The sequence below is a fragment of the Agromyces sp. Y782 genome (assembly GCF_059445405.1).
This window is the reverse complement of the sequence record NZ_JCAIUG010000002.1, coordinates 394,334-625,019: the sequence shown is the minus strand read 5'-3', so window position 1 is coordinate 625,019 and position 230,686 is coordinate 394,334. Positions and strand designations below refer to the sequence as shown.

Annotated in this window: 203 protein-coding genes, 8 tRNA genes and 1 riboswitch (2 of these 212 cut by a window edge); of the genes, 73 read left to right on the top strand and 138 right to left on the bottom strand. The window is 68.3% G+C overall.

What is annotated here, in order from left to right:
* Positions 1-486, bottom strand: partial view of a replication-associated recombination protein A gene (locus AC1C2S_RS17110; RefSeq protein ID WP_495353800.1) — the 5' portion only. 963 nt of this gene lie to the left of the window's left edge; only the first 486 of its 1,449 coding nucleotides appear in the window; its start codon is at positions 484-486; its stop codon lies off the left edge, out of view.
* A 174-nt stretch (positions 487-660) separates the two neighbouring features.
* Between AC1C2S_RS17110 and AC1C2S_RS17105 the strand changes: the two genes are divergently transcribed.
* The 3 genes from AC1C2S_RS17105 to AC1C2S_RS17095 all read left to right on the top strand — a co-directional run bounded on the left by AC1C2S_RS17105 (position 661) and on the right by AC1C2S_RS17095 (position 3,527).
* Positions 661-1,449, top strand: coding sequence for a peptidylprolyl isomerase (locus AC1C2S_RS17105; RefSeq protein WP_495353799.1), 789 nt, complete (start codon positions 661-663; stop codon positions 1,447-1,449).
* Between the two features lie 88 nt (positions 1,450-1,537).
* A complete protein-coding gene (locus tag AC1C2S_RS17100; RefSeq protein WP_495353798.1) occupies positions 1,538-2,770 on the top strand; it encodes a DUF349 domain-containing protein in 1,233 nt (410 codons plus the stop codon).
* 151 nt (positions 2,771-2,921) lie between these two features.
* Positions 2,922-3,527 (top strand): hypothetical protein, encoded by a 606-nt coding sequence (locus tag AC1C2S_RS17095; protein ID WP_495353797.1) that lies wholly within the window; start codon positions 2,922-2,924, stop codon positions 3,525-3,527.
* Here AC1C2S_RS17095 and AC1C2S_RS17090 read toward each other — a convergent pair.
* From AC1C2S_RS17090 to pdxS, 11 genes are all read right to left on the bottom strand, one after another.
* Positions 3,514-5,766 carry a RelA/SpoT family protein gene (locus AC1C2S_RS17090; RefSeq protein WP_495353796.1) on the bottom strand — a complete coding sequence of 751 codons (2,253 nt, stop codon included), beginning with the start codon at positions 5,764-5,766 and terminating at the stop codon, positions 3,514-3,516. The two genes, AC1C2S_RS17095 and AC1C2S_RS17090, sit on opposite strands and share 14 nt — an antisense overlap.
* Before the next feature lie 75 nt (positions 5,767-5,841).
* Complete coding sequence (gene secF, locus AC1C2S_RS17085) at positions 5,842-6,861, bottom strand: protein translocase subunit SecF (RefSeq protein WP_495353795.1); 1,020 nt, start codon at positions 6,859-6,861, stop codon at positions 5,842-5,844.
* Positions 6,861-8,603, bottom strand: a complete 1,743-nt coding sequence (gene secD / locus AC1C2S_RS17080) for a protein translocase subunit SecD (RefSeq protein WP_495353794.1) — start codon at positions 8,601-8,603, stop codon at positions 6,861-6,863. Before secD ends, secF begins: the two co-directional genes overlap by 1 nt.
* Before the next feature lie 62 nt (positions 8,604-8,665).
* On the bottom strand, positions 8,666-9,070 hold the full coding sequence (yajC, locus tag AC1C2S_RS17075) for a preprotein translocase subunit YajC (protein WP_495353793.1): 405 nt from the start codon (positions 9,068-9,070) through the stop codon (positions 8,666-8,668).
* Positions 9,071-9,141: 71 nt separating this feature from the next.
* Positions 9,142-10,224: a Holliday junction branch migration DNA helicase RuvB gene (ruvB, locus tag AC1C2S_RS17070; RefSeq protein ID WP_495353792.1), complete on the bottom strand. Its 1,083-nt coding sequence runs from the start codon at positions 10,222-10,224 to the stop codon at positions 9,142-9,144.
* Positions 10,221-10,841 carry a Holliday junction branch migration protein RuvA gene (gene ruvA / locus AC1C2S_RS17065; protein WP_495353791.1) on the bottom strand — a complete coding sequence of 207 codons (621 nt, stop codon included), beginning with the start codon at positions 10,839-10,841 and terminating at the stop codon, positions 10,221-10,223. The genes ruvB and ruvA overlap by 4 nt, the downstream gene beginning before the upstream one ends.
* Complete coding sequence (gene ruvC / locus AC1C2S_RS17060; protein ID WP_495353790.1) at positions 10,838-11,446, bottom strand: crossover junction endodeoxyribonuclease RuvC; 609 nt, start codon at positions 11,444-11,446, stop codon at positions 10,838-10,840. The genes ruvA and ruvC overlap by 4 nt, the downstream gene beginning before the upstream one ends.
* A gap of 9 nt (positions 11,447-11,455) precedes the next feature.
* The gene (locus AC1C2S_RS17055) at positions 11,456-12,214 is read right to left on the bottom strand and encodes a YebC/PmpR family DNA-binding transcriptional regulator (RefSeq protein WP_495353789.1); all 759 of its coding nucleotides are present in this window, start codon (positions 12,212-12,214) and stop codon (positions 11,456-11,458) included.
* Positions 12,215-12,308: 94 nt separating this feature from the next.
* On the bottom strand, positions 12,309-12,839 hold the full coding sequence (locus AC1C2S_RS17050) for a DUF1697 domain-containing protein (RefSeq protein WP_495353788.1): 531 nt from the start codon (positions 12,837-12,839) through the stop codon (positions 12,309-12,311).
* Positions 12,836-13,486 (bottom strand): pyridoxal 5'-phosphate synthase glutaminase subunit PdxT, encoded by a 651-nt coding sequence (gene pdxT, locus AC1C2S_RS17045; protein ID WP_495353787.1) that lies wholly within the window; start codon positions 13,484-13,486, stop codon positions 12,836-12,838. Before pdxT ends, AC1C2S_RS17050 begins: the two co-directional genes overlap by 4 nt.
* Positions 13,483-14,373, bottom strand: a complete 891-nt coding sequence (gene pdxS, locus AC1C2S_RS17040; protein ID WP_495353786.1) for a pyridoxal 5'-phosphate synthase lyase subunit PdxS — start codon at positions 14,371-14,373, stop codon at positions 13,483-13,485. The genes pdxT and pdxS overlap by 4 nt, the downstream gene beginning before the upstream one ends.
* A 112-nt stretch (positions 14,374-14,485) precedes the next feature.
* On the opposite strand from pdxS, the gene AC1C2S_RS17035 reads away from it, so the two are divergent.
* Positions 14,486-15,859 carry an aminotransferase class I/II-fold pyridoxal phosphate-dependent enzyme gene (locus AC1C2S_RS17035; RefSeq protein WP_495353785.1) on the top strand — a complete coding sequence of 458 codons (1,374 nt, stop codon included), beginning with the start codon at positions 14,486-14,488 and terminating at the stop codon, positions 15,857-15,859.
* On the top strand, positions 15,856-16,707 hold the full coding sequence (pdxY, locus tag AC1C2S_RS17030; RefSeq protein ID WP_495353784.1) for a pyridoxal kinase PdxY: 852 nt from the start codon (positions 15,856-15,858) through the stop codon (positions 16,705-16,707). The genes AC1C2S_RS17035 and pdxY overlap by 4 nt, the downstream gene beginning before the upstream one ends.
* Before the next feature lie 127 nt (positions 16,708-16,834).
* On the opposite strand, the gene AC1C2S_RS17025 is transcribed toward pdxY, so the two are convergent.
* Entirely contained in the window at positions 16,835-17,407 is a 573-nt protein-coding gene (locus AC1C2S_RS17025) for an HIT family protein (RefSeq protein WP_495353783.1), read from the bottom strand.
* Positions 17,404-19,350, bottom strand: coding sequence for a threonine--tRNA ligase (thrS, locus tag AC1C2S_RS17020; protein WP_495354418.1), 1,947 nt, complete (start codon positions 19,348-19,350; stop codon positions 17,404-17,406). Before thrS ends, AC1C2S_RS17025 begins: the two co-directional genes overlap by 4 nt.
* Positions 19,351-19,730: 380 nt before the next feature.
* On the opposite strand from thrS, the gene AC1C2S_RS17015 reads away from it, so the two are divergent.
* Entirely contained in the window at positions 19,731-21,782 is a 2,052-nt protein-coding gene (locus AC1C2S_RS17015; RefSeq protein WP_495353782.1) for a glycosyl hydrolase family 28-related protein, read from the top strand.
* Between the two features lie 79 nt (positions 21,783-21,861).
* Positions 21,862-22,458: a hypothetical protein gene (locus AC1C2S_RS17010; RefSeq protein WP_495353781.1), complete on the top strand. Its 597-nt coding sequence runs from the start codon at positions 21,862-21,864 to the stop codon at positions 22,456-22,458.
* Positions 22,459-22,609: 151 nt separating this feature from the next.
* Here AC1C2S_RS17010 and AC1C2S_RS17005 read toward each other — a convergent pair.
* From AC1C2S_RS17005 to AC1C2S_RS16995, 3 genes are all read right to left on the bottom strand, one after another.
* A tRNA-Val gene (locus AC1C2S_RS17005) sits at positions 22,610-22,684 on the bottom strand.
* A 26-nt stretch (positions 22,685-22,710) separates the two neighbouring features.
* A tRNA-Cys gene (locus tag AC1C2S_RS17000) sits at positions 22,711-22,784 on the bottom strand.
* Positions 22,785-22,841: 57 nt separating this feature from the next.
* Positions 22,842-22,913, bottom strand: a tRNA-Gly gene (locus tag AC1C2S_RS16995).
* Between the two features lie 251 nt (positions 22,914-23,164).
* Between AC1C2S_RS16995 and AC1C2S_RS16990 the strand changes: the two genes are divergently transcribed.
* Both AC1C2S_RS16990 and AC1C2S_RS16985 read left to right on the top strand, forming a co-directional pair.
* Positions 23,165-23,237 (top strand) — tRNA-Val (locus AC1C2S_RS16990).
* A 139-nt stretch (positions 23,238-23,376) separates the two neighbouring features.
* Positions 23,377-23,736 carry a VOC family protein gene (locus AC1C2S_RS16985; protein ID WP_495353780.1) on the top strand — a complete coding sequence of 120 codons (360 nt, stop codon included), beginning with the start codon at positions 23,377-23,379 and terminating at the stop codon, positions 23,734-23,736.
* A 3-nt stretch (positions 23,737-23,739) separates the two neighbouring features.
* On the opposite strand, the gene AC1C2S_RS16980 is transcribed toward AC1C2S_RS16985, so the two are convergent.
* The 3 genes from AC1C2S_RS16980 to zapE form a co-directional block, all read right to left on the bottom strand.
* The gene (locus tag AC1C2S_RS16980) at positions 23,740-24,282 is read right to left on the bottom strand and encodes a type II toxin-antitoxin system PemK/MazF family toxin (protein WP_495353779.1); all 543 of its coding nucleotides are present in this window, start codon (positions 24,280-24,282) and stop codon (positions 23,740-23,742) included.
* A gap of 63 nt (positions 24,283-24,345) precedes the next feature.
* Positions 24,346-25,566, bottom strand: a complete 1,221-nt coding sequence (locus tag AC1C2S_RS16975) for an ammonium transporter (RefSeq protein ID WP_495353778.1) — start codon at positions 25,564-25,566, stop codon at positions 24,346-24,348.
* 296 nt (positions 25,567-25,862) lie between these two features.
* Positions 25,863-26,918, bottom strand: coding sequence for a cell division protein ZapE (gene zapE, locus AC1C2S_RS16970; protein ID WP_495353777.1), 1,056 nt, complete (start codon positions 26,916-26,918; stop codon positions 25,863-25,865).
* 141 nt (positions 26,919-27,059) lie between these two features.
* On the opposite strand from zapE, the gene AC1C2S_RS16965 reads away from it, so the two are divergent.
* Together AC1C2S_RS16965 and AC1C2S_RS16960 are read left to right on the top strand one after the other, a co-directional pair.
* Complete coding sequence (locus AC1C2S_RS16965) at positions 27,060-27,959, top strand: sulfurtransferase (protein ID WP_495353776.1); 900 nt, start codon at positions 27,060-27,062, stop codon at positions 27,957-27,959.
* A gap of 47 nt (positions 27,960-28,006) precedes the next feature.
* Positions 28,007-28,444 carry a SufE family protein gene (locus AC1C2S_RS16960; RefSeq protein WP_495353775.1) on the top strand — a complete coding sequence of 146 codons (438 nt, stop codon included), beginning with the start codon at positions 28,007-28,009 and terminating at the stop codon, positions 28,442-28,444.
* Between the two features lie 33 nt (positions 28,445-28,477).
* Here the strand turns inward: AC1C2S_RS16960 and AC1C2S_RS16955 are convergent, their stop codons facing one another.
* Positions 28,478-29,692, bottom strand: coding sequence for an alpha/beta hydrolase family protein (locus AC1C2S_RS16955; protein WP_495353774.1), 1,215 nt, complete (start codon positions 29,690-29,692; stop codon positions 28,478-28,480).
* 85 nt (positions 29,693-29,777) lie between these two features.
* Here AC1C2S_RS16955 and AC1C2S_RS16950 point away from each other — a divergent pair, with 85 nt between their 5' ends.
* The 4 genes from AC1C2S_RS16950 to AC1C2S_RS16935 all read left to right on the top strand — a co-directional run bounded on the left by AC1C2S_RS16950 (position 29,778) and on the right by AC1C2S_RS16935 (position 34,976).
* Positions 29,778-30,365 carry a DUF3000 domain-containing protein gene (locus tag AC1C2S_RS16950; RefSeq protein ID WP_495353773.1) on the top strand — a complete coding sequence of 196 codons (588 nt, stop codon included), beginning with the start codon at positions 29,778-29,780 and terminating at the stop codon, positions 30,363-30,365.
* On the top strand, positions 30,358-31,554 hold the full coding sequence (locus AC1C2S_RS16945; RefSeq protein WP_495353772.1) for a ribonuclease D: 1,197 nt from the start codon (positions 30,358-30,360) through the stop codon (positions 31,552-31,554). Before AC1C2S_RS16950 ends, AC1C2S_RS16945 begins: the two co-directional genes overlap by 8 nt.
* Positions 31,555-31,629: 75 nt before the next feature.
* Positions 31,630-32,835, top strand: coding sequence for a thiolase family protein (locus AC1C2S_RS16940; RefSeq protein ID WP_495353771.1), 1,206 nt, complete (start codon positions 31,630-31,632; stop codon positions 32,833-32,835).
* Positions 32,835-34,976, top strand: a complete 2,142-nt coding sequence (locus AC1C2S_RS16935) for a 3-hydroxyacyl-CoA dehydrogenase NAD-binding domain-containing protein (protein ID WP_495353770.1) — start codon at positions 32,835-32,837, stop codon at positions 34,974-34,976. The genes AC1C2S_RS16940 and AC1C2S_RS16935 overlap by 1 nt, the downstream gene beginning before the upstream one ends.
* Positions 34,977-35,081: 105 nt before the next feature.
* Here AC1C2S_RS16935 and dxs read toward each other — a convergent pair whose 3' ends face one another.
* From dxs to dut, 5 genes are all read right to left on the bottom strand, one after another.
* Complete coding sequence (gene dxs, locus AC1C2S_RS16930) at positions 35,082-37,031, bottom strand: 1-deoxy-D-xylulose-5-phosphate synthase (protein WP_495353769.1); 1,950 nt, start codon at positions 37,029-37,031, stop codon at positions 35,082-35,084.
* Between the two features lie 131 nt (positions 37,032-37,162).
* Positions 37,163-39,973, bottom strand: a complete 2,811-nt coding sequence (gene acnA, locus AC1C2S_RS16925) for an aconitate hydratase AcnA (protein ID WP_495353768.1) — start codon at positions 39,971-39,973, stop codon at positions 37,163-37,165.
* A 156-nt stretch (positions 39,974-40,129) separates the two neighbouring features.
* The gene (locus AC1C2S_RS16920; RefSeq protein WP_495354417.1) at positions 40,130-40,918 is read right to left on the bottom strand and encodes a DUF3159 domain-containing protein; all 789 of its coding nucleotides are present in this window, start codon (positions 40,916-40,918) and stop codon (positions 40,130-40,132) included.
* 5 nt (positions 40,919-40,923) lie between these two features.
* The gene (locus tag AC1C2S_RS16915) at positions 40,924-41,544 is read right to left on the bottom strand and encodes a DUF3710 domain-containing protein (RefSeq protein WP_495353767.1); all 621 of its coding nucleotides are present in this window, start codon (positions 41,542-41,544) and stop codon (positions 40,924-40,926) included.
* The gene (gene dut / locus AC1C2S_RS16910) at positions 41,541-41,999 is read right to left on the bottom strand and encodes a dUTP diphosphatase (RefSeq protein WP_495353766.1); all 459 of its coding nucleotides are present in this window, start codon (positions 41,997-41,999) and stop codon (positions 41,541-41,543) included. The genes AC1C2S_RS16915 and dut overlap by 4 nt, the downstream gene beginning before the upstream one ends.
* A 38-nt stretch (positions 42,000-42,037) precedes the next feature.
* Between dut and AC1C2S_RS16905 the strand changes: the two genes are divergently transcribed.
* Positions 42,038-42,481 carry a DUF3093 domain-containing protein gene (locus AC1C2S_RS16905; protein ID WP_495353765.1) on the top strand — a complete coding sequence of 148 codons (444 nt, stop codon included), beginning with the start codon at positions 42,038-42,040 and terminating at the stop codon, positions 42,479-42,481.
* A gap of 18 nt (positions 42,482-42,499) precedes the next feature.
* Here the strand turns inward: AC1C2S_RS16905 and AC1C2S_RS16900 are convergent, their stop codons facing one another.
* Entirely contained in the window at positions 42,500-42,793 is a 294-nt protein-coding gene (locus AC1C2S_RS16900) for a DUF4193 domain-containing protein (RefSeq protein WP_495353764.1), read from the bottom strand.
* A 194-nt stretch (positions 42,794-42,987) separates the two neighbouring features.
* Here AC1C2S_RS16900 and sepH point away from each other — a divergent pair, with 194 nt between their 5' ends.
* On the top strand, positions 42,988-44,058 hold the full coding sequence (gene sepH, locus AC1C2S_RS16895) for a septation protein SepH (RefSeq protein ID WP_495353763.1): 1,071 nt from the start codon (positions 42,988-42,990) through the stop codon (positions 44,056-44,058).
* A gap of 105 nt (positions 44,059-44,163) precedes the next feature.
* Positions 44,164-44,448 (top strand): DUF6504 family protein, encoded by a 285-nt coding sequence (locus AC1C2S_RS16890; RefSeq protein WP_495353762.1) that lies wholly within the window; start codon positions 44,164-44,166, stop codon positions 44,446-44,448.
* A gap of 51 nt (positions 44,449-44,499) precedes the next feature.
* Here the strand turns inward: AC1C2S_RS16890 and AC1C2S_RS16885 are convergent, their stop codons facing one another.
* The 8 genes from AC1C2S_RS16885 to AC1C2S_RS16850 all read right to left on the bottom strand — a co-directional run bounded on the left by AC1C2S_RS16885 (position 44,500) and on the right by AC1C2S_RS16850 (position 51,360).
* Entirely contained in the window at positions 44,500-45,678 is a 1,179-nt protein-coding gene (locus tag AC1C2S_RS16885; protein WP_495354416.1) for a benzoate/H(+) symporter BenE family transporter, read from the bottom strand.
* 26 nt (positions 45,679-45,704) lie between these two features.
* Complete coding sequence (clpX, locus tag AC1C2S_RS16880; protein WP_495353761.1) at positions 45,705-46,979, bottom strand: ATP-dependent Clp protease ATP-binding subunit ClpX; 1,275 nt, start codon at positions 46,977-46,979, stop codon at positions 45,705-45,707.
* Positions 46,980-47,092: 113 nt separating this feature from the next.
* On the bottom strand, positions 47,093-47,851 hold the full coding sequence (locus AC1C2S_RS16875; protein ID WP_495353760.1) for an AAA family ATPase: 759 nt from the start codon (positions 47,849-47,851) through the stop codon (positions 47,093-47,095).
* 9 nt (positions 47,852-47,860) lie between these two features.
* Entirely contained in the window at positions 47,861-48,529 is a 669-nt protein-coding gene (locus AC1C2S_RS16870) for an ATP-dependent Clp protease proteolytic subunit (RefSeq protein WP_495353759.1), read from the bottom strand.
* 27 nt (positions 48,530-48,556) lie between these two features.
* Positions 48,557-49,141 carry an ATP-dependent Clp protease proteolytic subunit gene (locus AC1C2S_RS16865; protein WP_022891923.1) on the bottom strand — a complete coding sequence of 195 codons (585 nt, stop codon included), beginning with the start codon at positions 49,139-49,141 and terminating at the stop codon, positions 48,557-48,559.
* Positions 49,142-49,214: 73 nt separating this feature from the next.
* Positions 49,215-49,697: a tetratricopeptide repeat protein gene (locus AC1C2S_RS16860; RefSeq protein WP_495353758.1), complete on the bottom strand. Its 483-nt coding sequence runs from the start codon at positions 49,695-49,697 to the stop codon at positions 49,215-49,217.
* 73 nt (positions 49,698-49,770) lie between these two features.
* Entirely contained in the window at positions 49,771-51,237 is a 1,467-nt protein-coding gene (gene tig, locus AC1C2S_RS16855; RefSeq protein ID WP_495353757.1) for a trigger factor, read from the bottom strand.
* 49 nt (positions 51,238-51,286) lie between these two features.
* Positions 51,287-51,360: transfer RNA gene (locus AC1C2S_RS16850), tRNA-Pro, on the bottom strand.
* A 179-nt stretch (positions 51,361-51,539) separates the two neighbouring features.
* On the opposite strand from AC1C2S_RS16850, the gene AC1C2S_RS16845 reads away from it, so the two are divergent.
* The gene (locus AC1C2S_RS16845) at positions 51,540-55,319 is read left to right on the top strand and encodes an SCO7613 C-terminal domain-containing membrane protein (protein ID WP_495353756.1); all 3,780 of its coding nucleotides are present in this window, start codon (positions 51,540-51,542) and stop codon (positions 55,317-55,319) included.
* Between the two features lie 85 nt (positions 55,320-55,404).
* A tRNA-Gly gene (locus tag AC1C2S_RS16840) sits at positions 55,405-55,475 on the top strand.
* Between the two features lie 100 nt (positions 55,476-55,575).
* Here AC1C2S_RS16840 and AC1C2S_RS16835 read toward each other — a convergent pair.
* A complete protein-coding gene (locus AC1C2S_RS16835) occupies positions 55,576-56,238 on the bottom strand; it encodes a response regulator transcription factor (protein WP_495353755.1) in 663 nt (220 codons plus the stop codon).
* A complete protein-coding gene (locus tag AC1C2S_RS16830) occupies positions 56,219-57,472 on the bottom strand; it encodes a sensor histidine kinase (RefSeq protein ID WP_495354415.1) in 1,254 nt (417 codons plus the stop codon). The genes AC1C2S_RS16835 and AC1C2S_RS16830 overlap by 20 nt, the downstream gene beginning before the upstream one ends.
* A gap of 154 nt (positions 57,473-57,626) precedes the next feature.
* Here AC1C2S_RS16830 and AC1C2S_RS16825 point away from each other — a divergent pair, with 154 nt between their 5' ends.
* The 3 genes from AC1C2S_RS16825 (at position 57,627) to AC1C2S_RS16815 (ending at position 60,328) form a co-directional block, all read left to right on the top strand.
* The gene (locus AC1C2S_RS16825; protein WP_495353754.1) at positions 57,627-58,367 is read left to right on the top strand and encodes an ABC transporter ATP-binding protein; all 741 of its coding nucleotides are present in this window, start codon (positions 57,627-57,629) and stop codon (positions 58,365-58,367) included.
* The gene (locus AC1C2S_RS16820; protein WP_495353753.1) at positions 58,364-59,707 is read left to right on the top strand and encodes an FtsX-like permease family protein; all 1,344 of its coding nucleotides are present in this window, start codon (positions 58,364-58,366) and stop codon (positions 59,705-59,707) included. Before AC1C2S_RS16825 ends, AC1C2S_RS16820 begins: the two co-directional genes overlap by 4 nt.
* 123 nt (positions 59,708-59,830) lie before the next feature.
* On the top strand, positions 59,831-60,328 hold the full coding sequence (locus AC1C2S_RS16815) for a Dps family protein (RefSeq protein ID WP_495353752.1): 498 nt from the start codon (positions 59,831-59,833) through the stop codon (positions 60,326-60,328).
* A gap of 100 nt (positions 60,329-60,428) precedes the next feature.
* On the opposite strand, the gene AC1C2S_RS16810 is transcribed toward AC1C2S_RS16815, so the two are convergent.
* The 7 genes from AC1C2S_RS16810 to AC1C2S_RS16780 form a co-directional block, all read right to left on the bottom strand.
* The gene (locus AC1C2S_RS16810; protein ID WP_495353751.1) at positions 60,429-61,085 is read right to left on the bottom strand and encodes a response regulator transcription factor; all 657 of its coding nucleotides are present in this window, start codon (positions 61,083-61,085) and stop codon (positions 60,429-60,431) included.
* Between the two features lie 180 nt (positions 61,086-61,265).
* Positions 61,266-62,678, bottom strand: coding sequence for a sensor histidine kinase (locus tag AC1C2S_RS16805; RefSeq protein WP_495353750.1), 1,413 nt, complete (start codon positions 62,676-62,678; stop codon positions 61,266-61,268).
* The gene (locus tag AC1C2S_RS16800) at positions 62,668-64,200 is read right to left on the bottom strand and encodes a multicopper oxidase family protein (RefSeq protein WP_495353749.1); all 1,533 of its coding nucleotides are present in this window, start codon (positions 64,198-64,200) and stop codon (positions 62,668-62,670) included. Before AC1C2S_RS16800 ends, AC1C2S_RS16805 begins: the two co-directional genes overlap by 11 nt.
* A 125-nt stretch (positions 64,201-64,325) precedes the next feature.
* Positions 64,326-65,840 (bottom strand): amidohydrolase, encoded by a 1,515-nt coding sequence (locus AC1C2S_RS16795; RefSeq protein WP_495353748.1) that lies wholly within the window; start codon positions 65,838-65,840, stop codon positions 64,326-64,328.
* Positions 65,837-66,481, bottom strand: a complete 645-nt coding sequence (locus AC1C2S_RS16790) for an FMN-binding negative transcriptional regulator (protein ID WP_495353747.1) — start codon at positions 66,479-66,481, stop codon at positions 65,837-65,839. The genes AC1C2S_RS16795 and AC1C2S_RS16790 overlap by 4 nt, the downstream gene beginning before the upstream one ends.
* A 73-nt stretch (positions 66,482-66,554) precedes the next feature.
* A complete protein-coding gene (locus AC1C2S_RS16785) occupies positions 66,555-67,559 on the bottom strand; it encodes an Fpg/Nei family DNA glycosylase (protein WP_495353746.1) in 1,005 nt (334 codons plus the stop codon).
* Positions 67,560-67,568: 9 nt separating this feature from the next.
* The gene (locus tag AC1C2S_RS16780; protein WP_495353745.1) at positions 67,569-68,084 is read right to left on the bottom strand and encodes a ribose-5-phosphate isomerase; all 516 of its coding nucleotides are present in this window, start codon (positions 68,082-68,084) and stop codon (positions 67,569-67,571) included.
* Between the two features lie 134 nt (positions 68,085-68,218).
* Between AC1C2S_RS16780 and AC1C2S_RS16775 the strand changes: the two genes are divergently transcribed.
* Genes AC1C2S_RS16775 through AC1C2S_RS16765 form a run of 3 tightly spaced genes read left to right on the top strand, consistent with a single transcriptional unit; the run spans position 68,219 to position 70,616 of the window.
* Positions 68,219-69,406: a CE1758 family FMN-dependent luciferase-like monooxygenase gene (locus tag AC1C2S_RS16775; RefSeq protein ID WP_495353744.1), complete on the top strand. Its 1,188-nt coding sequence runs from the start codon at positions 68,219-68,221 to the stop codon at positions 69,404-69,406.
* Between the two features lie 2 nt (positions 69,407-69,408).
* Entirely contained in the window at positions 69,409-69,894 is a 486-nt protein-coding gene (locus AC1C2S_RS16770; protein WP_495354414.1) for a MarR family winged helix-turn-helix transcriptional regulator, read from the top strand.
* On the top strand, positions 69,891-70,616 hold the full coding sequence (locus tag AC1C2S_RS16765) for a CE1759 family FMN reductase (RefSeq protein WP_495353743.1): 726 nt from the start codon (positions 69,891-69,893) through the stop codon (positions 70,614-70,616). The genes AC1C2S_RS16770 and AC1C2S_RS16765 overlap by 4 nt, the downstream gene beginning before the upstream one ends.
* 56 nt (positions 70,617-70,672) lie before the next feature.
* Here AC1C2S_RS16765 and AC1C2S_RS16760 read toward each other — a convergent pair whose 3' ends face one another.
* A complete protein-coding gene (locus AC1C2S_RS16760; protein ID WP_495353742.1) occupies positions 70,673-71,683 on the bottom strand; it encodes a DUF2332 domain-containing protein in 1,011 nt (336 codons plus the stop codon).
* Between the two features lie 85 nt (positions 71,684-71,768).
* Between AC1C2S_RS16760 and AC1C2S_RS16755 the strand changes: the two genes are divergently transcribed.
* The 10 genes from AC1C2S_RS16755 (at position 71,769) to AC1C2S_RS16710 (ending at position 86,033) form a co-directional block, all read left to right on the top strand.
* Complete coding sequence (locus tag AC1C2S_RS16755) at positions 71,769-73,253, top strand: SDR family NAD(P)-dependent oxidoreductase (protein WP_495353741.1); 1,485 nt, start codon at positions 71,769-71,771, stop codon at positions 73,251-73,253.
* Between the two features lie 167 nt (positions 73,254-73,420).
* On the top strand, positions 73,421-75,985 hold the full coding sequence (gene pepN / locus AC1C2S_RS16750; protein WP_495353740.1) for an aminopeptidase N: 2,565 nt from the start codon (positions 73,421-73,423) through the stop codon (positions 75,983-75,985).
* A 177-nt stretch (positions 75,986-76,162) separates the two neighbouring features.
* Positions 76,163-77,074, top strand: a complete 912-nt coding sequence (locus AC1C2S_RS16745; RefSeq protein WP_495353739.1) for an ABC transporter ATP-binding protein — start codon at positions 76,163-76,165, stop codon at positions 77,072-77,074.
* Complete coding sequence (locus AC1C2S_RS16740) at positions 77,071-77,928, top strand: ABC transporter permease (RefSeq protein WP_495353738.1); 858 nt, start codon at positions 77,071-77,073, stop codon at positions 77,926-77,928. Before AC1C2S_RS16745 ends, AC1C2S_RS16740 begins: the two co-directional genes overlap by 4 nt.
* 10 nt (positions 77,929-77,938) lie before the next feature.
* The gene (locus AC1C2S_RS16735; protein ID WP_495353737.1) at positions 77,939-79,276 is read left to right on the top strand and encodes a sensor histidine kinase; all 1,338 of its coding nucleotides are present in this window, start codon (positions 77,939-77,941) and stop codon (positions 79,274-79,276) included.
* Entirely contained in the window at positions 79,273-80,004 is a 732-nt protein-coding gene (locus AC1C2S_RS16730; protein ID WP_495353736.1) for a response regulator transcription factor, read from the top strand. The genes AC1C2S_RS16735 and AC1C2S_RS16730 overlap by 4 nt, the downstream gene beginning before the upstream one ends.
* Positions 80,005-80,091: 87 nt before the next feature.
* Positions 80,092-82,665 (top strand): aminopeptidase N, encoded by a 2,574-nt coding sequence (gene pepN / locus AC1C2S_RS16725; RefSeq protein ID WP_495353735.1) that lies wholly within the window; start codon positions 80,092-80,094, stop codon positions 82,663-82,665.
* Between the two features lie 11 nt (positions 82,666-82,676).
* On the top strand, positions 82,677-83,795 hold the full coding sequence (locus tag AC1C2S_RS16720) for a mechanosensitive ion channel family protein (RefSeq protein WP_495353734.1): 1,119 nt from the start codon (positions 82,677-82,679) through the stop codon (positions 83,793-83,795).
* Positions 83,796-83,848: 53 nt separating this feature from the next.
* A complete protein-coding gene (locus AC1C2S_RS16715) occupies positions 83,849-84,256 on the top strand; it encodes a globin (RefSeq protein ID WP_495354413.1) in 408 nt (135 codons plus the stop codon).
* A gap of 79 nt (positions 84,257-84,335) precedes the next feature.
* The gene (locus AC1C2S_RS16710) at positions 84,336-86,033 is read left to right on the top strand and encodes an FAD-binding dehydrogenase (RefSeq protein ID WP_495353733.1); all 1,698 of its coding nucleotides are present in this window, start codon (positions 84,336-84,338) and stop codon (positions 86,031-86,033) included.
* A gap of 69 nt (positions 86,034-86,102) precedes the next feature.
* Here AC1C2S_RS16710 and AC1C2S_RS16705 read toward each other — a convergent pair whose 3' ends face one another.
* Complete coding sequence (locus tag AC1C2S_RS16705) at positions 86,103-86,783, bottom strand: DUF8185 domain-containing protein (protein ID WP_495353732.1); 681 nt, start codon at positions 86,781-86,783, stop codon at positions 86,103-86,105.
* Between the two features lie 93 nt (positions 86,784-86,876).
* Between AC1C2S_RS16705 and AC1C2S_RS16700 the strand changes: the two genes are divergently transcribed.
* The 3 genes from AC1C2S_RS16700 to AC1C2S_RS16690 all read left to right on the top strand — a co-directional run bounded on the left by AC1C2S_RS16700 (position 86,877) and on the right by AC1C2S_RS16690 (position 88,887).
* Positions 86,877-87,767, top strand: a complete 891-nt coding sequence (locus AC1C2S_RS16700; RefSeq protein ID WP_495353731.1) for an acyl-CoA thioesterase — start codon at positions 86,877-86,879, stop codon at positions 87,765-87,767.
* Positions 87,768-87,863: 96 nt separating this feature from the next.
* Positions 87,864-88,355 carry a QcrA and Rieske domain-containing protein gene (locus tag AC1C2S_RS16695; protein WP_495353730.1) on the top strand — a complete coding sequence of 164 codons (492 nt, stop codon included), beginning with the start codon at positions 87,864-87,866 and terminating at the stop codon, positions 88,353-88,355.
* A gap of 1 nt (position 88,356) precedes the next feature.
* The gene (locus AC1C2S_RS16690; protein WP_495353729.1) at positions 88,357-88,887 is read left to right on the top strand and encodes a hypothetical protein; all 531 of its coding nucleotides are present in this window, start codon (positions 88,357-88,359) and stop codon (positions 88,885-88,887) included.
* 1 nt (position 88,888) lies between these two features.
* On the opposite strand, the gene AC1C2S_RS16685 is transcribed toward AC1C2S_RS16690, so the two are convergent.
* From AC1C2S_RS16685 to ssb, 4 genes are all read right to left on the bottom strand, one after another.
* On the bottom strand, positions 88,889-89,365 hold the full coding sequence (locus AC1C2S_RS16685) for an acyl-CoA thioesterase (protein ID WP_495353728.1): 477 nt from the start codon (positions 89,363-89,365) through the stop codon (positions 88,889-88,891).
* A gap of 1 nt (position 89,366) precedes the next feature.
* A complete protein-coding gene (gene ettA / locus AC1C2S_RS16680; protein ID WP_495353727.1) occupies positions 89,367-91,049 on the bottom strand; it encodes an energy-dependent translational throttle protein EttA in 1,683 nt (560 codons plus the stop codon).
* Positions 91,050-91,054: 5 nt separating this feature from the next.
* Positions 91,055-91,543, bottom strand: a complete 489-nt coding sequence (locus tag AC1C2S_RS16675) for a DUF6993 domain-containing protein (RefSeq protein ID WP_495353726.1) — start codon at positions 91,541-91,543, stop codon at positions 91,055-91,057.
* 99 nt (positions 91,544-91,642) lie between these two features.
* The gene (ssb, locus tag AC1C2S_RS16670; protein WP_495353725.1) at positions 91,643-92,197 is read right to left on the bottom strand and encodes a single-stranded DNA-binding protein; all 555 of its coding nucleotides are present in this window, start codon (positions 92,195-92,197) and stop codon (positions 91,643-91,645) included.
* Positions 92,198-92,446: 249 nt separating this feature from the next.
* Here ssb and AC1C2S_RS16665 point away from each other — a divergent pair, with 249 nt between their 5' ends.
* The 3 genes from AC1C2S_RS16665 to AC1C2S_RS16655 all read left to right on the top strand — a co-directional run bounded on the left by AC1C2S_RS16665 (position 92,447) and on the right by AC1C2S_RS16655 (position 94,529).
* On the top strand, positions 92,447-93,454 hold the full coding sequence (locus AC1C2S_RS16665) for an aldo/keto reductase (RefSeq protein ID WP_495353724.1): 1,008 nt from the start codon (positions 92,447-92,449) through the stop codon (positions 93,452-93,454).
* Between the two features lie 86 nt (positions 93,455-93,540).
* Positions 93,541-93,798: a hypothetical protein gene (locus AC1C2S_RS16660; RefSeq protein WP_495353723.1), complete on the top strand. Its 258-nt coding sequence runs from the start codon at positions 93,541-93,543 to the stop codon at positions 93,796-93,798.
* A gap of 74 nt (positions 93,799-93,872) precedes the next feature.
* Complete coding sequence (locus tag AC1C2S_RS16655; protein ID WP_495353722.1) at positions 93,873-94,529, top strand: hypothetical protein; 657 nt, start codon at positions 93,873-93,875, stop codon at positions 94,527-94,529.
* A gap of 56 nt (positions 94,530-94,585) precedes the next feature.
* Here the strand turns inward: AC1C2S_RS16655 and nadE are convergent, their stop codons facing one another.
* Positions 94,586-95,407 carry an NAD(+) synthase gene (gene nadE, locus AC1C2S_RS16650; protein WP_495353721.1) on the bottom strand — a complete coding sequence of 274 codons (822 nt, stop codon included), beginning with the start codon at positions 95,405-95,407 and terminating at the stop codon, positions 94,586-94,588.
* Between the two features lie 143 nt (positions 95,408-95,550).
* On the opposite strand from nadE, the gene AC1C2S_RS16645 reads away from it, so the two are divergent.
* The 7 genes from AC1C2S_RS16645 (at position 95,551) to AC1C2S_RS16615 (ending at position 102,567) form a co-directional block, all read left to right on the top strand.
* The gene (locus tag AC1C2S_RS16645; RefSeq protein WP_495353720.1) at positions 95,551-96,771 is read left to right on the top strand and encodes a cation:proton antiporter; all 1,221 of its coding nucleotides are present in this window, start codon (positions 95,551-95,553) and stop codon (positions 96,769-96,771) included.
* Positions 96,772-96,802: 31 nt separating this feature from the next.
* Positions 96,803-96,875, top strand: a tRNA-Arg gene (locus AC1C2S_RS16640).
* 111 nt (positions 96,876-96,986) lie between these two features.
* On the top strand, positions 96,987-97,607 hold the full coding sequence (gene orn / locus AC1C2S_RS16635; RefSeq protein WP_495353719.1) for an oligoribonuclease: 621 nt from the start codon (positions 96,987-96,989) through the stop codon (positions 97,605-97,607).
* A gap of 43 nt (positions 97,608-97,650) precedes the next feature.
* Positions 97,651-97,726: transfer RNA gene (locus AC1C2S_RS16630), tRNA-His, on the top strand.
* A gap of 126 nt (positions 97,727-97,852) precedes the next feature.
* Positions 97,853-98,200 (top strand): metallopeptidase family protein, encoded by a 348-nt coding sequence (locus tag AC1C2S_RS16625; RefSeq protein ID WP_495353718.1) that lies wholly within the window; start codon positions 97,853-97,855, stop codon positions 98,198-98,200.
* 192 nt (positions 98,201-98,392) lie between these two features.
* Positions 98,393-101,254: a sialate O-acetylesterase gene (locus AC1C2S_RS16620; RefSeq protein WP_495353717.1), complete on the top strand. Its 2,862-nt coding sequence runs from the start codon at positions 98,393-98,395 to the stop codon at positions 101,252-101,254.
* A gap of 44 nt (positions 101,255-101,298) precedes the next feature.
* Positions 101,299-102,567, top strand: coding sequence for a serine hydrolase family protein (locus tag AC1C2S_RS16615; RefSeq protein ID WP_495353716.1), 1,269 nt, complete (start codon positions 101,299-101,301; stop codon positions 102,565-102,567).
* 59 nt (positions 102,568-102,626) lie between these two features.
* On the opposite strand, the gene AC1C2S_RS16610 is transcribed toward AC1C2S_RS16615, so the two are convergent.
* The 16 genes from AC1C2S_RS16610 to AC1C2S_RS16535 form a co-directional block, all read right to left on the bottom strand.
* Positions 102,627-102,884 carry a hypothetical protein gene (locus tag AC1C2S_RS16610; protein WP_495353715.1) on the bottom strand — a complete coding sequence of 86 codons (258 nt, stop codon included), beginning with the start codon at positions 102,882-102,884 and terminating at the stop codon, positions 102,627-102,629.
* Between the two features lie 58 nt (positions 102,885-102,942).
* A complete protein-coding gene (locus tag AC1C2S_RS16605; protein ID WP_495353714.1) occupies positions 102,943-103,515 on the bottom strand; it encodes a nucleoside/nucleotide kinase family protein in 573 nt (190 codons plus the stop codon).
* A complete protein-coding gene (locus AC1C2S_RS16600) occupies positions 103,512-104,285 on the bottom strand; it encodes an energy-coupling factor transporter transmembrane component T family protein (protein ID WP_495353713.1) in 774 nt (257 codons plus the stop codon). Before AC1C2S_RS16600 ends, AC1C2S_RS16605 begins: the two co-directional genes overlap by 4 nt.
* Positions 104,282-105,772 carry an ABC transporter ATP-binding protein gene (locus tag AC1C2S_RS16595; RefSeq protein ID WP_495353712.1) on the bottom strand — a complete coding sequence of 497 codons (1,491 nt, stop codon included), beginning with the start codon at positions 105,770-105,772 and terminating at the stop codon, positions 104,282-104,284. The genes AC1C2S_RS16600 and AC1C2S_RS16595 overlap by 4 nt, the downstream gene beginning before the upstream one ends.
* A gap of 1 nt (position 105,773) precedes the next feature.
* Entirely contained in the window at positions 105,774-106,409 is a 636-nt protein-coding gene (locus AC1C2S_RS16590) for an ECF transporter S component (RefSeq protein ID WP_495353711.1), read from the bottom strand.
* A gap of 38 nt (positions 106,410-106,447) precedes the next feature.
* Positions 106,448-106,557, bottom strand: a riboswitch (TPP riboswitch).
* 52 nt (positions 106,558-106,609) lie between these two features.
* Positions 106,610-106,942: a spore germination protein GerW family protein gene (locus AC1C2S_RS16585; RefSeq protein WP_495353710.1), complete on the bottom strand. Its 333-nt coding sequence runs from the start codon at positions 106,940-106,942 to the stop codon at positions 106,610-106,612.
* Between the two features lie 79 nt (positions 106,943-107,021).
* Positions 107,022-108,278, bottom strand: coding sequence for a DNA polymerase IV (locus AC1C2S_RS16580; RefSeq protein WP_495353709.1), 1,257 nt, complete (start codon positions 108,276-108,278; stop codon positions 107,022-107,024).
* 56 nt (positions 108,279-108,334) lie between these two features.
* Complete coding sequence (locus AC1C2S_RS16575) at positions 108,335-108,970, bottom strand: hypothetical protein (protein WP_495353708.1); 636 nt, start codon at positions 108,968-108,970, stop codon at positions 108,335-108,337.
* Between the two features lie 217 nt (positions 108,971-109,187).
* Entirely contained in the window at positions 109,188-110,714 is a 1,527-nt protein-coding gene (gatB, locus tag AC1C2S_RS16570) for an Asp-tRNA(Asn)/Glu-tRNA(Gln) amidotransferase subunit GatB (RefSeq protein ID WP_495353707.1), read from the bottom strand.
* Positions 110,714-112,249 (bottom strand): Asp-tRNA(Asn)/Glu-tRNA(Gln) amidotransferase subunit GatA, encoded by a 1,536-nt coding sequence (gatA, locus tag AC1C2S_RS16565; RefSeq protein ID WP_495353706.1) that lies wholly within the window; start codon positions 112,247-112,249, stop codon positions 110,714-110,716. The genes gatB and gatA overlap by 1 nt, the downstream gene beginning before the upstream one ends.
* On the bottom strand, positions 112,246-112,548 hold the full coding sequence (gene gatC / locus AC1C2S_RS16560; protein WP_495353705.1) for an Asp-tRNA(Asn)/Glu-tRNA(Gln) amidotransferase subunit GatC: 303 nt from the start codon (positions 112,546-112,548) through the stop codon (positions 112,246-112,248). Before gatC ends, gatA begins: the two co-directional genes overlap by 4 nt.
* Before the next feature lie 36 nt (positions 112,549-112,584).
* Entirely contained in the window at positions 112,585-114,366 is a 1,782-nt protein-coding gene (locus AC1C2S_RS16555) for an alkaline phosphatase family protein (RefSeq protein ID WP_495353704.1), read from the bottom strand.
* 18 nt (positions 114,367-114,384) lie between these two features.
* Complete coding sequence (ligA, locus tag AC1C2S_RS16550) at positions 114,385-116,757, bottom strand: NAD-dependent DNA ligase LigA (RefSeq protein ID WP_495353703.1); 2,373 nt, start codon at positions 116,755-116,757, stop codon at positions 114,385-114,387.
* 55 nt (positions 116,758-116,812) lie between these two features.
* The gene (locus tag AC1C2S_RS16545) at positions 116,813-117,523 is read right to left on the bottom strand and encodes a hypothetical protein (protein WP_495353702.1); all 711 of its coding nucleotides are present in this window, start codon (positions 117,521-117,523) and stop codon (positions 116,813-116,815) included.
* Positions 117,524-117,610: 87 nt separating this feature from the next.
* Positions 117,611-118,717 carry a tRNA 2-thiouridine(34) synthase MnmA gene (gene mnmA / locus AC1C2S_RS16540; protein ID WP_495353701.1) on the bottom strand — a complete coding sequence of 369 codons (1,107 nt, stop codon included), beginning with the start codon at positions 118,715-118,717 and terminating at the stop codon, positions 117,611-117,613.
* A gap of 60 nt (positions 118,718-118,777) precedes the next feature.
* Positions 118,778-120,010 carry a cysteine desulfurase family protein gene (locus tag AC1C2S_RS16535; RefSeq protein ID WP_495353700.1) on the bottom strand — a complete coding sequence of 411 codons (1,233 nt, stop codon included), beginning with the start codon at positions 120,008-120,010 and terminating at the stop codon, positions 118,778-118,780.
* 102 nt (positions 120,011-120,112) lie between these two features.
* Here AC1C2S_RS16535 and glgX point away from each other — a divergent pair, with 102 nt between their 5' ends.
* Complete coding sequence (gene glgX, locus AC1C2S_RS16530; protein ID WP_495353699.1) at positions 120,113-122,191, top strand: glycogen debranching protein GlgX; 2,079 nt, start codon at positions 120,113-120,115, stop codon at positions 122,189-122,191.
* Positions 122,191-122,688 (top strand): Cys-tRNA(Pro) deacylase, encoded by a 498-nt coding sequence (gene ybaK / locus AC1C2S_RS16525; RefSeq protein WP_495353698.1) that lies wholly within the window; start codon positions 122,191-122,193, stop codon positions 122,686-122,688. Before glgX ends, ybaK begins: the two co-directional genes overlap by 1 nt.
* Positions 122,689-122,711: 23 nt before the next feature.
* On the opposite strand, the gene glgP is transcribed toward ybaK, so the two are convergent.
* Entirely contained in the window at positions 122,712-125,282 is a 2,571-nt protein-coding gene (gene glgP, locus AC1C2S_RS16520; protein WP_495353697.1) for an alpha-glucan family phosphorylase, read from the bottom strand.
* A gap of 104 nt (positions 125,283-125,386) precedes the next feature.
* Here glgP and AC1C2S_RS16515 point away from each other — a divergent pair, with 104 nt between their 5' ends.
* The gene (locus AC1C2S_RS16515; protein WP_495353696.1) at positions 125,387-127,420 is read left to right on the top strand and encodes an alpha-1,4-glucan--maltose-1-phosphate maltosyltransferase; all 2,034 of its coding nucleotides are present in this window, start codon (positions 125,387-125,389) and stop codon (positions 127,418-127,420) included.
* Positions 127,413-129,626, top strand: coding sequence for a 1,4-alpha-glucan branching protein GlgB (gene glgB, locus AC1C2S_RS16510; protein ID WP_495353695.1), 2,214 nt, complete (start codon positions 127,413-127,415; stop codon positions 129,624-129,626). Before AC1C2S_RS16515 ends, glgB begins: the two co-directional genes overlap by 8 nt.
* Positions 129,627-129,706: 80 nt before the next feature.
* Here glgB and AC1C2S_RS16505 read toward each other — a convergent pair whose 3' ends face one another.
* Together AC1C2S_RS16505 and AC1C2S_RS16500 are read right to left on the bottom strand one after the other, a co-directional pair.
* Positions 129,707-130,657, bottom strand: coding sequence for a co-chaperone YbbN (locus AC1C2S_RS16505; RefSeq protein ID WP_495353694.1), 951 nt, complete (start codon positions 130,655-130,657; stop codon positions 129,707-129,709).
* Positions 130,654-132,558 carry a DUF8094 domain-containing protein gene (locus AC1C2S_RS16500; RefSeq protein ID WP_495353693.1) on the bottom strand — a complete coding sequence of 635 codons (1,905 nt, stop codon included), beginning with the start codon at positions 132,556-132,558 and terminating at the stop codon, positions 130,654-130,656. The genes AC1C2S_RS16505 and AC1C2S_RS16500 overlap by 4 nt, the downstream gene beginning before the upstream one ends.
* Positions 132,559-132,699: 141 nt before the next feature.
* Here AC1C2S_RS16500 and AC1C2S_RS16495 point away from each other — a divergent pair, with 141 nt between their 5' ends.
* Positions 132,700-134,313: a DivIVA domain-containing protein gene (locus AC1C2S_RS16495; protein WP_495353692.1), complete on the top strand. Its 1,614-nt coding sequence runs from the start codon at positions 132,700-132,702 to the stop codon at positions 134,311-134,313.
* Positions 134,314-134,343: 30 nt separating this feature from the next.
* Positions 134,344-135,408, top strand: a complete 1,065-nt coding sequence (locus tag AC1C2S_RS16490) for an AI-2E family transporter (protein WP_495353691.1) — start codon at positions 134,344-134,346, stop codon at positions 135,406-135,408.
* Between the two features lie 22 nt (positions 135,409-135,430).
* Here AC1C2S_RS16490 and AC1C2S_RS16485 read toward each other — a convergent pair whose 3' ends face one another.
* The 9 genes from AC1C2S_RS16485 to rpsB form a co-directional block, all read right to left on the bottom strand.
* A complete protein-coding gene (locus AC1C2S_RS16485; protein ID WP_495353690.1) occupies positions 135,431-136,165 on the bottom strand; it encodes an alpha/beta hydrolase in 735 nt (244 codons plus the stop codon).
* Positions 136,162-136,470 carry an Rv1322 family protein gene (locus AC1C2S_RS16480; RefSeq protein ID WP_495353689.1) on the bottom strand — a complete coding sequence of 103 codons (309 nt, stop codon included), beginning with the start codon at positions 136,468-136,470 and terminating at the stop codon, positions 136,162-136,164. The genes AC1C2S_RS16485 and AC1C2S_RS16480 overlap by 4 nt, the downstream gene beginning before the upstream one ends.
* A gap of 51 nt (positions 136,471-136,521) precedes the next feature.
* Positions 136,522-137,205 (bottom strand): aggregation-promoting factor C-terminal-like domain-containing protein, encoded by a 684-nt coding sequence (locus tag AC1C2S_RS16475; protein ID WP_495353688.1) that lies wholly within the window; start codon positions 137,203-137,205, stop codon positions 136,522-136,524.
* Positions 137,206-137,261: 56 nt separating this feature from the next.
* The gene (locus tag AC1C2S_RS16470) at positions 137,262-137,816 is read right to left on the bottom strand and encodes a DivIVA domain-containing protein (RefSeq protein ID WP_495353687.1); all 555 of its coding nucleotides are present in this window, start codon (positions 137,814-137,816) and stop codon (positions 137,262-137,264) included.
* 33 nt (positions 137,817-137,849) lie between these two features.
* A complete protein-coding gene (locus AC1C2S_RS16465; protein ID WP_495353686.1) occupies positions 137,850-138,836 on the bottom strand; it encodes a phosphatidate cytidylyltransferase in 987 nt (328 codons plus the stop codon).
* Positions 138,837-138,844: 8 nt separating this feature from the next.
* A complete protein-coding gene (gene frr, locus AC1C2S_RS16460; protein WP_495353685.1) occupies positions 138,845-139,399 on the bottom strand; it encodes a ribosome recycling factor in 555 nt (184 codons plus the stop codon).
* A gap of 33 nt (positions 139,400-139,432) precedes the next feature.
* Positions 139,433-140,164 carry a UMP kinase gene (gene pyrH, locus AC1C2S_RS16455; protein WP_495353684.1) on the bottom strand — a complete coding sequence of 244 codons (732 nt, stop codon included), beginning with the start codon at positions 140,162-140,164 and terminating at the stop codon, positions 139,433-139,435.
* 166 nt (positions 140,165-140,330) lie between these two features.
* Positions 140,331-141,161 (bottom strand): translation elongation factor Ts, encoded by an 831-nt coding sequence (gene tsf / locus AC1C2S_RS16450; protein ID WP_495353683.1) that lies wholly within the window; start codon positions 141,159-141,161, stop codon positions 140,331-140,333.
* A 27-nt stretch (positions 141,162-141,188) separates the two neighbouring features.
* Positions 141,189-142,238 carry a 30S ribosomal protein S2 gene (gene rpsB / locus AC1C2S_RS16445; RefSeq protein WP_495353682.1) on the bottom strand — a complete coding sequence of 350 codons (1,050 nt, stop codon included), beginning with the start codon at positions 142,236-142,238 and terminating at the stop codon, positions 141,189-141,191.
* 273 nt (positions 142,239-142,511) lie between these two features.
* Here rpsB and AC1C2S_RS16440 point away from each other — a divergent pair, with 273 nt between their 5' ends.
* Positions 142,512-143,117 (top strand): murein hydrolase activator EnvC family protein, encoded by a 606-nt coding sequence (locus AC1C2S_RS16440; protein ID WP_495353681.1) that lies wholly within the window; start codon positions 142,512-142,514, stop codon positions 143,115-143,117.
* A gap of 9 nt (positions 143,118-143,126) precedes the next feature.
* On the opposite strand, the gene AC1C2S_RS16435 is transcribed toward AC1C2S_RS16440, so the two are convergent.
* Both AC1C2S_RS16435 and AC1C2S_RS16430 read right to left on the bottom strand, forming a co-directional pair.
* Positions 143,127-144,089, bottom strand: a complete 963-nt coding sequence (locus tag AC1C2S_RS16435; protein WP_495353680.1) for a tyrosine recombinase XerC — start codon at positions 144,087-144,089, stop codon at positions 143,127-143,129.
* Positions 144,090-144,156: 67 nt separating this feature from the next.
* Positions 144,157-145,065, bottom strand: a complete 909-nt coding sequence (locus tag AC1C2S_RS16430; RefSeq protein WP_495353679.1) for a phosphodiesterase — start codon at positions 145,063-145,065, stop codon at positions 144,157-144,159.
* Positions 145,066-145,161: 96 nt separating this feature from the next.
* Here AC1C2S_RS16430 and AC1C2S_RS16425 point away from each other — a divergent pair, with 96 nt between their 5' ends.
* Entirely contained in the window at positions 145,162-145,884 is a 723-nt protein-coding gene (locus AC1C2S_RS16425; protein WP_495353678.1) for an HAD-IA family hydrolase, read from the top strand.
* Between the two features lie 38 nt (positions 145,885-145,922).
* On the opposite strand, the gene dprA is transcribed toward AC1C2S_RS16425, so the two are convergent.
* From dprA to AC1C2S_RS16385, 8 genes are all read right to left on the bottom strand, one after another.
* On the bottom strand, positions 145,923-147,209 hold the full coding sequence (dprA, locus tag AC1C2S_RS16420) for a DNA-processing protein DprA (protein ID WP_495353677.1): 1,287 nt from the start codon (positions 147,207-147,209) through the stop codon (positions 145,923-145,925).
* Entirely contained in the window at positions 147,206-148,747 is a 1,542-nt protein-coding gene (locus AC1C2S_RS16415) for a YifB family Mg chelatase-like AAA ATPase (RefSeq protein WP_495353676.1), read from the bottom strand. Before AC1C2S_RS16415 ends, dprA begins: the two co-directional genes overlap by 4 nt.
* Positions 148,747-149,103: a YraN family protein gene (locus tag AC1C2S_RS16410; protein WP_495353675.1), complete on the bottom strand. Its 357-nt coding sequence runs from the start codon at positions 149,101-149,103 to the stop codon at positions 148,747-148,749. The genes AC1C2S_RS16415 and AC1C2S_RS16410 overlap by 1 nt, the downstream gene beginning before the upstream one ends.
* Positions 149,104-149,208: 105 nt before the next feature.
* Positions 149,209-149,532: a DUF2469 family protein gene (locus tag AC1C2S_RS16405; protein WP_495353674.1), complete on the bottom strand. Its 324-nt coding sequence runs from the start codon at positions 149,530-149,532 to the stop codon at positions 149,209-149,211.
* A gap of 5 nt (positions 149,533-149,537) precedes the next feature.
* The gene (gene rnhB, locus AC1C2S_RS16400; protein WP_495353673.1) at positions 149,538-150,218 is read right to left on the bottom strand and encodes a ribonuclease HII; all 681 of its coding nucleotides are present in this window, start codon (positions 150,216-150,218) and stop codon (positions 149,538-149,540) included.
* Position 150,219: 1 nt separating this feature from the next.
* Positions 150,220-150,963, bottom strand: a complete 744-nt coding sequence (lepB, locus tag AC1C2S_RS16395; protein ID WP_495353672.1) for a signal peptidase I — start codon at positions 150,961-150,963, stop codon at positions 150,220-150,222.
* Positions 150,964-151,044: 81 nt separating this feature from the next.
* Positions 151,045-151,392: a 50S ribosomal protein L19 gene (gene rplS, locus AC1C2S_RS16390; protein ID WP_495353671.1), complete on the bottom strand. Its 348-nt coding sequence runs from the start codon at positions 151,390-151,392 to the stop codon at positions 151,045-151,047.
* A 210-nt stretch (positions 151,393-151,602) separates the two neighbouring features.
* The gene (locus tag AC1C2S_RS16385; protein WP_495353670.1) at positions 151,603-152,127 is read right to left on the bottom strand and encodes a hypothetical protein; all 525 of its coding nucleotides are present in this window, start codon (positions 152,125-152,127) and stop codon (positions 151,603-151,605) included.
* Between the two features lie 86 nt (positions 152,128-152,213).
* On the opposite strand from AC1C2S_RS16385, the gene map reads away from it, so the two are divergent.
* Positions 152,214-152,981 (top strand): type I methionyl aminopeptidase, encoded by a 768-nt coding sequence (gene map, locus AC1C2S_RS16380; protein ID WP_495353669.1) that lies wholly within the window; start codon positions 152,214-152,216, stop codon positions 152,979-152,981.
* 21 nt (positions 152,982-153,002) lie between these two features.
* Here the strand turns inward: map and nirD are convergent, their stop codons facing one another.
* Complete coding sequence (gene nirD, locus AC1C2S_RS16375; protein ID WP_495353668.1) at positions 153,003-153,353, bottom strand: nitrite reductase small subunit NirD; 351 nt, start codon at positions 153,351-153,353, stop codon at positions 153,003-153,005.
* A 196-nt stretch (positions 153,354-153,549) separates the two neighbouring features.
* Between nirD and nirB the strand changes: the two genes are divergently transcribed.
* The 6 genes from nirB (at position 153,550) to AC1C2S_RS16345 (ending at position 163,493) form a co-directional block, all read left to right on the top strand.
* On the top strand, positions 153,550-156,177 hold the full coding sequence (gene nirB, locus AC1C2S_RS16370) for a nitrite reductase large subunit NirB (RefSeq protein WP_495353667.1): 2,628 nt from the start codon (positions 153,550-153,552) through the stop codon (positions 156,175-156,177).
* Positions 156,174-156,947, top strand: a complete 774-nt coding sequence (gene cobA / locus AC1C2S_RS16365) for a uroporphyrinogen-III C-methyltransferase (RefSeq protein WP_495353666.1) — start codon at positions 156,174-156,176, stop codon at positions 156,945-156,947. Before nirB ends, cobA begins: the two co-directional genes overlap by 4 nt.
* A complete protein-coding gene (locus AC1C2S_RS16360) occupies positions 156,947-158,077 on the top strand; it encodes a uroporphyrinogen-III synthase (protein ID WP_495353665.1) in 1,131 nt (376 codons plus the stop codon). Before cobA ends, AC1C2S_RS16360 begins: the two co-directional genes overlap by 1 nt.
* A gap of 138 nt (positions 158,078-158,215) precedes the next feature.
* The gene (locus tag AC1C2S_RS16355) at positions 158,216-159,622 is read left to right on the top strand and encodes an MFS transporter (RefSeq protein WP_495353664.1); all 1,407 of its coding nucleotides are present in this window, start codon (positions 158,216-158,218) and stop codon (positions 159,620-159,622) included.
* A gap of 131 nt (positions 159,623-159,753) precedes the next feature.
* Entirely contained in the window at positions 159,754-161,865 is a 2,112-nt protein-coding gene (locus AC1C2S_RS16350) for a molybdopterin oxidoreductase family protein (protein WP_495353663.1), read from the top strand.
* The gene (locus AC1C2S_RS16345) at positions 161,862-163,493 is read left to right on the top strand and encodes an FAD-dependent oxidoreductase (RefSeq protein WP_495353662.1); all 1,632 of its coding nucleotides are present in this window, start codon (positions 161,862-161,864) and stop codon (positions 163,491-163,493) included. The genes AC1C2S_RS16350 and AC1C2S_RS16345 overlap by 4 nt, the downstream gene beginning before the upstream one ends.
* A 6-nt stretch (positions 163,494-163,499) precedes the next feature.
* Here AC1C2S_RS16345 and AC1C2S_RS16340 read toward each other — a convergent pair whose 3' ends face one another.
* The 8 genes from AC1C2S_RS16340 to rpsP form a co-directional block, all read right to left on the bottom strand.
* Positions 163,500-164,660 carry a molybdopterin-binding protein gene (locus tag AC1C2S_RS16340; RefSeq protein ID WP_495353661.1) on the bottom strand — a complete coding sequence of 387 codons (1,161 nt, stop codon included), beginning with the start codon at positions 164,658-164,660 and terminating at the stop codon, positions 163,500-163,502.
* Positions 164,657-164,893 (bottom strand): DUF6457 domain-containing protein, encoded by a 237-nt coding sequence (locus AC1C2S_RS16335; protein WP_495353660.1) that lies wholly within the window; start codon positions 164,891-164,893, stop codon positions 164,657-164,659. Before AC1C2S_RS16335 ends, AC1C2S_RS16340 begins: the two co-directional genes overlap by 4 nt.
* Complete coding sequence (locus AC1C2S_RS16330; protein ID WP_495353659.1) at positions 164,877-165,560, bottom strand: NTP transferase domain-containing protein; 684 nt, start codon at positions 165,558-165,560, stop codon at positions 164,877-164,879. Before AC1C2S_RS16330 ends, AC1C2S_RS16335 begins: the two co-directional genes overlap by 17 nt.
* Positions 165,557-166,315, bottom strand: coding sequence for a sirohydrochlorin chelatase (locus AC1C2S_RS16325; protein ID WP_495353658.1), 759 nt, complete (start codon positions 166,313-166,315; stop codon positions 165,557-165,559). The genes AC1C2S_RS16330 and AC1C2S_RS16325 overlap by 4 nt, the downstream gene beginning before the upstream one ends.
* A 143-nt stretch (positions 166,316-166,458) precedes the next feature.
* Positions 166,459-167,148 carry a tRNA (guanosine(37)-N1)-methyltransferase TrmD gene (gene trmD, locus AC1C2S_RS16320; RefSeq protein WP_495353657.1) on the bottom strand — a complete coding sequence of 230 codons (690 nt, stop codon included), beginning with the start codon at positions 167,146-167,148 and terminating at the stop codon, positions 166,459-166,461.
* Between the two features lie 7 nt (positions 167,149-167,155).
* On the bottom strand, positions 167,156-167,869 hold the full coding sequence (gene rimM, locus AC1C2S_RS16315; RefSeq protein ID WP_495353656.1) for a ribosome maturation factor RimM: 714 nt from the start codon (positions 167,867-167,869) through the stop codon (positions 167,156-167,158).
* Positions 167,826-168,062, bottom strand: coding sequence for an RNA-binding protein (locus AC1C2S_RS16310; protein WP_022891825.1), 237 nt, complete (start codon positions 168,060-168,062; stop codon positions 167,826-167,828). Before AC1C2S_RS16310 ends, rimM begins: the two co-directional genes overlap by 44 nt.
* Before the next feature lie 3 nt (positions 168,063-168,065).
* Positions 168,066-168,473 carry a 30S ribosomal protein S16 gene (rpsP, locus tag AC1C2S_RS16305; RefSeq protein ID WP_495353655.1) on the bottom strand — a complete coding sequence of 136 codons (408 nt, stop codon included), beginning with the start codon at positions 168,471-168,473 and terminating at the stop codon, positions 168,066-168,068.
* Positions 168,474-168,760: 287 nt separating this feature from the next.
* Here rpsP and AC1C2S_RS16300 point away from each other — a divergent pair, with 287 nt between their 5' ends.
* Positions 168,761-169,930: a glutamate--cysteine ligase gene (locus AC1C2S_RS16300; protein WP_495353654.1), complete on the top strand. Its 1,170-nt coding sequence runs from the start codon at positions 168,761-168,763 to the stop codon at positions 169,928-169,930.
* 28 nt (positions 169,931-169,958) lie between these two features.
* Here the strand turns inward: AC1C2S_RS16300 and AC1C2S_RS16295 are convergent, their stop codons facing one another.
* Positions 169,959-171,392, bottom strand: coding sequence for a GH1 family beta-glucosidase (locus AC1C2S_RS16295; protein WP_495353653.1), 1,434 nt, complete (start codon positions 171,390-171,392; stop codon positions 169,959-169,961).
* Positions 171,393-171,518: 126 nt separating this feature from the next.
* Between AC1C2S_RS16295 and AC1C2S_RS16290 the strand changes: the two genes are divergently transcribed.
* A complete protein-coding gene (locus AC1C2S_RS16290) occupies positions 171,519-172,322 on the top strand; it encodes a spermidine synthase (protein ID WP_495353652.1) in 804 nt (267 codons plus the stop codon).
* Positions 172,323-172,350: 28 nt separating this feature from the next.
* On the opposite strand, the gene AC1C2S_RS16285 is transcribed toward AC1C2S_RS16290, so the two are convergent.
* From AC1C2S_RS16285 to ftsY, 7 genes are all read right to left on the bottom strand, one after another.
* Positions 172,351-172,911: a hypothetical protein gene (locus AC1C2S_RS16285; RefSeq protein ID WP_495353651.1), complete on the bottom strand. Its 561-nt coding sequence runs from the start codon at positions 172,909-172,911 to the stop codon at positions 172,351-172,353.
* 181 nt (positions 172,912-173,092) lie between these two features.
* The gene (gene ffh / locus AC1C2S_RS16280) at positions 173,093-174,670 is read right to left on the bottom strand and encodes a signal recognition particle protein (RefSeq protein WP_495353650.1); all 1,578 of its coding nucleotides are present in this window, start codon (positions 174,668-174,670) and stop codon (positions 173,093-173,095) included.
* A gap of 123 nt (positions 174,671-174,793) precedes the next feature.
* Positions 174,794-175,204 (bottom strand): hypothetical protein, encoded by a 411-nt coding sequence (locus AC1C2S_RS16275; RefSeq protein ID WP_495353649.1) that lies wholly within the window; start codon positions 175,202-175,204, stop codon positions 174,794-174,796.
* Positions 175,205-175,513: 309 nt separating this feature from the next.
* Positions 175,514-176,131, bottom strand: a complete 618-nt coding sequence (locus tag AC1C2S_RS16270; protein WP_495353648.1) for a response regulator transcription factor — start codon at positions 176,129-176,131, stop codon at positions 175,514-175,516.
* A 1-nt stretch (position 176,132) separates the two neighbouring features.
* Complete coding sequence (locus tag AC1C2S_RS16265) at positions 176,133-177,206, bottom strand: sensor histidine kinase (RefSeq protein ID WP_495353647.1); 1,074 nt, start codon at positions 177,204-177,206, stop codon at positions 176,133-176,135.
* A gap of 187 nt (positions 177,207-177,393) precedes the next feature.
* Positions 177,394-177,876: a hypothetical protein gene (locus tag AC1C2S_RS16260; protein ID WP_495353646.1), complete on the bottom strand. Its 483-nt coding sequence runs from the start codon at positions 177,874-177,876 to the stop codon at positions 177,394-177,396.
* Positions 177,877-177,889: 13 nt separating this feature from the next.
* The gene (ftsY, locus tag AC1C2S_RS16255; protein WP_495353645.1) at positions 177,890-178,765 is read right to left on the bottom strand and encodes a signal recognition particle-docking protein FtsY; all 876 of its coding nucleotides are present in this window, start codon (positions 178,763-178,765) and stop codon (positions 177,890-177,892) included.
* 105 nt (positions 178,766-178,870) lie between these two features.
* On the opposite strand from ftsY, the gene AC1C2S_RS16250 reads away from it, so the two are divergent.
* Positions 178,871-179,839, top strand: a complete 969-nt coding sequence (locus tag AC1C2S_RS16250) for a TIGR03885 family FMN-dependent LLM class oxidoreductase (protein WP_495353644.1) — start codon at positions 178,871-178,873, stop codon at positions 179,837-179,839.
* Positions 179,836-181,500, top strand: coding sequence for an alpha-amylase family protein (locus AC1C2S_RS16245; protein WP_495353643.1), 1,665 nt, complete (start codon positions 179,836-179,838; stop codon positions 181,498-181,500). Before AC1C2S_RS16250 ends, AC1C2S_RS16245 begins: the two co-directional genes overlap by 4 nt.
* A gap of 40 nt (positions 181,501-181,540) precedes the next feature.
* Here AC1C2S_RS16245 and smc read toward each other — a convergent pair whose 3' ends face one another.
* On the bottom strand, positions 181,541-185,059 hold the full coding sequence (gene smc, locus AC1C2S_RS16240) for a chromosome segregation protein SMC (RefSeq protein WP_495353642.1): 3,519 nt from the start codon (positions 185,057-185,059) through the stop codon (positions 181,541-181,543).
* A gap of 172 nt (positions 185,060-185,231) precedes the next feature.
* On the opposite strand from smc, the gene AC1C2S_RS16235 reads away from it, so the two are divergent.
* Both AC1C2S_RS16235 and AC1C2S_RS16230 read left to right on the top strand, forming a co-directional pair.
* Positions 185,232-186,302 (top strand): GNAT family N-acetyltransferase, encoded by a 1,071-nt coding sequence (locus tag AC1C2S_RS16235; RefSeq protein WP_495353641.1) that lies wholly within the window; start codon positions 185,232-185,234, stop codon positions 186,300-186,302.
* Between the two features lie 15 nt (positions 186,303-186,317).
* On the top strand, positions 186,318-187,403 hold the full coding sequence (locus AC1C2S_RS16230; RefSeq protein ID WP_495353640.1) for a GNAT family N-acetyltransferase: 1,086 nt from the start codon (positions 186,318-186,320) through the stop codon (positions 187,401-187,403).
* 4 nt (positions 187,404-187,407) lie between these two features.
* On the opposite strand, the gene AC1C2S_RS16225 is transcribed toward AC1C2S_RS16230, so the two are convergent.
* Positions 187,408-188,031 carry a TetR/AcrR family transcriptional regulator gene (locus tag AC1C2S_RS16225; RefSeq protein WP_495353639.1) on the bottom strand — a complete coding sequence of 208 codons (624 nt, stop codon included), beginning with the start codon at positions 188,029-188,031 and terminating at the stop codon, positions 187,408-187,410.
* Between the two features lie 102 nt (positions 188,032-188,133).
* Here AC1C2S_RS16225 and AC1C2S_RS16220 point away from each other — a divergent pair, with 102 nt between their 5' ends.
* Positions 188,134-188,691, top strand: a complete 558-nt coding sequence (locus AC1C2S_RS16220; RefSeq protein WP_495353638.1) for a dihydrofolate reductase family protein — start codon at positions 188,134-188,136, stop codon at positions 188,689-188,691.
* A gap of 509 nt (positions 188,692-189,200) precedes the next feature.
* On the opposite strand, the gene AC1C2S_RS16215 is transcribed toward AC1C2S_RS16220, so the two are convergent.
* From AC1C2S_RS16215 to AC1C2S_RS16135, 17 genes are all read right to left on the bottom strand, one after another.
* Positions 189,201-189,581, bottom strand: a complete 381-nt coding sequence (locus AC1C2S_RS16215) for a hypothetical protein (protein WP_495353637.1) — start codon at positions 189,579-189,581, stop codon at positions 189,201-189,203.
* Positions 189,582-189,638: 57 nt separating this feature from the next.
* Complete coding sequence (gene mutM / locus AC1C2S_RS16210; RefSeq protein WP_495353636.1) at positions 189,639-190,562, bottom strand: bifunctional DNA-formamidopyrimidine glycosylase/DNA-(apurinic or apyrimidinic site) lyase; 924 nt, start codon at positions 190,560-190,562, stop codon at positions 189,639-189,641.
* 40 nt (positions 190,563-190,602) lie between these two features.
* A complete protein-coding gene (locus tag AC1C2S_RS16205) occupies positions 190,603-193,647 on the bottom strand; it encodes an alpha-mannosidase (RefSeq protein WP_495353635.1) in 3,045 nt (1,014 codons plus the stop codon).
* 29 nt (positions 193,648-193,676) lie between these two features.
* Complete coding sequence (locus tag AC1C2S_RS16200; protein WP_495353634.1) at positions 193,677-194,513, bottom strand: carbohydrate ABC transporter permease; 837 nt, start codon at positions 194,511-194,513, stop codon at positions 193,677-193,679.
* Between the two features lies 1 nt (position 194,514).
* The gene (locus tag AC1C2S_RS16195; RefSeq protein WP_495353633.1) at positions 194,515-195,462 is read right to left on the bottom strand and encodes a carbohydrate ABC transporter permease; all 948 of its coding nucleotides are present in this window, start codon (positions 195,460-195,462) and stop codon (positions 194,515-194,517) included.
* Between the two features lie 3 nt (positions 195,463-195,465).
* Positions 195,466-196,818: an extracellular solute-binding protein gene (locus AC1C2S_RS16190; RefSeq protein ID WP_495353632.1), complete on the bottom strand. Its 1,353-nt coding sequence runs from the start codon at positions 196,816-196,818 to the stop codon at positions 195,466-195,468.
* Between the two features lie 105 nt (positions 196,819-196,923).
* Positions 196,924-198,132 carry a glycoside hydrolase family 76 protein gene (locus tag AC1C2S_RS16185; protein ID WP_495353631.1) on the bottom strand — a complete coding sequence of 403 codons (1,209 nt, stop codon included), beginning with the start codon at positions 198,130-198,132 and terminating at the stop codon, positions 196,924-196,926.
* Between the two features lie 155 nt (positions 198,133-198,287).
* Complete coding sequence (locus AC1C2S_RS16180) at positions 198,288-199,517, bottom strand: ROK family transcriptional regulator (RefSeq protein WP_495353630.1); 1,230 nt, start codon at positions 199,515-199,517, stop codon at positions 198,288-198,290.
* An 85-nt stretch (positions 199,518-199,602) separates the two neighbouring features.
* Complete coding sequence (gene rnc / locus AC1C2S_RS16175; protein ID WP_495353629.1) at positions 199,603-200,313, bottom strand: ribonuclease III; 711 nt, start codon at positions 200,311-200,313, stop codon at positions 199,603-199,605.
* Positions 200,314-200,341: 28 nt separating this feature from the next.
* Positions 200,342-200,545 (bottom strand): 50S ribosomal protein L32, encoded by a 204-nt coding sequence (gene rpmF / locus AC1C2S_RS16170; protein WP_495353628.1) that lies wholly within the window; start codon positions 200,543-200,545, stop codon positions 200,342-200,344.
* Positions 200,546-200,547: 2 nt separating this feature from the next.
* Positions 200,548-201,117: a YceD family protein gene (locus tag AC1C2S_RS16165; protein ID WP_495353627.1), complete on the bottom strand. Its 570-nt coding sequence runs from the start codon at positions 201,115-201,117 to the stop codon at positions 200,548-200,550.
* A gap of 11 nt (positions 201,118-201,128) precedes the next feature.
* Positions 201,129-203,456 carry a transglutaminase TgpA family protein gene (locus tag AC1C2S_RS16160; protein WP_495353626.1) on the bottom strand — a complete coding sequence of 776 codons (2,328 nt, stop codon included), beginning with the start codon at positions 203,454-203,456 and terminating at the stop codon, positions 201,129-201,131.
* Positions 203,446-204,828: a DUF58 domain-containing protein gene (locus AC1C2S_RS16155; RefSeq protein ID WP_495353625.1), complete on the bottom strand. Its 1,383-nt coding sequence runs from the start codon at positions 204,826-204,828 to the stop codon at positions 203,446-203,448. Before AC1C2S_RS16155 ends, AC1C2S_RS16160 begins: the two co-directional genes overlap by 11 nt.
* A gap of 1 nt (position 204,829) precedes the next feature.
* Entirely contained in the window at positions 204,830-205,834 is a 1,005-nt protein-coding gene (locus AC1C2S_RS16150; RefSeq protein ID WP_495353624.1) for an AAA family ATPase, read from the bottom strand.
* Positions 205,831-206,322, bottom strand: a complete 492-nt coding sequence (gene coaD / locus AC1C2S_RS16145; RefSeq protein WP_495353623.1) for a pantetheine-phosphate adenylyltransferase — start codon at positions 206,320-206,322, stop codon at positions 205,831-205,833. The genes AC1C2S_RS16150 and coaD overlap by 4 nt, the downstream gene beginning before the upstream one ends.
* Positions 206,323-206,373: 51 nt before the next feature.
* Positions 206,374-208,599, bottom strand: a complete 2,226-nt coding sequence (locus tag AC1C2S_RS16140; protein WP_495353622.1) for an ATP-dependent DNA helicase RecG — start codon at positions 208,597-208,599, stop codon at positions 206,374-206,376.
* Positions 208,596-209,405: a tetratricopeptide repeat protein gene (locus tag AC1C2S_RS16135; RefSeq protein ID WP_495353621.1), complete on the bottom strand. Its 810-nt coding sequence runs from the start codon at positions 209,403-209,405 to the stop codon at positions 208,596-208,598. The genes AC1C2S_RS16140 and AC1C2S_RS16135 overlap by 4 nt, the downstream gene beginning before the upstream one ends.
* Before the next feature lie 48 nt (positions 209,406-209,453).
* On the opposite strand from AC1C2S_RS16135, the gene AC1C2S_RS16130 reads away from it, so the two are divergent.
* The gene (locus tag AC1C2S_RS16130) at positions 209,454-210,101 is read left to right on the top strand and encodes an RsmD family RNA methyltransferase (protein WP_495353620.1); all 648 of its coding nucleotides are present in this window, start codon (positions 209,454-209,456) and stop codon (positions 210,099-210,101) included.
* Here AC1C2S_RS16130 and thiL read toward each other — a convergent pair.
* Positions 210,071-211,081, bottom strand: coding sequence for a thiamine-phosphate kinase (thiL, locus tag AC1C2S_RS16125; RefSeq protein WP_495353619.1), 1,011 nt, complete (start codon positions 211,079-211,081; stop codon positions 210,071-210,073). The genes AC1C2S_RS16130 and thiL overlap by 31 nt on opposite strands.
* Positions 211,082-211,106: 25 nt before the next feature.
* Positions 211,107-212,843 (bottom strand): VWA domain-containing protein, encoded by a 1,737-nt coding sequence (locus AC1C2S_RS16120; protein ID WP_495353618.1) that lies wholly within the window; start codon positions 212,841-212,843, stop codon positions 211,107-211,109.
* Positions 212,844-213,047: 204 nt separating this feature from the next.
* Between AC1C2S_RS16120 and AC1C2S_RS16115 the strand changes: the two genes are divergently transcribed.
* Positions 213,048-213,566 (top strand): DUF3515 family protein, encoded by a 519-nt coding sequence (locus AC1C2S_RS16115; protein ID WP_495353617.1) that lies wholly within the window; start codon positions 213,048-213,050, stop codon positions 213,564-213,566.
* 39 nt (positions 213,567-213,605) lie between these two features.
* Here AC1C2S_RS16115 and AC1C2S_RS16110 read toward each other — a convergent pair whose 3' ends face one another.
* The 11 genes from AC1C2S_RS16110 to AC1C2S_RS16060 form a co-directional block, all read right to left on the bottom strand.
* Positions 213,606-214,724, bottom strand: coding sequence for a D-alanine--D-alanine ligase family protein (locus AC1C2S_RS16110; protein WP_495353616.1), 1,119 nt, complete (start codon positions 214,722-214,724; stop codon positions 213,606-213,608).
* Positions 214,624-215,763: an NAD(P)H-dependent glycerol-3-phosphate dehydrogenase gene (locus AC1C2S_RS16105; RefSeq protein WP_495353615.1), complete on the bottom strand. Its 1,140-nt coding sequence runs from the start codon at positions 215,761-215,763 to the stop codon at positions 214,624-214,626. The genes AC1C2S_RS16110 and AC1C2S_RS16105 overlap by 101 nt, the downstream gene beginning before the upstream one ends.
* Positions 215,753-216,529, bottom strand: coding sequence for a lysophospholipid acyltransferase family protein (locus tag AC1C2S_RS16100; RefSeq protein ID WP_495353614.1), 777 nt, complete (start codon positions 216,527-216,529; stop codon positions 215,753-215,755). Before AC1C2S_RS16100 ends, AC1C2S_RS16105 begins: the two co-directional genes overlap by 11 nt.
* A gap of 7 nt (positions 216,530-216,536) precedes the next feature.
* Positions 216,537-217,907: a UDP-N-acetylglucosamine 1-carboxyvinyltransferase gene (gene murA / locus AC1C2S_RS16095; protein ID WP_495353613.1), complete on the bottom strand. Its 1,371-nt coding sequence runs from the start codon at positions 217,905-217,907 to the stop codon at positions 216,537-216,539.
* Positions 217,904-218,524: a 3-isopropylmalate dehydratase small subunit gene (leuD, locus tag AC1C2S_RS16090; protein ID WP_495353612.1), complete on the bottom strand. Its 621-nt coding sequence runs from the start codon at positions 218,522-218,524 to the stop codon at positions 217,904-217,906. The genes murA and leuD overlap by 4 nt, the downstream gene beginning before the upstream one ends.
* A gap of 2 nt (positions 218,525-218,526) precedes the next feature.
* Positions 218,527-219,990, bottom strand: coding sequence for a 3-isopropylmalate dehydratase large subunit (leuC, locus tag AC1C2S_RS16085; RefSeq protein ID WP_495353611.1), 1,464 nt, complete (start codon positions 219,988-219,990; stop codon positions 218,527-218,529).
* Between the two features lie 164 nt (positions 219,991-220,154).
* Complete coding sequence (locus tag AC1C2S_RS16080) at positions 220,155-220,658, bottom strand: FHA domain-containing protein (protein WP_495353610.1); 504 nt, start codon at positions 220,656-220,658, stop codon at positions 220,155-220,157.
* 43 nt (positions 220,659-220,701) lie between these two features.
* Entirely contained in the window at positions 220,702-223,215 is a 2,514-nt protein-coding gene (locus AC1C2S_RS16075; RefSeq protein ID WP_495353609.1) for a transglutaminase TgpA family protein, read from the bottom strand.
* Positions 223,212-224,528, bottom strand: coding sequence for a DUF58 domain-containing protein (locus tag AC1C2S_RS16070; protein ID WP_495353608.1), 1,317 nt, complete (start codon positions 224,526-224,528; stop codon positions 223,212-223,214). Before AC1C2S_RS16070 ends, AC1C2S_RS16075 begins: the two co-directional genes overlap by 4 nt.
* A complete protein-coding gene (locus AC1C2S_RS16065) occupies positions 224,525-225,493 on the bottom strand; it encodes an AAA family ATPase (RefSeq protein WP_495353607.1) in 969 nt (322 codons plus the stop codon). The genes AC1C2S_RS16070 and AC1C2S_RS16065 overlap by 4 nt, the downstream gene beginning before the upstream one ends.
* Before the next feature lie 25 nt (positions 225,494-225,518).
* Positions 225,519-230,686, bottom strand: the 3' portion of a protein-coding gene (locus tag AC1C2S_RS16060) for an Ig-like domain-containing protein (RefSeq protein WP_495353606.1). Its footprint extends 148 nt past the window's final position; only the last 5,168 of its 5,316 coding nucleotides appear in the window; its start codon lies beyond the right edge, outside the window; it ends in the stop codon at positions 225,519-225,521.

Here is a 230,686-nt window from a genome sequence, read left to right as displayed (position 1 = left end):
GAGCGACCGCGACAGGAGCGGGGAGATCACCGAGAACGACGGGTTCTCGGTCGTCGCGGCGACGAGGATGACCCAGCCGTTCTCGACTCCCGGCAGCAGGGCGTCTTGTTGCGCCTTCGTGAAGCGGTGGATCTCGTCGAGGAAGAGCACCGTCGACAGCCCGTAGAGGTCACGGCTGGCACGTGCCTCTTCCATCACCTGGCGCACGTCGCGCACCCCGGCACTGACCGCGGAGAGTTCGACGAACTTGCGGCCGGAAGATCGCGCGATCGCCTGCGCGAGCGTCGTCTTGCCCGTGCCGGGCGGCCCCCAGAGGATCACGGAGACCGAGCCCGACTCCCCCGTGCGGTCGCCCGCGAGCGCCACGAGCGGAGAGCCGGGGGTCAGCAGATGCTTCTGCCCCGCGACCTCGTCGAGACTCGTGGGGCGCATGCGCACCGCGAGGGGGGTCGCGCCGGAGCGCAGCCCCGGGCCGGAATCCACCATGCGATCCAGCGTAGTCGCGGCATCCGACACCGGAACCGGACCAGGACCACGCCGCAGGCACCCCGCGACGTCCCCCGCGACGGCCGGGATCGCTACCTCGAACGGAGCGGCGATTGGTATGCGCACCGGCGCTTGCGTAGAGTCGGCTCGCAGGAGTCCCGAGAAGGAGCATGCGTGGCATCGAACGACCGGCTGGCGCGCGAAGAGCGAGCGCGCCTTCGCACCTACCAGGCACGCCAGGAAGTCCACACGCGAAAGCAGCGCCGGCGTACGCGCGACAACGTCATCGCGGTGCTCGCACTCGTGGTCGTGCTGGCCCTCGCGACGGGCGCCCAGCTCTTCTACTTCAGTGGCGGTCCGGGCACTCCCGAGCCCGTCGCGTCCGAGACGCCGACCCCGACCGCCACGCCGTCGGCCGACGAGAACCAGGGCGACGTGCCCTCGGCCGACCTCGCCGAAGGCCGCACGTGGACCGGCACGCTCACCCTCAACGAGATCCCCCTTGGCATCGAGCTCGATGGTGCGGCCGCTCCACAGGCCGTCTCGAGCGAGATCAGCCTCATCCAGACGGGCTTCTACACCGGCACGAGCTGCCACCGCCTCACGACGGAAGGCCTCTGGGTGCTGCAGTGCGGTGACCCGGCCGGTGACGGCAGCGGCGGCCCGGGCTACAGCTACGGTCCGGTCGAGAACGCGCCGGCCGATGCGCTCTACCCGGCCGGCACGATCGCGATGGCTCGCCAAACCGGCGCGGGCTACAGCCACGGAAGCCAGTTCTTCATCGTCTACGAGGACACGACACTCGATGCCGACGCGGCCGGCGGTTACACGATCATCGGTCACGTCACGAGCGGCCTCGACGAACTCCGGGCCGGCATCATCGACGCCGGCATCAGCGAGGCCGGTCAAACGGACGGCACCCCAGCGGTGCCGACCACGATCACCTCGTTCACCATCCAGTGACGGCCGGCCCCGCCATTCGGCGGTGCAATAGGCTTGATGCCGTCATCGCCGCCTGCGGGCGGCATCCGACCTATGACAGGGTGAGGCCGTGACCGATTCAGAGCAGCAACCGTGGGGCCGCGTCGACGAGACGGGTACCGTCTTCGTGCGCACGAGCGACGGCGAACGAGCCGTCGGGCAGTATCCCGACGGCTCGGCTGAAGAGGCACTGGCCTACTTCGAGCGCAAATACGCCGATCTCGCCGGGCAGGTGGGCCTGCTCGAGCAGCGCGTTCGGCGCGGTGCACCGGCAGCGGACGTCGCGAAAGCCGTCACCACGCTCCGATCCTCGGTCTCCACTGCCAACGCGGTCGGCGACCTCGAATCGCTCGCCCGTCGTCTCGAGGCGCTGTCTGGCACGACCAAAGAGCTGACCGAGCAGCAGCAGGCCGAGACGAAGGCCGCAGTCGCCGAGGCGGTCGCAGAACGCACCGCGATCGTCGAAGCCGCCGAGGCGCTCGCCGCCGGCGACCCGGCGAAGACGCAGTGGAAGCAAGCGACCGCAGAGCTCGACGAGCTGTTCGCCCGCTGGCAGAGCCACCAGCAAGACGGCCCCCGCCTGCCCAAGACCGAGGCCAACGAGCTGTGGAAGCGGTTCCGTGCTGCGCGATCGACGATCGAGACGCACCGCAAGGCGTTCTTCGCCGAACTCGACGCCGCGCACCGCGACGTGCGCACCCGCAAGCAGGCGCTCATCGAACGCGCCGAGGCACTCGCGCCTCGCGGCGCCGACGCAGTGGGCGACTACCGCAACCTGCTCGACGAGTGGAAGCTGGCCGGCCGCGCCGGCAAGAAGCTCGACGACGCGCTGTGGGCGAAGTTCAAGGGGGCGGGCGACGTGCTCTTCAACGCCAAGGCTGAGATCGACGCGCAGGAGGATGAGAGCTACCGCGCCAACCTCGACGAGAAGCTCGTGCTGCTGACCGAGGCCGAGACGCTCCTCACCGAGAAGGACCCGAAGCAGGCACGCGCCGCGCTGAACAAGCTGCAGCGCAAGTGGGATGACCTCGGCAAGGTGCCCCGTGATCAGGTGCGTGTCGTCGAAGATCGTCTGCGCAAGGTCGAGAACCACGTGAAGTCGCTCGAGGAGGAGCGCTGGCAGCGTGAAGACCCCGAGAAGAAGGCGCGGTCCGAGGGCATGCTCGGGCAGCTGCACGACGCCATCGAGAAGCTCGAGGCCGAGCTCGCCGTAGCAGAGGCTTCGGGCGACGCACAGGCCGAGGCATCCGCTCGCGAGGCGCTCGAGGCACGGCGCGCTTGGCTGAAGGCCGTCGGCGGCTGAGATCGGCAGGCGGCGGCGCAGGCGCCGCTACCGACTCGTGCGACCGATTCGCCCTCGATCGACTCGCCCTCGACCGTCGGCTGCACTCGCCGTTCTCCACAGATCGCGCACGGCCGAGCGATTCGCGGTACGGATGCTGCAGCATGAGGTCATGGCCAAGCTTCCGACGGTGCTCAGCACCGACGATCTCCCGCTCGCCGAGCTCTACGCTGCACGCATCGACGGTGAGCTGATCGCGATCGACGAGGTGTGGGCGCCTGTCGACGAGCCCGATCTACCATCGCTTCGCGCTTCTGCCGTGGCGCTGCGTGCGCCGCGTGCCCTCGTGATCGAGCGCTACTCAGCGGCCTGGGTGCACGGTGCGTTGCCCGCTCCCCCGGCGCTCGCACAGTTCTGCGTGCCGCGCACCTCGCGCATCGCGGTGATCTCGGCTCGACGCCTCGTCGTGCGAGAGGTGGTGCTGGCCGAGGCCGACATCGTGGACTTCCCGCATGCGCGATGCACCTCGGTCGTCCGCACGGCGTTCGATCTGTTGCGGGAACCTGGCCGCGACGACCTCCGGCCGGAGCAGGTCGTCGCCGAGCTCTGTGCTACCCGCGCCTGGCTGGTCGGCGAGCTCCGCGGCAGGTTCTCCGCAGCGAACCGGCTGCCCCATCGCGCGCTCGCGCTCGAACGGCTCGATCGCATCGGCATGAAGTTTCGCGCCATGGGCGACGACGCCGGTCTCACCGCCGCTTCACCCGTCAGCCGTCGCTGACGCGATAGACGTCGTACACCGCGTCGATGCGACGTACCGCGTTCAGTACGCGGTCGAGGTGGGTCGTGTCGCCCATCTCGAATACGAAGCGGCTGAGCGCAAGCCGATCGGTGGAGGTCGACACGTTCGCCGAGAGAATATTGACGTGATGCTCCGAGAGCACTCTGGTCACGTCGGAGAGCAGTCCGGCCCGATCGAGAGCCTCGATCTGAATCTGCACGAGGAAGACGCTCTTCGAGCTCGGCGCCCACTCGACCTCGATCATTCGCTCGGGCTCTTGCATGAGCGATTGCACGTTGTGGCAGCTCGCCTGGTGCACCGAGACGCCCGCGCCGCGGGTGACGAACCCGACGATCTCGTCGCCCGGTACCGGCGTGCAGCATCGCGCGAGCTTGACGAGGATGTCTGGCGCACCCCGCACGAGCACCCCCGAATCCGATTGCCGCGGCAACGGCCGCGACCGCACGGGCATCGGCAGATCGGGCTCGTCGCCTTCGTCGACATCGCGCACGAGCGCGACAACCTTCTCGAGCACCGACTGGGTCGAGACGTGGCCCTCACCGACTGCTGCGTACAGCGATGACACGTCGTCGTAGCGCAGCTGGGCGGCGACCTCGGCGAAGGACTCCTGGCTCATGAGCTTCTGCAGCGGCAGGTTCTGCTTGCGCATCGCACGTGCGATCGAATCGCGACCCTGTTCGATGGCCTCATCGCGGCGCTCTTTGGTGAACCACTGCCGGATCTTGTTGCGTGCGCGCGGGCTCTTGACGAAACCGAGCCAGTCTTTGCTGGGGCCCGAATCGGGGTTCTTCGAGGTGAACACCTCAACCACGTCGCCGCTCGACAACTCGCTCTCGAGCGGTACGAGCCGCCCATTGACCTTGGCGCCCATCGTGCGGTGGCCGACCTCGGTGTGAACGGCGTACGCGAAGTCGACCGGGGTCGCTCCAGCGGGCAGCCCGATCACTCGCCCCTTCGGGGTGAAGACGTAGACCTCTTTCGCCCCGATCTCGAATCGAAGGGAGTCGAGGAACTCGCCTGGATCGGCGGTCTCCGCCTGCCAATCGGAGATGTGCGCGAGCCAGGCCATGTCGGTCTCGTTCTGACCGGGCTTCTCCGCTGCACGACTCCCCGCCATGCGCTCCTTGTACTTCCAGTGCGCGGCGACGCCGTACTCCGCGCGCTGGTGCATGTCGTGGGTACGGATCTGGATCTCGACCGCGCGGCCCTTCGGACCGATGACGGTCGTGTGCAGCGACTGGTAGAGGTTGAACTTGGGGGTGGCGATGTAGTCCTTGAACCGGCCGGGCAGCGGGGTCCACCGGGCATGGATGGCACCGAGCACCGCGTAACAGTCACGCACGGAGTTCACGAGCACCCGAATGCCGACGAGGTCGTAGATCTCGTCGAAGTCGCGGCCACGCACGATCATCTTCTGATAGATCGAGTAGTACTGCTTCGGTCGGCCGACGACCTTGCCGCGGATCTTGCCCGTCTTCAGATCATCGGTGACGAGATCGATGACGTTCTGCACGAACTCTTCACGCTGCGGCGTGCGCTGCTTGACGAGACTCTCGATCTCGGCATAGAGCTTCGGATAGAGCACGGCGAAGGAGAGGTCTTCGAGCTCCCACTTGATCGCCTGGATACCGAGTCGGTGCGCGAGCGGTGCGTAGATCTCGAGCGTCTCGGTCGCCTTGCGTGCAGCCGATGCGGCCGGGACGAAGCCCCAGGTGCGTGCGTTGTGCAGCCTGTCGGCGAGTTTGATGATGAGCACCCGGATGTCTTTCGACATCGCGACGATCATCTTGCGAACGGTCTCGGCCTGCGTCGAGTCGCCGTACTTGACCTTGTCGAGCTTCGTGACCCCGTCGACGAGCATCGCGATCTCGTCGCCGAAGTCGGCCCGCACCTGGTCGAGGGTGTACGCGGTGTCTTCGACGGTGTCGTGCAGCAGGGCTGCGGCGACGGTCTTCGAACCGATGCCGAGGTCGGCGAGGATCTGCGCGACCGCGATCGGGTGTGTGATGTACGGCTCACCGCTTTTGCGCTTCTGACCTTCGTGCGCGCGTTCAGCGACCGTGTACGCGCGCTCGATGAGTGAGAGGTCGGCCTTCGGGTGGTGCATGCGCACCGTGCGCATGAGCGTGTCGACGGCACCGGAAGGCTGAGCCTTCGAGAAGATGCGGGGTACCAGACGGCGCAGCGATGCCGTCGAGTTGACACCCGTCTCCGTCATCGATCACCTCCGAAACTCAATTATCGCCGCTCCGGAGGCCTCGACATGCCATATGGCGCACGCCGAACGCGAACATCATGCGGTGGGCAGCGCCTCGGCCCCATTCGAAACGGATGTCGCGCGCTCGCGCTCCTTCAGCACCTTCTGGTCGTGACGGCTGATCGCCGGCTCCCCCTCGCGGAGCTGCGAATACAGCGGAGCCGCGACGAAGACCGTCGACCACGTGCCGACGAGGATGCCGATCAGAAGTGCGAGCGAGATGTCGCGCAGTGTGTCAGCACCTAGGACGCCCGCACCGATGAAGAGGATCGCCGCGACCGGGAGCGCAGCCACGACGCTCGTGTTGATCGAGCGCACAAGAGTCTGGTTGACCGCGAGGTTCACGGACTCCGCGAACGTACGGCGGGACTCCTGACCGTCTTCGGCGGTGTTCTCGCGGACCTTGTCGAAGACCACGACGGTGTCGTAGAGGGAGTAGCTGAGGATCGTCAGGATGCCGATCGTCGCTGCCGGGCTGATCTCGAAGCCGACCGCGGCGTAGATGCCCACGGTCACGACGAGGTCGCCGATCAGCGCGAGGATCGCCGCGAGCGACATCTTCCAGGTGCGGAAGTACAGCGCCATGATGATGCCCGCGAGCAGGAGGAAGGCGACGAGGCCGACGAGCGCCTGCCGGGTGACGTCCGCACCCCAGCTGGGTCCGATGAACGAGGAGGTGACCTCGGACTCGGGAACGTCGTAGGCCTCGGCGAGAGCACCGGTCACGTCCTGCGAATCAGATTGGTCGAGCTGGTCGGTCTGCACACGCACACCGGTGCCGCCGACGATCGCGACATGCACCTCGGCGTCGGGAACGACGGAGTGCACCGCCTCGATGGCGGGCTCAGCCGTGGCGTTCTCGACCTCAGCGATCTGGAACTGGGATCCGCCGCGGAACTCGATGCTGAAGTTGATGCCGGTGAGGAGCGGCACGACGATCGACAGCAGGATCAGGATGCCCGCGATCGTGTACCACTTCTTGCGGCCTCCGACGAAGTTGAAGGAGCGCTTGCCGGTGTAGAGGTCGTTGCCGAAGGTCGTGAGACGGTTCGCCATCAGGACTCCTTCCCTTCGTCGGACGAATCGGAGGCGCCGACTGCTGCAGATGCCTTCCGTTCGGCGATCGTCTGACGGCGCTGCGCTTCTTTGGCGCTTGCCGCGGTCTTCTTCGCCGGCTGTCCGACGGGCTTGCGGAACTCGGCACGACCGCGGTACACGGCTCCAAGTGCGTTCGGGTCGAGGCCCGACCAGGAGTTGCCGCTGGAGAAGAAGCGGGTCTGCGCGAGCAGCTGCAGCATCGGATGCGTGAACAGGATGACCACGACGACGTCGATGATCGTGGTGAGTCCGAGTGTGTACGCGAAGCCCTTGACGCTGCCGACGGCGAGCACGAAGAGCACGACGGCCGCGAGCAGGTTGGTGGCCTTCGACGCGAGCACGGTTCGGAATGCGCGCTTCCAACCGGCCTCGACCGCACCGACGAGTGGCCTGCCGTCGCGGAGTTCGTCTCGAACGCGTTCGAAGTAGATGATGAACGAGTCGGCGGTGAAGCCGATGGAGACGATGAGGCCGGCGATGCCGGCAAGCGACAGGCGGTATCCCTCACGCCACGACAGGATCGTGATCATCAGGTAGGTGATGATGCCCACGATCACGAGCGAAGCGATGGTAACCGACGCGAGAGCGCGGTACTGGAAGATCGTGTAGATCACCACGAGGATGAGGCCGATGAGGCCGGCGATCAGGCCGGACTGCAACTGCGAGGTGCCGAGGGTCGGCGAGATCGTGTCGGAGGACTGCACCGTGAAGCTGAGAGGCAGCGCGCCGAACTTCAACTGGTCGGCGAGCGACTTCGAGGACGCCTGGTCGAAGTCGCCGGTGATCTGCGGCTTGCCGTCGGTGATCGCGCCGTTCATCGAGGGTGCAGTGAGCACAGCGCCGTCGAGCACGAACGCGAACTGGTCGCGCGGCGTCTGGCCCTGAAGGCCGTACAGGCGGGTGCTGACCGCGGCGAAGTCTTCGGTGCCCTGTTCGTCGAAGACGATGTTCACGGCCCACTGGCCGGTCGTCGCGCCGGTCGAGGTCTGCACCATGCCGTTGGTGGCGTCGACGATGTTCTCGCCGCTCGCCTCCACAGGGCCGAGCAGGTACTTCGCCGTACGATTCACATCGCAGGTGACCAGCGGTTCATCGGCAGGTGCGACGTTCGTCGACGCCTCGTCGAGCTGCGAGCAGTCGAAGTCGTCGAACTGCTGCTGCAGCGCCGGCGTGATCCACGAGGGGTCGCTGCCATCTGTCGGCACTGCAGTCGGCGTCGACTCGAGCTCTTCGGCGGGCGCTTCAGTCGGCGACGGGCTCGCGCTGGGATCGGCCGAGGTCGTGGTCGCCGCGTCGGCGAGCAGCACAGCTCGGAGCTCGAGCTTCGCTGAGGCCTGGATACGGGCACGGGTCTGGTCGTCGAGTTCGCCCGGAATGCGGACGACGACGTTGTCACCCTCGGTGTTGATCTCCGCCTCGGCCACACCGGACGCGTCGACGCGCTGACGGATGATGGAGACGGCCTGATCGAGCTGCTCCTGCGAGACGTCCGCCCCGGTCTCGACCTTCGGCGCCAGTATGATCTGCGTGCCGCCCTCGAGGTCGAGCGCGAGCTTCGGTGCCCACGACCCGTCGCCCCAGATGACACCGGCTGCGTTGATGCCGAAGAGCAGAGCGATGATGATGCCCAGCCAGGTGAGTGATCTCCATGCCTTGCGCACAGGGGTCGGCCGGGATGACCGCTTCGATGGTGCAGCCACGTGCTCCGCTTTCTCTGCAGGAGCCCGCGCGACAGCGCGCGGGCCCAGCCTCGGGGTGAGTCTTAGTCGTCCGACTTCTTGGTGTCGGGCGTCTCGTCGGTCGTGTCGCCGGGAGTCGCATCGGGCGCGGAGTCGGCAAGGCGCTCTCCGAACTCGGGCTCGCCGTCGACGGATGCCACGGTCGCATCGACATCGTCGACCTTGGGCTCGACGACGCGGGCGATCGTCTGACGGTGCACGGTGAGGATCGTGCCCGGCGAGGTCTCGAGCAGCACCTGGTTCTCTTCTTCGTCCATCGAGAGGATGGTGCCGAAGACGCCGAAGTTGGTCATCACCTTCGCGCCCGGCTGCACCTTCGACTGCAGCTGCTCGGCGTCAGCCTTGCGCTTACGCGAGTTGCGGAACATGAAGAAGATGAGCACCGCCAAGACGGCGAGCATGATGATGGTGAACGGATCGAACGTCATGAGGGGGAGGTACCTTCCGGGGTGCGGCGCGCGCACGAAGTCATCGGTGCTGAGTGGTCAGCCTCAATGGATTATAGGTCATCGATCGGAAGAGCCGTTGCCGAGTCGGGTGCATTCGCGGCGAGACCGAAGTGCCGCCACGCCTCGGGGGTCGCCACTCGGCCCCTCGGGGTGCGGGTGATGAGCCCGATGCGCACGAGGAACGGCTCGACCACCGCTTCGATGGTCTCCGCCTCTTCGCCGACCGACACGGCGAGCGTGTTCAGCCCGACGGGGCCTCCGCCGAACCGCGTGAGGATCATCTCCATGACAGCCCGGTCGAGCCGATCGAGCCCCAGCGGGTCGACGTCGTAGAGCTCGAGCGCCGCGCGCACCGCCGTGATGTCCGCCTTGATCGCCCGCCCAGAGTCTGCCGAAGGATGCACGAGCGCGTAGTCGCGCACGCGCCGCAGCAGGCGGTTCGCGATGCGCGGCGTGCCCCGGCAACGGCCCGCGATCTCGGCGAGTGCCTCACGGTCGACGTCGAGTCCGAGCATCGTGCCCGCACGCGCGAGCACCTGTTCGAGTTCGGCCTCGTCGTAGAACTCGAGGTGCGCGGTGAAGCCGAACCGGTCACGGAGCGGGTTCGGCAGCAGGCCGGCGCGAGTGGTGGCGCCCACGAGCGTGAACGGTGACAGGTCGAGCGGCACGGACGTCGCTCCGGCCCCCTTGCCCACCATGATGTCGATGCGGAAGTCCTCCATCGCGAGATAGAGCATCTCTTCAGCCGAACGCGCCATGCGGTGGATCTCGTCGATGAAGAGCACCTCACCGGGCACGAGCGAGCTGAGGATGGCGGCGAGGTCGCCGGCGTGCTGGATCGCCGGCCCGCTCGACATGCGCAACGGCCGGCCGCCCTCGTACGCCACGATCATCGCGAGCGTCGTCTTGCCGAGTCCTGGAGGGCCGGCGAGCAGGATGTGGTCGGGTGTGCGCTGCTGCAGGGTCGCGGCAGTGAGCAGCAATTGCAGCTGACCGCGCACCCGCGTCTGCCCGACGAACTCGCCGAGGCTCTTCGGACGCAGCGCGCCCTCGAACGCGAGCTCGGCCTCGGAGGCGAGCACCGGGTCGGTGAGGTCGAGCTCACCGCCGCCGTCGAGATCGTTCTGGCTCATCGCGAACGACCCGCCTGGTGCGCCGGCCCCAACCGGGCGAGCGTCAGCCGCAGCAGCGTGGGCACGGACGTCGCTTCGAGGTCGGATGCCGCGGCGACCGTCTCGTCGACGGCCTCGGCCGCGACCCGCTCCGACCAGCCGAGGCCAGTGAGCGCTGCGAGGACGCTGTCGCCGGCGCTGCCTGCCACGATCGTGGTCTGCGGCGTCGCCGTCACTGCAGCGATGAGCTTGCCGGCGAGCGAGACGGTGATGAGTTTCGCCGTTTTCGGACCGATGCCGCTGACCTTGCGGAAGACGGCGTCGTCGTCGCGCTGCACGGCCTCGGCGATCTGGCCGGGCGAGAGCGACGACAACACACCGAGCGCCGATTTCGGTCCGACACCGGTGACGCCGATCAGCAGGTCGAAGACCTCGAGCTCGTCTCGGGTCGCGAAGCCGAAGAGGGTCAGCGAGTCTTCACGCACGATGAGCGTGGTGTGCACGGATGCCTCGTGGCCCTCGCGCACCGAGAGGGCGAACGCAGGGGTCGTGTTGACGTGGAAGCCGACCCCGCCGACCTCGATCACGACCGAACCACCGGCTGCTGCGAGCACGCGGCCACGAAGAGAAGAGATCACCGCTTCAGCCTACGGGCCGCCCCCGACACGGCGGCGGAGCGTTCAGCGGCGAGCCACGCTCGCTGCGCCGGCGTGAGCGCCGAGTCGTCGACGGACGCGTCGGCGCTGTCGCGCACGGCGGCCCCGGCGACTCCCCCGGTGCGCCAGGCGTGACAGATCGCGAGGGCGAGCGCGTCCGCGGCATCCGCTGGTTTCGGCACCTCGGCGAGGCCGAGGATGCGCGCCACCATGGCCCCGACCTGCTTCTTGTCGGCTCGACCGTAGCCCGTGATCGCGGCCTTGACCTCGCTCGGGGTGTGCAGAGCGACCGGGAGCGCCCGGCGAGCGGCGATCAGCATCGCGACGCCCGAGATCTGGGCGGTGCCCATGATCGTCGAGACGTCGCTGCGCGCGAAGACCCGCTCGAGTGCGACGGCCTGCGGCCGATGCTCCTCGATGATCGCTTCGAGTCCCTCGGCGATGCGCGCGAGCCGGCGTGGCGTGTCGAGGTCGGCGGGCGACCGCAGCACCACGACGTCGACGAGGCGCGCCGTGCGGTTCGGATCGACGTCGACCACACCCACGCCGCATCGCGTGAGGCCGGGGTCGATGCCGAGCACGCGCACGGCGATCGGCTACTCCGCCTCGAGCTCGGCCTGCACCTCGGGGGTGAGGTCGAGGTTGCTGTAGATGTTCTGCACGTCGTCGCTGTCTTCGAGCGCATCGATGAGCCGGAACACCTTGCGGGCGGTCTCGGCATCGACCTCGACCTTGATCGACGGCACGAACGCGGCATCCGCCGAGTCGTAGTCGATGCCGGCCTCTTGCAACGCACTGCGCGCCGCGACCATGTCGGACGCCTCGGTGATGACCTCGAAGGTGTCCCCCTCGTCGGTGACCTCTTCAGCACCGGCATCGAGCACCGCGCCGAGCACGTCGTCTTCGGTGAGGCCGTCGGTCTTGCCGACGACGATGAGGCCCTTGCGTGCGAAGTTGTAGGCGACCGAACCCGGGTCGGCCATCGTGCCGCCGTTGCGGGTCATCAACGTGCGCACTTCTGCGGCCGCACGGTTCTTGTTGTCGGTGAGGCACTCGATGAGCAGAGCCACGCCGTGGGGGCCGTACCCCTCGTACATGATCGTCGTGTACTCGATCGACTCACCAGTGAGCCCGGCGCCCCGCTTGACGGCGCGATCGATGTTGTCGTTCGGAACAGAGGTCTTCTTCGCCTTCTGCACGGCGTCGACGAGGGTCGGGTTGCCGGAGAGGTCGGCGCCGCCCATCTTCGCGGCGACCTCGATGTTCTTGATGAGCTTCGCGAACGACTTCGCACGGCGCGAGTCGATGATCGCCTTCTTGTGCTTGGTCGTCGCCCACTTGGAATGCCCGGACATGCGTCTCCTGAATCGAATCCTCGCGCGGCCGGGTCGCGGCTCGCGCGCCACCATTCTAAGTCAGCGACAGCCGCTTCCTGAGCTTGGCGAAGGATCAGGCAAGCAGCTTCACGAGAGTGCGCAGATTGCGGTTCGTCGTCGTGGGCTTGAAGCGCGTCTTCGCCGTGAGCTTCGCGAACGCGCTGTCGACGCCGCGCTCACGGCGGTTGTGCCAGTAGATCACGCCGTCTCCTGGCGCGATCACGTCGTCGGCGGCATCGAGGTCACCGGCGGCTGCGATGAGCTGGGCGAGGTGCTCGGCATCCGAGCCGAAGAGCACGTACGGATGCCACCCCTCGCGCGTCGCATCGAAGGGGAACGCCGCGACGATCCGCTCGAGTTGCTCCCGGCTGATGAGCACGATCCAGGCTTCGTACCCGAAACGCTCGCCGAGCGCCTGCTCGATCTGCCTCTTCAGGGCATCGGATGTCGCGGCATCCGTCGTCTCGAATGCGATGTTGCCACTCGCGAGAACTGTGCGCACTCCCCCGAAGCCGAGACGCTCGAAGAGTTCGTGCAACGCCGCCGACTTCACCGTGATGCCGCCGACGTTCACTCCGCGGAGGAGCGCGATGTACCCGGTCATTCCCCTAACCTACGAGCCGTGACCTTGCCGAGGAAGTACTCGTGGAAGCGGTACTCCCCCGCGATCTCCGGGTGGAAGCTCGTGCCGAGCAGATTGCCCTGTTCGACGGCGACCACGCGGCCGTCGGCGAGCGTGGCGAGCGGAGTCGCCGCATCGCCGACCGATTCGACGACAGGCCCGCGGATGAAGACCGCGTGCACCGGCTCCTCGCCGAGCGCGGGGACGTCGAGGTCGGTCTCGAACGACTGGTTCTGCGATCCGAAGGCATTGCGGCGCACGACGACATCGAGCCCGCCGAGCGACTCCTGCCCGGCGATCGCATCGAGCACCGTGTCGGCGAGGATGATGAGGCCCGCGCAGGTTCCGTAGACGGGCAGTCCAGACGCGATCGCCGCCCGCAGCGGCGCTTGCAGACCGAACATGCGCGCGAGTTTGTCCATGACGCTCGACTCGCCGCCGGGGATCACGAGGCCGTCGATCGCGTCGATCTCCTCTGGGCGCCGCACGAGGGAGACCTCGGCGCCGAGCTTGGCGAGCACGTGCGCATGCTCGCGGAAGTCACCCTGGAGGGCGAGCACTCCGACGCGGGGCCCGGCCGAAGCCGGCCGCCGCGCGTCGAGGGAATCGCTCCGAAGGTTGCTCGTCACCACCCGCGCTCGGCCAGACGGTGCGGGGCGGCGAGGTCGGCGACGTTGATGCCCACCATGGCTTCGCCGAGTCCGCGTGAGACCTCGGCGATGACCGAGGGGTCGTCGGAGAAGGTGGTCGCCTTGACGACGGCAGCAGCACGCGCCTCGGGGTTGCCCGATTTGAAGATGCCAGAGCCCACGAAGACGCCGTCGGCGCCGAGCTGCATCATCATCGCGGCATCCGCCGGGGTGGCCACGCCGCCCGCGACGAAGAGCACGACCGGGAGCTTGCCGGTCTCGGCGACCTCGAGCACGAGTTCGTAAGGCGCCTGCAATTCTTTCGCAGCGACGTAGAGCTCGTCGCGCGACATCGACTTCAGCTGGTTGATCTCGGAGGAGATCTTGCGAATGTGCTTGGTCGCCTCCGAGACGTCGCCGGTGCCGGCCTCGCCCTTCGAGCGGATCATCGCGGCGCCCTCGTTGATGCGGCGCAACGCCTCGCCGAGGTTCGTCGCCCCGCAGACGAAGGGGGTGTTGAACGCCCACTTGTCGATGTGGTTGACGTAGTCGGCCGGCGAGAGCACCTCGGACTCGTCGATGTAGTCGACGTCGAGCGCCTGCAGCACCTGCGCCTCGACGAAGTGGCCGATGCGGGCCTTCGCCATGACGGGGATCGACACCTCGGCGATGATGGCGTCGATCAGGTCGGGGTCGCTCATGCGGGCGACGCCGCCCTGAGAACGGATGTCGGCGGGCACGCGCTCGAGCGCCATGACGGCGACGGCGCCGGCATCCTCGGCGATGCGCGCCTGCTCGGCCGTGACGACGTCCATGATGACGCCGCCCTTCAGCATCTCGGCGAGGCCGCGCTTCACGCGGCTCGAACCCGTTTCGGATACGGTCACAGGGAATCCTTTCGGACGAGCGCGCGCTCTCGTCGCGCATCAGAACAGATCAACAGAACTATTGTCCTAGGCCAAAAGATAGCATGATCGAAGACACGAGGAAGGGCGGTTCGTGACCATCGACATCGAGGGTCGTTCTGCGGCCGAGATCGCCGACAGCCTGCGCGGGCTCATCGAGCGCGGCGCACTCAGACCGGGTGACGCGCTTCCGCCGGTGAGAGCGCTGGCCGACCACCTCGGCGTCAATCGGAACACCGCCGTCTCCGCCTACCGACAGTTGACGAACGCCGGCGTCGTCATCACCCTGGGCCGAGGTGGAACCCGCGTGGCGGCCGCATCCGCCGTCGCTCAAGAGGGGTTCGCCGCTGACACGGCGCTCCGCGACATCGGCACGGGCAATCCGGATCCCGCGCGCATCCCCGACCTCTCCCACGCGCTGGCGAGCACAGCCCGGCGCCCGGTGCTGTACGGCGAGCCCGTCATCGATCCCGAGCTGGCACGATGGGCGCACACGTGGATGAGCGCCGATCTCCCCGCCGAGACGCCGATGCGCATCACGGTGACGAGCGGAGCCGCCGATGCTGTCGAGCGCCTGCTCGCCCAGGCACTCACCCGCGACGACGCCGTCGCCCTCGAAGACCCGTGCTTCCTCACGAGCATCCATACGGTCCGCCTCGCCGGCTACCGTCCGGTTCCGGTTCCCGTCGACGACGAGGGGATGACGGTCGCCGGTCTTCGGGCCGCACTCGATCAGGGGGTCCGAGCCCTGATCTGCACGCCGCGCGCGCAGAACCCGACCGGGGCGAGCCTTTCCGAGCGACGCGCGTCCGAACTGCGCGCGGTGCTCCGCGATCATCCGTACGTGCTCGTCATCGAGGACGACCACTACTCGCTGCTCTCGCAGGTGCCCTTCCACTCGCTCATCGGCGCCGAGCACCGGCGCTGGGCGCTCGTGCGTTCGGTGTCGAAGTTCCTCGGGCCCGACATGTGCCTCGCAGTCACAGCGTCCGATCCCGAGACCGCCGACCGGCTCGCGATGCGGCTGACACCTGGAACCACCTGGGTGAGTCACCTGCTGCAGCGGCTCGTGCACGCGCTCGCGACCGACCCGGGCGTCGAGGCGGGCATTCGAGCCGCAGGCGAGCACTACGCAGCCCGCAACGCCGCGTTCGCCGAACTGCTCACCGCGCAGGGAATCCACACCCGCCCCGGTGATGGCCTCAACGTCTGGGTCCCACTCGGCGCACCGGCGCGCGCCGTGTCCGAGCAGTTGATGCGACGCGGATGGCTCGCCCGGCCGGGCGACGAATTCGCACTCGGTGACACCGCACCATCCGAATGCCTGCGCCTGACCGTCCACGATCTCGAAGATGCCGAGCTGCGGAGGCTCGCGGCCGACCTCGGCGCCTCCGTGCGCAGAGTGAGCGAGCAGGCGGGCAACGGCGGGCGGAGTGCGCACGCCGGAGATGCGATGATCGATCGGTGAAGATTCTCTCGATCCAGTCCGCGGTCGCTTACGGTCATGTCGGCAACTCCGCCGCCGTCTTCCCCCTGCAGCGCATCGGCGTCGAGGTGCTGCCGGTCAACACGGTCAACTTCTCGAACCACACCGGCTACGGCGCCTGGCGCGGGCCGATGATCAGCCCCGACGACGTGCGCGAGGTCATCACCGGCATCGAGGAGCGCGGCGCGTTCCCGCAGATCGACGTGGTGCTCTCGGGTTATCAGGGCGGCGAGGGCATCGCCGATGTCATCCTCGACGCGGTCGCCCGGGTCAAGGCCGTCAATCCCGACGCCGTCTACGCGTGCGACCCGGTCATGGGCAATGCGAAATCCGGATGCTTCGTGGCCCCCGCTATCCCGATCCTGCTGCGCGACCGCGTCGTGCCCGCCGCCGACATCATCACGCCGAACCAGTTCGAGTTGGGCTTCCTCACGGAGACCGAGCCCGACACGCTCGAGTCGACCCTGGCCTCGGTCGACCTCGTGCGCGCCACCGGACCCCGCACGGTGCTCGTGACGAGCGTCGAGCGCCCCGATCGCGAAGACGGCACGATCGAGATGCTCGCGGTCGACGACTCCGGCGCCTGGATCGTGCAGACCCCGCTCCTGCCGATGAAGGCGAACGGCTCCGGGGATGTCACTGCGGCGCTGTTCACGGCGCACTACCGAGGTTCGGGCGACGCAGCGGACGCGCTCGCGCGCGCCACCTCGAGCGTCTTCGACCTGCTCTCGCTCACGCACACCTCGGGCGAGCGCGAACTGCAGCTCGTCGAGGCGCAAGAGGCCTACGCGAACCCGCGCATGCAGTTCGCCGTTCGCCAGGTGCGCTGACCCTCCAACGCCGGTCGAGTAGCGCCGTCACGAGGTCTCGATACGGCGCCGGCGCGCCTACTCGACCAACGGAGTGCCCGCCGGTCGAGTTGCGACGAAGGAGCGTATCGAGACCCCCAGACCGCACCTACACCACCGACGCCGGCCATGCCTCCGCGATCTCCTGACGCACCTCGCCGAGGAGTCGGGGCAGCGCCTTGGTGCCCGCGATGATCGGGAAGAAGTTCGAGTCGAGGGCCCAGCGCGGCACGATGTGCTGGTGCAGGTGCTCTGCGATGCCGGCACCGGCGATGCGGCCCTGGTTCATGCCGATGTTGAACCCGTCGCACTTCGACACCTGCTTCACGACCCGCATCGCAATCTGCGTCAGTTCGCCGATCTCGGCGACCTCTTCGGGCGTCGCCGCGTCGTACGTCGCAACATGCCGATAGGGGCAGACCAGCAGGTGTCCGCTGTTGTACGGGTAGAGGTTCAGCAGCACGTAAGCGTGCGTGCCGCGTGCGACGATGAGCGACTGCTCGTCGCTCATCTCGGGCGCGCGGCAGAACGGACAGGCGTGCTCGTCGGGCTGTTGACCGTGCTGGATGTACACGAGACGATGCGGCGTCCAGAGCCGTTGGAACGCGTCGGGTACGCCGGCGAGGTCTGCCGCGTCATCCGTCGGCACGCCTTCGAACTCGTCGGGCTGGTACGCAGTCATGAGAACAGGTCGTCGCGGGTGATCACCTGACGACGCTCCTCGATCACCTGCTGGATGCGCGCGACCGCCTCGGCGATCGCGACACCGTTCTCCTGGGTGCCGTCGCGGAAGCGGAAGCTCACAGTCTCGGCTGAGCGATCGTTCTCACCCGCGATGAGCTGGAACGGCACCTTCTGGGTCGTGTGCGTGCGGATCTTCTTCTGCATGCGGTCGTCGCTCACGTCGAGCTCGGCGCGTACGCCGGCACCCTTCAGCTGCTCGATGATCGCGCCGAGATATGGCACGTACTCGTCGGCGACGGGAATGCCGACGACCTGCACGGGCGCGAGCCACACCGGGAACGCCCCGGCGTAGTGCTCGAGGAGGATGGCGAAGAAGCGCTCGATCGAGCCGAACAGCGCCCGGTGGATCATGATGGGGCGCTTCTTCTGCCCGTCGCGGTCGGTGAACTCGAGCTCGAAGCGTTCGGGCAGGTTCGGATCGACCTGCACGGTCGAGAGCTGCCAGGTGCGGCCGATCGCATCTCGCGTCTTGAGGTCGATCTTCGGCCCGTAGAACGCGGCTTCACCGGGCATCTCGGTGAGCTTGAGTCCGCTCGCGCGGGCGACGTTGCGCAGCGCGTTCGTGGAGTACTCCCAGAACTCGTCTGAGCCGATCCACTTGTCTTTGTGGTCGTCCCGCATCGACAGCTCGAGCTCGAAATCATCGAGCCCGAAGTCGCGCAGCATCGAGATGACGAATGCGATGACCTTGGTGGTCTCCTCCTCGAGCTGGTCGGGGGTGACGAAGAGGTGCGAGTCGTCTTGCGTGAAGCCGCGCACCCGGGTGAGACCGTGCAGTGCCCCCGACAGCTCGTTCCGGTACACGGTGCCGTTCTCGGCGAGCCGCATCGGCAGGTCGCGGTAGCTGCGCCCGCGCTCCTTGTAGATGAGGATGTGCATCGGGCAGTTCATGGGCTTCAGGTAGTAGTCCTGGCCCTGCTTCGTGACGTTGCCCTCGGCGTCGCGCTCCTCGTCCATGCGGATGGGAGGGAACATGCCCTCCTTGTAGGTGACGAGGTGGTTCGACTGCAGGAAGAGGTCTTCCTTCGAGATGTGCGGGGTGTACACGTAGGTGTAGCCGCCCTCCACGTGGCGACGGCGTGCGTGCTGCTCCATCTCCATGCGCACGACACCGCCCCGGGGGTGCCACACCGAGAGGCCAGACCCGATCTCTTCGGGAAAGCTGAACAGGTCGAGTTCGCGCCCCAGCTTGCGGTGGTCGCGGCGTGCGGCTTCCTCGAGTCGGTGCTGGTACGCCCGCAGTTCGTCTTTCGTCGCCCACGCGGTGCCGTAGATGCGCTGCAGTTGCGGGTTCTTCTCGGAGCCTCGCCAGTACGCCGCAGCAAGGCGCGTGAGCGCCCAGCCGTTGCCGATCATGCGGGTGTTCGGCAGGTGGGGTCCGCGGCAGAGGTCCTTCCAGATGGTCTCGCCGGTCTTCGGGTCGACGTTGTCGTAGATCGTGAGCTCGCCGCCACCGACTTCGACGGACTCGTGGTCGTCGCCCGTCGACTCGCCGTGTCCGGCCCCGCCCTTCAGGCCGATGAGCTCGAGCTTGTATGGCTCGTCGGCGAGCTCGGCGCGGGCTTCGTCGTCGGTCACGACGCGGCGCATGAAGCGCTGGCCGGCACGGATGATGCGCGACATCTCTTTGTCGAGCGATTTGAGGTCTTCGGGCGTGAACGCCTCGGCGACGTCGAAGTCGTAGTAGAAACCGTCGCTGATGGGGGGGCCGATGCCGAGCTTGGCCTCGGGGTTCACGGCCTGCACCGCTTGGGCGAGTACGTGGGCGGCCGAGTGCCGCAGAATACTGAGCCCGTCAGGCGAGTCGATCGTGACAGGTTCGACCGCATCCGTGTCGGTGACCGTCGTGGCGAGGTCCTTGAGCTCGCCGTTGACGCGCATCGCGACAACGGATCGGTCGGTGAAGAGCTCGAAGCCGTCGGCCACCTGGTCCACTCCTTGCAGTAGGAAAACGAATCCTTCAACTGTAGTCGGCGCATCGTGGCCGCTCGGCACCTCGATGGTGGCCCTGAACCGTTGTCGGGGCGACGATTTCACGCTCTTGCGCGATCCACGCAAGTACGTGTCAAGAGCCGCCTGAACTTCCACCTTCTTTCGACCATTTCCGCAAGAACTCGACTTTTCCGTGATGTTCCCTCACGTTCCCTTGTGACGGGATGCGATCGCGCCGTACAGTCGGCACACTCGGCGAGCGCGGATCGCCCACCGAGGTGTCCGATGGCGTGCAACCACCATAAGGAGACGAGTCGACGATGACGCGTATGACGAGCCCTACTCCACTGCCACGACGTGCGCCACGACCGGCCCGCGTCGCAGCGCTCGCCGCAGCCGGGGCGTTGGCGCTCGGCGCGATCGCGGGCGCTCCGCTTTCCGCGGGTGCGGCACCCGGCACGGCGCCGCCTCCCGTCGTCACTCGTGCTGCACTCGACCCCGCCCTCGTCGAGGGGCGAGGGGCATCCGTCGCGTTCCTCGAGCAGGAGGCCGAGTTCTCGGTGCATACCGGCACCGTCATCGCCCCCGACCGAAGTGCGTACACGCTGTCCGCCGAGGCCTCGGGCCGGAGCGCGGTACAGCTCGCGCCGGGCCAGTACGTCGAGTTCACGCTCCCGGCGGCAGCGAACGCCCTCACCGTGCGCTACAGCATCCCGGATGCGCCGAACGGCGGCGGCATCGAGGCTCCCCTCGACATCACCGTCAACGGCAAGCACAAGCGCACCATGACGCTCACATCCGAGTTCGCCTGGCTCTACAACCAGTACCCGTTCACGAATGACCCGAATGCCGGCCTCCTCCACCCCGACTGGTGGATCACCGAGTGCGCTTGCGTTCCCGGTGACGGGTACGAGGTCGCGAAGCCGTTCCGCCCGATGCACTTCTACGATGAGCAGCGGATGCTCCTCGGCAAGTCCTCCCGCGCGGGCGACGTCATCCGGCTCACCGCGCCGGCGGGCACGAATGCCGCTTCGACCACGATCGACCTCATCGACACCGAGCAGGTCGATCGGCCGCATGTCCGGCTGAAGGCCGCGAACGTACTCCTGTTCGGTGCAGACCCGTTCGGTCGTCGCGATTCGGCGAAGGCGTTCGATCGTGCGATCGCATTCGCGCAGCGGCACGACCTGCCCGTCTACGTGCCGCCGGGTAAATTCCGGGTCGATCGGCACATCATCGTCGACGACGTGACGATCGAGGGCGCGGGCAGTTGGTACACGACCATCACGGGCGAGCAGGTGGCCCTCGACGAGCCCTCACCTGATGGCTCCGTGCACACCGGCGTCGGCTTCTACGGCAAGGATGCCTCGGCGGGTGGCAGCTCCAATGTGCACCTCTCGGGCTTCACGATCGAAGGCGATGTGCGCGAACGCATCGACACCGACCAGGTGAACGGCATCGGCGGCGCGATGAGCGACTCGACGATCGAAGGGCTGTACATCCGGCACACGAAGGTCGGCATTTGGCTCGACGGTCCGATGGACGCCCTGACCGTGAAGGACAACATCATCGTCGACCAGATCGCCGACGCCCTGAACTTCCACGGCGGTGTGACGAACTCGACCGTCTCGAACAACTTCATCCGCAACACGGGGGACGACGGGCTCGCGATGTGGTCGGAGCACACCGCGAACGCGAACAACACGTTCGACCGGAACACGGTGCAGACCCCGACCCTCGCCAACGGCATCGCGATCTACGGCGGCACCGACAACACCGTGTCGAGCAACCTCATCGCCGATCCGATCCGGGAGGGCAGCGGCATCCACGTCGGGTCCAGATTCGGTGCCGAGGCATTCACCGATCACCTCTGGATCACCGACAACACCACGGTTCGCGCGGGCACCTACGAGTTGAACTGGAACATCGGGCTCGGTTCCATTTGGCTCTACGCGCTCGATCAGTCGATCGACGCCGACATCCAGGTCGTCGGCAATCACTTCCTCGACAGCACGTACAACGCGATCATGCTCGTGGCCGACTGGCCGGTGAAAGACCTCTACGGCATCACCGATGTCCATTTCGCCGACACGCTGGTCGACGGCACCGGAACATCGGTGCTGAGTGCACGTGTCGCAGGTTCCGCCAGCTTCGAGAACGTCGATGCGCGCAACGTGGGGGCGGTCGGGGTGAACAATTGCGGTTCGTTCAACTTCCCGCCCACAGGCTCCGAGTTCTCGATCGTCGACCTCGGCGGCAACGACTCGAGCGGCGTGAACACCACCGGGCCATGGCTCGCCCCGTGGGAGCTGCCCAACACCATCACGTGTGATGATCGCCCTGCGGTGGTCGCGCCGCCGGCACCGTCGCCGTGGTGGTGAGTGCACCTGATCGCCGATCGGGTCGCTTCGGTGTTCGCACTGAGGCGCACACTTCGATGGCGATACTAGAGTTTTGCTCATGTTCAATGACGACAAGGAATCCCCCGGCGGCGGCTTCGACGACCGGGTCATCCACCTCTCCGAATTCGAGGCGGATATCACGCCCGCCGACTGGATGGAGAAGCACCGTCTCGACAGCCTCTTCCCCGGGCCGGTCTTCTGGGCGCCGATCGAGACCCTCACCCCCACGCGCACGGTCGGCAGCGGACGAACGAACCTCACACTGATCCGACCCACGATCATGCAGACGGATGCCGCGACCCCCCACGCCGGATTCGACCTGCGCGAGACCCCGAACCGGAACCCCGCGGTCTCGGTGCATTTCGCCCCCGGGGCGTACGGCATCACCGGAGTGGGCACTTACGTGTTCACCTTCGCCGTCGACGCACCGACGCGGGCCGCGTTCAGCCCGACCGGCTTCGCCGGAGGCGGAACCGTCGACGCGCCTGGATCGATCCGGTTCAGCGGGAGCCGCGTGATCACGATCATCCTGAGGAACGTGCCACCGACGGCCGAGGTGTGGGCAGCGATCGAACAGACCAGTGGCGAGACCTGGTCGTGGTTCAGCACTCGGATCGGGCACCCGCCGCTCGTGCTCGAGGTGCTGCAGCCCTGAGGAACAACCGGAGCGCAGCCCTCGAGAGCACGTTGGTACACCCTGAGTTTGTCGGACCGGCCTGCTGCCCCAAATGGCGAGTTGCAATACTGCCCGAGTATTGCCCACGCGATCCAGACAAGAAAAAACCCCCGGTAAACCGGGGGCCTCGTGGTGGGCGATACTGGGATCGAACCAGTGACCTCTTCCGTGTCAGGGAAGCGCGCTACCGCTGCGCCAATCGCCCAAGTCAGAGAATGGAAGTTCTCAGCTTGGAGGTGGATACGGGATTCGAACCCGTGTATACGGCTTTGCAGGCCGCTGCCTCGCCTCTCGGCCAATCCACCGTGTCTGGGTTCACCACCAAAAGAGCAGGAATCGGGCTTTCGCCCGATCCTGATCAGAGCGGATGACGAGATTCGAACTCGCGACCCTCACCTTGGCAAGGTGATGCGCTACCACTGCGCCACATCCGCAACGCCCGCATTTCTGCGTGCAGAGAGACTCTAACCGATTCTCTGAACGATTCACAAACCGAGCGGATCGAGTGGCCCGTTCGCGCCGGTCACGACGGGATTCCATGCCCGCTTCCCGGGCGTGTCGAGGCCATTCGTCTCGCAACCGCGGAGCTAGCGCTTCGTGCGCCTCCGCCTGCTCGATGTGCATTCGCCCTACCCTGTCGGCTAGTATCGAGTCCGCAGTCACCACGCGTGACCGTGAATGACATGGGCGATTGGCGCAGCTGGTAGCGCGCTTCCTTCACACGGAAGAGGTCATCGGTTCGAGTCCGGTATCGCCCACGAAAGCCCCCACTCCACTGGGGGCTTTCTTCATTCCTCGCGCGCCTCGAACGCGCCCTCCCATTCGGCCCTCGTGTTGTGGCTGCTGCGGCCGCCCACTACGGTGTGCCGTGAACACGCATCGATACGAGGGGGAACCATGTCGGGCGAAGTGTCGTTCATCGAGTTCGGGGCAGCGGATGCCACGACTGCACGCAGCTTCTACGGGAAGCTCTTCGGCTGGTCGTTCGAGTCAGGGCCGGGCGGCAACGGCTACGCGGTCGACGGTGCGGGCGTGCCCGCCGGTGTGCACGGCGGCGATCCGGGCGCCGCACCGTATGTGTTCTTCAGGGTCGATGACCTCGACGCCGCTGTCGCCTCGGTCGAACGCCTCGGCGGTACCGTCGAATCGCTTCCCGGTGCCGATGACGAGGAGACCGTCGCCATCTTCGGTCAGTTCCGGCTGTGCCGTGACGATCAGGGCTCCCCGTTCGGGCTCCACCATCCGCCGCGGGCGTGAGGCTCACCGCCAGCCGTAGCGCGCGCCCAGTGCAGCCGCCACGAGCCGGTAGCGCGCCGCATCGAGCGACGCCGCCTCGCGCCGCATGCCGCCCGCCCGCACCCGGAACACCCGATCGATGCTCGCCCAGCTCGGGCGCCCCGCGGCGTCCCACGCGCCATCGCCGAGCGCGACGAAGTCGCGATCGGCCTCGTGCGCCTTGCTGGTCAACTGCACGGCCAGGTAGTCGCCTGCACCGGATGCCGCGATGATCACGACCGGCCTGTCTTTGCCACGCCCGTCGTTCTCTTCGTATGGCACCCAGGTCCAGACGACCTCACCGGGGTCGGGCTCGCCGTCGCGTGCTGGCGCGTAGCCGAGCCTGACACCCCGCAGCTTCCGCGGATCCACCTCGACGGTGGCCGACGGCCCCGCCTGCCCCGGTGAGAGCGTGTCGGTCGCCGTGGCCGCCCGCGACGGGGCATCCGAAGACCGCGTCGACCCACTGCCGACGAGCGATCTGAATACGCGAGTAAGGGCGGTGAGGAAGCGGCTGGTGTCTGACACACCGGCACACTACCCCACCGCCCACGCGGACCGACGGGCCCGCTCACTGCGGGCCCGCCAGGATCAGACGCTCTCGAGCTTGTAGCCCTCTTCGCCGTGCACGACGGTGTCGATGCCCGCGATCTCGTCTTCGTTCTTCACACGGAAGCCGATCGTCTTCTCGATCGCGAAGCCGAGCACGAAGGCGACGATGAACGAGTAGAGCATCACTGCGAGTGCGGCGATGGTCTGCACTGCGAGCTGGCCGAGGTCGCCGCCGGTGAAGAGGCCGGTGTCGATGGCGAAGAAGCCGAGGTACAGGGTTCCGATGAGGCCGCCGACGAGGTGGATGCCCACGACATCGAGCGAGTCGTCGAAGCCGAGCTTGAACTTCAGCTCGATCGCGAGCGCGCAGACCGCACCGGCCACAGCACCGAGGAGCAGTGCCCAACCGGGCTCGAGGTTCGCACAGGCCGGGGTGATCGCGACGAGACCGGCGACGGCACCGGAGCCGGCGCCGACCGAGGTGGGCTTGCCGTCCTTGAACTTTTCGACGAGCATCCAGCCGATGATTGCAGCTGCGGTTGCACCCAGCGTGTTCACGACGATGAGTCCGACGTTGGCGAGTCCGTTCAGCCACTCGGCACCGGCGTTGAAGCCGAACCAGCCGAACCAGAGGATTGCGGCGCCCAGGAGAACGAGCGGCACGTTGTGCGGCTTGTCCATGCCCTTCTGGAACCCGACGCGCTTGCCGAGCACGAGCGCGAGCGCCAGGGCCGCAGCACCCGCATTGATGTGCACGGCGGTACCACCGGCATAGTCGATGACGCCGGGCAGGCCGAGCGTCTCGCCGAGGTTCAGGATCCAGCCGCCACCCCACACCCATGCCGCGACCGGGAAGTAGACGAGCGTCGCCCAGATGCCGGCGAAGATGAGCCACGAGCCGAACTTGGCGCGGTCGGCGATGGCACCGGAGATGAGCGCGACCGTGATGATGGCGAAGGTGGCACCGTACGCGACACCGATGAGGTCGGTGTTCGCCGTCTCACCCGTTGCGAGCGAGCCGAGCCCGAAGTCCGAGAACGGGTTGCCCGCGAAGTCCCAGACGCCGCCCACGGCGCTCATGTTGAAGCCGTACAGCAACCAGAGCACGCTGACGAGCCCGAGTGCACCGAAGCTCATCATCATCATGCTGACGACGCTCTTGGCCTTGACGAGGCCGCCGTAGAAGAAGGCGACACCCGGCGTCATGAACAGCACGAGCGCTGTAGCCGTGACGGCCCACGCAATGCTTCCCGTATCCATTGGAATTCCTTACACCTCGGTGAATCTGCAGGGGACATACCGCGAGGGGTGACGGGGCGTCGGTCTCGGGTACTGCGATCAGAATGGTGTGGTGAGGTTTCGGCGACGCTGCAGGGTTCGTTTCGCGTCGGTTACGAACGAGCGCCCTGTGTAACGAGCATGTTTCCGGATGCCGGGAGGCCGCCGACAGATCGACGGAAACGGGGTGCCGCAGTTGCGGGCGACACCGTCGATGCGACATCCGTTCGGCGGCCGCCGAGCGACGGGCCAGACCAGCGGATGCCGCGTAGCGGGCGTCAGCCGTGCGGCGGCAGCTCACCCGTGGTGAGCGCGATCATGCGCGACATGGCTCGCAAGTACTTCTTGCGGTAGCCACCGGCCATCATATCGGAGGCGAAGACCTCGTCGAGCGGCAGGCCGCTCGCGATGATCGGCACCTCGGCGTCGTAGACGCGGTCGATGAACGCGACGAGGCGCAGTGCAGCGTTCTGGTCGGTGAGCTCGTGCACGCCCTCGAGCGCGATGAACTCGAGTCCGGCGACGAGCTTGACGTACTTCGAAGGGTGCACGGTCGCCAAGTGCTCGACGAGTTCGTCGAAGCCGTCGAGCGAGACGCGATGGCCGCGAGCTGCGAGCGCGGCCGCCGTGCGAGCGACGTCGGCGTCGCCCGCGAGGGATTCGGCGTGACCCTCGGTGTCGCGGCGCCGATAGTCGAGCCCGTCGATGCGCAGCGTCTCGAAGTTCGACGAGAGTGCGTGGATCTCACGGAGGAAGTCGGATGCGGCGAACCGCCCTTCGCCGAGCGCGTTCGGCGGGGTGTTCGAGGTCGCGGCCACGCGGGTGCCGCCGGCCATGAGTTCGCCGAGGAACCGCGTCATCAGCATCGTGTCGCCCGGGTCGTCGAGCTCGAACTCGTCGATGCAGACGAGTTTCGCGCCCCGCAGCAGCTCGACCGCCGGCTGGTAGCCGAGAGCGCCGACGAGGGCCGTGTACTCGATGAAGGTGCCGAAGTACTTCGGGCCGTGCGCCACGTGCCACAGCGCGGCCAGCAGGTGCGTCTTGCCGACGCCGAACCCGCCGTCGAGATAGACACCGGGCAGCTCGATGCGCGCAGGACGCTTGCGAGAGAAGAACCCGCCCGGACGCTGCGCCGCGCGCCAGGCACCTGCGAACTCCTTCAACCGCTCGAGCGCGGCCTGCTGCGACGGGAAGTCGGGGTCGGGGCGATACGACTCGAACGATGCGTGCTCGAACTGCGGCGGCGGCGAGAGCTCCGAGGCGATCTCGGCGCCCGAGATCGATGGGCTCCGCTCGACGAGACGGATGAGGGCATGGCTCGATGCCGTGGTCATGCTGGAGGAGCTCCCGTATTGCATCGGATGACGGCCGCACTGACTTCGCCCCGTGCGCCGCGTAGATTCGTGGTGGACAGGTGATCAGCCTAGTCCGCTCCCCCAAACGCCCCGCCCGACCGGGCACCCCAGGAGGCTCCCATGTCCGCCGAATTCGACTCCGCTGCGAAGCTCGCCGAGTACGCCCACCCCGAGCGTCTCGTCACCACCGAATGGCTCGCCGAGCACCTCGGTGAACCCGGCCTCGTCGTCGTCGAATCCGACGAAGACGTGCTGCTCTACGAGACCGGGCACATTCCCGGCGCGGTGAAGATCGACTGGCACACCGAACTGAACGATCCAGTGGTGCGCGACTACATCGACGGCGAGCAGTTCGCTGCCCTCCTCGGTTCGAAGGGCATCGCCCGCGACAGCACGGTCGTGATCTACGGTGACAAGAACAACTGGTGGGCCGCCTACGCGCTCTGGGTGTTCACGCTCTTCGGCCACGAAGACGTGCGCCTCCTCGACGGTGGCCGCGACCTCTGGATCGCCGAGGGTCGCGAGATCACGACGGATGCCCCCGAGGTCACGCCGGTCGAGTACCCCGTGGTCGAGCGCGACGACAGCGTCGTGCGCGCCTACAAAGAGGACGTGCTCGCCCACCTCGGCAATCCGCTCGTCGACGTGCGCTCGCCCGAGGAGTACAGCGGCGAACGCACGACCGCGCCTGCGTATCCCGAAGAGGGCGCCCTGCGTGCCGGGCACATTCCCACCGCGGCATCCGTGCCCTGGGCCCGTGCCGCGGCCTCCGACGGCACCTTCAAGTCCCGCGAAGAGCTCGACGCCATCTACCGAGGCGAAGTCGGCCTCGAAGACGGCGACGACATCATCGCCTACTGCCGCATCGGCGAGCGTTCGAGCCACACCTGGTTCGTGCTGAACCACCTCCTCGGCTTCGAGAAGGTACGCAACTACGACGGTTCGTGGACCGAGTGGGGCAGCGCGGTGCGGGTTCCGATCGTGACCGGCGAAGCGCGCGGAGAACTCCCCGCCCGCTGAGATGGCCGACGGGCGGGGTCGCTCGCCACCATGGGAGAATGAGATCGATGGACGCGCCGACCCTGCCTGCCCGACTCGCCGAGATACGAGACGATTTCCTCGCACTCGAGGTGCGCGATCGTCTGCAACTGCTGCTCGAGTTCTCGAACGAGCTGCCCGAACTGCCTGCCCGCTACGCCGAGCACCCCGATCTCTTCGAGCGGGTCGAAGAGTGCCAGTCGCCCGTGTTCATCTTCGTCGAGGTCGATGAGGGCCGGGTGCATCTCTACGCGACCGCGCCGGCGGAGTCACCGACCACCCGCGGGTTCGCCTCGATCCTTGTGCAGGGCCTCCATGGTCTGACGGTGCAAGAGGTCTTCGACGTGCCCGCCGACTTCCCGCAATCGCTGGGCCTCGCAGCGGCCGTCTCCCCGCTGCGCGTTCGCGGCATGACTGGCATGCTGGCCCGCACCAAGCGGCAGCTGCGCGATCGCATCGCCGCCTGACCGGCGATCGGAGTACTCGCAACGACCAGGCGGTCAGCCCACGATCTGCGCCTCGTCGCCGAGTCGAGCGACGCTCTCACCGCGTCGGGTGAGCCAGTCGTGCACGAGCCCCGTCCATCGTTCGGGATCGTGATTCCAGAGCTTCGTGTGCCGCGCACCCTCGAACTCCTCGAACTCGATGAGGTCAGGCCTGGCCGCGGCGAAGCGGCGTGATCCGTCGATCGGTACGAAGCCGTCGTCGACACTGTGCATCAGCAGCATCGGCACGTCGAACTCGTCGGCCCGAGCGATGGGGTCGAGCTCCTCGACGTCGATCGGCGCCGCGATGCCGGTGAGCCCGGCCCCGAGCGGCCCGCCGAGCACCCGCACCACGAGGTCGCCGAGCTCTGGCGGGAGGCCCTGCAACCGGCCCTGGAATCGGAGGATGTCGGTCCAGTCGATGGCGGGCGAGTCCAGCATGACGCCCACGAGATGTTCGCGCACCTCCGCAGAGCGCAACACCGCCTGGAGCGTGATCGCACCGCCCATCGACCAGCCCATGAGCACGATCTGCTCGGCACCGTGCTCGACGGCGAATCGCGTCGCAGCGACCACGTCCGCCCACTCGGTGCCGCCGAGCCCGTACTTGCGGTCTTCGCTCTCGGGCGCCTCGCTGTCGTTGCGGTAGGAGATGAGCAACGAGTTCCAGCCGGCGGCACGCACCGGCGGCACGGCGCGGAGACCCTCTGGTCGTTTCGACCCCCGGCCGTGCACCTGGATCACCCAGCGCGCCGAAGCATCCGCAGCCCTGATGAGCCATGCCGGGGCCGGGCCCAGCTCCGTCTCGATGACCACGTTCTCGTACGGCGCATCGAGTTCCCACGGCCCGAGGTGGTACCAGCCGTTGATGCGGCCGCGCCGCGCCCGGTCGAGTCGGCCGAAATCGACGGATTCGATGCCGCGACGCACCTCGCGTTCACCGTCGTCGATGACGTCGCCGAGTCGGGCGTGCCCCGCGTCGTGATCGAACCACAGCCCGTACCGGCCCCGCATGCGGGTCTCGTCGGAGCCGACGAGCGTGATCTCGCCCGCCGCGAGGTCGACTCGGGCGACGCGTACGTCTTCTTCGTGCTTTTCGGGCGGAGTGACGACCTTCCGTGCGAAGTACACGGCGAGGGCGGCGGTCGCCGCGCCGATCGTCACCGCGATGAGCCCCACGGCGGCAGCCGCGATCCCGATTGCAGAACTCGTACCGTGCGTTCGACGCATCCGTTCCTCCCGAACCAGCCACCGTGTGCAGAGTGATGCGGCGTGCCGCCGACGTCCCCCGCACCCGAGACTCTAGTCTGCACACGTGCCCGACTCCGCGCCTCCGCTTCCTCCCGAGTTCGAGGCCGCGCTCGACTCGTTGCGTGCGGCCGCTCCGCGGTCCGAGCTGCGCGTCAGCGAAATCCCGGCTCCGGGCTCGCTCGCACCGAACGCGGTCGCCCTCTCGGCCGACGTCACGCCGAGTCGTCACGACGATTCCGAACTCGGCACCGGCCGGTTCGTGCTGCTGCACGACCCGAGCGAACCGGAGGCTTGGGGCGGCCGATTCCGGGTCGTCTGCTTCGCGCAGGCACCTCTCGAGACCGACATCGGCCTCGACCCCTTCCTCGCGGATGTCGCGTGGTCGTGGTTGGTCGACGCACTCGACGCACGTGGTGCCCGTTACATCGCGGCGTCGGGCACAGCAACGAAGATCCTCTCCACCGGATTCGGTGAGCTGGCCCGGCAGGGCGACGGCGCCCAGATCGAGTTGCGCGCCTCGTGGACCCCCCTCGACTCGACCATCGGCCCGCATGTGGAAGGCTGGGGAGAGTTGTTGTGCATGCTCGCAGGACTCCCACCCCGATCGGAAGGGGTGACCGCACTGCCACGTCGGAGGTCGAACCGTGGATGAATTCCGGGTGATCGATACGCCCGCCGCCTACGATGAGGCGGTGCGGCGGCTCCTCGATGGCGAGGGGCCGATCGCCGTCGATGCCGAGCGTGCGAGCGGATTCCGCTACTCCCAGCGGGCCTACCTGATCCAGATGTACCGGCGCGGTGCGGGCACCTTCCTCTTCGATCCGCCCCAGATTCCCGACTTCTCCGAGCTCCAGGCCGGTATCCGCAGCGAAGAGTGGGTGCTGCACGCAGCCAGTCAAGATCTCGCGTGCCTTCGCGAGGTCGGGCTCGATCCCGACCGCATCTTCGACACCGAACTCGCGGCGCGGTTGCTCGGCATGCCGCGCGTCGGCCTGGCATCGGTGGTGGAAGAGCTCCTCGACATCCGTCTCGCCAAAGAGCATTCGGCGTCCGACTGGTCGACGCGGCCTCTGCCGCAATCGTGGCTGAAGTACGCCGCTCTCGATGTCGAGCTCCTCGTCGATGTTCGCGAACGCCTCGGCGTCGCCCTCATCGACGCCGGCAAAGCAGAGTTGGCTGACGAGGAGTTCGGTGCCGTGCTGCATCGTGCGGCCAAGCCGCCGGCTGCCGAGCCGTGGCGCCGTCTCTCCGGCATCCACGCGATGCGGGGGCCCCGAAACCTCGCGGTCGCCCGCGAGCTCTGGCTTTCACGCGACGAACTCGCGACCGAGACCGACGTCGCACCCGGTCGTCTGGTTCCGGATGCCTCGCTCCTCGCGGTCGCGCGCTCGTTGCCGTCGACCCGGCGCGCGCTCGCCGACCTTCGCGAGTTCAACGGTCGCGCGAGCCGCACCGAACTCGATCGTTGGTGGGGCGCTGTGGAACGCGGCCTCACGACGTCCGAGCTGCCGGCCGTGCGGGTTCCCGGCGATGCGCCTCCCCCGCCGCGCGCGTGGGCGGCGCGCAATCCCGAAGCCGATGCCCGGCTGCGCATCGCGAAGGTGGCGGTCGCCGAGATCGCGGAGCAGATCGACATGCCGATAGAGAATCTGTTGACGCCCGACCATCTGCGCCGGGTGGCATGGACCCCGCCGTCTGAACCGACTGCGGAGGCGATCGGCGATGCCCTGCTCGCGCTCGGCGCGCGCCACTGGCAGGTTGCGGCAACCTCACAGACAATCGCCGATGCATTTGTCGAGGCAGCACAATCGGTTGAAGACGCCACCTCCGACGCTTCGTAGGTTCCGTCAAGCGATTCAGCGGCTCCTCGGCGGCCTTCGTAGGATCGAAGCAACTGATCGAAAGTGAGCTGCAGCGTGGCTGATCAAGCTGAAGTCGTGTTCGTCGACGGGGTCCGCACCCCGTTCGGCAAGGCCGGCGACAAGGGCATGTACTGGAACACCCGAGCCGACGACCTCGTCGTGAAGGCGATCGTCGGACTCCTCGAACGAAACCCGAACGTCCCGAAAGACCGCATCGACGATGTCGCCATCGCCGCGACGACTCAGACCGGAGACCAGGGGCTCACTCTCGGACGAACGGCCGCGATCCTCGCAGGCCTCCCGAAGACGGTCCCGGGCTTCTCGATCGACCGCATGTGCGCGGGCGCCATGACGGCCGCCGCGATGATGTCGGGCTCGATCGGCTTCGGCATGTACGACCTCGCGATCGCCGGCGGTGTGGAGCACATGGGCCACCACCCGATGGGGTCGGGCGTCGACCCGAACCCGCGCTTCCTCAGCGAGAAGCTCGTCGGCGAAGACGCCCTCGTCATGGGCGCGACCGCCGAGCGCATCCACGACCGGTTCCCGCAGCTCACGAAGGAGCGCAGCGACCGCTACGCCCTCGCCAGTCAGCAGAAGACGGCCGCGGCCTACGCCGCAGGCAAGATCCAGCAAGACCTCATCCCGGTCGCGATCCGCACCGAAGAAGGCTGGGGACTCGCCACTCGTGACGAGGTCATGCGTCCTGAGACCACCCTCGAGGGCCTCGCTGCGCTGAAGACCCCGTTCCGCCCGCACGGCCGCATCACCGCCGGCAACGCATCCGGGCTGAACGACGGCGCGACCGCGGCGATCCTGGCTTCCGGTGCTACCGCCAAAGAGCTCGGTCTCTCGCCGAAGATGAAGCTCGTCAGCTACGCTTTCGCCGGCGTCGATCCCGAGATCATGGGCATCGGCCCTATTCCCGCGACCGAGAAGGCCCTCCGAAAGGCCGGCCTCACGATCGCCGACATCGGCCTCTTCGAGATGAACGAGGCGTTCGCGGTGCAGGTGCTCTCCTTCCTCGACCACTACGGCATCGCCGACGACGACCCCCGCGTGAACCCGTGGGGCGGTGCGATCGCGGTCGGCCACCCGCTCGCCTCCTCTGGGGTGCGCCTCATGAACCAGCTCGCGAGCCAGTTCACCGAGCGGCCCGACGTGCGCTACGGCATCACGAGCATGTGCGTCGGCCTCGGCCAGGGCGGCACCATGGTCTGGGAGAACCCGAACTACGACAAGAAGGCGAAGAAGGCCTGATGACCGACTACAGCACGATCGACTTCGGTTCGCTGCTCGCCCTCGCGGGCGACGACGAGGTCGTCACGCACTCGTACGTGCGCGACATCCCTCTGGCTTCGGGCAAGACGCTCGCACTCATCACTCTCGACAACGGACGCGACCACACGCGCCCGAACACGCTCGGTGCGGCGACACTGCTCGAGTATGCGAAGACGCTCGATGAGCTGAAGGCGCGCGCCGCCGCCGGTGAAATCGACGCGGTCGCCGTCACGGGCAAGCCGTTCATCCTCGCTGCCGGCGCCGACCTCTCGAAGGTCGCCGACATCCCCGACAAGGAGACCGCGAAGAAGTTCGTGCAGCTCGGCCACTTCGCGCTCGCGAAGATCGGCGAGGTCGGCGTGCCGTCATTCGTGTTCTACAACGGCCTCGCACTCGGCGGGGGCCTCGAGATCGGGTTGCATGCCGACTACCGCACGGTGGATGCCTCGGCGCCGGCCCTCGCGCTGCCCGAGGTCTTCCTGGGCCTGATCCCCGGCTGGGGCGGCGCGACGATCCTGCCGAACCTCATCGGCATCGAGAACGCGCTCAAGGTCGTCATCGAGAACCCGCTGAAGCAGAACCGCACACTCAAAGGCCAGGATGCATACGACCTCGGCATCGCCGACGCGATCTTCCCGTCGGTGAGCTATCTCGAGGACTCCATTCGCTGGGCCGACGACGTCATTTCCGGACGGGTCAAGGTCAAGCGGTCGAACGAACCCGGCAAGGTGGAACGCCTCGTCAAGTGGGATGCCGCTATCGGCATCGCCACCAAGATGCTGAAGAGCCGCATCGGTTCGATTCCGCAGTCGCCGTACGTCGCGCTCGACCTGATGAAGGCAGCGAAGAGCGGCACGCGTGCCGAGGGATTCCAGCGTGAAGACGAGGTGCTCGCCGACCTCATCGCGGGCGACCAGCTTCACGCATCCATCTACGCCTTCAACCTCGTGCAGAAGCGGGCCAAGCACCCGGCGGGCGCTCCCGACAAGGCACTCGCGAAGAAGGTCACCAAGGTCGGCGTGCTCGGCGCCGGCTACATGGCGAGCCAGCTCGCCCTGCTCTTCGTGCGCCGCCTGCGGGTACCGGTGGTCATCACCGACATCGACCAGGCACGCGTCGACAAGGGTGTGGCCTACATCGCGGAGGAGATCGACAAGCTTCTCGAGAAAGGTCGCATCTCCCCCGATGAGGCGAACCGGTTGAAGGCCCTCGTCACGGGCACGACCGACAAGGCCGACTTCGCCGACTGCGACTGGGTCATCGAGGCCGTCTTCGAAGAGCTCGAGATCAAGCAGAACGTCTTCGCCGAGGTGGAGCAGTTCATCTCGCCCGAGGCCGTGCTCGCCACGAACACCTCCTCGCTGTCAGTCGAGCAGATCGGCGCGAAGCTCGCACACCCCGAGCGCCTGGTGGGCTTCCACTTCTTCACTCCCGTCGCGGTCATGCCGCTGATCGAGGTCGTGAAGACGCCGCACACGGATGAGGCGACACTGTCGACCGCCATGGTGACCGCGAAGAATCTGCGCAAGAACGCCGTCATCACGGCCGACACACCCGGATTCGTCGTCAACCGAGTCCTTGCCGTGCTGCTCGGCGAGGCGATGCGCGCGGTCGACGAGGGAACCTCGTTCCAGACCGTCGACGAGGCCATCGCGCCGCTCGGTCTACCCATGGCGCCGTCGGCACTGCTCGACCTCGTTGGCCTGAAGGTCGGAGCGCACGTGCTCGACACGCATCATTCGGCGTTCCCCGACAGGTTCTACCGCAGCGAGAACCTGCACAAGCTCGCCGACTACGGCAAGCTGCTCGACAAAGACGACAAGGGCAAGGTCAAGGGCTTCGACAAGGGTGCCCTGAAGATCGTCGCCGGCGGCAAGAACCCGCGCTCGGCCGACGAGATCCTCGTCGCCCTGCAAGACGGCCTCGCGCGCGAGGTGCGACTGATGCTCGACGGCGACGTCGTCGCGGCGGCCGAAGACATCGACCTCTGCATGTTGCTCGGTGCCGGATTCCCGTTCCAGATGGGCGGTCTGACACCGTATCTCGACCGTGTCGGCGCGTCGGAACGCGCCTTCGGAGACACCTTCCACCACCCGACGATCACGGGTGTCGGAGCGTAACGTCCGGCTCGAGACGAACGGCCTTCGGCGTCACGCCGAGGGCCGTTTGGCCGTACCGATAGTGCCGCGGCCCCGAGGCATCCGATTCGCGGCCTCGACGCCGAGTCAGACGCGCGGCTGCGGTCTCGTGTCGGTCGGGACGTCTGCATCGACCCCGGCACCGCGCGCGTGCGGCAGCTTCGAACCGAGCACCATCGCGGTGACGTCTCGGGCAATGTGCTGGGGGGTCAGGCCGACCCGTTCGAGGATGTCGGCTCGCGAACCGTGATCGAGGAACTCGTCGGGCAATCCGAGTTCGGTCACCGCGGTGTCGACGCCGGCCTTGCGCAGGTCCTGCCTGATGCGGGTGCCGATGCCGCCCACACGGATACCGTCTTCGATGCTCACGACGATGCGATGCTCGGCCGCGAGGTCGATGACGCTGCGGGGCACCGGCACGACCCAGCGCGGATCCACGACGGTGGCCCCGATGCCCTGCGCCTCGAGGCGCTCAGCCACCTGGAGGCCGGTGTCGGCCATCGGCCCGACCGTGACGATGAGCACGTCTTTACGCTCGGACTCGACGAGGACGTCGACCCCGTCGGCTGTGCGCCGCACGGCATCGAAGTCGACGCCGACCGTGCCCTTCGGGAAACGGATGACCGTGGGCCCGTCGTCGACGACCACGGCCTCCCCCAGCTCTTCGGTGAGTCGCACCGAGTCTCGCGGGGCAGCGATGCGGATGCCGGGAACCACCTGCAGAATCGAGAGATCCCACACGCCGTGGTGGCTCGGCCCGTCGGGTCCGGTGACACCGGCCCGGTCGAGCACGAAGGTGACGCCCGCCTTGTGCAACGCGACATCCATCAGCACCTGGTCGAAGGCCCGGCTGATGAAGGTCGCATAGACCGCGACGACGGGGTGGAGTCCGCCGAACGCGAGGCCCGCCGCGGCGGTGGCCGCGTGCTGCTCGGCGATGCCGACATCGAAGACCCGGTTCGGGAACCGTTCGGCCATGCGGTGCAGGCCCGTGGGACGCAGCATCGCTGCAGTGATGCCGACGAGTCGTTCGTTGCTCTCGGCGAGGTGCACCATCTCGTCGGCGAAGACGCCGGTCCACGACGGCGCCGAGGCGGTACCGAGGGACTCGCCCGTCTCGGGGTCGATCTGCCCGACGGAGTGGAACTGGTCAGCGGCATCGCGCAGCGCCGGCTCGTACCCGCGCCCCTTTTCGGTGATCGCGTGCACGATCACCGGCGCGCCGTAGTCTTTCGCCTGGCGGAGCGCCGCCTCCAGGGCGTGCTCGTCGTGACCGTCGATCGGACCGATGTACTTGATGTCGAGGTTGGAATACAACGCCTCGTTGCCGGTGAACCGGCTGAGGAAGCCGTGGAGTCCGCCGCGCACGCCCCGATAGAGCGCGCGTGCCGGCGCGCCCATGTTGTCGAACGCGCGGCGACTCGAGAGGTGCAGGTTGCGGTAGCTCTGCTTCGTGCGAACGGTGTTCAGGAACCGCGCCATGCCGCCGATCGTCGGCGCATAGGAACGGCCGTTGTCATTGACGACGACGACGAGCTTGCGCGTGTTGTCGTCGGAGATGTTGTTCAGCGCCTCCCACGTCATGCCACCCGTGAGGGCACCGTCGCCGACGACGGCCACGACGTGTCGACCGGTCTGTCCGGTCATCTCGAACGCCTTGGAGATGCCATCCGCCCACGACAGTGAGCTGGAGGCGTGCGAGCTCTCGACGATGTCGTGTTCGGATTCGGACCGTTGCGGGTAGCCCGCGAGCCCGCCGGTCTGGCGGATGGTCGAGAGGTCTTTCCGCCCGGTCAAGAGCTTGTGGACGTACGACTGATGCCCGGTGTCGAAGACGACTGCGTCGCGCGGCGACTCGAAGACCCGATGGATCGCGATCGTGAGCTCGACGACGCCGAGGTTCGGTCCGAGGTGGCCGCCGGTCTTGGAGACCGACTCGACGAGATACTCACGGATCTCGCCGGCGAGCTGATCGAGCTGATCGGGACTCATCGCATCGAGATCGCGAGGTCCCGAAATCGTCTCGAGCAGGGTCATTCGTCTAGCCTCCGGAGATTCACTGGCGCTGCCGCCGAACGGAACGATTCTACGCCGGGCTCGCTGGGAAGCCGGGCAGAGATCGGGGCGATCGGCGAAAAGCCGACCGCCCCGATTCTCCTGTGGTTCGCTCAGACGAGTGAACGCAGAACGTACTGCAGGATGCCGCCGTTGCGGTAGTAGTCGGCTTCACCCGGAGTGTCGATGCGCACGACCGCATCGAACTCGACCGTCTGCTTTCCGGCCGGCGAGTGCTCGGTCGGCTCGGCGATCACGTGCACCGTCTTGGGCGTGGTGCCCTCGTTCAACTGCTCGATGCCCGTGATCGAAACGACCTCGGTGCCGTCGAGCCCGAGCGATGCCCAGCTCTCCCCTGCGGGGAACTGGAGCGGCACGACACCCATGCCGATGAGGTTCGAGCGGTGGATGCGCTCGAAGCTCTCGGTGATGACCGCCTTCACGCCGAGGAGACTCGTGCCCTTGGCCGCCCAGTCGCGCGACGAACCCGAGCCGTACTCCTTGCCGCCGAAGATGACGAGGGGGGTGTCCTGCGCCTGGTAGTTCTGGCTCGCGTCGTAGATGAACGACTGCGGGGCGCCGGCCTGCGTGAAGTCACGCGTGTAGCCGCCCTCGACATCGTCGAGGAGCTGGTTCTTCAGGCGGATGTTGGCGAAGGTGCCGCGAATCATGATCTCGTGGTTACCGCGACGCGAGCCGTAGGAGTTGAAGTCCTTGCGGTCGACGCCGTGCTCGGTCAGGTACCGACCGGCGGGGCTGTCGGCCTTGATCGAACCGGCGGGGCTGATGTGGTCGGTCGTGACCGAGTCACCGAGCTTGGCGAGCACGCGCGCGCCGACGATGTCGGTGACGGGCGTGGTCTCCATGGTCATGCCGTCGAAGTACGGGGGCTTGCGCACATAGGTCGATTCGGCGTCCCACTCGAAGGTGGCGCCCGTGGGCGTCTCGAGGTTGCGCCAGCGCTCGTCGCCCTCGAACACGCTCGCGTACTGGTGCGTGAACATCTCGGTGTTGATCGAGGTGTCGATCGTGTGCTGCACCTCGGCCGCGTCAGGCCAGATGTCTTTCAGGAACACGTCGTTGCCGTCGGTGTCGGCGCCGAGCGCGTCGACCTCGAAGTCGAAGTTCATCGACCCGGCGAGGGCGTACGCGATGACGAGCGGCGGGCTCGCGAGGTAGTTCATCTTCACGTCGGGGTTGATGCGCCCCTCGAAGTTGCGGTTGCCCGAGAGCACCGCGGTGACCGCGAGGTCCTGCTCGTTGACCGCGGTCGAGATCTCGTCGATCAGCGGGCCCGAGTTGCCGATGCAGGTCGTGCAGCCGTAGCCGACGGTGTAGAAGCCGAGGTCTTCGAGGTAGCTCGTGAGACCAGCCTTCTCGTAGTAGTCGGTGACGACCTTCGAGCCCGGCGCGAGGGTGGTCTTCACCCACGGCTTGGCCTTCAGGCCCTTCTTCGCCGCATTGCGGGCGAGGAGGCCCGCGGCGAGCATCACCGAGGGGTTCGAGGTGTTCGTGCACGAGGTGATCGCGGCGATGGCGACGGCGCCGTGATCGAGCGTGAACTGCTGGCCGTCTTCGAGCCGCACCGGCGTCGGGTTCGACGCGGTCGCAGGCGCGTGGCTGCGGTGATGGTGCTCGTGGTGGCTGTGCTCGTCTTCGGGAGTGTTTCCGGGCGGGTCGGAGGCCGGGAAGGACTCGGCGCCCTCGAGGTCGACGAGATCGTGGTCGACCCGAGCGTAGCTCAGCAGGTCTCTCTCGAATGCGCTCTTCGAATCGGTGAGCTCGATGCGGTCTTGCGGGCGCTTCGGCCCGGCGATCGAGGGCACGACCGTCGAGAGGTCGAGCTCGATGTACTCGCTGAAAGCCGGCTCGCTGTCGGCGTCGTGCCAGAGCTTCTGCACCTTGGAGTACGCCTCGACGAGCGCGATCTGCTCGGCGCTGCGGCCGGTGAGCCGCAGGTAGTCGTGGGTGACGTCGTCGATGGGGAACATCGCGGCCGTCGAGCCGAACTCGGGGCTCATGTTGCCGATGGTGGCGCGGTTGGCGAGCGGCACGGATGCCACGCCCGAGCCGTAGAACTCGACGAACTTGCCGACCACGCCGTGCTTGCGGAGCATGTCGGTGATCGTCAGCACGACGTCGGTCGCGGTCACACCCGTGGGGATCGCACCGGAGAGCTTGAAGCCGACGACCTTCGGGATGAGCATCGACACTGGCTGGCCCAGCATGGCCGCCTCGGCCTCGATGCCGCCGACGCCCCAGCCGAGCACGCCGAGGCCGTTGACCATCGTGGTGTGCGAGTCGGTGCCGACGCAGGTGTCGGGGTAGGCGCGCAGCACACCGTCGACCACGCGCGTGAAGGTGACCTTCGCGAGGTGCTCGATGTTGACCTGGTGCACGATGCCGGTGCCCGGCGGCACGACCTTGAAGTCGTCGAACGCCGTCTGGCCCCAGCGGAGGAACTGGTACCGCTCGCCGTTTCGCTCGTACTCGATCTCGACGTTGCGCTCGAGTGCGTTCTCGGTACCGAAGAGGTCGGCGATCACGGAGTGGTCGATGACCATCTCGGCGGGCGCGAGTGGGTTGATCTTGTTGGGGTCTCCGCCGAGGCCGACGACCGCTTCGCGCATCGTGGCGAGGTCGACGATGCAGGGGACGCCCGTGAAGTCCTGCATGACGACACGAGCCGGCGTGAACTGGATCTCGGTGTCGGGCTCGGCCGTCGGCACCCACGACCCGAGGGCCTCGATCTGCTCCCTGGTGACGTTCTTGCCGTCTTCGGTGCGCAGCAGGTTCTCGAGCAGCACCTTGAGGCTGAACGGCAGCTTCTCATGGCCCGGCACGCTGTCGATCCGGAAGATCTCGTAGGACTCATCACCGACGTGGAGCGTGTCCTTCGCCCCGAAACTGTTCACTGCAGACACGATGTCCTCTCCTTCGTGGATGCCGCCGAACACGCGGGCGACGCTCCATCTTCTCCGTCAGACATGGGGCTGTTCCAGCAAGGGTAACCTAAGCCACTCGCCCGCCGACAGGCCTCGCACGGTGTGCGGATTTATCTTGACGTCGAGATAACTCTATCACTCGGCAGAGCGAGCCGAAGACGGATAGATCGCCCGAACCACGAGCCAGGAGAAGACCAGCACGAGCGCGTAGAGCGGCACGCCCATGAGGAGGCGAGTGGCCCCGAGCGCCTCGACGTTGTCGACGAGGTAGAACGGCACCTGCACCGCAAGGCGCGCGACGAACAGCCCGATCCAGACGAGCGTGAGGAACTGCGCCGCGCGGTACTTGCGCTTGTCGTGCTTCCAGGCGACGCCGTCGCCCATGAGGAATCCGACGATGAGGCCGAGCGCCGGCCAACGAACGAGCAGCGATACGATCAGCGCGAGCGCGTACCCCGCATTCGTGAAGAACCCGAGCACGTAGTTGTCGCGCGCATTGCCCGACCAGAGGGCGAGCGCCGCCGAAGCGAGCACGCCGATGAGCCCCGCGATCGCCTGGGTCGGCTGCCCCTTGGTGGCGAGCCGCACGACCGTGAACACCACTGCGAGACCGACGGATGCCGTGAGTGCGGGCACGAGCGCGGCCTGCGCGTCTTGGCCTGCGAAGCTCGTGAGCCCGCTGTAGACCACCAGGAACACGAGTCCGGGCAACAGGGCCTCGAGGATGCCTCGAACGCCGCCGACCGCGGTCAGCAGGTCACGGCCGCTCAGCTTCTCGTCACGCGCGAGGGCGCCGAGGCCGCTCTTCTCGGCGGCGGCGGCGAACTGCCTTCCGAACTCGCCGCCCTCTGCGGGCTCACCCTCGGATGCGGCATCCGTTCGGCCGCTCTCATCGGGACGCGACGGCCCAGAGGCATCCGTCATCTCGGTCACGCCGTGGGTGCGCCTGCGGAGGACGCGGGCATGCGCAGCGGAATCAGGTCGCGCGGCGGCATCGGCGTGGTGCCGCGCACCACGACGATCGAACGGAAGAGGTCTTCGACCTTGGCAGCCGCGGCCGGGTCGACCGCGGCTTCACCGGCGATCACACCGCGCAGGAACCATCGGGGTCCGTCGACCCCGACGAAGCGCGCGAGTCGCATCTGACCCTGCTGCCCCTCGCCCGCGGCGACGGGGATCTGGGCGAGCAGTTCAGGCCCGAAGGTGCCCTCGCGCACGGTGGTCGTGCCGCCCTGGCGGGCGATCTGCTCAGCGATCTGCGCGCGGATCTCGTGCCAGAGACCACTCGAACGCGGCGCGGCGAACGGCTGCACCTGCAGCGTCGAATTCGCGTAGTCGAGGCCGATGGCGACGACCCGTTTGGTGCCCTCTTCTACTTCGAGGCGAAGGTGGAGACCCTCACGCGGCAGCACCTTCACACCGCCGAGGTCGACATAGGGACGAACCGGGTTCGCCTCGGCCTCATCGAAGGGGCCCGCGCTCGCGCGGTCTTCGGGGGCCGACTTTGGCTGATCGGCGGAGATCTCGCCGGTGTTCTCGATGTCGCTCACGCGTTCACTCCTGACTTGTGCGCCCCGGTACCGGTGGAGCCGAATCCGCCCTCGCCGCGCACACTGCCGGGCAGTCGCTCGACCTCGACGAACCGTGCGCGGAGCACGGGCATCACGACGAGCTGGGCGATACGGTCGCCGGCCTCGATCGTGTACGGCTCGATCGCGTCGGTGTTCAGCAGGGCGACCTTGATCTCGCCGCGGTAGCCCGCATCGACGGTGCCTGGCGCATTGACGATCGTGATGCCGTGCTTGAAGGCCAGACCCGAGCGGGGCACGACGAAGGCGACGTACCCGTCTGGCAGCGCGATCGCGACGCCTGTGCCGACGGTGGCGCGCTCTCCGGGCTCGAGGATGACCGACTCGGCGGCATGGAGATCGGCGCCCGCATCGCCCGGATGGGCGTACGACGGAACGTGCTCGGCCGTGATCAGCACATCGATGGAATCGGTCACTGTTCGAGGGTAGTGCAGAAGTCTGGTCGAATAGAGCCATGCCCGACTACCGCGAAAGACTCTGGCCGACGCCGTGGATCTACCTCGCCTCACTGCTCTTCATCCCCGCCAGCATCCTCGTGCTTGCGCCGGTCTCCTTGCCCGCCGGCATCGCGACCGGGATCATCCTCTACGGCGCGGTGGTCATCTCACTCAGCCTCACGGCACCGGTCATCGAGGTCGCCGACGGGCGGCTCAGTGCGGGTCGTGCGTCGATACCGCTCGCCGACACCGGAACAGCGGTGGGGGCGACGGATGCCGCTGCGCGCGTCGAACGCGGAACGGGTCTCGATGCCCGCGCGTTCCTCGTGATCCGCGGATGGGTGCAATCCGTCGTGCGGGTTCCCGTCACCGACGAGTCGGACCCCACGCCCTACTGGCTGATCTCGACGCGTCATCCGAAAGAACTGGCCGCCGCGATCAATGGATCACGACGGCCCTGAGCGTACTGAGCCGAGCGTCTAGGACGCGCACTCCAAGCAGATCGGCCCGAGCTTCGTCTCGTGGTCGATCTGTGAACGATGCTTCACCAGGAAGCAGTTCACACAGGTGAACTCGTCAGCTTGCGGCGGAAGCACCACCACGTCGAGTTCGACGTCGGAGAGATCGGCACCAGCGAGGTCGAACCCGCCGGGGTTATCGGCGTCTTCGACATCCACTACGCCCGACATCTTGTCGGGGACGCGCTCCTTGAGGGCCTCGATCGACTCAGAGTCGTCTTCGGTCTTCCTCGGTGCGTCGTAATCCGTTGCCATTCCCATCCATTTCCTCATCGCCGAAGATTCGGCGGCCATAGTCTGCATCAAATCGGTTGCGTTAGCAAACCACTTGTGTGGGTTTTCCCAGGTCCTTCGTGCTCAACTTCCGCCGCGCCCGGGGTATTCCCACGAGCACACATCCCGACGTGGCATCCTTGGGCGGAGACGAAGGCACGGAAGGGCTTGTCGCGATGCAGGAACTCAAGGTAATCGGAGTCGAGAACGGCGCATTGCTCGCCGCATCCGACGATGGCGCGCGCTTCCGGATCGAGATCGACGAAGTACTGCAATCTCGTATCCGGCAGGCGCAACCCGAACAGCACACCGGGCCCAAACCTTCGCCGCGCGAAGTGCAGGCCCACATCAGGTCGGGCATGTCGGCCGAAGAGGTCGCTCAGGTCACCGGCGCATCCCTCGACTACATCCGCCGCTTCGAAGGCCCCGTGCTCGCCGAGCGCGAACACATGGTCACCTCGGCACTCGCGGTGCCGGTGCACGTCTCGATCGAGGTCGACCCGGCCGACGAGCCGCCGTCGTTCGGCGGAGTCATCCGTGACCGACTCGCCCAGCTCAGCGCCCATGGTGAACGCTGGGCGAGCTGGAAAGACGAGGAGCGCGGCTGGATCATCAAGCTCGAGTTCACTGCCGAGACGATCGACCACGACGCACGCTGGGGCTTCGAGCCCCGCAAGCAATCGCTGCAACCGCTGAACTCCGAAGCGATCACACTCTCGCAGCAGGGCGAGATGAAGGGCGGGCTGATCCCGCGCCTGCGCGTCGTCGCTGCCGACTCCGACGAGTCGCGCTTCGACAGCGGCGCCTTCACCTTCGAAGAGCCCGAGCACGGCGAATTCGACACCGCCCCGCATCTCGAACCGCTCCCGTACTCGCGCTCGCCGCAGACGTCGAGCCCTGCAGCGTCGCGTGCTGCGATCAAACGAGCGGATGAACCGAAGCAGACGCTCGGCGAGACAGCAGACCTGCTCGAGGCGCTCCGGCGACGGCGCGGCGAGCGGGAGGCTGCCGGAAACGGGCAAGAGCAGCCGCCGACACCGGTCACCCCGGCTGTGATGCAGGAACCAGTACCCCCGCCCGAGCAACCGGTCGAAGAGAAGCCCGGCACGGCCGCTCGGAGCATTTGGGGCGGCAAAGCCTCCACCGGCCCGGCCGGCGCACGGGGCGCTTCCAAGAAGGGGCGTGCTTCGATGCCGAGCTGGGATGAGATCGTCTTCGGCGCGCGCACCGACGACGATCTCGCCTGATCGCCGACTGAGCTGAGGAACGCCGCCGGGCAGATGCTCGGCGGCGTTTCGTGCGCTCGAGCGCGGTGCTACCATCGAACATACATTCGATTCGGTGAGGTGCCCATGTCGCTCGTTCACGAGTTCGTCGAGGTATGGACGAACGACGACGGCCGCCCCGAGCGACTCGTGTGGCGCTCACGTCGCTTCCGCGTGACGGACACTCCGACGACGCTCGTGGGCCCGTGCGACTGGTGGTCACCCGTCGCGGCACACGATGTCTCACCAGGCAGACCGCCGCTGCAGATCGCAGGCTGGCGTTTCCAGGCCACTGCCGACGACGGCGAGACCCACGTCTTCGATGTACGCCGCCACGAGCGCCGCTGGGAGCTCGTGCGCGTGTTCGATTGAGCACCGCGTGGCATAGCCGCCTTCAGGGCGTCAGAACCCCCACCGGGCTGTTCAGCGGGCTTCGCTGGCCTTCGCGCTCCGGTCGCGGACGCGCGGACGCAACCAGAGCATGAGGATTCCACCCACCACGAGGCCCCAGAAAGCCGAGCCGATCCCGACGACCGCAACGCCCGACGCCGTCACCAGGAATGTGCCGATCGCGGTGATGCGCTGCCCCGGAGCTTCGAGCGCGCCCGTGACGGACGTGACCAGGGCGCCGAGCAGCGCGAGTCCGGCAACCGCCGTGATGATGATCGGCGGTGAGGCCTGCACGACCGCGGCAGCGAGCCCCGCCCCTGCTCCGAACACGAGGTAAACGACCCCCGAAGTGAGCGTGGCGACCCAGCGGCGCCCGGCGTCGGGATTCGACTCGGGGCTCGCCATGATCGCAGCGGTGATCGCCGCGAGGTTGATCGCGTGGCCGCCCGCGAAGGCCGCGGCCACGGATGCGGCGCCTGAGGTGACGAGAACCTGCCTGGGAGCGAGGCGATAGCCGAACGTCGACATCACCGCGAACCCCGGCACGTTCTGGCCCGCCATGGTCACGATGAAGAGGGGCAGGCCGAGACTCACGATGACGAATGGGTCGAAGACCGGTGCGACGAACTCGAGCTGCGGCCGCACGGCTTCACTGCCGAGCACGGCCGGACCCGCGATCACTGCGATGCCGATCACCGCCACGAGCATCGCCGCCGGAACGGCCCAGCGAGGCGCGAGGCGAGCGAGCAGCAACCAGACGAGGATCATCGGAAGGGCGATCGCCGGCTGCTCGACGGCCGCGAACACCGGCGCGACGCAGATCGGAAAGAGGATGCCGGCGAGCATCGCGCTCGCGATCGGCTTCGGGATGCTCGTGATCGCGCGCCCGAGCGCAGGCCACAGGCCCGAGAGCACGATGAGCACACCGCAGACGATGAAGGCACCGATCGCCGCCGCGAATTGCTGGGTGGTCGCGGCCGCCGCGACGAGCAGCGCCGCACCGGGTGTCGACCACGCGAACGAGACCGGCATCCGGGTGATGACCGGCAGAAGGATGCACGTGACGCCGGTCGCAATGCACAGCGCGAACAGGCCTGAAGCTGCCTGCGTCTCGCTCGCGCCGACGGCGAGGAGTCCTGCGATCACCAGGGCGAAGGAGCTCGCGAACCCGGTGATGGCCGCGATGACGCCCGCGACGACGGTTTGGAAGATGTCCGGTGCTCGCTCTCGAACGAGTTCTACGCCGACTTCTCAGCGCGACGCGGCTTGTGCTGCACGATCGTGGGGGCGGCATTGTCGAGCACCGCGGCCTTGGTGACGACGACCCGGGCGACACCTGTCGAAGAGGGCACCTCGAACATGATCGGTCCGAGCACCTCCTCCATGATCGCGCGAAGGCCGCGTGCACCGGTCTGTCGAAGCACGGCGAGGTCGGCGATCGCCTGCAACGCCTCCTCTTCGAAGTCGAGTTCGACGCCGTCGAGCTCGAACATGCGCTGGTACTGCCGCACGAGCGCGTTCTTCGGCACCGTGAGGATCTGCATGAGCGCCTCGCGGTCGAGCGGCGTGACGGTCGCCACGACCGGGAGCCGGCCGATGAACTCGGGGATCAGGCCGAACTTGTGGAGATCTTCGGGCAGCACCTCGCTGAAGATGTCGGCTTCGTCTTCTTTGTTGTGCAACGGGGCACCGAACCCGATGCCGCGCTTGCCCGCCCGCGAGGAGATGATGTCTTCGAGGCCCGCGAACGCTCCGGCCACGATGAAGAGCACGTTCGTCGTGTCGATCTGGATGAACTCCTGGTGCGGGTGCTTGCGCCCGCCCTGCGGCGGCACCGATGCGACGGTGCCCTCGAGGATCTTCAGGAGCGCCTGCTGCACGCCCTCACCCGAGACGTCCCTCGTGATCGACGGGTTCTCGGCCTTTCGCGCGATCTTGTCGACCTCGTCGATGTAGATGATGCCGGTCTCAGCGCGCTTCACATCGAAGTCGGCGGCCTGGATGAGCTTCAGCAGGATGTTCTCGACGTCTTCACCGACGTACCCCGCCTCGGTGAGCGCGGTGGCGTCGGCCACGGCGAACGGCACGTTCAGCTGCTTGGCCAAGGTCTGCGCGAGGTAGGTCTTTCCGCAGCCCGTCGGGCCGATCAGCAGGATGTTGGACTTCGCCAGCTCCACGTCGTCGCGCGCATCTGCCGACGTCAGCGTCGTGCGTGCGCGAACGCGCTTGTAGTGGTTGTAGACCGCAACGGCGAGCGCCTTCTTCGCGGCCTCTTGACCGATGACGTACTCCTCGAGGAATCCGAAGATCTCTTTGGGCTTCGGCAGCTCGAACTCGCCCGCCTCGGTCTCGCCGGCTTCGGCGAGCCGCTCCTCGATGATTTCGTTGCAGAGCTCCACGCACTCGTCGCAGATGTAGACGCCGGGTCCGGCGATGAGCTGCTGCACCTGCTTCTGGCTCTTTCCGCAGAAGGAACACTTGAGCAGGTCGGCGCTCTCTCCGATGCGTGCCATCGAAACCTCCCTGTCGACGAGTCTGTTCCGAGCCTAGCCCGAGATCGGGCCGATCGAGGGTAGCCGGTCGGATTCGACACGCCCAGCAGTTCGCCGGTCGCGAACTGCGGCCATCAGTCGAGCAGGTGACGCAGATACCGCTTCGGGTCATCGAGGTACAGACGCCAGTGCGAGACGAGCTCGAGTTCCTCCCAGGTGGTCTCACGGATGCCCCACTCCCCCAGTTCGAGGATCGTGGCGCCCGGCACCGAGGCGAGGATCGGCGAATGGGTGGCGCAGATGACTTGCGTGCCGCGCGACACCATGCGGTCGAGGCCGGCGATCCAGCTGAGGATGGAGGCGAACGAGAGGGCCGCCTCTGGCTCGTCGAGGCAGACGAGGCCGGCCAGGTACTGCGAGTGGTTCAGCTTGTTGTCGAGTAGGTCGTTGAACGACTCGCCGTGGCTCATCGAATGCAGATGCTGGTCGGGGCTGCCGGGCAGCGCCTCGAGGTAGCTGTAGTAGCCGTGCATCGTCTCTGCCCGCAGGAAGAAGCCCCATCGCGGCGCCGACGGACTGCGTTCGATTCGCAGCCAGTCGCCGAGCGGCGATTCGCTCGGTCTGGTGGATCGCCCGCCGTTGTTGCTGCCGCCCTCTGGTGGGAGCCCGTAGGCCGTCGCGATGCCCTCGAGCAGCGTCGACTTGCCGCTGCCGTTCTCGCCGACGAGGAAGGTCAGCCCGGGCGCGAACTCGATGCCGCCATCCCGGATGAGCTGGGCGACCGCGGGAATCGTCGCCGGCCAGGAACCGCGGTCGATCGCGGCATCCGAATACAGCGAAACGCGACGGATGGCGCGGCTGTCGTTCAGCCAGTCATCCGCCGCGTTCACCACGCTGCGAGGTTATCGCGTGATCGCCGGGAGGCTCTTGCGCGAGGTGAGCACCTGGTCGATGAGACCGTACTCGAGGGCTTCGGCCGCGGAGAGGATCTTGTCGCGGTCGATGTCGGTGTTGACCTGCTCCTGCGTGCGGTTCGAGTGACGCGAGAGCGTCTCTTCGAGCCATCCGCGCATGCGCAGGATCTCGGCCGCCTGGATCTCGATGTCGGATGCCTGGCCGTGCCCGGCCTCGCCCATCGCCGGCTGGTGGATCAGGATGCGCGCATTCGGCAGTGCCAGGCGCTTGCCGGGCGTGCCTGCAGCGGCGATGACCGCCGCTGCCGACGCAGCCTGGCCGAGTACGACCGTCTGGATGTGCGGACGGATGTACTGCATCGTGTCGTAGATCGCCGTCATCGCAGTGAAGGAGCCACCGGGCGAGTTGATGTAGAGGATGATGTCGCGGTCGGGATCCATCGACTCGAGCACGAGGAGCTGCGCCATGATGTCGTCGGCGGATGCGTCGTCGACCTGCACGCCGAGGAAGATGATGCGGTCCTCGAAGAGCTTGGCGTAGGGGTCTTGGCGCTTGTAGCCGTAGGCAGTGCGCTCCTCGAAGCTCGGCAGGATGTAGCGCGAGCCCGGTGCTTGGACGCCGTTGAAGGCGGTGCCACCGAAAGCGGGTATGTTCATTCGCTCGTTCTCTCTTCTCTCGAGTGCCTACGCCTGGGTTCCGCCGCCGCCGGCGACATCGAGTGCCGACTCGCGGATGTGGTCGACGAAGCCGTACTCGAGTGCCTGCTGTGCGTTGAACCAACGGTCGCGGTCGCCGTCGGCGTTGATCTGCTCGACGGTCTTGCCGGTCTGCGCCGCGGTGATCTCGGCGAGGCGCTTCTTCATGTCGAGGATGAGCTGCGCCTGCGTCTGGATGTCGCTCGAAGTGCCGCCGAAGCCGCCGTGCGGCTGGTGCAGGAGCACGCGCGCGTTGGGGGTGATGTACCGCTTGCCCTTGGTGCCGGCGGTGAGGAGCAGCTGCCCCATCGAGGCGGCCATGCCGATGCCGACCGTGACGATGTCGTTCGGCACGAACTGCATCGTGTCGTAGATCGCCATGCCGGCCGTGATGGACCCGCCCGGTGAATTGACGTAGAGGAAGATGTCTTTCTTGGCATCTTCGGCGGCGAGCAGCAGCAGCTTCGCCGCGATCTCGTTGGCGTTGTCGTCGCGCACCTCGGAGCCAAGCCAGATGATGCGGTCCTTCAGCAGTCGATCGAAAACACCGGTGCCTGGTGTCGGTTCGGCCATGTTTCGCTCCGTTTCCGTTGTCGCGTTCACTCGAATCTATCCGGTGCAACGCACGCGAACGGGGCTGTTCGCCCTAGGCGGATGCCGCGAGCTCCGCGGCGTATGCGGCGACCGAGACGCGGTAGCGCGGCAGGTGCGGCGCGAGAGCCGAGAGAGCGTCTGATGCCGCCCGGGCGGGCAAGCCCGCATCGACGAGGGCGAGCGCCCTGAACGCGACGACCGCGTCGTGCAGCTCACCGGCGTCGGGCTCGATCGCATCGAGGAGGGCGATCGCTTCGAGCGGCCGCCCGAGGTTGCGGATCGTGGAGGCGAGCTGGACATGGGCCTGCACGCGTTCAGAACCGGCGAGGCCGTTCGCGAGGGCGTCGCGGTACAGCACTTCGGCGTCGACTTCGAGGCCCGCGGAGTCACGTGAACCCGCACGTTCGAAGAGCGCGAGCGGATCATCTGCCGGACGCTCGGCGGCGATGGCGTCGATACGGCGGACCACCTCGTCGTCACCGAGTTCGTCTGCTGCCGCCCAGACGGCGTCGACCCGCTGCTGCCAGTCGCTCATGCTGTGCTCCTCTTCGACGAACAAGCGGGGCCGGGCGATTCGCCCGGCCCCGCTCACTGAAATCGACGCTCGACTATTCGGCGTCTGCCTTCTTCGTTGCACGCTTCTTGGGCGCGGGCTTCTCAGCAGCGTCGTCGGCAGCGGCGGCCTTCTTCGGCGCACGCTTCTTCGGCGCGGGCTTCTCGACGGCTTCGGCCTCTTCGACGATCTCTTCAGCCTCGTCGACGGTCTCGGCCTCTGCTTCTGCTTCGGCTTCGTTTTCGGCGACGGCGGTGAACTCGGAGAGATCGACGGGCTTGCCCGCGGCATCCGACACCTTCGCCTTGCCGAGCGCGAGCGCGAGCGCCTTGTTGCGGGCGACTTCGCCGACCATGGCGGGAATCTGGCTGTTCTGGCTGAGCGCCTGAACGAACTCGTTCGGCTCCATGCCGTACTGGGCCGCGCCCTGCACGAGGTACTGGGTGAGCTCGTCTTGGCTGACCTGCACGCCTTCGGCTTCGGCGATCGAGTCGAGCAGGATCTGCGTCTTGAACGCCTTCACGCTCGACTCGGCGACCTCAGCGCGGTGCTCGTCGTCTTCGAGGCGGTTCTCGTTCTCGAGGTGACGGTGCACCTCGTCGTCGATGACGGCCTGCGCGACCGGCACCTCGACGAGCTCGAGGAGCCTGTCGACGAGAAGGTCGCGGGCCTGGTTGCCCTGGCCGAACGACTTGTTGCGTGCGACTTGCTCTTTGAGGCTGTCGGTCAGCTCGGCGAGCGTGTCGAACTCGCTCGCGATCTGCGCGAAGTCGTCGTCGGCCTCGGGCAGCTCGCGCTCTTTCACGGCGGTGACGGTGACGGTGATCTCGGCGGTCTCGCCCTCGTGGTCGCCGCCCAGGAGCTTCGATGCGAAGGTCGTGGTCTCGCCTGCCGAGAGCGTGTCGAGCGCCTCGTCGATGCCCTCGAGCAGCTCACCCGAGCCGAGCTCGTACGAGATGCCGCTCGCCGTGTCGACCTCGGTCTCTTCGATCATGGCGACGAGATCGAGAGTCACGAAGTCACCGGTCTTGGCAGGCCGGTCGACGGTGATGAGCGTACCGAAGCGGCTGCGCAGGCGCTCGAGTTCTTCGCTGACCTCGTCGTCGCCGACCTCGACGGAGTCGACCGTGAGCTCGAGTCCCTCGTAGGCGGGCAGCTCGATCTCGGGGCGAACGTCGACCTCGATCGCGAGCAACAGCTCGCCAGAGAAGTCTTTGTCGCTGGGCCACTCGACGATGTCGGCCTCGGGCCGGCCGAGGGGGCGCAGTTCGTGCTCGGCGACGGCAGCGCGGTAGAAGCCGTCGAGGCCCTCGTTGACGGCGTGCTCGAGCACGGCGCCCTTGCCGACGCGCTGGTCGACGATGGGCGGCGGCACCTTGCCTTTGCGGAACCCGGGCACATTGATCTGCTCGGCGATGTGCTCGTAGGCGTGGGTGATGCTGGGCTTCAGCTCCTCAGGCGTCACCGAGATGGTGAGCTTGGCGCGTGTCGGGCTCAGCTTCTCAACCGAAGTGGTCGGCATGTGGAAGATCTCCTGTTGTGTGGAAGTTCGTGTCGAGTCGTAGAACTCGTCGGGGCGACAGGATTCGAACCTGCGACCTCCCGCTCCCAAAGCGGGCGCTCTACCAAGCTGAGCTACGCCCCGAGTCGCGACTCAACTCGTCGATTCAGCCGCACGGACATGCCGAAGCATGCGTCAGACGGATGGACCCCGGAAAGTCTACTGCACAGCGCTTGCGCTCGTTGTGCACTTGCCTCCCGGCTGCCGACGCGCTGCTGTGGATGAATCGTCACCGGGACTGCGCACCGTGGCAGAGTGTGCGCATGCCCGACCACGATTCCGTCGTCCGACGCGACCTCCGACGCTGGCCGTCCAGCCCGGCGCAGCTGGTCGACACGACCCTCTGCCCGTCGTGCTTCAGCACGCTGACCTCGGCGGTGTGCGGCACCTGCGGCCTCGATCTGTCGGTTCCCGCAGCGAGTCAGCTGCTGGCGGCGGGTCGACGGCTGCATGACGACGAGCTGGGTCGACAGTCGCTGATCTCGGCCATGCGCGAGGCGCAATCGGCACGGGCTCGCGATGCGGCTGCGATGGACGGCACGGTGCGGGTCGCCGTGCCGATCGCCGCAGGAGTGCCGTCGGTGGCCAGCGCAGCGACAGCAGCGGATGCCGCGATCGCCGTTCGCGCACCGCTCGCCTCGGTTGCGGGTCCCGTTGCAGCACCCGTCTCGCCGGACGCGCCTGCCCCGGCTCCCGTCGCCGCCGCGATGGCGCCTTCCGCTCCGACGGCATCCGATTCGACCCGTTCCGGTCGTTCCGGCGTACAGGTGCTGCTCCTCACACTCGGCGTCGTGTTGATCTCGATTACAGCCGTCGTGTTCCTCTTCGTCGCCTACCTCGTGGCGAGCCTCGAGGTGCGCTCGGTGATCATCGCGATTGCGAGCGTGCTGGTGCTCGGCGTCGCATGGCTGTTGCGGGCGCGAGGCCTTCCGGGCACCGCCGAGGGCGTGGCATCCGTCGCTATCGTGCTGCTGTTGCTCGACGTGTGGATCGTGCGGGCCAACGGGCTGTTCGGCACCGATTCCCTCGGCGCCGCCGGGTACACGGGCGGCGCGCTGCTGATCGTCGCGGCCGTGCTCTTGGGCGTACGTGCGGTCAGTGGCATCCGCGTGGCCGGCTTCGCCGCGGCAGCGCTCGCGCCCGTCGGTGTCTTCCTGCTCACGTTCGAGCTTGCGCCCGACGACCTCCCGGGCACTGGCTGGTGGCTCGGCCTCCTCAGCGCCTCGCTGCTCGGGTCGGTTGCAGTACTGCTGCCGCGCACCGCCGAGCGCGCGATCGTGCTCGGCGCTGGATTCGTCGCCGGTGCGTTCGCGCTGATCCCTGCGTTCTGGGCGCTGGTCGACATCCAGTGGAACCAGCTGTGGAGTTACCTCGCAGTCGCGGCGGCGTGGTTGATCGCACTGATCGCGGTGCGTCTTCGAAGCAACGACGTGTCTCAGATCTGGGCTCGCATCGCCGCGCCCGCGTTCGGGCTGAGCCTCGCGCTCGCGCCGACGGTGTCGATCGTCTCCGAACTCGACACGGATCTCGCGATCTGGCTCGCGCCCGCCGCGGCGGGCGTCGTGGCCGCCGTGCTCGGGGCCGGCGTGCGTCTGACCGGGCCGGCGTCGCGCGACTCGCTCTGGGCTTGCGTGGCTGCGGTGGGCGTCGCCGTCTCCGCTGCGATACCCGGGGCGTTCCTCGGCCTCGGCGCGATCGCCGCCAGGCTCGTGGCGAGCGTGCCGCCGTGGAACCTCGCCGTCGACGAACCATCCGTGACCTTGCCAGTGGAGCACGATCTCGCGGTCGTCCTCGTGCCGTTCGTCGCCGCGGTCGGTGCACTCGTCATCACGACGCTGGTGCGCCGGGTGCGCATGCTCGTGGCCATCCCCATCGGCGCAGGGCTTGCGGGTGTCCTCGTGGCCGGTGCCATCGCTCCGAACCTCGTCGTGTCCGCTGTCGTGCTGATCACCCTCGGGGGCGGCGCGCTGGCGCTCGCGGCGGCACTTCGACGCTTCATGTTGCCGGGCCTCCTCGTGACGCTCATCGTCATCGGAAGCTGCGGCGGCGCGCTCGGCTGGCAGGTGGGCTACTCGAGCTCGGTGCTGTGGCCGTGGGTCGCTGCCCTCGTGATCGCCATCATCGTGGTCGGGCGGGTGCTTGCGCGTCGCGTCTGGGCGGCGCACGTCAGCGCGCCGATCGGCTCGGCGCACCTTGCGATCGCGACGACGCTCTTCGCCGGCGCCGTCTTCTCGATCGCTCCCTGGCTCGATGCGGCCGGATGGCGACTCCTCGAATCGTGGAACTCGCCGTGGATGTGGCTCGCAACGGTGAGCGCCGCCCTGCTCGCCATCGCCGCACTCGTGCGGAACGGCAGCACGGGCGATCGGCTGGCCGCCACCGTTCCGCTGCTCGCGGCATCCGTCGTCGCGCTGTGGGCGCTCGCTTTCGAAACGGATGCCGCCGCTCGCTGGCTGCCCGCGGTCGTCTTCGTGGTCGCGGGTGTGCTGTGGCTTCGCCTCGGCAAACCGGTGGTGTTGCGCACGGCCTTCGCCGCAACGACCCCGCTCTCCCTCGCGTTCGCGTCTGCCGTCGTCGTCGACGTCGTCTTCGGGGCCGAGTTCGTCGCCATCGGCCTCGCCGGGGCCACCCTGCTCACAGCCGCCCTTGCACACCTGGTGCCGCCGCGTACCGGGAGTTCTCGGCTCGCATGGGGCATCGCGGTCGGGGTCATGGGCCTCACGACTCTCGTCTCGGGCTTCACCGGCGCCTTCGCGACGGACACGTCGTGGCTGGTACTGCTTTTGCTCACTCCTGTGCCGATCGTGATGGCCGCGCTCGACGGCGACCCGATCGCCGGCCAGAAGCCGACCCGACACGTCGCCTGGCTGAGCCTCGGGCTCGGCGTATCCACGGTGTGGGCCTGGCTCGCGGGTGACGGCGTCGAGAACGTCGAGGCCTATACGCTTCCACTCGCCGCTGCGTTGGCCGTCACCGGCGGTCTCATCACCTGGCGGCGGATCACCGCCGACTCACGCGCCACGGGCCGCACGGCCCTCTTCGGCGCTGCCGCGGCGGTCGCTGTGCTGCCCAGTGTCGCGTCGAGCGGCGACTCCGAGTTGCGCACACTGCTGCTCGTTTCGATCGGCATCGTCGTGTCGATCGCCGCGATCTTCCTGCCCGAGGCGGCACGCGGAGTGCCCATTCGCCTCCTTGGAGTGAGCGCCGGTTGGGTGGCCGTCACCGGCGCGGCGCTCGTGCGCGGTTCTGCCGCCGCGACCGGCGCAGCCGACAGCGTGCTCGTCGTCGAATTCTGGCCGGTCGTCGCGCTCATCGCCGGTGCGGTGATCGCGGTGATGTGGGCCCGCACCGAGTCGAAACCCGAGTGGCTCGGCGAGGTGATGCTCGCGGCATCCGTCGCCCTCGCGTCGGTGCCGACCGTGCTCGCGATCGTCGGCGGTGACGAGCCCACCGTGCGCGCTGCCGTGCTGTTCCCGCTGCTCGCGTTGGTGCACATCGCCACTTCGGCGACGACCGCGAAGCCGGTCGCCGGGCCGATGCTCGGCTGGACCAGCCTCGGCGCGCTCGTCGTCGGCGGCCTCATCGCGCTCGTGCCCGGCGAAGTCGAGCCGTTCGACCTCATCACGGCGTCGGTTGGCGTCGCGCTCATCGGCGCGGGCGCATTCCGTATGCGCCGCTCCCCCGAACTCGGCAGCTGGCCGGCACTCGGGCCTGGCCTCGCGGTGCTGCTCATCCCGGCGCTCATCGCCGACTTCGCCGATCCCGAACTGTGGCGCAACGTCACCCTCGGCGTGGTGGCGGTCACCGTCGTGGTCATCGGCGCCGTACGGCGCCTGCAGGCGCCACTCCTCCTCGGCGGAGCCGTGCTGCTCGTTCACGCCATCGTGCAGCTCTGGCCGTGGATCACCGCGCTCTACGAGGCCGTCTGGTGGTGGCTGTGGCTCGGCATCGCGGGCGTTCTGCTCGTTGCGCTCGCCGCGACCTACGAGCGCCAGATGCGTCTCGCGCGCGGCACGATCCACTCGATCGCGTCGCTGCGGTAGTCGGCGCGCGCGGTTTCTGCGGCGCGCGTCACAGCGACGGATGCATCGTGTACTACGATGATCCAGTGCCCGCGAGCGGGCGCGCGGGGATGTAGCTCAATGGTAGAGCCTCAGTCTTCCAAACTGATCACGCGGGTTCGATTCCCGTCATCCCCTCTCCATAACCGCCTTCTCATCAGGCATTTTCCCGCCGCTCCATGCTGTTGCCCAGTGGTTCTCAGAGAACGAGTCAGGCCGGAATCCGTCTCGCGGCGAGTTAAGTGCGGTCGTTCTGGAGATAGGTCAGGACCGCCCTGACCCGGCGGTTTTCATCGACTGGGTTGAGTCCGAGCTTGATGAAGATGTTGCCGATGTGTTTGCTGACTGATGCGTCGGTGAGGACGAGTGTGGCGGCTATATCGGCATTCGACTGTCCGTCTGCCATGAGGCCGAGCACTTGGCGCTCTCGTGCCGTGAGAGTTTCGAGCGGTCCCGGCTGGGTAGTGCTGAGGAGGTGCTGCACCACGTCGGGGTCGATGACGGTGCCGCCGGACGCAACTGTTTCGAGTGCGTCGTCGAAGTCGCGGACTCGATTCACGCGGTCCTTGAGGAGGTAGCCGATCGCACCTTCGCGGAGTGTGAGCAGTTCGCGGGCGTAGTTGTCTGCGATGTATTGCGACAGCACGATGATGGGCTGGGTCGGATGCGCGGCCCGAATCTCGAGTGCGGCGCGAAGCCCATCGTCGCTGTTGTTGGGCGGCATCCGGACATCGGTGAGAACGAGATCTGGTCGCTCGTCGATATCGGCGAGGCGCGCGAACTTCGCGAGGAGATCAGGTGCGGTCTCCGCTGTGGCGGCGACGGTGTGGCCGAGTCGTTCCAAGAGGGCAGTCAGCGCTTCGCGCAGCAGCGCGGAGTCCTCAGCGAGCAGCAGACGCATCGCGCTCCGAAATCGCCGCAATGATCGGCAGGGCCATGTACAAGGTCGTTGGTCCCCCGTCTGGGCTGATGATGGTGAACTGCCCGCCGAGCGTCTCAGCTCGCTCGCGGAGTCCGCGCAGCCCGGTTCCAACGTTCTCGTCGGCCCCGCCATGCCCGTTGTCGGTGACGGCCACAGCGAGCATGTCGGCTTCGATGCCGACTCGGACGGTCAGGCGTGTGGCGGTGGTGTGCTTGACGGTATTGCTCATCGCCTCGGTGACGAGATAGTACGCGACCGTCTCGACCGCGCTCGGGAGCCGACCGAACTCGGCCGCGTCGAGGACGATCGGGACCGGGGTGCGGTCCGCCAGCTCGTTGAGCGCGGCACGGAGTCCGTAGTCAGTGAGGACAGCGGGGTGGATACCGCGGACAGTATTGCGCAGCGTCGCCATCGCATGCTCGGCCTGGCCCTGAGCAACATCGAGCGCGCCGCGCGCCAACCCTGTGTCGCTCCCCTGTGCGGCGAGATCATCGAGTTCGAGGCTGACCATTCCAAGTCGGGCAGCGAGAGTCACGAGTTCCTGCTGTACTCCGTCGTGCAGGTCGCGCTCGATGCGTTGCCGTTCGCTCTCGAACGCCTCGACCAGCGCGGCACGCGACTGGATGAGCCGTTCGACGTTCCGGGCGAGCTCACGTGGGCGAGGTCCGCAGAGCATTCGCAGTAGCGACGATTGGCCCGCCGCGACGAAGGCATTGACGTAGGCAAACAGGCAGATCGCGACCAGGCCGATCGGGATGGCCAGCCACCAGTTGTCCGGTCCCGCGATGATCCGGACGTCTGCGAAAAGGTTGACTTGCGCGAGGCCACGGGCGCCGGAGAAACCGATGAAGACGAACACGACGAGGCAGAGCCCTTGAGCGAACAGGACGGCCAGCGCGACCCAGCCGAGCACGAGGTCGAGAAGCAGTGCCGCGGTCTCCCGCCAGGTCGCGCCCTCGTTCATCCGCACACCCAACCAGATATGCCGTTGCGCACGAGTGAGGGGCACGTGCCCGGAGGCTTGACGGGGAAAGCCGAGGATGTGGGTGCGACGGCGCTCGATCGCGCCGATGACGATGCCCCACAGTGGCAGGAGCAGAAGCGTGACGATCACGACCGGCAACAACACGAGCCCGAGCGCGGAGCTCACCAGCAGGTAGATGAGCGTGCGCCAAGGCCATCGGCTGAGCAGGAACCGCCACGGCGGCTGCATCAGCGCCTGCCATACGGTTGCCGGCCTCATACCCCAACCCTACGGAGGCGACGGCCACGGGGCTGGGGCCTTTGCGAAGAGTAGAGCCAGCTCTAGCCCGACTCTCCACCTCGCCCCCTCGCGCCCGTCCCGGCCGTCGCATCCAATAGGGAGTGTGACCGAACCGCTCATTCGCGCCGAGAACCTGCACAAGACCTTCCCCGGAGTCGGGCCGAAGGAACCCCGCGTGCCGGTGCTGCGCGGGATCTCCCTCGACGTTCATCCCGGCGAGATGGTCAGCATCGTCGGACCCTCCGGCTCCGGCAAGTCCACCCTGCTCTACTGCCTCTCCGGGCTCGAACCCTACGACTCCGGCTCCGTTCAACTCACCGGGCGCGAACTGCGCACGCTCCGGCGCGGTGGACTCGCCACTCTTCGTCGCAAGCATGTCGGTTTCGTGTTCCAGTCCTACAACCTCATCCCTTCCCTCACCGCCCGGGAGAACATCGCCTTGCCTGCGCGACTCGCCCGCCGGGGGGTGAACCGGGCGAGCATCGATCGCGTGCTGGCCGAAGTCGGGCTGACTGACCGGGGCCGCCACAGGCCTGGGCAGCTCTCGGGCGGGCAACAGCAGCGTGTCGCGATCGCCCGCGTGCTCGCCATGCGCCCCGACCTCGTGTTCGCCGACGAGCCCACAGGATCCCTCGATACCGCAACCGGCGCCGACGTGCTCCGGCTCCTACGTGGCGCAGCCGGTGACCACCGCTCGGTCATCGTCGTCACGCACGACCTCGAAGCTGCCGCCCTCGCCGACCGCGTGCTGGTACTGCGAGACGGCCTCATCCACAGCGAACTCCGCCATCCGGCTCCCGAACAGGTACTCGAGGCAATCACTCTCGCCGGGGTCGCCGCGTGATCCGGCTCATCTTGTCCGATCTGGCCGCTCACGGCCGGGTGTGGCTCGGCATCGTCGCCGTAACCGTCGCCACCGGCTTCGTCTCCGCGATTGCCGCCGGACTCATCGAGACCGGCGCGGTCCATGGCGGCCGCATACAGGAAGGGCTTGCCAGCACCAGCGCCGCCGTCATCATGTTCACCACCGTCGCCGCGCTCATCGTGCTCAGCTCGACCGCGAACCTCACCGTCGCCCTGCAACAGCGCAGCTATGCCCTGTGGCAACTCGTCGGTATCCGACCTGTCCTTGTCGCGCTGGTGGTGCTCGCTCAGCTCGCCATCGTCGGCATCATCGGCGCGCTGATCGGATGCATAGTGGCGATCCCGACATTCGGCCCGCTGTTCACGTGGGCGTTCAGTGATTGGGAGCAGATGCAGGGCATCACTCTTCACCTGGGACTTGTCAGTGTGCTCGTGGTGACCGCTGGGATCACCACGGTCGTGCTCCTCGGCGGGCTCCGCGGCGCACGCCGGGCCAGTCGCACCCCTCCTATCGAGGCGCTGCGCGACGCGGACCCGCCCCAGATCAAGATGGGGCGGGTCCGTATCGTCCTCACTGCAGCGATCTTCGCCGGCACCACCGCGCTGGCGATGAACCTCGACGGAAGCGCGTCGATGTCCGCGCTTTCCGGCCAAGCCATCCTGTTCACGCCACTCATCGCGGCGGCGCTCGCCGCAGCGGGACCCGTCGTGTTCCCGATCGTCCTTCGAGCATGGACGTCGCTGCTGCCGGCGAGGGCATCGGCGTCGTGGTTTCTCGCACGCAACACCGCCAGCCACCGACTCGGCCAGTCCAGCGCCGCGATCGGCCCGCTCATGGTCGCCATCGCCCTTGCCGGCGGCCTGTACACCACCGGCGCGACACTTGCCGCAGGCCAAGCCACGCGAACCGGCACCAACGAGGGATTCGATCTTGCGCCAGAAGGCGTCGTGATCCTCCTCGGCGGCCCGCTCCTGCTCTCCGCCGTTGCCGCTGCCGCGACCGTGTTCATGTCCGGCCACGCACGCGAACGCGAGTTCGCACTCGTCCAGGCGGCTGGCTCAACGCACACCGGAATCATCCTCACCGCGATCTGGGAGGCCGTCATCTTCACCGTCACTGCGGCCATCCTCGGCGCACTCGCCACCGTCATCGGCGGTCTCATCGTCGCCGCCGCGCTCGCACTGCCGTTCCCCGTAGTGTCGTTCGGAACCATCGCATTGATCGCCGGTGGCGGCCTAGCGCTCACCCTCGCGGCGACCGTCGCACCGACCACCGCGGCTCTCCGGCATGAGATACCCCGAACGCTCGCCGTTGAGTAGCACTGTCCCAGTCAGTGAATGACGCCTTGTCAACCCCTCCTCAGCCGAGCCTTCCCTTCCTTGAAATACGCAGGCATCCGCGTAGCGTTGAGGAAGACATACGCTCCAGGGAAGGTGGACCACATGACCGATACCAAGATCGCTCCCAAGACCCCGAAGACCGGCGCGAACGCCGACGTCGCCTCGGGGGTCGCCCAGTTCCTCACGCCCGTCGTGCAGGAGCTCATCGCGCTCGCCGTCAACGGCAAGCAGGCGCACTGGCACGTACGCGGGGTGAACTTCATCGCCGTGCACGAACTGCTCGACGAGGTCGTGGCGCACGCGCAGGACTGGGCCGACCTCGCCGCTGAGCGGGTGGTCGCCCTCGGCTTGCCCGTCGACGGCCGCCTGAAGTCCGTCTCCGACAAGAGCGGAGCTGTGAACCCGAAGCTCGGCTTCCAGCCTTACGACGAGGCGATCGCCGACGTCGTCGCGCAGATCGACCTCGCAGCCGAGAAGGTCGCCGAAGCGATCGAGGGCCTCGACGAGCTCGACCCGGTGAGTCAAGACGTCGTGATCGAGATCCGCCGCGGGCTCGACAAGGACCGCTGGTTCCTCTTCTCGCACGTCGCCGTGAAGTAAACGCGCGATGGCGGCCTGACGGGCCCGGGTGCAGAATGCCGATATGACGGCGGATGCACCCGGGCCCGACTCGTCTCACGGCTGCGACGACCAGCGGTGATCAGCGCTGCAGCCAGGTGAGCACCGCGAGCACGCGGCGGTGGTCGGTGCCGGAGTCTTCGAGGCCGAGCTTCTGGAAGATCGAGGTGACGTTCTTCTCCACGGCTCCGACGCCGATGAACAGCTGCTTGGCGATGCCGGCATTGGTGCGGCCCTCGGCCATGAGGGTCATCACCTCGCGCTCGCGTGGGGTCAGCGACTCGAGTGGGTCGCTGCGACGCGCAAGCAGCTCTCGCACGACCTGCGGGTCGAGCACGGTGCCGCCCTGGCTGACGCGTTCGACCGCGTCTTCGAGCTCGTCGAGAGAGGCCACGCGATCTTTCAAGAGGTACCCCATGCCACCCTCGCCCGATGAGAGCAGCTCGTGCGCGTAAGTGCCCTCGACGTACTGGCTGAGCAGCAGCACCCCGACCTTCGGCATGCGTCGACGCAGTTCGAGAGCCGCGCGCACTCCCTCGTCGCGGAATGTCGGCGGCATGCGCACATCGAGCACGGCGAGGTCGGGCCGGGTTTCGTCGATCGCTGCGAGCAGGGAATCGGCTTCGCCGTACGCGGCGACCGTCTCGAAGCCGGCCTCATCGAAGAGACGCACCAGGCCTTCCCGCAAGAGCACCGAGTCTTCGGCGAGCACGATTCGAAGCGGCGTGCGGTCGGTCATTCCCCCAACATTAGCGGCGGCATCGGCGGTCGAGTGCAGGGGTCCGAGATCGGGTTGCGGGGTCTCGATACGGCCCTGGCGGGCCTACTCGACCAACTATCACACTGGGCTACTCGACCGACGAAGTTGCGAGGTCTCGATACGGCCCTGGCGGGCCTACTCGACCGACGAAGATGCGGCCTACTCGACCGACGAAGGTGGCGACTCGAGCGGCACGTACGGGATGTGCGCGCCGATCGTCGTCGGTCCGCCGACGGGGCTGTCGACGACGAACATGCCGCGCAGGCCCTGCACCCGATCTTGCAGTCCGGCGAGCCCGTGGCCCGTGGCCAGCGTTGCGCCGCCGCGCCCGTTGTCAGTCACCCAGAGGTCGATCCAGTGGCCCGTCGGCCCGGTGTCGCGTGTCGAGACGGAGAGACGGATTCCGGTGGCCTCCGCGTGCTTCACGGCATTCGTCAGCAGCTCGGCGGCGACGAAGTAGACGTTGCGTTCGATCGGCGCCGGCAGCGCGGCATCCGTCGGCAGAGCGATCTCGATCGTCACCGGAATGGGGCTCCGCGCTCCGAGCGACTGAAGTGCGACGGCGAGACCGCGGTCCTGCAGGATCGGCGGTGCGAAGCCGCGCGAGAGAGCTCGCAGCTCGTCGAGCGTCTCGCGAGCCTGCTCGCGGGCCTCGCCGAGGAGTTCACGCGCCGAGTCCGGGTCGCGCTCGAGCTTGCGCTCGATGGCGGCGAGATCCATCTGCAGTCGCACGAGCCGCTGCTGCGGGCCATCGTGGATGTCGCGCTCGAGGCGGCGAAGCGAGGCGTCTTCGGCCTGCACGGCCGCGCCGCGGGAGGCGGAGAGCTGTGCAACCTCGCGCTCCAGAGCCTCGGAGCGCCATGCGCCGAGCACGCCGCGCGCGATGACGTCGTGCAGCAGGGTGAGGCCGCGGAAGACGAACGGCAGCGTGGCGAGGAAGATGAGGCCGATGACGAATTCGAAGATCGCTTCACCCACTCGCGGATCGACGCTCATCGTGTTGCCGGGGAAGAGCCAGTCGACGACGACGTCGTAGAGCCAGAAGTCTTGATCGCCACGGCCCACGGGAATGTACCGCTGCCAGATCCAGCCGGTTGTGCCGCCGAGTGCGACGGAGGTCCATGCGACGGTGACGCTCCACGTGACGACGCTCACGATCGGGTTGATCACCATGCCGTGCAGGAGGTACAGCCAGTAATGGCCTTCGATGAACGGTGCGAATATCGTGCGCCAGAAGCCCCGGTCGCGGTCGGCCCGCTCCCATGGCGGTCGGGCGATCGGGTGCCGCCCCGCCCCGCGAAGGCGCGTGAGTTCGAGAGTGCCGAAGCCGCGTGCCATGAACAACGACGCGACGAGGATGAAGACGCCGAAGACGAGGACGATGAGCCCGAGCCCGGTGAAGAAGGTCGTCGACAGCAGCACGAGGCCCGCGATCGCGATGGGCATCGTGAGGATGAGGAAGCCGAACTCCCGTGGCGCCGTGGCCCACAGCGACCAGTAGCTGCGGCGCATCGCCGCGGCATCCGTGGGGCCGGCCGCGGGCGCGGGGGGAGTGATGGTTTCAGTGCTCATGGTGGGTTCCTTCAGTCATCGTCGCACGCTGGCCCGGTTCGACGACGGCGAACTGGCCCATCATGCCCTGGTCTTCGTGCCACAGCAGGTGGCAGTGGTACATGTACGGCGTATCGGGGTCGGTGTAGTCCTCGAAGCGCATCAGGAGTTCGTACTCGGTGTTCGGCTCGGTGAAGATCGTGTCCTTCCAGCCCGCGAGCTCGGGCGGTGGTGCAGCGCCGTCGATCGATGCGATGCGGAACTGCACGTCGTGCACGTGGAAACTGTGCGGCAGATTGGTCGCATTCTCGACCACCCACCGCTCGAGCGTGTCGACCGTCACGGTCGCGTCGATTCGGCCCATGTCCATCGAGTCGCCGTTGATCTCGAAACTGTCGTTCAGTTCGAAGGTTCGTGTGGTCGCAACCTCGGCCTCGTCGAACTCGGGAATCGTATTCAGCCGTTCGGGCACGGCGGGGGCCGGGTCGAGTGCGTCGGCGGCGCGCAACTCGAGCACGTCATACGAGTCCGTGCCGCCGTTCGTCGCAGCGATCGGCGCCACGAGCGCGGCGATCTCAGGGGTCATACGCGACTGCAGAACCAGGCGTTCGCCAGGAGTCACGCGCACGAGCACCTCGGCGCGCTCCCCCGGCGACAGACGCACATGATCGAGTTCGACGGATGCCTCCAGCAGCCCGCCGTCAGTCGCGATGAGTTCCACCGGCCGCTCATCACTCCACGTGAACGCATAGCTGCGGGCGGTGGAGGCGTTCAGGAGCCGGAGCCGGACGAGCTCGTCGTTCACGTCGAGATACGGGCCTCTGGTGCCGTTGACGATGAGCTCGTCGCCGAGTCCCCCGGCGTATCCGTAGGGGTTCGGTTCCTTCCGCCCCTCCGCCGAGAAACCGGTGTCCTGCACGATCACGGGAACGTCGTCGACGCCGTACTCGCGCGGGAGGCCGAGAGCGGCCTCGGCGTCGTCCTGCACGATGAACATTCCCGCGAGGCCACGTGAGACGTGGTCTTCGGTCTCGCCGTGCGGGTGCGGGTGGTACCAGAGGGTGGCCGCCTGCTGGTCGATGTCCCACTCGGGCGACCATGTGCCACCCGGGTCGACCATCTGGTGCGGCCCGCCGTCCATCTCCGCAGGCAGGTGCATGCCGTGCCAGTGCACGGTCGTCGGTTCCTCGAGCGAGTTCGTGACGTCGACGCGTACGTGCTCGCCGCGCTTGGCGACGATCGTCGGGCCGAGATGGCTGCCGTTGAAACCCCAGGTGTTGCTGGGCCGGCCCGGCTCGAACTCGGTTTCGCCCGCTTGCGCGTCGAGCGCGAAGACGCGAGTGCCGTCGGCGTCGACGGTCGCCTCGGCGAGCGGAGGGATCGCGAGCGGCTTGTCGAACTCGACCTCGCCCACCGTCGAGACCTGACCCGGACCGGCGTTGCTGCACCCGGCGAAGGCCACCGCGATGAGCCCGCCGGCCGCGACTGCGGCGAGCGCGGATCCGAGCGCGGCACGGGGTCTGCGGAGGCGTGTCTGAAGCATGACTCCAGCCTCGCGATGTCGAGGCCGGCAACCCAGCCGGTGCACGCCCCGATCGCATCGGGGGTTTTCCCCCGCTCGCCCAGCGATGGCGCGCGGGGGATCGCGGGTGATCGCGCGCTGCGGCCTCAGTAGATCGACGAGAACGTGAAGCGGCCGGCGAGGAGGGTGCCTGCCACCGGCATCCGGCGCAATTCGTCGACGGATGCCTCGAACGGGTCGATCTCGACGATGGCGAGATCGGCCGCCCCACCGACCTGCACCGCCGTGCCGTGGCCGCCGGTCGATGCCGCGAGCGCGGCTCGTGCCTCGATCGCCTGCTCGGGATGCCAGGGCTCGCGACCATCACGGGCCCGACCGACCGCGGCCGAGATCGCGACCCACGGGTCGAGTGGTGCGACCGGCGCATCGGAACCGAGCGCGAGCTCGACGCCCGCCGCCGCGAGCTCCGCGAGCACGAACGCCCGATCGGTGCGACCCGCCCAGTGCCAGTCGGCGACGTCGCGGTCGTCCATCGCGTGCTCGGGTTGCACGCTCGCGACGACACCGAGGCGTGCGAAGCGTGCGATGTCGTCGCGACACAGGAGTTGGGCATGCTCGATCGATCCGGTGCATCCCACCTCGTCGAAGGCGTCGAGCACGCGTGCGTTGGCGTGGTCGCCGATGGCGTGCACGGCCGGGGTGAGACCCGATTCGTGTGCTCGGCGCATGTGTCGCACCAAGTCGTCGTACGTCACCGTCGCGAGCCCGTAGGGGTGGTCGGACGGCCCGACACCGGGGTACTGGTCAAAGCACCAGGCGGTTCGCGTGTTGAGCGAGCCGTCGGTGATGACCTTGTACCCGCCGACGGTGACGAGACCCGCGGTGGCCGGCACGATGTCGCCGGTGCGGAGGCCCTCATCGATCGCGCGGTCGAGGTGCTGCGTGTACACGCCGAACGAGACACGCAACTCGTCGGCCCCTGCACCGACGCGTCGGGCCCAGTCGTCGCGGTTCCACCGCATCTCGTAGTCGGTGATGCCGACCACACCGCGAGCCGCGGCCTCTCGCGCGGCCTCGGCGACCCACTCGTCGAGCACCTCGTCGGCGATGTCGTCGAGCTGCCGCACGACGCGGAAGCAGTCGTCTTCGCGGACCACTCCGCTCTGCCCGGCGAGCGACTCGACTCCGTGCCGCCGCAGCGCAGCGGTGTTCAGCCAGCACGAGTGCAGGTCGGCCGCGACGAGCACGACCGGCACGTCACCCGAGACGGCGTCGAGCGCATCGCGGGTGGGCGCATCGGCCCAGAGTCCGTCGCGATAGCCGAATCCGATCACCTCATGTGCACCTCGGGCGACGGATGCCGCCACCAGGCGTGCGACGGCGGCAGCCGACTCGGCCCCGGCGAGATCGAGGCGGCGCGACACCATCGCCCACTGGGAGAAGTGCACGTGCCGGTCGTGCAGGCCGGGCAGCACGAAGCGGCCGTCGAGGTCGAGACGACGGATGCCACGTGGCGCGGGGGCCCCGGCAGGGATCACCGCGGCGACGCGGCCTCCGTCGAGGTGGAGATCGACGAGCCCGTCGGTGCCGGGCAACCGGGCTCCGGTGAGCAGCAGCGACTCGGCGACATCCGCGGCGCCCGTCGTGACCGGAGCACTCACGCCCGAGCCGCCCGAAGGGTCTCGTGTGTACGGCGCATCTCTGCGGCGAGCGCGGGGCTCGCATACGGGCCGTCGCCCTCGAGCTCGTCGATGATGCGATCGACGGTCTCTGCAGGCTTGTTCTGGCTCATCTTGTTCTTCGCGACAAACCGCGTGATGGGAATGCGGAGGCCGACGGTGCCCGCGGAGATGCGATCGGCGTAGGCCGAGTTCTCGGCGGTGCCGCGCATGCGCCGCGGCTCGGGCATCGGGTCTTCGAAGTGGTCGACGAGTGCTTCGAGCACCCGGAGGTTCTCGTCGGCGGAGAGCAGCTCGGGCGTGCCGTAGAGATGCGCGGTGACGAAGTTCCACGTCGGCACCGCGGGATTCGCGTCGTACCAACCGGGCGAGATGTAGCCGTGCGGCCCCTGCACGATGACCATCGTCTCGTGGCGTCCGAGCTCGTGGACGACCTCGTCGGGCCGGCCGACATGCGTGAGCAGCACGATGCCGGAGGCGGTCTCATCGAGGAGCACCGGGTAGTGGGATGCGACGAGCCCCGCGGCATCCGTCTGGCTCACGATCGTCATCCACGGGTGCTCGCGGATGAGGCGCTTCACGCCGTCCTCGCTCGCGAGGGTGAAGCTGGGGTTCTGTCTCATGTGCTTCCTCGGTCTCGATACGCTTCGCTACTCGACGAGCGAACGGCTGCGGTACTCGACGAGCGAACGATGGTCAGGCTTGGCAGTACGGGCACCAGTAGAGCTTGCGGGCGCCCATCTCTTCGAGCACGATGTTCGTGCCGCAGACCCGGCACGGCAGGCCCTCGCGCTTGTAGACCCAGTGCCGGTCTGCGCGGTTCGCCATCGCGGCGCGGTAGGCCTCGGGGTCGAGATCGTCCATCGTCATCATCTGTCCGGTCTCGACACCGATGCGCAGCAGTTTCGCCCAGTCGCGCCATAAGTGGCGCACGTGCTCTTCGGGCACGAGCTTGCCCGGCGTATGCGGGTTCTGCTTGGCGCGGAACAGCAGCTCGGCGCGGTAGACGTTGCCGATGCCTGCGACGACGTTCTGGTCCATGAGCAGCAGGCCGATCGGGGTGGCCTTCTTCAGGATCGTGCGCGTGAAGCGTTCTTCGACCTCAGGCCCCGAGTCGAGCAGCGGGTCGGGGCCGAGCTTGCCGACGACGGCCTCGACCTGGGCGGGGTCGAGCACTTCGCACGCGGTGGGCCCGCGCAGGTCGGCGCAGATCGTGTCGGTGAGCAGGCGCACCCGCACCTGGCCGACAGGCTCCGGGGGAAACGTCGTGAGCTCGTTCCCCTCCTTCTCGGACTCCGACATGCGCAAGCGGGTCTTGCGAGGCGCGCCGATGGACTGCAGCGAGTTCTCACCCGCAGTGTCGAACACGACTGCATCGGGGTTCGACCCATCGAGGAACGTCCCCTGCTGGTTCGTCTGGCCCATGCGACCGTTCGCCGACGCGATCGTCGCATCCATCAGAATGTCGCCCGCGAAGTCCCACGCACCGTACATGCCGAGGTGCACGCGCAGCCACACATCGCCCTCGAAGCCGAGGAACATCTGCTTGCCCACGGCACGGGCATCCGTCATCCGTCGCCCGTCGATCTCGGCCGCCCCGACGGCGAACCGGCCCTGCGGACTCGACGCGTGCACGACGTGCCCGACGAAGTTGCGTTCGAACTGCCGGGTGATGCGGTGTACGGAGTGACCCTCGGGCACGGTGCTTTCCTACTCCGCAGTGGCCGCTGAGTCCGTCGAAACGTCGACGCCCTTGCCCGCGATGTCACCCGTCGTCTCGTACTCGGCGACCTGCGCGATGCGTCGCACGTGCCGCTCATCACCCGAGAACGGCTCGGCGAGGAACGCGTCGATGTAGCGGATGGCCTCTTCGACCGTGTGCTGGCGGGCGCCGATCGAGATGACGTTGGCGTCGTTGTGCTCGCGCGCGAGGATCGCGGTGTCCATGCTCCAGACGAGGGCGGCACGGATGCCCCGCACCTTGTTGGCCGCGATCTGCTCGCCGTTGCCCGAACCGCCGAAGACCACGCCGAGCGCACGTACTCCCGCGGCCTGGTCGCGCGCGACGCCGAGCGCCGCGTTGATGCAGAACGCCGGGTAGTCGTCGAGGGCGTCGTATTCGGCCGGGCCATGGTCGACGACCTCGTGACCGCCGTTGGTCAGGTGATCGACGAGCGTGCGGCTGAACTCGAGGCCGGCGTGGTCGGTCGCGATGTGGATGCGCATGCGCCAATCCTATTGACAGGAGAGACCGGCGAACCCATCGAACTGCACTCAGGAGAACAGATCGTGTGACGCGGGAATACATGCGCAGTCATGTTGTTGTGACTGACAAGACACACCGCGGAAAGGCGGACACCATGCAGTTCGGAATCTTCACCGTCGGGGACATCGCCCCCGACCCGACCACCGGGTACACGCAGAGTGAGGCGGAGCGCATCGCCAACATGGTGCGAGTCGCACAACGGGCCGACGAGGTCGGGCTCGACGTGTTCGCACTCGGAGAGCACCACAATCCCCCGTTCGTGCCATCCTCACCGCCGACCCTGCTGGCGCACATCGCTGCGCTGACGAAGAACATCGTGCTGAGCACCTCCGTCACGCTGATGACCACGAACGACCCGGTGAAGATCGCCGAGGACTACGCCATGCTGCAGCACGTGGCGAAGGGGCGCCTCGACCTCATGGTCGGGCGCGGCAACACCGTGCCGGTCTATCCGTGGTTCGGCAAGGACATCCGCCAGGGCGTCGCTCTCGCGCTGGAGAACTACAACCTGCTGCACCGACTCTGGCGCGAGGATGTCGTCGACTGGGAGGGGAAGTTCCGCACGGCGTTGCAGGGCTTCACCTCCACCCCGCGTCCCCTCGATGATGTGCCGCCGTTCGTCTGGCACGGATCCATCCGCACGCCCGAGATCGCCGAGCAGGCCGCGTTCTACGGCAACGGATTCTTCGCCAATCACATCCTTGCGCCGAACCTGCACTTCAAGCCGCTCGTCGACTTCTACCGGGAGCGATTCGAGCACTACGGGCACGGCACGAAGGAACAGGCGATCGTCGGTCTCGGCGGTCAGGCCTTCATCGCGAAACGTTCCCAGGATGCCGTGAGGGCCTTCCGCCCCTACTTCGAGGAGTACCCCATGTTCCGGGGAAGCTCGCTCGACGACTTCATGACGCGAACGCCGCTGAGCGTCGGCAGTCCGCAAGAGGTCATCGACAAGACCCTCACCTTTCAGGAGGGTTTCGGCGACTACCAGCGCCAGCTGTTCACGGTCGACAGCATGGCACTCCCGGTCGAGATGGCGCTCGAGCAAGTCGAACTGCTCGGCACCGAGGTCGTACCGGTGCTCCGACGGGAGATGGCCGCGCGGCGCGCGCCGAGCGCTCCGGATGCCCCGACCCACGCGAGCCTGATCGCCGAGAAGTACGGCGATGCGAAGCCGCGCCAGCCGCGACCGAATCCGAACCGCGGCGACAACCTCTCGGGCGCCTCGCCGTACCAGGACAGCGACCCGGCCGTCGAGGCACGATTCCCGATGGTGGCGTGAAGATGATCAGCGATGTCCGGCTCGCGAACGAGGCCTGGGAGGCGTACTACCGCGCACAGGCGACGATCGCCCGCGAGCTCTCCGACGCCGACATCTGGGACGGCCTGCTGGTGAAGGAGTACGCCGTCCTCCACGCACTCTCGGCCGAGCCCGACGGCTTGCGCATCACCGAGCTGGGTGACGATGTACTGCTCACCCAACCCGGGATGAGCCGGCTGATCACTCGTCTCGAGGCCCGTGGTCTCGTCGAACGCGGTGACGACGTCGACGACGCCCGCGCGCATCGCATCCGGCTCACTCCCGAAGGCGCGCAATGTCAGCGGCGGGTCGGTGCCCATGTGGCCCTGAACGTCGCCCGGGTGATGTCCCGCGCACTGAACGCCGAGCAACTCGGCACGCTCCGTGAGCTCAGCCTCGTGCTCCTCGCCGGCGCCATCGGCCCGAAAGCGGGAGTGCAGCAGAACGCCGTCGAAAGGTTCACGTCATGACCGGTCAGTCGTCTGGACCGCACATTCCGATCGATTCGGATGCTCCGAACGCCCCCGTGCGACTCGTCATCGTGAGCGCCGGGGTGAGCGAGCCATCCTCGACCAGATTGCTGGCCGAGCGGGCCGCGCAGAAGAGCATCGACCTGCTCCGTGAGGCCGGCAGGCCGGCATCCGTCGGCGTCATCGAACTCGGTCCACTGGCGGTCGAGATCGCTCAAGCCATCGTGTCGGGAATTCCCGGCGAGCGCCTGCAGGCGGCGATCGAACGCCTCGCGGCCGCCGACGCCGTCATCGCCAGTACCCCGGTGTACAAGGCCGGGATCAGCGGCCTGTTCAAGTCCTTCGTCGACGTGCTCGACAACGACCTGCTCATCGCGAAGCCGGTCCTGCTCGCCGCGACCGCCGGCACGGCGCGGCATGCAATGGTCGTTGACGAGCAGCTCAGGCCCCTGTTCGCGTTCCTCCGCGCACTCCCCCTGCCGACGTCGCTGTACGCCGCGCCCGAGGATTGGGGATCCACGACGCTCGGCGACCGCATCGAACGTGCAGCGACCGAATTGGCGCTGTTCGTGCGAAGCGGCGTCGGCCCGTCGATAGCCGAGAGCGCCTGGGGCGGCTATCAGCACCAGTTCGCGGGCAACGCGACTCGCGCCGAGCAGAGCACTGCGGATGTCGACTTCACGACCGATCTCATGCGGCTCGCCGCGGGCGGAGGCGGGTGAGTGCGATCTCGGTGACACGTCGCGGCAGCGGAGGCCGTGTGTTCAGCGCTGCGCCGTCACAGCGAACCGCTTCCCTCGGGACTGGCGACCCAACGGAGAGCACGGCCGTGGGGCTGCACCCACGCTTGTTGTTCGCCGTCGAGGGCGAGCACGAATTCCGTTCCGTCGCCGACCTCGTCGTGCACGACGATGTCTGGAACGATCGAGCGACCCTCGGCGGAGATCCAGTGGCCGGGCAAGTCGCGCACGGTCTCGACGAATTGCTCACGCGCCGCGTGCTCGAGATAGGCGATCACCGCGGTGTGGAACACGACGAGCGTCGCGTCGGCCGGCGCATCGGCGGCGAGCGAGCGGAGTCGTTCGTTGAGGTCACCGGAGACGATGCGGGGCGGATCGGCAGCAGCGATGCGCGCTGCGGCACGGAGCCGCGCCCGCCGGTCGTCGTGCTCGGGCCAGATCAGGGCTTCGAGCCAAGCGAGATCCTCGGCTCGAGTCACGTCGAGCGGGTTGAGGTCGATTCCTGCGCGCCACACCACGTCTGGCAGTCGCGCGGGCACCGGCACTTCTCCCTCGCCCTCGATCGCGCAGTCGAGCACGACCTCGCTCGGGCCGTCGAGGGGGTCGAGCTGCGGATGCCCCGTGTAGCGATAGCTGTAGCGGTCGGGGTAGAGGCAGAGCCCGGCCGAGGCACCGACCTCGAGCAGAGCGAGCGGGCCGGGCAACCCGGCGAGCACGGGAAGGTGCAGTGCACACCGCGCGGCCTCGTTCGTCTGCGTCGCGTGATCGAGCGCGGTCGCCCGCACCTCGGCCCAATGCTCGTGCAGCCAGTCGCGGAAGAGCCCGTACCCCCCGCCGACCGGCGCGCCCGTGAACCGGGCGGCGCCGAACACGAGATTCGGTTGGCGCTTGGCGGGCGGCAGCTCGTCGATGAGCCGGATCGTCGCCGGATCATTCGCCACGCCGAGAGCCCACTCCTCGTACGTCGCCGACATGCCCCTGGACTCGACCTCGGCGAAGGCCCGATACCGCTCGGCCGTCGGAGCGTGGGAGTCGACACTCGTATGCATGCGGTCACGCTACTCCGACGACGCGGCACCGGCCGACTCGACCGCACACAGGAGATCGTGGGCCAGCGACCCGTAGAGTTTCCGCATGCCCTCCGACGACTCTCCCATCTTCAGCGCGCCCACGATCGACGCGCGGGATCTCGAGACGACGCTGCGGGTTCTCGCCGCGCTCAGCGAGCTCGATGAGCACGACCCCGACTTCGAGACCGTGCGCCATGCGACCGCGAAGATGTTCAAGGCGGTCAAGGTCGCACGCCGACTCGAGAAGCGCAAGGTCGTGCAAGATGCCGACCGCGCCGTGATCGCCGCGACGGCGACCGGCGCGCCCACCCGCATCGACGACGAGACGCGCGGCGCAGACCTGGTCAGTGGCACCGATGCCCGCACCGCCGGCGAGCTGCGCGTGGCTCGGCCCTGCTACATCTGCAAGCAGCGCTACACGCTCGTCGACGCGTTCTACCACCAGCTCTGCCCGGGTTGCGCCGCCATGAGCCACGCCAAGCGCGATGCGCGCACCGACCTCACCGGCAAGCGTGCGCTGCTCACGGGCGGTCGCGCGAAGATCGGCATGTACATCGCCCTCCGCCTGCTGCGCGACGGCGCGCACACCACGATCACGACGCGGTTCCCGCGAGATGCCGCCCGACGGTTCGCCGCGATGCCCGATTCCGGCGAGTGGCTCGACCGCCTGCGAATCGTCGGCATCGACCTGCGCGACCCGGCGCAGGTCATCGCGCTCGCCGATGACGTGGCGGCGCAGGGGCCGCTCGACATCCTCATCAACAACGCGGCGCAGACCGTGCGTCGTTCCCCCGGTTCGTACTCGCCCCTCGTCGAGGCCGAGTCCTCGCCGCTCCCCGACGGACCGATGCCCGAACTCGTGAGCTTCGGCCACACGAACGATGCGCATCCGCTCGCCCTCGCGGACTCGGTGTCGAGCCACCCGGTGCTCTCGTCGGGTCTCTTCGCGGGCACCATGACGGCCGACGATCTCACGGCGCTCGCGCTCGCACCGGGCTCGAGCTCGCTCGCGAGACTCGCCGATCGCACCGCGATCGACGCCGGCGGCCTCGTGCCCGACCTCCACCACGAGAACAGCTGGAGCGCGGCCGTGCAGGATGTCGACCCACTCGAGATGCTCGAGGTGCAGCTCTGCAATACGACGGCCCCGTTCATCCTCGTGAGCCGCCTGCGGGCGTCGCTGGCGGCGACATCCGCTCGCCGCAGCTACATCGTGAACGTGTCGGCCATGGAAGGCGTGTTCAGTCGTGGCTACAAGGGACCGGGGCATCCGCACACGAACATGGCGAAGGCGGCGGTGAACATGCTCACCCGCACGAGCGCGAAGGAGATGCTCGCCGACGGCATCCTGATGACGAGCGTCGACACGGGGTGGATCACCGACGAACGCCCCCACCCGACGAAGGTGCGGCTCGCCGAGGAGGGATTCCACGCGCCCCTCGACCTCGTCGACGGCGCAGCGCGGGTCTACGACCCGATCGTTCGCGGAGAGGCCGGCGAAGACGTCACCGGGGTGTTCCTGAAGGACTACGCACGCGCCGACTGGTGAGGTCGCAGTGACGGTCACGGCGGCGGTCTCGATCGCGGCGCGCTGAGCCGCAGCATCCGCTCGCACTGCGACCTTCGAATCTTCGTGACCGCGGCCCGCCCGAGAGCTAGGCTGGTGCACGTTGCCTGCGGCCACGAGCCGCGTCGATGACTGGCGAAGGAGCGCACGTGCCCGGAGAGAACCTCACCCGAATCGAAGCTGAGGAGCGCGCAGCGCTCGTCTCGGTGCATGACTACGACGTCGTGCTCGATGTCACCACGGGGCCGGAGGTGTTCCGAGCCACGACGACCGTGCGCTTCACCGCATCGACCCCCGGCGCATCGACCTTCATCGACGCGATCACGGCGGCCGTGCACTCGGTGACGCTCAACGGCGTCGAGCTCGACCCGGCCGCGGTGAGCGACGGCGTCCGCATCCAACTGCCGAACCTCGCGGCCGAGAACGAGCTCACCGTCGTCGCCGACGGCCGCTACATGAACACGGGCGAGGGCCTGCACCGCTTCGTCGACCCGGTCGACGGCGAGGTCTACCTCTACACCCAGTTCGAGGTGCCCGACTCGCGGCGCATGTTCGCCGTGTTCGAGCAGCCCGATCTGAAGGCCGCGTTCACGTTCACCCTCACGGCGCCCGCACACTGGGAGATCGTCTCGAACTCGCCGACGCCCGAACCGGTCGACGCCCACGACGGCGCCAAGACCTGGGTGTTCACGCCCACCCCGCGTATCTCGAGCTACATCACGGCGATCGTGGCCGGGCCGTACCACGTGGTGCGCGACGAGCTCACGAGCAGCGACGGCCGCACCATTCCGCTCGGCGTGTTCAGCCGCAAGAGCCTGTCGCAGTATCTCGACGCCGACTACATCTTCGAGAAGACGAAGCAGGGCTTCGCGTACTACGAGGCGAAGTTCGACGTGCCGTACCCGTTCGAGAAGTACGACCAGATGTTCGTGCCCGAGTACAACGCGGGTGCGATGGAGAATGCGGGGGCGGTGACCTTCACCGAGGTCTACGTCTTCCGATCCAAGGTCACCGATGCCGTGCGCGAACGTCGCGTCGTGACGATCCTGCACGAGCTCGCCCACATGTGGTTCGGCGACCTCGTCACCATGAAGTGGTGGAACGACCTGTGGCTGAACGAGTCGTTCGCCGAGTGGGCATCCACTATCGCCACCGCCGAGGCGACCGAGTGGCACGAGGCCTGGACGACGTTCAACTCCATGGAGAAGAGCTGGGCCTACCGCCAAGACCAGCTTCCGTCGACGCATCCGGTGGTCGCGACCATCAACGACCTCGAAGACGTGCAGGTGAACTTCGACGGCATCACCTACGCCAAGGGCGGCTCGGTGCTGAAGCAGCTCGCTGCGTGGGTGGGTGTCGAGGCCTTCTTCCAGGGCGTTTCGGCGTACTTCAAGAAGCACCAGTGGGGCAACACGACCCTCGCCGATCTGCTCGCCGAGCTCGAGACCGCGAGCGGCCGCGATCTGTCGGGCTGGTCGGAGCTCTGGCTCGAAACGGCAGGCGTCAACACCTTGCGTCCTGAGATCGCGACGACTGAGCCGATCGGAACTGGATCAGGCACGATCACAGCGTTCACGGTGCTGCAGTCCGCACCGGCCGACTACCCGACGATCCGCCCGCACCGCCTGGCGATCGGCTTCTACAACCTCACGGGCGGCAAGCTCGTTCGCGACCACAGGGTCGAGCTCGACGTCGACGGCGAGCGAACGGATGTCGCGGAGCTCGTCGGTCTCGCCCGCCCCGACCTCGTGCTGCTGAATGACGACGACCTCGCCTACGCGAAGATCCGTCTCGATGACGCCTCGCAGCAGGTCGCGCTCGCGAATCTCTCCGAGATCGAGGACCCGCTCGCGCGAGCCCTCGTGTGGAGCTCGGTGTGGGATGCCACGCGCGACGCCGAGACGAGTGTCAGCGCCTACCTCGCCCTCGTGCTCGGCAACATCGCGAGCGAGACCGAATCGACGACGCTGCGCATCGTGCTCGCCAACGCGGGGCTCTCGGCGAGCGCGTACACCGCAGCCGAGCACCGCACCGAAGCGCGCCGCAAGCTCGCCGACGGGTTCTGGAAGCTCGCCGAGGAGGCCGCGCCCGGCAGTGACGCGCAGTTCCAGTTCGTGATGAACTTCGCGGCCATCGCCGAAGCCGGATCGCACGTCGACGAGCTCGCCGCTCTCGCCGACGGCTCGCTGACCCTCGAAGGGCTCGAGATCGACACCGACCTCGGCTGGGAGTTGCTCATCGCACTCGTGGCTGCAGGCCGGGCGGGCGACGCCGAGATCGATGCGCGCCTCGCCTCCGACAACACCGCGACGGGTCAGCAGTCGGCCGCGCACGCGCGTGCCGCGATTCAGACCCTCGAGGGCAAAGAGCGTGCATGGGCCTCGCTCATCGACGTCGACACCGCGACCAACACGGTCGTGCGCGAAACGGCTGAGGGCTTCCTCCGTGCGGGCGATCCCGCGCTGCTCGAGGCGTTCGTCGAGCGGTACTTCGCGATGCTCGAAGAGATCTGGGAGGCGCGCAGCTACGCGATCGCCGACAAGCTCATCGACGGCCTCTACCCGTCGCCGCTCGCGAGCCAGGCGCTCGCCGACGCGAGCCGCGCCTGGCTCGAGACGCACCCCGATGTGCCGGCACTCCGCCGGCTCGTCGTCGAGCGTCTCGCGGGCATCGACCGGGCTCTCGCCGTGCAGGCGCGCGACGCACAGAAGTAGCCGCCCGCCGGTCGAGTAGCGAAGCGTAGCGAGACCCTTCGCGAGGTCTCGATACGCTCCTGCGTCGCTACTCGACCGGCGCACGGCCGGTCGAGTGGTACCGCGGTACTACCTGACCAGCCCTGAACCATTCCCCAGACGGATGCCCCGGCCGCGACTGATCCGTAGCGTTGAAGCATGATCACGGCAGAAGGGCTCGTCAAGCGCTACGGCGCGAAGACCGCCGTCAACGACATCAGTTTCACCGTCCGTCCTGGGCAGGTCACCGGATTCCTCGGTCCGAACGGCGCAGGCAAATCCACCACGATGCGCATGATCGTCGGCCTCGACCGGCCGAGCGCCGGCAGCGTCATCGTCAACGGCAAGCCGTTTGCCTCGCATCGCGCGCCGCTGCACGAGGTCGGCGCACTGCTCGACGCCAAGGCGGTGCACACCGGCCGGAGCGCGTACAACCACCTGCTCGCGATGGCGGCCACGCACGGCATCGGCGCGAGCCGGGTGCGCGAGGTCATCGAGCTCACCGGGCTCGAGTCCGTCGCACGCAAGCGCGTCGGCGGGTTCTCGCTCGGCATGGGCCAGCGACTCGGCATCGCCGCGGCGATGCTCGGCGACCCCGCCACGCTGATCCTCGACGAGCCCGTCAACGGCCTCGACCCCGAGGGCGTGTTGTGGGTGCGCCAGTTCGTGCGCCACCTCGCCTCCGAAGGCCGCACGATCTTCCTCTCCTCGCATCTCATGAGCGAGATGGCCGTCACCGCCGATCACTTGATCGTGCTCGGCCGAGGCGAGATCATCGCCGATGCGCCCGTCGCCGACATCATCGCCGGCGGCACGCGCCCCCGAGTCCTGGTGCGCTCACCGCATTCCTCCCAGCTCGCCGACCTGCTCGCCGCGCCCGACGTCGCCGTGGTGCGCTCCGAGGCGGGGGTGCTCGAGATCACGGGCGTCGAGGCATCCGGCATCGGGGACCTCGCCGCCCAGCACGGGCTGGCGATCCACGAACTCACCCCGCTCAGCGCGTCGCTGGAAGAGGCCTACATGGCCCTGACCGCCGACGCCGTCGAATACCGTACGGAGGCAGTCCGATGACCACGATCAGCCCCACTGCGACGCACCCGTCGCAGCGCACTCGTTCCACCTCGCTGAGCTTCGGTGGTGTGCTGCGCTCCGAGTGGATCAAGCTCCGGAGCCTCCGTTCGACCGTGTGGTCGTACCTCATCGTCATCGCGCTCTCGCTCGGCATGGCGCTCATCATGTCGTTCAGCATGGTGAGCGGTATGAGCGGCGGCGCGGATGCCTCGGGCGCACCGGCCGAGCAACAGCTTGCGCTCATCGGGCAGTCCTCAGTGTTCGGCGTCTACTTCGGCCAGCTCGTCGTCGGCGTGCTCGGCGTGCTCGTCATCAGCGGCGAGTACACCACGGGCATGATCCGCTCGACCCTCACGGCTGTTCCGAAGCGGCTGCCGGCCCTCGCTGCCAAGGCCATGGTGCTGTTCGCGGCGACGTTCCTCGTCGGTCTGATCAGTACGTTCGGCGCCTACCTCGCCTCGTCGCTCGTCTTCGCGGGCGACGGCGTCTCGGCGAGCATCACCGAGCCGGGCGTGTACCTCACCCTGCTCGGCGGCGCACTCTACCTCGCCCTCGTCGCGGTCTTCGCGCTTGGCGTGGGCACGATGCTGCGCTCGAGCGCCGGTGGTATCGCCGCAGTGCTCGGCCTGCTGCTCCTCCTCCCGAGCGTGCTGCAGATGATCCCCGCTGACTGGGCCCAGGACATGGTCCCCTACCTGCTCTCCAACGCCGGACTCGACCTGTTCTCCGATGCGATCTCGGGTGGCGCCACTGGCGACGGGCTGAATGTTTGGCAGAACCTCCTGGTCGTGCTGGCCTGGGTGGCGGCATCCATCGCCGGCGCTGCGGTGCTCCTGAAGCGACGGGACGCGTAGAGTCCTGTCCATGGCGGAAGCACCGTTCTCCCCCGGCTACCCGGCTTCGGTAGCCGGGGGAGAACTTCGTCTGCCGAAACCGCCCGGGGTGATCAGGCAGTTCTGGGCGAGGCATCCCAGGCTGACCGACGCACTCATCGCGGGCGCCTACTTCGTGCCGACCTTCATCGGCACGTTTATCGTCGCAGGATTCGGCGACCCGGCTCCTCCGCTCTGGTCGAGCGTGCTGCATCTGGTGGGCATCGTTGCCGCCGGCGCGGCGCTGCTGTTCTTCCGCCGGTCGCAACCGTGGTGGGTGCTCGGCGCGGCCTGGGCGGTCTGCCTGCTCGTCTACCCGTTCGGCACGACCGACGTGCTGCCGATGCTGTTCGCCCTCTATGGGCTCGGCGTCTACCGCTCGACGAGGGTGGCCTGGATCGGGTTCGCGGGGTCGGTCGCCGTGGTCTCGGCATCGGCGTACATCGCGGAGTGGCTCTCGACGAACGCGCTCGTCGCCCGACTCAACATCTCCGAGGGCGGCCCCTTGGCATCGGCGTCGCAGTATGCCGTCGTCATGCTCGTCGCGACGCTCATCGGCGTCACCGTCGGCAACCGCCGTCGATACCTGAACGCGCTCATCGCGCGGGCCCACGACCTCGCACGCGAACGCGACCAGCAGGCGCGACTCGCCGCGGTGGCCGAACGGGCGCGCATCGCCCGTGAGATGCACGACATCGTCTCGCACGGTCTGACCGTCATGATCACGCTCGCGGACGGATCGGCGGCGACTGCCGAGCGAGATCCGGCCCGCGCCGCCGACGCGATGCGCAATGTCGCCGACACCGGGCGCGGCGCGCTCGACGAGATGCGACGCATGCTCGGCGTGCTGCGGGATCCCGCCGACGAAGGGGCCGACCTCGCACCGCAACCCGATGTGGCGGCGATCCCCCGCCTCGTCGACGGGTTCCGCGAGGCTGGGCTGCCGGTGCACCTCACCACCGTCGGCGCTCCGATCGTCGAATCGACCCTGCAACTGGCGGTGTACCGGGTCGCGCAAGAGGGCCTCACCAACGCCCTGCGCCATGCGGCACGCGCCCACCGCGTCGACGTGCTCATCGAGCACCGCGACGACGAGGTCGAGATCTCGGTCGACGATGACGCGCCCGTGGCGGCCGACCAGATCATGCACGGCGCCGGCCGCGGCCTCGCAGGGATTCGTGAGCGCGTCGCCCTCTACGGCGGCACCCTCGAGGCCGGCGCGCTGCCCAATCGCGGCTGGCGACTGCGTGCGGTGCTGCCGACGCGACGCGACGCCGACGTGCGCGACGGCGAGGGCGACCACGAAGGCGACGGCGAGGAGCCACGATGACCGACGAGCACGCACCGATCCGAGTCGCGATCGTCGACGACCAGGCGCTCGTGCGCACGGGATTCCACATGGTGCTCGACGCCGAGCCCGGCATCGAGGTCGTGGGCGAGGCCGCTGACGGCCACGCCGCCGTCGCGCTCGTGCGCGACGTACCGGTCGATGTCGTGCTCATGGACGTGCGAATGCCCCGACTCGACGGCATCGCCGCGACCGAGGCCGTGACATCGGGCCCCACTCCCCCGCGCGTGATCGTGCTGACCACCTTCGACCTCGACGAGTACGCCTTCGCCGCGATCCGTGCGGGCGCGAGTGGGTTCCTGCTGAAGGACGTGCGCCCCGCCGAGCTGGCGTCGGCGATCCGCACAGTCCACTCCGGCGAAGCCGCGCTCTCGCCTCGCGTCACCCGACGCATGATCGAACTGTTCGCAGGCGAGCTGCCTGCCCTGATCGATGGTCGCGACGGCGAGCGCGGCGGCGTGACGGGCGTGCCCGACAGGTCCGTCGGAGTGCTCGAATTGCTCACCCCACGCGAGCGAGAGATCCTCATGGCGATCGCGGAAGGGTTGAGCAACAGCGAACTCGCCGCGCGGTTCTTCGTCTCGGAGTCGACGGTGAAGACCCACGTCGGCCGTGTGCTCGCGAAGCTCGACGCCCGCGATCGGGTGCACCTCGTGATCATCGCCTATGAGCAGGGGCTGCTGCCCGCGTCCGGCTCCGGCGCAGGCTGAGTCGGAGGCATCGAGTTCGGCCCTGCAGGGCTCGGCGGCGTCGAATCAGTAGGCTGGCGAGTCAACGACCACACGGAGGCCCCGCACATGCCCGCTGTCGATCTCACCCGAACCGAAGCCGAGGAACGCGCCCTGGTCGTGCGCACCCCGCGCTACGACGTTCACCTCGATCTGACGGCGGCGGGCGAGACGTTCCGCAGCGAGACGCGCGTGAACTTCCTGGGTGCCTCGGGAGCATCGACCTTCATCGAGGCGTGCACCAGCGAAGTGCACGAGATCACCCTCAACGGCCGGCCACTCGACCCTGCCGTCGTGAGCGACGGCACTCGCATCCGACTCGATGGGCTCGACGAAGACAACGACCTCCACATCGTGGCAACGGCCTCGTACACGAACACCGGCGAGGGCCTGCACCGGTTCGTCGATCCCGTCGACGGCGAGACGTACCTCTACACCGAGTTCGCCGTCGCCGAGGCGAACCGCGTCTTCGCGGTGTTCGACCAGCCCGATCTGAAGGCCTCGTTCACGTTCACCATCACGGCTCCCGCCGCGTGGACGGTGCTGAGCAACGCGGGCGCTTCGAAGAGCCTCCCTTCGACAGGCTCAGGGAGCACGAGCGCCACCTGGTCGTTCGAACCGGGTCCGGTCATCTCCAGCTACATCGTCGCGATCATCGCCGGCCCCTACGCCGCATGGCACGGCAGCGCGCACAGCGTCGACGGTCGCGACATCCCGCTCGGCCTCTTCACGCGCGCTTCGCTCGGCGAGTATGCCGAGCCTGACGTCATGTTCGAACTCGTGCAGGCCGGCCTGGGCTTCTACGAGACGGCGTTCGGCGTGCCGTACCCGTACGGCAAGTACGATCAGATCTTCGTGCCCGAGTACAACTGGGGTGCCATGGAGAACGTCGGCGCCGTCACGTTCAACGAGTCGTACCTGTTCCGCTCGCGGGTGTCCGACGCGCGACGCGAGCAGCGCGCGATCGTCGTGCTGCACGAGCTCTCGCACATGTGGTTCGGCAATTCGGTCACGATGCGGTGGTGGAACGACCTGTGGCTGAACGAGTCGTTCGCCACGTGGGCGTCGACGCTCGCGACGGCCGCGGTCACGGAGTTCACCGGGGTCTGGGCGACGTTCGCGAGCGACGAGAAGACGCACGCGGCCGAACAAGATCAACTCCCGTCGACGCATCCGATCGTCGCCGAGATCGCGAGTCTCGCCGATGTCGAGGTCAACTTCGATGCGATCACGTACGACAAGGGCGCCTCGGTGCTGAAGCAGCTCGTGGCCTGGGTCGGACTCGACGCCTTTCAGCGGGGCGTCGGCGCCTATCTCACGTCGTACGCCAGTGGCAACGCCACCCTCCGCGACCTGCTCGACGAGCTCGAGACCGCGAGCGGCCGCGATCTCACCCGATGGTCGGCGCTCTGGCTCGAGACGGCGGGCGTCAACACCCTTCGAACGGTGACGGAGACGGATGCCTCGGGTACGATCACGGCGGCACGCGTCGAGCAGTCAGCGGCACCGGGGCATCCGACCCTCCGCCCTCACCGACTCGCGCTCGGCTGCTACGTGCTCGGCGTCGACGGGTTGAAACGCACTCATCGCTTCGAGCTCGACATCGACGGTGCCGCCACCGAGGTGCCCGAGCTCGTCGGGCTGGCCCGCCCCGACCTGCTGCTCGTGAACGACGACGACCTCACCTACGCGAAGGTGCGGCTCGACCCCGCTTCGTTCGAGACTGCGATCGCGCACCTCCCCGACATCGTCGACCCGGTCGCACGCGCCGTCATCCTCGGCTCGGCGTGGGACGCCGTGCGCGACGCGGAGGTGCCGACGATCGATTTCGTGCGACTCGTCATCGGCAGCATCGGTCACGAGACGCAGTCGGCCGCGCGGGGGCTGGCGCTGACGCGCCTCGAACTCGCGATCGGTCGCTACCTCGCTGAAGAGCACCGCACGCAGCTCGCCGCCGAGGCGGGCGATGCCGTGTGGGCGCTCGCCGAGCTCTGCGAGGCCGGCTCAGACGCCCAGCTGCAGTTCGTCAAAGGCTTCACCCGTCTCGCCGCCACTGCGGCGCACGCCGACGTGCTCGGCAGCCTCCTCGACGGCTCGATCAAGCTCGCCGGTCTCGAGATCGACCTCGACTTGCGCTGGGAGCTGGTGATCGCCCGGGCCACCCTCGGCGCGGCCTCCGACGAGGAGATCGCCGATGCACTCGCCCGCGATAACACGGCGAAGGGCCGCCTGCTCGCCGAGACGGCGCGCGCGGCACGGCCCGATCAGGCGACGAAGGATGCCGCGTGGCGGCGCGTGGCGACGGACGCCACGCTCTCGAACGATCTCGCGCGCGCGATCGCCGATGGCTGGCGGCGCACCGCGCAACCCGAGCTCCTCGCCGGCACTACCGCGGAGTACTTCGCCTCGCTGCAATCGGTGTGGGAGCGCCGCAGCTTCACGATGGCCTCGCTCGTCGTGAATCGACTGTTCCCTGCGCCATTCGTCTCGGCCGAGCTCGCGACGATGGCCCGCGATTGGCTCGAGGCGAATCCGACGCCGGCGCCGCTCCACCGCCTGGTCTCCGAGCAACTCGACGAACTCGAACGTGCACTCGCCGCTCAGGCCCGCGATGCCAGCGAGCTCTCGGACACGGCTCAGTAGACTTTCACAACATGTTCGTTTTCGGTACGCCCGCCACTGACGAGAACCCGGTGTCCGTCGACTTCTGGGCGCGCATCGTCGAATACTGGGTCGAGAACTGGGACGTCGTGCTCGGCAAACTGATCTCGATCATCTTCATCATCGTCATCGCGCTCCTGGTGCGTTGGGTGCTGCACTTCGTTATCGAGCGAGTCGTCACGCAGATCGTCTCGGGCGTCAAGAAGAAGCAGGATGTCACCGACACCCAGGCGCTGCAGGCATCGCCGCTCGCGGCTGTTCGTCTCGTGCAGCGCACGAGAACCCTCGGCTCGGTGCTCACGAACATCGTGAATGTGACGCTCTTCATCATCGTCACGCTCCTCGTCGTGACCACCATCAACGAGACGATTCTGAGCTCGTTCGCCCTGCTCACTGCGGCACTGGGCGCCGGTCTCGGCTTCGGCGCCCAGAACATCGTGAAAGACGCGCTCAACGGCATCTTCATGGTCGTCGAAGACCAGCTCGGCGTCGGCGATGTCGTCGACCTCGGCCCGGCAACCGGCATCGTCGAAGAGGTGCGCATCCGGGTCACGAAGATCCGCGACGTGAACGGCACGCTCTGGTTCGTGCGCAACGGTGAGATCCTCCGGGTCGGCAACATGTCGCAGGGCTGGGCGCGGGTGATCGTCGATCTCGCCGTACCGTACGACGTCGACGTCGACGAGGTCGAGGCGACGCTGTTGCGTACCGCGACCGAGATGGCCCAGTCGACCAAGTGGCGTTCGCGCGTGCTCGAGAAGCCCGAGGTCTGGGGGATGGAATCGATCACGGCAGATGCGCTCGTCACCCGCGTCGTCATGAAGGTGCGGTCCTCGGCGAAAGACGACGTCGCAAGCGAGCTGCGCATGCGCTTGAAGCGAGCGCTCGACGAGCTGGGCGTCAAGCTGCCGAGCCTCACCAGCGTCGTGCTGGCCGGGTTCGACGGCGCGACCCGGGTGAAGGGTGCGAGGCCGCCCAAGACCTCGCCGAGCGCCGTCGTCGACGGTGACACGGGCGCCGCAGCGGCGCGGGCCGCGGTGAAGAAGCCGCGCGCGCCGCGTGCCCCCAAACTGCCGAAGCTGCCGAAACCGCCGACCGGAGAATCATCGTGAGTGAGCAACTGCCGATCGAGGCATCCGGCCCCCCGCAGCCTGCGAACGTGCCGCTGCGTGCCTCGGAACACGGCGAGGGGCTCGGGCCCTCGTTCTACGAGACGGTGGGCGGCCGCCAGACCTTCGAGCGGCTCGTCGCGGAGTTCTACCGGGGCGTCGCAAGCGACCCCGTGCTGAAGCCCATGTATCCCGAGGAGGACCTCGGACCTGCTGCCGAGCGGCTCACGATGTTCCTCGAGCAGTACTGGGGCGGCCCCGGCACCTACAGCGAGCAGCGCGGGCACCCGCGCCTGCGCATGCGCCATCAGCCGTTCAAGGTGAACCCCGACGCCCGTGATCGCTGGCTCGCGCACATGCGGGTCGCCGTCGATTCGCTCGCACTGCCGCCGCTCGCCGAAGAGACCCTGTGGGACTATCTCCAACGGGCCGCATACGCGATGGTGAACACCTTCGACGAATAACCGCACGCCCCACTCGATCACCACCCGCAATCCCATCACCACCCGCAATCCCATCACCACCCGAGACGAAGGAGTCCTTGTGGCCGCCTCCCCCGCACCCGCCGCGACCGATCGCACCCCGAAGCCCGCCGACGCGATCGTCGTCGGCGCCGGACTCTCGGGCCTCGTCGCCGCGGCCGAGCTCGTCGATGCCGGCAAGCGCGTCGTGATCGTCGACCAAGAGCCCGAAGCGAGTCTCGGCGGCCAGGCGCACTGGTCGTTCGGCGGACTCTTCCTCGTCGATTCCCCCGAACAGCGCCGCATGGGCGTCAAGGATTCGGTCGCGCTCGCGCACCAGGACTGGGCGGGCACCGCGGGCTTCGACCGGGACGAAGACGACTGGGGCCGGCGCTGGGCCGAGGCGTACGTCGAGTTCGCGGCCGGCGAGAAACGAGCATGGCTCCACCAGAAGGGCGTGCGCTTCTTCCCCGTCGTCGGCTGGGCCGAGCGCGGCGGGTACAACGCCATCGGGCACGGCAACTCGGTACCGCGATTCCACATCGTGTGGGGCACCGGCCCCGGCGTGCTCGCCCCGTTCATCGCCAAGGTGAAGGCGGGCGAGGCCGCGGGTCTCGTCGAACTGCGCCATCGGCACCGCGTCGATGAGCTCATCGTCGAAGGCGGCGCGGTCGTCGGCATCCGTGGCGCCGTGCTCGCACGCGACACCGCTTCCCGCGGCGAATCGTCCAATCGCGACGAGGTCGCCGAGTTCGAGCTGCGCGCACCGGCGGTCGTCGTCGCCTCGGGGGGCATCGGCGGCAACCACGACCTCGTGCGCGCAGCATGGCCTGAACGTCTCGGCCAGGCGCCGGCGAACCTGCTCTCGGGCGTGCCGGCGCACGTCGACGGTCGCATGCTCGGCATCGCCGAGGTATCCGGTGCCCGCCTCGTCAACGGCGACCGCATGTGGCACTACACCGAAGGCATCACGAACTGGGATCCGGTCTGGCCGAAGCACGGCATCCGCATCCTTCCCGGCCCGTCGTCGCTCTGGTTCGACGCCAATGGCAAGCGACTTCCGGTGCCGCTGTTCCCCGGGTTCGACACCCTCGGCACGCTCGAGCACATCGCCTCGACCGGTCACGACCACTCCTGGTTCGTGCTCACCCAGAAGATCATCGAGAAGGAGTTCGCCCTCTCGGGCAGCGAGCAGAACCCCGATCTCACCGGCAAAGACGTGAAGCTGCTCGCCGAGCGCCTCGGCTCCGGCGCGCCTGGCCCTGTCGAGGCGTTCAAGCAGCACGGCGTCGACTTCGTGGTCGCCGACACCCTGCCCGAGCTGCTCGAGGGCATGCGCGGCCTCTCGACAGAAGCCGAGCTCGACACCGAGAACATCGAACGCGAGATCATCGCCCGCGACCGCGAACTCGACAACGAGTTCTCCAAAGACCTCCAGCTCACGGCGGTGCGCGGTGCGCGGAAGTACCGCGGCGACAAGCTCATCCGCGTCGCGACACCGCACAAGATCCTCGACCCGAAGGCCGGCCCGCTCATCGCGGTGAAGCTGCACATCCTCACCCGCAAGAGCCTCGGCGGCATCCAGACCGACCTCGATTCACGAGCGCTCGGAAGCGACGGCGCCCCGGTTCCGGGTCTCTACGCGGTCGGCGAAGCGTCGGGGTTCGGCGGCGGCGGCGTGCATGGGTACCGTGCGCTCGAGGGCACCTTCCTCGGCGGATGCCTCTTCACCGGGCGGGCCGCAGGGCGCGCGATCGCGGCACTCCCGCCGGTCGAGTAGCGCCCACGCCCTGCGACAGGCTCGGGGAGCTTCGACAGGCTCAGGGAGCAGGGCGCGTATCGCGTCCCACTACGCCTTCAGGGTCCAAGGCTTGCGGCGCACGAGCACGTGGCCTCGCCGCGAGGAGAGACGGGTCCACGGACCAGTCTCGAAGAGCTTCACCTCGTCGTCGCCGAGGAACCCGAGGCTGAAGGCCGCGAATGCCGCACCGGTCGGCACGTACTCGACACCCTCGACACCACGCCCCCAGACCTCTGATCGCACGCGCTGCACGAGCTGCTCCCCGGTGCCGGCCGGAATCGCCTCGGCCACCTCGTCGATGCCCGCACGCGCCGCAGTCTCGAGCGTCGCGGCATCCGTCACACCGAGTGGTCGCCACCCGCCTCTGGGCGGTGAGATGCCCGCCCAGGTGACGGTGTTGACCTCTGGAGGTCGTGACATCGAGACCGGGCGCGAGTCGTCGTCTTCGCCGAGTTCGCCCCTGGCCCGCACGATGCGTTCGACGAGCGAACGCATCGGCACGACCGAATCGAACTCCTCGTCGTCGGCGAGCGCGAAGGTGCGCAGCCCGAGCACGGTCGGGCTCTCATCGAGGATGCCTCGTGGATACAGGATCGCGGTGTACACGGCGAGGATGCCCGAACCGGCGATGAGGCGCACCGAACCGTCTTCGACGCGGCCTGCTCGTTGCAGGTAGGTATGCAGGTCTCCGAGCGACAAGCTGTCGGCGAGCGTGAGTTGTTGAACCATCTCCTGTCTAAACTACCAAGTGAGCGCCGCCGCCCCGGCGGCCTCGCGCTCCGCGGGTGCCGGGCGGTCACCGACCACCGACACGGAGGAACGATGAACGGTCCGATCGACGGCCTGCTGAGCAGCCTGCACCTCACCGACACCGGGGCCCGCACCACCGAAGACATCTTCACCGGGCCTTCTCAATGGATGCCGCTCGGGCGTGTCTTCGGCGGTCAGGTGCTCGCGCAGTCGCTCATCGCCGCGATGCACACCGTGCCCGACGACCGCACGATCCATTCGATGCACGGCTACTTCCTCCGCCCCGGCGATGTCGCGCACCCCATCACCTTCTCCGTCGATCGACTGCACGACGGGCGATCGTTCTCGACGCGCCGCACCCACGCATACCAGAACGGCGAACCGATCCTCTCGCTCATCGCTTCGTTCCAGACTCCCGACGAGGGTGTCGAGCATCAGGTCGACATGCCGACCGACCTCCCCGACCCTGAGAGCCTGCCGTCGACCGCCGACGTGCTCGGCGCGTTCGATCACGACGTCGCCCGATACTGGGCGAACGAACGCGCCTTCGACATGCGACATGTGCCGTCGCCCGTCTACCTCACGGTCGAGGGCGAGCGGGTGCCTCGACAGGCGGTGTGGATGAAAGCGTTCGGCAAGCTGCCCGACGACCCGAAGCAGCATCGTGCCGCTCTCGCCTACGCGAGCGACTATTCGATCCTCGAGCCGATCCTCCGCGCACACGGTGTGGCGTGGGCCACGCCCGGTCTCAAGGTCGCGAGTCTCGACCACGCGATGTGGTGGCACCGCGACGCCCGGGTCGACGAGTGGTTGCTGTACACGCAGGAGTCGCCGTCGGCGAGTGGGGGTCGCGGTCTCTCGCTCGGCCGCATCTATACTCGCGAGGGCGTGCTGGTGGCGAGCGTTGCACAAGAGGGCATGGTACGCGTGCCCGAAACCGGCGGGATGCATTCGCCTGAATAGATCCTGTGGAATCCGGCGACGACACCGCGTCGTGGCACACAATGGGCAAACGGGCGCACGTGTGACGCGAGCGACGCGGACGAAGGAGCTCAGGCGATGACCGATCCCACCGATCTCACACGACGCACCATCCTCACGCTCGGCTCCGCCGGAGTCGTCGGCGGTGCGCTCGCATTGGCCGGCTGCGCAGCGGATGCCCCGACCGACACCGCTTCGCCTTCGGTGACTCCCGATCCCTCGATCACCGACGAACCGCCGACCGAGCCGAGCACCGCACCCGATGCTCCGCCGGCCGGTGAAGACATCGCCGCGGTCGCCGACGTGCCCGTCGGCGGCAGCATCGACGCGAAGATCAACGGTGCGCCTGCACTCATCGCCCAGCCGACGGCCGGGCAGGTCGTGGCGTTCAGCGCGATCTGCACGCACCAGCAGTGCGTCGTCGCGGCAGCGGCATCCGAGTTCCACTGCCCCTGCCATGGCTCGATGTTCGATGCCGCGACGGGCGACGTGATCCAGGGACCCGCACTCGAGCCCCTCACGGCCATCCCGGTCGCGATTTCGGGCGACCGCATCGTCGCGGCGTCCTGACATGGACGGAGTCGACTACACGTTCGCAGGACTCCCATTGCACGTGTTGCTCGTGCACGCCGTCGTCGTGCTGACGCCGTTGCTCGGCCTGGTACTCATCGTGGTCGCGGTGTGGCCTGCCGCCAGGCGAGTGCTGTGGTTGCCGGCACTCATCGGCGCGGTGCTGCTGCTCCCCCTCGGTCTCGTCACGGTCGAAGCCGGCAAGTGGCTGGAACAGCGAGTGCCGTCGGCGCCGCTCATCCAGGAGCACACCGCCCAAGGCGAGGGAATCGTGCCGTGGCTGATCGCCCTGCTCGTGCTCGCATTCGTCGTCGCGGCGTGGGCGGTCGTCGAGCGCCGCTCGGCTCGTCGCAGCGCTGCAGAGCAGGGAGCCGGCATCGGCCGCGGCATCCGCCTCATCGTCGGAATCGCGCTGACCATCGCGGCGCTCGTCATCGCGGCAGGCTCCACCTGGACGCTCGTGCAGATCGCAGAGGCGGGTAGTCGAGCCGTCTGGGAGGGCTCGTTCAGCGACGAACCGCTCGACGACTGAGTCAGCGGCGGCGGAAGCCGATCGGGTCGCCGACGTACGGCTCCCAAGCCGCACGCTCGGCATTGCTGATGCGCCGCGGTCGCTCGGATGCTGCGTCGACGAGTACGACCGTCGTAACGGCGCGGGTGTACAGCGTGCGGGGCTCGACGCCGGTCGGCGAGTACACCTCGTAGCAGACGTCGAGGCTCGCCCCGCCCATATTGCCGATCCAGAGTTCGATGTCGACGGGTTGGCGCTGATAGGGGATCGGCTCGAGGTACTCCACCTCCTGCCGTGCGATGAGCGTGATCGTGTTGGAACCGGGCGTGGCGTCGAGCACCGCCGTCGACGCGCCGACCGCGTGCTCGGGTGTGTCGTCGTTCACCCAGAAGGCCTGGATGCGAGCCTCTTCGAGCAAACCCAGCATTCGGGCGTTGTTCACGTGCCCGTAGGCGTCGAGATCACTCCAGCGCAACGGGGTCGGCACGTGCAGGCGCATGTCAGTCTCGTGTGAGCTTGCGGTACGCCGAGCGGTGCGGCTTGGCCGCGTCGGGGCCGAGCCGCTCGATCTTGTTCTGCTCGTACGATTCGAAGTTGCCCTCGAACCAGTACCAGTTCGCCGGGTCGTCTTCGGTGCCCTCGTACGAGAGGATGTGGGTCGCGATGCGGTCGAGGAACCAACGGTCGTGGGTGATCACCACCGCGCAGCCGGGGAACTCGAGGAGGGCGTTCTCGAGGCTCGACAGCGTTTCGACGTCGAGGTCGTTGGTCGGTTCGTCGAGAAGCAGGAGGTTTCCGCCCTGCTTCAGGGTGAGTGCCAGGTTCAGTCGGTTGCGCTCACCACCGGAGAGCACCCCCGCCTTCTTCTGCTGGTCGGGGCCCTTGAATCCGAATTGCGAGACGTAAGCCCGCGACGGGATCTCGGTCTTGCCCACGATGATGTAGTCGAGCCCGTCTGAGACGACCTCCCACAGGTTCTTGTTCGGGTCGATTCCGCCTCGGCTCTGGTCGACGTAGGAGATGTCGACGGTCTCGCCGATCTTCAGTTCGCCACCGTCGAGCGGCTCGAGTCCGACGATGGTCTTGAACAGCGTCGTCTTGCCGACACCGTTCGGACCGATGATGCCGACGATGCCGTTGCGCGGCAGGCTGAAGCTCAGGTTGTCGATCAGGATGCGTTCTCCGAAGCCCTTGCGGAGCTTCTTCGCCTCGATCACCTGCGCGCCGAGACGCGGACCGACGGGGATCACGATCTCTTCGAAGTCGAGTTTGCGAGTGCGCTCGGCCTCGGTCGCCATCTCTTCGTAGCGGGCAAGACGTGCCTTCGACTTCGCCTGGCGGCCCTTCGCGTTGGAACGAACCCATTCGAGCTCTTCGGAGAGGCGCTTGGCGAGCTTCTGGTCTTTCTTGCCCTGCACCTGCAGGCGTTCCTGCTTCTTCTCGAGGTAGACCGAGTAGTTGCCCTCGTAGGCGTAAAGGCGACCGCGGTCGACCTCGCAGATCCACTCGGCGACGTGGTCGAGGAAGTACCGGTCGTGGGTGACGGCGAGCACAGCGCCGGGGTACTTCGCGAGGTGCTGCTCGAGCCAGAGCACGCTCTCGGCATCGAGGTGGTTCGTGGGCTCGTCGAGGAGCAACAGGTCCGGCTTCTGCAGCAACAGCTTGCAGAGCGCGACACGGCGCTTCTCACCGCCCGAGAGCACGGAGACCTGCTCGTCGCCCGGTGGGCAACGAAGGGCATCCATGGCCTGCTCGAGCTGCGAGTCGAGGTCCCACGCATCGGCGGCGTCGATGGCCTCTTGGAGGGTGCCCATCTCGGCGAGGAGCGCGTCGAAGTCGGCGTCGGGGTCTGCCATCGCGAGCGAGATCTCGTTGAAGCGGTCGAGCTTCGCCTTGATCGGGCCGACTCCCTCTTGCACGTTCTCGAGCACCGTCTTGGTCTCATCGAGCACCGGCTCCTGCATGAGGATGCCGACGGAGTAACCCGGGCTCAGCCGCGCCTCGCCGTTCGAGGGCTGGTCGAGGCCCGCCATGATCTTCAGGATCGTGGACTTACCGGCGCCGTTCGGGCCGACCACGCCGATCTTCGCCCCGGGCAGGAATGCCATCGTCACGTCGTCGAGGATGAGCTTGTCGCCGACCGCTTTGCGGGCGCGAACCATCGAGTAAATGTATTCAGCCATATCGCCTACCAGTCTATGGGGCGGGTCTGGCCGACGAGACAGCCGCCGGCGCCGAGCGGCGGGCGCACCGCGCCGTGGTATCCGCCCGATGCCGGGCCGTACTGCCCGACGAGGCATTCGCCCTGGAACAGCACCGAGAACTGCACCGAGTCGGTTGGCTTTCCTTCGGTTGTCACGTCGCTCGTGACTTGCATCTGCGCCTTGTCGAATCCGGCCGCGGCGAGCGCGTCGATGAAGTCACGGCCACCAGCGGCACCGTTCGCGGCGACGACGCCCGCGTTCACCCAGTCGAAGAACCCCAGGTTCTCAGCGGCCGACAGTTCTGGCCGGAACTCGGGTGCCGTCGGCGTCGGCGCACTGGACTCCGAGGGTGTCGGCCGAGCCGTCGAGGGGGCCGTGGGCTGCGGATCTCCGGTCGTGCAACCGGCGGTGCCTGCGATGATCGCGACAGCCGCGAGCGCCACAGCCGCGGATGTGCCGAAGCGCCGTCTCATCGTTCCCCTCACCGGCGGTGCCGACCGCCCGAGCAGAGTCTATGCGTTCGCGTTCGACCGTTGCCCGGGCGGCCCGCCGTGCGGCGTCCGCTCGATCGATCAGACGGTGGCCATCGCTTCGTCGAGTTCAGCAGGTTCAGCGACGTCGTCGCTCGCGTCGTCGTGGCCCTCATCGGACGTTGCAACGTCGGGCCACGCCGATACGGCGTGCTCGACGTCTTCCGCCGCACCGAACGCGTCGGCCGCATCGGCACCACCCGACGAAGCGTCGTCGGCCGCGGCATCCGCTGGGCGCACGGAGCGCACCTTCGCGTAGGACGTGACGCACCAGGCGAGGTCGTGTCCGATCGAATCCGCCTCGATCTCGACCGCGGTGCCCGACCTCTCGCCGGTTTCCCATGCACGCAGCCGGAGCCGCCCGCGCACGATCAGCCGTTCCCCTTTGCGGATCGACAGCTTCGCATTCGCTGCGAGCTGCCGGAACGCCGAGACGGTGTACCAGTTCGTCTCGCCGTCTTCCCACGTGCCCTTCGCACGGTCGAAGACTCGCCTGGTCGATGCCAGACGGAAGGACGTGATGGCGAGGCCCCCGTTGGTGACGGTGTGTTTGGGATCGGTTCCCACGACGCCGGTCACGGTGATGATGTCGGTCATGTGCTGCACTCCTCAGTCGGATGCCGCCGCGAGTCGACGGCACGCGGCTCCGAGGTGCGCTCGTGCCGGGATCGTCACCCCGGAGCCGCGAGCACCAGCATCACGCCCCTGCCGAAGCATCCGATGCCCTCATCGACGACCGGTGCAGAAGCAGCGGGTACCGGCGGTTGTGGAGGACGAGTGACCCCGGATGACGATGTCGGGCGGCACCGGCAGGACCAGCGCGGCGCATCGCCATAGAGTTGCAGCATGAGCTATGTCGCCCTCCCCGAACGCTATGAACGGATGCAGTACAACCGCGTCGGCCGCAGTGGCCTGAAACTGCCTGCCCTCTCACTCGGCCTCTGGCACAACTTCGGTCATGAGCGCCCCTACGACACGCAGCGCGCAATCGTGCGACGCGCGTTCGACCTCGGCGTCACGCACTTCGACCTCGCGAACAACTACGGGCCGCCCGCTGGGAGCGCCGAGGAGAACTTCGGGCGCATTCTCGCCGACGATCTCGCCCCCTACCGCGACGAGCTCATCATCTCGTCGAAGGCGGGGTACGACATGTGGCCCGGTCCGTACGGTGATTTCGGTTCGCGCAAGTATCTGCTCGCCTCGCTCGACCAGAGCCTCGGGCGACTCGGCCTCGATTACGTCGACATCTTCTACTCGCACCGCCCCGACCCCGAGACTCCCATCGAGGAGACGATGGGCGCCCTCGCCTCGGCCGTGCGCCAGGGCAAGGCGCTCTACGCGGGCATCTCGAACTACGACCCCGCTCAGACTCGTGCGGCCGCCGCCGCTCTGGCCGCCGAAGGCGTACCACTGCTCATCCACCAGCCGCGCTACTCGATGTTCGACCGACACATCGAAGACGGTCTCTTCCCGGCGCTCGAAGAGGTCGGCGCCGCGAGCATCGTCTTCTCACCGCTCGCGCAAGGGCTGCTCACCGATCGTTACCTGAACGGTGACGTGCCCGCGGATTCGCGGGCCGCAACCAGCCGATTCCTCTCCGCCGATCGCATCAGCTCCGACTACCTCGAGCGCGCGCGCGCGCTCGACGCGATCGCGAAAGACCGCGGCCAGACCCTCGCCCAACTCGCGCTCTCATGGGTACTCCGCCAGCCGCTCGTGGCAAGCGCGCTGATCGGCGCCTCGAGCGTCGCCCAGCTCGAACAGAACGTGGCAGCGCTCGATGCCGCGCCGCTCACCGATGAGGAGATCGAGCGCATCGAGCCGCTCGCGGCCCACGGCACCGCGCTCGGCTGAGCCGGCAGCACCGATCGGATGTCGGTGGCCCTCCGTACTCTCGTGACATACACCAGCAGGGCCGGCTGCGTCACGAGAGGAACGACATGTCCGCCATCGCCATGAACGCCGCGCGCACGCGCGAACCGTTCCCCATCGATGTACCCGGCCTGCTCATCTCGCCGGCCGCTCCGGGCCTGTGGCGCGTCACTCGCCCGCACGGCCCGGTGCTCGGTCACATCGAGCAGCGCGGTGCGGGCACCGAGACGCGCTTCGGGGCGAAGCGGTCGGTTGCCGGCGGCATCCGCTCGATCGACCTCGGCGAGTTCTGGTCGTCGCGAGACGCTGCCGAGCTGTTCCGGTGACCGGGCCGCGAGTGAATTCGGGCACGCCGCCCGTGCTCGCCCGGCACGACAGCAACGCGCGGTAGCCTGCCGCCATGCAGTGGTGGAATGATCTCGTCTCCTGGCTCGGCTCGGCAGCGGCACGACCCGCGGTCTTCTCGGCCGCCGTGCTGTTCCTGGCGGTGCTCGCCGCCGGACTCCTCGCGGTGTGGATCGCCAGTATCGCGATCAAGCGGCTCGTCACGCAGCGCGACCGTGAGGCCAAGGCGACCGCGATCGCCGCGCTCGTCGACGCCGCGACCGAGGCCTCCGTCTGGAACTCGCTCACTCCTCAAGAACAGGTGCTCGTCGATCGCGCCGTCGGCCAGGCCGACATCATCGTGCGCCTGCTCCCGATCCGCGGGTCGGATGTCGCAGCGAACTGGGCTTCCCACCAATTGCATGAGCTCAAGCGCGCATCGGCGACGTTCGGTTACCAACTCGATCCCGCTGTAGTGGAGTTCCGCGATCGACTGCTCGAATGGCAGCGTCACCCGTCGCGCACGCGCCGGCAGTTCCAGAACGACCTCGCACGGTGGCGCACGCAGCGTCAAGATCCAGATCAAGCCGCTGTCGAGCAGCAAGACGCGTGGGTGGCCGAACAGCACCAGCAGCGCTACCAGGGCAGCGTCAATCTCGCCGAGCCGAGTTCGCCCACCGCCACGGCGAACACCGCGCCCACACCGACGCTGCAGACCGAGCCACTGCGCTGATCTAGTGCTCAGCTGAGTCGCGGCTCCGGCCGATTCGGCTCAGCTCGAGTGACTGATCAACGCCACCAGTCATCGAACATCGACACGGGCACCGTGCGCTTGTGCCGGGTCTGCAAGAATCTGGCCTCGATGCGTTCGGCGATCGCCTCGTCGATGTCGTGGCCTTCGAGGAACGCGTCGATGTCGATGTAGCTCAGCCCGAGGTTCGCTTCGTCGGACTGCCCCGGGTTCGCATCGAGCAGGTCGGCGGTCGGCGCCTTCAGATACAGACGCTCGGGCGCGCCGAGATGCTCGAGCAGCGCACGGCCCTGCCGCTTCGTGAGCCCGGTCAACGGCAGGATGTCGGCGCCACCGTCGCCGAACTTCGTGAAGAAACCGGTGACGGCCTCCGCAGCATGGTCGGTGCCGACCACGAGAAGCCTGTGCTCTCCCGCCAGCGCGTATTGCGCCACCATCCGCAGTCGAGCCTTGACGTTGCCCTTGCCGAAGTCGCTGAGGGGCGCCTGCGTCGCCGCCTCGTAGTCTGATGCGAGTCCGTCGACACCACCCTTGATGTTGAACACCACGGCCTCTTGCGGGTCGATGAACTCGAGCGCGAGTTGCGCATCGTCTTCATCTCGCTGCACACCGTAGGGCAATCGCGCCGCGACGAAGCGTGCAGGAGTCCCCTCGGAGACGAGTTCATCGACGGCCAGGCGGCACAGCCGGCCTGCCAGTGTCGAATCCTGTCCCCCGCTGATGCCGAGGATGAAGCCGCCTGCGCCGGTCGAGCGCAGGTAGGACTTCAGGAAGTCGATGCGCGCACGCACCTGCTCTGCCGGTTCGATGACCGGGACGACGTTGAGTTCGGCGATGATTCGCGACTGCAGCTCTCGCATTCCACGACGATACCGCTGAGATGTTTCCTGGATGCAAACAGGCGCGGCCGCGTCATCGCGCGGATGCCACCGGGCCTCCGCTAACATCGCGGCAAGTGCAACGCTGCCGGCCTTGACGAAGTTGCGGACTGACGGGAGTTCGGATGGATATCTCGATCGGAACCATGGTGCTCGTGCCGGCGATCGCCGTTGCCGCACCACTGCTCGTGCGGGTGATCGGACGCTGGGTCGTGATCCCGCTCGTCGTCTTCGAGATCCTGCTCGGACTCGCACTCGGACCTGCAGTCCTCGGCTGGGTGGTGCCCGATGCGTTCATCGGCCAGCTCGCCGACTTCGGCCTCGCGATGCTGTTCTTCCTCGCGGGCAATGAGGTCGACTTCCGTTCGATCCGCGGACGCCCCCTGAGCCGTGCCGCCATCGGCTGGATCATCTCACTCGCCGCGGGCATCGGGATCGCCGCGGTGCTGGTGGCCGAGCTCCCCGCGGCAGCCTTCATCGGCATCGCCCTGACCTCGACGGCGCTCGGCACGATCATGCCGGTGCTTCGTGATTCGGGCGATCTCGGCACCCCGTTCGGCATCGGGGTCATCGCGCTCGGCGCAGTGGGTGAGTTCGGGCCGCTGCTCGCGATCTCGATCTTCCTCAGCGGGCGCACTCCGTTGCTCGCCACGATCGTGCTCCTCACCTTCGCGGTCATCGCCGGCATCGCCATCTGGCTGGCCGCGAAGGGTGTGGGCAAGCGGATGCATCGGGTGATCACCGCGACGCTCCACACGAGCGGGCAGTTCGCGGTGCGGCTCGTCATCTTCGTGTTGCTCGCGCTCGTGGCGCTCAGCATCGTGCTCGACCTCGACATGCTCCTCGGCGCATTCACCGCCGGCGTGATCTACCGCTTGCTCATGACCGGCGCGCCCGAGCGCGACGCAGAGATCGTCGAGACGAAGCTCGAAGCCGTCGGCTACGGCTTCCTCGTGCCCGTGTTCTTCATCAACACGGGCGTGACGTTCGACCTCGAGGCGCTCTTCGCCGACGTCCGCACGACGGCACTTCTCCCCATCTTCCTGGTGCTGATGCTGATCGTGCGCGGACTGCCCTCGCTTCTCGCCGCACCGAAGGGCTCGAGTCGGCGCGACCTCGCGGCGACCGCACTCTTCGGCGCCACCGGTCTGCCGATCATCGTCGCGGTCACGGCCATCGGAGTCGACAACGGCGACCTGCCGAGCGGTACCGCCGCGGCCCTCGTGGGGGCGGGGATGGCGTCGGTGCTGCTGTTCCCGCTCATCGCACTCACGATTCGCAAGGGCCGGACTGATGCCGCCGCGAAGCAGCCGGACGACGATCCGTACTTGCCCGTCGAGGGGTGACCCGGCCTGCCCCGGTATGCTTGACACCGTCGCCCCCGTAGCTCAGCGGATAGAGCAGGAGCCTTCTAATCTCTTGGTCGCAGGTTCAATTCCTGCCGGGGGCACTGAATCCGGGCCCTGGAGCCGTAACTGCGTCGACGGGTCGTCCATCTCGGCTTCCGTCGCCGCCAGAGGCGCTGACCGTCAGCGTCGGAGCGCCCCGGTAGACTCACCGCATGGCTTCCTCGAGTGACCGATTGGTCTGGATCGACTGTGAAATGACCGGACTCGACCTCGAGGTCGACGAACTCGTCGAAATCGCCGTCGTCATCACCGATTACGAACTGAACCCCGTCGATGCGGGGCTCAGCATCGTCATCAAGCCCGATCCGAGCGCGCTCGAGTCGATGGGCGAGTTCGTCCGAACCATGCACACTCAATCCGGACTCATCGAAGAGATCCCGAACGGCGTGAGCGTCGCAGAGGCGGAGTACGAAGTACTCGAGTACGTGCTGAAGCATGTACCCGAAGAACAGAAAGCACCCCTCGCGGGCAACTCGATCGGCACCGACCGCGCTTTCCTCCTGAAGTTCATGCCTCGCCTCGATGCGCACCTGCACTACCGCAGTGTCGACGTCTCCTCGATCAAGGAACTCGCCAAGCGCTGGTTCCCCCGCGCGTACTTCAACTCACCACAGAAACACGGCGGACACCGGGCGCTCGCCGACATCCTCGAATCGATCCGCGAACTGCATTACTACCGGCGCGCGGTCTTCGTCGCCGAACCCGGCCCATCGACCCAAGAACTCCAGACCCTTGCGGCGACCGTCGTGGACGAGTTCGACGCCAAGGTGTAGTAGTCTCTTTGAGTTGCCAGATCGCTTCGGCGGTCGACACATGGTGGGTATAGCTCAGTTGGCAGAGCGCCTGGTTGTGGTCCAGGAGGTCGCGGGTTCAAGCCCCGTTACTCACCCCATGTGCTCCTGGTAGTGGTGAGAGATGCCAGGAGCAGGTCGCGGGTTCAAGCCCCGTTACTCACCCCATGTGCTCCTGGTAGTCATGAGATGCCAGGTGCCTTCACCCGCTCCGAACGGAGTTGCTCGTGGAACTCGATGCCGAGGCGTTCGAAGCTCTCGTCGTCGATGAGCTCGACCAATTGCCCGACGACATGGTCGACGGCCTCGAGAACGTCGTCTTCGTCGTCGAAGACCGCCCCGAAGACGGCTCGCTCGACCTGCTCGGCCTCTACGACGGGTGGGCGCTGACCGAACGCGACCGGTACGGATTCGGTGAGATGCCCGACCGCATCATCCTCTACCGCGAGCCGTTGCTTTCGATCTCAGACGACGAAGATGAACTCCGTGAAGAGATCCACGTCACGCTCGTACACGAGATCGCCCACTTCTACGGCATCGACGACGCTCGCCTGCACGAACTCGGCTGGGCCTGAGTCCGACGCGTCGCTCCACCGGCCGCCCCGGCCGCTCGGGGGCATCGAAGCGGCGCTCAGGGCGCTGACGGGCCACCCGGGGCATTGACGCGCCGCTCGACTGGCCGCTACTGTATCGACTGATCACTTCTGAATCGTTTCATCACCAGATTCACTCCACACGTTGAGCACATCAAAGATGATTGGCCCGCATTGATCAACGCGCTTTCGGCACGCACGCCCGTCCGCCTCCTCACTCTCGCAACCCTGACCGGGGCACTCGTCCTCACCCCCATCGCTCCCGCGCCGGCCGCCGAGACGACCGCACCCACTTCGTGCGACGCGGCCGCCACGGCCGACGGCCAGGCGCCGGTACTGCAACTCGAACTCCCTGCCAACGCTTCATGGCCGGGCGCCGTGCCCGACTACACGTTCAATGCACTTCAATCCGCCGAACACGGCTTCGACCGCGTGGGGTATTGCCTCGAGACGACGAGCGGCACCGGCACGCAGTGGGCCTGGTCCGGTATGGACGCCTTCACCGCAGATCCTTCGCTGCTCGGCCTTCATACGATCCCGGGCCAGATGACGCAGCAGCGCGTGAACGACTTGGATGTCGCCTCGAACGTCGCCGGCGTCGCGACGGGTGAAGGTATGACGGGGTGGATCGAACACTGGCCGAACACCTACGAGCGTTACCGCAGCGGGCAAGTACAGGGCGCGACGAACGGCGCGTACGACGCCGACGACCAGCCGACCGTCGGGTGGTACGGCTCGTTCCAGATCCACCGAGTGAACACCGAACCGGGCGATGCCCAGACCCCGAGCACCGTGATGGCGCTCAACGGGTTCACCTCGCCGGGAACGCTGGACATCGGGTTCGGAGACGCACCCCGAGGCGGCACGGCGGAGTCGGATTGGACCTTCGCCCGCAATGCGGATTCGTTCACGAGCCGAACGCTCACGGTCTACACACGCTCAGCGGTCGTCGAGCTCAGCAACGCTCCGCAAGATCGGCAGCTCTTCCCGCGCGATGCCGACAACGGTGCGAACGTGATCGTCGCCGGTACCTCGGATGCCGCGGTCGAGAACGTCCGTCTCTCGGTCACGAGTGCCGGAGAGACGACGACGCAGGCGAGTTCGGACTCGTCGTTCTCGTTCGACACGCGCATCACGGCGGGCCTCCACGATTACGAATTCCACTTGGAGACCCAGATCGACGGCATCTGGCGCACCAGCGGCCGGTGGACCCATGTCGTCGCCGGCGACGTCTTCGTGATTCAAGGACAATCCAACTCGGAGTCCGCCGCGTGGCAGGACGGATCGGATTCGAGCACCGGCAATCAGTCGCCATGGGTGCGGACTTACGGCACGACGTCATGGCACCCCGACACCTCACGAGGCAGCCGTGCATGGCAATACGCCTACGGTGACATGACCTCCGTGAACAAGAACCAGGTCACCAATGTCGGCATGGTCGGCCAGTGGGGCATGCGCATGGGTGGCCTGCTCTCGCAAGAGCTTCAGGTTCCGGTTGCGATCATCAATGGCGCACACGGCGGGCAGCCGATCCACGTGTTCCAGCGCAACGATTCCGACCCGGATGACATCGGAACGAACTACGGCCGTTTACGGCAGCGCCTGGAAGCAGCTGGGGTCCTCGATGACGTCAAGGCGGTGCTCTGGTACCAGGGCGAGTCGGACAACGGCGATACGGCTCGTCATATCGACGGCTTCACGAATCTGCTCGAAGACTGGCGAAGCGAGTTCGGCTCCAACATCCGCGGCGGCGCGCACTACTACGCCTACCAGCTCCGAACATCGTGCAACGGCGCGGGAAACGCGGCCCGCGGCGACGACATCGCCCTGCGCGAAGCGCAACGGAACCTTTCGCGGACGCATGGCGTGACCGTGCTCTCCACGACGGGGGCACCCGTCCATGACGGTTGCCACTTCGGATACGAAGGTGGCTACCAGATGTTCGGCGAGCAGGCGGCGGCCGTGCTCCTCCGCGACCTCTACGGCGGGCCGAGCGCCGGCGTTGCGGCACCGAACCCGATCGCCGCAGCAGCAACGGCAGCGTCGAGCACGGAGTTCACCATCCAGCTCGACTCCGCCACCGATCCGTTGACCATCGACGCGAACATCACCTCGACAGGTGACTTCGTGGTGAACGGCTCATCGGCCAAGGTGACGAACGTGAGCTACCACGAGGGAGGAAAGCTGCTCGTGACACTGACCGGTGCCATCGGCGCGAATGCGACGGTGAGCTATCTGTCGCACTACGGCGCCGGCCCGATGATTCGCACCTCGAACGATGTCGGGCTGCTGGCGTTCGACCGACTCCCGGTCGCGGTCGGGAAAGCTGCGCCCGAGCTCGTGACGTCGATTCCGAATGCGGTGGCCGGGGTCGAGCACTCGGTTCGACTCGGCGCCACCGGCTCCGAGTCCGCGCGATACACGGTGACGGAGGGCTCTCTCCCAGCGGGGTTCGTGCTCGACACCACGAGCGGCGAGCTCGCGGGCGAATCCGAGGTCGCCACCACGGCAACCTTCACGGTTCGGATGGATTCCGCGACGGGCTCGAGCAGCCGAGCGCTCACGTTCGAGATCGCTCCGGGTCCGATCACCGAGATCACCCTCTCAGCGGTCTCACTCTCGGCCACGGTGGGCGACTCCGTGGAGATCACCGTCTCGGGTGAGGACGCGTTCGGGAATCACGACGATGTGACATCCGAGGTGATCTTGACGAGTGATCAACCAGGCGACGTCATCTCGGGCAACCGAGTGACATTCACCCATGCGAGCGCGCACACGATCACCGCGACCGTGGGTGCGGTGTCGGCATCGGTCACGATCGAAGTCTCGCCGGCGACCACCGGCGGCAACGGAGGAGGAAACACGCCCGGCGACACGGAGGGTGGCGGCGGCGCGCCGAACGATCCCGACTCCGCGGGCGGGCTCGCCGCCACCGGCGTCGATCCAGGGATCGGCATCGTCCTGGTGATGTTCCTCACCGTGCTCGGCGCACTCGCCGTGTTTCGTGGTCGGCGTACGCAGCGCCGCACCGAGTAGTCGGGTCGTCCTGGGCATGAACGCGGCCGGGTTACGCTGATTCCATGAGCATCACCCCCGGCCGCATCGTGGGCATCGCCGTCGGCGCGATCGCGATCCTCGGCATCGGGGTCTACGGTCCGGCGATGCTCCTCGGTCCGCTCCCGGCCGTGAGTGTCACGGTCGATGACACCACTGCAGCGGCATCCGCTGTGGGCTCGCCCACCGCGATCTCGCTTCCCGCCGCGGGCGCGAGCGCGATCGCCGTCCTCGCTGACGACGGCGCGCCGACGACGCTCGCCGTCGCAGGCGACACGGCCGCGGTTCCGATCGGCAGCGCCGCAAAACTCATCGCCGTGCTCGCGACCCTCGACTCCCTACCGCTGCCCGCAGACGGCGGTGCCGGCCCGGCCATCAACATCGGACCCGAGGACTACACCGACTACCTCCGCTACGTCGCGGAGGACTCGCGCACTCTGCAGGTCTCGCCCGGCGAGAGCTGGACGGAGCGAGACGTCGTGCGTGCAGTGCTGCTCGCATCGAGCAACAACCACGCCGACACGCTCGTGCGCTGGGCGTTCGGCGGCGTCAACCCCTATGTCAAGGCGGCCAATGCCTGGCTCGCCGAGCAAGGCTTCACCGAGACCCGGGTCGCCGACGCGACGGGCCTGTCGGGCGACAATGTCGGCACCGCCGAAGAACTCACCCGGCTCACGGCGCTGGCACTGGCCGACCCGGCGCTCGCGGCGATGTACGACACGGTGGAGTCCCCAGCGGTCGCCGGGGCGCGAAACGTGCCAGACGTGGTCGCCCACCTCGGCGACACGGGAGTGCGCGCCCTCGCCCGCAGCTACACCGACCAGGCGGGCCTGACCTTCCTCTTCGCAACCGAGATCCCGGGCGCAGAAGGCGAACCCCCACATCGCCTCGTCGGAGCGATGTCGCTCATGCCCGACTACGAGACGCTCGACGCAGCCGTCCGTACGGCGGTTGAATCGAGCGCGCTCACCGCGCAGCCCGTCGAAGTCATCACCGCCGGCACGCCCTACGCGAGTGTCGAAGCGGCCTGGGGAGACCGAGCCGAGCTCATCGCCACCGTGAGCCAGACGGATGTCTCGTGGGGCAACCCGGGCGGCGAGGCATCCGTCGCCGTCGAAGCCTTCACGACCGCGTCGGCGGGCCGTGACGTCGGCAGAGTGGTCGTGGCCGCTGCCAGCGGGGATCTCGGCTCGCCGCTCGAGTTGACGAGCGACATCGGCGATCCGGGTCCGCTCTGGCGACTCATGAATCCGGCTGCGCTCATCGGGGCGTTCTTCGCCGATCAGCAGGGCTGAACCGAGGACCGAGACGAAGGCTGAACGGGTGGGCGCGCAGCCTCCCGCGTGCGGTACGTTCAGTCGTTCTCGTCGTCGGACTCGACCGGGTCGGAGTCATCCGCATCGAAGCGGAACTGCACTCGCACCTGTCCGTTGACCTCGCGCTCGTCGACCGCGTCGTACCAGAACAGCGACTCGAGACCGTCGACGGCGGCGACCATGCCGACGCGCTGTTCGGGCTTGCCGCCCACGAGGATGCGCTGCTCGAACTCGCCCTCGAGTGGACCGTCGAGGAACTCCGCGACATATTGGGCGCCTGTCGTGTCTGTGCTCATGTGACTACCGTAGCGCTCGGTCGCACCAAGGGGCAGGGCGCCGCGCGAGGGCGCCGGCTCAGACGTCGACGACGCGAACCCGGAGATCGGCACGACGCGCGGGTCCTGTACGCGCGACGTATCGGCGCCACTGCCGTTCCCAGAGTTCCCAATACGGATCGAATGCACCGTCGTCTCGTGCCAGCGCCCTGCGTTTGCGCACTCGTGCAGAGGCCTCCACCCAGACATGCACCGCGTCGACCCGCGCAACGGCCGCGAACGCGCCGCACCCCTCGATGACCAGCGTGTTGCCGGGATCGCTCGACTCGATCGGACCCGGACGATCCGTCGCCCAGTCCCATTGCCGCCACTGCCCCACCATGCCTCTCCCCCGGCGGGCGATGAGGGTGTGCGACAACTCGGTGCCGGCCCGTTCGAGCCCGGTCCAGCCGCGGTAGGCGTCGTCGAGACGAACGAGGTCGGGCGTTCGACCGGGCCAGGCCCGCAGGATCGCGTCGGCGAGCGTGCTCTTGCCGGAGCCGCTGGGTCCGTCGATCGCGATGATCTGCGATCGCCCCGTGCGTACCCGAGTGAGCACGGCCCGAACGGCGGATGCCGCGGGGCCGACCTCGACACTCGGGCGATCGGTCACGACCACACCGGGTGAAAAGTACCGGCCCAGATGGCCGCGCCGATCGCGAGCGCGGCGATGCCGACGGAGAGTGCGAGGAGCGCCGCGTCCGACCAACCGACACGGGAGACGCGCGCCCAGGTGCGCGGTCGGTCGGACCCGAAGCCGCGTGCCTCCATCGCGGTCGCGAGTTTGCTTCCCCGCCGAATGGCGAGCACGAGCAGCGCGAAGGCCATGGTCGCGAACCGGCGGATGGCCCCATGATCGCCGATGCCGCGCGCGCGGCGCGACAACGCCATCGCCCGCCAATCCTCGATGAACAGGCCGACGAGGCGTGCTCCCGCGAGCGCGCCCAGCACGAACCTGCTCGGCAGGCGAGCGATCTGCGCGAGCCCGTCGGCGAGCTCGGTCGGGTCGACATTCATGAACAGCAGCACCGCCGGCAATCCGATCGCGAGTACGCGCACGGTGACGGCGATGGCGAGTTCGATGGAGCCGTCGGTGACCCGCGCCAGCCAGAACGACCAGTACTCGGTGCCCTCGGGCCGCCCGTACAACAGCATGCTGAGACCGGCGATCGGTGCCGCGATGAGGATCGGCCACGTGCGGGCCACGAGCACTTTCGGGGTCACACCGGCCATGGCGAACAGTGCGAGCTGCACGACGAGCGCGACCGCGGCGCTCACCCAATCGACGGTGAGGAGCAGTGGTGTGGTGAGGAGCATCGCCGCGGCGAGGCGGCTGACGGGGTTGACGCGATCGACGAGACGCAGTCGAGGTGCCGCGATCATGCCGCTGCCTCCACCCGAAGGGACTCCCGGCTGAGATCGAGATGCTGATCGCCGAGCGCCGCGAGATATGCCGCATCATGACTGATCGAGAGCAGGGTCACCCCGTCGTCGACCAGCCCCCTGAGCAGGCCGACGAGTTCGATCCAGGTGAGACGGTCTTGGCCGAAGGTCGGCTCGTCGAGGATGATGACGCGGGGCTGCGCGACGAGCGCGCACGCGACCGTGAGCCGACGTTGCTCACCGCCGGAGAGCGTGAACGGGTTCGCCTCGGCGAGCCGGTCGAGCCCCAAGCGTTCGAGCACCTCGCGAGTGCGCAGACGGGTCGTCGCCGCGTCGAGACCCAGCGCCCGCGGGGCGACCTCGAGTTCGCGCTGCACGGTGGAGGCGACGAACTGGTGCTCCGGCTCTTGAAACACGGTTCCGATGCGGGTGAGCAACTCGCGCGAGCGCCATCGGATCGGCTCACTGCGCAGCCCGCTCGCGAGTTCCGCTGACGCGCGCACGTGACCGGCGATCGGTGCCAGGAGTCCGCCCATCGTGAGGGCGAGGGTCGACTTTCCGGCGCCGTTCGGCCCCGTGAGCACCGTCGACGAGGCTCTCGGCAATGACAACTCGAGCCCCGCTCGCACGACCGCATCGCTCCGGCGGCCGATCGCGAGGTCGATACCGGCGAGATCGAGAACGGATGCCGCAGCGGCGGGCCGCGCCGACGTCACCGTCGGCGGCGAGCCGGGCACCCATACCCCGGCGGCGAGGAGGGCCTCGCGCTGCGTGTCGATGACGTGTCGGGGGTCGCCGTCGGCGATGATACGACCGTTCCTGCCGAGCGCCACCACTCGGGTCACGAGGTCGATCCAGACATCGACACGATGCTCGACCACGACGAAGGTCGCTCCGGTGCGCTCGAGCGTGCGGTCGACCGCGAGGCGTACCTCGCTCACCCCGTCGGGGTCGAGGTTCGCGGTCGGTTCGTCGAGGAGCAAGAGCCCTGGACGCATCGCGAGGGCACTGGCAAGCGCGAGGCGCTGCTTCTGCCCGCCGGAGAGCGAGCTGGTCGGGTGATCGAGTGGAAGGTCGAGCCCGACGTCGTCGAGCGCGCGACGCACACGCGGCCAGATCTCGTCTCGCGGCACCCCGAGGTTCTCGCAGCCGAAGGCGACGTCGTCACCGACGCGAGCGAGGATCACTTGCGAGTCGGGATCCTGCAGCACGAGGCTCGCGCGGCCCCGCACCGATGCCGGCCACTCGCCGTCGATGCGCAGCGAACCGGTCTCCTCGCCCTCCTCGGCTCCGCCGTGAACTCCGGCAAGGGCGTGAAGGAGCGTCGATTTGCCCGAACCCGACGGCCCGAGCAGCAGCACCCGCTCCCCCGGTTCGATACGAAGGTCGATGCCATCGAGCGCTGCGTCGCGCCTGCCGGCGTGGCGCCACCCCCACCCGCGCGCCTCCACGCGCGCGGGCCGGATGGCTTCGGAGTCGTGACCCACGTCAGACCCGCTGAGTCACGTCTTGACCCGCGGCGAAACGGCTGAGCGCCCCGGTGGTTGCGAGGCCCCGCACGATGAGCCAGCCGAGCAGCCCGGCCAGGACCGCGCCCGACACGACCACCGTCGCGAAATAGAGCCCCAGGAACTCGGCGGACTTCTGCAGATTGCCGGAGGTGAAGAGCTCGAGGCTCCAGGCCGCCGCGCCGGCCGCCGCACCGGCGAGCATGGCGGGCAACACACCGAACCGGCGGTAGGCGAGGATCGCGAACACCAGTTCGGCGCCGAGCCCCTGCGCCACGCCCGAGTAAATCGTCTCGATGCCCCACTGGTTGCCGATCAGGGCTGACACGACCGCGGCGAGCAGCTCGACGAAGAGGGCCGCACCCGGCTTGCGGATGATGAGTCCGCCGAGCACGCCGCCGATGAGCCAGATGCCCACGGCGATACCGCCGAGGCCCGGCGTGAGCGCATCGGCCGCACTGAACCATGCGTAACCGATGTTGTTCCAGAAGAGGAAAAGAAGCCCCGTCGCGACGCCGATCACGCTGGCGACGACGATGTCGACGACCCGCCAACGCAGATTGCGCGGCTTCGGAGCGGCCGGAGATGTGCTGGTTTCAGTTGCTGCAGTGTGCACTGTCGTGCCCTTTCGATTCGTGGAAAGAGGCACGGGAATTGAGATGTGATTGCCCTCCCTGCGCTGGCATTACCCAGATCAGGTTCGACGGTCGAAGGTTGAGAACCTTCCTCTCAGCCCGGCTCACCGGACTCCCGTGTTCGCTGACGAGTATACGCCGACGAGCACGGTGAGGGTCGACCGCCGCGACGGTGGGCGTCTCAGCGCTTGAGCGCTCTGATCACCATGCGCAGCGCCTTGCCGGTGACCCACACGAGCGGGGTGGCGACGAGCAGCAGGCCGATGAGGTTCGGTTCGAAGCGAACGCCGCCATCGCGACCGACGTATGCGCCGAGCGGAATGGAGAGGCCACCGCCGCCACCGCCGCCCGCCTCGTCGCCCTTCTCGTCGGAGCCGCTGCCGGCACCGAAGCCGTAGTATCCGAGCGCCACCGGCACGAGGGTGGTGCCGTCGATCTCGACGACGTCGCCGTAGGAGGTCTTCACGCCGACGCCGGCGACGCTCTCAGCCAGTTCCAGTACGAGTTCAGCCATGCCTGCAACGCTACCCGCGGATGCGCCGCTCAGCCACCCCTCTCACGATTCGCCCTCGAACGGGTTCATCGCAACGCACTCACTCACCGCCCGCATCCTTGCGTCGTGACGACTCGACACGATCGACCGCCGGGCGCACGAGCGAAGCCGGCCGCACTGCGCCTCGACCGAAACGAGCGGTCACCTCATCGATGGTGCGCTCGGCCTCGCGCCACTCCTCGTCGGGGTCCCACAACATCGCACCGGTACCCGACGGCCGTAGCTGTTCGGCTCGAACACCGATGAGACGGATTCGCGCACCATCGCCGGCGAGTTCACCGAGGGCCGCGGATGCCTCGTCGTAGATGCGGCGCGCGACATCCGTGGGCTCGCCCAGCGTGCGCGACCTGGTGACCGTGCGAAAGTCGCCGTAGCGGAGCTTCAACACGACCGTGCGGCCGAGCAGCCCCGCCTTGCGCAGCCGCACGGCGACGTCGTCGGAGAGCCGGAGGAGCTCACGCCTCAATTGCTCGAGATCGGTGAGGTCGTAGCCGAACGTGACCTCGTGGCCGATGCTCTTCTCTTCACGGCCCGTGACGACGTCGCGCGCGTCGACGCCCATCGCGAGATGGCTGAGTTTGGCCGCGAGGGCCGGCCCGAGCGCACGTTCGAGCGCATCGACCGGCATGGCGGCGACATCGCCGACCGTGCGCAGGCCGATGCGCGTGAGCGACTCCTCGGTGACTCGCCCGACCCCCCAGAGCGCCGAGACCGGCAGCGGGTGCAGGAACTCGAGCGTGCGCTCGGCCGGCACCACGAGCATGCCGTCGGGCTTCGCCCTGCTCGACGCCACTTTCGCCACGAACTTCGTCGCCGCCACGCCGACCGAGCAGGTCAACCCGGTCTCGCGGTGCACCCGCTGCCGCAGGGTCCACGCGATCTCGGCCGGGCTGCCGTGCAGGCGTCGCGCGCCCGACACATCGAGGAACGCCTCATCGATCGAGAGCTGCTCGACGAGCGGGGTGACCTCTTCGAAGATGGTCATCACCCGACGCGAGTACTCGGTGTAGCTCGCATAATCGCCCCGCAACACGATCGCGTTCGGGCAGCGCTGCAATGCGAGCGACATCGGCATCGCCGAGTTCACGCCGTACTTTCGGGCCTCGTAGCTCGCCGCAGAAACAACCCCACGCCCGGCGGTACCGCCGACCAGCACCGGCTTGCCGCGCAGATCGGGCCGCTTCAACAACTCGACCGACACGAAGAACGCATCCATGTCGACGTGCAGGATGGGTGTCGCCGAATCGTCGACCGGGCCGGTGGTGACCTGCCGCGACGAGCCGTCCTGCTTGCTCATGCTCCGAACCTAGCCCGTGCCACTGTCATCGGAAGCTCAGGGCCAGCGATGGAGCATCAGAAACCGAAGTCGCCACCACCACCGAAATCGCCACCGCCGAAGTCTCCGAAGCCGCCCTGGTCGGAACCAGAAGCGTCATAGCCACCGGCATCGGCGCCCGTGCCAGCACCGTTCTCGCCGCCCGAGTCGCCCCCGGTGTCCCCGCCGTCGGCGCCCGCCTCGAACGAGGCGGGGTCGGGCAGGAACGCCTGCGCGATCGCCGAACCGACCACCACACCCGCGATGGAGCCGAGCAGCGAGCCTGCGAACATACCGCCGAACGACGGCCCGCCCTGCTGGGTGCGGCCACCCGCGGCATCCGCCCGGTTGAAGGCACGTTCTACGCTGCCGGGAGCTCGAAGCTCGGCACGGGTCGCCGCCCGAGCCAGTGCGCCGGGCTCGTCGGAGACGAGTCGTTCACCGGCCGGTGCCTCTTCGGAGAGCGAGGCGAAGACCGCCGCTCGCTGCTCGGGAGTGAGCTTGGCGAATGCCTCGGCGTGCACCGTCTCGACCGACTCGGGCGGCGCCGTGCGCAGCAGGTAGCGGTATCGCTCGACGGCGAGCTCGTCGTCACTCAGTCGGCGTGCAGAAGGAACCGGGCGCGCCGCAGGTTCGTCGGGGACGGTGCCGAACAGTCGGTCCAGGAATCCCATGTCGTGCTCCTCAATCGTTCAAAGGACGACCACTGTACGGCCGTCAGTATCGTGCGGGCTGTGAGTCGGTCTCGATACGCTCGCTGCGCTCGCTACTCGACCAGCGGTACGAGAACGCTCGCTACTCGACCAGCGGTACGAGAACGCTCGCTACTCGACCAGCGGTACGAGAACGCTCGCTACTCGACCGGCGGTATGAGAACGCTCGCTGCACGCGCTACTCGGCCACCGGAGTCGCGGCCCGCTCGAGCACGAGCTCGCGCACACGCGCCGCATCGGCCTTGCCCTGCATCGCCTTCATGACGGCGCCGATCACGGCACCGGCCGCCTGCACCTTGCCATCGCGGATCTTCGCGAGCACGTCAGGCTGCGAGGCGAGTGCCGCATCGATCGCCGCGATCAGCGCGCCATCATCGGAGACGACGGCGAGACCGCGCGCGTCGATGACCTGTTGCGGCGAGCCCTCGCCGGCGATGACGCCCTCGAGCACCTGGCGGGCCAGGCGATCGGTGAGCGTGCCGGAATCGACGAGCTGCGCGAGCTCGGCGACGTGCTCGGGCGACACGAGGCCCGTGGCATCCCGGTCGGCGGCGTTCGCGAGACGCGCGATCTCACCCGTCCACCACTTGCGCGCGGCAGCCGGGGTTGCGCCGGCGGCGACGGTCGCGGCGAGCTCGTTGAGCATGCCCGAGTTCGCCACGATCTGGAACTCGTCGTCGGTGAAGCCCCACTCGGCCTTCAGACGCCGGCGGCGCGCGGCGGGCGCCTCGGGCAGCGCGGCGCGCAATTCCTCGATCAGCTCGGCCGAGGGCACGACCGGCAGCAGGTCGGGCTCGGGGAAGTACCGGTAGTCGTCGGCGTCGGACTTGGGCCGTCCGGCGCTCGTCGCACCGGTGTCTTCGTGCCAGTGACGCGTCTCTTGAGTGATCGTGCCGCCACCGGCGAGGATTGCGGCCTGACGCTGGATCTCGTAGCGCACTGCACGCTCGACCGACCGCATCGAGTTGACGTTCTTCGTCTCGGTGCGCGTGCCGAGCTTCTCCTGCCCGCGGGGGCGGAGCGAGACGTTCGCGTCGCAACGGAGGTTGCCGCGCTCCATGCGCGCCTCGGAGATGCCGAGCGAGAGCACGATGTCGCGGATCGTCGACACGTACGCCTTCGCGAGCGCAGGAGTGTCGGCTTCGCCGCCGAAGATCGGGCGCGTGACGATCTCGACGAGCGGCACACCGGCACGGTTGTAGTCGACGAGCGAGTACTCGGCGCCTTGGATGCGACCGGTCGAACCGCCGACGTGCGTGAGCTTGCCGGCGTCTTCCTCCATGTGCGCGCGCTCGATCGGCACCGTGAAGGTGCGCCCGTTCTCGAGCTCGACCTCGACCTCGCCGTCGAACGCGATCGGCTCGTCGTACTGCGAGATCTGGTAGTTCTTCGCGAGGTCGGGGTAGAAGTAGTTCTTGCGGGCGAACCGGCTCGACGGGGCGATCGAGCAGCCGAGCGCGAGCCCCAGACTGATCGAGTACTTCACGGCCTCGCCGTTGACGACGGGCAGCGAACCGGGCAGGCCGAGGCAGACGGGCGTGATGAGCGTGTTCGGCTCCGCGCCGTGGAACTGCGAGTTCGCGGGGTTCGGCGCCGACGAGAACATCTTCGTCGTGGTGTTCAGCTCGACGTGCACCTCGAGGCCGATGACCGGCTCGAAGAGTTCGAGGGCCTTATCGAAGTCCATCAGTTCAGCGCGGGCCATCAGAGTGCGCCTTCCTCGGTCGCGGTGAGCTCATGGGCGGAGAGGTCGGGCGCCTGCGCGAGGAGCGGGCCGCCCCAACGTGCCTCGAGCAACTGCTCGAGCGCAGCGCCGACGTTGTAGAGACGTGCGTCCTCGCGCGCCGGCGCGAGGAACTGGATGCCGACGGGCAGCCCGTCTTCGGGGGCGAGCCCCGACGGCAGCGAGATGCCCGGCACACCGGCGAGGTTCGCGGGAATCGTCGCGATGTCGTTCAGGTACATCGACACGGGGTCGGCGAGCTTCTCGCCGAACTTGAACGCGGTCGTCGGTGCGGTCGGCGAGGCGAGCACGTCGACGTTCGCGAAGGCCGCACCGAAGTCGCGCTGTACGAGCGTGCGTACCTTCTGCGCGCTGCCGTAGTAGGCGTCGTAGTAGCCCGCCGAGAGTGCATAGGTGCCGAGGATGATGCGTCGCTTGACCTCGGGGCCGAAACCGGCCTCGCGGGTCGCAGCCATGACCTGCTCGACCGTGCCAGCGCCCTCGGGCGTGACACGGAGGCCGAAGCGCACCGAGTCGAACTTCGCGAGGTTCGACGACGCTTCTGCGGGCAGGATCAGGTAGTACGCCGCGATCGCGTACTCGAAGTGCGGTGCGGAGACCTCCACGATCTCGGCGCCCTGCTGTTCGAGCAGTTCGAGCGACTCGTGGAAACGCTGCCGAACACCGGCCTGGAAGCCCTCGCCGTCGAGCTCCTTGATGACGCCGATACGGAGGCCCGAGACATCCGCTCGCCGCACGGCGTCGGCCATCGATGGCCATGCCTCGGGGATGGAGGTCGAGTCGAGCGGATCGTGCCCGGCGATGACGTCGTGCAGCAGCGCCGCGTCGAGCACGGTGCGCGTGACCGGGCCGATCTGGTCGAGCGACGACGCGAGGGCGATCGAGCCGTAGCGGCTGACCGCGCCGTAGGTCGGCTTCACACCGACGGTGCCGGTGACGTGCGCCGGCTGGCGGATCGAGCCGCCGGTGTCGGAGCCGAGCGCCAGGGGCGCCTCGAAGGCGGCGACGGATGCCGCCGAGCCGCCGCCCGACCCGCCGGGGATGCGTTCGAGATCCCACGGGTTATGGGTGGGGCCGTATGCCGAGTGCTCGGTCGACGAACCCATGGCGAACTCGTCCATGTTCGTCTTGCCGAGCGGGATCATGCCCGCTTCGCGCACCTTGGTGACCGGAGTCGCGTCGTACGGCGGAACCCAGCCTTCGAGGATGCGCGATCCGGCGGTCGACGGCATGCCCTTGGTGACGAGCACGTCTTTGATCGCGATCGGCACGCCGGCGAGCGGGCCGAGCGGGGCACCTGCTGCACGCTGCCGGTCGACCTCGGCGGCCGTCTCGATGGCGCGATCGCCCTCGATGTGGAGGAACGCGTGCACGGCTCCGTCGACGGCGGCGATGCGGTCGAGGTGCGCGCGGGTCGCCTCGACCGACGAGACCTCGCCCGAGGCGAGCTTCTCGCCGAGCGCGGCGGCTGACAGGCGGATGAGTTCGTCGCTCACTGCTCTTCTCCCAGGATCGCGGAGACCTTGAACCGCGCGTCGTCGGACTCGGGGGCGCCCGCGAGCGCCTCATCTGCCGTGAGCACGGTGTCGCCCACGACATCGTCTCGGTACACGTTGTGCATCGGGATCGGGTGACTCGTCGGCGGCACGTCGGACGTGGCCACCTCGCTCACCTGCTCGACCGCGTGCATGATCTGGCCGAGCTCCGTCGTGAGGTGCTCGATCTCTTCATCGGTGAGCGCGATGCGGGCGAGGTTCGCGAGATGCGCGACCTGCTCCGCAGTGATTTCGGACATGCTGCTCCGTCGTCTCGGGATGGGGATGGATCGATTCTATCGGGGCACGCCGAACAGCCCGTCGCCGTAGCGGTGCAGCAGTTCGTAGGCCTCGGCATACGTCTCGGGCTGCGGTTCGCCCGGCTTGCCGTACTTCGCGAGCAGCAGGCCGAGCAGTCCTTGACCGGGCGGACTCAGCGGCCGCGTCGACGCGCTATCCGTTTCGTCAGGCGGGCGCTCCTCGTCGTTCGGCGGCACGTACTGCGGGGTCGGCGACGGCCAGGTCGACGGATGCCTCGGCGCGGTGAGGTTGAGCGCCGCACTGAGATCACGGGCGCCGGCGTCGCGATCGGTCAACCTGTCGAGATCGTACGTGTTCGCCAGCGTTGCGATGACAGCGGCGTGGTGGAATTCGTCGCTGATGATCGTGCCGGCCCCGGTGTAGGCCGAGATGGCGATCGCCGGCACGCGGCATCCGAGACGATCGAACCCGAACCCCATCTCGCCTTCGCCGTCGTCGTTCGGGGGCTTCGCCGAGGGCGGGGGCACGTGGTCGTAGGTGCCGCCGTGCTCATCGAAGGTGATGAGCAGCATCGTGTTGAGGGCGTTGGAACCCGACTCCGATGCCGCCCCGCGCACGGCCTGATAGACGCGGCCGACCAGCGCATCACCCGCACGCACGTCGGAAACGGCGCTGTCGACGATGGGCTCTCCGTCGAACTCTCCTTCGCGGAGCTTGCCGAACGGCGGGTGGAAGTCGTTGTGGTCGTAGACCATGCGCGGTTCGATGAACGCGTACGCGGGCAGCGTGCCCTCCGCGGCGTCACTCTCGAAATCCTCCATCGTGGCGAAGTGCTCCGTGCGCCAGAAGCGTTCGAGTACCGGTGCGTGCAGGAATCCGGTGAAGGAGATCAACTGGCGCTCGTCGAAGTAGATGCGCCAGCTCACGCCCCGCTCTTCGAGGCGGTTGAAGATCGTCGGCGAATCAGGGGCGTCGAGCCATTTGCGGTAGCCGCCGTTCAGCACGTTCGTGACGAAGCCGTGCGACGTGGAGGCGTGGAAGAACGACCGGTTGCAGAACGTCTGCGACGGCACACCGCAATACCAGTGGTCGAAGACCGCGAACTCGCGAGCCAACGTCGACAGCACCGGCAGCATGACGGGGTCGAACCCGCCCATGATCTGGCGAACCTCGTCGGCCTCAGGCGCGCGTCCGCGGCGGAGCGCGCGGAGATTCGACTCGTAGTCGCGCACGAAGCCCGACATGTCGGGCTGCGAGGCGTCGCTCGGCGCGTTGTACGGCGCGGTCATCTCCGCAGTCTCACGACCTTCGTTGTGCTCGGGGTCGATCGTGCCGAACAGTTGGGTGTTGACGTGCGGGTACTCCTCGCCGGGGTCAGGATCGGGCTGCTCCATGATCCGGTCGGTCGCACCCGTGTAGACGTGCGCGGACACCGTGCTGCCATCGGACGCGACATTCGAGTACTCGCCGAAGTCGAGCCCGTCGAAGCTCGCACCCTCGGGCAACGACTCCGTCGTGTACAGCCGGCCGAGGAGATTGTCGAACGAGCGGTTCTCTCCCATCAGCACGACGAGGTGTTCGATCGGCGTTGCGCCCTCAGGCACGGCCATCGCACTCGGCGATGGCGCGGTCGCGGTCGCGTTCGATGCTCCCCCGGCGAGCGCGGCACCGACCGCCCCACCGGCCGCGCCGCCGACGACGACTCCGGCCGCCGCCGCACCGCCGACCCTGAGGAACTCGCGGCGCGAGGGGCCGCGCGGAGCCTGTTTCGACGAAGCATCCGCCGATGCCGCTGCGTCGTCCTCTGGTGCCGACATACTCCCCCTGATTCCCGGCTAGTCGCCTTCAGCTGCCTCGATCGCCGGCAACGCAGCCGGACCTTCGCTCACGAGCACCGCGAACTGGGCGGCGTCGAGCACGCGGATGCCGAGCTCTTCGGCTTTCGCGAGCTTGGAACCGGCTCCCGGCCCGGCAGCGACGAAGTCGGTCTTCTTCGAGACGCTCGACGCGGCTTTGCCGCCCGCGGCGATGATCGCCTCGAGCGCGCCGTCACGTGTGAAGCCATCGAGCGATCCGGTCGCGACGATCGTGAGCCCCGTGAGTACTCCCCCGGCTTCGGCTGCGGCGCCCGGCCCCGGATGCCCCGGCGTCGCCCATTGGACGCCTGCGGCGGTCCACCGGTCGATGATCTCGAGATGCCAGTCGACACCGAACCAGTCGATGAGCGAGTCCGCGATGATGCCGCCGACGCCGTCGACTTCGGCGAGCTCTTCCCTGGATGCACCGCGGATCGCCTCGAGCGAGCCGAAGTGGTCGGCGAGCGCTCGCGCCGCGACCGGCCCGACGTGGCGGATGTTGAGTGAGACGAGCAGGCGAGAGAGTGGTTTCGTCTTGGCCTTGCCGAGTTCGGAAAGCAGTTTCGTCGCCGCCTCGGACGGCCCGACCTCGCGGAAGTTCTTCTTCACGCCTGCTGCTCGGCGTTCGGTCGGCTTCATGGTCTCGGTGCCTGGCGGATAGCTCGCGGGCCCGAGCTTCTGGAATGGCGCTCGCTTCACCGGCTCGCCGGTCTCGTCGTCGACCTTCGGTTCGCCCGTCTCGGCGTCGCGCACGACGACTTCGATCGGCACGAGCTCGTCGATCGTGAGATCGAAGAGGCGGGCCTCGGTGGGCAGCGGCGGCTGCGTCGGGAAGGACGGCTGGGTGAGCGCGGCCGCGGTCACCTCGCCGAGCGCCTCGATGTCGAGGCCGCCCCGTGAGCCGATGTGCTCGACCCGCCCGCGCACTTGGGCGGGGCAGGATTTCGCATTGGGGCAACGCAGATCGATGTCGCCCTCTTTCATGGCGCGCAGCGGCGTGCCGCACTCGGGACAGCGCTCGGGCATGTGCCACTCCCGTTCGCTGCCGTCGCGCAATTGTTCGACCGCACCGAGGATCTCGGGGATGACTTCGCCCGCCTTGCGCAGCACCACGGTGTCGCCGATGAGCACGCCCTTCGCCTTCACAACCTGCTGGTTGTGCAGTGTCGCCTGCCGCACGGTGCTGCCGGCGACCTTCACGGGTTCCATGACGGCGTAGGGCGTCGCGCGGCCGGTGCGGCCGACGCCGACGACGATGTCGAGGAGCTTCGTGTGCACTTCTTCGGGCGGGTACTTGTACGCGATCGCCCAACGCGGCGCGCGACTGGTCGCTCCGAGCTCGTCGTGCAGTGCGAGCTCGTCGACCTTGACGACGATGCCGTCGATCTCGTGTTCGACGTCGTGGCGATGCTCGCCGCGTTCGACGATGTACCCGGCGACGTCGTCGACCGAGTCGAATACGCGGGAGTGCGGCGAGACCGGCAGACCCCACCCGGCGAGGAGCGAGTAGATGTCGGACTGGTTCGCCACATCGGGCCCAGCCGGTGAGGCACTGCGCCAAGCGCCGATGCCGTGGAGATACAGGGCGAGTCGGCCGAGCCGCTCGCGCATGAGCGAGAGCTCGAACGTGCTCTTCTTCTCGCGGCGCTGGCGCAGGCTGCCTGCCGCAGTATTGCGTGCGTTGGCGAACTCGGGATACTTCGTGGGGATCTGCTCGATCGCACGACCCTTTGCGATCTGCTCGGCCTCGAAAGCGGCCTGCAATTCGTGCTGTCGCTCGTTCAGCGCCTCGAAGTCGCTCGTGCGCAGGAACACCTCGCCGCGCACCTCGAAGAACGCGGGGTACCCGTCGCCCTCGAGCCGCGGCGGGATGGCGGGGATCAGGTCGACGTTCTCGGTGATGTCTTCACCGACGCGGCCGTCGCCTCGCGTCGTCGCGGTCTCGAGCACACCGTCGCGGTAGGCCAGGCTGATCGCCAGTCCGTCGATCTTCAACTCGGAGAGCCAGCGCACGGGCCGCCCTGCCGCAGCGGCGGTCTTCGTCGCCCAGTCGCGGAACTCGTCGATCGAGAAGACGTTGTCGAGGCTGAGCATGCGTTCGGCGTGCTCGTGCTCGGGGAAACCCGCCGAGACGATGGCCGCGCCGACCTGCTGGGTCGGGCTGTCTTGGCCCGCGAGCTCGGGGAACGCCCGCTCGAGCGCCTCGAGCCGGTGGAAGTCGGCGTCGTACTCGGCGTCGGAGAACGGCGAGTCGCCATCGCCGTAGTAGGCGAGCCGCGCATCCTCGATGCGGTCGGCGAGCACCGCGGCTTCGGCACGGGCTGCTTCGAACTCGGTGGGGATGTCGCTCACACGCCCATAGTACGAGGCGGCACCGACGCCCGCCGGGCGTTCGGGCCCCTGTCTGCTACCGATCGAACCCGACGAGATCGACGCGACGGTGGTAGCGCACCCCGACGACGCCGCCGAGGATGGCACCGCCGATGCTCACGAGGGCCGCAACGACCGCGGCGGTGATGACGGCGATCGTCAGGGCGCTCTCGGGCACGGGGACGCGCGGGAACGCGTCGAGGTAGCCGAGGATGTCGTCCTGGCGACCCAGCACCACGCTGAGCACCGCCGCCAGGATCGCGATCACGAGCGCCCAGAGCCACACGGCGAGACCCTGCAGGACGCCGCTGAAGCGCGCCATGCGGCCGGTGACGTAGCCGCCGCAATAGAACGCCGCCAATACGATCACGAGCAGTGCGCTGACCCCGACCCATCCGACGGTGTCAGCATCGAGCAGCGCGTCGCCGGTCGACGACGCCGCACCGCGCGCCGCACCGCGACCGAGCGCAATGCCGATGGCTACGAGCAGCCCGGTGAGGATGGCCGTGACCCCTGCCGCAGTGAGCCACCCGAAGAGGGCCGAGCCGATCTTCATGCCGCCGAACACCTGCCGCTGGCGTTCGATGACCTCCTCGGCGGTGATGGGGGCGATCTCCACGATCGGTTCCCATCCGTCGGCGGGCGGGGCGACGATCGCGATGCGGCCCGTCGTGGGCGCCGGGTCGAGGTTTCGGAACGGGTCGGCCAGGTCGCGGTTCGGATCAGCGGGACTTTGCGGGTAGGACACAACGACTCCTCGTCATTGACGCGGCGCCGGGGGTAGCGCCAGCGCGAATCTACGCGATGCTGGCCGTCGAGGCGAGCCTGTCCGGGGCTACGCGTCGACCGGCACGGCGCTCACCGTGCGGTCGATCGTGAACTGGCCGAGCACCCGCGTACCGACGTAGATCACCGCGGTCTGGCCGGGCGCCACTCCATCGAGCGGATGCCCCGGCGTCACCACGAACTCGCCGTCGAAGAGCTCGGCGACCGCCGGCACGGGGTCGGCGTGCGCGCGGATCTGCACCTCGCACTCGAACGGGGTCGACAGGTCGGCGGGCGCGAGCCCGGCCCATGAGAACCGCGACCCGGCGATGAGCCCGATCGCGAGTGCCGCTTTCGGTCCGACCACGACGGTGTTCTCTTTCGGGCGCACCTCGAGCACGAAGCGCGGCTTGCCGTCGGCGGCCGGGGTGCCGAGTCGCATGCCGCGGCGCTGGCCGACGGTGAACGCGTGCGCGCCCTCGTGCGACCCCACCACGGCGCCGGTGCGGTCGACGATGTCGCCCGTCTCGGTGCCGACGCGCTCGGCGAGCCAGCCCTTCGTGTCTCCGTCGGGGATGAAGCAGATGTCGTAGGAGTCGGGCTTCTGCGCGACCGAGAGACCGCGTTCGGCGGCCTCGGCGCGCACGAGCGTCTTCGACGGCGTATCGCCGAGCGGGAAATACGCGTGCGCGAGCTGCTCGGCGGTGAGCACCCCGAGCACATAGCTCTGGTCTTTCGCCTCGGCACTCGCACGGTGGAGCTCACGGTTGCCCGCGGCATCCGTCACGATCTTGGCGTAGTGGCCGGTGGCCACCGCGTCGAAGCCGAGCGCGAGCGCCTTCTCGAGCAGCGCCGCGAACTTGATGCGCTCGTTGCAGCGCATGCAGGGGTTCGGGGTGCGACCCGCGGAGTACTCGGCGATGAAGTCGTCGACGACGTCGGCCTTGAACCGCTCGGAGAAGTCCCAGACGTAATACGGGATGCCGAGCACGTTGGCCGCCCGCTGCGCGTCCATCGAGTCTTCGATCGTGCAGCAGCCGCGGCTGCCGGTGCGCAGGGTGCCGGGCATGCGGCTGAGCGCGAGATGCACGCCGACGACCTCGTGGCCGGCCTCGACGGCGCGCGCAGCGGCAACGGCGCTGTCAACGCCGCCGCTCATCGCTGCGAGTACCTTCACGCGTTCCAGTCTAAGCATGACTGCCTGACCGGATGCCTCGCACCCCGGCCGCTCGATGGGTCAGCGGTCGAAGGAGGTGGCACGCGCGGCGAGACCGGCGCGAACCGCTTGGACGTGCGCGGCCGGCAGTGCCGCAAGGAACGCATCGACGTCGGCGTCGGTCGAAGCGTGGCCGATCGTGATGCGGAGGGCCCCGCGCGCGTCGGACTCGGAGCGACCCATGGCCATCAGCACGTGGGAGGGTTCGGGCACGCCTGCCTGGCACGCCGAGCCCGTCGAGACGGCGACCCCGGCCGCATCGAGGAGGAACAGGAGCGAGTCGCCCTCGCAGCCGGGGAACGAGAAGTGCGCGTTGCCGGGCAGGCGGCCGTGAGCGGCGGCATCCCCGGAGAGTCGCGCTTCGGGCACCGTGTCGAGCGTGCTCGCGATCAGTCGGTCGCGGAGCGTGGCCATGCGCGCCGCATCGGCGTCGAGATGAGAGGCCACGACGGATGCCGCCGCTGCGAACGAAGCTGCTGCAGCGACGTCTTGCGTGCCCGAGCGCACCTTGCGCTGCTGCCCGCCGCCGTGGATGAGCGGCTCGACGGCCGCGGAGCGGTCGAGCACGAGCGCGCCGATGCCGGCGGGGCCGCCGATCTTGTGCGCCGAGACGCTGAGCGCGACGAGCCCGGCGCCCCGCGGGGCATCCGTCGACCGCCTGATGTCGTGGAAGTCGATCGGCACCTGCCCGTAGGCCGAGATCGCGTCGACGTGCAGTGGCACGCCGGCTCGCGCGGTCAGACGTGCGACCTCCTCGACGGGCTGGATGGTGCCGACCTCGTTGTTGGCCCAGAGCATCGTCACGAGTGCCACGGATGAGGCACCCCGCGACAGCTCGGCGGCGAGCACGTCGAGGCGCACCCTGCCCACCTCGTCGAGCGGGATCTCGACCACATCGGCATCTTCGTGGGTCGCGAGCCATTCCACCGTGTCGACGGTGGCGTGGTGCTCGCCCGCCGGCACCAGGATGCGCGTGCGTGCCGCTACCGCCCCCGCATTCGTTCGCCGTTGCCACCAGATGCCCTTGATCGCCAAATTGACGGCCTCGGTGCCGTTGCCCGTGAAGACCACTTCGATGCCGTCGGCGCCGAGCGTCGCCGCAACGCGTTCGCGCGACTCCTCGAGGAGTCGTTTGGCCCGCTGGCCGGCGCTGTGGATCGACGAGGGGTTGCCGACCACGGCGAGCGCGGCGGTCAGCGCCTCGATGGCCTCGGGCAGCATCGGGGTCGTCGCTGCGTGGTCGAGATAGACCATGCGACCTCCAACCCTGATGATTGCCTTGATGACCGAGTGCGTGCGAACACGCGCACGTACACGCTTGCAGGCGTGTCGCCTCCACGAACTACTGTAGAACGCATGCCTGAGCGCGATCCCCTGCACGACCTCGGTGTTCGGGCAGATGCCGACGGCGGGGTCGCCCGAGTGTGGTCGCAGCACGCGACATCCGTCGATCTCGTCGTCTTCGACGCCGACGACCTCGACTGGGCGGTCGCACGGACTCCGCTCACGCGCGACGCGCACGGCGTCTGGCAGGGTGAGTCGACCGCTCTGCGAGCCGGAGCGCGCTACGGGCTCCGCGTCGACGGACCCGCCGGCATCGATCACGCGTTCAACCCGGTGCACACGCTGCTCGACCCCTACGCCCGCGGACTCGCCCGCGCCGACGACGGCTCATGGCGCGGCGTCGCCCTCGATTCGCTCACGGCGACGGGTTTCGAGTGGGGCGACTCGGCGAAGCCCCGAGTGCCGCTCGACCGCACCGTCGTCTACGAGGCCCACGTGCGAGGGTTCTCCAAGCTCAACCCGGCGATTCCCGAGGCGCTGCGCGGCACCTACGCAGGGCTCGCGCACGACGCATCGCTCGAGTACCTCACGGGGCTCGGCGTCACGACGGTCGAGCTCCTGCCCGCGCAGGCCTTCGTCACCGAACAACGGCTCGTGCGCCAGGGCAAGCTCAACTACTGGGGCTACAACACGCTTGCGTTCTTCGCGACGCACGCGCCCTATGCGAGTGCTGCGGCACAGGCCGAGGGGGCCGTCGCCGTGCGGCGGGAGTTCGCCGGCATGGTTCGGCGCCTGCACGAGGCCGGCCTCGAAGTCGTGCTCGACGTCGTCTACAACCACACGGCCGAAGAGGGGCGCGAGGGGCCGACCTACTCGTTCCGCGGCATCGACAACGCCGCCTACTACCGCCACGACGCCCACGGGCGCTACGTCGACACGACCGGATGCGGCAACAGCCTCGACTTCGGGGCCGATGCACCGCAGCGCCTCGTGCTCGACTCGATGCGGTACTTCGCCGAGGAGTTGCAGGTCGACGGGTTCCGGCTCGACCTCGCCGCGACGCTCGGTCGTGACGACCACGAGGCGTTCACACCCGAGCACCCGCTGCTGCGCGCGATGCTCGACGACCCGGTGCTCGGCAGCACGAAGCTCATCGCCGAGCCGTGGGATGTCGGACCCGGCGGCTGGCAGACCGGAAACTTCCCGGCGGGCTTCTCCGAATGGAACGACCGCTATCGCGACTGGATGCGCGACTTCTGGCTCGGCGACCTGCGTCGTGAGCGCGAGACCGGTTCGACCGGCAGCGGCATCGGCCGCTTCGCGACGCGGCTCGCGGGCTCGTCGAACACCTTCTCGGCCGATCGGGGGCCGCTCGCGAGCCTGAATTTCGTGACCTCGCACGACGGATTCACGCTCGCCGACCTCACCGCCTACGACACGAAGCACAATCAGGGCAACGGCGAGGGCAACCGCGACGGCACCGACTCGAACAACTCCTACAACCACGGGGTCGAGGGTGAGGCGGCCGACCCCGCCATTCGGGCGGCACGCCGGCGCAGCATCCGGAACCTGCTCGGTACCCTGCTGCTCTCGGCGGGCGTGCCGATGATCACCGCGGGCGACGAGTTCGGCCGCAGCCAGCGCGGCAACAACAACGCCTACTGTCACGACTCGCCGCTCACCTGGCTCGCCTGGGATCCGGCCGAGCGGGCTCCGTTCGGCCCAGAACTCCTCGCGACGGCGCGCCACCTCATCCGGATCCGCGCCGCGAACCCCGCGCTTCGACCGGTGCGGTTCGGTCGCCTCGGCGAGCGAACACCGAGCGCCACCCGCATGGACTGGTTCAACGCCGACGGCGAGTCGATGGACATCGAAGACTGGAACTCCCCCGCAGAGCGCACCCTGCAGTACCTCGCCGCCTCGACGCCCGAGACCGAGGCGTTCAACCAGATCCTCCTCGTCGTGCACGCGCACGAGTCGACCGCCGTCGTCGTGCTGCCCGAACACGAGGGCGTCAGCGGCTACGCCCTGCTCTGGGACTCGGCAGACGAAGCGCCACCGGCCGCCGGCACGCCGACAGTCGCGCCAGGCGGCCGCGTCGACGTCGATGCCCAATCGATGCGCCTCTACCGTGCCGAGGGCCGCGAGTGATGGCCAAACGAGCGGATGCCTCGGCGAGCACGCCCGCCACACTCGCTCTCACCCGGGCAGGCGTCACCTTCACTGCGCACGCATACGACCACGATCCCCGTGCCGGCGCCTACGGCCTCGAAGCAGCCGAGAAACTCGGCCTCGATCCCGACCGGGTGTTCAAAACCCTGCTCGCGAACGTGGATGGCGCCTTGGCCGTCGGCATCGTTCCCGTCGCCATGCAACTCGACCTGAAGACGTTCGCCGCTGCGCTCGGTGGCAAGCGTGCAGAGATGGCGGACCCCGCCCTCGCCGAACGGAAGACCGGGTACGTCGTCGGCGGCATCAGCCCCATCGGGCAGAAGACTGCGCTCGCGACCGTGCTCGACGAATCGGCGATGCTCTGCGAGACGATCTACGTCTCGGGCGGGCGGCGCGGCCTCGACCTCGAACTCGCCCCCGACGACCTGCTCGCCGCCACCCATGGCCGCGCCGCGCCCATCGCCCGCGCTCGCTGAGCTTCAGCTCGCAACGACCGGGCTCAGCTCGCGACGGCCACGAGGCCGAGTTCCGCCGTCGACAAGAGCAGTGGATGCCGCGGCACCACGCGTACCGTGTACCCGAACGCCCCCGGCCGGTCGAGCACGACGGTGCCCGTGTACAGGTGCTGGCCCGGCGAGACCGTGGCCGCCGAGGCATCCGTCGCCGGATCGAGCGCGGCCCACTGTACGGCGTCGATCGTGTCGTCGGCACGGCTGCGACCGTAGACGACCTCGACGGTGACGTCGTCGGGCGAGAGCTCGCCGAGTGCGATGTAGGCGCGCAAGTGCAGCTCGTCGCCGACGTGCGGCGCATCGACACCGCCCGACTCGACGTGCGCGACCTGCACACCGGCCCACGCCGCTCGCACTCTCGCGCTCCACGCCGAGAGCTCTCGTGCACCGCGTGCGCCCTCGGCGGAGACGTGGGCGAAGTGCTCGGCCGCCGGCCGGTACAGACGCTCGACGTACTCGCGCACCATGCGATCGGCGCCGAGTTCGGGAGCGAGGGTCGCGAGGGTGGTGCGCACCCGGCGCACCCACTCGACCGGTACCGCGTCGACGTCGCGCTCGTAGTACCTCGTCGCGACCCGGTGTTCGAGGAGGTCGTAGAGGGCGGCCGCCTCGAGCGCGTCGCGCTCACCCGCGTCGCCCGCGGAATCGGCCGACGGGATCACCCAACCGGAGTCCTCGCTCGCGAATTCGGCCCACCAACCGTCGAGGATCGACAAGTTGAGCGCGCCGTTCATGGCCGCCTTCATACCCGAGGTACCGCACGCCTCGAGGGGGCGCAAGGGATTGTTCAGCCAGACATCGCACCCCGGGTAGAGGATCTCGGCCATGCCCATGTCGTAATCGGGCAGGAATACGATGCGCCCACGCAACTCGGGCTGCTGCGCGAACTGCACGAGCTGCTGGATGAGCCGTTTGCCCTCATCGTCGGCCGGGTGCGACTTGCCGGCGATCACGAACTGCACGGGCCGCTCGGGGTTCGTGAGGATCGACTTCAGTCGCTCGGGGTCGGCGAGCATGAGCGTGAGTCGCTTGTAGGTCGGCACTCGGCGGGCGAAGCCGACCGTGAGCGTGTCAGGGTCGAGCACCTGGAACACCCACTTCGGCGGCTCGGCACCCGAGTGCTGTTCCCGCCACGCCGCCGCGAGACGCCTGCGCGCATCGTCGACGAGCTGTTGACGCATCCTTCGCTTGACCGCCCAGAACTCGCCGTCGGTGAGCGCGGGGCTTCGCCAGTCGGCGTGCTCGGTGTCGCCCGTGCCGAGCGTCGTCTCGGCGAGGTCGAGCAGTGCAGGGTCCGTCCACGTCGGCGCATGCACGCCGTTCGTGATCGACGTGATCGGCACCTCGTCGGAGTCGAAGCCGGGCCACAGCTCGCCGAACATGCGCCGGCTCACCTCGCCGTGCAGTTTCGAGACGCCGTTCGCATGCTGGGCGAGCCGCAGACCCATGACGGCCATGTTGAACGCACTCGTCTCCGGATCGGCACCGGGTTCGACGCCGAGGGCGAGCGCATCGGCGGGGTCGACACCGGGCAGCAGCGAACTCGAGAGGTACCGTTCGACGAGCGCCCGGTCGAAGCGGTCGATGCCGGCGGGCACGGGCGTGTGCGTCGTGAAGACCGTACCGGCACGCACGAGTTGCAGCGCCTCGGCGAATGTGAGCCCCTCACCGATGTAGGTGGCGATGCGCTCGAGCCCCAGGAACCCAGCATGTCCCTCGTTCATATGGAACACGTCGGGAGCGGGGCGTCCGCTGAGCTCAGTCCACGCCCGCACCGCACGGGCGCCGCCGATGCCGAGCAACAGCTCCTGCAGCAGTCGGTGCTCGCCACCGCCGCCGTAGAGCCGATCGGTGACCGAACGCAGCTCGTCGGCATTGGCCGGGATGTCGGTGTCCAGCAGCAGGAGCGGAATGCGGCCGACGTCGGCCTTCCACACGCGCGCGTACAGCGAACGGTCGTCGGGAAGCGCGAGCGTCACCTGCACCGGTGCGCCGTCTGCGCCGCGCAGCACCGAGAGCGGCAGGCCATCGGGGTCGAGCACCGGGTAACGCTCCTGTTGCCAGCCATCGGGCGAGATCGACTGCGAGAAGTACCCCGCCTTGTAGAAGAGCCCGACGCCGACGAGGGGCACGCCGAGGTCGGATGCCGCCTTCAGATGGTCGCCCGCGAGGATACCGAGACCGCCCGAGTACTGGGGCAACGCCGCGGTGATGCCGAACTCGGGCGAGAGATACGCGATCGTTCGCGGCGCCTCGGCGCCGAGCGACTGGAACCATCGCGGCTCCGCGAGGTACTCGCGAAGGCCCGCCCGCTCGCGTTCGGCCCACTCGACGTAACCGCCGTCGACGGCCAACTCGTCGAGACGCGCCGGGTCGACCTCGCCGAGAAACGCGACCGGATCGCGCTCGGAGGTGCGCCACAGCTCGGGGTCGATGTGCTGGAACAGGCGACGAGTGGGCTCGTGCCACGACCAGCGCAGATTGGCGGCGAGCTCTTCGAGCGAAGAGAGCGAGCCGGGAACGACGGCGCGAACGGTGAACTTGCGAATCGGCTTCACGGCTCAACCCTAGGTCGAGAGCATGTCGAGCGTGTGAACGGCGGCACGCGCGCAGGCGCACGTTTCGACCGGCTCGATCAGCGCAAACGCGCTACGGTCGAACCGTGACGTCCAGCCCTGTGCTCGCCGGCCGGATCCCAGTGACCCGGCTCACCCCAGCCGTGCCCGACGAACGGTGGCGACCGCGCGCCTTCGAGGGCGAAGTCGTGCCGTTCCGTGCGACGGTGTTTCGCGAGGGGCACGACCAGGTGGGCGCGATGCTCGTCATCACGAGCCCGTCGGGCCAGACGCACAGCGAGCGGATGTCTCCGCTGGCGGCCGGCACCGACCGGTGGGAGGCCGAAGTCCTCCTCGACACGATCGGCGAGTGGCGCTGGCGCGTCACGGGATTCGACGACGAGATCTCGACCTGGCGCCACGATGCCGCGCTCAAGGTCGACGCCGGCGTCGACACCGAGCTGATGTTCGAGATCGGAGCGCGCCTCGTCGATCGGGCGGTCGCCGAGAAGACCCGGCCGCTCGCGGCTCGCCGGCGCCTCACGACCCTGGCCGCCGGGTTGCGCGACCGCGAGGCATCCGTCGCCGAACGTCGAGCCCTCATCGACGACCCCGCATTCGACGAGTTCGACGCCCACCCGCTCGCGCGGCTCTCGACCGATTCCCCCGAGCGCACGATCCTCGTCGAGCGTCGCCGCGCCGGCGTCGGCTCCTGGTACGAGTTCTTCCCGAGGTCGGAGGGGGCGAAGCAGCTGAAGGACGGCAGCTGGAAGTCGGGCACGTTCCGCTCTGCGGCCAAGCGCCTCGACGGCGTCGCCGCGATGGGCTTCGACGTCGTCTACCTGCCGCCGATCCATCCGATCGGCGTCACCAACCGCAAGGGACGCAACAACACCCTCGCCGCCGGGCCGCACGACCCCGGCTCGCCGTGGGCGATCGGCGGGCCACTCGCCGACGGCACCCCGGGCGGCCACGACGCGATCCACCCCGACCTCGGCACGCTCGCCGACTTCCGGGCCTTCGTGCGCCGCGCGGCCGCACTCGGCATCGAGGTCGCGCTCGACCTCGCCCTGCAGGCCTCACCCGACCATCCGTGGGTGAGCGCGCATCCCGAGTGGTTCACGCAGCTGCCCGACGGCACGATCCGGTACGCGGAGAACCCGCCGAAGAAGTACCAGGACATCTACCCCGTGAACTTCGACGACGACCCGGCACGGCTCTTCGACGAGGTGCTGCGCGTCGTTCGGCACTGGATGAAACAGGGCGTGCGCATCTTCCGGGTCGACAACCCGCACACGAAGCCGCTCGCCTTCTGGGAGCGGCTGCTCGGCGCAGTGAACGCCGATGACCCAGGCGTGATCTTCCTCGCCGAGGCGTTCACTCGACCCGCGATGATGCAGGCCCTCGCGATGGTCGGCTTCCAGCAGTCGTACTCGTACTTCACCTGGCGCAACACGAAGGCCGAACTCGAGGAGTTCCTCGCCTCGGTGTCGCAGGAGACGGCCGATTTCATGCGCCCGAACCTCTTCGTGAACACCCCCGACATCCTCACCGAGTACCTGCAGTTCGGCGGTCCGGCCGCATTCACGGTGCGCGCGACGATCGCCGCAACGGCCGCGCCGCTCTGGGGCGTCTACGCGGGGTTCGAGCATTTCGAGTCGGTGGCGCGACCCGGCGCCGAAGAGGCCATCGACAACGAGAAGTACGAGTACAAGCCGCGCGACTTCGCCGCCGCCGAGCGGGAGGGCCGCTCGCTGGCGCTCTACCTCGGCATCCTCAACCGCATTCGGGCGGAGCATCCTGCGCTCGGCCAGCTCCGCAACATCAGCTTCCATGCCAGCGACGACGATTCGGTGCTCGTCTACTCGAAGCACCTCGAGGCACGATTCACCGGCAGCGGGGCACGGCACGGCACCGATGACACGATCATCGTCGTCGCGAACGTCGACCCGCACTCGGTGCGGGAGACCACCGTGCACCTCGATCTCGAAGCACTGGGCCTCGAAGCCGGCAGCACATTCGAGGTCGAAGAACTCGTGACCGGCGAACGATGGCGCTGGGGCGCATCCAACTACGTGCGACTCGACGCCTTCACGCGACCCGCGCACATTCTGTACGTGAGAAGGGGCACGGATGCCTGAACCACTCACCGCACCCGTCATCGCCGACGAGGTGCTCGCGGCCGTCGCCGAGGGGCGGCACCCCGATCCGCACTCGGTGCTCGGACAGCATGGATTCGACGAATCGCAGCTCGAGGGGCCGCTCACGGTGATCCGCACCCGACGCCCGCTCGCCGAATCTGTCGAAGCCCTGCTCGACGGCGGCGAGGTGCTCACCCTCGCGCACGTCGGCCACGGCATCTGGGTCGGCGCCGGAGCATTCGGACCGATCGACTATCGCATCCACGCCCGCTACACGGAAGATGCGGAGTGGACGAGCGACGACCCGTACCGCTTCGCGCCCACCATCGGCGAGCTCGACCTGCACCTGATCGACGAGGGGCGGCACGAACAGCTCTGGCATGTGCTCGGCGCGCACCATCGCGACCATTGGGGCGTCGCAGGCAGCGTTCATGGCACCGCCTTCACCGTGTGGGCGCCGCGCGCCCGCGCTGCGCGGGTCGTCGGAGTGTTCAACCGTTGGGACGGGTCGGGACATGCCATGCGCAGCATGGGCGCGACCGGCATCTGGGAACTCTTCATCCCCGACGTCGAGCCCGGCGCGATCTACAAGTTCGAGCTGCTCACGGCCTCGGGCGACTGGGTCATGAAGGCCGACCCGATGGCACGAGAGGCGGAGGTCGCTCCCGCGACCGCTTCCGTGGTGTCGGTGAGCGATCACGACTGGGGCGACGACGACTGGATGTCGCGGCGCGCCCGCACCGACCTCCATTCGCTGCCCATGAGCATCTACGAACTGCACCTCGGCTCCTGGCGCCCCGGCAAGGGATACCGCGACGTCGCCGACGAGCTCATCGAGTACCTCGATTGGCTGGGTTACACGCACGTCGAGTTCATGCCCCTCGCGGAGCATCCGTTCGGCGGTTCGTGGGGCTATCAGGTGACCGGATACTACGCGGTGACCAGCCGGTTCGGCTCCCCCGACGATCTCAAGTACCTCATCGACCGACTGCACGGTGCCGGCGTCGGCGTCATCATGGACTGGGTGCCCGGGCACTTCCCGAAAGACGAGTGGGCACTCGCCCGCTTCGACGGCGAGCCGCTCTACGAACACGCCGACCCCCGCCGCGGCGAGCAGCTCGACTGGGGCACCTACGTGTTCGACTACGGCAACCCGCGGGTGCGCAATTTCCTCGTCGCGAACGCCCTCTTCTGGTTCGAGGAGATGCATGTCGACGGGTTGCGTGTCGACGCCGTCGCCTCGATGCTCTACCTCGACTACTCGCGCGAAGAGGGCGGCTGGCTGCCGAACATCCACGGTGGCCGCGAGCACCTCGAGGCGATCGCCTTTCTGCAGGAGGCGACCGCGACCGCGTACAAGCGCAATCCAGGCATCGTCATGATCGCCGAGGAGTCGACGAGTTGGCCCGGAGTCACCGCGCCGACCTCGACCGGTGGGCTCGGCTTCGGCTACAAGTGGAACATGGGCTGGATGCACGATTCGCTGCAGTACATCCAGAACGACCCGATGTACCGCTCGCATCACCACCACGACCTTACCTTCTCGTTCCTCTACGCGTTCAGCGAGCACTTCGTGCTGCCGATCAGCCACGACGAGGTCGTGCACGGCAAGGGCTCGCTCGTTCGCAAGATGCCGGGCGACCACTGGCAGCAGCTCGCGAACGTGCGCGCCTACCTCGCCTTCATGTGGGCGCACCCCGGCAAGCAACTGCTCTTCATGGGGCAGGAGTTCGGCCAGCTCTCCGAGTGGAGCGAGGAGCGTGGCCTCGATTGGTGGATCCTCGACCAGCCGAGCCACCGACAGCTCGCCGAGTTCGTCGGAGCGCTGAACCGCGGCTATCGCGCGACCCCGGCGCTGTGGCAACTCGATGACGACGACGCCGGATTCGAGTGGGTCGAGGGCGGGGCCGCCGCCGAGAATGTCATCGCGTTTCTCCGCTACGACCGCGAGCGTTGTCCGCTGCTCTGCGTCGTGAACTTCGCAGGAGTGCCGCACGAGGGTTTCCGGCTGGGACTGCCGACTGCCGGCCGCTGGCGCGAACTCCTGAACTCGGATGCCGCGGAGTTCGGCGGCTCGGGCGTGGGCAACCTCGGCGGGGTCGATGCAACCGCGACGCCGTGGGCGGGGCGACCGGCCTCGGCGTCATTCGCACTGCCACCGCTGGGAGCGGTCTGGTTCACGCTCGACCATACGTTGATCGAGTAGCGAGCGCCGGCGGGCGACACATCATTGATCGAGTAGTGAGCGCAAGCGAACGTATCGAGATCCGCCCGCCCGCGCCCGCCTCAGTACAAGAGGTTCGTGAACCGTCGCCGCGCGGCGACGACTCTCGGGTCGTCGGTGCCGACGACCTCGAACAGCTCGACGAGCCGCTCGCGCACGAGCTTCTTGCCGTCGGCATCGAGGTTCGGGAACACCGTCAGCAACCGGTCGAACGCATCGTCGATGTGCCCGCCCGACAGATCGAGGTCGGCGACGTCGAGCTGGGCACCGAGATCGTCCGGTGATGCTGCCGCAGCATTTCGGATCTCGTCGAGGGTCTTGCCTCGCAACCGACCGAGCAGGTTCGCCTGAGCGAGCCCCGCCACGGCCAGGGTGTCACGGGGGTCCTGCGCGATCGCCGTGCGATAGGCGGATGCCGCGGCATCGAAGTCGCCCCGCTCGATCGCGTCGTACGCCTCTTGATGCAATGGAGGCAACGGCTCCTCGACCGGCTCAGCGGGTGCAGCGTCACCGGTCTCGCCCTGCTCGATGCTGCCGGTCACGCCGTGTTGACCGGCGAGCTCGAGCAACTGATCGAACACCTGGTCGATGACCTCGTCGGGCTGCTCCCCTGCGAAGAGCGGCACCGGCTGGCCGGCGACCACCGCGACAACCGTCGGGATGGACTGCGCCTGGAACGCCTGCACGAGCTGGGCGCTGCGATCGGCGTCGGCCGCAGCGAGCACCAGGCGTCCGCCCCGCGCACGAACGAGGCGTTCGAGCGTGGCGAGCAGCGCCTTCGACGGCTCACTCCAGGTCGCCCAGAGCGCGACCACGACCGGCACGGTGCGCGAGAGTTCGAGCGTGGCGCCGAACGCCGCGTCATCCGTCTCGAAGACGATCTGATCGGTCGGGCCGGATGCCGCGTGCGCACCTTGCTCGCCCTGACCGGCCGGCGGCTGCCGTTGCACGAGGGCCGACAGGTCGACCGCGCCGCGAAGCGCTGCGCCTGAGGGGGGAATCGGGTTGGTCACGGTATCTCCGATGCTCCGATGAGGCTTTCCGACCAGCCGAGCAGTCGGATCTGGTCGTCGGCGTCGTTGCCGACGCCTGGGACGTAGAAGAGCAGTTGGATGCCGATGACGCGCTGCACACCCTTCGCGCTCTTGTCGGCAAAGCCGGACAATGCGGCGGCAGGCCCCGGCTCGTATCCGATCGTGCCGCCGTCGTTGGGAACGACCTTCTCGGTCTGCTCGATCGAGACGGTCACGAGCGCGCCGGCGTCGTTCGTGGCAAGCGCAATCGTCGGACTGCCTCCGACCGCGTTCGAGTAGGTCGCGTCGGCTGTTGCGGGCAACTGGTCGTTCGTCGCCTGTTGCCCGGTCACCCCGAGTTGCTCCCTGAGCGCATCGCCCTCGGGGTCGAACATCGGCGCGAACTCGGAGGCGTCGCCCTTGAGCAGGATGTCGGCATATGCCGCTGCGACCTGGCCCGTCGGCATCACGAGACCCTTGAACTCCGGAGAGATGGGCGGAGCACCGATGGACGCCGGTGCGACCTCGGGAACATCGGCATCGGGCGCGAGCGCCATCGCGTAGAGGATCTGGTAGTTCTCGCGCGGCGTCTGCTGCACGAGCACGAGTGCCGTCGGTGCGATGGTCGGATCATCGGCGTTCTTCGCGATGGTGAGCACCGTGCGCGGCCAGCCGGTGGCCTGCTGCGGCAGCGTCAATGTGAGCGGCGACGCCGGGATGGGCGAGGGTGCGGGATGCTCGGCCAGAGTGCCACGGATCGCATAATTGGCGGTGCGCGCCGCGAGCGCCGGCCCCGTGAATCGTTGCGCAGCAGCCGCCGCGTCGCCCGAGGCATCGACTTCGTTGGCGAACACCGCGACGCGACGCATGATGCGCTCCATCTGCGGAACCGTCACCGCCGGCTGCGCCTCGGCCTCTGCGTCGCCCGTGCCTTCGTCCGCCGGCGTGGTCGCGAGATCCGTGGCTGGAGCCGTCGTCTCGACGGCGCCCTGGTCGAAGCTCGGCCAGTAGTCGGACGAACACGCGCTGAGTGCGAGTGCCGGTATCACGAGGAACGGCACGATCGCGACACGCCTGGCGCGGCCGATGGCGCGACGACCGCCGCCGCCACCGATCTGGGTACGGCCCGGTTTCGGGGCGCTCGGAAGCTTGCCTCGCGACCCCTTCGACAGGTTGCGGCGAGGACCTCGCGAACGGCGGTGGTTCACGAACCCCGAGATAAGCAGCGCGATGCCCAGCAAGAAGACGAGTGCGCCGCCGACGATGAGCGGACCCGCCCACGGCGTGGCGTTGTCGAGCGGCCAGTCGATCTTCACGCGCGAGGGAAGGGTGTCGCCGCCGCCGGCCGTGATCAGCACCGAGATGCCATCGGGCACGTCGATCGTCGTGGTGAGCACCATGCTGTCGCTGAATTCGTCGAGCCAGAGGTCGGAGCCGACAGGTGAGGGAACGACGGCCGTCTCATCGACCGTCTCGGGCGGAGTCGTGGTGGCCGGTGGCGTGGCCGTCTCCGAGTCGTCGACGGGGTCGGCCACGACGATCTCGTTGGTCAGCTCGCCGGCGGCTGCGTCATACCCCACGGCCACGTACTGCGTCTCGCCGAGCCAGGCCTCCACATCAGAGCTTCGCCCGTAAGAGAGGTACGCCTTCGGAGAGCCCGACACGGTGATCGTCTGCTTGCCGTCATGAGCTGCCAACGCCTCTGGACCGAGCACGACGAAGTCGGCCTCGCCGCCTGAGAGCTGGGCGGACATCGAGACGCGGTCGGGCTCGAGGAACACCGTGCGCTGTGCGATGCCGAGCCCGATCATCACGGCCGCGGCGATGAACGCCACGATTGCGAAGACGAAGCGCACGAACTGACCTCCACTGTCACCAACGGCGACATCTGACAAAGACATTCCACACTATCGGCGGAGTCTGGGAGACTCCTAACTGCTCGCTGGACGAGCGGTGTTCTACGCGTCAACCCCGCGACCCGTAGAATCGGACGCACATCCCGCATGCGCCCCCACGAACGCGGGAACGAGCCCGGAGGAAGAATGGCCGTCGAAGAGACCGAGTTCACGCAAGTGTTCCGCGGATACGACAAAGACGAGGTCGACAAGGCGATCAATGGACTTCGCCGCGACATCATCGCAGCGAACAACCAGGGCACCGACAGCGTCAAGGAGAACAAGCGTCTCCTCGCCCGTATTGAAGAACTCACCGCTGAACTCGAAGAGGTCGGAAGCCCAACCTTCTCCGGACTCGGCACCAAGCTCGAGAACACGCTCCGCGTCGCCGAAGAACAGTCGACCCGCCTCATCGCCCAGGCCGATATCGACGCAGAGAAGCTCCGTCGTTCTGCAGAAGACGAGGCGCACCTCATGCGCTCCGACGCGCACGAGCTCGCCGAGCGCACCCTCACCGAGGCGCGTGCGCAGGCCAACCGCATCCTCGAGAACGCCAGGGCCGAAGCCGACGACATGGTCTCCCGCTCGCACGAGTCGAGTGAGCAGCTCCGGCAAGACGCCGCCCGTGACGCTGCGGCGATCCGTGGCGCCGTCGCGACCGAGACCGCCGAGATCCGCACGAGTGCGAAGCGCGAGTCCGCCGCGATGACTGCCGCGGCCGAACGCAAGGCATCCGAGATCCTGGTCGCCGCGAACGCCGAGGCCGCTGACGCCCGTTCGACTGCTGCCGGCCTCACCCAGGAGACCGAGCAGACCCGCGCCGAAGTGGCCATCGAGCTCGACCGCGCACGCGCCGACCTGGCCCGTGAGACCGATCAGGCTCGCATCGACCTCGCCGCGGAGACCGAGCAGGCACGCCTCGACCTCGAGCGCGAATCCGCCGAAGCGCGTGCCGCGATCGATGCGGAGATCGCCGAGCGCCGCGCCGACCTCGTGCACGAACTCGAGCAGGCACGCTCCGACCTCGACCGCGAGCTCGAAGGCATCCGCGCCGAACTCCTGCAGCAGCGCGAGCAGGCCAAGACCGACCTCGAGCGTGAGGCCGAGGCCGCCCGCCTGAAGCTGCAGCACGAACTCGAGCGCATCCGTGCCAAGCACGCGGCCGACCTCGACCAGATGCGTGCAGACCTTGCCCTCGAGCAGGAGCAGGCGCGCGCCGACTTCGACGCCGAGTCCGAACAGGGCCGCATCGACCTCGACAACCAGCTCACGGCGATGCGCAAGAAGACCACTCACGAGGTCAACCGCATGCGACGCGAGATCGAGAAGGCGCACCTCGACCTGGAGTCCGAGATCTCCACCAAGCGCGACGAGGCCGAGCAGGAGCTGCTCACCGCCCACCAAGAGGCGGTCTCGCAGACGCAGAAGTTCCTCGAAGATGCCAACGCCGAACTCGCCGAAGCCGTCTCCCGCACCTCCGAGAGCCGCGCCGAAGCCGACCGACTCGAGACCGCGGTGCGCTCCGAGATCGCGGTCGTCCGCGACAAGGCCGACGACGACGCACGCGACCGCATCGCGGCCGCGCACGAGCAGGCACGCAAGCTCATCGCCGATGCCGAGGAGCGCACCCGTGCCCTCGTCGCCGATGCGGAAGACCGCCTCTCGCAGATCAGGATCGAACGCGACGCGGTCGCCGGCTACTTCGAAAGCCTGCGCGGCGTGCTCACACAGGCCGAACAGATCGCGGCCAAGACCAAATAGTCGGTTCGAAGAGAGGGCGCGGGCCGTTCCATGAAGATCCAGAACGCGTTCCGCATCGGGCTGGTCGGCACCCTCGGCGTCGGTGTCGGCCTCCTCATCCTCACCTCGGTCGTCACGCTCTCGACGATCATCACCTACATCGGCGCGGCCCTCTTCCTGGCCCTCGGCCTCGACCCGGCGATCAGCTGGGTCGAGCGCCGAGGGCTTCCGCGTTGGGCCGCCATCCTGATCGTCATGACCGGGGTCGGGCTCCTCGTCGCCGCTCTCGTGCTCGCGGTCGTACCGATCATCGTCGACCAGGTCAGCCAGCTCGTCGAGGAGATCCCGCGGATCGTCGATCGGATCGACTCCCAGGAGTGGATCGAAAATCTGAAGGACCAGTTCCCCCAGGTTCCGGTCGACGAGATCAACCACCAGGTGACCACCGGCCTCACCGATTTCTTCACCAATCCCGACAAGCTCAGCGAACTCGCCGGCGGCGTGTTGCAGGTCGCCGTGGCGATCGGCGTCGGCGTCTTCGGCGTCGTCATCGTCTTCATCCTCACGCTCTACTTCGCTGCGTCGCTGAACACAATGAAGCGCGCCGCCTACCAGTTGGTTCCCGCATCGAAGCGCGCCCGCTTCGCCGACCTCACCGAGCAGATCACGCAGTCGGTCGGCCGGTACGTACTGGGGCAGGTCTCACTCGCGGCGGTCAACGGAGTCGCGAGCTTCATCTTCCTCTCGATCATCCAGGCACCGTTCCCGGCAGTCCTCGCATTCCTCGCGTTCCTCTTCTCACTGGTGCCGCTCGTCGGCACCCTGAGCGGCTCGGTAGTGATCGTGCTCGTCTGCCTGATCCCCGGCCTCGGCTCCCCGCTCACCGCGCTCGTCGCAGCGATCTACTACATCGTCTACATGCAGGTCGAGGCGTACGTGCTGAGCCCCCGCATCATGAACCGTGCGGTGAAGGTGCCCGGCGCGGTCGTCGTGATCGCGGCACTCGCCGGCGGCTCACTCGGCGGTGTGCTCGGCGCGCTCGTCGCGATCCCGGTCGCGGCAGCCACCCTCTTGATCATCAAGCAAGTCGTCATCCCCCACCAGAACGAGCGGTGAGCTCCCGCAGCCCGGCTCCGTCTCACGCCGCAGGCGGTGGCCAGACGGTGGGTAGCGGCGCGGCCGCCGGGTTGACGACCGCAACGATCTCGTCGAGCACACGCCGGGTCTGGGCCTCGCCGACCCACAAGTGCTTGCCGCCCGCGACATCGATGCGCGTGAGCTTCGGCAGTCCCGCGAAACGCTCGGCGGCTTCGGTCGGTCGCAGGTAGTCGTCGTGCTCGGGAATCAGGGCGACGAGCGCCGGCGACGCGTCCTTCCACCGGGCGAGCTCATCATCGCTCGTGCGATGCAGTGGCGGCGACAGCAGGATCGCGCCGTCGATGCCGTGCTCGAGCCCGTACTTCAGGGCGAGCTCCGTGCCGAACGACCAACCGACGAGCCATGGGTGCGGCAGTGCCCGCTCCTCGACGAACGCCATCGCCGCCGCGACATCCGCTCGCTCGCCGACACCATGGCCGAACGAGCCCTCGCTCGTGCCGCGCGGTGAAGCGGTGCCGCGCGTGTTGAAGCGCAGCACTGCGAGATCGGCGAGGGCCGGAAGCCGAGCGGCAGCCTTGCGGATGATGTGCGAGTCCATGAACCCACCGGCGGTGGGCAACGGATGCAGCGTGACGAGTGTGGCGACCGGTGCTCGCTCGATCGGGGTCGCAAGCTCGCCGACGAGCGTCAGCCCGTCGCTCGTGTGCAGCTGGATCTCTTCGCGTCTGGCCGGCAATTCGACGCCCGCGCGGATTTCGATGGGGCCATCGCTCATGGGGTGCCGATCCTCCAACAGTGGATATGCCAGTGCCGACGGGAGGCGAGATCCGCGGCGTCGCCGAGCACGCCGTCGGCGCGCCACGCCACGAGGTGCGCCACGCCGGGTGCGACGTCGAGCCCGCATCCGGGGCAGAGGTAGGCCTTCACGGCCTGCGTCTCTGACACCGGTTGCACGTTCCATTCGCGGCCGCCGCGCGATTCGCTGCGCTTCCAGCCCGAGGTGAGACGCTCGACGTCGAGCTCGGGATGACCCTCACGGGCACGAGCCGCCCGACTCCGGGATCGGTTCGAGCGGGCCATGTCTCAAGTCTAAGCGAGGCCGCAAGGTCGCCTCACACGGCGATGGCCGACTCAGTACCAGCCGGAGTCTTGTGAATGAGCCCACGCCCCGCAGGGCGTGCCATAACGACCGGACACGTAGCCGAGGCCCCACTCGACCTGCGTCGCCGGGTTCGTCTCCCAGTCGGCACCGGCCGTGGCCATCTTCGACCCGGGCAGCGCCTGAGGAATGCCGTACGCGCCGCTCGACGCGTTGTACGCGTTCACCCGCCAGCCCGACTCCTTGCTCCAGAGCGCGACGAGACAGTCGAACTCACTCGACGGCCAGCCGCGGGCGGCGACTGCGCCGGCCGCGTACGCCTGCGCTGAACCCGGATCGGGCGTGATCGCGGGCGGAGCCCAACCGCTTTCGGCGCTCGTCGAAGCAGGCGCGAGCTTCACTTCTTCGGGCTTCTTCTCGACGACGTAGCTCTCTTGGCCGACGTCGATCGAATAATCACCGTCGATCTCGATCGCCTGCACGGCGGCGCCACCGAAGCGGTCGCGGTCACTCGCGAAATTCGAGGAGGCGGTCGCTCCCGAGAACGGATCGACGATGTTCACGAGGAGGAAGCTCACGGATGCCGCGAAGGCGAACACGACGGTGGCGGCCTGCTTGACCCGACCGGTTCGCGCTGGCGCGACTGCGACGCGTGGGCTGTCGGGCGTCAATCGACGGGACTGGTCCGTCTCGTCACTGTCTCTATGCCTACCCACGATGGCACGAGTGTATCGGAGGTCGGCCCGCCGTCGCGAGCGCGACTCGCGCGCGCTCACCGCACCGCCAGCATCACGTCGACGACCGCGTCGAGCAGGAGGTCGACCTGAGCCTCACGATATCCGCCGCGCTGAGTCTTGAACACGACCGTGCGCACGTTGTCGATCGAAATCGGCCAACCGTCACTGAAGTAGCGGGTGAGCTTGTCTGCGAGTCGGTCGACGTCGCGCGTGCTGTATCCGCGAACAAGCGGATTGACGCGATCGAACCGCCGGCCCTCCGGCCGCGCGAGCCGGTTGGAGACGACCTGTGCCGTCGTGCGCGCTTCGCGCAACCACGCCTCGCCACCGTGCAGACGGGCGGCGACCTGTCGCTCCTGCGCCGCGAACGCGTCTTCGAGTCGTTCCAGCGCCTGATCGACATGGGTCGTGGAGTAGCCGCCCTTCTGCATGCCGAAGGCGGTGAGCCGAATGCGATCGGATGTCAGCGGCTCGTCACCGGGTCTGACGGTGCCGTCGTAGGCGCGCCTGGCGAGCTGGAGGAACTCCTCGACCTGGGAGGTGTTGTACCCGAGCTTGGGCTTTCGTACGCGAGGGAAGGTGGCATCCACCGCTCCATTATTGCGGAGGCACAGCGCGCAGGCTCACCCGAAGATCCGGAAGGCGACGAATGCGACCGCGGCCGACGGAAGGATCGAGTCGAGTCGATCGAGGAATCCGCCGTGCCCCGGCAACCAGGAACTCATGTCCTTGATGCCGATGTCGCGCTTGATCAACGACTCGACCAGGTCGCCGAGAGTCGCGCTCAAGAAGATCGCCGTGCCGAAGATGAGTCCGAACCACCAGGTGTTGCCGAGCATCAGCGTCGAGAGCAGCACACCTGCCAGAAGGCTCACGGCCGCTCCCCCGGCGAACCCTTCCCAGGTCTTCTTCGGACTGATGATCGGCGCCATCTTGTGCTTGCCGAACATGAGTCCGAAGGCGTAGGCGCCCGTGTCGGCCGCAACGGCGACGGCGATGAAGGCGAGTGTCCAGAGTTCGCCCCCCTCGGCCGCCGTCAGCACCACCGCGAAGGTCGCGAGGAAGGTGACGTATCCCTGCACGAAGGCACCCCCGACGAGATCGCGGGTGAGCGCTCGAGCCGACGAGCGCCGCAGCGACGGCACCATCTGTTCGCCGATCCGCCAGAGCGTGACGATCAGGATGCCGCCGAGCACGGCGATCAGTTGTCCGACGGCACCGCCGTAGTACGAGAGCGGCACCGCAGCCACGGCGACCACGACGGTCGGGATGCGGGGAACGTGATAGTCGGCCTTGCGCAACGCCTGCGCGAGTTCGTAACTCGCGAATGCGGCGATGAAGACGGCGAAGAGCAGGAACAACTCTTTGATCCACAGGAGGCTGAGCAGTAGTACGGCGCCGAATGCGAGTCCGATGAGAATCGCGAGGATCAGGTTGCGACCCGTGCGGGCTTTGATCTTCTCCTGAGTCTGATCGAACTGTGCTCTGCCCACCTCGAACTGACGCTCGAGATCGGCTTTGCGTGCGTGCACCTGCGCGCGGAACTCGTCGCGCGAGGTTCGTTCAGGCCCCCCGTCACCCGACTGATCCTCTTCTGGGCCGCCCGACATCTCTTGCCTCAGACCTCGAGGAGTTCGGCTTCCTTGCGCTTCAAGGCCTCGTCGATGGCATCCACGTTGGACTTCGTGATCTGCTCGAGTTCCTTCTCTGCGCGCGAAACCTCGTCGTCACCCACCTCGCCCTTGAGGGCGTCGAGGTCGTCTTTCGCCTTGCGACGGATGTTGCGCGCCGACACGCGCGCGTCTTCCGCCTTGGCGCGAACGATCTTCACGAACTCGCGGCGGCGCTCTTCGGTGAGCTCGGGCAGCGTCACCCGGATGATGTTGCCGTCGTTCGACGGGTTCGCACCGAGGTTCGGAGTGTCGCGTATGGCCTGCTCGATGTCTTTCAGCGCGCCCTTGTCGTAGGGTGTCACGACGAGCGTGCGGGCCTCGGGGTTCGCGAGCGAGGCGAGCTGCGCGAGCGGCGTGGGCGTGCCGTAGTAGCTCACCAGGATCTTCTGGAAGAGCTGTGGGTTGGCCCGGCCCGTGCGAACGGTCGCGAAGTCGTCTTTGGCGACCTCTACGGCCTTCTGCATGCGTGCGGTGGCATCGGAAAGTACGTCCGCGATCACGGGGGCTCCTTCTGGTTCGCTACTGCGGACAGTCTATCGACTGGTGGCGGGCACGCCGTTGCTGACGATGGTGCCGAGGTCGGCGCCGAGGATCGCCGCCGTCACGTTGCCGTGCGGCGTCATGCCGAACACCTGCATCGGCATGCCGTTATCCATGCACAGGCTGAACGCCGTCGAGTCGACGACCTTGAGCCCCCGCTGCAACGCCTCCTGGTAGCTGATGCGGTCGATCTTGTGCGCATCGGGATTCGTACGCGGATCGTCCGAGTAGACGCCGTCGACACCGTTCTTCGCGACGAGCACGACCTCGGCACCGATCTCGAGCGCCCGCTGCGCGGCGACGGTGTCGGTCGAGAAGTACGGCAAGCCGGCGCCGGCGCCGAAGATGACGACCCGGCCCTTCTCGAGGTGGCGCTCCGCACGGCGAGGGATGTACGGCTCCGCGACCTGCGTCATGGAGATCGCCGACTGCACGCGGGTCTCGGCGCCGGCCTGCTCGAGGAAGTCCTGCAGGGCGAGCGCGTTCATCACGGTGCCGAGCATGCCCATGTAATCGGCCCGGCCGCGGTCCATACCGCGCTGGGAGAGCTCAGCACCGCGGAAGAAGTTGCCGCCGCCGACGACGATCGCGATCTCGACCGTTCGTGCCGCATCGGCGATCTCGCGCGCGAGTGCACTGATCACGTCGGGATTGACGCCGAGCGACCCCGCCCCGAACGCCTCACCCGAGAGTTTCAACAGGACCCTGCGCTTGTGTTCCGTCATCCCGACCGATCCTTCCCCTGTGGGTGTAAAACTACTGGTTCGCCGACCCCGGCGCAGCGTCGATTGTCGTGCGTGTTCGACGAGTGTGGCGTGACGGGCATCCGAATTCCCTCCGGACACAGCAAAGGAGTCCGGATCGCGAACGATCCGGACTCCCGTGGTGCACCTAGGCGCCGACCTTGTAGCGAGCGAAGTCGCTCACCGTGAGGCCTGCGTCGGAAAGGACCTTCGCGACGGACAGCTTGTTGTCTTTCGCGTAGTCCTGCTCGAGCAGTGCGACCTGCTTGAAGAAGGCACCGAGTCGGCCTTCGATGATCTTCGGAAGGGCGGCCTCAGGCTTGCCCTCCTCGCGCGAGATCTGCTCGACGATGCCGCGCTCCTTCTCGACCGCGTCGGCCGGAACGTCCTCGCGGGCGAGGTACTCCGGGTTCGCGAACGAGATGTGCTGGGCCACCGAGCGAGCGGTCTCCGCGTCGTCACCGGAGTACCCGAGTACGACGCCCACCTGCGGCGGGAGGTCTTTCGACGTCTTGTGCAGGTAGATCGAGAAGTGCTCGCCCTTGACGAGACGGATGCGACGAAGCTCGACCTTCTCGCCGAGGATCGCAGCTTCTTCGTCGATCACGGTCGCGACGGTCTTGCCGTCGGCCGGCGCGGCCAGGGCGGCCTCGACGGTCTCGGCACGAGCCGCGGCGACGGCCGCGAGAACCCGGTCGGCGAGGCCGACGAACTTGTCGCCCTTGGCGACGAAGTCGGTCTCGCAGGCGAGCTCGATGATCGTGGCGGTGCCGTCGCCGTTGTCGACGGCGGCGACGAGGCCCTCAGCTGTGGAGCGGTCGGCACGCTTCGCGTTACCCTTCGCACCCTTCAAGCGGAGGATCTCGACGGCCTTCTCGAGGTCACCGTCGGCCTCCACGAGTGCGTTCTTCGTGTCGACCATGCCGGTGCCGAGGCGCTCGCGCAGGTTCTTGACGTCTTCGAGAGTGAAGTTGGCCATATCTGTAAGTCTCCTGGACTCGTGGTCTTACTTGGACTCGGCGGCGGGCTCGGCCTCGACGACTGCTTCAGCCTCGACGACCGGCTCAGCCTCGACGACTGCTTCAGCCTCGACGACCGGCTCAGCCTCGACGGCTGCTTCGGCCTCGACGACCGGCTCAGCCTCGACTGCTGCTTCAGCGTCGTCGGCCGACTCGGTCGCGGCTTCCGCGGTGGCATCCGCTGAAACGACCTCGACGATCTCGGCAACCTCTTCGGCCTCGGCCGCTGCGCCGTCGACCTTGTCGGTCTCGGGCGAGGACTGCTCGGGCGTACCCGCCTGGAGAAGCTCCTTCTCCCACTCGGCGAGCGGCTCGACGGCGGAGACGTTCCCCTCGGCCTCGGGCTTCTGGTGGCGCTCGATGAGGCCCTCGGCTGCGGCGTCGGCGACGATGCGGGTGAGCAGGCTCACCGAACGGATCGCGTCGTCGTTGCCCGGAATCGGGTACTGGACCTCGTCGGGGTCGCAGTTGGTGTCGAGGATGCCGATGACGGGGATGCCGAGCTTCTTGGCCTCGTCGATCGCGAGGTGCTCTTTCTTGGTGTCGACCACCCAGAGCGCCGAAGGCGTCTTCGTCAGGTTGCGGATGCCGCCGAGCGACTTGTGCAACTTGTCGAGCTCGCGCTTCTTGATGAGCAGCTCTTTCTTGGTGAAGCCGCTCGTGGTGCCCTCGAAGTCGAGCTCCTCGAGCTCCTTCATGCGCGCGAGGCGCTTGGAGACCGTCTGGAAGTTGGTGAGGAGGCCACCGAGCCAGCGCTGGTTCACGTAGGGCTGGCCGACGCGAGTCGCCTGCTCGGCGATCGCGTTCTGCGCCTGCTTCTTGGTGCCGACGAAGAGGATGGTGCCACCGTGGGCGACCGTCTCGCGCACGAAGTCGTACGTCTTGTCGATGTAGGCGAGCGACTGCTGCAGGTCGATGATGTAGCTGCCCGAACGCTCCGTGAGGATGAAGCGCTTCATCTTCGGGTTCCAACGGCGGGTCTGGTGCCCGAAGTGCACGCCGCTGTCGAGCAGCTGGCGGATGGTGACGACGGCCATGAGCCGTACTCCTTTGTTCTCAGTTGTCGCTCCAGCCGGCGGCTGGAGCCCTGGCGCCCGGCACGGCTCCGCCTGCTCCGGCTGCGGAACAGCGTGGAGCGGGACTGAGTGGAGTCGTCGGCCGAAATGGCGCGCGTAGTCACCCCGGAAGACCGGAGTGCTCCCGATACTCTATCATCGGCACTCCCCCTCCCCAACCGCGTCCGGATCGCCGGCGTACACATCTGAGCGATCGAGACGAACGGATGCCGCGTGGCGCCCGAGCATCGAAGCATGAACGCAGCTCTCCCCCCGCCGGCATCCTCACCGATCGCATGCCGACGGGGGCGCCGCTGGTCCGCTGCAGCGGCATCCGCCCTGGCCTCGTCGATGCTGCTCGCCCTGGCTACGACCGCCCCCTTGGCCTCCGCGCTGGGGATCGGCGACGGCGGTCCGGCATCGCGCGAGTACCGAGCCGTCGCCGAGTATGCCGAGCAGTGGCGCTGGCCCGTCGCCGCGCCCATCCGCGTCGTCTCGCCATTCCGCGCCCCTCCTTCGCCATACAAGGCCGGTCACCGCGGCATCGATGTGGCGACCGAGGTCGGCGCATCCGTGGTTGCACCGGCCGCCGGCGTCGTCAGTTACGCCGGCATGGTCGCCGGGCGGCCCGTCGTCGCGATCGACCATGGTGGCGGCGTCGTGAGCGCGATCGAACCCGTTGCCGCGCTCGTCGAGACCGGAGCTTCCGTCGCCGCAGGCGACCCCATCGGCACCGTGTCGACGGGCGGGCACTGTGCGTCGGGCTGCGTGCACTTCGGCGTGCGAGTCGACGGTGAGTACGTCTCACCGTTCCTCTTCCTCGGCGGCCTGCCGCGCGCCGTGCTGCTGCCGTCGAACTGATCGCTCAGCTCACGCGCGAGGGTGCGCGGTGCGGTAGCTCTGCTTCAGCCGTTCCGTCGACACGTGCGTGTAGATCTGAGTGGTGCCGAGACTTGCATGCCCGAGAAACTCCTGCACTGCACGCAAGTCCGCGCCCCCGTCGAGCAGGTGCGTGGCGGCGCTGTGGCGGAAGGCGTGCGGGCCGCTCGGCCCGGTGCCGGGTATCTCCGCGAGCAGCGCTGCGACGAGTCGATAGACGCTGCGCACGCCCATGCGACCGCCGCGGGCGCCCAGGAACACGGCGCGCGTGCGTCCGGACGTCACGCCGACCGCTCGACCGGGTGCGTCCGTGGCTGTCGCAGCGGTCTCGACGGCCGCCACCATCGCGGGCCGCGCCTCATCGAGGTATCGGTCGATCGCGCGTGCTGCCGGCGCTCCGTAGGGCACCATTCGCTCCTTCGCGCCTTTGCCGAGCACCCGCACGAGACGGCGGCGGCGGTCGATGTCCTCCAGGTCGAGCCCGACGAGCTCGGAGACCCGCAGGGCCGAGGCGTACAGCAACTCGATGATCGCGGCATCCCGGATCTCGGCGGGTTCACCGGTGGCGGCTCGAGCGTCGAGCCCGGCGAGCGTCTCGGCGACCGCCTGCTCGGTGACGACGCGGGGCAGGGTGCGCTGGGCGCGTGGCGCCTTGAGTCTCGCCCCGGGGTCGGTCGCGAGGGTGCCGCGACGCGTGAGCCAGGCGGTGAACCCGCGAACGGATGCCGCGCGGCGGGCGATGCTCGTTCGGGCGAGGCCTCGTTCCGTTGCCGCCCAGAGCCAGTCGCGCAGCAGCGGCAGGTCGAGTGCTGCGGCTTCTGCCGGACCCCGCTCTTCGGCGAATGAGATGAGTTCGAGGAGGTCGCTCCGGTATGCGGCGACTGTGTGCTGTGAGTATCCGCGCTCGACGGCGACGTGCGACAGATAGTCGTCGAGGAGGAGGTCGAGGCTCACGACTCCAGCTTGCTCCCCCGGTGCCCGTCGCGCGGTCCGACGCGCCCGCGGCGCGCCGTGGCCGCACTCACTCCGCGGGGCGCTTGCGGGAGAACCGCTCGAGGCGCTCATCGGGCGTCAGCGCCTCGATCTCGGCGAGGAACGTCTCGCTGAAGCTCGTGACCGGCGGGAACGGACCCACCGGCACCACCGAGGTCACCAGGCCGTCGTCGGCGAGATGCACGAGCGTGAACGAGCGGCCCCCGTCGATGCCGACGAGCTCGCGCGGCGGGGCCGAGAGATCCATCGTGTACGAGGTCGCACCTGCGACGGAGACAGGGATGCCTGCGAAACTGCCGTTGGTCGCGTAGTGCAGGTGACCGCCGAGGATGAGTCGCACGTCGCGGTCGCGGACGACCTCGGCGAGCCGTTCCTGCCCACGCAGCTCGAGCAGGTCCATCAGCGCGAGCGGCGTAGCGATGGGCGCGTGGTGCATCGCGATGACGGTGCCGTTCGCCGAGGGTTCGGCGAGCGCGGCATCGAGCCAGTCGAGCGACGCATCATCGAGTTCGCCGTGGTGGAAGCCCGGCACGGTCGAGTCGAGGGCGATGATGCGCAACCCGTCGACCTCGATGATGCGATGCACGGGAGAATCATCGGCGCGCTCGCCGAGCAGGCCGGCGCGGAACGCGGCTCGTTCGTCGTGGTTTCCCATGACCCAGACGAGGCGGGCACCCGTGCGCTCGGCGAGCGGCTCGAGGGAGCCGCGAGCGAGCCTGTAGGCGTCGGGCTCCCCGAGATCGGCCACGTCGCCGGTGACGACGATCGCGTCGATCGAGGAGCCGAGTCGGTCGAGTTGCGCGATCACCTGGGAGAGCGCGGCGACCGTGTCGGCGACGCCGCCGAGCGGTGCGCCCTCGCGCAGCAGGTGCGTGTCGCTGATGTGGGCGATGACGTGCCGGGCGGCCGGATACCGGCCGAGTTGCGGATGCTGCACAGAACCCCCTCTTTCCGCCGCCAGCCTAGGGCCTGCCGCCGACGCGCAGGCCTGCCACTGCTGCGCGCTCTACCTGCGACCCGTACTGTTGAACGGATGAGCACCAACGCTTCAGCAGTTCGAGAAACCGTGGTCTTCGACGTTCTCGGCACCTTGGTCGATCAACGAGGGAGTCTGTTGGGGCAGTTGAACTCGGTGATCGTGGCGGACGAAGACGCTGCGAACCTCGCTCTCTGCGCTTGGCTCGCACACGTCGAGGCGCAGCAGGACGAGATCGTCTCGGGGCGACGCGCGTTCGCTCCGAGCGATGCTCTCGACCGCGAGGCGCTCGATGAACTCGCCAGGCAGTGGCGATTCAGGCCCGGGCGAAGTGTCGCCGACCTCTACGCCGCCGGCGAGCAGCTGACCCCATGGCACGACACGATCGACGGAGTGACCCGATTGGCCCGAGACGCGACCGTCATGGGTCTCTCCAATGCGAGTCGGAGCACGCTGACCGGGCTCAGCTCGCGCTCGGGACTGCGGTGGCATCAGGTGATCTCGGGCGAAGACGTGCAGAGCTATAAGCCGGCAGCGCGAATCTACGAGGCGGCCATCGCAAGCGCCCCTTCTTCTTCTTCTTCTGGGACCCCGATCATGGTTGCAGCGCACGCCTGGGACCTCCGCGCTGCAGCAGAGGCGGGCATGAGGACGGCGTATCTTCCCCGACCGAATGGCGAAGCGCCGACAGCAGAGGACGATTTCACCTTCTTCGCCGAGAGCATTCACGACCTTCACCTGCAGCTTCAGGCCGCAGCGCCTTCGGCCGGGTACAGCTAGCCGTAGACCTGGCCGGCTCCGCGGCCGGCCCGACGTGCTCATTTCCGCTTCGCCCGCAACCAGCCCTGCGGATGCCTCGCGGCCAGTGCGGCGGCCTCGAGTCCGCCGAGCACACTCATCACCGCGATCGGCGCCATACCGCACCGGCGTGCCACGTCGACGAGCTCTCGAGGGCTACGGGAGCTGAGCGCGTCGAGCACCCGCACCGCCTCGGGCGTCGACTCGATTCCCCATCGTCGGGCCGGAGCCTCGTGCGCCGCGCCGGCGGAGGCGCCGCCCTGTTCGGGTGCACCGTGCTGCGTCGCGATGACGCGCCCCCGCTGACCACCGGCGAGCTCGGCCATCTGATCGGCATCCACGACGCACACCGCGTCGAACTCTCGCAGGAGTCGGTGGCAGCCGGCCGACGCCGGGCTCGTCACCGGACCGGGAACCGCGCCCAACGGGCGGCCGAGGGTGGCCGCGTGTCCGGCAGTGTTCAAGGACCCCGAGCGAAGTCCGGCCTCGAGCACCACGGTCGCATCGCTCGCGGCGGCGATGAGTCGATTGCGTTGCAGGAACCGCCATTTCGTCGGCGCAGCGCCGCAAGGAAGCTCGGAGATGACGGCACCGGTTTCGACGATGCGGGTCAGCAGTGTCTCGTGCCCCATCGGATAGAACCGGTCGACGCCTCCGGCGAGGAACGCGACGGTCGTGCCGCTGCTCGCGAGCGCGGCCCGGTGCGCCATGCCGTCGATGCCGTACGCGCCCCCGGAGACCACGGCGAAGCCTCGATCGACGAGCCCCGCCGATGCCTCCATCGTCACGTGCTCGCCGTAGCCGGTCGCTGCTCGCGCACCCACGAGCGAGATCGAAGCGCTCGCGCTCGCGAGTGCGGCTGCCCGGCCGCGCACCCACAGGCCGATCGGCGCATGCACGCCGAGTTCATCGACGCCTCGCGGCCAGACCGCGTCGGATGGGAGCACCAGGCGGGCTCCCACGCGCGCCGCCTGCCTCAGCGATCGCACGAACGCGTCGTGATCGAGGCGGGGCAGCCAACGCTCGAGCCCGGTGGTCGCCTCACGTTCGTCGATCGCTCCCCCGGCTTGCGCGACCTCGTCGATGAAGCGAGCTGGGCTTGCCCCGCCGAGCAGCAGCTCGGCCGTCGGCGCAGCACCGAGCACTTCGATCGCGCGCCCGAGCACGCCATCGCCGGGTTCGGCCAAGGTGCCGAGCAACGCCCTGGCGAAGACATCGTCGAGCGCAGTCGCGTCGTCTGGCGCGACGGACCGCACGGCGGAGAGTTCGATGCGCAGCTGCGTGGCCGAGCGGCGGACGATGCTCATTGTGGGAGCCCCTTTCGGAGGAAGAGCGCCCGCCCGACATGTTCGAGTCCGGGCGAGTCTGCGCCGTCGAGGTCGGCGAGCGTCCACGCGACCTTGAGGATGCGGTCGTAGCCGCGCATCGTGATTCCGCCGAGCTCGAGCGAGCGGTCGAGATCGGCCGTCGCGCGGCCGCCTGGGTGCAGCCCGCCGGCGCCCCGGAGCCACGGGCCGGGCATCTGCGCGTTGGTACGCCATGGTGTGTTGCGCAATCGCCTGGCGGCCCGCCCACGAGCTTCGAGAACCCGCTCACGCGCCACGGCCGTCGATACTCCCGGCTGCTCGGCCGCGATTCGCAGCCCGGCGGCCGTGATGCGCGGTACGAAGAGCTGCAGGTCGAGCCGATCGCGGAGCGGCCCCGACACGCGGGCCATGTAGCGCCGACGGGCCGCAGGCGGGCAGATGCAGTCGCCGACCTTGGAGCCGTGGTTGCCGCAGGGGCAGGGGTTGGCCGCCAGCACAAGTTGGAAGCGGCCGGGAAACGACGCGACGGCGTTCGCACGATGGATCGCGATGGTGCCGGACTCGAGCGGTTGGCGGAGCACGTCGAGCACCGCCGACGGGAACTCCGGCGCCTCGTCGAGGAAGAGCACCCCGTGCGAAGCGCGGGCTGCAGCACCCGGTCGGATCAGCCGGCTGCCGCCACCGACCATCGCCGCCGCCGTAGCCGTGTGGTGGGGTGCCTCGAATGGCGGTCGTAGCGAGAGCCCGGCATTGAGGGGTTGTCCGGCAAGGGATCTGAGGGAGGCGACCTCGAGCGCCTCTTCGGCCTCGAGGTCGGGGAGGAGGCCCGGCAACCGCGAGGCGAGCATCGTCTTGCCCGCCCCCGGCGGCCCGAGGAGGAACATGTGGTGCCCTCCGGCCGCGGCGGCGATGAGAGCGTCGACCGCGCCATCGTTGCCTGCGATGTCGGCGAGATCGCCGGGCGACTCGTCGGCCTGCTCAGCGCGTTCGGGAGCCGGGACTGGCTCGAACACCCGCTCGTCGAATGCTCCGCCGTGCGAGATCGCCGCATCGATGAGCGAAGCGACCCCGATGACCGTGACCCCGGGCACGAGGCTCGCTTCACCCGCATTCGCGGCCGGCACCATGACCGTGTCGTACCCGGCCCGCACCGCGGCGAGAACGGCGGGCAGGATGCCGTCGATCGGGCGGAGCCGACCGTCGAGGCCGAGCTCGCCGAGGTGCACGACATGCTCGATCGACTCGGGCGAGATCTCGCCCGACGCGGCGAGACAGGCGATCGCGATCGCGAGATCGAAGCCCGAGCCGTGCTTCGGCAGCGCCGCCGGCGACAGGTTCACCGTGAGCCGCCGCTGCGGAAGGGGGCAGCCGGCGTTGACGGCAGCGGCGCGCACCCGATCGCGTGCCTCGCCGAGCGCCGCATCGGGCAGCCCGATGATGATGAATGCCGGCAGCTGCGACGAGAGATCGGCCTCGACCTCGACGATCGAGCCCGTCAATCCGAGCAGCGCAACCGAGCGCGTGCGAGCGACGGGCATCAGTTGATCCCCTCGAGGTGCTCGATGAGCGCGGGCGCCTCGGTCGGGGCGAGCACCGCGACGGCGTCGATGCGAATGCGCGAGACCGGGGCATCCGTCGCCTCGCACCAAGCGATCGCAAGCCGCCTCATGCGCGCGAGCTTCAGGGGCGTGATCGCCTCGAACGGATGCCCGTAGTCACCCGACGTTCGTGTCTTGACCTCGACGAATACCGTGTCTCGGCCGTCGCGCGCCACGATGTCGATCTCGCCGATGCGGCAGCGCCAGTTGCGCTCGAGCACCTCCATACCGCGCGCCTCGAGATGCTCCACCGCGAGCTGTTCGCCGTGCCTGCCGAGTTCTGCGTTGTGCGCCATCCGCACCACCTCCGCGTCCAGCGTGGCGGTCGGCCGCACCTGCGGAGGCCGGGAACGGCGAAGTCACGAAGGTCGATCGAGAAGCGCAGCTGTGGAGGAACAGTGCTATTCGTCGAGTGCGAGTTCTTTCGGCAGCTCGAACTCGCGCGAGGCGAGCTCTTCGACGTTGACGTCTTTGAAGGTGAGCACGCGCACCGACTTCACGAATCGGTCGGCGCGGTAGACGTCCCAGACCCAGACGTCTTTCATCGTCAGCTCGAAGTAGAAGTCGTGCTCGGTGTCGCGGCGCACGAGTTCGACCTCGTTGGCGAGGTAGAACCGTCGCTCGGTCTCGACCACGTATTTGAACTGCGACACGATGTCGCGGTACTCCCGATACAGGGCCAGCTCGACCTCGCGGTCGTAGTCTTCGAACTCGTCCTCATCCATCGCACTCATCCTACGCCGAGGTCGAACAGAGTCGGTGCCGCCGCCACCCGATCGTGCAGCCAGGTCGTGCGGTGCAGCTCGCTCGGCCCGTGCTCGTCGATCGCCGCGAAGTGCGCCCGGCTCGAATACCCCTTGTTCTCGTCCCAGGCGTAGAGCGGCCGCTCGTCGTGCGCACGGCGCATGCCACGGTCGCGATGCACCTTCGCGATGACGGATGCCGCGGCCACCGAGGCGCAGTCGCGGTCGGCCTTGATTCGGGTGACGACGCGTGCCCGATGCTCGATCGAGACGCTGAGCCAGTCGTGGTTGCCGTCGAGGAGCAGCGGCACCTCGACGGCAAGCTCGTTGGCCGCCGACAGTTCGGCGAACGCCCGCGCACCGGCGAGCCCCAGGCAGGCCATGATGCCGAGCTCGTCGATCTCGGCGGCGCTCGCCTCGCCGACGGCGGATGCCCGCACCCAGGTGGATGCCTTCGGCGCCATCGCCTCGCGGCGCGGTTCGCTCAGCAGCTTCGAGTCGCGCAGGCCCGCCGGCATGCGTCGCACGCCCGAGTCGATCAGCACCAAGCCGACGGAGACCGGGCCGGCGAGCGCACCGCGACCGACCTCGTCGCAAGCGAGCAGCATGGGCGCACCGGCGAGGAACTCGCGTTCGGTTCGCAGGGTCGGCACGGCGACGGGCGTCATGTCAGTGATCCGCTTCGCCGACGCCGTCGAAGACCTGCGGGTAGTTGTCGAGCCACGCCCAGTGATCGATGGGCCAGCTGACCACGAATGCACGCCCGACGACGTTGTCGATCGGCACGAAGCCCTTCAGCGGAGTGTCGCCGTTGTAGCGCGAGTCTTTCGAGTTGTAGCGATTGTCACCCATGACCCACAGCGAGCCATCGGGTACCACAACGTCGAAGTCGTCGCGGGAGACCTTCGTCTCGCCCGGGGGCAGGGCGACGTACGGTTCGTCGAGCGGAACGTCGTTGACGCTCATCTGGCCGAGCGCGTTGCAGCACACGACATGATCGCCGGGCAGGCCGATCAGGCGCTTGACGAGGTGGTCGTTCGAGTCGGGCGCCGAGAGCCCGACGAATGCGAGGAACCAATCGACGGCGGCCACGAGGGGCGGCTGCTCGGTCTCGACGCGAGCCGGCAGCCATCCGCCCGGATCTTTGAACACGACGACGTCGCCGCGGGTGAGCGGTGTGACCTCGGGAACCAGCTCGTTCACGATGATGCGGTCGTCTTTGACGAGCGTCTCCTCCATCGACTGCGACGGGATGAAGAACGATCGGATGAGGAACGTCTTGATGAGGAATGAGACGAGCACCGCCACCACGAAGATGATGAGCAGATCCCGTAGGAACAGCAGGACGCTGCGTCTTCTGCTCGGCGATGCCGAATCCACGCGATCTGATCGCGTGTCTATGTCTTCTGTCATTTAACCGCCCGAGCTCCCCACCCAGTCTAGGGGTGAGGAGCTCGTGGAAGAGTTCGCGTGGCACGCGATCCGCAGAGCGGATCAGGCGTCGCGCTTCTCCTTGATCTTCGCCTTCTTGCCGCGGAGCTTGCGCAGGTAGTACAGCTTCGCGCGACGCACGTCACCGCGGGTGACGACCTCGATGTGGTCGATCACGGGCGAGTGCACCGGGAACTTGCGCTCGACCCCGACCTGGAAGCTCACCTTGCGGACCGTGAAGGTCTCGCGCACGCCTTCGCCCTGGCGGCCGATGACGACGCCCTGGAAGACCTGGACACGCGCACGCGTGCCTTCGATGATGTTGACGTGCACCTTGACGGTGTCGCCGGGGCGGAAGTCGGGGATATCCGACCTCAGGCTCGCGGCGTCGACATGGTCGAGGATGTGCATGATGGTTCGCTCTCTGCGCCCGCAACCGGTCGAACGCTGATCATTGAATGGAAGTGTCTGGTGCCGCCTCGCACGATCACTCGTGCGTGCGCGCTCCCCGGAGGCAGAGTCCTACGGCGGCACAATCCTCTATTGTGCCATGCCGGTGGGCAGTGGGCAAAAGCGGGCGACGGATGCCCCGTGCCGGCACGCTGCCCGCAGCCGCCTGCGTTACTCGTGCACCTCGTGGATGATGATCACGTCGTCGCCGCCGTCGTCGAAGGGCGGACGTCGTGCACCCGGTGCGGCCGATCGGGGCGGGCCGCTCTGGGCACCGCCTTGCTGCTCGGCCGCGAGCCGTTCGAACTCGGCCATCGAGGCCTTCACCCGGCTGGCGCCGTCGGTGATCAGTTGCCATACGGCGAGCCAGAAGGCGGCGATGGCGAGCAAGATGGCGAGGACGCCGAAGAGCGTCGCCGACGCACCGTAGAACCCGGTCGCGATGATCGCGAGGTGCCATGCGGTGAGCACGCCGAAGTCGGTCCACGAGACGGCTTGCTGCTGGCGCACGGTCGGGCGAACGCTCGTGAGGAGTGCGACGATGCCGAGCACGACGAATGCGACGGGGACGACGACGACCAACCCGAGCGTGCCCCAGCCACCGCCACCGAAGATCGCCCAGCCGACTGCGAGCCAGACGGGCAGCACGACGAACGCGATCATCTGCCATCGATAGAACACGCGCCGCAGGAGCATGTTCTCAGCGTAATCCGCCGATGCTGCGCGCGCGCCGGGTGTTCACTCAGGGCGGAGCCGCCAGAATGGACGCGGAGAGGATGAGCGTGATTGAACTTCGAACCCCTGCCGAGATCGAGGAGATGCGGCCCGCCGGCCGTTTCGTGGCGAGTGTGCTGGAGGCGACCTCGGCTGCAGCAGCCGTCGGTGTGAACCTGCTCGAACTCGATGCCCTCGCCCACGAGATGATCCGTGCGGCCGGCGCTGAGAGCTGCTATATCGACTATCACCCGTCGTTCGGCGCGAGTCCGTTCGGCAAGGTCATCTGCACCTCTGTCAACGACGCGGTGCTGCACGGACTCCCCCACGACTTCCGACTCCGCGACGGCGACCTGCTGAGTCTCGACTTCGCAGCGTCGGTGAACGGATGGGTCGCTGATTCCGCCATCTCGATCGTCGTCGGCACGCCCCGCGCCGAAGACCTGCGCCTCATCGACACGACCTCTCGCGCGCTCGACGCCGGCATCGCTGCTGCGCGCACCGGCAATCGCATCGGCGACATCTCACGAGCCATCGCGGATGTCGCGAAGGCCGAGGGCTACTCGATCAACACCGACTTCGGCGGCCACGGCGTCGGCCGCACCATGCACGGTGACCCGCACATCCCGAACAACGGCCGCCCAGGCCGTGGACTGCCGTTGAAGCCGGGCCTCGTGGTCGCGATCGAACCGTGGTTCCTCGCGACGACCGATCGGATCTTCACCGATCCCGACGGCTGGACCCTGCGCAGCGCCGACGGTTCGCGTGGCGCGCACTCGGAACACACGATCGCGGTCACCGAGGGCGACCCGATCGTCTTCACGCAGCGCGACTGAGCGCCGAGGCGCCCTTCTCGGTCAGCGCTTGAGCTCGACCTCGATCATTCCGCCGACGATGCGGGTGCGGTAGGTGCGCAGCGCGAGGGCGGCGTCGGTGAAGCACTCGCCCGTGCCGAGGTCGTAGACCTCCTTGTGCAGGGGCGAGGCGATCGTCGGGCGATCGCCGCGCGAGCCGACGATGCCCCTCGCCATCACGGGGGCGCCTGTATGCGGGTCGTGGTGGTCCACGGCGTACACCTCTTCCTCGTCGAGCCGAACGAGCGCGACCTGGCGTTGCCCGATGAGGGCGACCTCGCCCCAGCCCGGTTCGAGTTCGGCGACCTCGCACGTGCGCACCCAGGTCGTGGTCTGCTCCATCGTCAGCGACATGCCGGCTCCTCTCAAGTGCTTCGAAGTTACGTTCGGGGTGTTTCCCCTCTGGCCCCCGCGTGTTTCGAGAGCGTGAAAGTGTCCTCACAACGGAGGAGACGGATCGTGCGGCAGAGGACGGTTGCGGTTACCCGCACGAAACAGGGCGGAAACCGGTCGGTCGTACGCTCGCCTCATTCGAGTCCCGGAGGCAGCCATGACCCTGACCACTCATGCCGAAGGCGTGCGCGACGTCGTGATCGTCGGCGGAGGGCCGGCAGCGCACCGACTTGCCGACAGCCTGCACGCTCGCGATGCCGAGCGCACCCTGCGCGTGACCGTCGTCGGCGAGGAGATCCACGAGCCCTACGATCGCGTCGCGCTCAGCACGAGACTCGCGGATGCCGCGGCCGACCTCACCCTCGAGCCCTCTTCGATGTGGGACGACGGTCACATCCGCCTCATCACCGGCGAGCGCGTCGTCACCATCGACCCCGCCGCGCACACCGCGACGACCTCGGGAGGCCAGGCGCTGCACTGGGACGAGCTCGTGCTCGCCACCGGTTCGAGCGCGCCCGTCCCCGAGATCCCCGGCCGCGAGCACGGTCGTGTCTACCGCACGATCGACGATGTCGACGCGCTCGTCGCCGAGACCCGTGAACTCGCCGAACGGCACGGTCGCCCCGCGCAGGTCGTCGTCGCCGGAGGCGGTCTCCTCGGCCTCGAGGCGGCGGGCGGGCTGGCGAAGCTCGGTGCCCACACCGCGGTCGTGCACTCGGGCGGCTGGCTCATGTCGGCGCAACTCGACGAGGGCGCAGGACGCGCCCTCGGTCGCATCATCACGGGGCAGGGCATCGGCCTGCACCTCGGCACTCGCCCCGCCGCGGTACTGACAGGGCACGACACACGCACCGAGCGCGAGGCGGTCGTGGGCGTCGAGCTCGCGAACGGCCGCCGCATCGACGCCGACCTCGTCGTCTTCGCAATCGGAATCAGCCCTCGCGACGAGCTCGCACGGGCGCTCGAACTCGAGCTCGGCCCGCGCGGCGGCGTGGCGATCGGCACGAGCTGCGGGGCATCCGCCGACCATATCTGGGCGATCGGCGAGGTGGCGAGCTTCGAGGGCCGCTGCACCGGTCTCGTCGCCCCGGCCAATGCCATGGCCGAAGTGGTGGCCGATCGACTGCTCGGCGGTGCAGCCGAGTTCACGAGCGTCGACGACGCCACCAAGCTGAAGCTCTCGGGCGTCGACGTCGCGAGCTTCGGCGACGCACTCGCCCGAACCGAGCAGGCGCTCGAGATCGTCTACGCCGACCCGGCACGCGGGCTTTACCAGAAGCTCGTCGTGACCTCCGACGCGAAAACCCTCCTCGGTGGAATCTTCGTCGGCGACGCCTCGCCGTACGCCTCACTTCGCCCGCTGCTCGGCACGCAACTGTCGAGCGAGCCCGCGGCATACCTCTCGGCTTCGGGCATGGAGGCGCCAGCCGGTGACGAGCTGCCGGCCGGCGCACTCGTCTGCGCGTGCAACAACGTCAGCGCCGGCACGATCCGCGACGCGGTCGCAGGCGGGCACGCCGACCATGCAGAGGGCTGCACCGAGCTCGGCGCGCTGAAGGCCTGCACCCGCGCCGGCACCCAATGCGGCTCGTGCGTGCCGCTCGTGAAGAAACTGCTCGAGGCCGAGCTGACGAAGTCGGGCATCACCCCCTCGCGGGCGTTGTGCGAGCACTTCGAACTCTCGCGGCAGGAGCTCTTCGAATCGGTGCGCGTGCTCGAGCTCACCTCGTTCGACGCGATCATCGCCCGCCTCGGCACCGGCCGCGGCTGCGACGTGTGCAAGCCCGTGATCGGTTCGATCCTCGCGACGCAGCACGGCTCGTACATCCTCGACGGCGGCCGCGGCGGCCTGCAGGACACGAACGACCGAGCCATGGCGAACATGCAGAAGGACGGCACCTACTCGGTCGTGCCCCGCATCCCCGCGGGCGAGATCACACCGGCCAAACTCGCCGTGATCGCGCAGGTCGCGACCGACTACGGGCTCTACACGAAGATCACGGGCGGCCAGCGCATCGACCTGTTCGGCGCGCGTCTCGACCAGCTCCCCGAGATCTGGAAGCGACTGGTCGACGCCGGATTCGAGTCCGGACAGGCCTACGGCAAGGCCCTTCGCAACGTGAAGAGCTGCGTCGGCTCGACCTGGTGCCGCTTCGGCGTGCAGGACTCGGTCTCGATGGCCGTGCAGCTCGAGCTGCGCTACCGCGGCCTCCGCTCGCCGCACAAGTTGAAGTTCGGCGTCTCGGGGTGCGCCCGCGAGTGCGCAGAGGCGCGCGCGAAGGACGTCGGCGTGATCGCCACCGAGCAGGGCTGGAACATGTACGTCGGCGGCAACGGTGGATTCCAGCCCGCGCACGCCCAGTTGCTCGCGAGCGACCTCGACGACGAGACGCTCTTGCGCTACATCGACCGCTACATCATGTACTACGTCCGAACCGCCGACCGCCTGCAGCGCACGGCCCGCTGGATCGAGGACATCGAGGGCGGCCTCGACCATGTGCGCGACGTCGTCGTGCACGACTCCCTCGGCCTCGCCGAGGAGCTCGAGCAGGCCATGGCCACGCACGTCGACACCTACGAAGACGAGTGGGCCGCGACGCTCGCCGACCCCGAGCGGCTCCGGCGCTTCCGCTCCTTCGTGAACGCACCGAATGTTGCCGACCCCTCGATCGCCCGGGTGCCCGAGCGCGAGCAGTTCCGGCCGGCGACCGCCGAAGAACGCGAACGGGGCGAGGCCGTGCTCGTCTCCGGCCCCACCATCCCGGTGCGCGGAGCCGACGCATGATCGGCCGCGTCACGCTCGTCGGTGGCGGGCCGGGCCGCGAAGACCTCCTGACCCTCGCGGCTGTTCGCGCGCTCGGCGAGGCCGATGTCGTGCTCTACGACCGCCTCGCACCGCACGAGGGGCTTCCCGCGCTCGCCCCGAACGCCGAGCTCGTCGACGTCGGCAAACGGCCGGGCCACCACGCCGTGCCGCAGTCCGAGATCGAGGCGCTCCTCGTCGAGCACGCGCGCGCCGGCCGTCACGTCGTGCGCCTGAAGGGCGGCGACCCGTACGTGCTCGGGCGCGGCAGCGAAGAAGTGCTCGCCTGCCACGCTGCCGGCGTGCACGTCGAGGTGATCCCCGGGGTCACGAGCGCGGTCGCGGTGCCCGGCGCTGCCGGCATCCCCCTCACTCATCGTGGTGTCAGCCACCTCTTCACCGTCGTTTCGGGTCACGCACCGCTCACCGACGCCGAGCTCGTGCACTTGGCCGGCCTCGGCGGCACGATCGTCGTACTCATGGGCGTGAACTCGCTGCCCTCGCTCACCGCCGGGCTCGCGCGTCACGGCATGTCCGCGCAGATGCCCGTCGCGATCATCGAGCGCGGATTCGGCGCCGAGCAGCGCACGACGATCGCCGACCTCGACGGAATCGTGCTCGCCGCAGGCCGCGCACACGTCACCTCCCCGGCGGTCGTCGTGGTCGGCGAGGTGGTGCGGCTGGCGCACGACGGCGACGCGAGCGCTGCCGAGCTCATGACGCGCGCGGCGGTCGTCGGGGCGGTGAGCTGATGACGGATGCCTCGGAGCTGCCACCCGGCTTCCGGCCGGATCAGCTCGAGGGCTTCCGCATCGGCGTGACGAGTGATCGCCGCTCAGCCGACCTGATCGACGCCCTCGCGCGTCGCGGCGCGCAGGTGCTGCACGCGCCGACGCTGCGCATGGCCAACGCGGTCTCCGACGATCCCGTCATCGACGACACCCGCGCGATCATCGCCGCCCGGCCCGACGTGCTGCTCGCCACGACGGCATACGGGGTGCGCCGCTGGTTCGAGGTCGCCGATTCCGCAGGGCTCGGTGAAGACCTCGTCGACGCGCTCTCCGGCACGGCGATCCTCGTTCGCGGGCCGAAGGCACGCGGAGGCATCCGTGCCGCGGGGCTCAACGACGTCGGCATGAGTGCCGAGGAGACCACCGAGTCGCTCATCGACGAGGTGCTCAGAGGCATGCCCGGCGGCCTCACGGTGGCGGTGCAACTGCACGGATTCCTGAACCATTCGCAACTGGATCGACTGCGAGACGCGCACGACCGGGTGCTCACGGTCGAGCCGTACCGATGGATCGAACCCGACGAGGGCGATGAACGGGTCGACCGGCTCATCGAGGCGGCCTGCACGGGCGGTCTCGACGCCATCACCTTCACGAGTGCCCCCGCGGCGCACGCGCTCTTCGCCGCCGCCGAGGTGCGCGGGCGATACGACGACCTCGTCGATGCGATGTGCGGCCCCGTCGTGGCCGCGGTCGTGGGCCCGGTGACCGCTGCTCCCCTGATCGCCGCCGGGATCACTCCGATCCAGCCCGAACGCTTCCGCATGGGCGCGCTCATCCGGCTCGTCTGCGAGCACCTCGAATCGACGCGCGTGCTGCGCCTCGATACCCGGCACGGCCCGCTCGAACTTCGAGGCGCCGTCGTCGACGTCGATGCGCGTCGCGTCGCGCTCGCCCCCGTCGCTCTCATGATCCTTCGCGCGCTCGTGCTCGCGCGCGGTTCCGTCGTCGGCCGCGAACGCCTCGCGGCGGGGCTGCCCGGAACGAACGACGAGCACGCCCTCGAGGTCGCGCTCAGCCGGTTGCGCCAGACGATCGGCGTCCCCGGTCTCATCGCGACCGTCGTCAAGCGCGGGTACCGGATCGATGTCTGATGCGACCTCACACGCGCTGCCGCGGCGGGTGAGCAGGTGGAGACGCAGGGTTTACGACCGGCACGTTCCGCGGAAACACGTCGCGAATAGCGTCGGGTGGACCAGCTCGACCCCGTGATCGACACCCCGGAGGCACCGATGACCGATACCGTGAGCGCCGCTCCCCCGCACGTCGCAGCACCCGCCGGCACCGAGACTTCGGCCGCGCCGCCGCTCACCACGAGGCCCGGCCGATGGATCGAAAACTGGAACCCCGAAGACGACGACCAGTGGGAGACCGAGGGCCGGGCGATCGCCCGGCGCAATTTGAAGTGGTCGATCTTCGCCGAATTCCTCGGCTTCATCGTCTGGCAGCTCTGGTCGATCGTCGCCGTGACCCTCCCGGCCGCGGGCTTCGACCTCGACACCGGCGAGGTCTTCTGGCTCATCTCGATCCCGAGCCTCGTGGGCGCGACGCTCCGCATCCCGTACTCCTTCCTCGTGCCGAAGTTCGGCGGCCGCAACTGGACGATCATCTCGGCCGGCCTGCTGCTCATCCCTGCGATCACGCTCGCAGTGTGCGTCTCGAACCCCGAGACGCCGTTCGGCGTGCTGCTCTTCGCCGCGGCGCTCGCGGGCTTCGGCGGCGGCAACTTCGCCAGCTCCATGTCGAACATCACGTTCTTCTACCCGCAGCGGGAGAAGGGCTGGGCATTGGGCCTCAATGCCGCCGGCGGCAACCTCGGGGCATCCGTCGCGCAGTTCGTCGTGCCGATCGTCATCACGATCGGGGCCGGCGCCACGTTGAACCTCCCGCTCGCCGGCTGGATCTGGGTTCCGTTCATCCTGCTCGCGATGTTCGGCGCGTTCCGCTACATGGACAACATCTCGAGCGCGAAGGCCGACTTCGCGGGCTCCGCCGCCGCGCTGCGCGAGCCGCACCTCTGGGTGCTGTCGCTGCTCTACATCGGCACGTTCGGCTCGTTCATCGGGTTCGCGAGCGTCTTCCCGAAGCTCATCGCCGATCAGTTCCCCGAGTTCTCCGCCATCGCGATCGGCGGCGCCTCGATCTCGCTCGCGTTCCTCGGAGCGCTCGTGGGTTCGCTCGCCCGCCCGTACGGAGGCCGACTGTCCGACCGCTTCGGTGGGGCGCGCATCACGATGCTCGCCTTCGCCGCGATGGGCGCGATCACCCTCGGGGTGCTGTTCACCCTGCCGCTCGGCAACTTCTGGCTGTTCCTCGGCCTGTTCCTGCTGCTGTTCGCGGCGGCGGGCATCGGCAACGGTTCGACCTACCGCATGGTCCCGGTCGTCTTCGCCGTGCGTGCCGGAACCGAGGCCGGCGACGTCTCGACGCAGCGCAAGTCGGCCGCGGCGCTCGGCCTGATCTCGGCGATCGGCGCGTACGGCGGGTTCCTCATCCCGCAAGTGCTGAACCTGTCGTTCCAGTCGACCGGCGGGTACGCGGGCGCATTCCTCGGCTTCGTCGGCGGTTACGCCGCCCTCCTCGTGCTCACCTACGTCGTGTACGTGCGCTCGGGCCGCCTCGGCGAACACAAGATCTGAATCATGCTCACCGATGCCGTCGACGTGCGCTCGGGCCGTCTCGGCGAACACAAGATCTGAATCATGCTCACCGATGCCGTCGACGTGCGCTCGGGCCGTCTCGGCGAACACAAGATCTGAATCGAGACCAGATGAGTCGCTCCGCCGCCACGCATTGCCCGTACTGCGCTCTGCAGTGCGCGATGACCCTCACCCCGATACCGGCTCCGGATGCCGCGGCCACACCGGTGGCCGTCACCAAACGTGACTTCCCGACGAATCGCGGCGGGCTCTGCAAGAAGGGCTGGACGTCTGCGGAGCTCCTCCGCGCGCCGTCACGCCTCGGCGCTCCGCTGCTGCGGGGCGCCGACGGGGCGTTGCACGAGGTGAGTTGGCAGGAAGCGCTCGATCACGTGGCGACGTCGCTGCGCGGCATCCGTTCGACCCAGGGCGCCGACGCCGTCGGCGTGTTCGGCGGCGGGGGCCTCACGAACGAGAAGGCGTACCTGCTGGGCAAGTTCGCGAGGCTCGCGCTCGGCACCAGCCGAATCGACTACAACGGGCGGTACTGCATGTCGTCGGCCGCGGCTGCCGGCAACCGCGCCTTCGGCCTCGATCGCGGCCTCCCGTTCCCGCTGGAGGATCTCGACGAGGCGGCAACGGTCCTCCTGCTCGGCACGAATGTCGCCGAGACGATGCCGCCGTTCATCGGTCATCTGACGGGCGCGCAGGCCGCGGGCGGGCTCGTCGTCGTCGACCCGCGGCGTACCGCGACCGCCCGGCTCACCGAGGAAGGCCGCGGCCTGCACGTGCAGCCGATGCCCGGCACCGACCTCGCGCTGCTCCTCGGGCTCATCCACATCGTGATCGCCGAGCGGCTCGTCGATCTCGACTACATCGCGGCGCGAACCGTCGGATTCGAGTCGGTCCGGCGCAGCGTCGCAGCCTGGTGGCCGGAACGCGTGGCGTCGGTCACGGGCGTCGCCGCCCTCACCCTGCGCCGCCTCGCCCGCCGGCTCGCCTCGGGCGGCAACACCTACATCCTCACGGGCCGCGGCGTCGAACAGCACGTCGACGGCACCGACACCGCCACCGCGGCGATCAACCTCGCCCTGCTGCTGGGACTGCCCGGGCGGCCCGGCAGCGGCTACGGCACCCTCACCGGGCAGGGCAATGGCCAGGGCGGCCGTGAGCACGGCCAGAAGTGCGACCAACTGCCCGGCTATCGCAAGATCACCGATCCCGATGCTCGAGCGTACGTCGCCCGCGTGTGGGGTGTCTCGCTGTCCGAGATCCCCGGTCCGGGCATCCCCGCCGTCGAACTGCTCCAGTCGCTCGGCGAACCGGGTGGCGTGCGCGCACTGCTCGTGCACGGATCGAACCTCGTCGTCTCCTCGCCGAACGTCACTGCGGTGCGCGAGCGACTGGCCGCGCTCGACCTGCTCGTCGTGTGCGACTTCTTCCTCTCCGAGACGGCGGCACTCGCCGACGTCGTGCTGCCGGTCACGCAATGGGCCGAGGAGGAGGGCACGATGACGTCGCTCGAGGGCCGCGTCCTCCGTCGCCGCCGCGCGATCACCCCGCCCGACGGCGTGCGCGACGAGCTCTGGATCCTCGCCGAACTCGCCCGGCGACTCGAGTGCACCGCGACGTTCGACACCGACCCCGAGCTCGTCTTCGAGGAGTTGCGGCTCGCCTCCGAAGGCGGCATCGCCGACTATTCGGGCATCGACTACGCCCTGCTCGACCGTGGCGAGGCCGCGTTCTGGCCGTACCCGCGTGGAAGCGAGGGCACACCGAGACTCTTCGCCGAACGATTCGCCCACCCCGACGGGCTCGCGCGACTCGTGGCCGTGTCGGTGCGGGAGTCCGCGCATCCGAACCCGCAGCCAGGCGAGCTGACGCTCGTCACGGGCCGGCTCCTCGAGCACTACCAGAGCGGCGCGCAGACTCGTCGAGTGCCCGAGCTCGACGAGGCGCAACCCGAGGCGCTCGCCTCGATGCATCCGTCGACCGCCGATCGTCTGGGGGTCGCCGACGGCGATGTCGTCGAAGTCTCGAACGCGCGGGGCCGGGTGCGTTGCCGGGCGCGGCTGACCGCCGACATCCGTCCCGATGCGGTGTTCCTGCCGTTCCACTACGGCGACGAACAGGCGGCCAACCTGCTGACCGGAGGCGCCGTCGACCCCATCTCGTCGATGCCCGAGTTCAAGACCAACATCGTGCGCGTCGAACGCCTCGTCGAGGCCGGGGCCCTCGCATGAACGCCGACCCGAACGCGCGCATGAACGTGCTCAGGGTCGTCCTCGTCGGCTACGGACCGGTCGGCGCCCGCTTCGTCGAAGAACTGCTGCCCGCCGTGCAGAGTGGGTCGGTCGAGCTGACCGTCATCGCCGGTGAAGACGTCGAGGCGTACAACCGCGTGCTCGTCGCCGAATATGCGGTCGGCAACACCGAGCTCGACTCGATGATCGTCGGTGACCGCGCGGCTGCAGAAGCTGCGGGTGCGCGAGTGCTCCTCGGCGTCGCGGCGACCTCGATCGACCGTGCGGCCCGACTCGTGCACCTCAGCACCGGCGAGGAACTCGGGTACGACCGGCTCGTGCTCGCGACCGGCTCCCGAGCGAACGTGCCGACCCTCGACGGCGTGGAGCGGAATCGCCGCGACCTCGCCTCGCTCGAGAAGTACTCGCAGCAGCTCGTCGCCAGAGACGATGAGCTGCCCGAGGGCATCACCGCGCTCCGCGATCTCGCCGACGCCGAACGCGTGCACGGGGCGGTTCGCGATCGCAAGCGCATCGTCGTGCTCGGCGCCGGCGTGCTGGGGCTCGAGCTCGCACTCGCCGCCGCCCATGCAGGCGCCCAGGTGTGCGTCGTGCACCACGGCCCGCACCCGATGCCGCGCAATCTCGATCGCGGCGGCGGGCAGGTGCTGCGAGCCGCCCTGCGCCGCACGGGCATCACGGTCATCGCACACAGCCGGGCCGAGGCCGTCGCGTTCCGCACCGACGCCGACGGCACGCGCCGGTTCGACATGCTCGTCACAGCCGACGGCAAGCAACTGCGGGGCGACCTGCTCGTGCTCTCGTGCGGGGTGAGCCCGCGCAACGAGCTCGCGACGCTCGCGGGTCTCCGCACGGCCGTCGGCGTCGTCGTGCACCCGGGTCTCGCGAGCTGGACGGACCCGCAGGTCTACGCCATCGGCGACTGCGCCCAGGTCGTCGAGCGCACCGACGAGCTCGCGGGCCAGCGAGTGCTGCCGGGCGCCCCTTCTGGTCTCGTCGGGCCGGGCTGGCGTCAGGCGTCGTGGCTGGCCGCCGCGTTCACGACCGAGGCCGAAGGTGCGGTGACGGATGCCGCGGCCCCCGCCGAACGCGACGCCATCGTGATGCTGAAGGCCGAGCACATCGATGTCGTGGCGGTCGGCGAGATCGCCGCCGATCCGTGGGACGACGACGCCGTGCACCCCCGGCGACGGGTGTCGCAGTGGGCCGACCCCGAGCACCTCCGGTACGTCAAGATGGTGACCGAAGACGGCGCGTTGACCGGGTTCGTCAGCGTCGGGATGCCGCGCACCGCTGCTGAACTCACGCTGCTGTTCGAGCGACGCGGTGAACTGCCGGCCGACCGGTCGTTACTGCTGCGTTTCGATGGGCCCGACTACGACCCGAGCGCCGACGCCGACGCATTCGCCCCGGGCTCGACCGTGTGCTGGTGCAACGGGGTGACCGTCGGGCGCATCGAGGAGTCGGCCGCGTGCGGGATCACGACCGTCGAGGGTGTGGGGCGAGACACTCGCGCCGGCACCGGCTGCGGCGGCTGCAAGGGGCGGATCGCCGAGATCCTCGCCCGGGCCGCTGAGGCCGACGGGACGCCGACTCTCACCACGTGAGGTGCCTCACCACGGGAACCGCAGTACCCGTGCGGCGCCCTCGCCGATCGGGGAGACGAGCAGGCCATCGGCGCCGGCGAGTCCTCGCAGCATCGCCGAACCACGCCAGCGGCTCGGCTCCGGCACGCCGTCGTGCCACTCGAACGGTGTCAGCAGGCGCTCCCGGGTGCGACGCGGGGACACGGGAGCCGCGACCTCCTCGAGCGCGGCCAGGGGGCGGCCCGACGCCCCATCGAGCCAGGGCGGGAAGAAGCTGAGCAGGCAGGTGAATGCCGCGAGCGGATTGCCCGGCAGGCCGAGCACCGGCACCCCCGCGCTCGTACGGGCGAACAGCACCGGATGACCCGGGCGCATCGCGACGCCGGCGAACTCGACGGTGCCGCCCTCCGCGACGATCGCGCGCCGCAGGAGGTCGCCGCGGCCTCCGGCCGTGCCGCCGGTCGTGACGAAGACATCGGGACGACCGTCGGCGAGCACTTCGACGAATGGCCCGAGCTGATCGGGGATGCGTCGCGTCGCAGCATCCGCCCCCAATCGATCGAACAGCGCCGGCAACGACGGCCCGAACGCGTCGCGGACGGTTCCGGGTGCCGGGAGTCCGGCCGACGTCACTTCGTCGCCGGTCACGACGAGGTCGACCCGCGGCTTCGCGAGCACCTCGAGGGTGTCGTGGCCCGCCGCCGCAGCGAGGGCCAGCTTCGGCGGCGTCAGGCGCACGCCCGCGCGGACGAGGGGATCCCCCCTGCGCAATTCTTCGCCGCGCCGGCGGATGTCCCGGCCCTCGTCGAGCGGTCGTTGCGAGACGGTTCGCAGCAGCTCGGGATCGCCGGGGAGCGGCACGCCGTGTTCGGCCCGCAGCACGCCGAGCGTTCCAGGGGGCACGGCTGCCCCCGTCGTGATGACTCGCGCGGTGCCGGCACGCAAGAGCTCAGTCGGCGGCGCGCCCATCGTGACGGAGCCGTCGAGCCGCCACGGCCCGTTGCCCGCCACCGCCCAGCCGTCCATCGCGCTGACATCGGCGGTCGGCAGGTCGACGAGGGCGTGCACCGCCGCGGCGAGCCGGCGTCCGTCGGCATGTTCGACGCGAACCGCCTCGACAGCGAGCGGCCGGGCGGCACCGGCCATCCAGGCGACACGGCGCGCTTCGTCCCAGCGGGTTGCGCTCACCCGTCGTCCCCGGCGAGGCGGCGTTCGACGTCGGCGACGATGTCAGCGAGCGGGATGCCTCGAGCGACCGCGTACCCCGCGATGAAGGTCGTCAACGGAGCCGCCGGGCGCGCGACGCCATGCGCGGCGATGCGTGCCAGGTCGAGCACTGCGGCCACGTCGGGCTCGAAATCAAGACCGAGCGCTGCAGCGAGCTCGCGAGACCAACTCTCGACGTCACGCGACGCGGACACGGCGCACCTCCCCGATCGGCAACACGATGCCGTGTCGGGCGGCATCGGCCGGGGTGTCGACGTCGGCGCACCAGGTCCGGCGAAGCGCCAGCCCGCGCACGTCGAGCCGTTCGAGTACCGCGCGCATCGACGCCCCTCGTCCGCGCGGCTCACGTCGCGCAGCCTCGATCGCGGCATTGACGGCGCTCGTGAGCGAGGATGTGCGGTAGACGGCGAGCAGTGGTTGGTTGACGCCGTCGGGGTCGACCCCGACGAGGCCGTCGTGGGCGTCCGTCACTCGGGCGAGCAGCGCGGCGACGGCCGGCGCCGCATTGACAAGATCACCGGCGAGCACGACGGTGAACGGCTGCGGGTCGTCGGCGAGGCCATCGAGACCGGCGGCGATCGCCGCGACCGGACCGCTCCAGCGCGGCTCTTCGGCGGCGACCCGGATGCGCCGATCTGCGTCGACCCATCGCGGAGCGGCCGCATGCGAGACATAGGCGACCGCGCGGGCGCCAGCCGCAGCCCGAATCGTGAGCGAGGCGAGGCTCACCCCGTCGATCGTGAGCGTCGTCTTGTCGACGCCGCCGAGCCGCGAGCCGCGGCCACCCGCAAGCACGATCGCATCGTGCGCGACGACCGGTACAGCACTCGTCACGGCCGATGCACGCGTCACGGCCGTCACGACCGCTCCAGGCGAGCCACGTCGACATCGCCGTATCGCTCGAGCACGAGTTCGACGAGGGTACCGGGCGCGGCTTCGTCGGGAAGCAGCAGCGGCTCGGCGATGGCATCCGCGCCGGCCGCGGCCGCTGCGTCGTAGAACGCTCCGGGCGCAAGAAGGTACGTGCCGACGACGACCCGCGCTCCGGGATGCACCTCGCGCACCATCTCGATCGCGTCGGGCAGGCGCGGGATCCCAGCGGCGATGAATCCGACCGTCACCGATCGGCCGAGGCGTTGCCCGAGCCGACGGGCGGTCTCGAAGCACTCCCTCACGGCCCGCGGATCGTTGGATCCGGCCGCGGCGAGCAGTACCGCATCGCCTTCGGCCAGCAGCGGGTCGAGCCGCGTCGCGAGCACGTCGACGATCCGATCGTCGGGTCCGAGCTCCGCTGCCAGGCGTGCGCCTCCGCCGAGATGTTCCAGCCCGAGCGAGAGACCGGTGCGCACGTGGAACCCGGCGGAGAGCACGAGCGGCACGATGATCGCATCCTCTTCGGCATCCGAAGCGAGTGCGGCCGTAACCTCCGACCGACTCGCATCGACGAAGCTGATCGTCACGTCGAGGTCGGGCCGGGCCGAAGCCACACCGTCGACGAGGCGGATCACCGCCTCGCGGTTCGCGCTCGACGGCGCTCCGTGCGTGACTGCGACGAGGCGGAGCGGATGCGCCACGATGTCTTCCGCCGAGGTGCCGGCACCTCTGGACCCGACCATCTGCAGACCCGCGCTTTCCGGCGGAATCCGGTCTCACCCGCCGGTTCGACGCTAGGCAGAGCGTGTTTCGCGCACCGCACCCGCGTGTTTCCGGCAGGTGAAGAACGGCTCACGCCCCGAGATCTGGGTGCGGCGCGGGCCGGCTACTCGCCGAGCAGTTCGGGTCGGACGCGCCGGGTGCGCTCCAGCTGCTGCTCACGGCGCCACGCGGCGATCGCCCCGTGGTTGCCCGAAAGCAGCACCGGCGGCACCTCGAGTCCGCGCCACGCGGCGGGCTTGGTGTAGCTCGGATACTCGAGCAGGCCGTCTTCGTGGGACTCTTCGACGAGGCTCTCGGGGTTGCCGACGACCCCGGGCACGAGGCGTGCGGCGGCCTCGATCATGGCCATGACGGCGACCTCGCCGCCGTTCAGCACGTAGTCGCCGAGGCTGATGAGTCGTACACGCATACGCGTCTCGTAGTGGTCGACCACGCGCTGGTCGATGCCCTCGTAGCGACCGCAGGCGAACACGAGGTGCTCTTCAGCGGCGAGCTCACGGGCGATCTGCTGGGTGAAGGGCTCGCCTGCGGGCGACGGCACGATGAGCAGGGCATCGGATGTCCCGGTGCCCACGATGCCGTCGAGCGCTTCACCCCATGGCTCGGGCTTCATGACCATGCCCGCCCCGCCGCCGTAGGGGGTGTCGTCCACCGTGCGGTGCCGGTCGTGCGTGGCGTCGCGGAGGTCGTGCGCCGTCACCTCGATGAGTCCGGACTGGCGGGCCTTGCCGAGGAGTGACAGATCGAGCACCGAGAAGAACTCGGGGAAGATCGTGACGATGTCGACGCGCATCGGCCGACTACTCGTCGCGGTCGGCCTCGGCGGGTGCCGCGGCATCCGCTTCGGCAGCTTCGACCGGCGACTCGGATGCGACCTCGGCCGTCTCGGCCACCTCGACCTCGGCCACCTCGACCTCGGCCACCTCGACCTCGGCCACCTCCTCGAAGAGTCCGGGAGGCGGCGTCACCGTCAGTGTGCCGGACGCGAGGTCGACTTCGGGCACGATCGCGGACACGAACGGCACCATGACCTCGCCGCCCGGCGTCTTGACGATGAGCAGGTCTTGCGCGGGGAAGTGGTCGACATGTGCGACCTCGCCGACATGTTCGCCGTCACGGATCACCGCGAGGCCGATGAGCTGGTGGTCGTACCAGGCGTCGTCTTCGGGCGCCTCTTCTTCGACGTGCGTGACCCAGAGGATCGCCTTGGCGAGGCCCTCGGCTGCGGTGCGGTCGTCGACGCCGTCGAAGAACCCGACCGCGTGCCCGTTGTACCAGCGGAGTTCACGGAGCGTAAGGTTCTTGCCGTGCCACGGCGACGTGTCGGGCACCTGCAGCGAGAACTCCGCCCCCGGCACGAAGCGCCGGTCGGGGTCGTCGGTGTAGAGCTCGACCTTGATGGCGCCTTTGAGGCCGTGCGCCTTCAGCAGGCGACCGACCCGAAGCTGCGTGCCTGCGGTGTCGGCCACGTCAGTCGTCGGTGTCGACGACGTCGACGCGAACGCGTCGACCATCGGCGAGCGCGGTGACGAGGGTGCGCAGCGCCTTCGCGGTGCGGCCGGCGCGACCGATCACGCGACCGAGGTCCTCGGGGTTCACATGAACCTCGAGGACCTCGCCGCGTGCGCTCGACGCGGAAACGACCTTGACCTCGTCAGGGTGATCGACGATCCCTTTGACGAGGTGTTCGAGCGCGGACTGGAGCAAGGTTTACGCCTCGTCCGTCGCGGTTTCGGCGGGAGCCTCTTCGACCTTCGGCGCGGGCTTGTCGGCCTTGGGCTTCAGCACCGGCTTCTTCTTCTCGTCGGCGACGAAGGCGGCCTTCGGCTCGGCGACCTGAACGGTCGAGACGGCATTCTTGTCGCCCTTGAACTTGCCCCAGTCGCCCGTGAGCTTGAGGATCGCGGCGACCTGCTCGGTCGGCTGGGCGCCGACGGAGAGCCAGTACTGCGCGCGGTCCGAGTCGACCTCGATGAACGAGGGGTTCTGGGTGGGGTGGTACTTGCCGATCTCCTCGATCACACGACCATCGCGCTTGGTGCGCGAGTCGGCGACGACGATGCGGTAGTACGGCGCACGGATCTTGCCGAGGCGCTTGAGACGGATCTTGACAGCCACAATTCTCCTGAAATGTTGTGAGTTGGCGAACTGACAGCCGTGAGCGTGGGGTGCACACTCGGCGGAAGCTCAATAGGTTCTGCGCGTCGGATAGAGGGTCGGACGATACAGAACTCGACTGACCATTCTTGCAGATCTCACGTCGCAACGGTAATCGCCCGGATGTCGGCGTCATCGATTGCACCATCGCCTGCGACATCGGATGACGCGGCGACCTCACCGACCGCGGCCATCATGTCATGATGTCTCCACGCCGGCGCACGCGCCGCAGGAACGGGGGCGCTCACATGGACATCGCATTCGCGGACTCGCCGCGGTCGAGCGTGGGCCTCGAGTGGGAGATCGCGATCGTCGATCGGGTCACCGGTGAACTCGCCTCGGTCGCCGACCGGGTGCTCGAGGTGCTCGACTCGTCGAGCGAGGGCCCGGCACATCCGTTCATCACCTCGGAGCTCCTCACGAACACCGTCGAGCTCGTGAGCGGCCCGCACGCGCGGGTCGCCGACGCCGTCGCCGACCTCGAGACCCAGCTCGACGAGGTGCGCGGCGTCATCGACGGCCTCGGCGACTACGAGCTGGTCTGCGCGGGCTCCCATCCGTTCAGCCAGTGGTACGACCAGCACCTCACCGACAAGCCGAGGTACCACAAGCTCATCGAACGCACCCGTTGGTGGGGCCGCAACATGATGATCTGGGGCGTGCACGTGCACGTCGGCATCGAGGAGCGCGACAAGGCGCTGCCGATCCTCGACGGCCTGCTCGCCTACCTCCCCCACCTGCAGGCGCTCTCGGCGTCGAGCCCGTTCTGGGCCGGCGTCGATACCGGGTACGCCTCGAACCGTGCCCTCATGTTCCAGCAGTTGCCGACGGCAGGACTCCCCTATCCCCTCGCCGATTGGCCGGCTTACGAGCGCTACGTCGACGACCTCGTTCGCACGGGCGTCATCGAGGATCACAGCGAGGTGCGCTGGGACATCCGCCCCTCGCCGAAATGGGGCACGGTCGAGGTGCGGGTTTGCGACGGCCTCTCGACGGCAGCCGAGATCGCCGCGATCGGTGCGCTCGTGCAGTGCCTCGTCGAGTGGATGAGCACGACGCTCGACGAGGGCGGCACACTGACGGTGCTGCAGCCCTGGTACGTGCGCGAGAACAAGTGGCGGGCGGCGCGATACGGGCTCGCGGCCGAGGTGATCACGGATGTCGCGGGCACCGAGCGCCCCGTCGCCGACGACCTTCGTGCACTCATCACGACGCTCGTGCCGATCGCGGAGCGCCTCGGCTGCTCTGTCGAGCTGCAGGGTGTGCGCGGCATGCTCGACTCAGGAGCGAGCTACGCCCGCCAGCTGCGTGTCGCCGAGGCCGCCGGCGGCGACCTCAGGGCTGTGGTGGCACACCTCGCCCGCGAATTGCGCGACGGCATCGAGAGCGGGCTGCCTGCGGCATCCGCTGGGCCCTGAACCTGCCGGTTGCGCGACCCACCGCCCGCTACCCGGGGATGCGCCTCGTGCGGATCAGCTCCGCATACCAGTGCGCGCTGTCTTTCAGCAGGCGCTCGAACGAGTCGTAGTCGACCCGCACGATGCCGAAGCGCTTGGAGTAGCCGTAGCCCCATTCGAAGTTGTCCATGAGCGACCACACCTGATAGCCGCGCAGGTCGACGCCGCGCTCGATCGCCCGGTGCGCGGCCGTGAAGTGGCGGCGCAAGTAGTCGATGCGGTCGACGTCGTGCACGGCGGGGCCGTCGGGCTCCTGCACGAGCACGTCGTCGAACGCTGCCCCGTTCTCGGTGACCATGAGCGGGAGATCGGGGTAGCGCTCGCTCAGCGAGACGAGCAGGTCTTCGAGGCCCGAGGGGTCGATGTTCCACCCCATCGCCGTGTACGGCCCCGGCTGCTCGAGGAACTCGACATGCTCGGAACCCGGCCACGGCGTGCCGCCCATGTCTTTGTGGCCGTCGGCGTTGGAGCGTGGCGAGACGCCGTCCCACATGTCGACGGTCACGGTCGAGTAGTAGTTCACGCCGAGCAGGTCGATCGGCTGGGCGATCAGCTCGGTGTCGCCCGGCAGCAGGAACGACCAGTCGGTGACGGCCGCCGTATCGGCGATCACGTCGCCCGGGTAGCCATCGCCGAGCAGCGGCCCGAGGAAGACGCGGTTCGCGAGCCCGTCGATGCGCCGAGCCGCTTCGGCACCGCCCTCGCCAGAGGGTCTGATCACGTGCAGATTCAGGGTGATCGAGTAGCCCGGGTCGTTGGTCACGACCTCGCGCAGGGCGGCGACCGCAAACCCGTGCGCGAGATTCAGGTGGTGCACCGCGGCGAGCGCCTTCGCGCCGTCCATGAGCCCTGGGGCGTGAGCGCCGGAGCCGTAGCCGAGGTACGCGCTGCACCACGGCTCGTTGAGCGTCGTCCACACTGCGACGCGGTCGCCGAGCCGCTCGCCGACGAGGCGCGCGTAGTCGGCGAAGGCGAACGCCGTCTCGCGGTTCGTCCAGCCGCCCTCGTCTTCGAGCGCCTGCGGCAGATCCCAGTGGTAGAGCGTCGCAATGGGCCGGATGCCGCGGGCGATGAGCCCGTCGACGAGACGCTCGTAGAACGCGAGCCCGGCCTCGTTGGCTGCGCCCCGCCCGGTCGGCTGGATGCGCGGCCAGGCGATCGAGAACCGGTACGCCTCGAGACCAAGCCGGGCCATGAGGTCGAGGTCTTCGTCGAGGCGGTGGTAGTGATCGCACGCGGTGTCGCCGGTGTCGCCGTTCCACACCTTGCCCGGGGTGTGGCTGAAGGTGTCCCAGATCGACGGGCCGCGACCGTCTTCGTGCACCGCACCCTCGATCTGGTACGAGGCCGTGGCCGAACCGAAGAGGAAGTCATCACCGAATTCGAGGCCGCTGTCGCGGTAGTCGGGGGTGCCGATCGTCATCTTCAGTGCTCCAAGTCGTCTCGCGCGTTTGCCGCCGAATCACTGTATCGCGGTCGCTGAACCGTTCACTGACCGCTCGGTGAGCGACCCGCGGGTCCGCGCGACCGGATCGCCTAGGGTCGAGGGATGGACACGTCGCCGACACTCGAGACCGCCGCGTTCAGGGCCGAGCTCCAGCCCGACCGCGGCTCGAACGGCGGCTACTCGCTCGTCATCGACGACGTCACGCAATCGCACGTGAACCCCGACGACCCCCGTGACCTGCAGCTTCCGTACGTGCGCCGCATCGCCGCCGTGCTCGCGACGCTTCCGGGCGAGTCGCCGCCGGTGCTGCACCTCGGCGCGGGAGCCCTCACGCTCCCCCGCTACGTGCACGCCCTGCACCCGTCGAGCCGTCAGCGCGTCGTCGAGCTGTATCCCGAGCTGCTCGAGTTCGTCACGCAGCACGTGCCGCTGCCCCCCGACGCACCGATCGAACTCGCGATCGGCGATGCCCGTGCCGAGGTGCAGCGGCTCACGGGCGACGGCGACGACCAGTGGGACCTCGTGCTCGTCGACGTCTTCTCGGGCGGCGCCGTGCCGCGCCACGTCACGACGATCGAGTTCTTCACCGAGCTCGTCTCGCTCCTGTCGCCGGGCGGCGTGCTCATCGTCAACTGCCTGAACGGCGCCGAGCCGCAGGTGACGGGCGACACCCTCGCCGCGGTGCTCGAACTCCTGCCCGACGTGCTCGTGATCGGCTCCGAGGCCGTGCTCAGGCGGGTGGCGCCCGGCAACACGATCATCGTGGCGTCGCGGCATCCGCTCGACCCGGAATCGGTCGCGCAGTGGCTCTCGACCGACCCGCTCTCGGTCGCGACCGGCGCGACGGTCGTCGACGGGCCAGCCCTCGAAGAGCTCTCGGGAACGGTGCGTCACGACGCTCGGTAGGAACCCGGAGAGTAGCAGCAAGCAGCCATCAGCGGAGTGGGCGCCTCGACCGATCCTCGCGGAGCACGGCTGCGAGCTTGATCCGGTAGACCGCGAGCACTGCGAAGAAAGCGCTCAGATCGACCTTCTCGGAGTTCGGATCCTCGAGCTCCTTGAGCCGGATCGGACGGATCTTCGCGACCTCGGCGACCTGCTTGTGCGTCGCATCACCGCGGCTCTTGACGAGGAAGTCCGCGAGCGCCGCCCGGTCGCCGAGGACGCGATGCGTCTCGGTCGCGAGGTCGATGCGACTGTGGCCGATGTGGAGGTGGCCGCAGTGCTGGCAGGTGTACCAACTCGTCGACGGGTCCTCACGGAGCTTGCCCGGAATCTCGATCTCGCTCCGATACCGGCGCTTGAACTCCCACCGTCCGCCCCGCTCGGTCTTGCACTCGCGGGGCGCGTTCGCAGCATCGAGCACCAGCTCTGCCATTCCTGCGCACCGAGGCGTGCAGTACAGCCCCTGGTAGACCGGAACCCCGGGTCCGCCGAGCTTCTGCGCGCACTTCCTGCAGCGCTGCCGCTCGGGGAAGAGCTTCTCCTGGACCATGGCCCTCCTTGGATCTCGCCGCCGGGCATGGGACCTACCGGTGCGGCCGGCCCATCGTCGGACAGCACCCGCTCGACGGCGACGGGTCTCGCCCCACGTCGGTTCGGATAGGACACCCGGAAGGAATCGGCGGAGGACGAGATCGACCAGCCCCATCCAGGATCTGACGGGCGAGCCGACGCTAGCGGCGCAGCATCTTCTGCAGGGCCGCGAGCTCTTCCTCGCTCGGTGCGGCCTTCGCCCCGCCACCGCCCAGGCCGAAGCCCGAGCCCGCAGGTGCGGTCGACTCGCTCGGCGTCGCCCCTGACGCGATCGCCGCGTTCTCTGCGGCGCGCTTGGCCGGGTTGCCCGAGCGCGACGAAGTGGACTTCTTGCCCTTGCCCGCCTGTCGCTTGCCGCCGCCGTGGCCGCCGCCACCGGGGATCGGCCCCATGCCGGGGATCTGCGGCATTCCGCCACGAGCCACCGTCTTCATCATCTTCGCCGCCTGTTCGAAGCGGGAGACGAGTTGATTCACGTCGGTGACGGTCATGCCGGAGCCCTTCGCGATGCGGACCCGCCGCGATCCGTTCAGAAGCTTCGTGTTCTCGCGCTCGGCGGGCGTCATCGACTGGATGATCGCCTCGGTGCGCACGATCTCGCGCTCGTCGAAGTTCTCGAGCTGCTGCTTCATGCCGCCCGCACCCGGCAGCATGCCGAGCATCTTCTTGATCGAACCGGCACCGCGCAACTGCTGCATCTGCCCGAGGAAGTCGTTGAGGGTGAACTGGTCGGTCGCGAACTTCTCGGCGACCTTCATCGCCTCGTCTTCGTCGAAGGCCGACTGCGCCTGCTCGATGAGGGTGAGGATGTCACCGAGGTCGAGGATGCGGCTCGCCATGCGGTCGGGGTGGAAGGGCTCGAAGTCGTCGAGCCCTTCACCCGTGGAGGCGAAGATGATGGGGCGACCGGTGATGGATGCCACGCTGAGCGCCGCGCCGCCTCGCGCGTCGCCGTCGAGCTTGGTGAGCACGACGCCCGTGAAGTCGACGCCGTCTTGGAAGGCCTTCGCGGTCGTGACCGCGTCTTGGCCGATCATGGCGTCGATGACGAAGAGCACCTCGTCGGGGTTTGTCGCGTTGCGGATGTTCGACGCCTGCTTCATGAGCTCGGCGTCGACGCCGAGCCGGCCGGCGGTGTCGATGATGACGACGTCGTGCTGGGCTCGCTCGGCTTGCTTCACGGCGTCTCTCGCGACCTTGACCGGGTCGCCGGTGCCGTTGCCCGGCTCGGGGGCGTAGACCGGCACACCGGCCTGCGCACCGACGACCTGCAGCTGGTTCACGGCGTTCGGGCGCTGGAGGTCGGCCGCGACGAGGAGCGGGGTGTGCCCGTCTTTCACGAGCCACTTCGCGAGCTTGCCGGCGAGCGTCGTCTTACCGGCGCCCTGGAGGCCGGCCAGCATGATGACCGTCGGCGGGTTCTTCGCGAACTGCAGGCGCCGCTGCTCGCCGCCGAGGATCGCGATGAGCTCGTCGTTGACGATCTGCACGACCTGCTGCGCCGGGTTCAGCGCCTTGTTGACCTCGTCGCCCAGCGCGCGCTCGCGCACGTGCGCGGTGAACTGCTTGACGACGTCGAGGGCGACGTCGGCGTCGAGCAGCGCGCGACGGATCTCACGAACGGTGCCGTCGACGTCGGACGCCGAAAGCTTGCCCTTGGTGCGGAGACTCTTGAAGGTCTCGGCGAGGCGGTCAGACAGGTTTCCGAAGGTAGCCATGGTGCCTTCGATTCTAAGCGATGCCGGATGCCTCGGCCCGCGCGCTTGCGAACGCTACAGCGGTCGCGATGACCGTGAACGTCGTCGGCCGATGCAGGAGATCTCTGGAGCAGAGACTCGTTGTCACCCGACCGGGCCGACCGGGCCGACCGGGCTGACCACGATCGTCCAGGTGACGATGAATGCGACCACGACGGTCACGGCACCCAGTCCGCCCATCGCGATGCGACCGAACGACTTGGACGAGTGGCGACCGATCGCCTGACCGGCGAAGGCGATTCCCACCAGCAGGGCCGCGATCACGAGTCCCGAGAGCAGCGCGCCCAGTGGGTTCCCGCCGGTGCACTCGGTGGATTCTGGACCGCAGGAACGGAACGGCCCGCTCTGGCCGCTCGAATCGTAGTTCCTCAGGCTGGTGCTCAACATGAAGGCGGCGAGCCCGAAGGCCGGTAACGCGAGCACCGAGAGTACGAGCGTCGCAACACTCGCCCAGACGGGATGCCTCCATCCGTCAAGTTCTGCCTCGCTCGCCACGCTCACGCGGTCGGTTCGCTTTCCGCCGATGGCAGGTACGCGGTGATGTCGATCGACGTGAGCGGCACAGAGATGTCGGCCGGGTCCACGCGCGGCCGATCCTCGTCGGGAACTCGGGGGTCGTGATGGTTCACGTCGCCTCATCTCAGATCAAGTGCCAGAAGGGAGTACAGGCAACGTATGTCGCAGCCGGTGTGGGTGGCGATACGACCTTCGGGGCATTCTCGTGCGTCTCACTGCTGTGCTGGCGGATTCCGCCGCGAACACGCCCCGGTGGCCCTCCGCGCGCGACCCCTCCAGGCCGCTCGCTCATGCGCGCGGCGCTTCGATCTCGCCGAGCCGTGTCGCGTTCCGCACGGCGCCGGTGCGAGACGTCGCTCCGAGCTTGGCGAAGATGTTGGTGTTGTGGCGTTTGACTGTGCCGACCGAGATCGACAGCGCCCGACCGATCTCATCGTTGGACAGACCCTCGGCGATCAACGCCATCACCTCCTTCTCGCGCAGCGACAGGATCGATGCGACGAGCTCCGGTCGGCCACGACCGTCGTGCGCCTCGATCGCTGAATGGATCGCTTCGACGAGCTCGCTCGCCGGAGCCGACTTCGACACGAACCCGGCGGCGCCGGCCGCCAGCAGGTGATTCGCGAGAATCCGGTCGCGGTGCATCGTGACGACGAGGATCCGCGTGCTCGGGGCCTCAGCTCGGACCCGGCTGATCGTCGACAATATTGGAATCCCAGGCATTTCGACATCGAGCAGCAGTACATCTGGTCTCGTCGCGATCGCCTGCTCGTACGCCTCGTCGTGCGTCGCGGCCTCGCCGACCACCCGCACCCGCCCGGAGGCGATGAGCATTGCCCGCAGACCGTCCCTGAAGAGCTCGTGGTCGTCCGCGATGACGACGGTGACGGATGTCGCGATCGTCATGTCATGGCCCGCCGATGAACGGCAGCGTCACCCGGATACCGACGGCACCAGGGGTCCTGAGGAACTCAACGGTTGCTCGGATCACCCCGGCTCGCTCCGCAATGCCTCGCAGCCCGAGCGAGGTCAGACCTCGCTCGGCGTCGTCGTAGCCCTGTCCGTCGTCGGTGACTGTGACCTGCAACTCGGTCAGCGACCACTCCAGCCGCACTTCCACCGCGGTCGGGTGCCGTGCATGGGTGCGTGCGTTCCTGGTCGCTTCGGTGACGATCGTGAACAGCTCCTCCCGGGCGAGGTCGCTCAAGGGCCTCACCGCCCCGACCTGCACGACATGGACGGGGAGCGTGTCTCGTCCACCCGTCGCGTAGGCGTACTCCTCGAGGGCTTCTGCCAGTTCGCTGTCCCCGACCTGTGCCCTGAGGTCAACGGCGATGTCTTGCGTATCGCGGAGCGAATCACGCAGAATCGCGATCGCCCTGGCGACCTCCTCATCCGGTCGACGAATCTGGGCCGCCTCCAACCGCTGCACGCTGGCAGCGATGCCGTGCGCGATCCGATCGTGCAGCTCACGTGCGAGCCCCAGCCGCACCTCACGGTCGGACGACCGGAGCTGATCCCGGAGCACCGCCACATAGGCCAAGGCGCCGGGCGGGAATCGCCGCCAGATCGCATGATGCAACGCCCGTGCGACGTCAAGATCCCGCCGTCGATCCCCTGCCTCGGCGACCGCATCGGCAACGATCGGCAACGCCACGTCGAACAGCACCTCCGCCGCCATCAGCGGTTCCGATGGATCGATGTCCATCGCTGCGGCACGCTGCCCGTGCGCCATCAGCATCTCGGGGTCGCCATATTCGACCTCGACGAGTCGCGAATCGAAGGTATCACCGCCCAATTGCGAGATGGTCTCGGCGAGGATGGACCGGGCCTGGATCTCCAATCCACCGTCGAGCGCTTCGGCGGTCGCCAACGCACTGCCGCGCTGCACCAGCCGCGCGTGCAGCTCGCCGACCACCGCGCCGGCCACCGCGGACCCTTCACTGCGCATATCGGTTCCCCACTTGCCGTTCTCCTGCATCGGCCTTCGAGATGCAGCGCTCTCAGAGCGCCTCGGCGGCTCACTCGATCGGCTGCACGTGACGCGCGGGATCGCGCACCTCTGGACGGTACCCCGAACTCGAGCACGAATCGATACGACTTCGGGCACATTCCACGCCCGATCCCCTCAACGATCGGAAGGCCCTGCCCGGCTCCGTGCGGAGTGCTCAGGCGTCGAAGCGGAGGTCGACGACGTCGCGGCCGATGTCGATGGACGCGACGAGCCGCGTGTCGATGTCTTCGGGTGCGAGCCCGTATTCGAACTCGGCGAACGTCTCGCCGTCGCCGTCGGCGTCAGGCCTCAAGTCGACGCGCACGAGGCTCAGTGAGCGGAGCGCATCGATGTGCCGGTCGCCCGAGTCGCGAGTGATCGCCTCGCTCGCGGCCTCTGCATCGTCACCATCGAGCACCGCGACGAGGAACTGCGAGACGACGCTGCTGCCCGAATCGAGCTGGCCGACGAAGACGCCGCGGATCTCATCGTCGATGAGCTCGAGCTCGCCGACCATCGTTGCCGCCGCGTCGAGCGACGGGGTGGAGACCTCGTCGGCGTCGGCATCGAGCACGACCTCGACATCTTGGTCGCCGTATTCCTTTCGCTCGGCCCAGTAGTCGCCGATGAGTCCGAAGTAGTCGTGTTCGATCGCCATGTCGTTCTCCTTCTCAGCCGACGAGCTTCTGCGCGAAGACGTGCGGCGTGAATCCTGTGAGGTCGCCAATGGCCTCGCCTTGGCCGATGAGTTTGATGGGCAGCCCGGTCTTCTCCTGCACGGCGAGCACGAAACCGCCCTTGGCACTGCCGTCGAGCTTCGTGAGCACGAGGCCGGTCACCCCGCCGTGCTCGATGAACGCCTCGGCCTGCGCGAGCCCGTTCTGGCCGGTCGTCGCGTCGAGCACGAGCAGCACCTCGCTGATCGGTGCGAGTTTCTCGACGACACGCTTGATCTTGCCGAGCTCGTCCATGAGCCCGCCTTTGGTGTGCAGGCGCCCGGCCGTGTCGATGATGACGATCTCGGTGCCGTCGCGCTTGGCCTGCTCGACCGTCTGGAACGCGACGGAGGCAGGGTCTTGCCCCTCGCGCTCGGGCCGCACGATGCCCACGCCCGCGCGTTCGGCCCATGTCGCGAGTTGGTCGACAGCTGCCGCGCGGAACGTGTCGGCTGCGCCGACGACGACGCTGCGGTCGTAGCTGCGCAGAAATCTCGCGAACTTGCCGATCGTCGTGGTCTTACCGACGCCGTTCACCCCGACGACGAGCACGACCGCGGGGCGCTCGGTGAGCTTCAGGGTCGGGTCGTACTTCGCGAGCCGCTCCTCGACGATCTCACGGAGCATCCGCTGCACGTCTTTCGGGTCGGTGGTCTTGTACCGTTCGACCTGCGCCCTGATCTGCGCGACGATCTCCTCGGTCACCGAGGGGCCGAAGTCCGCACGGATGAGCGCCGACTCGAGATCGTCCCATGTGTCGTCGTCGATCGTCTTCGCGCCGAAGACCCCGCGAAGGGCCGCGCCGAGGGACCACGATGCACGTTCTGCCATGCATCCAGCCTACGGCGCGCGAGTACAACCGATCTGCGCGGCGCCTGCAAGGGGTTGCCGCCGAGCCAGCTCCGGGGCACGGTCGAAGAGTTGGAAGGAGCACAGGTGACGATCGTGGGATTCCACGCCTCGCACGAACAACTCCCACCGAGCCGCTTGCTCGAGGCGGTCAAGCATGCGGAGCGGGCCGGCTTCGACGCCGCGATGTGCAGCGACCACTTCGAGCCGTGGAGCGTGCGCCAGGGCCATTCGGGATACGCATGGAGCTGGCTCGCCGCCGCGCTCGAGGCCACCCGGTTCTCGCTCGGTGTCGTCACGGCGCCAGGTCAGCGCTACCACCCGGCGATCGCCGCACAGAAGATCGCGACCCTCGCCGAGATGTACCCGCGGCGATTCTGGGCGGCGATCGGCAGCGGCGAAGCGATCAACGAGCACGTGACCGGAGACCCGTGGCCCGAGAAGGACGAACGAGACGCACGGCTCGCTGCGACCGTCGACGTCATCCGTCGGCTGCTCGATGGCGACGAGGTCTCGACCGATGGACTGATCCGAGTCGACCGGGCGCGCGTGTGGAGTCTTCCAGCGACTCCCCCGCCGCTGTTCGCCGCCGCCGTGAGCACCGAGACGGCGCGCGAGGTCGCGACGTGGGCCGACGGCGTGATCACGATCGATCGACCCGACGACGCGCTCCGCGAGTTCATCGACGCCTACCGCGATGCCGGTGGTCGCGGGCCGGTCGCCGTGCAGGTCCATCTGAGCTGGGCAACGACGGATGCGGAGGCTCTCGCGATCGCGCACGACCAGTGGCGCCAGAGCCTCGTGCCGGCGAATGTCGCGTGGGAGCTCGACCGGCCGCAAGACTTCGACGAACGGACCGCCGACGTCACACCGGGACAGGTGTCCGAGACCCTGCTGTGCTCCGCCGACCTCGCCCGCCACCTCGCGCACCTCGCCGCCATCGCCGCGCTCGGTGTCGATCGTATCTACCTCCACCACGTCGGCACAGAACAGGACGCCTTCATCGACACATTCGGCGAGCACGTGCTGCCGGCCCTGAAGGAGGTGGGCAGATGAGGATCACCGACCGGAGCGACCTCTGGTGGAAGACCGCCGTCGTCTACTGCCTCGATGTCGAGACGTACATGGACTGGAACGACGACGGCTCGGGCGACTTCGAAGGCCTCGCGCACCGGCTCGACCACCTCGCCGAGCTCGGCGTGACGTGCATCTGGCTCATGCCGTTCCAGCCGACTCCCGACCGCGATGACGGGTACGACATCACCGACTTCACCGGCGTCGATTCCCGGCTCGGCTCGCTCGGCGACGTGGCCGAGTTCACCCGCACCGCCCGCGATCGCGGCATGCGGGTGATCATCGACTTCGTCATGAACCACACCTCCGACCGGCACCCTTGGTTCACGGCTGCGCGCCGGAGCCGCAACTCGCCGTACCGCGACTACTACGTCTGGCGTGACGAGCCGCCGAAGAAGCAGGCGAAGACGGTCTTCCCCGGCGAGGAGGACAGCGTCTGGGAGCTCGACGAGCGCAGCGGCCAGTACTACCTGCACAGCTTCTACCGCCACCAGCCCGACCTCAACATCGCCAACCCGGCCGTGCGCGACGAGATCGCGAAGACCGTCGGCTACTGGCTGGAGCTCGGCATCTCGGGGTTCCGGGTCGACGCGGTGCCGTTCCTGATCGAGCCGCCGGAAGGGGTCGACATCGGCGACCCGCACGAGTTCCTCCGAGACATCCGCCGCTTCCTGCAGCGCCGCTCGAGCGAGGCCGTGCTGCTCGGCGAGGTGAACCTCCCGTACGACCAGCAGGTCGAGTTCTTCGGCCGGCCCGGCAATCCGCCCGAGCTCACGATGCAGTTCGACTTCCTCGGCATGCAGGCGCTCTACCTCTCACTTGCGAGGGAGGACGCCCGGCCCTTCGCCGCGTCTCTCGCGAAACGGCCCCAGCTCGAACCCGAGGCCCAGTGGGCGAACTTCGTGCGCAACCACGACGAGCTCACGCTCGACAAGCTGAGCGACGCCGAACGCGAAGAGGTCTTCGACGCCTTCGCCCCCGAGGAGTGGATGCGCGTCTACGATCGCGGCATCGCGCGGCGGCTGCCGACCATGCTCGACGGCGACCCGCGCCGAATCCGAATGGTGTACAGCCTGCTCTTCTCGCTGCCGGGAACCCCAGTGCTCTTCTACGGCGAGGAGATCGGCATGGGCGAGAACCGCGATGAGGGCGGCCGGATGACCGTTCGCACCCCCATGCAGTGGACCGGCGGAAAGAACGGCGGCTTCTCGCGCGCCGCCGCGGGCCGGCTTCCCGCGGCACCGCCCGGCGACGGGTACGCCCCTGAACATGTCAACGTCGAGGCGCAGATGCACGACCCCGATTCGCTGCTCAGTGTCATCCGAAGCTTCGCGGTGCGCTACCGCAGCTCGCCCGAGATCGGCTGGGGCCGCCACGAGGTGCTGTCGAGCGGGCAGGACGCCGTGCTCGCACACCGCATCACCGCGGATGTCGGCCGGTTCGTCGCGGTGCACAACTTCGCCCCCACCCCGACGGTCGTCTCGCTCGAACTCGGCCCTGTCGCAGCCGGCTCGGTGCTCTCCGACCTGTTCGCGCCCGACACGTTCGACCTCGACGAGCGCGGGCGCATCGACGTGCACCTCGACGCGTACGGCTACCGTTGGTTCCGCATCGTCGAGCCCGACGATCGTCGGCTCACCTGAACGACACGGCGCCGACGACGAGCGGATGCCGCGGCATCCGTCAGCTCGCCTTCGCCTCGCGCTCCTCGCGCACGCGCTGTCCGACGACCGCTGAGACGCCGTCTTGCCGCATCGAGACGCCGTAGAGCGCGTCGGCGATCTCCATGGTGCGTTTCTGGTGCGTGATGACGATGAGCTGCGAGTCTTCGCGCAGCGACTCGAGCGTCGTGAGCAGTCGACCGAGGTTCGCGTCGTCGAGCGCCGCCTCGACCTCGTCCATGATGTAGAACGGGCTGGGCCGGGCCTTGAAGATCGCGATCAGCAGCGCGACTGCTGCGAGTGAACGCTCACCGCCCGAGAGCAGCGAGAGGCGCTCGATCTTCTTGCCCGCGGGCTTCACGCTCACCTCGATGCCCGTGGTGAGCATGTTCTCGGGGTCGGTGAGCGTGATGTTTCCTGCGCCACCCGGGAAGAGCACCGGGAAGACCTCGGCGAACGCCGCCTTGGTGTCTTCGAAGGCGCTGCGGAAGATGGACTCCATCTTGCCGTCGATCTCTTCGATGATCGTCAGCAGGTCTTTCCGCGTGTTCGCGAGATCGGTCAGCTGCTCGGTGAGGAACTGGTGGCGCTGCTCGAGCGCCGCGAACTCCTCGAGCGCGAGCGGATTCACCCGGCCGAGCTGGGCGATCTTGCGTTCGGCTTGCGCGAGCCGACGCTGCTGCTCCTCGCGCCGGTACGGGCGGGGCTCGCCGTCTTCGTCTTCAGCGGGGATCTCCTGGTCGGGGCCGTACTCGTCGACGAGCACCGCTTCGGTCAGGCCGAGCTCGGACTCGGCGCGCTCGACGAGCCCGCCGACGTGAAGCTTCTTCTCGTAGATGCGCAGTTCGAGCCCGTGCACGTCTTCGGTGACCGAGTGCAGGCGCTCACGCACGGCGGCCTCGTCGCGGCGCACCGCCTGCAGCTCTTCGTTGCGGCTCGCCCGCTCGGCTTCGGCACGTCCGAGTGCGACACGCGCCTCGGCGACCGAGGCGTCGACCGAGGCGAGTGCCGCGGGGAGCACGTCGGCGACCCTGGTGGCCGCTTCGAGCTGGGCACGACGGATCACGGCCCGCCGCGCGGCATCCGCTGCGGCCTGCCGTTCAGCTTCGAACTGCGCTTCCATGGCGCGGATGCGGGCTTCTTCGGCACGCACGCGTTCTTTCGCCGTCTCGAGGCGCAGCTTCGCCTCGACCTCGGCTTCGCGTGCCGACTCGAGCGCGGCGAGCGCCCCATCGCGCGCGCTCGTCTCGAGCACCGGTCGCGCCTCGGCACGTGCTGCCTCGAGCGCCGTCTTCGCCGCGGCGGCGAACTGCTCGGCCTCGACCACGCGCTCTTCGGCGTTCGCTGCGGCCTGCCGCAAGCGTTCGCTCTCTGCGTCGGCGGCTTCGGCCTGCACGCGTGCACGGTTCAAGCGCTCGGTGCGCTGGGCGAGCTGGGCGTCGAACTCGCGCAGCGCGGCGAGCGCACGCTTCGCCTGGTCTTTGGACTGCTCGACGATCTGCCGCTGCTCGGTGAGCTCGAACCGCGCCCGCTCGATCTCGGCGCGCACCTCGTCGAGTCGAGCAGCAGCCCGATCGCGTTCGGCGATGAGTTCGATGCGGCTCTGCTTGCGGCCGGAGCCCCCACGCAGCACGAATCGGCCGACGACGGTGCCGTCTTTCGTGATGACGGTGGCCGGTGTCGCCCGCTTCGCGAGGGCGGATTCGGCGGCGCGCACGGCGTCGAGGTCGTCGGCGATCAGCACGTCGGCGAGCAAGCCGAGCACGCCGGCGGGTGCGGTGACGATGTCGGATGCCGCGGTGAGCCCCGCGATCGACGATGAGGCCGGGGGCGTGACACCGGCGTCGGCGAGCGTGAGCGCGACCCGGCCGAGTTCGCCGCGCTCGGCATGCTCGAGGGCGCGGAACGCCGCGTCGCGGTCGTCGACGAGCACCGCGTCGCTCAGCGAGCCGAGGGCGGCGGCGATGGCCGGCTCGTAGCCGGGCTCGACCTGGAGGGCCTCGGCGAGGAGACCGCGCACGCCGCGCACGCCAGCGGCGACGAGTGCCGCCGAGCCGTCCTTCTGGTCGAGTGCGAGCGAGAGCGCCTGGGTGCGGGCGCCGAGTGCGCCGTGTTCGCGTTCGCGTCCGTGCAGCTCTTCACGGATGCGCTCGATCTCGGCCTCGGCCTCGAACACCGCCGCCTGAGCAAGCTCGTACGCCTCGTCGAGGTCGGTCTCCGCGGTCTCGCCGCTGTCGGCGTCGGCTTCGGCCGACGCGAGCGCGGTGGCGGCGGCGGCACGGCGTTCAGCCGATGCCTCGAGCGCATTCGCGTGGCGCAGCACCTCGCCGCGCGCGCCTGCGAGCTTCGACGCGGCGGTGTCGGCCTGGCCGGTGAGCTTGGAGAGCTCGAGGTCGTACGCGGAGACCAACGCGCTCTGGCGCGCGATGCCCTCGTCGACGGTGTCGAGCTCGGTCCGCCGTCGCATCGTGGTCTCGTGAGCGTCGTCGAGTGCGGATGCCGCGGCGCCGACGCCGTCGCGAATGCCAGTGAGCTCGGCCACGGCCTCGTCGATCATCGCGCGGGTCACGCTCGGCGAGGCATCCGTCTGCTCTGCTGCACTGCCGAGCAGGGCGATGCGCTGGCTGGCGAGCGAATCGAGGGAGCGAAGGCCGCTCTGGGCCTGCTCGAGGGCGAAAGTCGTCGACCTGGCCCGGTCGACGGCGTCGCCGATCTGCGCCTGCTCGAGCCGGGTCATCTTCGCCTGGTGCTGTTCGAGCTGGTCTTGCAGCACGAGACGCTCGGCGTGGCGCTCGTGCTCGCTCTTGCCGTGCTCGTCGAGCGCCCTGCGGAGGCCGACGACCTCGTCGGCGAGAAGTCTCGCCTTGGCATCGCGTACGACGGCGGCGATGGTCGCGGCCTCGCGCGCGACCTCGGCCTGACGACCGAGCGGTTTCAGCTGTCGACGGATCTCGCCCGCGAGGTCGGAGAGACGCGTGAGGTTCGCCTGCATGGCATCGAGCTTGCGCAGCGTCTTCTCTTTGCGCCGACGGTGCTTCAGGATGCCGGCGGCCTCCTCGATGAAGCCGCGCCGATCTTCGGGGGTCGCGCGCAGCACCTGGTCGAGCTGGCCCTGCCCGACGATGACGTGCATCTCACGGCCGAGCCCCGAGTCGCTGAGGAGCTCCTGCACGTCGAGCAGCCGGCAGTTCTCACCGTTGATCGCGTATTCGCTCGCGCCGTTGCGGAAGAGCGTGCGCGAGATCGTGACCTCGCTGTACTCGATCGGCAGTGCGCCGTCGCTGTTGTCGATCGTGAGACTGACCTCTGCACGGCCGAGCGGACCTCGCGTCGAGGTTCCCGCGAAGATGACGTCTTCCATCTTGCCGCCGCGAAGCGTCTTCGCCCCCTGCTCGCCCATCACCCAGGCGAGCGCGTCGACGACGTTGGACTTGCCGGAGCCGTTGGGACCGACAATGCAGGTCACGCCGGGCTCGAACGCGAACGTCGTCGGCTGCGCGAAGGACTTGAAGCCCTTGAGCGTCAGGCTCTTCAGGTACATGGCCCCCCGTGCGGCTCAATGGTGCGGATACCTCGGAAAGCGTACCCGAGCGGATGCCCCGCGCCGTGTCGCCCTCGCCGCCGATGGGCGATCGCGGTTGCGGCCGAAACAGCGCACCGATAGCCTGATCGGCTGCCCGCGCGGATGCGGGCCGGAAAGTGCAGTTCTTCAGATGAACGTCGAGATCCGTCAGATCCCCGTGCCCGAGGCCCTCGGGACCCCTGAATCAGCCGACTTCGAGGCATTCGCAGCGTTCGCCGAGACGTTGGTGGTCGAGGTGCACGACACCGATGACCTCAGCTACGGCGCCGATGAGTTGCTCGTGTTCTCCAGCGACGGACAGTACACCCGACGGCGCGCGTTCGGCGCGTGGGACGGCGACCGTCTGATCGGTGCGGCGAACGTGATGTGGGAAGTGGATCCCGACGCGACCACTGCATTCTCGACGGTGCTCGGGGTCTCGCCGGAGCAGCGCCGCAGTGGTCTCGGCAGCCGGTTGCTCGCCGAACTCGAGCAGACTGCTCGCGATGCAGGCCGGCCCACGCTCGTGCTGCGCGCGACCCATCGCTTCGGCGATGAGCACGAGGGCGAACGGCTGCGTGCACCGCAAGGCGATACGAGTATCGCGGCAGACGAGCCGGCCGCTCGCTTCGCGCTCGCTCACGGCTACGAGCTCGGCCAACTCGACCGGATGAGCGCGATGCCGGTGACCGGGAGAGCAACGGAGTTCCGCGAGCGGCTGGCACGCCACGAGACGTCGTCTCCCGACTACCGGCTCGTGAGCTGGCACGATCGCACTCCCGAAGAACTCGTCGAGGCCATGGCCCACGCGCGCGAACGGATGTCGGTCGACGCACCGAGCGGCGAGATCGACTACGAGCAGGAGACCTGGGACGCCGACCGGGTCCGATCCGAGGAGCAGCGCACGCTCGACGCCGGACGACGCACGATCTTCACGGCCGCGCTCACCGATGACGGCGCAGTGGCGGGCTACACGCAGTTCGTGCTCGCACCGCGGAAGCACGTCGCCTACCAGGACGACACGCTCGTGCTCGCCGACCACCGCGGCCACGGGCTCGGCATGCGCATGAAACTCGCGAACCTGATCGAGCTCGGTGATGCCGCCCCCGAGCGTGAGCGCGTGATCACCTGGAACGCCGACGAGAACGCGCACATGCTCGCGATCAACATCGCCCTCGGATTCGAGCCGGACGCGGTCGATTCGGTGTGGCAGAACGGCTGAGCGAGGAGCAGGATGATGGCCGTGGACATCCGCCCGGTGCTCGTGCCGAGTGTGCGCGGCACGGTCGAATCGGTCGAGTTCGAGGCGTACGCCGAGCTCGGCTTCCGACTCGAGCGGGCGAACTGGGGTCACGATCATTTCGCGGAGACCGCGTCGATGCTGCTCGGGCAGCACCGGAACGATGCTCATCGCGGACATGCGCTCTTCGGCGCCTGGGACGGCGAGACGATGGTGGGCGGGGCGGGTCTCGGTTGGGAGCGGCATGCACGAGCGGCGACGATCGAGCTCACCCTCGGCGTGCTCCCCTCGCACCGCCGACGACGCATCGGGTCGCGGCTCCTCGCCACTGCCGAGGACGCGGCTCGCGACCTCGGACGCTCCACGGTGGTCGCGTACTCCGACCATCCGGATGCGCCGGCACCTCCCGCCGACGAGCGGATGCTGCACGCCCCCGACGGAGACGCCGGGCTCTCGGCATCCACCCCTGCCGCCGGGTTCGCCTCGGCCCACGGCTACTCGCTCGAACAACTCGAACGGGTGAGCAGCCTCACCGTGGCCGGCCGCGCCGACGAGTTCCATCGTGAGCTCGAGTCGCGTGCGGCTCGTGCGATTGCCCGCGGCTACCGGGTCGCGTGCTGGACCGATCGCACCCCGGCCGAGCTCGTCGACGCCTACGCGGCCGCTCGAGAGCGCATGGTGCTCGACGTGCCCGCGGGCGGCGTCATCATCGATGAGGAGCGATGGGATGCGGCTCGAGTGCGCGATCGCGAGACCGAGTCGCTGGGCGGCGGCACGAGCCTGCTCGTGGCGGCGGCCGTGACCGGCGACGGCGACGTCGCGGGCTACACGGAGCTCGAACTCCCGATCGGGCGCGAGTTCGCCTACCAGTACGACACCCTCGTCGTCGGTGCACATCGCGGCAACGGGCTCGGCATGCTCGTGAAGCTCGCGAACCTGGTGCGGCTCGCCGAGACCGCACCCGAGCGCACCGTCGTCTACACGTGGAACGCCGACGAGAACGAGCACATGCTCGCGATCAACATCGCCCTCGGTTTCCAGCGGTGCGGCCTCGAGGCGATCTGGCAGCGCGAGCTCCGATAGGGCGTCAGGCCACGCCGTACCGTGCGACGATCGTCTGCACGGCTTCGTCCACCACGTTGCGCGTCTCGTCCTCGCTGAGCGACCAACCGCCATGGATGAGGCGGGGCCAGAAGACGACGGTGGAGATCATGCCGAGAAACTGGGCTGCCGCGGCATCCGGATCATCGATGTGTGCGGATCCAGCGGCGTCCTCCGCGCGGAGGTACCGTCCCAGTGCCGCGAACACGGGCAATGTGCCGAAATCGAACGTGCGCTCACGCAGCTCGGGGAACCTCTGGGACTCGCCGATCAAGGTGCGGAGCAACTGCTCCATGCGGGGGCGGTTCAGCAGCTCCACGTACGCGCTGCCCAAAGCGGTCAGGCCCGCGCTGAAGTTCCCGGTCGGCGGGTCGACGACCTCTCCGGCAGGTGCATCGCCTGCCGCGAGCACCATGGCCTCGAAGAGCTCGGCCTTCGTCGGGAACTGTTTGAACAGGGTCGCCTTGGAGACCCCGGCGCGCTCGGCCACGCGCGTGAGCGATGTGCGGTCGTAGCCGTGTTCGAGGAACAGGCCTGTGGCCGCGTCGACGATGGCCGCACGGTTCGCTGCGGCGATCCGGCGGTGATACGCGGAGAGTTCGCGGGGCATGCGCCCAGTATGCCAGAGAGGTGAGTCGCTTGACTCATGACTTGGTTTGGATTACTTTGCTAGTGGTGAGCCGCTTGACTCACCTCAAGCAAAGGAGCTGAAATGGGCAAGCTCATCTACTCGATGCTCACCTCGCTCGACGGGTACGCCAAGGCGGCCGAGGGCGACCTCGGCAAGGGAGCCGAAGACGAAGCGGTGCACACCTTCATCGGGGAGACCTTTCGCAACGTCGGCACCTTCCTCTACGGCCGGCGTATGTACGAGACGATGGTCTTCTGGGAGACCGCCGACGCATTGCCCGACGTCCCGCCGTACATTCTGCAGTACGCCGAGGAATGGAAGGCCGCGGAGAAGGTCGTGTACTCCACGACGCTCGAGGCGGTGTCGAGCGCGAAGACCAGAATCGAGCGCACGTTCGACCCCGACGCGATTCGCAGGCTCAAAGCCGAATCCGACCACGACCTCAGCGTCGACGGCCCGAACCTCGCGGCCCAGGCGATCGCCGCCGGGCTCGTCGACGAGTATCACCTCTTCATCACCACGAGCGTGGTCGGCGGCGGCACCCGATTCTTCCCCGACGGCGTGCGTCTCGATCTTGAGCTGGTCGCGGAGCGGGTGTTCGACAACGGACTGATCTATGCGGGCTACCGCGCCCGGTGAGCCCGCCCCACCCGCTGGCACTTCGGGCAGAAATGCGACCCCCGGTTCATGAACTGCTCGTCCAGCCTGCCCGGCTTCGCACCGATATGGCGTTCGCGAGCCACCGTAGCGATAGCCGACTCTCTCCGTGCCAGCTCGACCGCATGCCGGTCGGCGACCCGTTGGTCCTCCAGGTTGTGCAGATCGGACTGAATCCGAGCGGACTACTCGACCCAGCGGCGCTCGACCTCGATCGCTCGCGAGAGTTCTCTCAAGCGTTCTTGCGCCTGTCGCCGCTTCGTGAGGAGCGCGTCGACTCATTGCTCAGTGCGTGCAAAGTCGTTGCGCGCGTCGTGCCGGCCCTTGTGCGGCGCGCTGCCGTCGCCCCACTGAGCGAGACGGGGTCTTCATGCGCGGCGGGTCTCACGACATCGGTGACAGTTCTGTATCAGGACATCGGTGACAGTTCGGGGGCTGTTGGCCGTCGGCGCTTCGGGCAGAAGCGTCCGCGGCCTGCGAGTTCGACAATCTCAAAGGGATGATCGGTCGTCTTCCTCGGGCACGACGGCGTCGAAGAGGATCCATCCATCGACTTCGCGCTCTCCCTCGGCCGGGAACATTTCGCGGAGCAGCGCCTGATCGAGGAGCGATCGCACGACTCCGGGCGCGTGAAGGTTCAGATAGGCGCGATCCGGCAATCGGATCACGCCACCGGACTCGTAGACACCATCAGAAACGACTCGATCGTTCGCCGGCGAGAAGACCATCCGCAACCTCGCTGCACGGTCGGAGCGTCGCACGGCCACTTCGCTTGGGCCGCCATCGCTGCGCCCTTCGTCATATCGGTGCCTGAAGGTCCAGAAATAGACGGTTTCACCAACCGTAAGTTGACGGAGCCTGCGACGCGTCATTTCCAGATCCTCACTCCCGAGCCACAGGGCCTCGCCGGCGGACGGGTGGCCCCGACCTCACCGCCGCCGCTGGCACCGCGGGCAGAAGTGCGACCCGCGGTTCATGAACTGCTCGCGCACCATGGCGCTGCCGCAGCGCAGGCACGGCAGTCCGGTGCGCCCGTACGCGTTCAACGAGTGCTCGAAGTATCCGGATGCCCCGTTGACGTTGACGTACTGGGCGTCGAAGCTCGTGCCGCCCTCGGCGAGCGCCTTGCCGAGCACGTCTCGCACCGCGCCGAGGAGCTCGCGGGCGCGAGGCCGGCTGAGCGACGACGCCGGTTGCTCGCCGTGCAGGCGCACGGCCCAGAGTGATTCGTCGGCATAGATGTTGCCGATTCCACTGACGACGCCCTGGTCGAGCAGCACGCGCTTGATGGCCGTGTCGCGTTTCGCGAGTGCCGCGAAGAAGGCGCGCTCGGAGAACGCAGGGTCGAGCGGGTCGCGCGCAATGTGAGCGACCTGGGCGGGTACCTGCCGCGCCCACTCCCCCGACACTCCGTCGGAGAACCCGCCGACCTCGCCGTCGATGGTCGGTACGAGCCGATCGACGGCGAGCGAGCCGAAGATGCGCTGGTCGACGAAATCGACCCGCAGCTCGCCGAGTTCGGGATGCTCGAGATGCAAACGCACTCGGGCGTGGGCGTCGTCGCCGGGGTGGTCTGGCGTGCGCAGCAGCATCTGCCCGCTCATGCCGAGGTGCCCGACGATGGCGCGTCCGTCACGTAGACCATCGCCGGCGAGCGGCAGCCAGAGGAACTTGCCCCGGCGCACGGCCGCCTCGATGCGAGCTCCGGTGACGAGCGCTTCGAAATTGCCGGATGCCGCGTCGTGCCGTCTCAGCGATCGAGGCTCGAGCACCTCGATCGCCGAGACGACGGCGCCGGTCACGGCCGGAGCGAGTCCGGCCCGCACGACCTCGACTTCGGGCAGTTCAGGCATCCCTCGAGACTACTGCGGCCAGCTCCTCCGGCCGCCGTGATCAGCCGCGCGCGAACCGGAGCGTCACGAGCTGGAAGGGGCGGAGTCGGAGCTCGGCGCTCGCGCCGCGGGCCTCGGCCAGCGCCGACGGCTCGGCGATCGCCCGCTCGAGCAGGTCGGCCTCCACGATGCCTTCGACGGCGCACTCGGCCGTCACCATTCCCTGTGCTCGAGCGCCACGCGCCTCGTAGAGTCGCACGATGAGGTCGCCTGAACGATCTTCAGCCAGCTTGACCGATTCGATGACGATGCTCGGCGAATCGCTGCGCACGAGCGCGGGCACCGCGTGCGCGCCGTCGATGGTTCGGAGCGGAAGGTTCAGCCGATACCCCTCCTCCGCCGCGTCGAGCACATCCGTGCCGATCGCAACCGAAGTGCGCAGCCGGTGGCGCCCCTGGTCGCTCTGAGGGTCGGGGAAGAGCGGGGCGCGCAACAGCGACTGGCGAACGAGGGTCGTCGTGCCGCCACGCGGCCCGACGATGCGCGTGATGTCGTGACCGTAGATGGAGTCGTTGGCGACCGTCACGCCGAAGCCCGGCTCGGCGACGTGCACCCAGCGATGCGCGCACGTCTCGAAACGGGCCGCATCCCAGGAGGTGTTGACATGAGTCGGCCGGTGCACGTGACCGAACTGCACCTCCGACGCCGCGCGTTCGGCGTGCACATCGAGCGGGAACGCGAGTTTCAGCAGTTTCTGCTTCTCGTGCCAATCGACCGTCGTCTCGATCTCGAGCGCCGTGGCGTCTCCGGTCAGCGTGAGCAGTTGCGACACCGTCGAGGCACCGAAGCGACGCTCGACTCGCACGGCCGCCCGCTCCAGGGCATCCGTCACCAGTTCGACCGACTCCGCTTCACGCAACTCGGTGCCGGATCGCTGGTAGTGCTCGTCGATGTCCCAAGCGTCCCACTGGGTCGGAGTGTCCCGGAACAACTGCAGGAGGTTGCCGGGCTGCCCGGCCGGGATCGCGTCGCGGCCCGTCGCGACGTCGACGACCGAGGTGAGCAGACCATCGGCGTCGATGACGACGCGTACGCGAGCGTTCTCGAGCACGAAGCCGTCGAGTGTCCGCTCAGCACGCACCGCCTGCGACGAGTCGACCGGCCCGGCAGACAATGCCGCGATGCCGGATACGGCGAACGGCGAGGCGTTGAATGCAACCCTGCCGCCGTCGACGGACTCGGCGCTGGCATCATCGCCGCCGAGCGCCGCGATCGCTGCGCCGATGATCTCTTCGAGCTCGGCCGCGACGCGCGCGTAGCTCGCCTCTGCCTCACGATGCACCCAGGCGATCGAACTGCCGGGCAGGATGTCGTGGAACTGCAGCAGCAGCACCGTGTGCCAGAGCTCGGTGAGTCGCTCGTACGGATACTCGGCACCCGTACGCACCGCCGCGGTCGCCGACCAGAGTTCGGCCTCGCGCAGCAGATGCTCGCTGCGCCGATTGCCCGACTTCGTCCTGGCCTGCGAGGTGTAGGTGCCGCGGTGGAACTCGAGGTAGAGCTCGCCCGACCAGACCGGCGGGTTCGGATAGTCCCGCTCGGCTTCCTCGAAGAACGCGAGCGGCGAGGCGACGCGCACCGTGGGCGAGCCCTCGAGCGATGCGGTCCGCGCAGCGGCCGCGAGCATCTCGCGCGTCGGCCCGCCACCGCCGTCGCCGAAGCCGAACGGCACGAGCGACACGTTCGATGCGCCCTTCTCCGCGTACTGCCGTTGCGCCCTGGCCAACTCCTCCCCCGAGAGCAACGAGTTGTACGTGTCGACCGGCGGGAAGTGAGTGAAGATGCGCGAACCGTCGATGCCCTCCCACGAGAACGTGTGATGCGGCATCGTGTTGGTCTCGTTCCAACTCGTCTTCTGGGTGAGGAAATAACGGGAGCCTGCGGCGGCCGCGATCTGCGGCAAAGCGGCAGAGTAGCCGAATGAATCGGGCAGCCAGACCTCGAGCGGCTCGATGCCGAACTCGCGCATGAAGAACGCCTTGCCCGCGAGGAACTGTCGCACGAGCGCTTCACCGCCCGGCATGTTCGTGTCCGACTCGACCCACATGCCGCCGACGGGCACGAACCGGCCTTCGACTGCGCGCACCCGGATTCGTTCGAACAGGTCGGGGTAGAACGCCTTCATCCACGCGTACTGCTGGGCCGAGGAGGCGGCGAAGACGAAGCCCGGGTCCCGATCCATCAGGTCGAGCACGTTCGAGAAGGTGCGGGCGCACTTGCGGATGGTCTCCCGCACGGGCCACAGCCACGCCGAGTCGATGTGGGCGTGACCGACCGCGACCACCCGGTGCGCACTCGCGTACGCGGGTTGCGCGAGCACCGGGGCGAGAAGAGCCCGGCCGAGCGGTGCGGTTCCCGCCACGTCGTCGGGGTCCATCCGGTCGACGACCGACTCGAGCGCCCGCAAGATGTCGGCGGTGCGCGGCAGGTCGCTGCTGAGCTCATTCATGAGGCCCGTCAGCGTCCAGATGTCCATCTGGAGTTCCCACACCTCCGTGTCGCGCAGGGCGACATCAACCCGTCGAAGCCGATAGATCGGCTCGATGCCTGCCGTGGCCTTGTCGCCGACCGGGGTCGGCCGGAAGCTCCAGTCACTACCGACATCCGGATTCGACGCCGCCTCGATGTAGACGTCGATGCGACCGCCCGGCTGGGCCTCGACCGGCACGTGATCGTTGAGCGGCTCGATCGCCTTGACGATGTGCCCCGCGGGATCGAACACGAGCCCCTCTGCCTGGAATCCGGCCTGGCCCGAGAGGAAGCCGAGATCGACGACGAGTTCGATGGCGCCGGCGCGCCCGGCCCACTCGACGGGAACCTCACCCGTGACGTGGAACCAGGTCGTGCCCCACGGCTTGCCCCACGGCGAGCCGACGTCGAACGGTTCGAAGGTCTGCGCCACGGCCTCCGCGAACGGCACCGGCTCGTCGGGCACCTCCCATGCGGTGAGCGTGAGTGGAGTGCTCGCGGCGTGGATGGCGGGCTTCACACGTTCTTCCACGAACCGGGTGATCCTGGCGCGGACGAGGGTGGAGTTGTCGTGCATGGAGCGTGTTTCCTATCGAATCGGTGCGGTCAGCCTTTGACGGCGCCCGCGAGTGCGGACGAGCCGCCCAGCACTCGAGAGACGAGCACGTACAGGGTGATCACGGGAACGGAATAGAGCAGAGAGAACGCGGCGAGCTGGCCATAGGCGACCGACCCGTACTGGCCGAAGAACGCGAAGATGCTCACTGCGGCGGGCAGCTTGTCGGGCGAGAGCAGCAGCACGAACGGCACGAAGAAGTTGCCCCACGCTCCGATGAACACGAAGATGAACACCACCGCGAGGCCGGGCCGCATGAGCGGCACGACGATGCGGGTGAGTGTCGTCATCATCGAGGCGCCGTCCATCCAGGCCGCCTCCTCGAGCGTGACGGGCACGCTGTCCATGAAGCTCTTCGTCATGTAGATCGCCATCGGCAGACTCGTCGCGGCGAGGAAGAGGATGGTGCCGCCCATCGAGTCGATCAGGTTGAACGCGACGAAGAGGCTGTAGACGGGCACCATCATCGCGGTGATCGGCAGGCAGGTGCCGAAGAGCACCCCGTAGAGGAACGGCTTGTTGATGCGCATGCGGTACCGCGACAACGGGTACGCCGCGAGCACTGCGACCACGACGGTGATGATCGCGCAGCCGGCAGAGAGGATCAGGCTGTTCAGGAGCGGGATGAAGGCTTTCTCGGGCGTCATCACGTCGACGAAGTTCTGCAGCGAGAGTGCGTCGGGCAGCTTGATCGACAGGGTCGCACGTTCGTCGACCGACGCGAGCACGAGCCAGACGAGCGGCAGGGCGAACGCGATGCCGACGAGCAGCAGCACGCCGTTGGACACCGTGCGGAGGCTGCGCCGGCTGGGAGAGGTCAGGCCCATCTCAGTCCACCTCCGGCTTGAGTGCGCGCAGGTACACGATCGAGAACAACGCCCCGACGAGCAGCAGGATCGTGGCGATCGCCGTGCCGAACCCGAGTTTGCCGAACTGGAACGCCTCCTGGTATGCCAGCACGGGCAGCGTCGAGCTGTCGGTGCCGGGTCCGCCGCCGGTCATGACGAAGATCAGCGTGAACACCGAAAGCGTCTGCAGGGTCGTCAGCATGAGGTTGGTCGAAATGCTGCGACGGATCATCGGCACGGTGATGAACGCGAGCCGCTGCCAACCGCGTGCCCCGTCGACCTCGGCCGATTCCGTGATCTCGGGCGGCACATCCTGCAGTGCCGCCGAGTAGACGAGCATCGAGAAGGCCGTGCCCCGCCAGATGTTCGCCAGGATCACCGCGAGCATCGGCGTCGCATACAGCCAGTTCGTGCCCTCGAGCCCGATGGAGGCGAGCAGGGTGTTCAAGGTACCGGTGTCGTTGAAGAAGGCGTACGCGGCGAACGCGGCCACGATCTCGGGAAGCACCCACGCACTGACCACGAAGGTACCGACGACTCCTCGGGCGAACCCGTTGGACGATCGCATCAGGATCGCAAGACCGAGGCCGATGACGTTCTGGCCCACGATGGCCGACGCGACCAGGAACAGCAGCGTCAGCATCACCGATTTCGGGAAGTCCGGGTCGGCGAACAACGCCACGTAGTTGTCGAAGCCGACGAAGGACGAACCCCGAGCGGCCGACCCCGTGAGGGATGCATCGGTGAACGATCCGTAGAACGAACTGATCACCGGCCCCAGCAGGAAGATCGCGAGGAGCACGATCGCGGGCACCAGTGGGATGCTGCGCACCAACGACCTGCGGGCGCCGACCTTCGACCGGCCGGGCCGGGGAGCAGGTCCCCGGCCCGGCGGGGCGTCCGGTCGCACTTGGGCGAGCGTGGCCATCGGCTACTTCGCGCTCGTCGTGTTCTCTTCGCCCACGATGGCGACGACCGCCTCGTCATAGGCGGCCGCGGCGTCGGCCGGACTCTGCTGTCCGGTCATGACCGCCTCCATCGCGATCGTGATCTCGCTCGAGATCTGGCCGTAGTCGCTCGTGGCCGGACGGAAGTTGGTGACGGATACGATCTCCGAGAAGAAGCCGAAGCTCGGATTCGCGGCCTGGTAGTCGGCGTCTTCCGACACGTCGCCGCGCACCGCGATCTGGCTGGCGGCGATGTCGTAGGACTGCGAGTTGTCCTTGTCGAGGGCGAGCGCGATGAACTCCCACGCGGCATCCTTGTTCTGCGACTTCGAGCCCATGGCGAGGGTCCAACCGCCCGACATGCTCGTCGCGCCGGGCTCGTCACCGTTCTGCGTCGGCATCGGCGCCTGCGCCATGACGTCGCTCCACTCGGGCCACGGCGCGGTGCCGGTCTCGAGCCAGGTGCCGCTCAGCCACGAGCCGTCGAGGCCGATCGCGAGGGTGCCCTGCGGGAACCACTCGGCCGCGACGAGGTTGCTGACATTCTTGTCGAGTGCCTGTTCGGGAGTCGGGCCGAGGCCGCCCTGGTAGAGGTCCTCGATGAAGGTCAGCGAGTCTTCGAAGCCCTGCGAGCCCGTCACCCACTTCTTCTCGTCGGTGTCGTAGAGGGTGTCGCCGGTGCCGTAGAGCAGCATCTCGAACCCCTGCATCGCGGCTGCTTCGCCCTGGGCCTTGCCCGAGTAGACGTTCAGCGGCACCACGTCGGGCAGCTCAGCCTCGACGGTCGCGGCCGCATCGAGCACGTCTGCCCAGGTCGTCGGCTCCCACGGCACGGGGATGCCCGCCTGCTCGAACACCTCGGTGTTGTACCAGAGCGCCCGGGTGTCGGTGCCCATGGGGATGCCGTAGGTCTTGCCGTCGCCGCCGAGACCGGCGCTCTTCGCGTTGTCGTAGAACGCATCCCAGTCCTCCCACGACTCGGTGTACTCGTCGAGCGGGGCGAGATACCCGGCGTCGGCGTCGGATTCCACCATGAACGTGTCTTCGTACATCACGTCGGGCGCCGTCGATGCCGACTGGTTCATGAGCGCGAGCTTGGTGAAGTAGTCGTTCTGCTGCGCCTCGATCGGCACGAGCTCGACCGTCAGACCCTCGTTCTCCGCCTCGAATGCGGCCTTGACCGCCTTCATGTGGTCGTCGAGCTGGGTGAAGGTGCCGAACTTCTGGTACGCCACCTTGATCGTGTCGGACGATCCGCCGTCGTCGGCCGAGCATCCTGAGAACGCCAGTACGCCCGCCGCGGCGAGCGCGACGGCTGCTGTGAATGTGTGCTTCATCGAATCTCCTTGTGATTCCTCTGGGCTCGCCGCGGCTTCGGTGCCGCGGCGCGCTCCCGAACAGTCGACTGAATGGTCGAACGGATGCCGGTGGCATCTGCTGCCCTAGTACAGGTCGCTCCACTGGCTCGGCGTCCAGCTGAGCACCGCGAAGATCTGCGTCATTGCGGCTTGCTCGAGCAGCTGGGTGTGCCCGTTGAAGACGAACAGCCCGGTTTCGGCGTCTCGGTTGTCGGCCCAGACCTGGTCGGCGTAGTCCTGCATCGCGTCGCGATACTTCGAACCACGGGTCTCCGACTCGAGGAGGAGCAGGTTCTTGAAGAAGATCGAGTTGAAGAAGGCGGGCTGGTCGGCCAGTCTTCCTTCGGTGACGTAGTACCGGTAGGCGGCGTCGGCGATCCGCTTCGCCTCAGCGAGGTAGCGACGATCGTGCGTCTCCTGATAGAGGAGCACGTTCACGCCGACCGGCACGCCCTGGTTGTACGACCAGACCGTCGGCTCGATGGTACCGGCGAGGTCCACGTGGTCGGAGTACAGGCCGTCGGGTCGCCGCAGGTTCTCGTTGGTCCACTCGTACATGCGCAGCGCCCAGTCGAGGTACGCCTGCTCTCCGGTGATCTGGTGCAGCCGCAGCCCCAGTTGGGCTCCGGGCATGTTCGAGACGGTGTTCCGGTCGCTGCTCCACGGCGCTTGCGTCCAGAAGACGCCGCCGGGGTTCGGATGGCTCTGGTCGGTGTCCCACCCCGAGACGACGAGGTCGAAGATCTGCTCTGCGCGTTCGAGCGCCGCCTCGTCACCGTCGGTCAGGTAACGCTGCACGTCGAGGAGGCCGACCCATTCGTTGTCGTCGTAGAAGTAGTCGCCGCCTTCGCCGTACTCCCCGACCGGGTACGAGGCGTAGCCGGGCAGTCCGGTCGTTCCGCCATCGGCATCCCAGTAGTGCTCTTGCGCGGCGGCAGCGCTCGCCAGGGCTTCGTCGTACCGACGGCCGTTCGATCCGTGCTGGTTGGCGAGGTCTGCGATGGCGATGTGCGCCTGGGAGAACGGCCACTCGAACGCAGAGGGGCGATCGCCGTCTTCCACCGGGTACTGCTCGCGGAAGAGGCCGCTGCCGTCGTCGACGGCGAAGTGCTCCTGCAGCGCCAGGAACGATGAGTGCGCACGTGCGGAATTCTGGTGACGGGTGGCCGGGTGGTGCCGCTCATCGGAGTGGCCGGGGGGTTCGGACGTGGCCGCCAGGGCGGGCGCGGATGCCGAAAGCAGGAGTGCCGACGTCGCCGCGACGGCGAGCGCTGCAGCAAGTGTGCTCTTCATGGATCTCCTTTGATTCCAAGTTTCTCCCACTGCGGCGTCGATGCCGAGGGAGCCCATCTCGTATAACTAAAAAGCATGGACTAATTCTTGTCAACCGTTCGGGGGTCACTGAGCTTCGACGATCGCCGGCGCTTCGGCCCCGCGGGGTGACCCCCTCAGCCCGAGATCAGCAGCGCCGACGGGCGGGGCGACAGCACGTCGTCCAGCACGAGGCATGCGGCGCCGACGGCCGCGACGTCATCGCCCGTCTTCGAGACGGTCATCGCGATCGGATGCGTCGTGACGAGCGCGCTCGACGAATTGACGAGCTCGGAGACCCGCAGCAGCAGCAACGGCGAGACACGATTCCAGTACGGCCCCCCGAACACCACGGTGTCGAGGTCGAGCAGGTTCGCGACCGTCATGACGGCGACGGCGATGCGGTCGGCCATCACCTCGAGCAATTCGGATGCCGCTGCGTCGCCGCCACCCGCAAGTGCCGCGATCTGCGCGAGACCGGCATCGACCTCCCGACCACCCAGGCGGTCACCGGGCGCGACGATCAGGCCGGACGCGATGGCCGAGCCGACGACAGCTCGCGGCATGATCGCGTCGCCGAGGCATCCGCGACGCCCGCAGCTGCAGAGCGGACCGTCGGGATCGACGATGATGTGGCCGGCGTCGCCCGCGTTGTTCGTCGCACCCCGCACTGCTTCGTGCGCGATTGCGAGGCCGACACCGACCCCGGTGCCGTAGTAGAAGAACATGAAGTCATCGCGCTCCTGCGCTGAACTCATCCAGAGTTCGGCCACCGTCGCCGCGGTCACGTCCTTCTCGAGCAGCACCGTCAACCCCGTCGACTCCGCGAGGGCGTCCCGGAGCGCGACCCCGTGCCACCCTTCGAGCAGCGGTGGGTCGAGGACCACGCCGCGTTCGAGGTCGAGCGGCCCCGGGGCTGCGATGCCGACGCCGAGAATGCGAGCACGATCGACGCCGGCCTCAGCGATGATCGCCTCGATCGAGTCGTGCATGCCGGCGATCACCCGATCGGGCGCCACGTCGGACGGTGTTCTCGTCGCGGAGTGGGCGACCACCCGGCCGTCCAGGTCGAGCACGACATAGGTGATCACGGCCGGGTCGAGGTGGACGCCGATCGCGTAGCCCCCCGCGGGATCCAGCTCGAGGATGATGCGCGGCTTGCCGACACCGAGGATGCGCTGCCCCGCCTCGCGGATGATGCCCTCATCGAGCAGGCGGCGCGAGACGTTCGACACGGTCTGCGCACTCAGCCCCGTCTGCTCGGCGATCTCCACTCGGCTCAATCCGTCGCGAGTGCGCCGGATCGTGTCGAGGATCACGATCTGGTTGAACCCTCCGAGCGCATGGACGTTCGTGCCTCGTCGCATGCATACCCCCTCGAGCCGTCTCTGCCACCAGTATGCCGTTCGGCGTTCGGGCAGCGCCTGGTCGAGCAGGAGCGGCTCGCCGGGGTCAGCGCGTGTTCAGGCGGGTCCACGCCTCGAGCGCGGCGGCCATCTCGGCCTGCTTCTTGCTCGACCCCTCGCCCTTCGCCTCGACGAGGTCGCCGACGACGACGGTCGCGATGAAGTGCTTGTTGTGATCGGGACCGCTCTCGGCGACCCGGTACACCGGGGCAGCGGCACCCCGCCGGGCTGCGATCTCCTGCAGGCTCGTCTTCGGATCCATGGCCGCGCCGAAGCGGGTGGGGTCTTGCATGAGCGGAGCGACGAACTGCAGCACGAGCTCCGTTGCGGCGTCGCCGCCGGCATCGAGGTAAACGGCACCGATGATCGCCTCGACGGTGTCGGCGAGGATCGAGGGCTTGTCGGCACCGCCGGTCATCGTCTCGCCGCGACCCAATCGCACGTACGGCCCGATGCCGATCGCACGGCCGACCTCGGCCAGCGCGACGCTCGAAACGAGGCTCGCACGCCGTTTGGCGAGCTCGCCCTCGTCGAGGTCGGGGTGGTCGCGGAAGAGCTTGACCGTCACGGCCTGCCCGAGAATCGAGTCGCCCAGGAATTCCAGGCGCTCATTGGTCGGGATTCCGCCGTTCTCGTACGCGAAAGACCGGTGCGTGAGCGCGAGGCCGAGCAGGGCCGGATCGATCGAGATCTGCAATCGCTGCTGCAGCGCCTCGAGTGTTCGATCCTCTGCCCCGGTGAGCTCCGTTCGCGTCACGACCGGTCGTTCGGGAGTCTGGGGCCGACTAGACGTCGGCGACCTTGCGGCCCTTGTACTCGAGGAACAGCGGGGTGCCCGCAGCATCCTCGACGACCTTCGCGCGGTGCGGAAGGCTGTAGGTGACCTTGCCGTTCTCGACGGTCTTGACGAGCGTGGGGACCTCGGCCTTCCACTGCGCACGGCGCATGTGGGTTCGGGCGCGTGACTTCTTCCGCTTGGGAACAGCCATGACTATCTCTCTTCTCTCTGCTGGTCGGCGCCGGATGCGGCATCCGAGCCGTTGTCTTCGGAAGCCTCGAACCCCGAGAGCGCGGCCCAACGTAGGTCGCTGTGCTCAGGGGTGACGAGTTCCGGATGATCGGCCAGTCGGAGCCCTGTCTCGGGGTCGAGACCCGGGCAATCCGGTCGGCACACCGGCTGGAACGGCAGTGCCAGCACTACCGCATCGCGGATGAGTGGTTCAAGATCCACGTGGTCGTCTTGAACCTCATACTCGATGGCTTCCCCAGAATGATACCCGAAGAGCTCCTGGAACTCGACTTCGACCGGAAGGGCGATGTCGATGAGGCATCGACCGCACTCCCCCTCGGCGACGGCGTCGATCTCGGCTGAGACGAGGATGCCCTCGTGCACCGACTCGAGGCGCACCTCGAGATCGAGCTCCGAGCCGGGGCGTACCGCCACGAGTCCCTCGCCCATCTGCTCGTCGACGGCGACGATGAAGGGGTGCTCGCGCATCTCGCCGGGACGGTTGACGAGGTCGCGCACGTTGACGCGATAGGGGGAATACTTGATGGCCACGATCGACGATTCTACGCGTCGGCGGATGGGCGTTCGCCGAACGCGCGCCGCGCCCCCTCGAAGAGCGACCTCGGTGCGAGCACAGCCCGCACACGCGCGCCCGGTGTCGAGTCGGTCACGAGTGCCGCGCGAACGAGCGAGAGGTCGTCGAGCAGCGTGCTGCCGGATTCCGCGGTCTCGCCGCCAGGCCCGTATCTCTCGCGTTCGACCGCGTCGCGCAGCGCGACGAGTGCGGCCGCGGATCGGGGATCGGCGAACCCGTCACGCTCGGCGAGCGCCGCCGTGAAGGCTCGTGGCGTCTCGGCGGTGTCACCTCCGACGCGGAGATCACGCGCGGTGGCGATCACCTCGTCCCACGCGGCATCCGCCGGTCGCTCACCATTGGCCACGCGACGGCGTCGGCTCCAGCGCTGGCCGAGCCTCAGCGCCGCGGGCAGGAGCAGCACGAGCGCCACGACGAGCGCGACCGGCACGCCGCGCTGCCACCATGAGTTCGCAGCGAGCGCGTCGCCACCCTGCCCGGCCAGATCGCGGTCGGGGTCGAGTTCGGGACGACCGCTCGCGCCCGGGGTGGACGGTGCGACACTCGGCGCCGTCGCGCCCGATTCTTCACCCGCGCCCGGCCGCGAGTACTCAGGCACGCTGCCTCGCCCCGGCGTCGGCTCGAAGGGCACCCAACCGACACCCTCGAAGTACAGTTCGGGCCAGGAATGCAGGTCGTGGGAGTCGACTTCGACTCGCTGCACACCGTCGACCCGCTCCTGCATGGGCGTGCCCTGGGTGTAACCGAGGGAGATGCGCGAGGGGATGCCGACCTCGCGAGCAAGCACCGCCATGGTCGAGGCGAAGTGCACGCAGTAGCCCGCCTTCGTCTCGAGGAATTCGGCGATGACGTCGAACCCGCCGCCGTCGTACCCGTCGGCCACCGGCGCCTCGGTCGAATAGTCGAACTGGCTCGACCGCAGGTAGGCCTGGATCGCCACTGCCGCGTCATAGGGCGAGGCCGCGTTCGACGCGACCACGGCCGCGGTCTCGGCGATCACCGACGGAATCTCATCGGGCAGCTCGAGATACCGGTCGATCTCGGGCGGCAGCTCCCGCTCCGCATTGCGCAGCTGATCGACCGTGGGGTCGACCTCGAGTCTCGTGACCCGGTAGCGCTGGCCGCCGGTGTTCGCGTCGACGCTGCGTACAGCGAGGCTGTCGGCGTCCCAGAACCACGAGCCGCTCAATCCCTCGATGCGAGCTGAAGGATACGGCACCGGCAACCACGTGGTGCGCACCTCGTCGACGACCACCTCGATCGGATGCTCCGAGGTCGCCACGTCATCGGAGAGACCGTCTGGGCGCGGCATCGCGTCGACGGTGTTGTCGCCGTCGACGGCCGCATCGGTCGCGCCCCATACCTCGCCCTCGAAGCGATCGAGGGTGAGAAGGGTGAAGTACGGGCGGTCTGCGTCGCGTGCGAAGTAGTGGAACGCCGGCCGCGACTCTGGGCGCCGGAGGTCTCGCCCGAGGTCGATGAACGGGCTCACCCCGCGGGCGAAGAGGGTGCCCTGGCTCGGCGAGCCGAGCAGCAGGCTCGTCGACACACTCGGGGTCGACGCGGCCAGCACCGAGGCGGCGAGCAGGCCGACGGCCGCGAGTCCGAGGGAGACACCGAACGTCGAGACGATCGGCACGCGCTTCGGCGGCACGATCGTTGCGACGTTCTCGCCCTCGTCGACCGTCATCAATCGAGCCCGGCGCCGCACCCGCACATCGACGCGGAGGAGGAACAGGTATGCGGCCGCCGTGAGCACGAGCGTCGGTGCCTCGGCGCCCGCCTCGATGATGAAGCCCGGAACGAGGATCGGTACGAGCACGGGCGCCGCGGCGAGCGCCGGCATGCGGAGTGTCTGCACGAGCACGTCGGTGAGTACCGCCAACCCTCCGACGCCGAGCGCCAGTGCGAAGAGCAGCGGGGGCACGGGAACGGCGGGCACCGACTGCTGTTCGATGGTTCGCTGCGCGCCTGACAGGAGCCCTCCGAAGGTCTCGAAGGTGCCCTGCGTCGGAACGATGAGCGCGATGCTCGTGGATCCGCCGAAGACGAGCGTGAGCAGCAGCAGGAGCACCACGAGCTCGAGTACCGGCACGAGCGAGGCAGGGGTGCGCACTGCGCGGAGCGCGGTGCCGGAGAAGAGCGTGCCCGCCGCGATGAACGCGCAGAGCCACCACCAGCCGCTGCCGGCGATCAGCGGACCGAGCGCCATCGCGGCGATCGCGAGCAGCAGGAACGATGCTGCGGTCAGCGCGAGCTGCTGCGCCCGCGACAGGGGAACGGGGTCAGGGCGCATCGTTCACCCCCAACCCTTCACCGTCGCGCCGCGATGCCGATCGGCTCGGGCCGGACCGCGCCGGGAGCGTCGTGCCCGACCATGCTGCACCGATGTCGGCGGCCCGTCGCACCCGTACAACGCGCCAGTCGGCCTTCTCCAACGCATCGGTGATGCCGGCGCCGACACCCTCGGTGACGAACACGACGGCCGGCTCGAATGTCGTTCGGAGTGCCACGAGGGTACGCGCATCATGCTCGTCGGGGTCGACGAGCACCGCGAAGCCCGGCATGCGCGCGTCACGGCCCCGCGGCCCCGACTCCGACGACGACGACTGCGCCGCCTCGCGTGCGTTCGTATGCCTGGGCGGACCGTCGAGACGCGCCAAGTCTTCGAGCAGCATGCGATCGCCGCCCGGCATCCGGTACCCGGCCCCGGATTCCTCGGAGAGCAGGCTGCGCTCGGGGTCGTCGACGCGATCGCAGCGCACCCGGAACCCGCGCTCCAACAGATGCATCCCGATCGAGGCGGCGATCTCGACGCCGAGCTCGAATCCGAAGTGCGGGCCGACGTCGCCGTCGCGCCGGAGTACCGACGTCTTCGGCCGCCCGGCGAGCGTCGTATCGAGGATGATGCGCGCTTCGGGATCACCGCGCTGCTCCTCTTCGCGCACCATGAGCTCGCCGCGGCGTGCGGTCGCAGCCCAGTTCACCCGGCGAAGCGGATCGCCGTACCGGTACTCGCGGGCGATGAGCTCGTCGGAGTTGGGGTGAGTGCGTCGCTGCAGGCCGTTGAGCACGCCGTCGACGCTCGCCGCCGAACCGAGCGCGGCGTCGAGCGGGGTGACCCGCGGCGTCACGGCCACCTCGTGACCGTTTCCCACGTCTCGGTCGATGCGCGCGAGGCCGAACGGGTCGGCGATGACGACCCGCAACGGGCCGATCTGGTACACGCCCCGCCGCGGCATCCGGAGCCGGTATTCGAGACGAACCGTGTCGTCCCCGGCCGGCAGCATCGACTCATGCGGCCCGATCGCCGGGAGGATCGCCTCGGCCGGTGCGGTCAGCATCGCGGGCACACCGTCGCGCCAGTGGGCACCGTCGAACGTGCGGCGCGAGCGGTTCTTCACGACGAGCGACACCAGCGTCGACCCCCCTGCGGCCACGACTGGCGGCGTGAATCGCCGGGTGACGGCGAGTCGGGGCTTTCGCATCGTGACGAAGAGGGCCGCGACGACCGGCATCGCGATGCCGACGAAGGCGAGCACGAGGATGTCGCGCAGGTCGAACCACAGGGACACGGCGAGCAGCAGCACCCCGACGATCACGAGCGTGGCGCCCCGCGGAGTGAGTCGCGGCCAGGTCGCGACTCGAACGGAGCGGGGGCGCCACATGTCAGTTCCTTCGCGCGCTGCCGACCGGAACCGGCGTCTCCCCCACGATGCGGCGCACGATGGCGTCGATGAGCGGCCCGCTGTCACGGTCGTGCGCCCCGATCGCGCGGCTCGTCGGCACGAGACGGTGGGCGAGCACGGGCACCGCGAGCGCGTCGACGTCGTCGGGCAACACGAAGTCGCGACCGTGCATCGCGGCGTGCGCCTTCGCGGCGCGGATGAGTTGCAACGTGGCCCGCGGGCTCGCGCCGAGCCTCAGCTGACGGTCGTCGCGCGTGGCTCGCGCGAGATCGACGGCGTATTCCTTGACCGGCTGCGAGGTGAACACGTGCTGCACTGCCTCGATCATGCCGCGGAGCTCTACGAGCGTCACGACCGGCTCGAGGTCGTCGAGCGGACTCGACGTCTCGCGGGTCGAGAGCATGGCGAGTTCATCGGCCGACGACGGATACCCCATGGAGATCCGGGCCATGAACCGGTCGCGCTGGGCCTCGGGCAGCGGATAGGTGCCCTCCATCTCGACGGGGTTCTGCGTCGCGACGACGGTGAACGGCGGTTCGAGAAGGTAGGTCGTGCCGTCGGCGGTGACCTGGCGCTCCTCCATGCACTCGAGAAGTGCAGACTGCGTCTTCGGACTCGCCCGGTTGATCTCGTCGCCGATCACGATGTTGGCGAACACGGGCCCGTGCTTGAACTCGAACCGCCGGCTCGCCTGATCGAACACCGAGACGCCGGTGACATCGCTCGGCAGCAGATCGGGGGTGAATTGGATGCGGCTGACGGTCGCGTCGACCGAGCGGGCGAGGGTCTTCGCAAGCATCGTCTTGCCGACACCCGGAACGTCTTCGATGAGCAGATGCCCCTCGGCGAGCAGCACGGTCAGCGAACTGGTCACGGCGTCGCGCTTGCCGGCGATGACCGTCTCGACGTTCTGCACGATCGTGGCGGCGCGCGCGCCGACCTCGTCGATGCCCATCTTCGCCGCGACGGCGGTGGTTTCGGTCATGGTGTCGTCGCCGCCTGCAGGTAGTCGGCGACGACGGCCGGCACATAGGGTGCGACGTCGCCGCCGAGGGCCGACACCTGTCGCACGAGCGAACTCGACACGTGCGCGTTCGCGGGGTCGGGCAAGAGGAAGACCGTCTCGACCCCGGCGAGATGCCGGTTGACGATCGCCATGGGCGTCTCGTACCCGACGTCGAGTTGCGATCGCACGCCCTTCACGAGCACCGATGCGCCCACGTCGGTGCAGTAGTCGACGAGGAGACCCATGCTCCACGACGCCACGACGATGCGGCCCTCGATGCCGGCCTCGGTGATCGAGCTCTCGATGAGCGCGACCCTCTGCGCGATCGGCAGCAGCGCCGTCTTGTCGGGGTTGTGCACGACGACGACGTGCAACTCGTCGTAGAGCCCAGCCGCTCGCCCGATGACGTCGAGATGGCCGAGCGTGACGGGGTCGAACGATCCTGGGACGACGGCGATCCGCTGCATACGCAACAGCGTACTGCCCGGATGCCACTGCGTGAGGGGCTGTGGAGAGTCTCAGCCCTTGCTCAGGTAGCCGCTCGCCTCCTCGTCGAGACGTCGGCGAACGGCGGCGGCGAGCGCAGGATGGTCAGCGAGTCCGTCGCTGCTCGCCAGCAGCTCCTGCGCGAGTTCTCGCGCCTCGGCGATGAGGTCGCCGTCGCGGGCGACCCTGAGCAGCTTCAGCGACGAACGGCCACCCGATTGCGTGGCGCCCAGCACGTCGCCCTCCTGCCGCAGTTCGAGGTCTGCCTGGGCGAGCTCGAAACCGTCGAGGGTCGCCGCGACCGCCTCGACACGCTGCAGTGCGAGGGACCCCGGCACGGCCGACGTCACGAGCAGGCACAGCCCGGGCACGCTGCCACGGCCGACCCGGCCGCGCAGCTGGTGCAACTGCGAGACGCCGAAGCGGTCGGCGTCGACCACCACCATCGCGCTCGCGTTCGGCACGTCGACGCCGACCTCGATGACCGTCGTCGCGACGAGCACGTCGAGCTCGCCCGCTGCGAATGCACGCATCGTGGTGTCTTTCTCCTCGGCCGACATGCGACCGTGCAGGGGTGCGATGCGAACGTCGGCGAACCGGGGGTCGGCGCGCAGCTCTGCGAGCACCGCGGTGACGGATGCGACGGGCCCCGCGGCATCCGCAGAGCCCTCGTCGCCCGGCCCCTCGGCACCGGCGCCCGCCTCTTCGACGACCTTCGCCTCGATCGCGGGGCACACGACGAAGGCCTGGCGCCCCTGACCGATCTCTTCGGCGAGCCGTTCCCAGATGCGCGGGCGCCAGGTCGGCCGGATCGCGAGCGGCACGACCTGCGAGGTGATGCCTGCGCGCCCGGCCGGCAGCTCGCGGATCGTCGACACGTCGAGGTCGCCGAACACCGTCATCGCGACGGTGCGCGGAATCGGCGTCGCCGTGAGCACGAGCACGTGCGGCGGGTTTCGGCCCTTCAGGCGCAACGCCTCACGCTGCTCGACGCCGAAACGGTGCTGCTCGTCGACCACCACGAGGCCGAGATCGGCGAACGAGACGTTGTCTCCGAGCAGGGCGTGCGTGCCCACGACGACGCGCGACTGCCCTGCCGCGGCGCGGAGCATGGCCTTCTTGCGCTCCGCGACCGGCAGTTGGCCGGTGAGCAGGGTCGGCACGAGTTCGGCGGCGAGGTCTGGGCCGAGCATCTTCGCGATCGAACGCAAGTGCTGGCCGGCGAGCACCTCGGTCGGTGCGAGCAGAGCCGACTGCCCACCGGAATCGGCGACGGCGAGCATCGCCCGCAAGGCGACGACGGTCTTGCCCGAGCCCACCTCGCCCTGCACCAACCGGTTCATCGGCACCGGTTCGCCGAGGTCGTGCGCGATCTCGGCGCCGACCTCGTTCTGGTCGCCGGTGAGAGTGAACGGCAGCGCGGCGTCGAAGCGCTCGAGCAGCCCGCCGGGCACCGGATGCCGGGCTGCCGTCGTGTGCGTCCGGAGCTCTGCACGCCGCTCGAGCAGCGCCGTCTGCAAGACGAACGCCTCGGTGAAGCGCAGGGTGCGCCGTGCGTTCTTCCAGTCGCCGTCGCGTTCGGGTCGATGCACCGATTCGAGTGCGTCACGATGACCGAGCAGCGACTTCGCCTGCCGCACGCTCGACGGGAGCGGGTCGTCGAGCGGTGCGAGTCCGTCGAGCACGAGCGCGACGGCCTTCGCGATCTGCCAGCTGGCGATGGTGCCCGTCGCAGGGTAGATCGGGATCGGCGCCTCAGCCCATCGCTTGGCCGCGGCGTCGCCCGCTTCGACCGGCGTGGCGTCGTCGAACAACTCGTAGTCGGGGTGCGCGAGCTGACGCTGGCCCTTGTAGTCGCTCACCTTGCCGGCGAAGATGCCCCGCCGCCCGGGGCGCAGGTCGGCGGCCCGCCAGCGCTGGTTGAAGAACGTGAGGGTCAACACACCCGTGCCGTCGGTGATCTTCGCCTCGACGATCGAACCGCGCCGTGCGCGCATCGAACGCTCGCCGACCTCGATCACCTCGGCGATGATCGTGATGTTCTCGTCGAGCGGCAGCGACTCGAGCGCGGTCAGCTCGCCGCGCATCGCATACCGACGCGGGTAGTGGGCGAGGAGGTCGCCGACCGTGCGGTGGCCGAAGCCGCGCTCGAACGCCTGCGCCGTGCGACCGCCGAGCGCTCCCGAGAGCTTGGAGTCGAGGGTGAACGCGCCCGGGGCGGCCTCGCCGCCCCCGGTCACAGCTGCACCATCGGTCATGCCTCGATCGTAGGCTCCGCCTCCGTCAGCGCGGCGAGCTCGGCCTGCACGTACGGGTCGGCGGGGCGGGCCGCCCCGAGTTCGCGCTGCATCGCGAGTGCTTCGTCGGTGCGACCGACGCTGCGCAGGCACCGCGCGACCGACCAACGGGCGACATGGCGCTGCTCGGCCGTGCCGTAGCGATCCGCCGCCTCGACGGCCTGCTCGAAGTGCGAGAGCGCCGCCTCGGCGCGTCCGCCGTCGTGCAGGGTCCAGCCGAGGTTGTTGTGCAGTGCGACCCCCCAACGGCGCACTCGGGCGTCCCGCACACCGGCGAGCACGTCGAATCCCTCGGCTGCCCACTCCTCCTCGTGCCCGACATCGTTGAGGGCGAGCATGTGCAGCGCGTCGAGCACGAGGAACGGCGAGCCCGCGAGCGCGGCCTCGCGAACGCCACGGGTGAGCTCGGGCACAGCGTCGGCAGGGCGGGCATCCGATGCCGCGAGCCGGCCTCGCTCGATGGCCACCCGCGCCCGCAACTCCGCGGCATCCGCCTCGGCATCGTCGGAGGGGAGACCGGACGCGACCGTGTCGAGCACGGCGAGCGCGTCGGCGAGCCGCCCTTGGATGCCGAGCGCCCGCGCAAGCTGGGTCGTCATCACGGCGCGCACGTGCGCGGAATTCCCCTCGTCGTCGTCGGCGGCCTCCCGGAACCGCTCTTCACTGGCCACTGGGTCGCTGAAATCCCAGAGTCGGTCGATCATCTGCTGTTCGGCGCCCCGGTGTCGGGACGGTTCGGCGGGCACCTGGTCGGTCGAGTCATCCACCCTCCCATCATGGCAGCGCAATGGGGCGCCCGTTATGCTGCCGAGAGCATGACCCGCATCATCGCCGGATTCGCCGGCTCCCTGACCCTCCGGGTGCCGCGTTCCGGCACCCGTCCGACGAGCGACCGGGTGCGCGAGGCGATCTTCTCCGCCCTCGAGGCACGAGACGCCCTCGAGGGCGCACGAGTGCTCGACCTGTACGCCGGATCCGGTGCGCTCGGGCTCGAGTCGGCGAGCCGCGGCGCAACAGACGTCGTGCTCGTCGAACGCGCCAAACCCGCCGCCGACGTCTGCCGCGCCAACGCCGAAGCACTCCTGAAGGCGACGCGCGGCCACCACGCCCCGCACATCCGGGTCGTCATGCGCGCGGTGGCCGCCTATCTCGACGGCGCGCCGGCGGGCGTCGACATCGCGTTCATCGACCCGCCCTACGAGCTCGACGAAGCCGCGCTCGCTCGAGATCTCGAGCTGCTCGCGCCCCTGCTCGCCCCGGACGCGATCGTGATGCTCGAGCGCAGCTCCCGCTCGCCCGAGCCTCGGTGGCCGACGGGCGTCGCCCCTGAACGCCGACGCGACTACGGCGAGACCACCCTCTGGTGGGCGAGCACGGCTGACCCGGCTGACCCGGCTGACCCGGCTGACCCGGCGAACGGAGCAGGTGCCGGTCAGCCCGATCGGCCATCCCAGCCGGAATAGGGATCCCACCCGGCTGCGTCGATCGCGACTCCGTCGACGAAGAGTTCCCCGGCGGCAGCTGTGACCCGGCCGATGCGCTCGAACGGCTCGGGCAGCGCCGCGTCGGGCGAGAACGTCGCGAGGAGCCCGTGGTCTTCCCCGCCCGCGAGCGCGAGCCGCACGTCCGGCCCGAGGGCGGCCGCCGAGAAGTCGAACCCGACGCCGCTCGCCACGGCGATGCGCCGGGCATCGCGAGCGAGCCCGTCGGAGACGTCGAGCATCGCCGTGGCCCCCGCCTCGGCTGCGACGATCCCGGCCGCGACCGGCGGGGAGGGCGCGAGCTGCGCGCCGATGAGCTCTGGATACCGGGCGCGGAGCGACTCGGCCAGCTCGGCATCGGGCGCGCCCGCGGCATCCGTCGCCTCGGCGAAGAGCAGCGCGAGCCCGCGGGCGGCGTCGCCGCGCGCGCCTGCGTGCGCCACGACGTCGCCGGGGCGGGCGCCGCTGCGGGTCACGGGTGCACGACCCTCGAGGTCGCCGAAAGCGGTCACCGCGATCGTCAGCACCGCCGAGGCCGACAGGTCGCCGCCGACGACGCCCGCACCCGGCGCGAGCACCGCGAGCGCCTCGCGGAGGCCATCCGCGATGCCCTCGAGCACCGACGCCTCCGTCGACGGCGGAGCGGCGATCGCCACGACGAGCGCGGTCGGCCGGGCACCCATCGCCGCGACATCCGTGAGGTTCGTGGCCGCCGCCTTCCACCCGAGCTCGAACGGGGTCGACCACGCGAGACGGAAGTCGGGCCCGTGCACCATGAGGTCGGTGGTCACGACGAACCGCCCGTCGGCCGCAGCAACGACCGCTGCGTCATCGCCGGCGCCGAGGAGTGCGGCGTCGCCCGCCCGCAGTCGCGGCAGGATCAACCCGAGCACCGCGTCTTCGCCGAGCGCGCCGACGGTTCGAGAGTGCGCCGCGGCGTCCGCTGGCTGAGGCTCGTGCATGCTCCTCACGGTAGCGTGCGCGCCGTCAGCAGTTGGGTCGGCAGGCCCGCTGCGAGAGTGCGTCGGTGAGCACCACGCTCAGGTCTTCGGGGCGGGCGGCGGAGTAAGCGGCACCGCCGGTGGCCTCGGCGATCCTGCGCATCGCATCGATATCGGTGTCGGGGCCGATGCCGATGAGCACCACGGGCACCGGCTTGTCAGGGTCGTTCAGGGCTGCGAGTTCGGCGAGCAGTTGTTCGCCCGTGATGCCGACCTCGTCTTCGTTGCGCCCGTCGGTGAGCAGCAGCACCGAATTGACCTTCGCGGGGTCGTACGTCTCGAGCACGCTCTTCACCGCCGCGAGCGTGGTGTCGTAGAGCCCCGTCGCACCGCCCAATCGTGCCGGCAGTGAGGCGATGACCTCGTTCATGTGCTGCTTGTGGGCGTCGTTGGAGAGGCGATCGATCGGCGCGAGCTCTTCCCAGTCCTGCTCGCCGACTCGAAGTGTGGAGAACCCCCACATGCCGAGGTCGACCTGCTCCGAGAATTGGTCGATGGTGGTCGCTGCTGCCTGCTGGAGCACATCGATGCGACGCTGACCGGACACGGTCGGCTCCTCCATCGACCCCGAGAGGTCGACCACGGCGAGGATGCGCGACCGCACGCTCACGACGCCCCAGGTGCGCAGAATCGCGACCTGAGCGGATGCCGCGGCCGAGTTCACCTCGATCGGCGTCTCGATCACGCCGTCCTGCTCGAGTTTTCCGCCGCCGCTGCCGTCGCGGAAGCCGTCGGTCGCGAATTGCGTGCTCGCCTCCCAGAGGGCGATCTTCAGTGCACCGAGCTCGCGGGCACGGAGCTCGAGCGCGAGGCTGTCGGCATCGGGTTCGGCGCGTGCCTCACCCTCGGCGGGCAGGTTCTTGGCGAGCTCGCTCTCGTCGAGGAGCCGAAGGAACGGGTAGCTGAGTGCGAGGCTTCCATCGCTCGGGTAGAGCGCGACGAGCGGCTCGGCGCCCTCCTTGCGGTTGTGCAGGGCCACTTGCTGCTCGCTGGCGATCGCCACGGTGCCGGGCTTGCTCACAGTGAGCGCCGCGAACGCCGCGTCGGCGTTCGCGGGAACTTCCCCGTTGAGCCTGAACATCGCGTCCTGGAACTGCCGCGGCTGGGTGATGTCCACCTCTCCCTGAAGCGACTGCAGCGCGCTCAGGCTGGCCGACGATGCCTCGGGATCGGGCAGCAATGCGTCGAACTGGTCGATCAGCAGCCCTTTCCAGCTGAGGTCGACGCCGGTGAACTCCTCGGCGCGGCTCACGGGAGCGGCGAAGATCACCGGGCTCGTCGCGATCGAGCGTTCGAGCGCGATGTCGGGCACGGGGCGACCGAGGGAGCGCGCCATGCTCGACATGCGCACGAGCCAGACCGGCGAGTCCGGAATCCACGCGTCGACCGCGGACGCGTTGCCGGAGGCGAGCACGGCAGCAGTGTCGGCCGACGCCTGCGCCTGCACCTCGGTGTGCGAGCACGCCGCCTCACTCGCGTCGTACTCGGCCGCGACGGCTTGCACCGTTGCCGCGATCGCCGGGTCGGCCACGACGGTCAGTTCGGCCGGCTCGGTGCACTCGACGACCGGATCGAGCCAGGCACCGAGTCCGCCGGTGGCCCACGCGGTGCCGACGGCCCCGACGCCGCCGACGAGTGCGATGGTCGCGACCGCCGCGACGATGACGGTGTTCGTGCGTCGCCGCCGCTTCCTATTCTGCTCTCGCTCGCTTCGACGACTCACTCGTGCTCCATTGCTCGTCGGTGAGTAGTTTCGGTCACCGCGCTCGGGATCACCGCGATCGTTCAGGGGGTCCAACGGGGTGGGGCATCGCGGCGTGCTGGTAAGCATCATGACATTCGATCGCCCGAAACGCATCTTCCGCGTCTGTCTGGAGCTGGGCGGCACCCGGTTTCCGGCCGGCTCAGTCGCGATATCCTGAGCAGGATGTCTCTGTCAGCCCAGTCCGCCCGACCGCACCTGCGGCTCCGAGTACTCGCCTCGGCGGCCCTCACCGCGGCCTCGGTGCTCGTGCTCGCCGCGTGCAGCCAGACAGTACCGGTCGAGACCGCACTCGAGGCGAGTGATGCCGACTGCGCCGCCGTCGTGGTTCGACTGCCCGACTCGCTCGCCGAGGGCACGGATGCCGAGCAGGTGCAGCGCGAGACGAACGCCCAGGGCACCGGAGCCTGGGGCACGCCCGCTTCGGTGGTGCTGCGCTGCGGGGCGGAGGCACCCGGCCCGACCACCGACCGCTGCGTCAGCGTCGACGGCGTCGACTGGGTCATCGACGAGTCGGAGGCCCCGCAGTACCTGTTCACGACCTACGGGCGAACGCCCGCCGTCGAAGTGCTCGTCGACAACGACGTCGTCTCGGGCACGACGGTGATCACCGAGCTCGCCGCAGCGGTCTCCGTGATCCCGTCCGATGGCGCGTGCACGACCCTCGACGATCCCGTCGACTGACGTCTGCGGGTTGACCCTGCCGAAACTGAGGTCTGCGGGTTACCGGCTTCCGCGCGCGTGGCCCCCATCGATCAGTTCGGCGATCAGATCGGTGTAGCTGAGTCCCGACTGCTGCCAGCACGTCGGGAACATCGAGATCGGAGTGAAGCCCGGCATCGTATTGATCTCGTTGACCACGTACCCCTCACCGGTGAGGAAGACGTCGACACGTGCGAGTCCCTCGGCGCCGATCGCCTCGAACGCCCGCCGCGCGATGCGCTGCAATTCGAAGAGCTCGCCGTCGCCGAGATCTGCCGGGCAGATCAGCTCGACGCCCGGGGCGTCGAGGTACTTCGCGTCGAAGTCGTAGAACTCGCGGCCGCTGACGACGACCTCGCCGGCGACGCTCACACGAACGGATGCTCCGCCGGCGCCGCCGAGCACACCGCACTCGATCTCGCGGCCGACCACGGCAGCCTCGACGAGCACGGTGCCGTCTTCGGCGAAGGCGACCTCGAGCGCGTCGTCGAGGCCCGCCCAGTCGCTCACCTTGGTGACGCCGACGGATGAGCCCGCACGGGCGGGCTTGACGAACACGGGCAGGCCGAGCGCCTTGGTGCGACGCTCCCAGAGCTCACGGTCCTCGTTCCATGCCGGCCGGGTCGCCGTGACCCACGGCGCCACGGCGATGCCTGCGCCCTCGAGTACGGTCTTCGTGAAGTGCTTGTCCATGCCGATCGCCGAGGCGAGCACGCCGTTGCCGACATAGGGTAGACCGAGCAGCTCGAGCAGCCCCTGGATCGTGCCGTCTTCGCCGAACCGCCCGTGCAGGATGGGGAAGACCACGTCGACGTCGCCGAGAGAGCGTTCGCGTGAAGAGGCGGCTCCACTGAGCCCCGTCGAAGTGTCCGTCACCCGCAACTCCCTCGACGATGCGCTCTCGGGCCAATGCACGCGGCTGCCGTTGTCGGCGACCTCTGGCAAGTGCGCCGGGTCGAGCGCGAAGCGATCGGGGTCGTCGGACTCCAGTACGAACGCCCCGTCACGGGTGATGCCGACCGGGATCACCTCGTAGCGACTACGGTCGATCGCCCGAAGCACTCCGCCCGCCGTGGCGCAGCTGATCGAGTGCTCGCTGGAACGCCCGCCGAACAGGAGAACCACCCTGAGCTTGTCCATCGATCGTCCTTTCGCCTTGCGGCTCGTCATCGGTCGTGAGGTGGGGCGCGATGTCCTTCGGGTCGAGGGTGCCCGCGAGCACCTGTCGCACCTGTTCGACGATGGGCATGTCGACGCCCATCGCCCGCGCCAGTTCGAGGATCGGCCCGACGGATGCGAGCCCCTCTGTGGTCTGCTGCATCTGATTGACGACGTCGTTCAGGTGATAGCCCTGGCCGAGCAGACGGCCCGCCGTGTTGTTTCGCGAGAGCGGCGACTGGCTCGTCGCGATGAGGTCGCCGAGCCCCGCGAGCCCCGACAGCGTCTCGGGGTGGGCGCCGTACGCGACCGCGAAGTCGGTCATCTCGACGAGACCTCGAGTGATGATCGACGCCTTCGTGTTCTCGCCGTAGCCGACGCCGTCGACGATGCCGATAGCGACGGCGATGAGGTTCTTCAGCACCCCGCCGAACTCCGTGCCGATCACGTCGGTGTTCACGAACGAGCGGAAGTAGCGGTTCGTCGCGACGGATGCCACGGCCTGCGCCGTCTCGAGGCTGCTCGATGAGACGACCGCCGCCGTCGGCTGCTCCTTCGCGATCTCGAGTGCGAGGTTCGGCCCCGAGATCACGGCGATCTGCGAGGGTTCGATGCGCAGCACCTCGGCGATGACCTCGCTCATGCGCTTGCCCGTCGACTTCTCGACGCCCTTCATGAGCGAAACGACCGTGGATGCCGCGTGCAAGTGCGGCTCCATCGTGGTGAGGTTCTCGCGCAGCGACTGGCTCGGCACCGAGATGTAGACCTGCTCGGCACCGGCGAGTGCGAGGTCGAGACGGCTCGTCGCCCGCAGGCCGAGCGGCAGGTTCACCCCCGGGAGGTAGTCGCTGTTGCGCTTGGCCTCTTGGATCTCCCGCGCGAGTTCCGGGCGCCGGGCCCAGATGACGACGTCGGCGCCGCCATCGGCGAGGATCTTCGCGAAGGTGGTGCCCCAACTGCCCGCGCCGAGTACGGCGACGCGCTTGCCTGCGGTCTTCCGGGCGGGAGTTCTAGTCTTCAATGCGACCCGTCTCCTTCTGGCCGTGTGCCGTCGGGTCCCAGCGCTGCGCGGGAGCGGGTTCATCACGCACCTCCGAGAGGAGCATCGCAATGGCGTTCATAAGCTGCTCGGTCGCCGCGAGCAGCGTGCGCTGATCGAGCGGCTTGCCGCGGTACGCACTGAGGTCGAGCGGTTCGCCGATGATGACGTCGATGGTCTTGCGGGGGAAGACGCTGATCTTCTTGCTGTACCGCGGCATGAGCCGCTGAGTGCCCCAGTGCGCCGCGGGGATGATCGGGATGTCGCGTTCGAGTGCGATACGCACCGCGCCGGTCTTGCCCCGCATCGGCCACAGCTCGGGGTCGCGAGTCAGCGAACCCTCAGGGTAGACGACGACCAGCCGCCCCTTCTCGACGAGCTCTTCGGCCGCGCGCAGCGCCGTGTGGCTCTTGCTGCCCGCGCGCTCCACGGGGATCTGCCCTGAGGTGCGCAGCAGCCAGCCGAGCACCGGGTTCTTGAACAGCGACGCCTTCGCGAGGAAGCGCGGCGCGCGGCCGAGCTTCCATGCCGCGGCACCCATCACGAGCGGGTCGATCTCGCTGTAGTGGTTGGGCGCCAGCACGAAGGCGCCGGACTGCGGCATCCGCTCGGGGTGATGGAACCGGAAGCGGGTCGCGAGGTTCAGCGGCGGCAGCGCGATACCGGCGAGGAGCCAGAAGAACGAGGGGCGGCGGGTCTCCGAACGTGCCTTCACCGAGGTGTTCGAAGACGGGTCGTCGTGTGGCACTCCCCCATTATCCTTCGAGTTCGAAATCCGCCCCGAGCAACTCGAGCTTCGTGATGAAGTCCTCGTAGCCGCGCGCGATGATTCCGACGTTCGACACGGTCGACCGGCCTTCGGCGGTGAGCGCCGCGATGAGGTGGCTGAAGCCGCCGCGCAGGTCGGGCACCTCGATGTCAGCTCCGGTGAGCTTAGTGGGGCCCGAGATGACTGCGGAGTGCTTGAAGTTGCGCTGACCGAATCGGCACGGGCGACCGCCGAGGCACTCTTTGTGCACCTCGATCGATGCGCCCATCTCGACGAGCGCGTCGACGAAGCCGAAGCGCTGCTCGTAGACCGTCTCGTGCACGATCGAGACGCCCTTCGCCTTCGTGAGGGCGATCACGAGCGGCTGCTGCCAGTCGGTCATGAACCCGGGGTGCACGTCGGTCTCGATGATGACGGGCGAGAGCTCGCCGCCGGGGTGGAAGAAGCGGATGCCGTCGTCTTGGATTTCGAAGTCGCCTCCGACCTTGCGGAAGACGTTCAGGAAGGTGAGCATCTCGGCCTGGCGCGCACCGCCGACGAAGATGTCGCCGTCGGTCGCGAGGGCTGCAGCGGCCCAGCTCGCGGCCTCGTTGCGGTCGAAGAGCGCGCGGTGCGTGTAGCCGTCGAGCTTCTCGACTCCCTCGATGCGGATGACGCGGTCGGTGTCGACCGTGATGATCGCACCCATCTTCTGCAGGATGTTGATGAGATCCATGATCTCGGGCTCGATGGCCGCGCCCGAGAGTTCGGTGATGCCGTCGGCGAGCACCGCAGTGAGCAGCACCTGCTCGGTCGCACCGACGCTCGGGTACGGCAGCGACACCTTCGCCCCGTGCAGTCCGCCGGGGGCGGACATGCGGATGCCGCTCGGCAGCTTCTCGACGATGGCGCCGAAGTTGCGCAGCACCTCGAGGTGGAAGTCGATCGGACGGTCGCCGATGCGGCAGCCTCCGAGGTCGGGGATGAACGCCTCACCGAGCCGGTGCAGCAGCGGGCCGCAGAACAGGATCGGGATGCGCGATGAACCCGCGTGCGCGTCGATGTCGGCCATGTGCGCCGTCTCGACCGCCGACGGGTCGAGGATGAGCTCGCCTTCGACGGGGCCGTCGGTGACGGTCACGCCGTGCACCTCGAGGAGGCCTCGTACGATGCGCACATCACTGATGTTCGGAACGTCTTTCAACACGCTGGGGGTGTCGCCGAGGATCGCTGCGACCATCGCCTTGGTGACGAGGTTCTTCGCGCCCTTCAACTCGATGCGTCCGCGAAGCGGTTTGCCTCCGTTGATCGTGATCTTGTCGACGTTCAACCCGACTGCCGTTCCATGGTTCTTTGCATCCTGCCCGATCGTGTTCACAGACTCCCTGATTCCGCCGGCTCCCGGATGGGGAGCGTTTTCGGCCGCCACGATTCTCGATGAGACTCGAATTCGGCGATTGCTGGTTCATCTCTGAGGGTGAGCCCGATGTCATCGAGCCCCTCGAGCAGCCTCCACCGAGTGTAGTCGTCGAGGTCGAACGGCACTCTGAGCGACCCTACGGCCACAGTTCGCTCAACGAGATCGACCGTCACGGCTATTCCCGGATCGGCCTCGACGACCTCCCAGAGCCGTTCGACGTCTTCGTAGGCGACTTGCGCTGCGAGGAGGCCCTGCTTGCCCGAGTTGCCACGGAAGATGTCGCCGAATCGCGAGCTGATGACGACGTCGAAGCCGAAGTCGCGCAGCGCCCACACGGCGTGCTCGCGGCTCGAGCCCGTGCCGAAGTCGGGGCCCGCGATGAGCACCCTCGCTCCCTGGAACTCGGGGCGGTTCAGCACGAACTCGGGGTCTTGACGCCAGGCGTGGAAGAGCGCGTCTTCGAAGCCGGTCTTCGTGACGCGCTTCAGGAACACCGCGGGGATGATCTGGTCGGTGTCGACGTTCGAACGGCGCAGCGGGGCTGCAGTGCCCGTGACGGTGGTGATCTTCTCCATGGTCAGCGCTCCTCCCCTGCGGTCTGCAGATCCCATGGGCTCGAGAGTGTTCCCCGGATCGCCGTGGCCGCGGCGACGAGCGGTGACACGAGGTGGGTGCGACCGCCCTTGCCCTGGCGGCCCTCGAAGTTGCGATTCGAGGTCGATGCGCAACGCTCGCCGGGAGCGAGCTGGTCGGGGTTCATGCCGAGGCACATCGAACAGCCCGCGAAGCGCCATTCCGCCCCGAACTCGGTGATGATCTTGTCGAGGCCCTCTGCCTCGGCCTCGAGGCGTACGCGGGCCGAACCCGGCACGACCATGACGCGCACGCCGTCGGCCTTCTGCTTGCCCTGGATGATCGAGGCGAACGCACGCAGGTCTTCGATACGGCTGTTGGTGCACGAACCCATGAAGACCGCGTCGACCTTGATTTCTTTGAGCGGCGTGCCCGGCGCGAGCGCCATGTACTCGAGCGCACGCTCGGCTGCGGCACGTTCGTGCTGGTCGGCGATCGCCGCGGGGTCGGGAACCGCTTCTGAGAGCGAGACGCCCTGGCCGGGGTTCGTGCCCCACGTGACGAACGGCTCCAGCGCGTCGGCGTCGATGAAGACCTCGGCGTCGAACTGCGCACCCTCGTCGGTCGCGAGGGTCTCCCAGTACTCGACGGCCTCGTGCCAATCCGCACCCTCGGGCGCGTGAGCGCGGCCCTCGAGGTACTCGTAGGTCGTGGCATCGGGTGCGACCATGCCGGCGCGTGCGCCCGCCTCGATCGACATGTTGCAGATCGTCATGCGCCCGTCCATCGAGAGGGCGCGGATCGCGCGTCCCCGATACTCGAGCACGTACCCCTGCCCGCCGCCGGTGCCGATCTTCGCGATGACCGCGAGAATGATGTCTTTCGCGGTGACGCCCGGGCGCAGCGTGCCCTCGACGTTGATGGCCATCGTCTTGAACGGCTTCAAGGGGAGGGTCTGGGTGGCGAGCACATGCTCGACCTCGCTCGTGCCGATGCCGAACGCCATCGCGCCGAATGCGCCGTGCGTCGAGGTGTGGGAATCGCCGCACACGACCGTGATGCCGGGCTGCGTGAGACCGAGCTGCGGCCCCACGACGTGGACGATGCCCTGCTCCTTGTCGCCGAGCGAGTGCAGCCGGATGCCGAACTCGGCCGCGTTGCGTCGCAGGGTCTCGATCTGCGTACGGCTCGTGAGGTCGGCGATCGGCTTGTCGATCTCGAGGGTGGGCGTGTTGTGGTCTTCTGTCGCGATCGTGAGATCGGGCCGGCGCACCGGGCGACCGGCAACGCGCAGGCCGTCGAAGGCCTGGGGACTCGTGACCTCGTGCACGAGGTGCAGGTCGATGTAGATGAGATCGGGAGTGCCGTCTTCGCCCTGCTTGACGAGGTGGGCGTTCCAGACCTTCTCGGCCAGGGTGCGCGGGCGCTCGCCCGTCGCGACGGCACTGTTCGAGCGTGCTGCATTCATGCGATCTTCTTCCTCAGTTCAAAGGTCAGCCGACGACGAACTCCGCGACGGGGAAGGCCTTAGAACGAGGCCCCGTCGCGGCACCGAAGGAGAAGAAGTCGTCGTGCGCGCACCACTTCAGGCTAACACTTCGGAATCGGCGGGCTCGCCACGCACCACCCCGGTCATGCCCGGTCGACCACCACCGCGAACGACCCGAGATCGACGCGGGCACCCGGCGCCAGCACGACGCGTTCGCCGGGAGCGAGGTCGTGTTCGACACCATGCGGGTCGGTGACGAGTACGCCGTTCGTCGAGTGCAGGTCGGTGATCGAGAGTTCGGCACCCTCGAGGTCGACGATCGCGTGCGTCTTGGAAACCGACTTCGCGGGATCGACGACGGGCACGAGCGCAGCGTGCGGCCGCACCGCGACGGGCGACGGGTCACGGCCCAAGACGAGCGATCCACCGACCTGGAACCGTTGCCCGTCGGCGAGGCTGAGCACCCACGGCCCGTGCGGAGTCGCCTCGGCGGCGGGCACGACCGGGTCGGGACGCGCTGCCGGGGCGCCGGCCGGGACGAACACGGGGAACTTCGCCGACCGCACGGTCTGGGCAGGATCGGGCGCAACCTCGACCGGGGCGGGTATCAGACCGGGAGGCGGAACGATGAACCCCTCGTGTTCCACGACACCACTCTAAGCGAGCGTGTCAAGCCTCCCGGCGAGCATTTCAGCCTGTTGCGGGCGCAGCGGGCGGTGGCGTCGCGGGTTTCGCCGCCCTCGCACCGTCCGCGGGCTTCGCGCCAGAGATGTCGACTTTGGACCAGTCTCGCTTCGAGCGGATGCGGAACCGGCTGAAGAACCGACGTAACCGGCCGGATGCCGCGCGCGCGAGTCCGACCGATTCGAGCGCCTCGTTCCAGCTCTGCTCCACGACGGCCTCGTCGACGACCTGACCGCCGAAGACGGCGCGATCGGTGGCGTCGGCCAACGGCGTGACCCGGATGCTGCTCGCCGGTGAATCCGCCCGCACCACACGCACCGGACCCGTGTCCGTGTGTGCTGCACGCGCATCGCCGAGGCCCTGCTCTCGCAATTGCAGTTCGATCGAAGCAGCGACCTGCCGGCGACTGCCGATGCGCGGCACCTCGAAACCGAGCTCGGCGAACTCATCGGTCAGTTCGTCCCACGCACCGGCGGCGCGCCGGTCACCCGGCCCGCGAGTGCGACGACGGCGACGACGGCGTGCTTTGATCGCCGCGATGACGAACATCGTTCCGAAGAAGAGAAGGAGCGGGATGCCGACGGCGCCGGCGGTGACCCACGCCCACGCCGGGATCACGAAGCCCTGGTCCTTCTTCTCGTCGTCGCTGTCGTCGATCTCCACGGCCGTCAGCAGGTCTTCATCCTCGTTGTCGCTGCGCGGGGGCTGGCGCACCTGCGGCTGCGGCTCGGACTTCGGCTTGGGCGTCTGATCCTGCGGAATGTCGGTCTCATCGGGCGTCGGGTGGAATGCCACCCAGCCGGTCTCATCGAAGGCGACCTCGACCCAGGCGGTGACGTCGTCGCCGACGACCTCGACCGATTCGGCGTCTTCGCCGACCTCGGGGGCGAACCCCATCACCACGCGCGACGGGTATCCGAGATACCGCGCCATGAGCGCCATCGCCGAGGCGTACTGCTCTTCGTCGCCGACCATCTGCGATCGGGTGAAGAGTTCGATCATGCGGTCGGCGCCATGGCCGGCGCGCGACGGCACCGAGTCCGATGCGAGGCCGTGGCTGAGGAATCCCTGCGTCTTCAGGGCGGTCTCGATGGCACGGAGCTGCTCGATCGGCGTCTCGGCCGTGCCGGCGAACTCCTGGGCCTTCGCGACGACGACGTCGGGCGTGTTCTCGATGGGCGGGAGGTCGATCTGCGCGGGTGGCGTGTCGATCAGGTCTTCATCGTCGATGCTCCGCTGCACGGTCGCGTCGATCGAATACCGATAGCCCTCGGTGACCCCGCTCGTGAGCACCGCCGTTCCCGTGGCCGGGTTGTACCGGAGGTCGCCGGCCCGGTCGGAACTCGTGCGATCGTCGAAGACCAGTCGGGTCGGGTACCCGACCCCCGGCAGCCAGACGTCGTCGTAGGAGCTGACCTCGACTTCTGCCCGACGTTCGCCACCCGCCCGCATGAGCCCCGGCAACGGGATGCTCTCGCCGACGAGCGAGAATCCACCATCGCTCGCGGCCATGTCGTCGGGTCCGGCGACGTTCCAGAGCTTGCCGTCGTAAGAGTCCATGCTCGCGAGTCGGATGACATCACCGGGTTCGAGACCGGTCACCGTGAAGAGCGGCGTGTCGGCGAGGTCCTTCGTGTACGCACGGAAGCCCGCGAGCGGGCTCGGGAAGGCCAGCGGGTCGAACGGGGGCGTGATCTCCTCCCTGAGCACGAAGCGGTCAGGCTGCGTCGGCGCGAGCGCCGTGCCGGCGAGTGCTCCGACGAGCACGGCGCCCGTGACGAGGATTCCCGTTCCCATGACCTTGCGCCGGCGAAGCCGGGCGGCACCCTCTTCGCTCGCCGAAGGTGCGGCCTGCCGCCGCCATCCGAGCCAGATGAGTGCGATCACCGCGAACGCGACACCGCGAACGCCCGCGAAGTACGCCTCGTCGGTGCCGAGCAGGATGCCCGACAGGAAGAGCAGCGCCGGGCCGATGAGCAGCACGCTCGCCCGAAGCGGCGTGCGCCGCACGACGAGCCAGCGGCTCGCGAGCATCGTGCCGACCAGCGCGACGAGCCAGGTCGCGAAGTAGGGCACGACCGGAATGTAATAGGGCGCCTCGACCGGTGTCTGCAGGGTGACGATGTCGGCCCAGCCCCAGACCGCGCCGAGCGCGAGACCCGCGAGGCTCTCGACGCTCGGTACGAAGCCGATGATCGATTGGCCAGGCATCGTGAGCACACTGCCGAACAGGAAGTAGCCGAGCAGCGCCGCGAGTACGTTCGTGACGACTCCGAGTCGCAGCATGTAGCCGAGCACGCCGAACGCGGTGCCGACGACGAGTCCGCCGATGCCTGCGACGAGGAAGTTGTGGTCGCCGAACGACGTCTCGTAGCCGATGACACCGAGGAGCGAGAGGATCGAGAGGATCGCGACGTCCGGCCAGGCACGCACCGGGAACGCACGGGTCGCCTGCTCGGTCGAGGGCGCCGGCGAGGGTGCGACGGGTGCGGGCGACGGCGGGGTGAGGGTCTCGGTCACGGCCGTACCCTCCGCAGCACCCGAGGCAGATCGCCGATCTGTCCGATCGTGACGACCGTGAGCCCCGACACCTTCGCGATGCGCGACGGTGCGCCGAACTCGGCACGGAACCCGATGGTCTGCGTGTCGAGTCCGAAGACGGTCTCCGCCGCGCGGAAATCGGCCAGCGGCACCGCAGAGCCCCCCACGATCATCACGACGCTCGGCGCAGGCAGTCGCTTCGTCGAGTCGCGCGCGAAGTCGCGGAGGTTCGGGTGGTCGCCGGATGTCTCGGTCAGTCGTGACGAGTCGTCGAGCAGTGCCATCGGGGTGGCGGTGGAGAGAGGCATCCGTTCGCTCACGATGCTCATGTTCGTGCCGTCGCGCACCACCTGCACGCCGATCGACGCGGTGATCGAGATGGCGAGCTCGAATTCGTCTTCGGAGGCGTACGCCGCGCGATCGGTCGTGTGCACGATCGTGAGCTGCGAGCGGCGCGTCTCTTCGAACTGACGCACCATGAGTTGACCGGTGCGCGCCGAGGTGCGCCAGTGCACGTTGCGCAACGCGTCTCCGGGCTCGTAGGAGCGCAGCGCGTGGAAGGAGATGTCGTCATTCGTGATGGTCTTCGTGATCTCACCTTCGAGGTCGCGCACGAGGCCCGACGCGCTGGGGGCGAGGCGCGCGGTCACGGGGTGAACGAAGAGCTCGACTTCATCGGTCCAGCGCACGGTTCGGCGCAGCAGCCCGAGCTGGTCGCCGCGAACGGTGATCGCCGGTCCGGCGACGATGACGGCGCGCCGGTGCGTCGGCACGGCGAAGAGCTCGTCGTGCTCGGCGTTCGGGGCGAGCACCGGGATGACGAACTCGGCGGTCGCGCCGCCGACCGGCAGTTCCATGCGCGAGGGGATGGACGGTTTCGCGGCCACATTGGTCACGACCATTCGGCCGAGTGCCCGCTCCCCCGCGACCACGCGGTGCGGGTTCAGCTCGATGCGCACCCCGAAGTTGGTGCGGCCGAAGACGAAGACGACCGCCACGAGGAGCGCGGCGATGAGCGTCGCGCCGACGTAGCCGAACTCGACCCAACCGAAGATGCGGCTGAGAGCGAATGCCACCACCGCGCCCGCGAACACCAGCCAGCCGGTCGGTGAGACCACTCGGGTGACGGGCGCGGCGAACCCGAAGACGCGCGTAAGCGCCTGCCCCGCGAGGCGAAGGGCGTTGCGCGTTCCCCCGACGACGGCGCGCCACAGACCCCGCACCGCGATGGCGGTCTGCGAGGGCGTGCGCGGAGTGGCGTCCGGGCGTTCGGCGGCGGTCGTACGGCTCATGCCGCGCGGTACGCCGGGGGCTCGATGTCGACGAGCACGCGGCTCACGATGTCTTCGGCGGTCACCCCGGCGAAGTCGGACTCGGGATCGACGATGATGCGGTGCGAGAGCACGGGCACCGCGAGCTCGCGTACGTCGTCGGGAGTCACGTAGGTGCGCCCCTGCGAGAGCGCCCAGGTCTTCACTGCACGTGCGAGGGCGAGGGCACCTCGCATGCTGACGCCGAGGGTGGAGTCTTTATGGCTCCGCGTCGCGGTCACGATGTGGTTCAGGTAGTCGAGCACGGATGCATCGACGAACACCTCGGAGGCGAGTTGCGCCATCGCCGCCACTGAACCGGGCGCGATGATCGGCGACACCTTCGACGCGCGGGCGCGGTTCGAGGAGTCGAGGAGCAGGGCGACGGCGGTGTTGTGATCGGGATAGCCGAGCGAGGTCTTGATCAGGAAGCGGTCGAGCTGGGCTTCGGGCAGCGTGTACGTGCCGGCCTGCTCGACGGGGTTCTGCGTCGCGATGACCATGAAGGGGCGGCCGACCTCGTGGCTCACGCCGTCGACGGTCACTCGAGCCTCCTCCATGACTTCGAGGAGCGCCGACTGCGTCTTCGGGCTCGCCCGGTTGATCTCGTCGGCGAGCACGATGGAAGCGAAGATCGGTCCCTTGTGGAACTCGAAGACGCCCTTGCCCTGGTCGTAGATCGTCACACCCGTGACATCGGAGGGCAGCAGGTCGGGGGTGAACTGGATGCGCGAGTTCGTGCTGTCGAGCGTGTTCGCGAGTGCCTTGGCGAGCACGGTCTTTCCGGTGCCCGGCACATCCTCGAGCAGCACGTGGCCGTCGCTGAGGAGTGCCATCACGACGAGCCGGATGACCTCGCGCTTGCCGAGGATCGCCTGGTCGACGTTGTCGACGAGCTTCGCGAAGGCGTCGGAGAACCAGTCTGCCTGTTCCTGTGTCACTGCCATCGGGTCATCTCTCTGTATAGGGGTATCAGGGGTTGCCGCCGCGAACGGGAAGCCCGTCCCAGTTGCTCGTGCTGTCGGAGTACTTCGTCGCGCCGCCGCCGACAGGGCTGAATCGGACGCGGATCGAATCGCTGTTGCGTTGGCCGAGCCCGTTCTCGAGCACGAGCGAGCCCGAGCTGCCGAGGTTGTAGCGGCCGATGTAGAAGCTGCCGTCGCTGCCGTTCACCTCGGTGACGACGTCGTAGGTGCCCGCGGTCAGATTCGAGAAGTCGACGCCGACGTAGTGGCACCCGGAGCAGTACGGCGCCGAGCCGGCCTTGAACACGTCCGCCGAGAACTGCGGCGGTGGCTTGCTCTCAACACCGAACGTCGTACTTGCAACTGGGCCCGTGTTGCCGCTGCCGTTGTTCTTCGCCTGCACTTCGACGGTGTGATTGCCTGCAGCGAGACTGCTGAAGGTCTTCGATTCACCGCTCTGGTAGCCCGACCAGCCGCCACCGTCGAGATTGGTCCGGTACACCACCGCGCCACCGCCCGTGTCGGACGGCGCATTCCAAGTGACGCTGACGTCGGCCGGCGCATAGCCGATCGAACCGTGACCGACGCTGCGCGGCGCGGTCGGTTTGCCATACGGCGTCTCGCTCTTCGAGCTCGACGCATCGGATGTGCCCTTCTCGTTCACTGCTCGCACCGTGAAGCTGTACGCGGTGCCGTTCGTGAGCCCATCGATGGTCTGAGCGGTGCCCGCGGCACCTTCACCGAAGTTCCACGGTCCGCCTGCCGCCGGCGAAGCCGACACGATGTACCCGGTGATTGGTGAGTTGTTCGTGGCGTTGGCCTTCCACGCCAATCTCACGGAGCCGTCGCCGCTCGAGATGCTCGTGATGCTCGGCGCGTCGGGCCGGTCGCGAACGATCACCGTGACCCTGCCCGTCACCTCGCGCAACGGGTCTTTCGTTCCGTCTTGCACACGGTAGACGACGCTCAACTCGCCCGTGAAGCTCGGGCCGGTCTTCACGGTGATGCCCGTCGACGTGAAGGTCACATTCGCCGTCGAACCCACCGACTCTTGGTCGATCTGCGCGTCGATGACCCGCAACGGCGTGCCCTCGGCCTCGAACGGGTTGATGTCGTTGGCGAGCACATCGATCAGCTTCGACTTCACGGGCTCCATCTCGAACGGACCGTCGGCGCGAGCCTGCGCCTTCGGCCGCGACGAGCTCACGACCTCGACGTCGATCGAACCGGGCACCGAGAACTCCTTGTAGTCCACCGTGAACGTCAGGGTCGTCTTCGTACCGGGTTGCACGCCGAGCGGCGAACCCACCGTCAACGTCGAACCGCCGATACCGGCGTTGAAGTCGGCGCTCTGCCCCTGCAGCCCGTTGTACGAGAGCTCCTGCAGCACCTTGTCGCTCGGGTGGCCGCTCGATTGACGCAGATCGATCTCTTGCGCGGCCTCGCCGGCCTCGACCTTCACCGTGCGCGGAGTGAAGGTCGGCGGCACGTCTTCGAAGTTCGGATCGCCGACCGTGACCGGAATCGTCAGGAACGCCTTCCTGTCCTTCGGGTCGTTGGCGTTCTCTCCGTCGGTGACCTCGAACGTCACTGCGGATTGTCCGCGGAAGTCCTTCGCCGGGGTATACGTCAGCGTCGAAGCATCCGTCATCGGGGACGACCCGTCGCCGTTGGTCGAGGTCGCCGAGAGGATGCGGGCGGGCTTGCCAGACGGCACGATCACGATGTCGCCCACGCTCCACGAGATCGTGCCGTTCATGCGCACGATCTGCGGGCCGAGCTCGGCGAGGTAGGGCGGCGGGAAGGCCTCCTCCTCGGCCTTCTCGTCGTCGTCGGGGTCGGTGCTCGGGGGAACGATGATGAAGGCCATCGCCGAGAGTTCGTCGATTTCGTTCGTGAGACGGTAGGCGATCGCCTGGCGCTTCGAGGTCGGCGTGACCTTGACGGTGCCGTCGGTCTTGACCTCGGCATTCCCGGCATTCGGCCCCTCGAGGCTCACCACGAGATCTTCGACGAGCCCGCCGGGGTTCTGCGCGTCGCCCAAGGGGTCGACGGTCACGGTGGCCTTGTCGACGACCTGTTTCGGCTCGACGACCTGATCGCGCGCGGTCGGCGGTTCGATCTTCGCATCTTCGGTCACGAGCACCTGGATGAACGCACCATCGGCACCGCCGTGGCCGTTCGTGATCTCGTAGCGCACCGAGTTGCCGCCCTCGGCGTCGGGTGCCTCGACCAGCACTCGGTTGTTCTTCACGCTCGCGGTGAGGCCCGCACCGACCTCGGGCAGCTTCTTCTGCACCTTGATCGGGTAGCCGCTCGGATCGGAGTCGTTCGCGAGCACGTCGATCGCCGCTCGCCGACCCGGACGAAGCTCGACGACATCATCGACGGCGTTGGGCGGAAGCGTCTCCGTCGGTCGCGGGATCACGCCGATGCGGATCGTACCCGTCGCCGATTTGCCGCCCGTGTCGGCGACCTCGTATGTGAACGACTCGGTGCCCGCCGAACCGGCATACGCCTCGTAGCTGATGTGGGTGCTGCCGATGTCGACGATCTTGCCGAGCGACGGGGGCGTCGTGATGCCGACGAGCGAGACGGAATCGCCGTCGGGGTCGAGTCCGTCGAGCGGGATGTCGATCTTCACCGCTGCGCCCTCGAAGGTGCGCGAGGTCAGCGGGAGCGGGAGAGGCGCGCGGTTGTTCTTCGCGTCGGGAGCCACGACCGTGAAGCGCACCGCGGCAGTCGCCGACTGCTCGTAGTCATCGGTGACGCGGTAGGAGACGGAGTACACGCCGGGTTCGTCGGGCGCCTGGTAGCGCACCGTGTCATCGGCGGTGAAGGCGAGGCCACCGGCGCCGCTGACCTCGACGAGCTCGGGATCGAGGGTGAGCGGAGCGGCGTCGGGGTGGTAGTCGTTGTCGAGAACCGGCACGGTCACGATGTCACCGGCGCGCACCGTGACCGCGTCTTCGGTGGCGACGGGCGGTTGGTGCTTGACGAGCGGCGGCACGGGCACGACCGTCACGGTCGTCGTCGAACTCGCGATGCCGTCGGAGACGGTGTACCCGAACTGGAGCTGCTCGGTGAGCGCCTCTGACGCCGTGATGCGGGCGACCGAGTTGTTCAGCACCTCGACCGAGAGCAGATCACCGGATGCCTCGGTGTCGACTGTTTGCACGGCGAGCACTCGCCCGCTCGGCGACACGTCGTTGGTCAGCATCGCGAGCGTCGTCGGCTCGCCCGGGCGAAGGTACGCGGTGTCTTTCACGGCGATCGGCGGCGGCGATTCCTGCGGCACCTCTTTCACGTCGACCCGTACGAGACCGACGCTCGTCGCGGCCCCGGCACCCAGGTTGTAGATGAAGATGTGGCTCCCGACCTGGTCGGAGGAGAAGGCGATGGCACCGCGCTCGAGGTTCGGCGTGACCGATGCCCCCGTCGGCGTCTGCTCGATGCCGAGCAGCGCCAATGGTTCGCCGGAAGGGCTGAGGTCGTTGACGAGCGGCTCGATCATCACCGCCTCACCGGCGAACACCTCGGCGAAGTCCGGTGTGCCGACCGGGTTCAACGCACCCGTCTCTTTGACATCGACCGTCAGTACCCCGGCAGACGTCACTATGCCGTCCGAGACGACGAACTGCACCTCTTTCGTGCCGAGTTCGCCGGTCTTGTGCTCGAAGGTGACGAAGCCGTCGGGCGCGAAGCGCACCGAGTCGCCGCTCGTCGGTGACGCACTGACGAGGTACACGTCGTCGCCGTCAGGGTCGAGCCAGTCGCTGAGCACGTTGTAGCCCATCGACTTGCCCTGCTCGACACTGATCGCACCCGCACGCAGCGCAACCGGGGCATTGTTCTCGACGGTCGGCCGGATCGTGACGTCGACATGTGCCTGCGCGACGCCGAGACGGCCGTCGTCGGCCGTGTACTGGAACGACACCGTGCCCGCGGCATCCGGCGCCGGGGTGAACTGCAGTGCACGGCCACCGTCGATGACCTCGAGTCGGCCCGACTGCTCACCGATCTCACTCACGTTCGTCACGGTCAGCACGTCACCGTCGGGGTCGGTATCGTTCTCGAGCACCTCGAGCAGGGTGGTGCGACCGGGCCGCACTCCGAAGGTGTCATCGCGCGCCGTCGGCGGACGATTGGTCTCGCTGCGTTCGGCGAGCGTGTCTTCGAAGGTCTGCTGCGAGGCCTTCTCTTCGCCCTCTTCGGTCTCGGTCTCATCGGGCGGAGTCACCTCGTCCCAATTGTCGACGAGACGCATGTTCGAGTCGACGAGCCAGACGTTGCCGTTCGACAGGTTGTTCAGGGCGATCACGTTGCGGTTCACCCGGAACTCGAGATGCGAACCCTTGGTGGCTTGCTCGATCGACTGGGCCGACGGCTCGCCGTCGTCGCACGCGTTCACGTACTGGCCCGCCCCTGCCCACGCGCCGTGGGCGCATCCGTCGAGCCAGACGGGACTCGACACCTCATCAGGGGAACTGATGGGCACGTCGATGTCGGCCGGGATGAACTCAGGGTCGCCGCCAGCGAATGGCACCTGCAACAGCCCGGCACCCGTGGCGAGCAAGACGGAGTCGTTCTCGGCGCCGACCTGCTGGAGTCTCAGCGCGTTCTCGGTGAGTTCTCGCGGCGAACCGTCGACGATCAGCCGGTTCTGGTCGAGATCGAGCACGACGGGTTCGTCGCCGACGACCGAGAGTTGGTGCTCGTCGATCGAAGGGAGGTCGCTCAGCTCGGGTTTCGCACCGGGCGACGCGATGCGCGCGAGCTGATCCTCTTTCATCGAACTCGCGTACACGACGCCGTCTTTCGACACCGCGACGTGCGAGCCCTCACCGAGCTTCGCCGAGGGCTTGGTATCTGCCGGGTTCAACTGCAGTTCGCCGGCGGCGCCCGTGACCCAGAGCTCGCCCTTCGGCGACAGGATCGCGAGCGTGTCACCGCCGTACGCCACCTCTGAACCGGGCGGCACTGCAATGCCCTGACCGAGCGTCGTGAATGCCGGATCGATGCGCTCGATCGACCCGAGGCTCTCGTCGTAGAGGAAGACGTCATCGCCATCTTGCAACACGTCGAACGAGTTCGAGGCGGTGTTCACCGCAGCGTTCAACTCTTCGATCTGCCGGTTCAGTCGACCCGCGAGCAGCTCTTTGCCGTTGGTGACCC

What these genes read in the sequence shown, in the direction of transcription:
- gatB (WP_495353707.1), bottom strand. Translation starts at nt 110,714, where the DNA reads ATGGCCCGCGCTGAACTGATGGACTTCGATAAGGCCCTCGAACTCTTC.
- AC1C2S_RS16865 (WP_022891923.1), bottom strand. Translation starts at nt 49,141, where the DNA reads ATGGCCGAACCGACACCAGGCACCGGTGTTTTCGATCGACTGCTGAAG.
- AC1C2S_RS16465 (WP_495353686.1), bottom strand. Translation starts at nt 138,836, where the DNA reads ATGTCGGGCGGCCCAGAAGAGGATCAGTCGGGTGACGGGGGGCCTGAA.
- AC1C2S_RS16575 (WP_495353708.1), bottom strand. Translation starts at nt 108,970, where the DNA reads ATGGGATTCCTGGACCGACTGTTCGGCACCGTCCCCGACGAACCTGCG.
- AC1C2S_RS16155 (WP_495353625.1), bottom strand. Translation starts at nt 204,828, where the DNA reads ATGTGGCGCCCCCGCTCCGTTCGAGTCGCGACCTGGCCGCGACTCACT.
- AC1C2S_RS16415 (WP_495353676.1), bottom strand. Translation starts at nt 148,747, where the DNA reads ATGCCCGTCGCTCGCACGCGCTCGGTTGCGCTGCTCGGATTGACGGGC.
- ybaK (WP_495353698.1), top strand. Translation starts at nt 122,191, where the DNA reads ATGGCCAAACGAGCGGATGCCTCGGCGAGCACGCCCGCCACACTCGCT.
- AC1C2S_RS16495 (WP_495353692.1), top strand. Translation starts at nt 132,700, where the DNA reads ATGGCCGTCGAAGAGACCGAGTTCACGCAAGTGTTCCGCGGATACGAC.
- AC1C2S_RS16345 (WP_495353662.1), top strand. Translation starts at nt 161,862, where the DNA reads ATGAACGCCGACCCGAACGCGCGCATGAACGTGCTCAGGGTCGTCCTC.
- AC1C2S_RS16975 (WP_495353778.1), bottom strand. Translation starts at nt 25,566, where the DNA reads ATGGATACGGGAAGCATTGCGTGGGCCGTCACGGCTACAGCGCTCGTG.
- cobA (WP_495353666.1), top strand. Translation starts at nt 156,174, where the DNA reads ATGATCGGCCGCGTCACGCTCGTCGGTGGCGGGCCGGGCCGCGAAGAC.
- orn (WP_495353719.1), top strand. Translation starts at nt 96,987, where the DNA reads ATGGCTTCCTCGAGTGACCGATTGGTCTGGATCGACTGTGAAATGACC.
- AC1C2S_RS16660 (WP_495353723.1), top strand. Translation starts at nt 93,541, where the DNA reads ATGTCCGCCATCGCCATGAACGCCGCGCGCACGCGCGAACCGTTCCCC.
- AC1C2S_RS16655 (WP_495353722.1), top strand. Translation starts at nt 93,873, where the DNA reads ATGCAGTGGTGGAATGATCTCGTCTCCTGGCTCGGCTCGGCAGCGGCA.
- AC1C2S_RS16730 (WP_495353736.1), top strand. Translation starts at nt 79,273, where the DNA reads ATGACCGACGAGCACGCACCGATCCGAGTCGCGATCGTCGACGACCAG.
- AC1C2S_RS16675 (WP_495353726.1), bottom strand. Translation starts at nt 91,543, where the DNA reads ATGAGACGGCGCTTCGGCACATCCGCGGCTGTGGCGCTCGCGGCTGTC.
- AC1C2S_RS16845 (WP_495353756.1), top strand. Translation starts at nt 51,540, where the DNA reads ATGCCCGACCACGATTCCGTCGTCCGACGCGACCTCCGACGCTGGCCG.
- AC1C2S_RS16615 (WP_495353716.1), top strand. Translation starts at nt 101,299, where the DNA reads ATGAGCATCACCCCCGGCCGCATCGTGGGCATCGCCGTCGGCGCGATC.
- thiL (WP_495353619.1), bottom strand. Translation starts at nt 211,081, where the DNA reads ATGCACGAGCCTCAGCCAGCGGACGCCGCGGCGCACTCTCGAACCGTC.
- thrS (WP_495354418.1), bottom strand. Translation starts at nt 19,350, where the DNA reads ATGCGCGTCAACGGCGAGCTCAAGGACCTCGCCACGACGGTCACCGAC.
- clpX (WP_495353761.1), bottom strand. Translation starts at nt 46,979, where the DNA reads ATGGCACGCATCGGAGAGAGCGCCGACCTGCTCAAGTGTTCCTTCTGC.
- AC1C2S_RS16130 (WP_495353620.1), top strand. Translation starts at nt 209,454, where the DNA reads ATGACCCGCATCATCGCCGGATTCGCCGGCTCCCTGACCCTCCGGGTG.
- AC1C2S_RS16960 (WP_495353775.1), top strand. Translation starts at nt 28,007, where the DNA reads ATGGACGCGCCGACCCTGCCTGCCCGACTCGCCGAGATACGAGACGAT.
- nirD (WP_495353668.1), bottom strand. Translation starts at nt 153,353, where the DNA reads ATGTCGCTGACGATGGAGCAGACCACGACCTGGGTGCGCACGTGCGAG.
- AC1C2S_RS16815 (WP_495353752.1), top strand. Translation starts at nt 59,831, where the DNA reads ATGACCGATACCAAGATCGCTCCCAAGACCCCGAAGACCGGCGCGAAC.
- leuD (WP_495353612.1), bottom strand. Translation starts at nt 218,524, where the DNA reads ATGGAGAAGATCACCACCGTCACGGGCACTGCAGCCCCGCTGCGCCGT.
- AC1C2S_RS16770 (WP_495354414.1), top strand. Translation starts at nt 69,409, where the DNA reads ATGATCAGCGATGTCCGGCTCGCGAACGAGGCCTGGGAGGCGTACTAC.
- AC1C2S_RS16205 (WP_495353635.1), bottom strand. Translation starts at nt 193,647, where the DNA reads ATGCACGACAACTCCACCCTCGTCCGCGCCAGGATCACCCGGTTCGTG.
- AC1C2S_RS16235 (WP_495353641.1), top strand. Translation starts at nt 185,232, where the DNA reads ATGAACGTCGAGATCCGTCAGATCCCCGTGCCCGAGGCCCTCGGGACC.
- AC1C2S_RS16285 (WP_495353651.1), bottom strand. Translation starts at nt 172,911, where the DNA reads ATGGTCCAGGAGAAGCTCTTCCCCGAGCGGCAGCGCTGCAGGAAGTGC.
- AC1C2S_RS16720 (WP_495353734.1), top strand. Translation starts at nt 82,677, where the DNA reads ATGTTCGTTTTCGGTACGCCCGCCACTGACGAGAACCCGGTGTCCGTC.
- AC1C2S_RS16485 (WP_495353690.1), bottom strand. Translation starts at nt 136,165, where the DNA reads ATGAGCGATGGCCCCATCGAAATCCGCGCGGGCGTCGAATTGCCGGCC.
- tig (WP_495353757.1), bottom strand. Translation starts at nt 51,237, where the DNA reads ATGCCGACCACTTCGGTTGAGAAGCTGAGCCCGACACGCGCCAAGCTC.
- AC1C2S_RS16765 (WP_495353743.1), top strand. Translation starts at nt 69,891, where the DNA reads ATGACCGGTCAGTCGTCTGGACCGCACATTCCGATCGATTCGGATGCT.
- AC1C2S_RS16110 (WP_495353616.1), bottom strand. Translation starts at nt 214,724, where the DNA reads ATGGACAAGCTCAGGGTGGTTCTCCTGTTCGGCGGGCGTTCCAGCGAG.
- AC1C2S_RS16900 (WP_495353764.1), bottom strand. Translation starts at nt 42,793, where the DNA reads ATGGCAACGGATTACGACGCACCGAGGAAGACCGAAGACGACTCTGAG.
- AC1C2S_RS16775 (WP_495353744.1), top strand. Translation starts at nt 68,219, where the DNA reads ATGCAGTTCGGAATCTTCACCGTCGGGGACATCGCCCCCGACCCGACC.
- AC1C2S_RS16150 (WP_495353624.1), bottom strand. Translation starts at nt 205,834, where the DNA reads ATGACCGAAACCACCGCCGTCGCGGCGAAGATGGGCATCGACGAGGTC.
- ruvB (WP_495353792.1), bottom strand. Translation starts at nt 10,224, where the DNA reads ATGAGCCAGAACGATCTCGACGGCGGCGGTGAGCTCGACCTCACCGAC.
- AC1C2S_RS16535 (WP_495353700.1), bottom strand. Translation starts at nt 120,010, where the DNA reads ATGGTCTATCTCGACCACGCAGCGACGACCCCGATGCTGCCCGAGGCC.
- AC1C2S_RS16780 (WP_495353745.1), bottom strand. Translation starts at nt 68,084, where the DNA reads ATGCGCATCCACATCGCGACCGACCACGCCGGCCTCGAGTTCAGCCGC.
- glgX (WP_495353699.1), top strand. Translation starts at nt 120,113, where the DNA reads ATGCCTGAGCGCGATCCCCTGCACGACCTCGGTGTTCGGGCAGATGCC.
- AC1C2S_RS16695 (WP_495353730.1), top strand. Translation starts at nt 87,864, where the DNA reads ATGACCGATCCCACCGATCTCACACGACGCACCATCCTCACGCTCGGC.
- AC1C2S_RS16645 (WP_495353720.1), top strand. Translation starts at nt 95,551, where the DNA reads ATGGATATCTCGATCGGAACCATGGTGCTCGTGCCGGCGATCGCCGTT.
- AC1C2S_RS16245 (WP_495353643.1), top strand. Translation starts at nt 179,836, where the DNA reads ATGAGGATCACCGACCGGAGCGACCTCTGGTGGAAGACCGCCGTCGTC.
- AC1C2S_RS16610 (WP_495353715.1), bottom strand. Translation starts at nt 102,884, where the DNA reads ATGAGCACAGACACGACAGGCGCCCAATATGTCGCGGAGTTCCTCGAC.
- AC1C2S_RS16325 (WP_495353658.1), bottom strand. Translation starts at nt 166,315, where the DNA reads ATGGTCGGGTCCAGAGGTGCCGGCACCTCGGCGGAAGACATCGTGGCG.
- AC1C2S_RS16215 (WP_495353637.1), bottom strand. Translation starts at nt 189,581, where the DNA reads ATGACGCGTCGCAGGCTCCGTCAACTTACGGTTGGTGAAACCGTCTAT.
- AC1C2S_RS16200 (WP_495353634.1), bottom strand. Translation starts at nt 194,513, where the DNA reads ATGGGCCTGACCTCTCCCAGCCGGCGCAGCCTCCGCACGGTGTCCAAC.
- AC1C2S_RS16835 (WP_495353755.1), bottom strand. Translation starts at nt 56,238, where the DNA reads ATGCGTCTGCTGCTCGCTGAGGACTCCGCGCTGCTGCGCGAAGCGCTG.
- pyrH (WP_495353684.1), bottom strand. Translation starts at nt 140,164, where the DNA reads ATGACGGAACACAAGCGCAGGGTCCTGTTGAAACTCTCGGGTGAGGCG.
- AC1C2S_RS16295 (WP_495353653.1), bottom strand. Translation starts at nt 171,392, where the DNA reads ATGACGATCGGCACCCCCGACTACCGCGACAGCGGCCTCGAATTCGGT.
- AC1C2S_RS16350 (WP_495353663.1), top strand. Translation starts at nt 159,754, where the DNA reads ATGAGTCGCTCCGCCGCCACGCATTGCCCGTACTGCGCTCTGCAGTGC.
- AC1C2S_RS16355 (WP_495353664.1), top strand. Translation starts at nt 158,216, where the DNA reads ATGACCGATACCGTGAGCGCCGCTCCCCCGCACGTCGCAGCACCCGCC.
- AC1C2S_RS17015 (WP_495353782.1), top strand. Translation starts at nt 19,731, where the DNA reads ATGACGAGCCCTACTCCACTGCCACGACGTGCGCCACGACCGGCCCGC.
- smc (WP_495353642.1), bottom strand. Translation starts at nt 185,059, where the DNA reads ATGTACCTGAAGAGCCTGACGCTCAAGGGCTTCAAGTCCTTCGCGCAG.
- AC1C2S_RS16070 (WP_495353608.1), bottom strand. Translation starts at nt 224,528, where the DNA reads ATGAGCCGTACGACCGCCGCCGAACGCCCGGACGCCACTCCGCGCACG.
- AC1C2S_RS16905 (WP_495353765.1), top strand. Translation starts at nt 42,038, where the DNA reads ATGCCCGACTACCGCGAAAGACTCTGGCCGACGCCGTGGATCTACCTC.
- AC1C2S_RS16755 (WP_495353741.1), top strand. Translation starts at nt 71,769, where the DNA reads ATGCCCTCCGACGACTCTCCCATCTTCAGCGCGCCCACGATCGACGCG.
- trmD (WP_495353657.1), bottom strand. Translation starts at nt 167,148, where the DNA reads ATGCGCGTCGACATCGTCACGATCTTCCCCGAGTTCTTCTCGGTGCTC.
- AC1C2S_RS16065 (WP_495353607.1), bottom strand. Translation starts at nt 225,493, where the DNA reads ATGGCAGTGACACAGGAACAGGCAGACTGGTTCTCCGACGCCTTCGCG.
- rimM (WP_495353656.1), bottom strand. Translation starts at nt 167,869, where the DNA reads ATGGTCGACGCGTTCGCGTCGACGTCGTCGACACCGACGACTGACGTG.
- AC1C2S_RS16935 (WP_495353770.1), top strand. Translation starts at nt 32,835, where the DNA reads ATGACCGACTACAGCACGATCGACTTCGGTTCGCTGCTCGCCCTCGCG.
- AC1C2S_RS16685 (WP_495353728.1), bottom strand. Translation starts at nt 89,365, where the DNA reads ATGCGCCTGCACGTGCCGACCCCGTTGCGCTGGAGTGATCTCGACGCC.
- AC1C2S_RS16140 (WP_495353622.1), bottom strand. Translation starts at nt 208,599, where the DNA reads ATGACCGATGGTGCAGCTGTGACCGGGGGCGGCGAGGCCGCCCCGGGC.
- AC1C2S_RS16860 (WP_495353758.1), bottom strand. Translation starts at nt 49,697, where the DNA reads ATGAGCGACTGGCAGCAGCGGGTCGACGCCGTCTGGGCGGCAGCAGAC.
- AC1C2S_RS16440 (WP_495353681.1), top strand. Translation starts at nt 142,512, where the DNA reads ATGAACGCAGCTCTCCCCCCGCCGGCATCCTCACCGATCGCATGCCGA.
- AC1C2S_RS16965 (WP_495353776.1), top strand. Translation starts at nt 27,060, where the DNA reads ATGTCCGCCGAATTCGACTCCGCTGCGAAGCTCGCCGAGTACGCCCAC.
- AC1C2S_RS16180 (WP_495353630.1), bottom strand. Translation starts at nt 199,517, where the DNA reads ATGCGACGAGGCACGAACGTCCATGCGCTCGGAGGGTTCAACCAGATC.
- AC1C2S_RS16265 (WP_495353647.1), bottom strand. Translation starts at nt 177,206, where the DNA reads ATGCAGGAGAACGGCAAGTGGGGAACCGATATGCGCAGTGAAGGGTCC.
- AC1C2S_RS17090 (WP_495353796.1), bottom strand. Translation starts at nt 5,766, where the DNA reads ATGACGGAGACGGGTGTCAACTCGACGGCATCGCTGCGCCGTCTGGTA.
- AC1C2S_RS16260 (WP_495353646.1), bottom strand. Translation starts at nt 177,876, where the DNA reads ATGGCGATCGAACACGACTACTTCGGACTCATCGGCGACTACTGGGCC.
- AC1C2S_RS17050 (WP_495353788.1), bottom strand. Translation starts at nt 12,839, where the DNA reads ATGACCGGGTACATCGCGCTCCTCCGCGGAGTGAACGTCGGCGGCATC.
- AC1C2S_RS16600 (WP_495353713.1), bottom strand. Translation starts at nt 104,285, where the DNA reads ATGATCGCGGCACCTCGACTGCGTCTCGTCGATCGCGTCAACCCCGTC.
- AC1C2S_RS16410 (WP_495353675.1), bottom strand. Translation starts at nt 149,103, where the DNA reads ATGGCGCACAACGCAGAACTCGGCAGGCACGGCGAACAGCTCGCGGTG.
- AC1C2S_RS16500 (WP_495353693.1), bottom strand. Translation starts at nt 132,558, where the DNA reads ATGTCTTTGTCAGATGTCGCCGTTGGTGACAGTGGAGGTCAGTTCGTG.
- rpmF (WP_495353628.1), bottom strand. Translation starts at nt 200,545, where the DNA reads ATGGCTGTTCCCAAGCGGAAGAAGTCACGCGCCCGAACCCACATGCGC.
- AC1C2S_RS17010 (WP_495353781.1), top strand. Translation starts at nt 21,862, where the DNA reads ATGTTCAATGACGACAAGGAATCCCCCGGCGGCGGCTTCGACGACCGG.
- AC1C2S_RS16805 (WP_495353750.1), bottom strand. Translation starts at nt 62,678, where the DNA reads ATGAGCACTGAAACCATCACTCCCCCCGCGCCCGCGGCCGGCCCCACG.
- AC1C2S_RS16690 (WP_495353729.1), top strand. Translation starts at nt 88,357, where the DNA reads ATGGACGGAGTCGACTACACGTTCGCAGGACTCCCATTGCACGTGTTG.
- nadE (WP_495353721.1), bottom strand. Translation starts at nt 95,407, where the DNA reads ATGCGAGAGCTGCAGTCGCGAATCATCGCCGAACTCAACGTCGTCCCG.
- AC1C2S_RS16830 (WP_495354415.1), bottom strand. Translation starts at nt 57,472, where the DNA reads ATGCAGCCGCCGTGGCGGTTCCTGCTCAGCCGATGGCCTTGGCGCACG.
- AC1C2S_RS16300 (WP_495353654.1), top strand. Translation starts at nt 168,761, where the DNA reads ATGGACATCGCATTCGCGGACTCGCCGCGGTCGAGCGTGGGCCTCGAG.
- zapE (WP_495353777.1), bottom strand. Translation starts at nt 26,918, where the DNA reads ATGACCACGGCATCGAGCCATGCCCTCATCCGTCTCGTCGAGCGGAGC.
- dxs (WP_495353769.1), bottom strand. Translation starts at nt 37,031, where the DNA reads ATGACCCTGCTCGAGACGATTTCGGGACCTCGCGATCTCGATGCGATG.
- mutM (WP_495353636.1), bottom strand. Translation starts at nt 190,562, where the DNA reads ATGCCTGAACTGCCCGAAGTCGAGGTCGTGCGGGCCGGACTCGCTCCG.
- AC1C2S_RS16890 (WP_495353762.1), top strand. Translation starts at nt 44,164, where the DNA reads ATGTCGCTCGTTCACGAGTTCGTCGAGGTATGGACGAACGACGACGGC.
- dprA (WP_495353677.1), bottom strand. Translation starts at nt 147,209, where the DNA reads ATGAGCATCGTCCGCCGCTCGGCCACGCAGCTGCGCATCGAACTCTCC.
- sepH (WP_495353763.1), top strand. Translation starts at nt 42,988, where the DNA reads ATGCAGGAACTCAAGGTAATCGGAGTCGAGAACGGCGCATTGCTCGCC.
- AC1C2S_RS16800 (WP_495353749.1), bottom strand. Translation starts at nt 64,200, where the DNA reads ATGCTTCAGACACGCCTCCGCAGACCCCGTGCCGCGCTCGGATCCGCG.
- rpsB (WP_495353682.1), bottom strand. Translation starts at nt 142,238, where the DNA reads ATGGCCGTCGTCACCATCCGCCAGCTGCTCGACAGCGGCGTGCACTTC.
- AC1C2S_RS16735 (WP_495353737.1), top strand. Translation starts at nt 77,939, where the DNA reads ATGGCGGAAGCACCGTTCTCCCCCGGCTACCCGGCTTCGGTAGCCGGG.
- ssb (WP_495353725.1), bottom strand. Translation starts at nt 92,197, where the DNA reads ATGACCGACATCATCACCGTGACCGGCGTCGTGGGAACCGATCCCAAA.
- AC1C2S_RS16555 (WP_495353704.1), bottom strand. Translation starts at nt 114,366, where the DNA reads ATGTCGGCACCAGAGGACGACGCAGCGGCATCGGCGGATGCTTCGTCG.
- rnhB (WP_495353673.1), bottom strand. Translation starts at nt 150,218, where the DNA reads ATGACGCCCGTCGCCGTGCCGACCCTGCGAACCGAACGCGAGTTCCTC.
- AC1C2S_RS16745 (WP_495353739.1), top strand. Translation starts at nt 76,163, where the DNA reads ATGATCACGGCAGAAGGGCTCGTCAAGCGCTACGGCGCGAAGACCGCC.
- AC1C2S_RS16230 (WP_495353640.1), top strand. Translation starts at nt 186,318, where the DNA reads ATGGCCGTGGACATCCGCCCGGTGCTCGTGCCGAGTGTGCGCGGCACG.
- leuC (WP_495353611.1), bottom strand. Translation starts at nt 219,990, where the DNA reads ATGAATGCAGCACGCTCGAACAGTGCCGTCGCGACGGGCGAGCGCCCG.
- AC1C2S_RS16920 (WP_495354417.1), bottom strand. Translation starts at nt 40,918, where the DNA reads ATGACGGATGCCTCTGGGCCGTCGCGTCCCGATGAGAGCGGCCGAACG.
- AC1C2S_RS16700 (WP_495353731.1), top strand. Translation starts at nt 86,877, where the DNA reads ATGAACGGTCCGATCGACGGCCTGCTGAGCAGCCTGCACCTCACCGAC.
- coaD (WP_495353623.1), bottom strand. Translation starts at nt 206,322, where the DNA reads ATGCAGCGGATCGCCGTCGTCCCAGGATCGTTCGACCCCGTCACGCTC.
- pepN (WP_495353735.1), top strand. Translation starts at nt 80,092, where the DNA reads ATGCCCGCTGTCGATCTCACCCGAACCGAAGCCGAGGAACGCGCCCTG.
- ettA (WP_495353727.1), bottom strand. Translation starts at nt 91,049, where the DNA reads ATGGCTGAATACATTTACTCGATGGTTCGCGCCCGCAAAGCGGTCGGC.
- rplS (WP_495353671.1), bottom strand. Translation starts at nt 151,392, where the DNA reads ATGCACATCCTCGACCATGTCGACGCCGCGAGCCTGAGGTCGGATATC.
- yajC (WP_495353793.1), bottom strand. Translation starts at nt 9,070, where the DNA reads ATGACGTTCGATCCGTTCACCATCATCATGCTCGCCGTCTTGGCGGTG.
- tsf (WP_495353683.1), bottom strand. Translation starts at nt 141,161, where the DNA reads ATGGCCAACTTCACTCTCGAAGACGTCAAGAACCTGCGCGAGCGCCTC.
- gatC (WP_495353705.1), bottom strand. Translation starts at nt 112,548, where the DNA reads ATGTCCGAAATCACTGCGGAGCAGGTCGCGCATCTCGCGAACCTCGCC.
- ffh (WP_495353650.1), bottom strand. Translation starts at nt 174,670, where the DNA reads ATGGCTACCTTCGGAAACCTGTCTGACCGCCTCGCCGAGACCTTCAAG.
- AC1C2S_RS16665 (WP_495353724.1), top strand. Translation starts at nt 92,447, where the DNA reads ATGAGCTATGTCGCCCTCCCCGAACGCTATGAACGGATGCAGTACAAC.
- AC1C2S_RS16955 (WP_495353774.1), bottom strand. Translation starts at nt 29,692, where the DNA reads ATGCGTCGAACGCACGGTACGAGTTCTGCAATCGGGATCGCGGCTGCC.
- AC1C2S_RS16760 (WP_495353742.1), bottom strand. Translation starts at nt 71,683, where the DNA reads ATGCATACGAGTGTCGACTCCCACGCTCCGACGGCCGAGCGGTATCGG.
- AC1C2S_RS16190 (WP_495353632.1), bottom strand. Translation starts at nt 196,818, where the DNA reads ATGAAGCACACATTCACAGCAGCCGTCGCGCTCGCCGCGGCGGGCGTA.
- AC1C2S_RS16115 (WP_495353617.1), top strand. Translation starts at nt 213,048, where the DNA reads ATGTCTCTGTCAGCCCAGTCCGCCCGACCGCACCTGCGGCTCCGAGTA.
- AC1C2S_RS17055 (WP_495353789.1), bottom strand. Translation starts at nt 12,214, where the DNA reads ATGTCCGGGCATTCCAAGTGGGCGACGACCAAGCACAAGAAGGCGATC.
- AC1C2S_RS16385 (WP_495353670.1), bottom strand. Translation starts at nt 152,127, where the DNA reads ATGCTCCTGCGGCGCGTGTTCTATCGATGGCAGATGATCGCGTTCGTC.
- AC1C2S_RS16810 (WP_495353751.1), bottom strand. Translation starts at nt 61,085, where the DNA reads ATGACCGACCGCACGCCGCTTCGAATCGTGCTCGCCGAAGACTCGGTG.
- secF (WP_495353795.1), bottom strand. Translation starts at nt 6,861, where the DNA reads ATGGCGAACCGTCTCACGACCTTCGGCAACGACCTCTACACCGGCAAG.
- AC1C2S_RS16870 (WP_495353759.1), bottom strand. Translation starts at nt 48,529, where the DNA reads ATGAACATACCCGCTTTCGGTGGCACCGCCTTCAACGGCGTCCAAGCA.
- lepB (WP_495353672.1), bottom strand. Translation starts at nt 150,963, where the DNA reads ATGACAGAAGACATAGACACGCGATCAGATCGCGTGGATTCGGCATCG.
- AC1C2S_RS17095 (WP_495353797.1), top strand. Translation starts at nt 2,922, where the DNA reads ATGGCCAAGCTTCCGACGGTGCTCAGCACCGACGATCTCCCGCTCGCC.
- AC1C2S_RS16270 (WP_495353648.1), bottom strand. Translation starts at nt 176,131, where the DNA reads ATGACGATCGCGACATCCGTCACCGTCGTCATCGCGGACGACCACGAG.
- AC1C2S_RS16790 (WP_495353747.1), bottom strand. Translation starts at nt 66,481, where the DNA reads ATGAGACAGAACCCCAGCTTCACCCTCGCGAGCGAGGACGGCGTGAAG.
- AC1C2S_RS16985 (WP_495353780.1), top strand. Translation starts at nt 23,377, where the DNA reads ATGTCGGGCGAAGTGTCGTTCATCGAGTTCGGGGCAGCGGATGCCACG.
- nirB (WP_495353667.1), top strand. Translation starts at nt 153,550, where the DNA reads ATGACCCTGACCACTCATGCCGAAGGCGTGCGCGACGTCGTGATCGTC.
- ftsY (WP_495353645.1), bottom strand. Translation starts at nt 178,765, where the DNA reads ATGGCAGAACGTGCATCGTGGTCCCTCGGCGCGGCCCTTCGCGGGGTC.
- AC1C2S_RS16220 (WP_495353638.1), top strand. Translation starts at nt 188,134, where the DNA reads ATGGGCAAGCTCATCTACTCGATGCTCACCTCGCTCGACGGGTACGCC.
- AC1C2S_RS16160 (WP_495353626.1), bottom strand. Translation starts at nt 203,456, where the DNA reads ATGCGCCCTGACCCCGTTCCCCTGTCGCGGGCGCAGCAGCTCGCGCTG.
- glgB (WP_495353695.1), top strand. Translation starts at nt 127,413, where the DNA reads ATGCCTGAACCACTCACCGCACCCGTCATCGCCGACGAGGTGCTCGCG.
- AC1C2S_RS16185 (WP_495353631.1), bottom strand. Translation starts at nt 198,132, where the DNA reads ATGAAGAGCACACTTGCTGCAGCGCTCGCCGTCGCGGCGACGTCGGCA.
- AC1C2S_RS16740 (WP_495353738.1), top strand. Translation starts at nt 77,071, where the DNA reads ATGACCACGATCAGCCCCACTGCGACGCACCCGTCGCAGCGCACTCGT.
- AC1C2S_RS16290 (WP_495353652.1), top strand. Translation starts at nt 171,519, where the DNA reads ATGGACACGTCGCCGACACTCGAGACCGCCGCGTTCAGGGCCGAGCTC.
- AC1C2S_RS17025 (WP_495353783.1), bottom strand. Translation starts at nt 17,407, where the DNA reads ATGACTGCGTACCAGCCCGACGAGTTCGAAGGCGTGCCGACGGATGAC.
- AC1C2S_RS16580 (WP_495353709.1), bottom strand. Translation starts at nt 108,278, where the DNA reads ATGAGCAAGCAGGACGGCTCGTCGCGGCAGGTCACCACCGGCCCGGTC.
- AC1C2S_RS16480 (WP_495353689.1), bottom strand. Translation starts at nt 136,470, where the DNA reads ATGGCCCGCTCGAACCGATCCCGGAGTCGGGCGGCTCGTGCCCGTGAG.
- AC1C2S_RS16585 (WP_495353710.1), bottom strand. Translation starts at nt 106,942, where the DNA reads ATGGCTGAACTCGTACTGGAACTGGCTGAGAGCGTCGCCGGCGTCGGC.
- AC1C2S_RS16195 (WP_495353633.1), bottom strand. Translation starts at nt 195,462, where the DNA reads ATGGCCACGCTCGCCCAAGTGCGACCGGACGCCCCGCCGGGCCGGGGA.
- AC1C2S_RS16425 (WP_495353678.1), top strand. Translation starts at nt 145,162, where the DNA reads ATGAGCACCAACGCTTCAGCAGTTCGAGAAACCGTGGTCTTCGACGTT.
- AC1C2S_RS16360 (WP_495353665.1), top strand. Translation starts at nt 156,947, where the DNA reads ATGACGGATGCCTCGGAGCTGCCACCCGGCTTCCGGCCGGATCAGCTC.
- AC1C2S_RS16225 (WP_495353639.1), bottom strand. Translation starts at nt 188,031, where the DNA reads ATGCCCCGCGAACTCTCCGCGTATCACCGCCGGATCGCCGCAGCGAAC.
- AC1C2S_RS16705 (WP_495353732.1), bottom strand. Translation starts at nt 86,783, where the DNA reads ATGGTTCAACAACTCACGCTCGCCGACAGCTTGTCGCTCGGAGACCTG.
- AC1C2S_RS16490 (WP_495353691.1), top strand. Translation starts at nt 134,344, where the DNA reads ATGAAGATCCAGAACGCGTTCCGCATCGGGCTGGTCGGCACCCTCGGC.
- AC1C2S_RS16405 (WP_495353674.1), bottom strand. Translation starts at nt 149,532, where the DNA reads ATGGATGAGGACGAGTTCGAAGACTACGACCGCGAGGTCGAGCTGGCC.